Origin of the sequence: Foliimonas ilicis (assembly GCF_039939195.1) — a bacterium.
Lineage (GTDB): Bacteria > Pseudomonadota > Alphaproteobacteria > Rhizobiales > Rhizobiaceae > Foliimonas > Foliimonas ilicis.
The window spans coordinates 113,218-343,903 of sequence record NZ_JBDUUH010000001.1; the positions used below are offsets into that span (position 1 = coordinate 113,218).

Consider the following 230,686-nt stretch of genomic DNA (forward strand, 5'->3'; position numbering starts at 1 on the left):
ATTGGTGCCGCCGATGAAGCGCGCGACGAACTCCGTCTCCGGGCGCGCATAGATGTCTTCCGGCGAACCGGCCTGCTCGATGCGGCCGTCATTCATCACGACGATGATGTCGGCAGTCGTCATTGCCTCGATCTGATCGTGGGTCACGTAAACCGTGGTATAGCGGAATTCGTCGTGAAGCCGCCGTATCTCGAAGCGCATTTCCTCGCGCAGATTGGCGTCGAGGTTGGAGAGCGGTTCATCAAGCAGCAGGATTTCCGGCTTAATAACGAGTGCACGCGCCAGGGAAACGCGCTGTTGCTGGCCGCCCGACAATTCACCGGGATACCGGTCTGCCAGCGGGAGCAATTGTGTTACCGACAGGATCGTACGGACACGTTCCGCGATCTCAGTCTTGGCAAGCTTACGCAGCTTCAATCCGTAAGCAACATTCTGGAAAACCGTCATATGCGGCCAGAGCGCGTAGCTCTGGAAAATCATCGACATGTTGCGGCCTTCTGGCGGAACAGTCGCGGCAGCCGACGAAACCACATGGCCGCCGACCCGGATTTCGCCGCCATTTGCAGGCATGAAGCCCGCGATAAGCCGCAACGTCGTGGTCTTCCCGCAACCGGAGGGGCCAAGAAGACAAACGAGCTTGCCTTGCTCGACAGACAAATTCACGCCTTTAACGACGGTCAGATTGCCGTAGCTTTTTGTCAGGCCAGCTAATTCCAGAAAAGACATTACACCTCCCAAGTGTTCTCAGAGCCGGCATGCGTCTCCTCGATATTTCAAACAGCATCACGGCAGAATTGAAAATTGTCAACAGATTACTATTTTACATTTCTCATGAAACGCAATTTTTCGGCGCGATTCAAAACCGCGCCCGTTTCAGGATCACACCATCAGCGCTCCGCCATTCACATGAATGGTTTGTCCGGTGATGTATCTTGAGTTTGCGCCAACAAGCATAGTCACCGCCGAAGCCACTTCCGCAGGCGTACCATGGCGGCCCAGCGGGTTCGTTCTCTCCGCGTGATGTTTCGGGTCCTGGCCGATGCGTTTGGTTTCAATCAGGCCAGGCGACACGCAATTGACGGTGATCCCATCGGGACCGAGATCATGTGCAAGCGCTTTCGTCAGCCCGACAAGTCCGGCCTTGGCCGTTACGACATGAACGCGGCTTGATGCACCCAAATGCGCGGTTATTCCGCCGATGGTAACGATCGAGGCCAGATCGCTTTGACGCAAAGGTGCAAGTGCGGCCTTGGCCAGGAGAAAGACACTGTCCAAGGCAAGCGCCATTACCTTTCGCCAGTCCTCATAGGTGACATCTTCTAAAATGCCTTCCGGGCGGACCGCCGCGTTGGCGACGAGAATGTCGAGCCTGCCGAATGCGGAAACGCCTTCATCTATTATGCGCTGTGGAATTTTCGGGTCTGACAAATCGCCGAGCACCATAATCGCTTTGCCGCCTGCCGCTTCGACACGCCGCACCGTCTCTTGCGCGCCTTTCGTGTCGCTATGCGTGTGAACGATCACTGACGCCCCATTCGCGCCAAGCGCTTCAGCGATTGCCTGACCTATGTTGCGGGAGGCCCCGGTCACCAGGGCAACACGGCCTCTTAGATCGGATGTGGTCATATTCGATTTTCCTCCCTTGATTGGAACGCGCGCAGAAACAGCGCCCAAATGTTCGGACGCCAAATTATCAACTTATGGTTTTTTGTCTACTGTTGACAATTCATCTGAATGCGATTGCACCTTACTTCGAACTTCAAGCGCATATTTTTTTGCGAAATCCTGTTCCGAAGCCGATGCAAAAGATGCTTTCATGTGCGTCAGGAGGACTACATGAAAGCATCTGCAAAGCCGTTAATCATCAGCGCCCCGGAACCGCGTTCACTGGATCTCATCTTCACACCGGAAGCACACAAAGCACTTCATGAGCGCTACGATGTGCGCGAGACAGATGCTGAAAGCGTTGCAGCGCTTCCCGAAGAAATTCTTGCCTCCGCCCGCTATATTATCGGTCAACCGCCCCTTTCGCCGGATACGCTGGAAGCCATGAAAAGCCTCCGCTGCGTACTCAATGTAGAGAGCAATCTTTTCAACAACATGCCCTATGAGACGCTCTTTGCGCGCGGCATTCATGTCGTAACCACAGGCGCGGTCTTCGCAGAGCCGGTTGCCGAAATCGGGCTCGGCATGGCACTCGATCTTGCCCGCGGGATTACCGATGCGGACATCGCCTTTCGGGAAGGAAGCGAGTTGTGGGGCGGAGACGGCAATGCTAGCGCGCGCCTGATCAGCGGCTCGGAAATCGGGATCATCGGGTTTGGCGATCTGGGCCGTGCGCTCAGCCGGGTTTTGTCGGGGTTTCGAGCAAAGATCCGCGTATTCGATCCATGGCTGCCATCATCCATGCTGAAAGACGCTGGCGTCGAACCGGCCTCCTTAGAGACCGTATTGAGCGAAAGCGACTTCATTCGTCGTCGCCTCGGTAACGACCGAGAATCGTGGTTTTCTCGACGCGCAAAGTTTTGCGAAAATGCGGCAGGGAGCGGCGTTCATCCTGCTCAGTCGTGCGGATGTCGTCAATTTCGAAGCTCTCATGGATGCGGTTCGAAGCGGACATATCGTCGCCGCAAGCGACGTGTTTCCCGAAGAGCCGCTCCGAGCCGACCATCCGGTTCGATCGCTGAAGGGCTTCTTGAGATCGGCACACAGAGCAGGCGCCCTCGACATTGCTTTCAAGCGCATGGGCGACATGGTTTTGGAAGACATGGACCTTATGGACAGAGGCCTGCCACCGATGCGCTGCAAGCGCGCAGAACGCGAAACGGTGGCACGCATGCGCTCCAAACCGGTGACGAAAAACTAGAAATTCGAAAAACGTCCCGCATGGTTAAACCCTGCTGACGCCAAGCGAAAACGGGTGTTCGCCCCATTTGCGGCGCATTCATCTGAGTCGCGATGGGTGGACATCGCGAACCACTGCCCTATATTGAAAGCATCAGATTACTGACGTGACGGAGCAGCTTCTGGCTATTCATCCGGTCGCGTCGTTTGCGTTACACGAGATAATCCAAGGAATATTCCGACACAGGAGATAATTTCCGCCAGCAAGGCGGGATTGAAATTACTTATGAAATCTAATTCATTAAATGAAGATCAAAATGACGTTCGCGAGAACGTCAAAATAAGCTTGCGAAATGTCTATAAAGTCTTCGGGGATCGCCCGGAAATCGCCATGGGAATGGCGCGCGCAGGCAAAGAAAAATCCGAGATCTATTCTAAAACCGGCTGCACGGTCGGCGTCGATGATGCGAGCTTCGACATCATGGATGGCGAGATTTTCGTCATCATGGGTCTGTCGGGTTCAGGCAAATCGACATTGCTCAGATTGCTGAACCGCCTAATCGAACCGACAGGCGGCGCGATCGAAGTCGATGGCAACGACATCACGAAAATGTCGAACCGCGACCTCATTACCTTGCGCCGACGCGACATGAGCATGGTCTTCCAGTCTTTCGCTCTTCTGCCCAACCGAACGGTTCTGAACAACGCCGCGTTCGGTCTCGAAGTGGCAGGCATCAAAGAGAAGGAACGCAACGTTAAGGCGCTTGCAGCCCTGGAGGCCGTGGGTCTCGAGCCTTACGCGCAGAGCAAGCCGGACGAGTTGTCGGGCGGTATGAAGCAGCGCGTCGGCCTTGCCCGCGCACTCGCCAGTGAGCCAACTATTCTGTTGATGGACGAGGCCTTTTCGGCACTCGATCCACTCATCCGCACCGAAATGCAGGACGAGCTTATTCGCCTGCAGGCCGAACGCAGCCGAACCGTCATCTTCGTCAGCCATGATCTCGACGAAGCCATGCGCATCGGTGATCGCATTTGCATCATGCAGCATGGCAAGGTCGTTCAGGTCGGCACGCCCGATGAAATCGTCAGCAATCCGGCCAATGATTACGTCCGCTCGTTCTTCCGCAATGTCGACGTGTCGCAAGTCTTCAAGGCTGGCGACATTGCCCGCAAGACGCAGTTGACCATCATTGACAGGCAGGGCGTTTCTGTTGCGGCGGCACTCGAACAGATGAAGCAATCCGGTCGTGACGTCGCGATCATCATTGGCCGCGACAAGAAATATCACGGCATGGTCAGCCAGGATTCGCTGCTCGAAAAGGTCAAGGCCAAAGACGCCGAGCCTTATCGGAATGCCTTCCTGAGCGACGTTTCGCCGATTCCATCCGGCGAGCCGCTGTCGAATGTTCTCGGTCGCGTTGCCGAAAGCCGCTGGCCGGTTCCCGTCATCGACGAGCAGAGCCGCTATGTCGGCTCGATCAGCAAGTCGGCCCTTCTGGAAACGCTCGACCGCGCAGGTTGAGCCGAACCGAAACGGATAAATCATGGATCTGAATTTCAGTATCGGCAACGGTGCCGACGTCGTCGTCAATTACATATTGGACAATTTCACTCCCGCGCTCGACATGATCGCGGCAACGATCGGTTTTGTAACCGGCAATATTCAGAGCCTGCTGGTTTCGATCCCGCCGCTGGCGGGCATCGCCATTCTGGGCCTGCTTTCGCTGTGGCGCGTTGGCTGGAAGTTCGCGCTGTTTACCGTCGTGTCCGTCTGGCTGATCAGCCATATGGGCCTGTGGGTCGGCACGATGGAGACTTTGTCTCTGGTGCTTGCCGCAACCTTCATCGCGGTTGTCATCGGCATTCCGCTCGGCATCGCCATGGCACGCAATGAGACGGTTGCGTCGATCGTGCGCCCCGTGCTCGATCTTATGCAGACCATGCCTGCCTTCGTCTATCTGATCCCGGCGGCCATGTTCTTCGGGCTTGGCGCCGTTCCCGGCACGATCGCGACGGTTATTTTTGCAATGCCACCGGTCGTTCGCCTGACAAATCTCGGCATCAGACAGGTGCATGCAGAATTCGTCGAAGCGGGCCTCGCCTTTGGCTGCACTTCTTCGCAGCTTCTGTTCAAGGTGCAATTGCCGAATGCGATGCCGTCTATCATGGCCGGTGTCAACCAGACCATCATGCTTTCGCTTTCGATGGTCGTCATCGCTTCGATGATCGGCGCAGGCGGCCTCGGCAACACCGTTTTGACCGGCATTCAGCGGCTCGATGTGGGCACCGGTTTCGAGGGCGGTCTTGCCGTCGTCATTCTGGCTGTCGTGCTCGACCGGCTGACGCAGAGCTTCGGCACGGAGCGGTCGGGTTTCCTGAGTTTCTTCGCTTCGCGAAAGGCGAGCAAGGAAACCGAAACGGAAAATCCGCCCGCCCTTAAAGGCGCCGAAGCCTGAAAATCAAGCGCCCTATTGCGCAAAAAGTTCAATAAAGAAGGAGAAACTATGCTCAGGACACTCACAAAAATCGGTCTTGCCGCCATTCTGGCAAGCAGCGTCGCAACTGCCGCTTTCGCTCAGGACGACGCAAAGACCGTCAAACTCGGCTGGGCCGCATGGTCGGATGCCGAATTCGTAACCAAACTCGCGGCCAAGCTGATCGAAGACAAGCTCGGCGACAAGGTCGAGCTCGTTCAGACCGACGTCGCACCGCTCTATCAGGGCGTCAGCCGCGGCGATATCGACGCGATGATGATGGCCTGGTTGCCCGAAACGCACGCCGATTACTTCAAGCGCGTCGAAGACAAAGTCGATACGCTGGGCACCGTCTATGAAGGCGCAAAGCTCGGCTGGGTCGTTCCGGCCTATATTCCGGAAAGCGAAATCAGCTCGATCGAAGACCTGAAAAAGGACGACGTGAAGAGCAAGTTGAGCGGGACCGTTCAGGGCATCGATCCGGGTGCCGGCCTGACGCGTCTTTCCGAAGAAGCGATCAAGGAATACGAGCTCGACTACAAGCTGCAGATTTCCAGCGAAGCAGGAATGTTGACCACCGTCGACCGCGCGAACCGTTCGGAAGGCTGGTTCGTGGCAACCTCGTGGAGCCCGCACTGGATGTTCGGCAAGTATGAGCTTCGCTACCTCGAAGATCCGAAGGGCGCACTAGGTGCCGCCGAGCATGTCGACATTCTGGCACGCAAGGGCTTCAAGGAAGACAATCCGGAAGCGGCAGCATTCCTGTCGCGCATGAACATTCCGCTTGATGAGCTGGAAGCAGCCATGTTCAACGCACAGGAAACCTCTTACGAGGCAGCCGTCGATAAATATATCGAGGAAAACCCGGATCGCATCAAAAGCTGGGTCGAAGGCTAGAGCCCTTCACTTTTAGATAGAAACGCCGGCAGGACAGAGGGGGGCGCTGTCCCACCAACGCTTTTATTCAATAATGAAATGCTCTGGTTATTTATACGATCTCCGGTCGATGTTATGCCGCTGAAGCTTGTCGTAAAACGTCTTTCGCGGAATGCCGAGCGCTTCGACGGTCGCGCGCACGTCGCCGCCGTGTTTCCCCAACGCTTCCTCTATAAGTTTCGCCTCATGCGCTTCCATCTGCTGCGGCAACGTCTTATCGCCTGAGGCCGATGGCTCTGTTTCCGTGGCAGACTGCGGCTCGATGCCAAGCGCAACGCGCTCGGCATAATGCGACAATTCCCGAACATTTCCCGGCCAGTTGTGCTCAGCCAGATAACGCGCGATTGCGGGCGACATATCCGGTTCATCGCGCTGGAAACGTTTGGCGGCGCGACTAAGGAAGTAAGCAAAAAGCAGCGGAATGTCGGCGCGTCTCTCGCGAAGCGGCGGGATGCGCAGCGTCACCACATTCAGCCGGTAGTACAAATCCTCGCGGAAATCCTTGCGCTCTGCCGGATTGCTCAGATCGATCTTGGCGGCCGCGACCACACGCAAATCCACCGCACGGCTTTCATTCGTGCCTAGCGGATCGATGCTTCGAGTTTCCAGAACACGCAGCAGCTTCACCTGCAAAGCGGCAGGCATGGATTCGATTTCGTCGAGAAAAAGTGTGCCTCCGCTCGAATGCTCGATGCGGCCGACACGTTTCTTTTGCGCCCCAGTGAAGGCACCCGGCTCGTGCCCGAACAACTCGCTTTCGATGACTGCTTCCGGCAATGCGCCGCAGTTCAGCGCAACAAATGGCTTCGCCCGTCGCGGGCTCCAATTGTGCAGAAGGCTGGCGACGACCTCCTTGCCTGAACCGGTTTCGCCTTCGACCAGAACATCGACGTCCGCACCCGCAATCTGACGCAACGTCTGGCGCAGCCGCTGGATCACCGGCGTCTCGCCAAGCAGCGGCATATCCTCGTCAACAGCATCGATTGCCGCTTTCAAGCGACGGTTTTCGAGAACAAGCCGCCGCTTCTCGGTCGCGCGCGACACGCTTTCGATCAGTCGGTCGCCGGGATAGGGCTTGGCGATAAAGTCATAAGCTCCCTCACTGAGCGCCGAAACCGCCATCTCGATATCGCCGTGGCCGGTCACGAGAATGACCGGCAACTCAGGGTCTATGCTTTTGATCTGGCGAAACAGGGCAAGCCCGTCCATGCCCGGCATTCTTATGTCGCTGACCACTATACCCGGAAAATCGGCGTCCAGAACATCGAGGGCTTCCTTCGCCGAAGATACGGGTTTGGGATCGAAACCGCCGAGCATCAGGGTTTGCGTATTGGCCGTGCGCAAAGCCGCTTCATCATCGACGAAAAGGACCGGTGCGGGAGTGTCGCTCATTTTGCCTCTGGAAGATCGATGATGAATTGAGCGCCGCCTTCGGGCACGTTTCTGGCCGACAGATGCCCGCCGAGATCGCTGACAATGTCGCTGGAAATGACAAGCCCAAGGCCAAGGCCTTCCGCCTTCGTTGTCGAAAACGGTGTAAACAGACGCGCCAGAACATCCGGCGGGATGCCATGGCCATTGTCCGTGACACGCACGATAACGTGCTCGCCATCGGCTTTTGTCTCTATGACAAGGCGCGGCGCTTCAGTTCCCGCCAGCGCATCAAAGGCATTGCGGATAAGATTGACCAGAACCTGCTCCAGACGAATCCGGTTTGCGCGGACTTTCAGCGGCACAGGATGCTTTATGCGAACAAGTTCCACCCCCGCCTCTTTCACGCGACTGGCGAGCATCAAGGTTGCGCCGTCTATCGGCTCCTCTATGTCGATCAGAACCGGCGCACCGCTTTGCCGCCTGCTGAACCCGCGCAGCGTTTCGGTGATCGTTCCAATGCGGTCGGTCAAGCCGATAACCGTGTTGAGATTGGCGACGACATTTTCCGTGTCGTTACGCTTCAGGAATTTGCCTGCATTCTCCGTGAAGGTCCGTATCGCCGCGACCGGCTGATTGATTTCATGCGCTACGCCTGCCGTGATCTGACCGAGCGATGCCAGCCGGTTCGCCTGAGCGAGATCGTCACGCAGACGCAGCACGCGGGCTTCCGCGCTTTCACGTTCCGAAATCTCGCCGCGAAGGCGCTCATTCGCGTTGCTGAGCGCGGCTGTGCGTTCGGCCACCCGCGTCTCCAGTTCGGCGGCCGTGCGGGTCAGTTCCTCGCGGCGGCTTTTCTCGCGACGGCGCCGCTGCGCAAGCCATGCTGCGGCGGCAAACGAAAGGCCGAGCGCCAAGGCCGAGACAAGGCGAGCCATAAAGACCGCCGACATGATCGGGCGATCTGCCGCCACGAGAACATGCAGACGCCAGCCGGGCGGACCGCCGGAAACCATATCGGACGACGCCATGAAAAGCCGGTTCGCCGGTCCCGTTACCGCATTGACCAGCCCGTCGACTCCGGCAGGGTTGACCGGCAGCTTTTCCAGCGGGGCGTCACCAAACTGCAGGCTTTCGCGAATGGCTGCTGCCCTTGCCGGTTCGATCTGCGCCAGCGTATGAAACCGCCACTCGGGAATGCTGGTGGCCAGCACGATGCCGCGTTCGTCCGTGACATAGGTGATCCGGCCGGACTGCCGCCAGCCCTCCTCCACCTCGGCCAGTTCCATCTTGACGACGACCACGCCAAGCGGTTCGGCCTGCGTGCCGACGCGCTCGGAAAGGTAAAGCCCCGGGCGACCGCTTACAGTGCCCAGCGCATATTGGTTCGCCTGCCCGTCGCTCATCGCTCCTGTAAAATAATGACGGAAGCGGTAGTCATTGCCGACGAAGCTTTGGTCTTCGAGATAGTTGCTGGCGGCGATCGTCATGCCATTGCTGTCGATGACATAGATCGTGCTGGCATGCGTGCCTTGCTGAAGGGCCAGCAGCTTTTCATTCACCACCGCAATGCCGTCCGGTGCCGGCCTCGTCAATATATCGCGAACGAGCCCGTCTCGCGCCAGAATGAAAGGCACGGTGCGCTGCTTGTCGATCTCGCTGCGCAACGCTCCCATCGCCAGCGGCAGGCTACCTTCAGCCTCGGTTTCAAGATTGGAAATCGCCCTCTCTCGACCGACCGCGCCAGCCACGAACACCACCGCCGCAAACGCAAGAATGCCAAGCGCGACGAACAACCATCGCGGTATGCTTCTTGCGGTGAAAGCCCGCTGTGCTGGATGGGTTGAAATCGTCAAACGGTCGAACCCTTATCTCAATGCCATGTGCGGATTATCGCACAACTTATAAAAATATGTCCGATAAATCGCACTAAATGATCTGTCGTCACGCTTATAAAATCGTCAAGCCACTGAAATTAAAGGCATAATAATTTCGCTCACCAACTGGCATGCACCTTGCTGATTGTTGTCTTGATCGACCGGGAGGGCCGGTCACTATGGGGAGCAGGTCAAAATCCACTCCCTTAACGTCAACACAAGGGAGGATGCCTTGGCCATTCCTTACAGCGCGCCGGCAGCACCGGCAAAGCGCAAACCTTTCTATGCCCAACTCTACGTACAGGTCCTTTTCGCGATCGCGATCGGTATTACGCTCGGGCATTTTTACCCAGAAACCGGCGAAAGCATGAAGCCGCTCGGCGATGCTTTCATCAAACTCGTCAAAATGATCATCGCGCCGGTCATCTTTCTGACTGTCGCGACCGGCATTGCTGGAATGAGCGACCTTCAAAAAGTCGGCCGTGTCGCCGGCAAGGCGATGCTCTACTTCATCACCTTCTCGACGCTCGCACTGATCGTCGGGTTGATCGTCGCCAATGTCATTCAGCCAGGTGCGGGTCTCAACATCGACCCTGCCACACTCGATCCGGCAGCCGTCGCCAACTACACCGAAAAGGCGCATGAGCAGTCGATCACCGGCTTTCTGAGCAACATCATCCCGACGACCATCGTGGGTGCTTTTGCCAGTGGCGACATTTTGCAGGTGCTTTTCTTCTCCGTCCTGTTCGGCCTTTCGCTGGCACTGGTCGGTGAGCGTGGCGCGCCTGTTTTGAACCTTCTGCAGGCCCTGTCTGCCCCGATGTTCAAGCTGGTAGCCATCCTGATGAAGGCAGCTCCCATAGGTGCCTTCGGCGCCATGGCCTTCACCATCGGCCGTTACGGAATTGGCTCCATCGCCAATCTCGCAATGCTGATCGGCACGTTCTATCTGACCTCGTTCCTGTTCGTCATCGTCATCCTTGGTGCCGTCTGCCGCTACAATGGTTTCTCCATTTTCGCGCTGATCCGCTACATCAAGGAAGAGCTTCTGCTGGTGCTCGGTACGTCTTCTTCGGAAGCCGCACTGCCGACACTGATGGAAAAGATGGAACGCGCCGGTGCGAAACGTTCGGTCGTCGGTCTAGTCATTCCGACCGGCTACAGCTTCAATCTGGATGGCACGAACATCTACATGACGATGGCCGCCCTGTTCATCGCGCAGGCGACGAATATCGACCTGTCGATCACCGATCAGGTATTGCTGCTTCTCGTTGCAATGCTTTCATCCAAGGGTGCCGCAGGCATCACCGGTGCTGGCTTCATCACACTTGCAGCGACACTCTCCGTCGTGCCCGCCGTGCCGGTTGCAGGTATGGCGCTTATTCTTGGTATCGACCGCTTCATGTCGGAATGCCGCGCGCTGACCAACCTCGTTGGCAATGCGGTTGCGACGCTGGTCGTTGCACGCTGGGAAGGCGAGCTGGACACCGAGCAGATGCACGCAGCATTTGCCGGCAAGCGTCCCGCAACGCTTGCCGATGCGCCTGAGCCGGCCCTCGTGCCTGCCGAGTAACAAAAACGATCCGGGGCGCAATTTGCGCCCCCGGTTTCTTTGCTTATTAGAGCCGTGCTTTTGCCGGTTCTGCCTTTCCGAATAGACCGAGCGGCTTTATGCGGTGTCCTGCATTGAACAGGAAAAGCAGCAGTTCTGAACGATTGACGATCTGCAAACCGATGACCGCGCATATCACCGCCAGAAACGGCAAGGTGAAGAAGGTGATCGGAAACAGTTCCGATCCGTAATTTCCAAACAGACGCCGGAAGATGATCCCTGCAAAATTGAACAGGATCGCGTGGCTACAGAAAATGAAGAACGCGTAGGGTTCGAGGCTGACGAACAACTTAGAGGCGCGTGACTTTGCTATAAGATCCGTCAGGCACCAGAAACCTGCCGCCATCGTTATCCGCAAGGCCGTGTCGAGCGACAGGCGCAGAGCATTGTCCATGTCGGACAACAGGATGCGCTCGATGCGGATGGTCAGGAAAATACCGACCGTGATCACCAGACCGATCAGCAGAAACCTTGCCGCACGATCCAGCATCGCGCCGTCGATCCGGGCCGTGCGAAGCCACATGCCCAATGCAAAAAACAGCATGAGCTGCGGTCGCTGAAGCAGATAGAGCCCCTCGCCGAAAAGCGTGTAGGCAATGAGAACAGCGAAAAGCACGACCGGAAAGCGCTTCACGCCGACATAGAGCAATGGCGCGAAGACGCAGCAGACGAACAAATCCCGCAGGAACCAGAGCGGCACGACCAGCGGCCATTCCGTGACCGCGAAAAGCGCATTCGCCATGCCCATGAAGTCGAACGCCGGAAGATCCTGAACATTGCCGCTCAGGCCCGCATAGGCCAGCAGCAACACCAGCATCAGCACATTCCATGCGACGAGCGGTACGACGAGCGTCTTCGCCTTTGACGAGATTAGCTGCGAATTGCCGACTTTCAGCAGCGTGGACACAATGAAATAGCCGGAGACGATGCTGAGCAACGAAACCGAACTCAGGCCCATGAGCCGCGTCAGGATAAAATAGACGATGTCGAAGAAACCGGCGTCGCGGTCATAGACGTTTTCGGCAATACCCGGCTGCACATGAACGAAGGTCATGAAGAAGATGCAGAGCGTTCGGGCTATCTTGATCCTCTCCGAGACGCTCTTTTCCACGGGCAGTATGACGCCTGCGGACGAAGACGATGTATGATTTGTAGTATTTTGAGGCACTGTTTCTCCTGAATATCTCTGCTGGCCAGCTACACCGGCGATATTGCGCGCCGGTGCCGAAGAAGACGTTGACCGCGCGGATTATGCGGGTTCACAAATCGTGTCGGGGCTTTATTGAGAGGGAGCGCGTAAATGCGACCATTCTCGAACGAAGGATTTTTATGAAAAACCTGGCCGGCATTCTTGGCCTCAAAACTCAGCGAGCGCAGCGGTCGCGGCTCAAACTCGATCTGCCGGGCCTTGCGATCTACGCAATTGGCGATGTGCATGGATGCATCGACCTGCTTCTGGCGCTCGAAGCGAAGATAGAAGCCGATGCGCAAGCCATTCAGGGCACGAAACTTATCGTCATGCTGGGCGATTATGTCGATCGCGGACCGGCTTCCGCGCAGGTGCTCGACCATCTTCTGGAATCTCCACCGCCCGGCTTCGAGCGCATATGCCTTGCGGGAAACCATGAGATCGCCATGCTCGACTACATCGATGGCCGGATTGGCCTGCCGGACTGGCTGCGCATGGGTGCCGCACCGACGCTCGAATCCTACGGCATAGATGCCGCGCGGCTCGGCGCGATGTACCCGACAGGCGACGGCGCAGATCAGATGATCCGCAAGGCGATACCGGCTGCTCACATTGCCTTTCTTCGTTCGCTTCCGATCATGCTGGAAACGCCGAAGGCGCTCTTCGTTCATGCCGGCATTCGTCCCGGCATTGAACTTGCAAAACAATCCGATGCAGACCTCGTCTATATCCGCTCGGAATTCTTCGACAATGCGCATCTGCTCGACCGTCATGTCATTCACGGTCACACACCAGTTTTGCAGCCGCTGCGCGAAGGCAAGAGGCTGAACATCGACACCGGAGCCTTTTCGACGGGGCGGCTGAGCGCCGTGCGGCTCTGGAACAACAAAGGCCGTTTTCTCAGCACCTGACTGTTGTCCGGCTTGCAACATCAGTTCAGGCCGGATTGATCCGTGTAATAGGATGCATAGCGTTCGATATATTGCTCCGAACCGCCCGGCGCGCTGTAGCTGGCCAGCTTCTTCATATCGGTCTTGTTGAGCATCACACCGAGCGTCTTGGCTTCAATGCCAGGTTCTGATTCCAGCGTGGAGCGTACGAGCGCACGCGGCGTCGAACCCCATTCGGCAACGAGTACAAACCCATCCGCCAGTGGCGCGAAAGCCTTCGCATCCACCACCGGTCCCATAGGCGGCAAATCCACCACGATGTAGTCGAAGGAGTTGCGCGCATCGTCGAGCAATGCCCGCATGCCAGCACCCGAAATCAGTTCTGCGGTATGGGTCAGCCTGCCGCGCGAGAAAGCCGGAATGATAGCCAGCCGCGTGCTGCGGTCTATCTTCAGGACATTGCGCCATGACTGTTCGCCGACAACCGCCTCGACAAGCCCCTGATCGGGTTTCAGGGACAGGCTGCGGCTGAGACCGGGATTGCGCAGATCGCCATCGATCAGCAGCGTGCGTGCGCCATTGGCGGCCAGAAGACTTGCGAAATTCGCGGCGGCCGTGGTCTTGCCCTCATGCGGAAGGACGGACACGAAACCGATGACCTTGCAGGGCTGGCCCTGAAGCACGACGTCGGCAGCGAGCTTTGCGTTGCGCAGCGTCTCGGCGAATGACGACGCCGGCGCGCTGACGGCAATCCGCAATATCCGGGACGTGACCGCTTCGGACGAGTTTTCCGCAACGCCGGTGGCTGGCACCGGGCCGCCGTCGCTGCCGCTCTTGCGTCTCCCGACCAATGGAAGATAGCCGAGGAAATCGAGGTCCAGCGAATTACGGACATCTTCTCCGGTACGAAAGAAGCGTTCCTGAAATTCCTGAAACGCAGCCGCAGCACCGCCGACCATCATGCCGAGCACCAGCGAGAGCGCCAGAATCATCGACTTGCGCGGGCTCGATGCGCCGACGGGATTGGACGCTTCGGAAATCACGCGCGCCTTGGCGATAGGGAATGATTGCTGCTGCGACGCTTCCTCGTATCGAGCGAGGAATGCCTGATAAAGTGTCGCAAGCGCTGCGGATTTCTGTTCGAGCTCGCGCAATTTCACCAGCGCCTGATTGGCATCCGAACTGTCGCCCGTCATTTGACCAAGGCTCGTCCGCAGCGATGTCTCGCGGGATTTCGCGACCTCGTATTCGTTGCGATAGCTTTCCGTCACGCGGCGTAATTCGCCGTATATCTGGCGCGTAAGGTCTTCCTGCTCACGGCGCAGGCTGACCGCTTGCGGGTGCTCCTCGCCAAAACGGCTGGTCACATCCTGCTCACGCTTGGTGACGCTGAGATAACGCGTCTTCAACTCGTTGAGCACGGCGCTGTTTGCCTGATCCGGCGGGATCGTCGCATTCTGCACGGCGTTTTCGGCGCCGCTGTCTATGATCGATTGGTACTGGTTGAAACGTGCAAGGGTGTTGGCCGTTTCGGCCTGCGCGAGGATAAGCTGGCTGTTCAGATCGGAAAGCTGCTGTTCCGACAAGAGTTCACCGCGTGCAGAAGTCAGGCCGTTTTCGGCTTTGAACCGCGCAACATCGGAAGCAGCGGTTTGCGAATTCTGGCGCAATTCGTCCAAGCGTTCCTGAAGCCAGACGGTCGCACGCTGCGTAGCGTCGAAATTGGCGTCGAGCTGGTCGGAGAGATAAGCCTTGGCATAGGCACGCGTTATAGACCCTGCGAGCGCCGGGTCGCTTGCCTGAAGCGAAAGCTCGACCACGAAACTGCGCCCGACACGCTCCGCCGACAAAGACCCCTGCAACATGGCGGCGGCCTTGCCAATCCGCGCCTGCTCGGCCGAACTCTCACTTTGAGGCGGTGAACTGCTGAATATGCTGGTGACTGCCTTTACCTGTCCTTTAAGCCAGGCAACCGGTCCCTGCGGCGGGTTGAGAAACGCCTCATTGTTCTGGAGATTTTCGGCCATCACCACAACGCGGGCGAGCCTGGCCGATTTCATGATCTCCACTTCGCTGAGGATCATGGAATCCGCCTGCGCCCGAACCGGCGTCGCCTCGCGGTCTTCGGCAAAACGCGCCAGATTTTCGTCGAGCAGGACGCGCGTCGACGCGGTGTAAACCGATGGCGTGAACAGAAGATAGACGACACCCAAAGCAAGGCCGACGATCGCGCACAAAATGACCACTCGAATCTGGCGGCGGGCGATGACCATGAGCCGCTCCAGATCGATGAAACGATCTTCGTCTTCAGGGGGCGTCGTCGTGACCCTGCTGTTCAATGGGATGGTTTTCTGATGCATCGGTTTCGCCGGCAAAATGCCGCTTTCAGTTTAAAAGCTTGTGCCGCCTGAACTGTCCGGCAGCCGCGTGATTGCGGCTGCCGGACAATCGGATCAGGCAGCCTTGGTACGCGATTGGCGTGCGGCCAGCATCTCTTCGATGGGGCCTAGAACAAGGTCGCGAATGTCATCGCGCTCGAGGGCGAATGCCACATTGGCCTGAATGAAGCCCTCCTTAGAGCCGCAATCATACATACGGCCTTGGAAAGGTGCTGCATGAAACGCCTGCGATTTGGCAAGCGTCACCATTGCGTCCGTCAACTGGATTTCGTTTCCTGCACCGCGCGGCTGCGTGGCGAGGATGTCGAATATTTCGGGCTGAAGAACGTAGCGGCCATTGATGTAATAGTTGGACGGCGCTTCCGAAGGAGCCGGCTTTTCGACCATTCCGGTGATGGCAAAACCCGAACCGACATCGCTGCCCTTGCCGACGATGCCATATTTGTTCGTCTCAGCCGGATCGCATTGTTCAACGGCGATGATGTTGCCGCCAGCACTTGCATAAAGATCGGTGACAGCAGACAGGCAGCCCTGCGCGCCAAAGGAAACCATGTCAGGCAGCAGCAGCGCGAAAGGCTCATCGCCGATGAGGTCGCGGGCGCACCAGACGGCATGACCGAGGCCAAGCGGCTCCTGCTGACGCGTGAAGCTGACAGCACCCGCCGGGAGCTGCATCTCATTCAGCGTCGCAAGCTGAGCGGTCTTTTTCGACTGTCCAAGTGTCGCCAGAAGTTCAGGCTGAATGTCGAAATGATCTTCGATGACGTGCTTGTTGCGCCCGGTCACGAAAACAATGTGTTCGATGCCAGCCTTCAGCGCCTCATCGACCGCATATTGAACTACCGGACGATCGACGATCGTCAGCATTTCCTTCGGCACAGCCTTTGTCGCAGGCAGGAAACGGGTGCCAAGACCCGCGACCGGTATCACTGCTTTTCTGACTTTCTTCATGAACTTCCTCGTTTTCAAAAAAGGGTGCCCGCCCTGATAGATGAATTGCCTGTTGAAACTATTCCGTCCGGGTCTGCGCGAATGGGAGACCAAGACGCCTGAGCCGCGCGCCAATCGGCATGCCAAGATGACGAAGCGCCACCGGATTGCGGATTGCCGCACCGATCGCCTTCAAAGGCTTGCGGTCCTTCAAATGCTTGACCAGGGCCAGAAAAGACGCCGCCTCGTCGAGGCTCCGCTTCCTTTCGTCGAACGCCTTCCTCGCAGCGTCATCGAGGGGATGCTCACGCTCGAAAGCTTTATCGGCTAAAAGCATGGCTTCGACATGGCGCAATTCCAGCACGCGCGAGATCGAGCCTTCGCGAATGTGATAGGTGTAACCGGGTGCCGGATCGACGACGCAGCACGCACCTTTCGCGAGTGCGGAGGCGAAAAGGATGTAATCTTCACCGATGCGCAGGCTTTCGTCGTAACGCAGCCCGTGCTCTTCAATGAAGGCGCGTTCGAAGACCGGCTTCATGTAGCCGAAATTGAACGTCGATTTGAAAATCACATTCGAGCGGATGAAATCCGCAAGACCGATCGCCGCCTGCTTCTTGAGGAAGCTTTTGGCAAACATGGTCTTGCGCGACCCGGAATTCTCCTGAACCACATCGAGATTATCCACGACGATCTGAGCGCCCTCGCGCTCGGCCCGTGCAATCATCCGCGAGAGGCGTTCCGGCTGCACAGTATCGTCGGAATCCAGCACCGCGATCCAGCGTCCCGTCGCGGCATCGAGCGCTGCGTTGCGCGCGCCGCCCGGCCCGCGATTCTGCGACAGCGCCAGAACCTGAACATCGCGAAACGAACGCGCAATCTCGACGGTGCGGTCGCTGGAACGATCGTCCACGACGATCACTTCAACGGACACGCCCTGCTGATCGAGGGCGCTTCTTATTGCCCGCTCGATCGACGCCTCTGCATTGAACGCAGCTATGATGAAGCTGACGTCAGGCTGCATTCCGGCGTCCTTCTTCACTGCTCAACTGTCCGTAAAGGGCGATTTCTCGCGCGCCCAAAAGCCCGCCGACAACGCCGCAATGCAGAATGCCGCGCAGCGCATAGCGATTGCGCTTTTCGGCAAATAGCACGAAGCCGCCTGCGGCCAGGAAACAGACACCGGCTTTGGCCGATGCCAGCGCGATCTGGACGATCCGGTTGATGCCTGAATGCCGTTCGCTCAACAGACGGCCATGGGTCTGGCCGCTGCGGTAGCGGCGTTTCGCCAACCATGAAAAACTTGAACGCGATGCAGGCACAGGTTCTTCCAGCCAGGCATCGCGTGCGAATTCGATTCTGCCGCCCGCATGATAAAGGCCGGAGAAGAACTCCGTATCCTCACCGCCGGTGCGGCCTAGCGACAGGCTGAAACGTCTGCCCGAGACCGAAGGCGAAGCACTGCGCAGCAGCATATTGCATGTATAGCCCGTACGGATCGTGCCTTTTACCCATACCGGAAATGTCGAATGGAAATCGCCCTTAGCCATCCAGCCGGGGGCATCCTTGCCGTAAATTGCACGCACCGGGCCAAGCACCGCATCCGCTCCGGTTTCGCGGGCAGTCGCCAAAAGATCGGCGATCCATTCCGGTGAGGCCGTTTCGTCATCGTCGATGAAAGCTATGAAATCTGCGTCGGCTGCCTCAAGACAGGCGTTGCGGGCCAGCGAGATGTTTTGTGCAGGCGCATGGACATAAAGGATTTCAAACGGAATTTTCTCGCTAAACGTATCGATTAACTCACGCGCGCTCGGCGTCACGTCATTGTCTGCCACGACGATGCGGACGGCGACATCCAAAGGCACTTTCAACGCGCCGAGCGAACGCATGGTTTCTGCGACCGCCGGGCGGCGAAAGGTGCAAACGCAGATATCGATGCGGGTTTGTTTTGCAGCGTTCATCGCGCCACCTTCCGTTCGGTGAAGGATGTCAGAAGCTGCAGCCAGAAGCCTGCCGACCAGGCGAAATGCATGACCATGGCCGGAATGCCTGCGAGCCACGCATAGGGCTTGCGTTCGCCAATCGCCATGTAGACGCCGTAACCGATGCAAATGCCTGCCCACAACAATGCGGGAACCGCAGCCAGTGAGGATACGAGCCCAAGGGAAGCACCGGCCACCATCGGCACGACCAACAGCGGCAAAGCCTGCCTGAGCTTCGGCCGGGTGCCATGCTTGAGCATGTTCTTCGCACGGCCTCGTCCATATCCGAGATATTGCCGGAACAGCGCAGAAGCGGTCGAGCGAGGATAATAAGTCATGACCGTGCGATCGGTCATCCAGATGCGGTGGCCAGTCTTTCGCAGGCGGTAATCGAGTTCGGCGTCTTCATTATGCGTGAAAGTCTCGTCGTAGCCGCCGACAGCGCGATAGGCGTCGATGCGCATCAGCGCGTGATGGCCGTGATCGGTCCAATGGCCTTCCGCGCCCTCGCGGTGCTTTGCGCCGCCATTGCCAAGCTTGGAGTTCTGCGCGATTGCGGTAGCCTTCTGAAAGGCATCGAAACCCTCTGTCGCCATGCCAACCACAACCGAATCTGCCGCGGTGATTTCCGCTTCCTCGATCAAACGATCGCAGTAATCACTCGGATAGTCGCCATGCGCATCGATGCGGATCAGGAAGTCGAATTCGTCGCCGAATTCGCGCACGGCCAGATTGATCGCAGCACTCTGGATGCGTTGCGGATTGTCGAGAACCACGAGACGCGAATTGCCCTCGGCAAGCTTCGTAAGAATCTCAAGCGTACCGTCCGTACTGCCGCCATCGACGACGACGATCTTCATATCGAAGCGCTCGGCTGAACCGTTCAGCTTCTCCAGAAGCGTCTCGATATGCGCAGCCTCGTTCAGACATGGAATGACGATCATCCCGCGTCTCAGCGGCATGAATTCAACGACAGGTAAATCGCGGCTGCTCATGGCGTCCATATCACGCAGCCTGCAGCATCGGGTTGGATTGAGGTGCCGCAATCAGCGCGCCGAGCCGCTCGACCAGCGCACGGCAGTCGGCACGGTCCGTGATCCAAACCGATTTTTCCTGCGCGGCAACCTTGCGGCGCTCCAGCGCGTAGGTCTCCGCATTGATATGAGCGACCGTGGCCGCGAGAGACGCGCTCGATGCCTCATTCAACAGAAGACCAAGCCTGCGTTCAGCGATGAATCGCCCAGTCTCGGTTCCCTGCATGGCGATGGGAACCACACCATAGCGGCAGCCTTCGTAAAGCCTGTTGGGCAGAAGCCAGCTTGAATTCAGCCCTTCCTCGAAAAAGTCTATCGCCCAGGAAAAATGCACGCCTGCATAAATTTCAGCGAGGTCTTCCGGGTTTTTGTAAGACCCTTCGAACCTCATGAACGGTTCGCCCGCAACGAAGCTATCGAATTCGGGAAATTCGCGGTATGCTGGTCGCCCGCGAAGCACCACTTCGAAACGGCCCTCCATCGAGCGCGTGAATTCAGCCAGAAGCGCCAGCGATTTCCGGCAGCGCAAGGCGCCGAACCAGCCGATTTTCCACGGCTCGCCGGCCGCCGGTTGCTGCAATGGAGCCTGTCGCGATGCGTCGAGCTCAAGAACCTTGTTTTCCACCAGAACGATGGGCGCATCGATCTGCCCATAGCGCTCGAAATATTCGCGAATGAAAGCCGGGGAACTGGTGAGCAGAAGTGAAGCCTTTCGACCAAGCGTGCGCTCGGTGGCGCGCATAGCCTTGCCGATCGGATCGCCACGCAGCATCAATCGATGAATGTCGAGGCATTCGTAGACGATGGGAATATCACCGCCAAAAATTGTTTTCGCGCGGTTTGCCAGCCCCAGCATTTCGAGAGTTCTGCCAATGATGACGTCAGGACGCGGCGCACTAAGCAGCTTGTCACCAAGCAAAAGCGCTGCCTTCGCGACAGCACCCAAGCGTTGCGCAAAACGGCCGTCGCTCGTGACGCCCAGCTCGATTGGCACGACGCCTTCGAAAGCCGCCACAGGCTTGCCGCGCCGGAAGCCGGCCAGCGTCACGCTGGCACCGCCCGCCTGCAATGTGATGACGCGGCGGCGAACCGACGGGTCAGATAAATCGTGCACGAAATAAAGCACGTGCAGCATGGGCAAACCCTCGAGTTTTGCCCCCCAATTCAGGAGGCTAAAGCGACTTGTGCTGCGTTGCAACAATTTATGTTGCAGCGTAGCAATTCCATTCTGGAAAGATCAGTTGAGCTTACAGGCGACAGATTCCTCGAACTGACATTCGTCACCGAGCGCCGTGAAGGAAACGCGCTCAATTTCGGCTGCCACCGGCGCGCCGGGATCGGAAAACGCACCCATCCATTCCTTGAAAACATCGCTGCCCCAAAGGCTCAGATAAATCTTCGAAGAGTGCGACGGCAGCTTTGCCGGATCGTCGGCAGTGTGGACGAGCTCACCGTTCACATACCAGCGAATCCGGTCCTTCTCCCAAACGAAGGCGTAGTCGTTGAAGTCCTTGTCCGCGCCGCCTGCAACCGGAACGAGCTTCTCGTTACCGCCCTTGGCAGCAACATACTGGTTGACCTGAACCTGAGACGGATCCTTGCCGAGCACCTCGAAATCGATCTCATCGTGCGGCTGCTTATGGGTCGGGCCGATATAAGTGAAGAAGCCGGTGTTAAGGCCAGAACCGTTCACAGCTTTCATGCGCACCTCATAGGTGCCGTAACCGAAACGCTTGTGTGTCTGAATTTCGCCGCAGGCAAACTCGCGATCCTTCGTTTTCTGCTTTTCGAAACCGAGGCTGAGTGTGCCATCGTTGACGCTGACCTGACCTTTCGACCAGGTGCAATTCTGATGATCGCCATTCGCCCAGCCATCGGAGATGTACCAGCGCTTGCGATCAAGCTTGTCGAAATTATCGACGAAGGATTCGGCCGATGGCAAATCCTGTGCGGAAGCCGGAGATGAAGAAACGAGGATCGGCAATGTGAGTGCGGCGGAGCCAAAAGCGAGACAAAGAAGCCCCGACAAAACCGGAGCGCTCAGATTAGATTTCACGTTCATTTCCCTCGTTTTTTGGTCGCTCCTCCCTTCGACCGGTTGAACTTCCAATACCCGAGCGACGATACCGAGCGCAGGCGGGGACAATGTGACAGCCCAGCGAATTCGGCTCACGCCACGGTCACTTTTTATGATGCTTGGTTATTCGGACGCGTGCACTGCAGCATGAAGCTCGTTGTTTTCAACGCTGTTCATGCTCGTGAATTCGTTCACGTTTTTGCTCAGGCCGGCTGCAAAGGCGAGTTGCTCGTCCAGCGTGGCGAGACGTGCCGCATAACGTTTCATGGTTTCAGTCATGCCGTCGATGCGCTGCGAGATCGCACTGTCGCCACGCTCATCTTCCAATGCCTGCTGCGAAAAGGCCGCATCGGCCATGATGCGCTCATAGCGGCCTTTGAGCCCGGCTTTTTCCTGTTCAATTTCGCTGCGAAACTCGTTCAGAAGATCGTTAAGACGCTCAAAGCGCGCCTTGTCTGTTTGAAGATCGCGTTCAGGATTTCTGGTTCGAAACCGGAATAAGGCCATGGCCGTGCCTGTCTCCATTGATCGGTCACTATAGGCCGTTCAGGCGCTGGCGGCACCCGCGCGACGCTGGCGAATGAGTTCGACAAGCTTTTTCATCAATGCCCGTTCTGTCAACAACGCAAGAACGCCGTAGATGATCCCGCCGGCAATACCGCCGATAATCACCTGCCAGATCGCGTTCGGCACATCGTCCTTGATGTTGTCGATGAGATAGCGAACAGCGAGAGCCATGATGACCGAAGTTATCATCGGACGGCTGGTGACAAAGAAATTCGAGAAGAATGCCGATTGGTTGGTGCGGAAGACCGCCCATGAGTAACCTATCAGCGTCAAACCATTGACGATGCACAGAGCCACCATAGCGCCGGTCAGCCCGTCCAGAATCGCGCCGTATGATACCGCCGCATAGACCGCGACTGCGCGGATTGCAGCCGACCACCAGAGCACAGTTCCCTCGCCCGCCCCCTTCAGGAACGGAATGAAGGTGCTGCACGGCGTCATGATGCCCTTGGACAGTGCGAGCAGGCCAAGCACCGGCCAGGCATGCGCCCATTGCGAACCGAACAGAACCAGCATCGCCGGTTCGGCAATCGCCCAAAGGCCGAACATCATGGGCGCGAGAATCAGCGTCGATACCTGCGTACTCAGCATCAAAGCCTGCGTGCGGCGTTCGCGGTCGTCCATCATGTGGCTGAAAACCGGAAACAGAACGCCCATCAAGGCCGTCAGAACGACCTGATTGGGAATGCTGGAAAAGCGGTTTGCAGCCGAATACGCACCAGCATCCGCCAGCCCGAGATGGCGCGAGACGATGACCAGCGGTGACTGAAAAGTGACGAAATTCGCGATTTCCGAACCCATTATGCCGAGCGAATATTTCATCAGCCCGCCGATCTTCCTGAACGAAACGACAAAGCGCGGAATGTAACGGGCTGCCCAATAAAGCCCGACCAGACGGACAAGTGCGGCGACGAATTGCTGGACGACGAGCGCCCAGATGCCGAAGCCTATCAGCGCCAGAACGAGTGCAACGATGGCGCCGAGCGATTCGGAAACGACGCTCCACAAAGCGTCCTTGTCGAAGGACATGCGTCGCGCCAAAAGTGCGTAGGCGATATCACCGGAAAGCTGGAGTGGAATGAGCAGGCTCATGATCTCGAGCAGATAGGCGGCATCGGGTGCGCCGAGCAGCGAGGCGAACATATCGGCACCCGCGTAAAGCCCCGCAGCCATCAGCAGCGCGAGAATCATGTTCACCCAGAAAACCGAGTGGACCGTTTCCGAATCCTCGTCCGTTTGGAGCACCAGCGAAGCGGCCAGACCCGCACTGCCGATCATCGCCAGAAACTGCACGACGGTCATGGCAACGGCCACCGCGCCGAACTCTTCGGGCGACAGGATTCGGGCCAGGATCGGCACGGTCACAAATTTTAACCCGAATGTTGCAGTGCGGGATAAAACGCTCCATCCGACGTTTTTCGTGACCGATTTTATGGTAATGCGCGGCGGCATTCAGCGGCACCCGTTGTGTTTCAGAACCGGTTCTTGTTATCATTTGTACGGGGTTGAGGGCTACCGTGCCTGTTCACGATTAATTTCGTACGGGCTTATATTGCACTGCCGAAGGTATCCGTATGACGAGCTGTTTTGTTGTCATTCCCTACTATCAAAAACAGTCGGGAATTCTCGTTCGGGCGCTGAAATCCGTTTTCGCGCAAACGTTTCGCGATTTCGAGATCATCATCGTCGACGACGCTTCGCCGCTGCCGATCGAGGGCGAACTGGCCGCACTTTCCGATAACGAAAGAGCGCTTATTCATGTCGTCAAACAGGAGAATCAGGGGCCGGGCGGCGCGCGCAACACGGGCCTGAATGCAGTGCCGGAAGGTGCGGAATTCGTCGCATTTCTCGATTCCGACGACGACTGGACGCCCGATCATCTGGCAAATGCAGTCACCGGCATGAGGCGTTTCGACGCGGACTGCTACTGGGCTTCGATAAAGGGCGGCGACGAGTTCTATTACCATTTCGGCGTCTCGACCGTCGAAGAACGCGCAGCAAGCACGCGGCTTCAGGAAGACCCGCTCATCATCGAAGTCGACGATCTCGCAGGTGTGATGCTGGAGAATTGGAGCTTCATGCACATGTCCGCGATGGTCATCGGCGAGGCTCTGTTCCGCAAGGTGCGTTTCGAGGCGTCGCTGCGCCTTGCCGCGGAAGACGTGCTGTTCTTCTACGATTGCGTGAAGGGCGCGAAACGCACGCTGCTTTGCGATGCTGCTGGTGCCGTTCGCGGCGAAGGCGTCAACATCTTCCACAGCATCGACAATGAATCGCCGCTGTTCCTGCAACAGCAATTCAACACATGGGTCGCGCTCGACAATCTCGAGGGACGTGGCCAGCATCGGCCTGAGCACATGGCCTCGATCCACGGTTACAAGCAGACGGCCCGCCGTCAGGCGCTGTGGAGCCAGGTAGGCCTGCTGCGCAAAAGCAAGGTCCCGCAATTCGGCCTGCTCGCGCAATGGGCATGGCGCGATCCGCGCCTGATCCGCAGTGCGATGGAACTCGCCATCGGCAAATTCTCGAAACAGGCCTGATTTCGATCGGTTCTGACTTCTTCATCTTATTTCGCGAGGCGCAATGAAGCCGTTCTATTGGGAATCCGAACACGGCAATTTCGGAGACGATCTTAATCTGTGGCTATGGGATTTCCTGTTGCCCGGTTTTCGCGAGGTGCACCCGGAATTGCTGCTCGTCGGCGTCGGTACTGTGCTGAACAAGGCGCTGCTGCCGGAAACCGGCAAGAAACTGGTGATTGGCAGCGGCTTCGGTTACGGCAGCCTGCCCGATATGAGCGACCGTAGCGAATGGGACATTCGTTGTGTTCGCGGCCCGCTGACAGCCGAAAAAGTCGGGCTGCCGCAGGAGCTTGGTATCATCGACCCGGCAGTCATGGTGGCCGACATGCCGGAGTTCCAGAACCTGCCGAAACTCCACGATGCGATCTTCATTCCGCATTGGGAATCGACCGTCGGCGGTATCTGGCCGATCGTCTGCAAGGCAGCAGGTCTCACCTATGTCGATCCGTGCGGCGAAGCGAAATCCGTCATCAATGCGATCGCGCAATCGCGTCTGGTCATTGCTGAATCCATGCATGCGGCCATTCTGGCAGATGCTTTCCGCGTGCCGTGGGTCGCCGTCAGCACATCGCGCTCGATCAACAGCTTCAAATGGAGCGATTGGGCGTCGACTGTGCACGTCGCCTACAAACCGCAGCATGTGCCCGTATCGTCCCGTGCAGAAGCGATAACCAAGGGCGCGCGGTTCTGGGGCGTTCAGTTTCAGGGCAAACAGGCTGTGAGCGAAGACCCGAACAAAAGCGGCTTCGACAAAAGCCTGGTCATGACGCAGCAGGATCCACACCAGTCGCCGTTGCGCGTTCTTGCCAAGCAGGTGCTTGCCGCGCCTTCGACGCTCGCGCTGCGCAGTGCCCGAAAATCCAAGCCGCAACTCAGCGCGGATTCGGTTCTGGAAGCTCAAAAGCAGAAATTCAGGGACGTTCTGGCGGAAATCCGCCGGGATTATCTCTAGTTCAAGGGAGTTCCCGGCAGGAGATAGCGTAAAGCGCGCGGTTCGGCTGCTGTATCTGCGGGCTTTCCGCGCTTTCTCCATGCGTCAAACTTATCGGCAAAAATGCCTTTTACGATTGCGGGCAAAGCAGATGCGTTCGCCAGCGCGTATTTCGCGGCAGCGTTTAGCCCCGATTGCGCTTTGACGTCCAGAAACGCACGCAACTCGTAGCGATCCCGAATCGAGCTCTCATGCGCATGGAGAGCGTCGGCCGCGCTGGCAGGGATATTCGGCAATTCGAGAATAGCCCTGTCCGCTTCGTAAAGGCGCTGCAGATCGACAGTGCGGTGACGGCCACTCAAAGAATCGCCGCGCACCACGGCGCCATAGCCGCAGCCATGAACGATTTTGTAGCGGGCGCCCAGTGCCAGCGCGCGCGCATAAAGTTCGTAATCCTCGCCGAGCCGCAGCTCCTCGCGATAGCGCAAACCGTGTTCGTCCAGAAATGCACGGCGCATGACGGGCTTGAGAAAGCCGATTTCGCCACGCTGTTTGCCCCGAATGGAAATATTGCCTTCCACGAACTGCTTTAAATCCAGAAACCGCGGCTCTGGCGCAAATTCGACGATTTTTGGATCGGCTTCGCGAATATCGCGCTCATCGATGAACACGATGTTGTCGGCCACGAAATCCCAATCGTCAGCATCCAAAAGACGCGCGAAGCGGCCGGGAAGCAGAAAATCATCTGCATCCAGGATTGCCAGAAGCGGCGATGTCGATTGCTCGATCGCGTGATTGCGGGCGAAGGACGGCCCCCTGTTTTGCGGCAGCGACAGAACTTTGAGACGACCGGTTCCGTCATCTGCAGCAGAAGCGACGCTGGCCGTATCGTCGCTGGACCCATCGTCCACCACCACAACTTCCCGGACCTCCGCCTCGCGAAGAGCCGAACGGATGGCGCGGGCAATCGTGCCTGAAGCATTCTTGGCGGCGATGATGACGCAAACGCCATTATCGGGGGAAGAGTGTAGTTTCATAAAATGAAAAAATCCGATCGTTCACTGCCCGCCCGACAGGAAGCTGGACGCGATCGGCCTGAAATTCAAGGTCTATTGTTCGCAACTGCGAAGAAACAAGGCAGGTGCTCAGGTATGCCCGGAGCGCGGTATTTTCGGAAGTCTGCCGACATTCGTGGAGGTTTGTGCGCTATCGACGCTGTTTTTGGAGGCTGCGGCGTCTTCAGAACTCGCAGTATCCTTGTGGCCCGAACGCCAGACGAGGAAAAGAACTGCGATGAAATAGCCGACCTGAAGCAACACCGCGCAGATCAAAGTCTGGATGAATGTCGTCCATACCGACTGGGTCACAATGAAGGTGACCAAGGCAAAAGCCAGCAGAACGGCTAAAAAACCGCGCAAAAACAGCAGGAACGGCATTTAGTTCGCTGCCGGAATCGCACGCAACCGGATGTCACGCATCATACCAGAATCCTCCCGCATAAGTACGCAGCCTGGTGTTGACACGAAATTTCCAAACCCAACCCAGTATCTCTGCTCAACAAGCCAAGGGGACCTGCTGAACAGGCGTATTAGTGATTTATATTGGAGCAGCGCAGAGCGCGCAATAGGCACAGGTTAATCCCTTTGAACGCGGTCAAGGCACCCGGCATTTGATGCCTTGCAAATAGTGCAATGCAAAAGCAATTCTTCCGCTCATGGATTCCGCAAGGTAAATTTTCGATAAGCTACAAAAACTTGTTTTATAAACAATCGTTCAAATTATTTGTTTTAAGAAATTTTCTTAGTATATTTTGAGTATGCATCAAAAAAGTGCAATAATTTTCATTACCAGCACAAATGATAGACAAATATTTCTTACATATATTGTGATCGGATATTTCGATCCGGGGTCATATGTATCACTTTGTCACAAAATATGAACCAGTCGGGCGATCCTGCCTGAATTTTATCACGGACATGTCATACTCCCCGTTGTATCAAAACAAATGTTGCAATGCAGCAATCTGGAAACCGTGAACCCCCGATCATGGAACGAGCCAGCATAATGAACATGCAAGTAAGAAGAACCGATCTGACCTCTAATTCTCAAAATACCGCCCATCCCCCACTCGGCGGCTCCTTCAAGCGGATTTTCGACGTTCTGGGCGCGGCCTCCGGCCTCGTTATCCTGAGCCCGCTTTTTATCCTCCTCGCTCTGTTGGTGAAATTTTCCGACAAGGGGCGTGTCTTTTACGGCCATCGACGCATCGGTCGTAATGGCGAAGTATTTGCCTGCCTGAAATTCCGAACCATGGTCGAAAATGGCGACGAGGTGCTGGCAATGTATTTCGCCAAGAACCCATCGGCACGTGAAGAGTGGAATGCGACCCGCAAGCTGCAGGACGATCCGCGCGTAACCCGCGTCGGAGCGGTTCTGCGAAAGCTCAGCCTTGATGAGCTCCCGCAGATATTCAACATTCTGCGCGGAGATATGAGCATCGTCGGACCGCGTCCTGTCGTGAAGGACGAGCTCGACCTCTATGGCAATTCCGCAGGCTTCTACCTGAAATCCCGCCCCGGCCTTACCGGGCTGTGGCAGATCAGCGGTCGCAACGACGTCTCCTATGGAACACGCGTCGCCTTCGATCGCCAATATGTGGAAAACTGGTCGTTCGCCGAAGATCTCAAGATCATCGCAAAGACCGTGCCTGCAGTCCTTTCGTCGCGCGGCAGCTACTGAACCGCGCGACAAACGGGCTCGAAACAGAAATCCGGGGGCGTCCGGAAGGATTGACTTGATAAAATTTCATCCAAAATCGCGCGCCGCGACAAGCGGCGCTTTTTGCAATCGTCTCGTTGCGATGTTTGCTGCATTCACGCTGCTGTCCGTCTCCATGCCCGGCCTTGCCGCCGCCGACGAATATCACCTCGGCACGATGGACAAGCTGCGCATCCGCGTCGTCGAATGGCAGACAGCGGAAGGCTCCGTGCGCGATTGGTCTTCGATCAGCGGCGACTATACGGTCGGTCCGTCTGGCAATATCTCTCTGCCTTTCATCGGTGAACTGGAAGCGACCGGCAAAACGACCGCCGACATCGCATCCGAGATCGGCGAAGGGCTTCAGCAGAAATTCGCCTTGAGCGACAAGCCGGAAGCTTCCGTCGAGCTTGCGGAATTCCGCCCGCTTTTCGTTTCCGGCGATGTCCAGACGCCCGGCAAGTACCCCTATAATCCGGGTCTGACCGTTCTGCAGGCCGTCAGCGTGGCAGGCGGCATACGCCGCGCCTCGGATCTCGGTCAGCGCTTCGAACGCGACTTCATCAATGCGCGCGGCAATTACGACGTACTGGTGAAGCAGCGTGACGGTCTGGTGGCCAAACATGCACGCCTGATGGCCGAAGCAGCCGGCAAAACGGAGATCGGCGAAATCGAGGCCCTGAAAAATAGCCCCGACCGCGATACGCTGATTGCGGATGAGACCTCCTTCATGATTGCGCGCAAGAAGCGCCATGAAGAACAGCTCAAAGCAATCGACGATCTCAAGAACCTGCTTCAGAGCGAGATTTCCTCACTGGAAAAGAAGATCGCGTCTCAGGACCGACAGGCCGAATTGTCCCGCAAGGAGCTTGCAAGCATCGGCAATCTTGCCGATCGCGGTCTGGTTGTGAACCAGCGCGTGCTTTCCATCGAGCGTTCGATTTCGGAACTGGAAGGCAAGGTTCTCGACATGGAAACCGCCTCGCTTCGCGCCAAGCAGGACATCAGCAAGGCGACGCAGGACGCGAGCAATCTGATCAGCGAGCGATCGACCGGCATCGCTCAGGAACGCCAGCAATCGGAAGCCGAAATCGCCCAGCTCAACCTGAAAATCGCCATGTATCGCGACTTGATGGGCGAAGTCGTTGCCAAGGCACCCGAAGCGGCGGCAAACTCCGCCACGTCTCAGCCTAATGTCAGCTATTCGATCGTGCGGACAAAGGATGGCAAGCCGTCCGAAATCCAGGCGGATGAGAATACACCGGTTCTGCCGGGCGATGTCGTGAAGATCGGCATCGTGCCGGTTCCGGTTCAATAGATCGCCGTGCGTCCTATTGAACGCACAAAGGACGATCTAACACTTTGAGTGAGCATCGGAATAATCCAAAAACCGGTAACCACTTTTTGGTCTGATGCTCTAGCCCGATGCAATGCAGCGGCGCACCGCGCCGCTGCGACAGGAATCGCCATGAGAATCGCGAAATCGCGCTTTGTTTCTCCCGACCATAATTTCTGGTTCGGCACATTTGCGGTCGCGATTTCGATGTTCGTCTTCGCCTATTCCGCGCGTTTCGGACAGGTTTCGATCCTTGCCTATTACGGGCTTTGGCTGCCGCTCATCGTCATCGACTATCGGCGCTCGCTCGGCAATTACATGCGGTATTACTGGATTTTGGCATTCGCCATATTCGCCTGCATGTCTGTGTTCTGGTCACAAGCCTTCGGCATAAGTGCCCGCGCCAGCATCCAATATTTCTCCCATGTCGTCTGCGCGCTGATCGCCGCACGCACGATCGACGCCCGCACGCTGACCATCGGCAGCCTGGTCGGCGTCAGTCTCGTGCTCGTCTATTCCTTGCTGTTCGGCGGCTATCACTATGATCCGATCGACGGGGAATACAGTTTCGTCGGCGCATTCGCCTCGAAAAACCAGCTCGGCTTCTATGCATCGCTTGGCATCTATTTCGCCTTCGTCGCCATAATGGCACTGCGCGAGCGCGGCGTATGGCTGATGCTGGCGCTCGCTTCAGGCCTGCTCTCCGCCTATTCGCTTCTCGCCTCGGCATCGGCAACTTCGATCATTGCAACGGGTGCAACCCTTGCAGCCATGATGTGCATCGGCAGCACCCTGTTCCTTCGCCCGCGCACGCGACGGCTTTCGATGATCGTCGGCATATTGCTTGCCATCGCCTTCGTCTTCGTCGCGCTGAATGCTGGCCTGCTCGACGCGCTTCTCGGCCTATTCGGCAAGGACACGACGCTGACCGGCCGCACCTATCTCTGGTCGGAAGGCATGGCGGCAGCCGCGCAAAACCCATATTTCGGCGTCGGTTATCAGGCCTATTGGGTTCAGGGATTTTCGGAAGCCGAACGCCTGTGGGAAGAATTCTACATTGCGACACGCAGCGGCTTTCACTTCCACAACACCTATATCGCCATGTATGTCGAGCTTGGCGCCATCGGCGTCGCGCTGTTCAGCATGGTGCTTCTGACCGTATTGTTCGGTCACCTGAAGCGGCTTCTGACCAGCCGTGCGGACCTCACATCGCTCATCATGTTCGGATTGGCGGTGATGCTGTTGATCCGCTCGTTCTTCGAGCTCGATATGGTCAACCCATATTCGATCGGCTCATTCCTGCTTTACTATGCGGCGGGCCTGCTTGTCGCCGCCCGCACCGCTGACGCGGCGGCGCCCAGGCAGGCAGCACTTTCGCAGGCAGTGCCGCAATGACGAAACTCTACGGCATCCAATATCTGCGCGCGCTTGCTGCGATTGCCGTCGTGATTTTCCACGCGGCTGAGCGCACCGGCGGCCATTTCGCAATAGGTGCTGCGGGCGTCGACATCTTCTTCGTCATCAGCGGTTTCATCATGTGGGTCATCGCGGAAAATCGGCCGATATCTCCCGGCCGCTTCCTGTTGGATCGCCTGAAACGCATCGCGCCGATCTACTGGATCGCGACGCTGGTCATGGTCGGCGGCGCAATGGCCGGTCTGTTTCCCAATCTGAAGCTCACGCTCGGCCATATTTTTGGTTCACTTTTCTTCATCCCGCATCGCTCGCCCAGCAGCGGCGAATTGTGGCCGGTGCTTGTTCAGGGGTGGACGCTGAATTACGAAATGTTCTTCTACGCAGTCTTTGCGGCGGTGCTTTTTCTGCCTTCGAGACTGCGTTTCGGCGCACTCGCGCTCGTATTCATCGGGCTTGTGATATGCGGCGCGATATTCGACCCGGAGCAAAGCGTCCTCGCCGCATTCACGCGCCCGATCATGCTGGAGTTTCTGGCGGGTGCTGCTTTGGGTAAACTCTGGATCGCGGGCATGATGCCTTCCGCCAGAACCGGGCTGCTGCTCGTTGCTGCATCTTTCGCCGGGTTCGCCTTTATCGGGCTCACCTATATGGGCTGGAATCCATATATTTTCTGCCTGTTGGCGACAGCACTGGTTCTTGGTGTATTGGCTCTAGAAAAAGCGGGAGCCGTTCCAAAAGCAGAACCACTCGCCTATCTCGGCGATGCCTCCTACTCCATCTACATCTGGCATACGATGGTAATTTCAGTGGTCGCCAAAATCGGCTCGGCAATTGCCCTGCCCGGCTGGAGCATCATCGTCCTGTCAACCATCGGCGGCACGATTGGCGGGCTTGTTGCCTATGAAATGCTCGAAAAGCCGTTGACCCGCCTGCTCAAGAAAAAGCCTTCGGCACATCGCGAAGGCCTGGTGAAAGCACCGGCCTAAGGCTGCGTCGAACTCGCCGATTCCGCACCCGGCCGCGGCTGAAGCGGAACGCCTTTCAGCCAGAGCAGCAGCGCCTCCCAATGGATCGCCGCGACGACCTTTGCGGTCAACAGCGGGTAGACGACAAGCGCTTTGAGCAAACTCCAGTCGGTCAATGGCGCGCGACGCCCGGTCAGGACGGCATTCAGAACCGGCCCTTCGCGATCGCTTGCGACGATTGCCACCATGACCTCTTCGCCCGGCGGGCGGACATGAAAGCTGTAGCCGAGCTTCTTTTCCATGAAGGGTGAGACGTAGAAATCCTTGTCGCAGGCATGATGGTGGCGCTCCGCCTCACCATCGATCGCGAACATGTAATCGTGCTTCTCGCCGAAGGTATTTCTGACTTCGTAGAGAATCGCGTGAAGTTCTCCGGTTTTCCGGTAGCAGAAATAGACGCTCAGCGGATTGAACACGTAGCCGAACAGGCGCGGCATGGTCAGAAGACGGATCGGCCCGCCATCCGGCTCGATGCCTTCCTGCCGCATCAGTTTTTCGACATGCAAGCGGGCGGGCGCACCGGAACGGTCGCCGTGATCGCGATCAAAGAAGCTGAAAATATTGAACCGGTTGCGCGAAAACAGGCGCAGTTTCGAGCCCAATGCCTCGATCTCATCGAGATCAAGCAAAAGCTGGAACATGCTGTATTTCAGGCGATGCTTTTTCGGCTTCAAGCGCCGATGCATTACCGATTCATTATACAGCGAGGATGCGATCTTGCTCATGCCAACCGCTTTCGAAGTCCGTATTCTGCGCGATCCTTCGCAACGAGATACGACCAGATTCTTCTGCGACATTCCACGGACGCCGGTCGCCGCCGAGTTCCTCGGCGACCGCAAGGCCCGACTGCAAACCGTCTTCATGGAAGCCAGCGCCGAAATAGGAGCCACAGAACCACGTATTGCGGACACCCTGCAATGACCAAAGCTCGTCCTGCGCGGCAATCGCCTTCGCATTGTACATGGGATGGCTGTAGGACTGGCTGTGATGCACCAGTTTCGGGTCGGGCTTGCGGATCGTGTTCAGCGTCATGAACATCGGCTTGTTGTCGGGAATGCCCTGAAGCCTGTTCATCCAGTAGGTCACCGACAGATCCTTGCAGCTCGGACCTTTGCGCCGCGCTGAATAATTCCAGCTCGACCAGACGGATTTGCGCTTCGGCATCACGCTTGGGTCAGAGTGCAGAACGGCTTCGTTCTCGATGTAATGAAACGCGCCCAGCAGGTTCTTTTCTTCGGCCGTTGGCTGATCCAGCATTGCAAGCGCATGATCGGCATGGGTCGCGATAACGACGTGATCGAACTCTTCGAGCCGCCCAGTGCTGTCTTCCACGATGACGTTTCGGCCCGGACGATGGATTGCCTTTACCGCGCGTTTCCTGAAAACATTATCCGTAAACGTCTCGGTCAGGCGCTTTACATATTCGCGGCTGCCGCCATCGACGGTGCGCCATGTCGGCCTGTTGCCGAAGTTCAGCAGCCCATGATTGTCGAAGAAACGAATGAAGGCGCGCGCCGGGAACTGCGAAATATCGTTGGCAGGCGTCGACCAGATGGCGGCGGCCATCGGATAGAGATGATCGCGTCGGAACGAAGCGCCGTAATTCTTGGCATCGAGATATTCTTCAAGCGTCGTCAAGCCCAGTCCCGGCGCATCAAGGGGCGCCGTACGGTAAAAACGCGTGAGGTCGCGCATCATCGACCAATAGCTCGGGCGAACGAGATTACGGCGCTGCGCGACGAGGCCGGAAATCGAGCCGGAATATTCGAATGCGCCATCGTCCAGCGAAACCGCGAACGACATGTCGGAGGGCTTGGTCGGCACGTCGAGATGTTTGAACAGCGCGGTCAGATTGGGATAGGTCAGCTCATTGTAGACGATAAAGCCGGTATCGACCGGCGTGCCATCAACCTCGACGGTGTTGCTGTGACCGCCGATGCGATCGTCGGATTCGAAAACGCTGACCTGATGGGAGCGACTGAGAAGCCATGCAGCCGAAAGCCCCGAAATACCACTGCCGACTACCGCAATTTTCAGACGTGTACGCGGGGGCTTCGCATGAAATGTGATGGTCATAAAATATGATCGCTCCGATAAACTTCCCATTCTACGAGAGCGCATCCGTCACGGATCATACCGGCACGCGGCAAACCGCAACAATGGCGTCTCAGGGTTCAGTTACGTAACCGGAGCGTCGATTGTTTCAGGGGTCAGGAATTTCCCTTCAAGAAAATGAAATTTGGCAGAGGTTTAATGCGAATGCCCAGCGTGGCCATGCTGCCTGGCATTCGCATCCTCCACCTCGACATGAAGATGGATTTCACCAGCATTTTTGAAGACCAGTTCAAGTTCGAATTCGTCGCCTTTTTGGAGGGCCTTGGTCAGCCCTGCGAGTTCTACGGCAAGCCCGGCAGGATCGAGCGTAAATGAGCCCGCCGGAATTTCGATTTCGCCGATTTCCTGAACCGCAGCTTGACCGTCTTTCAACGTCACGCCGACGATGCGCGCCTCACCGGCTGCATCCGTTTTCGCCTCGACCAGAACATCTTGCGCACCGCTATTTTCGATATTCATGAAGACAAGCGTGTTCTTGCCGGATTGCGCAGCACGTGCCCAGGGATGGACGATGCGAATAGAGCCAGCCTCGGTAACATGATGATCATGATCGTCATGGGCAAACACAGCGTCCGGCGAAAACAACATCAACGCCGCAGCAATCAAAAGCTTCGAATTCATAATCGTTTCCTGTCCTGAAAATTCAACGAAGCGCCTCGACCACCGGTTTTCGGTAGGTCAAGGCAGCCGGTACGAGCGCCAGCAGCATGCCGAGCGCCAGCAAAGCGCCGACCAGAGCGAGTTCCGACGATCCGACATGAGCGGCCATCGAAACGCCGGTCTGGCTGGCGATGATTGACGAGATTACGCTTGCCGCGGCCCAGCCCAATGGCAGGCCGATGATCGCCCCGCTTGCGATCAATCCGCCAACATAAAGCCAGACGACTGCGAAGATGAAGCGGGCCGGGGCGCCCAGCGCACGCAGCATTGCGAAACGCTGCCGCTGCAAATCCAGCAGCGCCAGAATGCCCGCAAGTATGGCCGTGACGACCAGAATTTGCGCGGCAAGCGTCAAAGCACCCATGATGCGCGCGACATTGCCCATCACCGAATAGAGTTCGACCAGCACTTCCGCCGGAAAGAAGGCTGTCGATTCAATCGTTCGGTAGCGGTTGCGCAGGCCGTAAGCCGCAGCAACATTCTCCGGTTTCACGACGATTGCCGGAACACCCGGCAGATATTCGGCATCATAGGGCGGGCCGATGCGCTCGTCGCCCGGCGCATGGCCGGTGCCCATGCCATGCGCGAACCAATTATACTCGACCGGAACCACGATTGCGCGATCCCACGGCGTTCCGGTCGGCTTCATGCGACCGACCACCGTAACGTCTATGTGGTTGTGGCCTTCTTCCTCGACTATCGCTTGCCCGCCATTTTCACGCGCATCCATAACATTGTCGGCGTCCTGACCGGCACCGTTGCCATGGCCGTGCCGGATCGCCAGCCGGTCACCGACAGCATTGGGCGACAATGCGCCGACAATTGCCTCGTCGATCCGCGCGAAAAGCCGACCCGATTGAAGGCCCCGGCTCAAATGATCGACAAAAGCTGATGTGGTGCCGACCACCGGGTCGCCATTATAATTGTCGCCAAAGCCGATAGGCGCTGCGAAATCGGCGCGGCCGCCTTGCAGGATGTTTGCGGTCATTTCGGGCGAAAGCAGTTCCACCGCGCGCGAGTCGAGATAAACCACGGAAAACAGCAAATCCGCTTGGCTGCCGGGAGCCGCCACGATCAGGTCGAAACGATCAGCCGCCCGCGCGCTTCCCTGCCGCAAGGCACGCTCCTGCGCGCTGATGGCAATGCCCAGCGCCACGGCCAGTGCAATGACGGAGACGAACAGGATTGAACTGAAGCGGTTGCGCCGCAGCGTCGCAAGAACGAGCGGAAACGGGTTCATGCCGCATCCGCCTGAATTTGGTCAGCGCCTATGATACAGCCCCGGTCGATGCGTATTATTTCATCGGCCATACCGAGCAGGACGGGATCGTGAGAGGCGACGATGATCGTCTTTCCATCGTTGCGCGCAAGGTCTTTCAGAATATCTGCGACCTGTCTGCCGGTGCAGCCATCAAGGCTTGCGGTCGGCTCATCCGCGAACACGACTTTCGGGTCGAACAGAAGCGCCCGCGCAACCGCCACGCGCTGCTGCTCGCCGCGCGAAAGCAGCGACACGGTTTTCCGGTTCAATGGCACGCCTAGCTTTTCGAGCAGGAGTTTTGCTCGATCTCGCCAAGGTTTGGCCGAAACATGGTCGAACCATGCGGGCATAAGCACGTTTTCGACGGGACCGAGTTCATCGACCAATTGGAAATTCTGGAAGATGAACCCTGCGTTCAGCCGCCGCCATTTGTCACGCGCGCTTTCGCTTTCGCCTGCCAGATCCAGACCGTCCCAAACGACAGCACCTGCGCTGGGAACAAGCAGACCTGAAAGCAGATAAAGCAACGTGGATTTTCCCGAACCGGATGGGCCGGAAAGCACAGTCAGCTTACCAGACTGAAGCGCAAGCCGTTCGATCTCGATAATGTTCTGCGTCTCGTTTCGTCCCGCGGAAACGTCCAGACGAAGACCGGTAACCTGCGCGGCGGACACGATCTCAGAGCTTTCGATAGCTTACGTCCATCAGGCGGACGAAGCTGACGAACCCCGTTTCCTCATCGGTTTTGAAGCCGGTTTCAAACGTGCCTGAAACGCGGATCAAATCCGTATAGCGAACGACTTCAACCGGCGCGCTCGCAAAGGAAAGCACGATGTCGTCAGGCCATTGCGCTTCGGTTTCGCAGAATGGGCACACCGACATGGGCAGCCGCGTCAGTACGAAAAAATCGATCTCCGGCTTCAGCGGCGGCGCCATATAGCCGGTCATCTCGATCTTCACGCCTTCAAGCGCCTTCGCGTCGTCGGTCAATTCGCGTCCGCGCGCATAAAGATCGCGGAATTTGAGCGTCGGCTGGCTCGCCAATGCGCGGTTCATGCCGGCGGGAAGCAACAGTCCTGTCGCGGACAAGGCCATCGTCGAAAGAATTTCGCGGCGGTTCATGACAACCTCCAGAATAACAGAGAAAGCCTGGCCGCCGGATGAACCGGCGGCCAAGCGTATTGGAATTTACTTCTTTTCGGCAAGTGCGGCGCGCGTTGCCATGTCCGTCGCATGCGAAATCACATGATAGACGATGTTCTGCTCGACGACGCCGTGGAAGAGGTGCGCCCATGGACCTTGCGCGAAGATCGCAACGTCGTCACCGGCATGGGTTTCGCTTTCGCCAAGCGGGATAAGCGCCTGCTGAAGGAAATCCGGGTCGGTCGTGTCGACATCGGTCAGGTCAGCGCGCGGCTCGTCGAGCTTGGCGCCGGGGCCGTTCTGGTAGCCAAGCGTCGTGTACGGCTTTTTATCGTCCGCGATACCGGCAATGCCGAGGATCGGATTGTTGCGCTCCGGGTAACCGGCGATCGTGAAGACGTGGCTGTGGTCAGCCGTCAATATGATCAGCGTCTCTTCCGGATCGACCATGTCATAGGCAGCCTGAACGGCTTCGGCCACGGCAACCGTATCGGTCAGCGCGCGATAGGCGTTGCCCGCATGATGCGCGTGGTCGACGCGACCGCCTTCGACCTGAAGCAGGAAGCCCGTCTCGTTTTTCGAGAGGATTTCGATTGCCTTCGTGGTCATTTCAGCGATGGACGGCTCGCCCGCAGCATCCTTGGCGCGGTCGGCCTCGTATTTCATGTGGCTTGCTTCGAAAAGACCGAAAACACGCGAGGTCTTGGAGGGATCGATCGCGTCGAACTGCTCCTTGTTCCAGACGTAGGCGCCTTCCTTGTTCTTTTCCTGCCACTCGCCAACCAGATCGCGACCATCGGCGCGCGCGCCCTTCTTGGTCTCGTCTTCAGGATCGGCCTGTTCCGCCGTCATGAAATTGGAACGGCCACCGCCGAACACGACTTCGAAGCCGTCGCCCGCAGGCCAATCGATAAGCTGGGCTGCAATGTCCTTGACGCCAGCTTCCAAAGCGCCCTCAGGCAGCTTGGTGTCGTTTTCCCAATCGCGGCCAGCGACTTTTGCATAAGCGGCGGCAGGCGTCGCATGGGTGATGCGGGCGGTCGAGACGAGGCCGGTCGCAAGGCCTGCAGTTTCGGCCAGTTCGAAGATCGACGTGACTTCATTGCCGGCCTGCGACTTGAAATCGTCCGGCACGACGTTCTGGTTGACGCCGATTGTGCCGTTGCTGGCCTTCACGCCGGAAAGAAGCGCGGTCGCGGTCGGTGCGGAATCGGCAACCTGCGCGTCATGCGTATAGGTCTTGGAAAGCGCCACATAAGGAAGCAGCTTTTCGAAGGACAGCGAATTGGCTTCGCCATTCACGCCGCGCGACTGGCCCTCGAAAATGCGGGCAGCGGTGATCGTCGGGATCGACAGACCATCGACCACGAACATGATCACGTTCTTGGCGCGGCGCACATTCGGCTGGCGCGAAATCTGGGCGGCAAGCTGTTCCTGCGCGGCGACGAAATAGGAATCCTGCGCCTGCTTTACGTTTTCCTGCGCGAAGACCGGCGCGGTCAGCGCCAGAACGGAAATGCCGGTGACAAGCGTCCGAGCGTGCTTCTTCATGGAATGTTGCCTCATAATGGAAGTGTTTCTATCGGTTCTGCAATGACGAACCCGCTCCCCAATAGGGAAGCGATGTAACACTTTTATAACGCGATCGAAGAAGAGGCTCTTCGATAAGCAATAGCACCCAGAGACTGTTTGATAATTCGCCCTGCCGAGTCATATGGCGTGGTTTTCGAGAACTGGAGCGGAGCGTACATTGGTACGTGAGCACCGGAAGCACAGAAAACTGCGTCAGATGGCCGGCAGGGTAGAATTTGCAAATGGTCTCTCAGCGACCGCAGGCGGCCAGTTGCCCCGCATAGGTGCTGGCCATGTTGGCTGCACGGCGGGCGGCGCGCTGGACACCGGCATTGTTGCGCCATGTGCCGCGCGAATAGCCCGCATGTCCCGAGTAATAGGCAAGGTAGAGGTTATAGGCGTCGTTGCGGGCGATGCCGTTCTGGCGATTGCTGACCCCGTGATACCAGCCGATGAAATGTATCGCAGCGCCGAAGTCGGTGCGGCGGGCGCCATATCGTCCGGTCTCACGCTGATAGCGCGACCATGTGCCGTCGAGCGCCTGCGAATATCCGTAAGCCGTCGATTGACGCTTCCACGGAATGAAGCCGAGCAAAGTGGTGCGTGGGGGGCGAGCGCGCGGGCGGAAGCTCGATTCCGTATAAATCGTCGCCATAAGGATCGGCACCGGCACGCCGAATTCGGCCTCCGCGCGCTTCGCATCCTTATACCAATTGTCGAACCAGCCATTGCGCTGGTCGAACACCGCGCATGCATTGCCGATTTGCGACGGGGCTGTGGCGCAACCTCCAAGAATCAGGAGCGCTACGATAAACATGGCGCGCATCTTTGAACCTCGTTTTGCGCCAGTCGTAAATCGCAAACCCTAACAGAATCTTCCACCGTGGCCGGTTTGCGGATTCATTGGCTTCAAATGCGCGTGAGGATGGTTCAGGACGGCAGTCCGTTTGCTGCCCGATTTCAGCGTGTGTGGACGGTATTCCGGAAACTACTGTGTTTCCGTTACCTGCCCGGTGCCGAATGTTTTCTCGATGAGATTTGAATCGTCTCCTTCGGCGGCAGCGGTGACCGGCTCGAGACTGTCTTCCGTCGTCACACGTTCGTAACGCTCATCATCGTTTCGGATACGATATTGCAGGGAATCGCCTTTTGCAGGCAAAGTCCCCGTTATGCGGAAGATCTCTGCGGAATTTGGCCTGGCCCCGAAACCACCCTTCAAACGCACCATGTCGCCCATTGCGAAACGGTGAATGGGTGTGTCGCGTCTTGCCGGACTCGTTTTTTTCATTGGGTCGCCCGGTCATGTTCGAGTGCTGCATCGAGATCCGCCGGCTCGACCGGCACCATCTGCTGCTTGGAAGCCGGCGCGGAAATCGCCGGCAAATGGATGAATGTGGAAACGCGATGCCAAACGAGACGCGAAGCCGCGTCAATCAGCTCTTCGTCACTATCGACGGCGTAGTCGCCTGCAGGCTGGGGCCTATCAAAACCCGGCAACGAAAATGCCGATTTGAACTGAACGACCGTATGCGTTGTGCGATTATTCAAAGCCACGATCCTCCGCAGGACAGCGATAATGCGCTTCCTGCATGTTCCAATTCGAACAGGAATGACCAACCTGCCAGTACATCCGTGGTCAGCGAGGGCCATTCCAATGTTCGAAAAGAACAATATGCCGCGCCGGACTGGCGCTATGCATTTATTTTCGAGAATTCGCTGTGTATGGCGGGTCGAAGGTCTATGACACCGCGAAAGCCAAATGGGCCAAATCTACGAAATTCCACAATAGCTTATTATTGGACAATAATAAAGGCCTCGCGTGAGGCTTCTTTTAAACGGGCGAAATTGCTTTCCTGCCCTTCGCGGTGATCGTAACGGCACAATCTCCAGCAGAATCCGGTTGTGAACGACGAATATATCCATTGCGCTCAAGCTTGGCACTCGGCGCATGATAAACGGGCAAATAATATTGCCGATCACCAAGTCCCGCCAAAAACGCCAATTGTATCTTGTTCAATTTCGGCATGTGCCCCTCAGGCCAAACATGCGCAACACTAAACTGACGTTGCGTAAACCGCATCATTCAGATGGATGATGTCGATATCATGATGGGATGCCGAACTCCACGCGCTTGTGGACAGATATTTTGGGTGCGCGAATCGCTATGGCGACCGCCGAAATGCGCTCGGTGTTTTGGACGGATGGAATCTGGGGGAAGAATGGTGCTGCAAGAGAGGATTGAAATCGACCCCGGCCCAATAAAATCATATACTTATGGGACGTTTTGTAACGGTGTAACGGACTGCCGTTCGGGCGATCTTGCCTGTTAATAAGTGTCACTGGCCACGGAACTTCGATGCGCGGCTTTCTAGTGTCGGCCGAATATCAGTATTTGTTGTGAATTCGAACTCAATCCAAGGCAAGACAGCCAGCACAAACGCCAGAGCATTTGTTAGGGCGATGATTGAGTAATAACAAGCATATCCAAAGCTTAATCCGTGCACCGAAAATGTTATAGATAACGAATATGCGACCAACACAAAGTGCATTAGTGGAAAAAGCAAAAATAGAACTAAGCATAACAACATCGTTACGTTTGATACAATTTTAAAATTACTACCAGATACGAAAAAGTCCGCGCCGGAAATATGAAACTGCTTTCTGAGCATCTTCTCAAAAAAATCGTACTGCGTTGATGACGCAATCAAAAAATCTGGATCAACGAGCGTATCCTTTGCTTTATTTCTCGCAAACCAGCCTACTATCTGGTCATAAATCATATAGTTGTTGAAAGATGATATTGCAAAAAATAAACTTAGAGATGCCAATACTGTAAAAATCTCAACAACAGAAGGAATTTTACTTGTCTCAATATTGAAATACGGGATAACAATGTTGCTGCCGGTGACAACAAATGCCAAGCCGGCCTCCAAAAGAATAAGAGTCCCGAAAACCTTGTCTCGTCGTGCTTCGGCAACGGCGCGTCGCTCAATAAAATTAGCCCGCATATCCTCATCAAACACACGGCCACTATCAACCCGATTTTCTATATCAAGGACCATCGAAAACCGCGTGATGGGCGTTAAACGAATTTTGAATTCCATCGTGCGCCCTCTGCAATACAAAATAAATAGTAGCAAATTATATTGAGTATGGCGCCACTTCTCAGGGTTATCCAATGCTGTTTCAGAACCGCATTTTTTCCTTTGTTTTAATTGGCCTGCTGGCGTTTATCGCAATACGCGTTATGCTTAGTCCGTTCGTTGGTGAGCGAGTCTGCAAAGATGGATGGCGATCTTCTGCTATCGGAATTCAAGGGGCATGCTCAGCGCATGGCGGCATAGGTCGACTTGATCGAGGAAATTGGGTGTTCCCGCTATCTGCTATACTAGCGATAACTTCGGGCTCTTGGGCGGGAACTCGGAGACGATGTGATCGTATCGTGCGGAAAGCGCCGGTAGAGGTTCTACCGTCCGCAACGTCCCCCGAAGTTAATCCAAAGCTTTATAAGTCACGTGATCAAGTCCAGTGTGAACTGGAAGATTTCTTCAAAGATCGAAGGCGCGTCGCTCAGAAGAACGCCAGTGGCGACCACCGGGAATTTTAGAAGGGCACTTTACAATTGATCTTTTAGAACGGCCAAAGCTCGTATGGCCGCTCTTGTTTACACTCCATAATATTCTCCCAATCAACATTTTTGGAGCTGTCTGTTAATATTGGCGGGCATCCTGCAATATAATAATTTTTTCCGTAATTAAAATCTATCTTCAATAACGACTCATCGTGAAACACGCAGTTTGAAAAATCACAATTTCTGAATGCAATTTGTGTTCCTCGTGTTCCGACAGACCCAGTTTATTACTGACCTCAGACACGTTACAAAAATCAAAATTGCACCGGTAGAATCTTAGATCAACGATTACATTCTTCCACCATTGTATGGTGGAGTATCGGAAAGTGACGTTACGAAGATCGGAAAGCTCATAGTTAACATCTCTTGAGAACCGACCGTGAATGTAATGAACTTTCTCAAATCCAGGAATATAATGCCAGTCTGTTTCATATTCGTCGTGATACTGATTTTCATCATTGCCCGCATCAAAATAGATTTCTCTACGGGTATTGATTCCATTATCGACACCGATTTTCATCACGCCCGATAATTCTGACCTATGACGATTCCCGTGATGACGGGACATATGATCCTCTACGAAATCCGCTAAAAGATTCATGGACGGAAATGCAAAGCTTTTGTCGTCACCGGAGACGAGCACACCAAGGCTAGCGATACCAGCAGACACATGCGCGGCTTTATTGGTTTCACCGAGCAGCTTTGCTCCCTCCTGAAGCAGTTTAGCACGCCCCTCACTTTCCGCTTGATTGGCTTGGCGCGTGCTTATAGCTCCTCGCCAGCTTGCGGTGCAGAACGTCACAAGCGCAAAAAGAGCTACACCAAAAGGGGCTAAAGCTTGCGCCTTCTTAAGATCGCGGTCGCCATCAAAGCCATCTAGGAAAATCCAAAAAAAAGCACCAACAATCGCCACTCCGGTAAAGACCGCGCTTACTAGAGCGAATACATACCAATGTCTTTCAGTGATCTGAGGCCAGTCGTTGAAGCTGGTGTTTTTCTTGCTCAACACATCCCCCTTGGCACTACTAATGTCGCACGAACGCTTTCGTTTCAAATTTCAATTAGCTCCTCCCACGAATGCGATCTGCGCAACTCTGTGAGATAGAATCATGAAAGAAATTAAAGTTGCCATAATAAACAACGACCCAAATATCGAAGCGAGAGCGGAAACAAAAAACAATAATCTATTTCTGCCTCTACGAATTGTCATATTAACAAACATATTCAGGAAAATTCTTGAAAAAACTGCGTGGTGATAATCAAATAATTTTGCATATATCCTAATAATGAAAACAAAAGATATAATTACAGGAATAATAAATAGTATTAATAGATAAATATTTCCACTACTCAATATTAATTGAGACGCTCCGGCAATGAACGTATTTAAGAAAAAAGCCTGCGAAAACGCACTTACTACATCTGATAATTTGTTTAATGCGACAAGTGCTTCATTCTCTGATCTTGGGCTTAGTTCAATTACTATCTGATGAGCTAGCTCGAGCTTTTCTTTTTCCTCTGCCTGCACGATACCCTTCCCCCTGTTTAATAAATGGAAATCGAACCCGACTCTACATGCAGGAATAGACAGTCCTCGCTTGAAGCAAAATGTAAATAGCCCGCCGATGTGAGGGCGGGCTAGGCATTTGAAGATAAGCTGGTTTCACTGGACGATTGTGTATCGATCATAGGACAAGAAGCGAGCTCGCGGCAGGACGCCGTCGGCCCGCCCCATGCGCTCAGGAGTCTTATGCGGCACTCGCCAATTCGCGTTCTTCGAGCACACAATCCGGCCAGACATTGCCGAACTCACCAAGCGCGTTGACCACCTGATAGTCTTCGATCTCACCGGAACCGGGACAGGGTTTGTGCGCGATAAGCACGTCGATCAGCGCGGCGTAGCGCGCAGAAGTCAGCACACCATCAATGAAAACAGGATCGTCGGAATCGATGCCAGCAAGCTTGATTTGCGCAAGGACGGCGTTGCGATGATCGCCCTTTCGCTTCTCAGGCTTTCTAAGCGCTTCTGTCAGGCAAGAGACAAGGAAGTGATGGCGGGCATTGTCGAGATAAATTTCAGGTAGCATTTCAGTTTTCGGCCCCAAACCGGAGGTTGATTTACATAACCTTCATGATTCAATTATTAAGCAACGTCCAGTGTAAAATAGAGAATCGATTCCAATAATAAATTCAAATCTCAAATAATAACGAAGTGCTTACTTACTTTTAATTTATCACTGGGGGTTTTGTTTTCATCATATCAATGACTTGCTTTCGCCTATCGCTGTAAATTCGGTCAGCCTGCGAACGCACCGTTTTTGTGGCATAAATCCAATCGCCATTGACCGGGCGTGTAATCATGCCCTTCAGCCGCCCGGTAAGGGGCCGCATGTAGATGGAGTGCTTCGCACAATAGTTCGCCCAAACCACAGTTGGCGCGTGGCGTGTCTTGGCTTGGTGCTGGCGAACCTCCTGCCATTCACCGCCAGCAAGACGACAAGCCTTCCGCGCGGCGTGCTCTTCATCCGGAGCAATCTGAAGCTCGCCATGAATATGAAGGCGACGCTTCTCCGAAAGTTCGAAGACGAACCAAAAATCGACCTTTCGGCCATTGAGATTATTCAGATACCGGGCGATCCTCTTACCAAGCCAATCAGCGGATGAAGGGTGTGCACGAACCTTTGCTTCCGTGGCTTCATCAAGATTCAACGTAAAGGCGTAGAGAGGCCCACTAGAGCGCAACGCGTGGTGAAACCACTCAAGGGCCGCAACGTCGCTTAGATCGCGCCACGATGCCGGTAGACGGTGCGCTGTGAGTCTTGGAAGAGGTTGTTCATAGGAACGCCAGAAACGCGCGTGGGCGATCTCTTCGTTTAGTGTGAGAGTTTCCGTTGGAAGCGTAAGGACGTTAGCTGTTCGCTTGTGGAGAGGTGCGAGGGTGAGGGCTGTGTGTGGGTAGTAGGGGTGGTTGGGAGTAGAGACAGTAACTGAAGTCCCACCGGAATGCTCTAGCTCAAGCAATGCCTCAAAGGCGCGGAAAAGCGGGCGAAACTGCGCATCCCGATAGGCTGATTTAGAGCGCTTTCGATTTACAATTCTGTCAACATTCCCGCGCGGACGGCGGGGACGAATAGGAATAAATTCTGTCGGTTTTTGATGAAACCCGATAGCGGGTTTGCTATACTGTAACATGTAGACTCCATCGGGATCGGTCGTCGTCGGGAAAACTGCGACCGGTCCCATTTTCTTTGAGTTACGATATAGCGCTCCCACAAATGGGTTTGCGTTTTTCAGCTAGCGACTTCGCGAATTAGCGAAATTGCCGGGGCGCGTCTGTTTACGCATCTCATCAGCAACCACGCCGCGCATAGTCGCTTCCATCTGCTTGGCCACCTTCTTTGCGAGGTCTTGGTTCTGGTCAGGCGTGCCAGCCGATCCATTCACGGTGACGGGTGCGTTGATCGTAAAGCTAGGTGCGTTGGAATTGTCATTTGCACCATTCAGCAAACGCGTGACATTCCGGCTTGCATCTTCGCCAACATACCCGCCGTTAGCATAGCCGGGAAGTTGGCCCGAACGGATCGCCTCAAGGTTTGCCACGCCGATGCGGGAAGTTGCGTTTTTGTCAAAGACGTATTCGCCACGGTGCACAATCCCGGCTGGCTGATACTTTCCGCCGTTACCGGTATAGCCGCCTTCCGCAAAGCCGAAGAGCTTGCCAAGCAAGCCGAAAATGCCACCGAAAACCCCCCCACCACTCGTTGCGCCGCCACCGCTAAAGGCGTTCTCAAAAAGCTGATTAATTGCCATATCGATAAGCTTGTCTGCGATCTTGTTCAGGCTATTCAGCATCGCCTCAAGCGGGTCTTTTCCGCTGCGAAGATCGGACACGAAGCCCTTCACCAAATCGACCGACATGGACTTAAATTCATCGGCGCGCTTGGCTGCTTCTTGCTGCGAGGTCGCCAAGGCTTGCGCTTCCAAGGACGCGGCACTGTAGGCGTTCGTCAGCGCGTCGATACGTGCCTCAAGCTGTGGTGTAATCTGAAGGCCAGCATTTTGCGCAGCGGTCAAAAGTTCATGCTTCAGCCTAGCACGTTCAAGGGCAGCTTCCTGTTCCTCAACGGTGCCATTTAGCCCGCGACGTGCTTCTGTTTCCGCTTGCATAGCCGCAATACGCTCATGAATTTGCGCAACTTGGCGGTCAAACTCGTTTCCGCCACCACAACCGCCGCCGCCGCGACCACCACGGCCAGAACCGCTACCCCTACCTGATCCTGACGACGCACGGTTCGGTGAAACCGGTTTATCTTCGCTATCGATTTCAGCGGGTGTATCTGTGTTGGCGATGCGTTCTTGCGCGCGTTTGTTGGCGGCGTCTCGCCATGTCCCAAGCGCATTTCCAACGTGATCTTTAGCAGCATCACGCAAAGCCTGACCGAATGCATCACCGGCAGCCTCGCCAGCGCCCTTATAGCTATTTTCGATCCGTCCGAGCGTCACATTGCCAATCGTGCCAAGCGAAACGCCCACCGCAGCGCCAACACCGTTGATGCTTTCAATGGTGCCGTTCACCGCGTTGATAACGGCGTTCAAACCGTTTTCGACACCGGCAATCAACGCGTTCATCGCATTGAGAACGGCTTCAGCGATGGCCTGCGGAAGCTTGGTGAGAGCAATAACGATAGTGTCATAGACCAGCGAAAGCTCGCCAACGAGTTGATTGACGACAACCTTCACAAAGTCGCCAAGGTCAGCGAACGACACTTCCGCGCCGCTGACTGCTGACGCGATGAAGTTGATTGCGGCAACGAGCGTGTCATTGATTGCCGCGCCAGCCACAAGAGCGCCTTCCTTGATGCCGGTCCATGCCGCACCGGCATAATCATGAAGGTTTGCAAGTTCGCCTTCAACTGGCGTGACTTGGTCGCCAAATGCAGCGAGCGCGAATGTGGCTGCACCGATGGCGGTAACGAGCAACAGAAATGGATTTGTCGCGATCATTGCTACTTGCGCAGCGCTGGCTCGCACAAGGCCGGGAACGTAGCGCCCCATCAGCACAAGGCCAGCCGCTGCGGCAGCGGCTGCAATAGAGCCAACATTATCGGCGGCAAGAATGATCCCGTCGCTGAAGATCGCCGTAATGCCGTTCGCTTCGTTCAACTCGCCGACATATTGAGTCATGCTGTTCGTCAGAAGAACCATGGCGTCGGTGATCGTAGCTGGCATAGATTCGGCTTCTTCGCGTAGCTTTCCAAGCTCACCAGTCAGCGCCTTTACCACCTTCTCGCCGGTCAACTTGCCTTCGGAACCAAGTGCGCGAAGATCGTTCACAGCGACGCCAAGGCCATCGGCCAGCGCTTGGGCGACACGTCCGCCGGTGCTGATAACAGTGTTCAGGTTGTCGCCGCGAAGCTCGCCAAGCGCCATGGCTTTAGAAAGCGCGTTCATGACGCTTTCGGCCTGCTGACCTTTCGCACCGGACACGACGAGTGCATTGTTCAACGCTTCTGTGTAGTCGAGTTGCGTAGCAGTCGAATAACCAAGCTCTTTAAGTGCCTGACTGTTGGCGACATAAGCATTCGTGGTTTGGCCGATATCGGAATAGGTGCGGCGGGCGATTTGCGAAATGCGCTCCATGACCGCCGCGCCTTGTTCCTGCCCGCCAGCCGCGATGTTCACGCGTGAAGTCAGATCGGTCCAAGTTTCGGCAAGGTTGCGAAGCTCATTCAACCCGATGCCAACACCAAGCGAGCCAAGCAGCCGGTTAATATTGGCTGTGCTGGTTCGAAGCGAGCGCTCCATCCGGTCGCTTGCCTGTTTCGCACGCTGCTCAATTGCCGTGAAGCGTGTGCCAGCCGTCTGGCTAGCCTTCAGCATGTTCCGCTCAAAGTCCCGAATACGGGCCTCGATGGCAACTACAAGGGCTTCATTATCTCCGGACATGGGTCTTCCTAAGCATAGAGTTCGTCAAAGTCGTTGTGCTCATAGATCGAGCGGGAATTGTCATTTGCAGCCGCACGGCTAACGGCCATGGCAGCGGCAACAGCGCCGTCGATACGGTCGGTCTTTTTGGCTTTGTGCATACGGACAAGACCGGTATCGTTTCGGCTTGCAACTACGCTGTCGAAGTGATGTCGAAGGACCGGATGGCCATTGTGCCTAAGCTTGCGGCCATTCACGGTGCGCTCTAGATCGCCAATCGCTGGCGCCATCGTAAGCGGACCTTGCCGCATCGCCATTGCTGGCAAGCCGTCATCGTGAAGCCGCTGCATGGTCATTCTGGCTAGGTGCGGATCGAACGCGATCTCACGCACGTCAAAGCGGGCGCATAGCTCGCGAATGTGTTCTTCCACAGATTCCGGTTCGATGATCGGCCCGTCGATAGCGATGACGTGTTTCTTATCTTTCCAGCGAGCGTAAGGAACACCGTCTTTCTTGGAACGCGCCTCAAGGTCATCGCCGGGAAGGAAGAACCACGGCTGAACGGTAATCCGGCCATCGTCATGTCGCCAAGCAGCGACAACCGCCGTCAGGTCGCCGTTGACTGAAAGGTCCACGCCGATAAAGCACGGCAGTTCTTCAAGCTCGGAAAGATCGAAGTCGAAACGGCCCTGATCGTAAATCGACATATCGAAAAGTGGATCGCGAGACGCGGCCTTCCAAATGTTGAGATTGAATTGCTCAAACGCGTGGCGTTCGGCAGGGCGGTGTTCCGCTTCCTTCGCCGCGCTGCGCATCGCATCGAGGTTCGGGAAGCCATGCTTCAGACCGGGATTGACGCGGTGCCAAACCGCTTCATCACGCCAATTGTTGTCATTATCCGCTTCGAAGATGATCGGCAGGAATGCCGGATTATTAATCTCGCCAGTCGCGACACGGCGCGCATATTGGTATTGCTCGAAACCGATGTTCTCATTGCCACGGCCTGCCGTTGTCGCGACAACCATGAGCGTATTGCTGGTCTTCACCAAGCCTGATTTAAGCGCTTCCCAAAGGTCGCGGCCCTTCCAAACGTGAATCTCATCGACAAGCACAAAGGAAGGCGTCTTGCCGTGCTGCGCAGCGCCATCACTGGAAATTGCCTGAAGCTCTACGCCCTTCGCTTTGAAGGTGATCTTCTTGGCGCTGTTGTGCGCGTCATAGATGCGCGTGGCGGCAACAAGCCGCTTGTCCATCCGCACAATGTTCGCGGCTTCCTTGAATCCAAGACCGGCTTGCTCGCGATCCGAAGCGGCAAAGATCACTTGGCCAGCCGGAACGTGTTCAGGGCCGATGGTGTGAAGAAGGGCGAGCGCAGCGGCAAGGCTGGTTTTGCGATTGCCGCGCGGGATCATCCAAAAGACAGTTTCAACGATGCGCCTGCCGTCCGGGTGCCTAGGTCCATAAATCCGGCGCACGATCCGCTCTTGCCAGTCATGAAGCTGGAAAGCGTTCTTCGGCGCGGTGCTGTTCGGGTGCTTCAGTTTGCGCAGAAAATCCACGGCATCTTGACCGTAGCCGAAAGGGTCATCAATCGGACTGCCATCGTAAATCCATTCGGGAAAGGCGCTCGTGCTCATCGGTTGCGGCCAACCGAAAGCGGATTGTCGTCTTCATCCTCGCCACTACCAGCGCCGCTAACGCGTGTCCGCGAAACAGGCGACAAACCATATTCAGCGGCAAGCTGCCTTGCTGTCTGCATTGCGCGGTTCTGGATTCCAAAAAGCGTCTTGTCCAAACCATTGATAGCGAAAAGCCGCTCGACTTCACGGACGCGACCAACGGCAACGCAATAATTCTCGACGCCGGTCAGGTCGGCCTTGGTGATGATACGATCCGCTACCAGACGCGGCATGATGCGCTTCCATTCAGCGCGCGCGTCGTCATTCAGCCATTTCGGAGCTGGCGGTGCTTTCGTGAGCGGTTCGCGATCTGGCGTGAGTGTCGGCTTGACGCCGCGAAGATGGATCATGACGTAGCTACCGCGCGAACCTCAAGTGTCCGCCGTCTTCCGATTTCGACAATCTCTTTAATGTCGTGAGCAATGCCGTCATGGATGATGCGATCGGCTGTGCGGATACCGGGACGCCAGCGAAAGCGGAATGTCACTCTGCCAATTTCGGCTTCGCCAAACCCCACGGTGATTTCGTCGGCTAAACGGCGCAGCACTTCCGCGCGCGTAGTAGCAATTTTAGTCCAGGCGGAAGTGACGCCACCGGTTGCCGAAACGATTTCCGTCTGGCGTTCAATAGCGATGACACGATCAAGCTTACCAGCGCGCATTACACGATCCACCTAACAAGCGCTTCTACCGATAGAATGCCATGTCCAATGGTCGGGTCGGGGTCACGCATAAAAACCGAGCGTGTCACCTTAAAGCTATCGCAATAGCCACCTTCGATTAGAAGGCGCTTGTCGAGTGTGCTTTGAACAATGAACGCGATTTCCTTAGCCGCGTCCTGCCCTTCATCACGCGCCCATATATGAAGGTCTAGATTAACCCATGCCGCGCGTTGCGACGTGTAATCATGGCCGTGAAGCGTGGTGCTGCCATTCGCCATGATGATTGTCGGCATATTGTCCGGTCGCGTGGAACCGGAACGAATGTTGTCAGCTTCGACACGCTCAAGCACAGCGTAGGTGCTAACCAGCTTCGTGCGAATTGCCGTCTGAAGGGCAAGCGTTGGCTCAATCATCACTTATCCCATCCCTCACGCACAGCTTTCGACACGGCGCGTTTCGTTCGATTCTGGAGGCGCTTGCGAAGAAGACGGAATGCAGGCCAGAAAAACGGCTGCGCTTCGTGATGCGCCGTGCCGTATTCCTGAAGATGGGGATAGCGAACGTCTGAGTTACCGGCTGTGACCAGCACTTCCAATTCACCGGCGACACGCGATCCGCCCGGTTGTGAATAAGCGGGTGATGTTTGGCCGGGTGCTGTGACAGCAATCGAATCTTTCAAATCGCCATCCTCTTCGGGTGCAAGGCGGCGCATCATGTCGGCAAGCTCTTCGCCTGATTGCACAAGTGACGGCTCAACAGCTTCACGAACGGATTTCGGAATCGCTTCAAGGCGGCGTTGAAGCCGCGCAACTTGCGGTGAAACGGCCATTTTAGAAGCTCCAAACTCTGTAAGGCCGGATCAAATCGACCACGCCGAAGGGCAGTTCGGATGCGGAAACGCCAACAAGAACGGCTTCACGGTTCTCATAGAAGTGCGCTGCAAGCTGAAGGACTGCTTCACTTATAGCAGCCGGGAATGGATCGAGGTCAGCGAGCGGTTCGCCAACATAAGCTTCGATCCAACCGGAAGCGGCTGCAATCTTGCTCGAAAGAAAGGCGTCGTCTTCCATATCGGCGTCAATGTTTAGTTGCCGACGCAAATCGGCAGCGTTCGGCAAGGTCATTGCGAAGCCTCGTTTTCAGAAAAAGTTATTTCGGCATTCTCTTGCGCGGTGCTCCCCGCGCCGGTCCCCATAGAAGGCGCAAAATTGGAGACCACCCCCCGCCCCCTGTCTTTGGGAGGCATTGCCAGCGCGACCTCCAAAGATCGGCCCTTCCGCATGCGAGCGGCGAGGGTTTTTGGCTCAACACCGATAGAACTCGCCCATTGAGCAATAGTCTTGGTTTCACTGCCGATGGTGTATTTCTTCGCGCGACGTCCAAAAGGATTGCCAGCTATGCGGCGAGGCTTTCGCTTGAAATTAGGAGAAAGCGCTTCCTCAACAGAGTGACCCGATGACAGCCGTGCCAACAGCGAGGAATGACTGATACCAATCACTTTCGCCCACGCCGTAACAGTGCGGCTCTCGCCGCGATAGGTGATAAGCCTAGCCGGTGTTTTTGTGGATGGAGGTGCTTTGTCTTTGATATTGTGAGGCAGTCGATATTCTTCGCCAGCAGCAACGATCTCGTCATATCGCCTGATCGCTGCTTTGGCCTTTTCCAAGGTCGCCTCAGGATCAAGATTCGCGCAATGGCAAACCTCAATGAAGTCAGGATTCTTTAGCGAGAACCAGACGCGCGCGCGGGATCGTTCAAAGTCTGTGTGATCTGTGCCTCTAGCATCCGTTGCATCACGGATAGCCTGAAGCACAACGTTGACCCAAAGAATGCGCTCTTTGTCTTCGCCATAACTGGCGACGTTTTTCGTTTTCATCGACGCCGCTCCAAAGACTGAAGCGGTCCATCATGGCAGGGCTGGCAAACCGGCATCCAATTGGAGCGGTCCCAAAACAGCCGGTCGTTACCTTTATGCGGGATGACGTGGTGCACGATGTTTGCGGGACGGCCGCAACCGTTGTGTCGGCAATATGGATGCTGAAGCAAATACGCTTTGCGCGCCTTCTGCCATTCCGAATTGTAGCCACGTTGACGGGCTGAAGGTCGGCGGCGATCATGGCGAGCCTTACGGGCGCGATCTGCCGTCATCTGACATGCACAGCGGACGCCGTAAGCGACGATCTTTCCGCAACTGCAAAGGCGTGGCGGGCGCAGGCTCATTGCCTACCCCTCGCGGCACTGGCCTTCAATTGAGCGATACCGGCAGAGACTTGGTCTTCGCTGACTTCTTCGCGCGGATCGTATTCAGGCTTGTCTTCGCCGGTGCCGTGAAGAGCCTTACGAAAAGCAATGACGCCACGCTGCGCAGCGATGATCTCGCCGGGTGTTGCCGTCCAAGTCGTCTCGGGCGTCCAGCCAAGCCAGCCAGCGCCGATCTCATATAGGCTTGTGAAATACTCGTCGAAGCTGATCTGTTTCGTGCTTGCAGGCGCGTCGTATCGATCATCGACGCCGATCAGTTCGCCAATAAAGGCAAAGAGTGATGGCTTGAGAATATCGAGCGAAACAATTCCGCGCTTATCGATCTCGCGGAGCAGCGCCGGAAGCGTTGTTGTGTCGTCGGAACCGTATGCGATCAGGTCAGCAACAACGGAAAGATTGCTTTCCGCAATGCCGGTCATCAACGCCGGAAACCCATGCCGACGCTGAAGATGATAAGCGGCTCGCAGCGACGGGCGAAGCGTTGCGCTAACGCCGTCCACTGTGATCGTGATGGGGTCGGATGCGAGCCGCATGATTGTTAAGCCGTCGCCATCTTCAGCTTGCGGAAGGCTTCAGGGCGCACCACGCCAGCGCCAACGCGGCGGCGAGCATGGAAACGAACAAGCCCTTCGGTTGCCAGAAGATATGGGTTGGGCCGCACGGCAAGTTCAATGCGGTCATAGATGCGGAAGCCAGCCTTGAAATCACCGAATGCAATCGGGAAGGCGTTAGCCGCAACGTCAGGCATGTCGATAAGTTCGACCACCGGACGGCCAAGGATCGTTTCTGGCTGCCCTGCCTGATAGGATGGCTGCCACAGATAATTGCCCTGTCCGTCCTTCAGTTTGCGGATGGTTGCGAGCGTGGTGCCGTTCATCGCCCATGTGCCGCGATTGCGATAGACGGCAGGAAGCGCATACATCATCGAGATAAGCGCATCGGCTGACAGGTTGGCGGCCTGGCCGTTGACCGAATTTGCAATGTCGGCATCCTGCATAAAGCCTTTTGGCTCAAGCGCGGCGCTGCCATTTACGAATGCCAAGCCTTCCTTGGCCGCAAAGTCTTCAGCCAGCGCAAGGCGGACTTCCGCTTCCACGTCATGCGTGGCGTCTTCGATCAGCCAATTGCCAATATCGACGTGCGTCGTCATTTCCTTGATGGAAATTTCCAACTGGTCGAAGGTTGGTTCGGATGCTTCCGAAGCGACGGCTTCGCCCTTCCACTTGGCATTGGTGACGCTCAGGCGCTTCGGCAGCATGATCGTGTGCGAGCCTGTCGAACGAACGTCAGCGATAGCGCGGACAGGTGAGAACTCGACCAGATTGCGCAAGAACTCGCTGGAACGTTCTTCAGGTGCCAAAATGTATGAAGGCGCGTCGTTCGCGACGGTCAGTGCCTTGCGATCAAATTCACCACCGCGAAGGAAGTCCGAAAATGCCTTCACTTCAAGGTTGTCGTTGTCGCCAGACGGATGATTGTTGTTTGCTGCAATTGGGCGAGTAGCCTTAGCTTCGATCTTGTCGAGGCGAGCCTTGAGCGCGTCGAAGTCCTTCTTTTCGATAACCGGATCGCTTTTCACTTCCGGCGTTTTCAGTTCTTCTTCCATAGGTGTTCCTTTCAGGGACAGTGCCGGGTCATCCGTCGCGGCTTTAATCGTGGTGATGGTCGCGCCGGGATGACAGGGAACGGCGACGATAGAAATTTCGTGGAGGTCGAGCGCTGCGATGGTGCGGCCACCACCGGCGCGCGCCTTTGCTTTTTTGGTGACAAAGCCAATGGACAGGCCAGTGACGGCCTTTTCGCGGACAAGGGCGCGCACCTCGCGTGCACGCGCCACGTCATCGACCAGAAGTCGGCCTTTGACCTGAAGCCCTTCGGCGGTTTCAGTGATGGAATCCCAAACGCCGATTGTTTGTGCCTGATCGTGCGCCCAAAGCATCGGAAGGCGGGATGTGCTGGAAAACGCGCCCTTCTCGATAAGATCGCCCACGCGGTCAGGGGTGCCGAACGGCCATGCAAGGCCGGTGATCTCGCCAGCGTCATCAACCGAAAACGCGGCTTTGATTTCAAGCTTATCCATGATTGGATTCTTTCATGTCGGCCTGTCGCTGATCGTCCTGGCTGTCGGTCGATACGCCGAACCAAACAGTTTCGAGGATCGCAAAAACGATGGGGATTGAGTCAGCCAGCGGACGCTTGGCGACATAAGCCGCGACCAGTGCGGCGGCTTCTTTCGGGTCAGTTCCGCCGCCGATCAGTGCAAGGCGGATGGTCTCGGAAAGATCGGCAATACCGAATTGCAGAGCGCGGACGCGCTGGAACAATGCGCCAATGCCGACGCCGGTCTTGCGCTGAAGTTCTTCGATAAGCTCAAAAGGCAAGGCGAATGTCTTTTCGCCGTCGCCAAAGAACGCGACATGCTTCATGCTGCTTCCTCGCCGGTTGAACGGTTGTCGTTTTGGCCGGTCGGTTTGCCGGGTGTGATATGCGGATTGTCGAGCTTGTCAGCGCCAGCGATGGCCGGAAGGTTCAAGCCGCTGCGAACCTCATTTGCGGTCAGCGCGCCCATGGCGCGATATTGGCCGTAAGTCGTGGCGCGTGTGGCGGCGTTGGCGCTCAAGAGGTCATCGAGAACGAACTCGATATAGAAGCCGTCTGCGCGTTCTTCAGGCGAAAGCAGGACGCGCGCATAAGCCCATTCCCACGCCTCAAGCCAAGGCCGGAGCGTGAGCGTCAGAAACTGTTGCGCCATTTCCTCGCTGTTTGACCATGTGGCGCGCGTGAGGTCGAAAAGCATTGGTGGCGGGATGCGAAAGAGCCGCGCGATTTCCTCAAGCTGGAAACGGCGGTTCTCAAGAAACTGCGCATCGGTCGAGGTCATCGTGGCCGGATCGTATTTCCAGCCATCATCAAGAATCAGCGGATCATTGTTGCCATTGGACTGCCAGTTTCGCCAAGCCTTCTTGATATTGGCAATGACGGTTGCGCCGTTATCCGCGCCCGCCTTGCCTTCTTTTGAGAGAATTGCGGACGGACGCGCACCGCTTCCAAAAAGCTGCGCAGCGTGGCGTTCAAGGACAGATGAAAGAGCGATAGCTTCGCGACCGGCCTTGATTGGCGATAGGTCGAGCGGCGAAGAAATATGAAGAATGTCGCGGAAGCTGAAAACCTGTTCGCGGTTCTTGGCGTCACGCTGGATATAGGACGGCTCGCCGCTGATCTCGTCAAACCGGATGGTGATCGAACGCGGATCGAGGCGCGTAAACAGAACGGGACGGCCTGCGAAATTCCGGCCTACATGCGCAAAACCATGATCATGCAAAAGAGCGTCGGTTGTGAGGGCGCGCCTAAATTCACCTGCTGAAGTCCATTCGTTGGCTTCGTCATGAATAAGGCGATAGGCCGGATGATCATTGGCGGTCCGCTTCCCGCCTGTTCCACTGCGTTCATCGCTTACATGACGACAGAAGAGTTTGGCGGGAAGCGAACCAATTGCGCCTGATAAAAGCACAATAGCGGAAAACACGGCAGGGACGCGTAGCGCGGTGGTCGCGTTTATAGAAGGGCCAGCAATCGTTGGTGCCGCGCCGAATATTTCGAGTGCGAAAGGATTGGTGAGAGGGACGGACTTCTTTTCCGTATCAATACCAATAGCCGTCTTTACTGACTCAATAATACTCAACTAAACAATTTCCCTAAGATCAACTTAGCAATATTGTCTCACGGGTTGATTCGCGTGTGAATCCTCTTTATTTTCTCGCGATAGGAATAATATCCTTGACTTTTTATTATAAATCGTATCTTGGTAGCTTATTGATAGCCGCCGTTTTGGCTTTGATCGTCACATCGCCGTAGCTATCACCTGCCGTTTTCGAGGCGTGGCCTTGGATGGCGTCTAGGGTCCGATCAGCGATCCCCTCTTCCCGCCCGACCGTCTTAAAGCGATGACGCCAGCCATGGCTTGGGCTTACGCCTTCCGGCACGATTTCCATTTTCTGAAGCCATTCGCTTATCCGCCCTGAAATCGTGCGTGCGGCGCTTGCGGCATTCTTGCCCCGACGGTCTGGATAAAATAGCGGTCCATCCTGTGAAGCGTCCACGAAATCCATAAAGCCCATGTCGAGCAATTGCGAATGCAGTGGCACATCGCGATAGCCGCCAGCTTTGACGGTTCCGGCATCTGGCGTGATCCGCATAATGTGCGTGTCGCCTTCCTTTCGGAAATCTTGCTTTCGTAGTTGCACAATCTCGCCGACGCGCGCGCCGGTGAAAGCACATAGAATAGGCGACCACCGTTTTGCCGCCGTGGTTTGCGGGCGCTCCATCGTGGCTGGATTGTCCGTAACAGCCGCAACGTGGTCGCGGGCAGCGCGAAGGATCACAAGCGCCTCATTATCGGTAAAGCCCTTCTCCCTCGAAAGCTGCTTACGTGGAACCTCTTGGCGAACCTGATCCGCTACGTTGGAATCGAGCTTATCGTTCGCAACCGCCCATTTCAGGACGGTTCGCACGGAAGCGAGATAAACGTCTCCAACGGTTTTTGCAGAAAGTGTCTTTAGGCGCGCATCGCGCCATTCCATGAGATTTTGCTTTGTCAGGCGGCGAGCGTCGTCATGTCGGATAAACTTCACCAAATCCACAAAGACCGGGGTCCAGCGCTTTTCAGCGCCTTTACCTCGCCCGATTGCCTTCCGGCTATGAAGATAGTCGGTCAAAAGTCGCTTAAGCGAAACAGGTGGCTTTTCTTCTGATACCGGTTGTGCGTTGGCGATGATTGGATGCGTCGGCTTGCCTGTCCAGTCGCCTTCATGGCGTTCTGCGGCACGCGAAAGAGCCTCATACTCTGACGCGCATAACGCGCGCGCCACGCTCCGCCATTCGGAAGTGCCACGTTCTACGGTCGTGTTTCCGAGTCGCCGGAAGCGCTCGATCTGGCCGCCAACCAGTTCTTCTAATTCGTCGTCATCTAGCGCGCCTGAAAACCCATCACGAAGCTGTCGGGCTAAAATGTCGTCAATGCCGAGTTGCGCATAGATCGGATAGTGATCTCTGATTTCTTCATCAAAGGCCAAGCGCTCTTGGTAGTTTCGAAGCGCGATCTGGTCAGGGGCCAGCGGGTAGCGACCGGGTGTAACTTGCCGGTTGCCAGCTTCTGCCGCCCGCCGTTCGGCCTTGGCGATGGTGAATTGAAGGTCGGTAACAGCGCTTGGCAACTTTTTCAAAGCGATTCGGTAGTCGGGACCGAGTGCCGTTCGCAGTTCTGATTTGCCGTCAATGAAGGGGCGAAGGTCTGTCGGAACGACTAAGCGCGCGAAATAGCGACCGTCTCGATTAAGAAGATGGCGAATCCTGCCGACCATATGCAATCCATTTGTAACGGTTTTTGTAACGTTAGAATGGACGCAAAGCCTTGCGTGTCAAGAGGTTCAATGATTTCAATGGGATAGAATGGTGCTGCAAGAGAGGATTGAACTCTCGACCTCTCCCTTACCAAGGGAGTGCTCTACCACTGAGCTACTGCAGCATCCGGATGCGGCGGACTTCTGCCACAGGAAAGCTGAGAGCGCAAGTTATGTGTGCATGTTCTTTTCAGGAGTTTTGCAAGACACGGCATTGCCATAATGATAGGCAAGTTGCGATTGACGGGTTCGAGGGCAAAACGGCACGAAAACATGGCTGAAAATGACGAAAAAGCGCGAAAATCCAAACAGAACCCGGATCGCAAGGATCGTCTGGCCGATCAGTTGAGGGCGAATCTCCAAAGACGCAAGGCGCAGATCAGGTCGCGGCGCGTTGGTGACGCCGACCAACGACCCGAAGGACTGAAAGCAGCACGCATTGAAGAGGGTGAGTGATTCACCTCGCTTTTTACCCGGTTCCTTGAACAGCAAGGCACAGTGGGGTAGATGGCGCCCTACCCAAGACAATCAGCAAGCCGGGACCAACCCGGAGAAACGAGTTCCATGGATCGCATCAGGATAGTCGGCGGCAACGAATTGAGTGGCCGCATTCCGATCTCGGGCGCGAAGAACGCCGCGCTGCCGCTGATGATCGCCTCGTTGCTGACGGACGATACGCTGACGCTGGAAAATGTACCGCATCTGGCCGATGTCGAGCAGCTTATTCGTATTCTCGGCAATCACGGCGTGGATTACTCCGTGAACGGTCGCCGCGAGAAGCAGAGCGAAGGCTATTCGCGCACGATCAATTTTTCGGCGCGCAACATCGTCGATACGACTGCGCCTTATGAACTCGTCTCCAAGATGCGCGCGAGCTTCTGGGTGATCGGGCCATTGCTGGCGCGCATGGGCGTTGCCAAGGTTTCGCTGCCGGGCGGTTGCGCCATCGGCACGCGGCCGGTCGATCTTTTCCTCGATGGTCTTCAGGCGCTGGGCGCTGATATCGAGGTTGAAAGCGGCTATGTTATCGCCAAGACCAAGGATCGCCTTGTCGGCAACCGCTATAAATTCCCGAAAGTCTCTGTCGGCGCGACGCATGTGCTGTTGATGTCGGCTTCGCTGGCCAAGGGCGAAACTGTTCTCGAAAACGCTGCCTGCGAGCCAGAAATCGTCAATCTCGCCGAATGCCTCAACGCGATGGGCGCGAAGATTTCCGGTGCAGGCACCCCGACCATCACCATTTCAGGCGTCGATTCGCTTTCCGGCGCGCGCCATCGGGTTATTCCGGACCGTATCGAGACCGGCACCTATGCAATGGCCGTGGCTATGACGGGTGGCGACGTTATTCTTGAAGGTGCGAACCCCGCACAGCTTCAGACCGCACTCGACATCATCGTTCAGGCAGGCGCGGAAATCATTCCGGTCGAAAACGGTATCCGCGTCAAGCGCAATGGCAATGGCATTCGCCCCGTCGATGTCGTGACCGAGCCTTTCCCCGGCTTCCCGACCGACCTTCAGGCGCAGTTCATGGGACTGATGACCATGGCGCAGGGTCAGTCACGGATCACCGAGACAATTTTCGAAAATCGTTTCATGCATGTGCAGGAACTTGCCCGCCTCGGCGCGCATATCACGCTTGCCGGACAGACGGCGATTGTCGAAGGCGTATCCAAGCTGAAAGGCGCGCCCGTAATGGCGACCGATCTGCGCGCCTCCGTATCGCTGGTCATTGCCGGTCTGGCAGCCGAAGGCGAGACCGTCGTCAACCGCGTCTACCATCTGGACCGCGGCTTTGAACGGCTCGAGGAAAAGCTGTCCAATTGCGGAGCTGTCATCGAGCGCATTTCGGGCTGAATTCAGCTCGAACCGGGGCGGTTGCGCATCCAGGCAAGACCGCCTAACACAAAGTCTGGAAACAATTTTCAGGCGCTGCATCTGACATGGACCAGCTAAAACTCATCGCACTCGACGAACAGGATTTGGGCATCGTCTCGGCCCATCTCCAGGATGCCGTTCTCAAGGTGAAGGAATTCAACTTCGCACCGGCGACAAAGCAGTTCAGCCTGACGCTGAACCGCTTCGTCTGGGAAAAGGGCGGGAAATTCCTTCGTCCACATAATGAACGGCGCAAAAGCCTGCTGCATTTCGACCGCGTGCTCGGCGTGCAGCTATCGGGCATCGACCGGTCGAAGCCGGAAGAAGTGCTTTCGCTGATGACAGTGAGTTTTACAGCCGGTGATACACCTGCCGGCACAGTCGAGCTTTTGTTTTCAGGCGGCGGCAAGGTCAGGCTCGATGTCGAATGCATCGAGGCGCGGCTCGCCGATCTCGGCGGCGCATGGGAAGCCTCTTCGCGCCCCGCTCACAAGAACTGAGGAATAAGAATGGCGCGTGTTCTACGCCAATCCAGTGTTGATTTCGAACAGCAATTCGAAGCATTTCTTGGGACCAAGCGCGAAGTCTCGCCGGATGTCGATGCGAGCGTGCGCGACATCATCAAGAATGTGCGTGAGCGCGGTGACGCAGCGCTGATCGACTACACACTGAAATTCGACAAGACCGATCTTGGCGCGCTTGGCATTGCGGTGAGTGCCGAAGAGATCGAGGCCGCCGCGGCGGCATGCGACCCGGAAACCATCGAGGCGCTGAAACTGGCGCGCGACCGCATTCAGTCGCACCATCAACGGCAAATGCCGAAGGATGATCGCTATGTCGATCCGATCGGCGTCGAGCTCGGCTCGCGCTGGACGGCAGTGGAATCGGTCGGCCTTTATGTTCCGGGCGGAACGGCGAGTTATCCAAGCTCGGTGCTGATGAATGCCGTTCCCGCAAAGGTCGCAGGCGTGGAACGCGTCGTCATGGTCGTGCCCTCGCCGGGCGGCGCAATCAATCCGCTGGTGCTGGCGGCTGCGCAGCTTGCAGGCGTGAAGGAAATCTACCGCATCGGCGGCGCACAGGCAGTTGCAGCGCTGGCTTATGGCACGCAGACGATAAAGCCCGTTTCCAAAATCGTTGGGCCGGGCAATGCCTATGTCGCAGCCGCCAAGCGTCAGGTGTTCGGCACTGTCGGCATCGACATGATCGCCGGACCTTCGGAAGTGCTGGTCATCGCCGATGCGGACAATGACCCGGACTGGATAGCCGCCGATCTTCTGGCACAGGCCGAACACGACGCTTCCGCGCAATCGATCCTCATTACCGATGACGAGGCTTTTGCGGTTTCGGTGACGGAAGCCGTCGAGCGGCAATTGAAGAGCCTGCCGCGTGGCGAAACAGCCGCTGCAAGCTGGCGCGATTTCGGCGCGATCATTCTCGTTGATGACATTGGTCACTCGGTTGCGCTCAACAATCGCATCGCACCCGAGCATCTCGAACTCGCCATCGAAGACGCCGAGGAAATGCTGCCTCTCATCCGCAATGCCGGTGCTATTTTCGTCGGAAAACATACACCCGAAGTGATCGGTGACTATGTTGGCGGGTCGAACCATGTGTTGCCGACCGCGCGCTCGGCGCGGTTTTCGTCCGGCCTTTCGGTTCTCGACTTCGTCAAGCGCAGTTCCATCCTGAAACTGGGCGCAGACCAGCTTCGCACCCTTGGGCCAGCGGCAATCGCTCTGGCCAAGGCGGAAGGGCTGGATGCACATGCGCGCTCGGTCTCAGTCCGGCTGAATATGTAGGCGGCGATGGCGGACGGGACAGTCGATACCGCAAGGCTGATCGATGTCGAACTCGACGAATCGATCGGACGGTCGACGCCCGACGTTGAACATGAACGCGCGGTCGCGATCTTCGATCTCATCGAGGAGAACAGTTTCCGTCCTATCGCCGATGAGGCATCCGGCCCCTATCGTTTGAAGCTTTCGCTTGTCGATTCGAAGCTGGTTCTGGCTGTCTTTCGCGAAAACGGCGAGCCTGTCGTCACGCATATTCTTTCTCTGACGCCATTCAGGCGCATCGTGAAAGACTATTTTCTGATTTGCGAAAGCTATTACGACGCCATTCGCAGCTCCACACCAAGTCAGATCGAAGCCGTCGATATGGGACGCCGCGGCCTTCACAATGAGGGATCGCAGACGCTGCTCGACCGGCTGTCGGGCAAGATAGACGTCGATTTCGGCACGGCGCGGCGGCTTTTCACGCTCGTCTGCGTGCTGCACTGGCGAGGTTAGCACCTGTCGGCCGCGCCCCCACGCTCCATCCTGTTCATGTGCGGCATGAACGCGGTTCGCTCGCCAATGGCAGAAGCGCTGGCGCGAGTGGCCTTGCCCGCGACGACCTTCATCGCATCCGCCGGTGTGCGGGCAGGCTCTCGCGACCCGTTCGTCGATGCGGTGCTGGCGGAAGACGGGATCGATCCGCCAGAGCATCGGCCAAAGCTGCTGGAAGATCTCGAAGACAGTTATTTCGACCTGATCATCACCCTGGCACCCGAAGCCCACCACGCCGCGCTCGAACTGACACGCTCCATGGCGGTGGATGTCGAATATTGGCCGACCGCGGACCCGACAACGGTGTCTGGAACGCGCGAACAGATCATGACGGCATACAGGGACGTGCGCGAAAGGCTGAAAGCGCGTATAGAGGCACGATTCGACGCAAAAAGGGCTTCCTGAGCCTTGCGAATAAGCGTGTTCACAAGCGAGCCATAATCATATAGGTTCCGCCAAAATTCCGGCCCGATGCCGGAAATGATCTCAAGACAAAGGTATCGAATGCCGAAGGAAGAAGTCCTCGAGTTCCCGGGTGTCGTTACGGAATTGCTTCCGAACGCCATGTTCCGGGTCAAGCTGGAAAACGAACACGAAATCATCGCCCACACTGCAGGCCGCATGCGCAAGAACCGCATTCGCGTACTCACCGGCGACAAGGTTCTGGTCGAGATGACACCCTACGATCTGTCGAAGGGCCGCATCACCTATCGCTTCAAATAAGCCTCTTCAAAAAGGGCGGCGGAAGGCCGAGTTGCCTGAGCCGACACTAAACCGATGAGCGTCATTCAGAAGCTTGTGCTTGCCTCGGGCTCTCCACGTCGGATCGAGCTGCTCCAGCAGGCAGGCATAGAACCAGCCCGCGTCTATCCAGCCGATGTGGACGAGACACCGCTGCGCGCCGAACATCCGCGTTCTCTCGCCAAACGCCTGTGCAAGGCAAAGGCCGAGAAGGCGTATGATGCGCTGAGCAAGGACGCCGATTTTTCCGGCTCCTATATTCTCGCCGCCGATACGGTCGTGGCCGTCGGACGCCGTATTCTGCCCAAGGCGGAAACGGCTGACGAGGCATCGAACTGTCTCAAGCTTCTGTCGGGACGCGCGCACCGCGTTTATTCCGGCATCTGCCTGATCACGCCTGCCGGGAAAGTGCGCCAGAAGCTGGTCGAAACACGCGTGCGCTTCAAGCGGCTGACGCGCGAAGAACTCGACGCCTATATCGCTTGTGGCGAGTGGCGCGGCAAAGCGGGCGGATACGGAATTCAGGGACTTGCCGGCACATTCGTCGTCAAGCTCGTCGGCTCCTACACGAATGTCGTCGGACTGCCGCTTTATGAAACCGTCAGCCTGCTTTCGGGCGAAGGCTTGAAGGTTCATTCCGGTTGGGCAGCGGGTTCATCGATATGAGCGAAGCACCTCCTGCAAATGTAACGCCGCTGCGTCCCAAACGCCCCTGCCCCGAATGCGGCAAACCTTCGGCCCGCGAAACCTATCCGTTCTGCTCGACGCGCTGCAAGAATGTCGATCTCAACCGCTGGCTTTCGGGCAGCTATGCCATTCCGGCCACGGAAGAAGAAGACAATCTCGACGATGACGGTCCTGCCAACGCGAATTAAACGCGTTTTGCAGCGGATTTATGCAGATGAACCATCATGGAAGCCGCAAATAGCGGGGTCAGAAGGTTCAGGAACGGCACGGCAAGAAACGCCGCGATGACCAGTCCGCCCAGAAATACCTGACCGCCATTCTCGCGTCTCAAAGCCTTCGCATCGTCTTCCGAGCGAAAGCGCATTGCTGCAAATTCGAAATATTCCCGTCCGAGCAGATAGCCGTTGACCATGAAGAAGGCGATGATGTTCACGCCGGGAATAAGCAGAAGCAGCAGCGCCAGAAGATTGCCCAGCACCACGATGCCGAAAAACTTGAGCGACAGGACTGCGCCGCGGATTGTGGGGAGCGGCTGGCCCGCAGGTTCCTGCGGATAGCTTTCCCGCTCGACCGTTTCGGCGATATCGTCCAGAAAAAGACTGGCGATCAAAGCTGTCACCGGCGCAATAAGGAATGCCAGCCCGACCGCGATTCCAAGACCCGCAAGCAACGCCGCAACCAGGCTGAACCATCCGGCCCAGCTCGGCGCATTCGGAAGCAGCGCGTCGATATAGGGAAGTGCGACCCAGTCGAACACTTCCTTCAGGCCGAACCACAGCGCAATCAAAGCAAGAATCGTCAGGCCGAGCGTTTTGAAGAAAACCGAGCGGAATTCCTGTGAAAACAACTGGCGAAGTGCGCTGATTGCAGCGTCGAAAACCATAGGCGCGTCCCCGTGTTATCTGTTTGAAATAGGAGCGCTGTATGAACTAAGCAAGAATGCGTAGCCGGCGGGCTTTGCAAACACGGCGCGAAAGCGCTAGACCCGCCCCGCGCCATGCCGCACATTGGCGGCAATTCATGCGGGGGCCTTATGAGCGATATCGACGTTTTGTGCATCGGCAATGCAATTGTGGACATTATCGCGCAATGCGACGATGCGTTTCTGGTCGAGAACGGCATCATCAAGGGCGCGATGAACCTGATTGATACCGAACGCGCCGAACTGCTTTATTCGCGCATGGGACCGGCGATCGAAGCTTCCGGCGGCAGTGCCGGTAATACGGCGGCAGGCATCGCCAGCCTCGGCGGGCGTTCCGCATTCTTCGGCAAGGTTTCGCAAGATCATCTGGGCGAAATCTACACCCATGACATTCGCGCGCAGGGCGTCGCTTTCGACACGCGACCGTTGACCGGCGAGCCGCCGACCGCGCGTTCCATGATCTTCGTGACGCCGGATGGCGAGCGCTCGATGAACACCTATCTCGGCGCATGTGTTGAGCTTGGACCCGAAGACGTAGAGGAAGAGAAGGCGAAAGCAGCGAAAGTCACCTATTTCGAAGGTTATCTCTGGGATCCGCCGCGCGCCAAGGAAGCAATCCGGCTGACGGCAGAACATGCCCACGCAGCAGGCCGCGAATTCTCGATGACGCTGTCCGATCCATTCTGCGTCGACCGTTATCGCGCGGAGTTCCTCGACCTGATGCGGTCGGGCACAGTCGATATCGTCTTCTCGAACGAAAGCGAAGCAAAGTCGCTCTACCAGACGGAATCCTTCGAAGTCGCGCTCGAAGCGATCCGCAAGGATTGCAAGCTGGCCGCCGTTACCCGCTCTGAAAAAGGCTCGGTCATTGTTCGAGGCGACGAGACTGTTTCAGTTCCGGCCATCGAAATCGAACGTCTGGTCGATACGACCGGTGCAGGCGATCTTTACGCGGCCGGTTTTCTGTTTGGCTACACTTCCGGGCGTTCGCTGAGGGATTGCGGCTTGCTCGGCTCGCTGGCGGCAGGCCTCGTCATCCAGCAGATCGGCCCGCGTCCACGGCAGAGCTTGCGTGAAGCGGCACAGCAGGCTGGACTTCTTTAAGGAGTTAGAACCCCCTCTCCGGTTTGCTTCGCAAACCACCTCTCCCCCGCAAGCGGGGCGAGGAAGGAGCCAAGCATGTAACGTTGTTCTACGACGAAGCAGAAAGCTCCCCCAACACTCGCCACCGCTTTTCCTCACCCCCACGAGTGGGGGACTGTTCACACAGGACTCATAATGTGCTTTCGGTTGAAGAACATATCCAAGGTTATATCGAGCATCTGATAGGTCTTGGAGATGCGTTTAGAACGCCGGTTGAAGCGCGCCAGCATATCTCGGATCGATGAGTTGGATGACTCGATAAGGTGCGTTTGAGCCTTGGTTTGGATATGGGGTTCGGCGACGCCATTACGCTGGAAGGCCAGGGCATAGCAGGAGTTGGCATCGGTGAAGATCGCCCCGATCTGGCCGACGGCCTTCTTGGCCAGACGATAAATGGTGATGGCGCTTGTCACGCCTTTGTCGCCGATATGATAGGCTACGACCCGGCGCTGCCGGCGGCTATAGGCAGTCCAAACGACTGCCCGCTGCGCTTTTTTTGAACGAAGGTATAGATTTCGTCCATCTCGATGATGTCCGGTTCGCCTGCGGCAAGAGGCTCGGCCCGGGCCAGGCGCTGCTGCATCGCGGCATGGTCCTGACGTATCCATTTGAGCACCGCCGCAGGCGAGGCGTTCAGCACCCGGCCGATGGCGCGGATGCCCATGCTATTCAGATACATCTGAACAGCCATCGCCTTGGTCTGTGGACTGAACTTGGGCACCCGGTCGGTGCAATAGCGGCCGCAGTCGCGGCACCTGTAGCGCTGATACCCACTCTTATGGCCACGCTTGATCAGCGCAGCGCTGCTACAGTCAGGACAATGCATCCGCCAACCTTCCAAGCAAATCATTCCAAAGTCAGGCCAGTAGAATCCTCAACGCGCACTTTGTAAACAGTTCCGCTTGCGGGGGAGAGGTGGTTTGCGAAGCAAACCAAAGAGGGGGTCTTCGCTACCCGACCGCTGCTCAAAGCCCCTCATAAATCTCCGCAGCGTTCTCGTATGAATAGCGCAGCGGCACCGAGCCTTCGACCATCCACACATCGACCCTGTCGCCAGCCAGAAGCCGGCAAGCGCCGTCCGTATCGGTCACGGCACCGCCATAGAGACGGTTTGCCAGATTGAGAATCCCGGTTTGGTGCATAGCCTGGCTGCCACTGCCGCAGGCGTCCTTGACCAGCAGCACCCGCAGGCCCCGCGCCACCGCGCCCTTCACGGTGGCCTCGATGCAGGCTTCCGTCCAGACGCCCGAAACCATCACCCATTCGACGCCCTGAAGCTTCTGTTCAAGCTTGCCATCGCCGAAGGCGCTGGCTTCGGTTTTCACAAGCAGTTCTTCACCCGCCGCCGGTTCGGTTTCCGGGCAAAGTGCTGTCAGCGGGTCGCTGGCATCGCTGAAAGCCGACAGGCCGTTTTCCATTACCGGATGGAAATGGCGCAGCCGCAAAGTGCTCATGTCGACAATGTAGGCAAAGTGGAAAAGCGGTATCTTTGCCCCGCGCGCCGCTTTTTGCAGGCGCTGAACATTCGACAGAACCTTGTCGAACCCCTCAACGAGATACCGCGCGTCCTGCCGATGCTCTTCCTGCATATCGACAAAGAGTGCCGCCATGCGGCTTGTATCGACAGACAGCGGGCGCTTCATGAATCGTCTTCCCAAATCAGGTCTTATTCCTGGCTGGAAAGACAACTCAACATGATTTCACCCGCTGTCTGCGGAACGACGATAGATGCCGTTTTTCTTTTCTGCGCAATTCCGGACGAAAAACCGCGGCACACTTTTCCTGGAATTGCTTTAAGCCCCGGCTGTATAGGCAGCGATTGCCGCCATGTTGACGATATCGCTGTCCTTTGCGTTCAGCGGCACGATCTGAACCGGCTTGTTGAGGCCGACCAGAAGCGGGCCGATGACGGTCGAACCGCCGAGTTCCTGCAACATTTTCGTCGAGATCGATGCCGAGTGGAACGCCGGCATGACCAGCACATTCGCCGGACCGGAAAGACGGCAGAACGGATATTGCTGCAAAAGGCGTGGATTGAGCGCGACATCGGCAGCCATTTCGCCATCATATTCGAAATCGACGCGGCGTTTGTCGAGGATCTTCACCGCTTCCTGAACACGCTCGGAACGCTCGCCTGCCGGATGGCCGAAAGTCGAATAGGCGAGCATGGCGACGCGTGGCTCATAGCCCATGCGGCGCGCGAAACCGGCTGCTTCCTCGGCGATGTCCGCGATCTGCTCAGAGTTCGGCATATCGTGCACCGCCGTATCGGCAACGAGCACGGTGCGCCCGCGGCAAAGCGCTATGGAAACGCCGATGACACGGTGTCCGGGCTTCGCATCGATCACGCGGCGCACATCTTCCAGCGCGGTCGAGTAATTGCGCGTGACGCCCGTGACCACGGCATCCGCATCGCCCAGAGCCAGCATGCAAGCGGCGAAATGGTTGCGGTCATTGTTGATCAGGCGCTGGCAATCACGCAGCAAATATCCCTTCCGCTGCATGCGTTCATAGAGATAGTCCGCATAGATCGCATTCTTGCGCGACAGGCGCGCATTGATGATCTCGATGCCCGGCTTGTTCAAATCGACGCCTGCATTGCGGGCGTGTTCCTTGATGACATCATCGCGACCGACCAGAATGGCGGTGCCGAGCTTCTGGTTTGCGTAGGAAACGGCGGCGCGCATGACCTGCTCTTCCTCGCCCTCGGCGAAGACGACGCGCTTGGGCTGGCGGCGAACGCGGTCGTAGATGCGCTGCAAGGTCGAGGCGATTGGATCGCGACGCGCCGAAAGCTCATTGGCGTATTTGGTGAAATCGACAATCGGCTTGCGCGCGACGCCCGAATCCATCGCCGCTTTTGCAACCGCGACCGGAATGGCCGAGATCAGCCGCGGGTCGAAGGGAACCGGGATGATGTAGTTCGGGCCAAACTTTGGACGAATACCCTGATAAGCTGCAGCCACATCGTCCGGCACGTCTTCGCGAGCGAGTTCGGCCAGAGCCTGTGCTGCCGCGATCTTCATATCGTCATTGATCGTGGTCGCCCGCACGTCGAGCGCGCCGCGGAAGATGTATGGGAAGCCAAGCACGTTGTTGACCTGGTTCGGATAGTCCGAGCGCCCGGTCGCCATGATGGCGTCGGTGCGTATTTCGGCCACTTCCTCCGGGATGATTTCCGGATCGGGGTTGGCCATAGCGAAGATGATCGGGTTCTTGGCCATGGATTGCACCATGGCAGGCGTCAGCGCGCCCTTGGCGGAGACGCCATAGAACACGTCGGCACCGTCGAGAGCCTCGGCCAGCGTGCGCTTGTCGGTTTTTATGGCATGCGCCGACTTCCACTGGTTCATGCCTTCGGTGCGGCCCTGATAGACCACGCCTTTCGTGTCGCACAAAATGACGTTTTCGGACGGGAAGCCCATCGACTTGATAAGCTCGATGCAGGCAATGCCCGCCGCGCCCGCGCCATTGCAGACGAGCTTCGTCGTCTTCATGTCGCGACCGGTGATTTCCAGCGCGTTGATGAGGCCCGCAACCGCGATGATCGCCGTTCCATGCTGGTCGTCATGGAAAACCGGGATGTCCATCAGTTCCCGCAGGCGCTGCTCGATGATAAAGCAATCGGGCGCCTTGATGTCTTCGAGGTTGATGCCGCCGAAGGACGGTCCGAGAAAGCGCACGCAATTTACGAATTCGTCCACATCGGACGTATCGACTTCAAGATCGATGGAATCCACATCGGCAAAGCGCTTGAACAGCACGGCCTTGCCTTCCATGACCGGCTTGGAGGCGAGAGCGCCGAGATTACCGAGGCCCAGAATGGCGGTTCCGTTCGAGATCACGGCGACCATGTTGCCGCGTGTCGTGTAATCGAACGCGCGGGAGGGGTCTTCGGCAATCGCCAGAACCGGAGCGGCAACGCCCGGCGAATAGGCGAGCGACAGGTCGCGCTGAGTCGCCATCGGCTTGGTCGGGCTGATTTCCAGCTTTCCGGGTCTGCCCTGCGCGTGAAAATCGAGCGCTTCCTGCGCACTTACCGATGGACCGGCATTATCCTGCTTGTTTTTAGAAGCCATGAACTACGGTATCCTCCCGATGCCACTTCTTTTTGTGGAGCGTTCGGAATTAAGGGTACACATCGCCGCTGTAAACAGCCAAGCATGAAGATAGACCTTTTTCGGAATGACCGTGAAACACGAAACGACAATATCCGCAGACGATTCGGCATCCGCGCCAATGACGCCGATGATGGAGCAGTTCGTCGAAATAAAATCGGCGAATGCGGATTCGCTGCTTTTCTATCGCATGGGCGATTTCTACGAGATGTTCTTCGAGGATGCCGAAATAGCCTCGCGGGCTCTCGGCATTGCGCTGACCAAGCGCGGCAAGCATCAGGGTCAGGATATCCCGATGTGCGGCGTGCCGGTTCACGCCGCCGACGATTATCTGCAAAAGCTGATCGGGCAGGGCTTTCGCGTCGCCGTCTGCGAGCAGATGGAGGACCCAGCCGAGGCGAAGAAGCGCGGCTCGAAATCGGTCGTACGCCGCGACGTGGTGCGTCTCGTCACCCCCGGCACCATCACCGAGGACAAGCTTCTCGCACCTTCGGAATCTAACTTCCTGATGGCGCTTGGCCGCGTGAAAGGCGGTGACAATGGCAGCTTCGCGCTTGCCTGGATCGATATATCGACAGGGCTTTTCCGTGTCACCGAAGCGAGTTTCGACGGGCTGTTGGCCGATATATTGCGGATCGACCCGCGCGAATTGATCGTCGCGGACACCGTATTTCACGATGAAGAACTGCGCCCGGTTTTCGACGTTCTGGGGCGCGTTGCCAGCCCGCAGCCGTCGAGCCTGTTCGATTCGACCGCAGCGCCGGAGCGCATCGCCCGCTTCTTCGAGGTAGCGACGACCGAGAGTTTCGGCACATTCTCCCGCGTCGAGTTGTCGGCGATTTCAGGCATCATCGCCTATGTCGAGAAAACGCAGAAGGCCGAGCGCCCACCACTTTCAAGGCCCGAACGCGAACAGGCAGGCTCGACGCTTTTCATCGACCCGGCAACCCGCGCCAGCCTTGAACTGCTGCGCACGACAAGCGGCAACCGCGACGGCTCGCTTTTCAAGGCGATAGACCGGACAGTGACGGGTGCGGGCGCGCGGCTTCTGGCGGACAGGCTCATGTCGCCACTGACTGCGCCCCAAAAGATCAACGAGCGACTGGATTCGGTCGGCTTCTTCATAGACGACCACCGCCTTTGCGACGCGCTCCGTGCCGTGCTGAAGGGCATTGCGGATATGCCGCGCGCGCTGTCGCGCCTTGCGCTGAACCGTGGCGGCCCGCGTGATCTTGGTGCACTGCGAACAGGCTTTGCGGCGGCGTCCGAAATCGCGGAAACCTTCGACGGCGCAATCCTGCCGCTGGAATTGCAGCAGGCAATCGATGCGCTGAAGGCTCTTCCCGCCGATTTCCGCGATCATCTGACGAGCGCCATTTCGGACGAGTTGCCGCTTCTGAAACGCGACGGCGGTTTCGTGCGATCCGGTTACAATTCCGAACTCGATGAAATGCGCGGTCTGCGTGACGAATCGCGCCGCGTCATCGCCGGGATGGAGCGTGATCTGATTGAGGAGACGGGCATCCGCTCGCTCAAGATCAGGCACAACAATGTGCTCGGCTACTACATCGAAGTCACCGCCAACCATCAATCGATCATGATGGGGACCGACGAGGCGAAAGCGCGCTTCATCCATCGCCAGACCATGGCAAGCGCGATGCGCTTCACCACCACAGAACTTGCCGGGCTTGAAACGAAAATCGCCAATGCGGCTGACCGGGCGCTTTCGATCGAACTCGGCGTGTTCGAAAAACTGCTCGTTGAAGCCGTTTCGCATGCCGATTCCATACGGGCGGGCGCGGATGCCCTAGCGGTTCTCGACCTTTCCGCAGCGCTCGCAATTCTCGCCTCGCGGGAAGGCTGGTGCCGCGCGACCGTCGATGCCAGCCTCGATTTCGAGATTTTGGGCGGGCGGCATCCAGTCGTGGAACAGGCATTGCGTCAGGCCGCGCAAAATCCTTTCGTCGCGAATGATTGCAGCCTTTCGCCCGAAAACGGTGAGAAATTCGGGGCGATCTGGCTGCTTACCGGCCCGAATATGGGCGGTAAATCGACTTTTCTGCGCCAGAATGCGCTGATTGCGATACTCGCGCAGATGGGGTCCTACGTGCCTGCCGCAAGCGCGCGCATCGGCGTCGTCGACCGCCTGTTCAGCCGCGTCGGCGCATCCGACGATCTTGCGCGCGGGCGCTCGACCTTCATGGTCGAGATGGTCGAAACGGCAGCGATCCTCAATCAGGCTGGCGAAAGAGCACTGGTCATTCTCGATGAGATCGGGCGCGGCACCTCGACCTTCGACGGCCTTTCGATTGCCTGGGCGGCGGTCGAATATCTGCACGAAAAGAATTGCTGCCGCGCGATCTTCGCCACCCATTTCCATGAAATGACAGCACTCGCCGGCAAGCTGGTGCGTCTTCACAACGTCACCATGCGCGTCAAGGAATGGGAAGGCGATGTCGTCTTCCTGCATGAAGTCGGCAAGGGTGCAGCAGACCGCTCCTACGGCGTTCAGGTCGCGCGCCTCGCTGGTCTGCCTGAAGCCGTGGTCAGCCGCGCCAAGGATGTTCTGCATCAGCTTGAGGCTGGAGAAACGTCCGGCAAGGCCGATAGGCTGGTCGACGACCTTCCGCTGTTCAGCGCGATCGTGAAAAAGGAAGCTCCGAAGCAGTCCGGACCTGATCCGCTGCAAAAGGCGCTGGCTTCCATCGCGCCGGACGAAATGACGCCGCGCGAAGCGCTGGAGGCGCTTTATACGCTCAAAGGCCTTGCGAAGCAGACACCGTCTGCATGATCGCGCTTGGCGCCTATGCCGGGCTGTTCACATCCGCACTCATTGCCGCCACGCTGCTTCCCATGCAGTCGGAAGCCGTGCTCGTCGGCCTTCTGATTGCGGAATATTCGCCGGCACTTTTGCTGATCGTGGCGACAGCGGGAAATGTTCTGGGTTCGGCAATCAACTGGCTGCTCGGACGCCAGGTCGAGCGCTTCCAGGACCGTAGCTGGTTTCCGGCAAGCCCAGAGCGCCTTGAGCGCGCCTCGAACTGGTATCGAAAATACGGGCGCTGGTCGCTGCTTCTCAGTTGGGCGCCGGTGATCGGCGACCCGCTGACGCTGGTTGCAGGCGTTTTGCGCGAACCGTTCTGGACATTCCTGCTGATCGTCACGATTGCGAAATTCGGCCGCTACGCGGTTCTTACAGCCGTGACGCTCAATCTTATCTAGATCAGCCGAATTTGCGCCGCGCATCCAGCGTCAGGCCAAGGCCGACGCTGCCGAACACATCGCCATTCACCACCGATGCCGATGGGAAAAGATCGCAGATGCTCTGGCGCAGCAGGCCGATTGCGGTGGAGCCGCCGGTGAGGAACAGCGTGGTGATGCGTTCTGCCGGCACCTGCGCATCGTGAAGCGTCTGCCCGACAACATCGACAATGCGACCGACGGCAATGGCAATCGTTTCGTCCAGTTCGGCGCGGCTCACCGGGATGTTCAGCGTCTCGTCGCTCAGGCGCACGTCGATGGTGGAAGAAGCCTGATCGGTCAGGTCGATCTTCGCTTGCTCGACCTTGCCTGCAAGTGCGTGGCCCTGCCGCTGCTGCACCACATCGATCATGCGCTCGACCAGATCGGGCCGTTCCGCCTCATAGCGGATCTGGCGCAGATCGCTCATGGCCTTGGGCGTATAAAGCTGGTGAATGCGCTGCCATGTAGCGAGATTGACGAAGTAAGAGACCGGCAGATTGCGCTTTCCGTCGCGTGTCGGCGTGCCGTAACCCAGTTCCGGCATCAGATGGGCAACCGAAAGCAGGCGATCGAAATCCGTGCCGCCGATGTGAACGCCGCGATTTGCCAGAATATCGTCCTTGCGGTCCACTGCGCGGGCGCGCTCCGGTGAGACGCGAACAATCGAAAAGTCCGACGTGCCGCCGCCAATATCGACGATCAACGCCAGTTCCTCGCGATTGACGCTGCGCTCGTAATCGAGCGCTGCCGCAATCGGTTCGAACTGGAAGGCGATGTCCGTGAAACCCTGCTCGCGCGCCGCCTTTTCAAGCTGGTCCTGCGCATCGCGGTCGGCATCGGCATTTTCATCGACGAAGTGCACCGGACGGCCAAGCACAACGCGCTCCACCGGCTCGCCTACATGGCTGTCGAGTCGCGCCTTCAAGTGCCCAAGAAAACCCGAAATAATCTCCGAAAACGCCATTTGGCGTGTCTTTACGCGGGTTTTTTCATGGATAAGCGACGAACCCAGGACGCTTTTCAGCGCCCGCAGCAGGCGGCCTTCGGCATTTGCGGCATAGTCCGCGATTGCGCGGCGACCGAAATAGGTCTGATCGTCCTCGAAATTGAAGAAGATCGCGCTCGGCATCGTCACATGCTTTTCTTCAAGTGCAACGAGGCGCGGCTCACTGCCTTCCATCACGCCAACGGTGGAATTCGACGTGCCAAAATCTATACCGCCGCTAATCGGTCGCATGAAAATTCTCTAATGTTTGGAAAATGGAAGGGCGGAAAGGCGAGCCGTTTACACAATCGCTTCGGCATTGTCGATGCGCGACGGCAATCTTTGCTCTGCCGGTAATAGCGTTTTTACCGGCCATACCCATTTTAGGAAAAACGCGCTATAGACGCCTCGCTTTCTCAGGACCTTCCGACGTATGGCAAAAATCGCTCTCAATCTCGAAGAGATCATCGACGCGGACGGACTGCGCGGCGATCTGAACGCCTTGGTGAAATCCAATGCGGGCGATGGTTCGAGCGCCGAAACCCGCAAGCTGGTTCTGGCGCGGCTTAAGGACGAATTGTCGAAAGGTCGCGCTGTCGCCGAAAAAATGCTGGCCGAGGATGGCGGCGGAACGGCTTGCGCCTCCCGAATCTCCCATCTGATGGATGAGATCATCGGCGCGCTCTACGATTTTGCGAAAGACCACGTCTATCGCGCGAAAAATCCGTCTTCCGCCGAGCGAATGGCAGTCGTTGCCGTTGGCGGCTATGGGCGCGGCACGTTGGCGCCCGGTTCCGACATCGATCTTCTGTTCGTGCTTCCCTACAAGCAGACGCCGTGGGGCGAGCAAATCGTCGAATACATGCTCTATATGCTCTGGGATATGGGGCTGAAGGTCGGCCACGCCACCCGCAACATCGACGATTGCCTGCGCCTGTCGCTATCCGACATCACGATCCGCACATCCATCCTCGAAGCGCGCTTCCTGTGCGGCGAGGAGAAGCTTTTTGACGAACTGCTGCATCGTTTCGATCAGGAAGTGGTGAAGGCGACCGGGCCCGAATATGTTCAGGCAAAGCTTGCCGAGCGCGATACGCGCCACGCCAAATCCGGTGAAAGCCGCTATCTGGTCGAGCCGAACGTCAAGGACGGCAAAGGTGGTCTGCGCGACCTCCACACGCTGTTCTGGATCGGCAAATATTTCTATCGCGTCCGCACCGGCGAGGAGCTTGTCGAAAAAGGCGTTTTCACGCGCTCCGAATACAACCAGTTTCGCAAGGCGGAGGATTTTCTGTGGGCCGTGCGCTGCCAGATGCATTTCCTGACCGGCAAGGCCGAGGAAAGGCTGCATTTCGACATTCAGCGCGAAATTGCCGACCGGCTGGGCTACACCAGCCATCCAGGCCTTTCCGGGGTCGAGCGCTTCATGAAGCACTACTTCCTCATCGCCAAGACGGTGGGAGATCTGACGCGCATCTTCTGTGCGGCGCTGGAAGAGGAACAGGCAAAGCATGTTCCGGGCTTCAACCGTATTTTCCAGACCTTCTCGCGCCGCAAGCGCAAGCTTGCCGGAACCAGTGACTTCATCGTCGACAACCATCGCATCAACGTTGCGGATGACGAGGTTTTCGTGCGCGATCCGGTCAATCTTCTGCGGCTTTTCTGGTTTGCGGACAGGCACGGCCTGGAATTCCACCCTGACGCGCTGAAGCTTCTGACACGCTCGCTCAAGCTGGTGGACAAGTCGCTGCGCCGCGACAAGGAAGCCAATGCGCTGTTCCTCGACATTTTGACGTCCAGCCGCAATCCGGAACTCAATCTGCGCCGCATGAACGAGGCCGGATTGCTCGGCAAGCTGATCCCGGATTTCGGCAAGATCGTCGCGATGATGCAGTTCAACATGTACCATCACTATACGGTGGACGAGCATCTGCTGCGCTGCATCGGCGTGCTTTCGGAAATCGAGCATGGCGATGGCGAAAAGATACATCCGCTGTCGCACAAGCTGATGCCGGAGCTGAAAACCAAGCGCGAAGTGCTGTTCGTGACCGTTCTGCTGCACGACATCGCCAAGGGACGGCCTGAAGATCACTCCGAGGCGGGCGGGCGAATCGCGCGTCGTATCTGCCCGCATATGGGCCTCTCGCCCTCCGATACCGAGACGGTCGCGTGGCTTATCGAAAACCATCTCGTCATGTCGCTGACCGCGCAGACGCGCGATCTGAACGACCGCAAGACGATCGAGGATTTTGCCGATATCGTGCAATCGGTCGAGCGGCTGAAGCTGCTGCTCATCCTGACCGTTTGCGATACGCGCGGTGTCGGCCCCGGCGTCTGGAACGGCTGGAAAGGCCAGCTCCTGCGTACGCTCTATTATGAAACCGAGCTTCTGTTGACCGGCGGCTTCTCGGACGCTTCGCGCGGCGAGCGTGCAACGCAGGCGCGGCAGAGGCTGAACGCAGCTCTTACGGACTGGTCGGAAAAGGAGCGCGAAAAATACACCGCGCTGCATTACGAGAATTATCTTCTGGCCGTCGATATCGCCGACCAGATCAGGCATACGGAATTCATTCGCGATGCCGACAGGAACGGCAAGAAGCTATCGACCACCGTAAAGCCGCATGAATTCGAGGCCGTCACGGAAATCACCGTGCTGGCGCAGGATCATCCCCGCCTGCTCTCCGTCATTGCAGGTGCGTGTGCTGCTGCAGGCGCAAACATCGTCGACGCGCAAATCTTTACGACATCGGACGGCCGTGCGCTCGACACGATTCTGATCAGCCGTGAATTCGACCGCAACGAGGATGAGCGCCGCCGCGCGGAGCGTGTCGGCAAGCTGATCGAGGATGTGTTGTCCGGCAAAAGCTGGCTGCCGGAAATGATCGAGAAGCGCACCAAGCCGAAGCGCGGCGCAAAAACGTTCCGCATCAAGCCGCGCGTCGAAGTGCGCAACACACTTTCGAACCGGTTCTCGGTGGTCGAAGTCACCGGGCTGGACCGTCCGGGCCTGCTTTCCGAAATTACCGGCACGCTGTCCGACCTATCGCTCGACATCGCATCGGCCTACATCACGACCTTTGGCGAGAAGGTGATCGATACGTTCTATGTGACGGATTTGACCGGCCAGAAGATCGACAACACGACCAGAATCGAAAATATTCGCAAGAAGCTTCTGGCAACCCTCGAAGGGCAGTCGGTCGAGAGGCGTGGCAAGAGCCGCATCGCGGCGGAATAGAGCATATGAGCCTCATCAGGAAGTTCGCAACGGTCGGCTCCGGCACGCTGGCCAGCCGCATTCTCGGCTTCACGCGCGAAATGCTGATGGCCGCAGCGCTCGGCACCGGACCTATCGCCGATGCGTTCAATGCGGCATTCCAGTTTCCAAACACATTCCGCAGGCTCTTTGCGGAAGGCGCCTTCAATGCGGCCTTCGTGCCGCTCTTCGCCAAGGAGATCGAGGCCAACGGAACCGATGGCGCGCGGAAGTTTTCCGAGGAAGTCTTCGGCGTTCTCTTTACGGTTCTGATCGCGCTGACGATCCTCATGGAATTGTCGATGCCGCTTCTGGTGTCGACCATCGTCGCGCCGGGTTTCACGAACGATCCTCAAAAATTCGACCTGACAGTTGCACTTGCAACCATCATGTTTCCCTATCTCATGTGCATGTCGCTGGCGGCCATGATGAGCGGCATGCTGAATTCGCTGCGCCGCTATTTTGCGGCGGCGATCGCGCCGGTCTTCCTCAACATCATCCTGATACTGGTGCTGGGTTATGCCTGGTATGAGGGGCATGACGGCATGCAGGTCGGCTACGCGCTGGCCTGGGGCGTTCTTGTCGCAGGCCTCGTGCAGCTTGCAATCGTCTGGATTGCCGTGCGCCATGCCGGTATTTCGATCGGCTTTCGCAGGCCGCGCATGTCGCCAAACGTCAAACGTCTTCTGTGGCTGGCTTTCCCTGCCGCCGTCACCGGCGGCATCACGCAGATCAACCAGCTTATCGGAACCGCGATCGCTTCGGGCCAGGCAAGTGCCGTGTCATCGCTGGCCTATGCCGACCGCGTCTATCAATTGCCGCTCGGCGTAATCGGCATTGCCGTATCCATCGTGCTCCTGCCGGAACTGGCGCGCGCGCTGAAATCCGGCAATGACAATGAAGCGTCGAACCTTCAGAACCGCTCGGTCGAGTTCACTCTGTTCTTCACGCTGCCTGCGGCGGCGGCCCTGCTTGTCATGTCCGAGCCGATCGTGCGCGTGCTCTATGAGCGCGGCGCGTTCGCTGCCGGAAACAGCACGCCGACCGTCTCGGCGATCCTTGCGATCTTCGGCATTGGCCTACCTGCCTTCGTGCTCATCAAGGCATTCACGCCGGGCTTCTTCGCCCGCGAGGATACACGCACCCCGATGATCTTCGCCGCGATTTCCGTCGCCATAAACGTCTCACTGGCACTCACCCTGTTCCCGGATATGGGTGCGCCGGGCATTGCCGTCGCATCCGCTGCGGCTGGCTGGGTCAACGCAGTCATGCTTTTCGCAACGCTGGTATGGCGCGGTCACTGGGGCAAGGACATCGCGCTTATGACCCGCATTCCGCGCCTCGTTCTGGCAGCAGGCGTCATGGCAGCCGCGCTCTATTTCGCGCTTGGTTACACAGGTGCCTACTTCGCCCCTTCGGCCTCGCTTGCCGTGCAGGCGACCGCGCTTCTGGTTCTCGTTACCGGAGCGGCAACGATCTATTTCATCGTCGCATTTGCAACCGGCGGGGCGGATATCGGGATGATAAGGCGAAGCGTGAAACGCCGTGGCAAGGCAGCTTCCGTGAGTGCAGAAACGCCGGAATAATATGGCGTTTTCTTAATTATCTACCGGTACAAGAACCGTCTGAGCGCAACGCTTTACGGAAATGCGTCATGGCGGAACCGACCGGCAGGCTTCATTATATCGACTGGCTGCGCGTATCCGCCTTCGCGCTGCTGATCCTTTATCATTGCTCCGTCGCCTTCTTTCCCGACCTCGACTGGCTGATGAAGAGCCCGCAAACCAGCAAGCTCCTTTCGGAAATCATGATGTTTCCGCGCGCCTGGCGGCTTGCCCTTTTGTTCTTCATTTCGGGCATGGGAACATGGTTCGCATTCCGCAGGACGACTGCCCCGCTCTTCCTGAAAGAGCGCTTCATCCGTCTGTTCGTGCCGCTGATATTTGCCATGTGCGTCATCATCGTGCCGCAGGTCTGGTACGAGCGCATGGCCCATGATGGGTATCAGGGGTCTCTGTTCACATTCTGGATCACGCGCTACTTCACCGAAGGCGTCTATCCGCGCGGCAATTTCACATGGGCGCATATGTGGTTCGTCGCCTATCTGCTGGTCATGACGATCATCTGCGTTCCGATCTTCCTGTTCCTGCAGAGCGAACGGGGTAAGGGCGTGATGGCATGGTTCGAAAGCACCGCGAAGTCTTTCGCGATTTATGTGTTCTTCGTGCTGCCGCTTGTCCTCAACGTTGCCCTTTCGCCTTTCTTTCCGCACGAAACCAACAAGCTCTATGATGATGGAGCGTGGTTTGCAGTCTGGGCAAGCTGGTTTGGGCTGGGCTTTCTGATTGCCCGTCATCACGCGACTTTGATCGGCACGATCGCCAACCGGCGCTGGGTCAGCTTCGCGCTGATGCTGGTGCTTACTTTCGTCATGTATCGCTATGCGTGGTGGGGTGAGCCGGTCATCGGCTCCTATGAGAACCAGACAATCCTCTACAAAACTCTGCTTTTCGCGCTCGCATGGACCACGATCCTGACGCTGATCGGCTTCGGCGCACTTTACTTGAACCGTCAAAGCCGCGCGCTTAGCTGGCTGAACTCGCGGATATTCCCGCTCTACATCGTGCACCAGACGATCATTCTCGGCGCGCTGTACCATCTGCTGCCCCTGCAGGCGGGCGTCTGGACGACTTATGGGCTCGTCATTCTGTTCACCGCAATCGGGTCATTGCTTTTCGCAGTGCTGGCGGGGCAGTTGCCGGCGCGCGGGCGAATGCTTGTCGGGCTGTTCACACGTCCTGAGCAGAAGGTGCCTTCCGCAACAAGCACCCCTTGATCCTTTTCCCGCGCTCGTCCATAAGCCCAACGCTTTTATCGCCGCTCCAAAAGGGCTCTCCACCAGCCTCGGGAATTTGCCATGACCGCTTTCAAGCCGCTCGTTTTTTCCGGCGTTCAGCCGACCGGAAATCTTCATCTGGGCAATTATCTCGGCGCTATACGCCGCTGGGTAGCACTTCAGGATGCAAATGATTGCATCTATTGCGTGGTCGATCAGCACGCGATCACCATGTGGCAGGAGCCGGCCGATCTCATCAAGGCGACGCGCGAAGTCACCGCAGCGTTTCTGGCCTCGGGCATCGACGCCGAAAAGCACATCGTCTTCAACCAAAGCCGCGTCATGCAGCATGCGGAACTCGCATGGGTGTTCAATTGCGTGGCCCGCATGGGCTGGCTCTCGCGCATGACCCAGTTCAAGGAAAAGGCCGGGAAGGATCGCGAAAACGCATCCGTCGGGCTGTTTGCCTATCCCAACTTGATGGCCGCCGACATTCTGGTCTACCGCGCCACACATGTTCCGGTGGGCGACGACCAGAAGCAGCATCTGGAACTGACGCGCGACATCGCGCAGAAGTTCAACAATGACTATTCCGACCGCATCGCCGAACTTGGCGTAGGCGTCGAAATGCAGATGGGCGAGGAGACCGTCAACGGCTTCTTCCCGCTGACCGAACCGCTGATCGAAGGTCCGGCACCGCGCGTCATGTCGCTTCGCGACGGTCTGAAGAAGATGTCGAAATCGGACGCTTCCGACCTGTCGCGCATCAATCTGACTGACGACGAAGACACGATTTCGAAGAAAATCCGCAAGGCTAAGACCGATCCGGATGGTTTGCCGTCCGAAATCGATGGCCTCAAGGGCCGCCCGGAAGCCGAAAATCTCGTCGTGATCTACGCCGCACTTGCCGACCAGAAAAAGGAGCAGGTGCTTGCCGAATTCGGCGGCCAGCAATTCTCGGCCTTCAAGCCTGCATTGGCCGACCTCGCCGTCAGCAAACTCGCGCCGATTGCCAGCGAAATGCGCCGCATCTCCGCCGATCATAGCTATGTAGACGGCGTGTTGCGCGATGGCGGCGAGCGGGCATCCGCATTGGCCGAGAAGACAATGAAGTCGGTTCGCGATATTGTCGGCTTCATAAACGGCTGATTTTCTGCCGCTTGCCCGGCATCGTCGGCAGTGGCAGATTGCACATCGATATCGCGACAACAGGGTGATGAATGGTTTCAAAACGTCTGAGTCGGGAAGCTGGCCACCGCCGCAAATTTCTGGCGATCATCGACGATACGCCCGAATGCGAACGGGCCGTCGCCTATGCCTCGCGCCGCAGCAAGAACACCGGCGGTGTGCTGGTCCTGCTCTACATTATCGAGCCGAGCGACTTCCAGCATTGGCTGGGCGTCGAAAAGATCATGCGGGAGGAAGCATCTGCCGCCGCCCATACGGCACTCGATACGCAGGCAGCCAAGGTTCGCGAAAGTCTCGGCATCGAACCTGAACTTGTTGTGCGCGAAGGCGTGGCGACCGAAGAAATCCACAAGCTGATCGAGGAAGATCAGGATATCGCCATTCTGGTTCTGGCAGCCGGTCTCGGCAAGGAAGGCCCCGGACCGCTCGTCGCATCGGTTGCAGGGCGCGGCGCGGCATTTCCGATCCCGGTTACGGTCGTGCCACAAAACTTGTCGGACGACGATCTCGACGGTCTGGCCTGATTTGCAACGCAAGCAAGTGCTTGAATGAAACCGCCGGAAGGCTTATTTAGAACTATTCCAATTCCACTGCCGCAAGCAGCAAGGAGCCAGTCATGTTCATCCAGACCGAAGCCACGCCGAACCCGGCGACCCTGAAATTCCTTCCGGGCAAGGAAGTGCTGATCGAAGGCACTGCTGATTTCCGCGATGCGGATACGGCAGGAGACTCCTCTCCGCTGGCTGGCCGCCTGTTCAGCATTCCGGGCGTAACCGGGGTATTCTTCGGCTATGATTTCATCACCGTCACCAAGGACGGCCCGGATTGGCAGCATCTGAAGCCGGCGATTCTCGGCGCGATCATGGAGCATTTCATGTCCGGCCAGCCGGTCATGAGCGCCGGTGAGCAAAAGGCCGGTGACGACCGCGATGCCGGCGAAGAATTCTACGACAAGGCCGACGAGGAAATCGTCGTCACCATCAAGGAATTGCTCGACACGCGCGTACGCCCAGCCGTTGCACAGGATGGCGGCGATATCACTTTCCGCGGCTTCGAAAACGGCACCGTTTTCCTGCACATGAAGGGCGCTTGCGCAGGTTGCCCATCGTCAACCGCGACACTGAAGCACGGCATCCAGAACCTGCTTCGCCATTTCGTGCCGGAAGTGCAGCAGGTCGAACAGATCAGCTAACGATCACTTCAAAGCGGCTACAAACACAAAAAACCGGGCGAGTAGCCCGGTTTTTTGTTGTGGGACACGGTGTTGCCGAGACGGTCCGCACTTATCTAACAATCACCTTCGCCCCATCCTCGACGCGATTGTAAAGATCTATGATGTCCTGATTGATCAGGCGAATGCAGCCGGACGACATGGCCTTGCCGATGGAATTCCATTCCGGCGTGCCATGCAGGCGATAACCGGTATCGCCGCCCTTGTTGAACAGATAAAGCGCGCGTGCACCCAACGGGTTCATGACGCCGGGCGGCTGCCCGCCACGCCATTTCGCCAATTCCGGCTGGCGCTGGATCATTTCGCGGGGCGGCGTCCAGGTCGGCCATTCGCGCTTGAAGGCGACCCGCGCAGTGCCCTTCCACTCGAAGCCTTCACGACCGACGCCGATGCCGTAGCGTACGGCCTTTCCTTCCGGCAGGATGTAATAGAGAAACTTCTCATTCGTATCGACGATGACCGTCCCGGGCGCCTCTTCCGACGCATAACGGACGATCTGGCGGTGATACTTCTTGTCGACCTTGCTGATCGGGATCGTCGGGATCTGGTATCCCGCGTCCGTTCTCATTCCGTAATCGGAAGAAAAGCGCTGCAGCGAACCGTCGCTGGTACAACCTGCGAGAGCAGTGGCAAAGGCCAAGCCAGCAACGATGGATAAGGATTTCAAATTCATCGAAAGTCCGCACAACGCTGAAATAAGGAATACTGGCCCGAATCGAGCCGTATTTTCGCCTTTATTGTTAATTGCGCTTCGCCGCCACGCCAAGCCCTATCGCAATGCTTACGCACCGGAAACGCACGTAAAGCTGGTATTGTTGTATTTGAGCAACGAAGATGGTGGGCAATTGCCTTGATCGCCAAGCACCATGCTATCACTACGGCAAGATCAGCTAAATGACACCAGCATATGCGCGAAGATGGCCTACTGTTTTTGGAAGGCCCTGTTTTTCGAGCGTGTCCAAGTACTCATTTGCATTTTTGGGCGGATTCTTTAGCCGCTCTCTGCATCTTTGAACCGACACCAGCACTGCTGCGTCGTCGATCCCGAATTGATGGAATATAAAATCGTCTGGATGGATGAGTTCCAGTTGGTATCTGTCGAGGACAGGCTTCGGAAAGTCTTTAAGATTGAAGGTTACAATTGCGTCAGAGGCCGAAAGAATGGCCGCAGCCAGAACATGCCGATCATTAGCATCTGGCAGTTCCAAGCTTGGAATAAGCTCCTCATAACCCTCGACGAGACAATCCGGCACTGCCCGGTTCATCAGATCGCGCGTGCGGTGAATGTTTTCAGCATCAAGGTCTGGGCGATCTTTTAGAACATTGCGAATCCATTCTTCGTGGATTTGCTCGGTCCATTTGGCGCGATACAGGCCGACTCCGGCTGCGAGTTCGAGAAGAAAATCCCTCAACGGAGCGGGATAAAGAACGCAAGCGTCGAGAACGGCAGTGTATGGTGATGTCTTAATAGCCCATCCCCAATTCTTGCGCCTGCGCAGCCAACTCCTCCATCACTTTCTTCCGGTCTTCCTCTGTGCTCTTTCGATAAGCTGCCAAGTCGCTGAATTTGACACGGCGATGGGTACCTACCAAGCTGAACGGCAGCTTACCTTCCTCAAGCAAGCGAATAAGGTATGGTCGCGAAACATTGAGATAGTCGGCCGCTTCCTGCGTCGTGAGTTCGGCATGAATCGGGATTATCGTTACGGCATTCCCCTGCGCCATTTCGGTCAGAAGGCGGTAAAGTAAATCACCAACGCTTTTAGGCAGGCGCAAAGTCTCATTGCCAACCTGAACCTTCAATTCAGCGCCTTCGTGTTTTGTACGCGAAAGCTGGCGACTGGCCTGTGCGGCGAGCTCGGCATCATCAGCCGATGGCAGTATTGGTCGATCAAGCAGCTTTGTCATGGTTCATTTCCTTGATTTACGCTGCATATAAGACCCCGAATCACTATCCGCAATATCCGAAATAAACGCAATATATGAATTGATGGTGTCGAAAATCCTTCTCGTGGCAAAACTCTCACATCAAAAACAGGTTCAAAACGAGAACATTTGATGGCATGATGCGTTGATGCCGATCATTTCACCGATTCCCCTGAACCCGTTGGCGGATGGCCGACAGTCCGAGCGTGCCATGATTATAAGGCGCGGGGTGCAGCGGCTGATGATGCAAATGGGGGTTCATGTCCTGCCGGAACTGTCACTGGCAACCGGGCGCAGGGCCGATCTTGTGGCGCTGACGCCGCGTGGCGACATATGGATTATCGAGATCAAATCCTCGATCGAGGATTTTCGGGTCGATCGCAAATGGCCGGAATATCGGCTGCATTCGGACCGCTTCTTCTTCGCGACGCATCCTGACGTGCCGGCCAATATCTTCCCGGAGGAATGCGGCTTCATTCTTTCGGATGGCTATGCGGCGGAGATTATGCGCGAGGCTCCTGAACACCGCCTGCCGCCTGCGACGCGAAAAAGCCTGATGCTGCGGATCGCGCGGGCGGGTGCAGCGCGGTTGCTGGCAGCCGAGCTGGCAGGCGTTTCAGTGCCTGCCCTTGAAGGCGAGAGCGAGTAGAGGCATCAGACCGAAAAGTGGTCCGCGGTTTTCGGACTATTCCGATGCTCATACAAAAAGATCAGCGCGGCGCGCGCTTGGCCAGAATGCGCTGCAGGGTGCGGCGATGCATGTTGAGACGGCGCGCGGTTTCCGAAACATTGCGCTCGCACATTTCATAAACGCGCTGGATATGTTCCCAACGCACACGATCTGCCGACATCGGATTTTCCGGGGGAACGGCACGTTCGCCGGTCGTGCGGGTCAGCGCTGCAAACACATCGTCGGCGTCGGCTGGCTTCGACAGATAATCGATTGCGCCGAGCTTTACCGCCGTGACTGCAGTTGCAATGTTTCCATAGCCGGTCAGGATAATCGTACGTGAATCGTCGCGCTTTTCGCGGATCGCCGCGACGACATCGAGGCCGTTTCCATCGCCCAGCCGCATATCGACAACGGCATAGGCTGGCGGGGTCACTCTTGCCTTGGCGACGGCCTCCGCCACGCTCTCGGCAGTCTCCACCTGAAACCCGCGCGCTTCCATTGCGCGCGCAAGGCGGGTCAGAAATGGCTTGTCGTCATCCACGATCAGAAGGGTGATGTCGTCTCCGGTGATGGTGCCTTCAATCGTGTCTGCGGTCATCATGCATTCGTCCGTCAATTTTTCTTTCACGCTTATATAATGGGCAAAAGGTTATTTTTCCAATTCAGGCGGCGTCAAAGTTGGGAAAAGCTGCAAAACCGGACGTTAAAAACGTCTCCCGCTCCCATTCGATGGTCACTATAGCGCCTTTTCCGCGCTCATTAGCATTCTGCACGGTGAAGGATGCGCCTGATCGTTCGAGCAATGTCTTCGCGATGAAAAGACCCAGACCCAGCCCGCCGCCGGAATCCACGCCCTGTCTTGTAGACATATAGGGTTCACCGATCCGGTCGAGGATTTCCGGCGGAAAGCCGGGTCCGTCATCAACCACCTCAAGAACGATACTCTTCTCGTCCCATTTCCAACGCACCAACACTTCGGCCTGCGCAAAATCGACGGCGTTCTCGACCAGATTTCCCAGACCATAAATGACGCCCGGGTTGCGGCGACCAACTGGCTCGGTGCCGATCAGGGCGCCCGGCTCCAGCTTGATCGTGATGCCAAAATCACGATGCGGAGCGATCACCTCTTCGATCAGCGAGGTGAATGGCAGGCGGGCCAGATGCTCCTCGCTTTCGGAGGACAGGCTGGTCAGCCGCTTCAGGATCTGGCGGCAGCGCTCGCTTTGCGACCGAAGCAGCGTGACATCTTCGTGGTAGCGGGAATCGCTGCCCAGCGCGCGCTCCATCTCTTTCGACACCAGCGCAATCGTTGCCAGCGGGGTCCCGAGTTCGTGCGCGGCGGCGGCGGCCAGCCCGTCGAGCGCGGAGAGATGCTGTTCGCGTTGCAGCACCAGTTCGGTCGCCGCCAGGGCATTGGCCAGAAGCCGCGCCTCCTCGGCAACGCGCCAGGCGTAGAAGGCCGTAAAGGAGATGCTCGACAAAACAGCCATCCACACGCCCGAAACATAGATGAAGGGCATGAGAAGCTGTGTGCCTTCGAACCAGGGCAACTGAAAATGAAAGAACGCCAGCCCGGTGGCAGCCGCCATGACGATCAATGCCAGCGATATCGTCAGCCGAAGCGGCAGCGAGGTTGCCGAGATAACAACGGGCACGGCCATCAAAATGGAAAACGGGTTGGTCAGCCCGCCGGTCATATAGAGCAGCCCGGCAAGCTGCAGAGAATCGAAGGTCAGGATTCCGAACGCCGCCAGCGGGTTGAGACGATGTGCAGCCGGAAACCGGAACGTAAGAAACAGATTGAGCCAGGCCGAACATGCGATAAGCGCGAAGCACAGGCTGACCGGCAGTGGAAATTCAAAACCATAGGCAACGACGATGACCGTGACGCTCTGGCCGACGACCGCCAGCCAGCGAAGCCGTATCAGCGTATTGAGCCGTAGCCTGTGGCTCTGCTGAAGATCGGGCGTTCGCAGCGGTTTTATCATGGTGCTCATACTCCGTGTTGGCGGCGCATATGTCTATCTGGCGCGCGGCTTGGCGCGGTTTGTCGCTTGTGCGGATGCCGGATCTTCCGGCCATTCATGTCGAGGATAGCGCCCGCGCATGTCGGAGCGCACATCGGTCCATGAACCGCGCCAGAAACCTGGCAGATCGCGCGTCGTCTGGATCGGGCGATGCGCAGGCGAAAGAAGTTCTAGCGTCAACGGAACGGTTCCGCCCGCGACGGCCGGATGCTGGCCAAGCCCGAACAGTTCCTGCACGCGGATCGACAACACCGGCCACTCACCATCATAGGAGATCGGAAGCCTGCTGCCGGATGGCGCATCGTAATGCGTCGGGGCAAGGGTTGCGAGCTTTCGCTGAAGATCGTGCGGCACCAGCGACATGAGCGCTGCCTGCAATGCACCGCCTGCCAATTCGCCAAGCGAAGCCTTGCCCGGCATGAAGGGCAAGAGCCAGGCATCGAGCGTTTCCAGCAATGCCTCGTCCGACATTTCCGGCCAGGGCGCACCAAGGCCCCGATGGAGCCAGGACAGACGGTGGCGCAGCGCCTGCGGCTCACCATTCCACGGCAGAATGCCGAGACCATGTTCGCGGATCGCCTCGATCAGCGCATGATCGGCTTCATCGCCTTGCGGCGGCGGCAAAAGCCGCTCGGTCAGCGTGATTGCGCCCAGCCGCAATGTTTCGCGCGCGCGGATCGCCCTGCGGGCGACATCGAAACTCGTTTCCGAACGGCGTTCGATCTTCGCGCCAAGCACGGAGCGTATATCCTCTTCCGAAATCGCAGCCGCAGCAGATATGCGTGCATTCTGCGCCTTGCCCTGAAGATCGGCTACGACCAGAAATCCTTCGCCTGCGAGTGGGTCAGCCACATCGAGCATCGCGCCGCTGCCATTGGCCAGCACGAACCGCCCACGCTCGCCGCGCGCCTTCGCCACGCGGTCCGGCCAGGCGTGAAGCAGCAATCGGCCTGCGGAAGAATCGTCTTCCTTTCTCGATGAAGGCGAAGCTTTCGCCAGCCGCTCAGCCAGTTTCCGGGCAGCAGTAGCGCGGGGCGATCTGTCCGTCCTGAAACGCGAAAGCCTGCGCTCAAGATCGACGCTGTCGCCGCCAAGGCCGCGTTCGGTCAAAAGAACGGCAATTTCGGCAGCCTCCAATGCATGACCATCACCCGCTGCCTCCGCAACCATATGCGCGAGCCGCACGGGCAGTGCCAGACCACGCATCCTTTCACCCGAAGGGGTCAACCGCCCGGCACCATCGATCGCATCCAGCCGCTCCAGAAGCGCGCGCGCTTCGTTCAACGCGGGAACAGGCGGCGGATCGAGAAATGCCAGGCTCGACGGATCGCTGACACCGAAAGCTGCGCAGTCGAGCAACAGACCCGATAAATCCGCTTCGAGGATTTCGGGCGGCGTAAAGGCTGAAAGCGCTGCCGTCTGCTCGGTGCGCCAGAGCCTTATCGCCACACCGGGCCTTGTGCGACCTGCACGGCCCGCCCGCTGTTCGGCAGAGGCTCGCGACACGCGAACCGTCTCAAGCCGCGTCAGGCCGCTGGCAGGCTCGTATTTGGGCAATCTGGACAGGCCGGAGTCGATTACGACACGCACGCCGTCGATCGTGATCGACGTTTCTGCAATCGCGGTTGCCAGCACCACCTTCCGGCGGCCTTCCGGCGGCGGGCGGATTGCAGCGTCCTGCTCCTTGCCATCGAGCATTCCGTAAAGCGGAACCACATCGACATTGTCTGCGACATGCCCGTTCAATCGCTCGGCGGTGCGCTCGATCTCGCGCTGGCCGGGCAGGAAGGCAAGCACGCTGCCTTCCTCCGAATAAAGTGCCTCGCGGATCGTCTTGGCCATCGCATCTTCGACAGGTGTTCCGGCCGGGCGTTCGGAATAACGGATTTCGACGGGGAAGCTGCGTCCTTCGCTCTCGATCACCGGAGCATCTCCAAGCAGCCTTGCAACACGCGCGCCGTCCAGCGTCGCCGACATGACGAGCAGCCGCAGATCGGGACGCAACGCGCCCTGAACGTCGAGCGCAAGCGCCAGTCCGAAATCGCCATCAAGGGACCGCTCATGAAACTCGTCGAAAAGAACAGCACTGACGCCCTTCAATTCCGGGTCGTCCAGAATCATGCGCGACAGCACGCCTTCGGTGACGACCAGAATGCGCGTTTTCGGCCCGACGCGGGATTCCATGCGCATCGTGTAGCCGACAGTTCCGCCGGGCTCTTCGCCAAGCAGGGAGGCCATTCTGCGCGCTGCCGCACGCGCTGCCAGCCGGCGCGGTTCCAGCAACAGGATTTTCCCGTCACCCAGCCAGGGAGCGTCGAGAAGCGCCAAAGGCACAAGCGTCGTCTTGCCCGCACCGGGCGGTGCGACCAGCACGGCACTGCTGCCATCCTCCAGCGCCTGCGCCAAAGGTTTCAGCACCATCGATACGGGAAGCTCCGGCAGAGCGATCATTCGCCCGATCCCATCGGTCTTTGTGAAACTGCTTGTCTCATGGCTGCGCAATACCAGCATGGCCAAGCCGAGCGCAACGCCCCTGCACTTCCGGCTTCGTCAATCCGTCACAGAAATCGCTTATGGCATGATGGATTCGAGTGACGGAATGTTGATTGTACGGCGCCGGGAGCGCAAAATGGAATGATGGTTTCAGCCTTGATCGAACGCGAGATGACACGCAGCCACCTGCCCCTTCGAAACGGCGTGTTCATCGCGGTGACCGGCCCAAGCGGGGCAGGCAAGGACACGCTGATCGCCTATGCGCGCAAGCAACTTTCCGGATTGGAAGATGTCTGCTTCGCCCGCCGTGTCATCACGCGCGAGAGCGACAGCACGGAAGATCACGACACGCTGAGCGATGCCGAATTCCAGAAGGCCGAGGTAGAAGGCGCCTTCGCCATATGCTGGTCGGCGCACGATCTTCGCTACGGCATACCGGCGAGTGCCGATCTCGACATTGAGGACGGCCGCGTGGTGATCGCGAATGTCTCACGCGCAATCATTCCCGCTTTGCTCGATCGCTACGCCAATGTGACGCTGATCGAGGTCACAGCGTCGGAAGACATTCTCGCAGGCAGGCTCGCCGCGCGCGGACGTGAAGGCAGCAACGAGATTTCGGCAAGGCTTGCACGCACCGTTATCGCGCAATCGGACGTTCCCGTAACGCGCATCGACAACAGCGACACACCGGAAATCGGCGGCGAACGTCTGGTTGCTACTATCCGTAAGGCGCTCGCCTTCGCGGATGTGTCCGGGACTGTTTAGAGCACTTATTTTTAAATAGAAACGTAGGCGGGACAGCGCCCCCCTCTGTCCTGCCGGACATCTTCTCCACAGGTGGGGAGATTAGATTTCATCTATGATTTCGCCAATTTTGATTGTTGCAAAACTTGGCGCCTGCAAAAGCGGAAAGCCAATCTCCCCCCTCGTGGGGGAGATGTCCGGCAGGACAGAGCGGGGCGCTGTCCCGCCAGCTTTTCTATCCAAATATGAAGGGCTCTAGGCCTACTTCTTCTTGAAAGCATCAGCCAATGCCGTACCAAACGAGCCTTGTGATTGCTGCGGCTTGGCTTGAGACGGTTGCTGCTTCGGCTGGTGACGCGGCGTTCTGTCCTGCGAGGGCGCAGGACGCCCTGCATCGCCATCATGCTTGCGCATGGTCAGGCCGATGCGCTTGCGCTTGATGTCGACCTCGGTCACGCGCACTTTCACGACATCGCCTGCCTTGACGATTTCATGCGGGTCTTTCACGAAACGGTCGGCCAGTTGCGAGACGTGCACGAGCCCGTCCTGATGCACGCCGATATCGACGAAGGCACCGAAGGCCGCGACATTGGTGACCGTGCCTTCAAGCGTCATGCCGGGCTTCAAATCCTTTATGTCGTCGATGCCGTCGGCAAAAGTTGCGGTCTTGAAACCGGGGCGCGGGTCACGGCCCGGCTTTTCCATTTCAGCGATGATGTCGCGAATGGTCGGCAGGCCGAAACGCTCATCCACGAAGGCGCGCGGATCGACCGCCTTGAGCGCTGCACTGTCTCCCATCAGCGTGCGCAGATCGCGGCCGCAGGCAGCAACAATCTTGCGGGCAACACCATAGGCTTCCGGGTGCACCGCTGAAGCATCCAGCGGCTCCTTGCCATTGGGAATGCGCAGGAAGCCCGCGCATTGCTCGAATGTGCGCTGGCCGAGGCGCGGAACGTCGAGCAGGCCGCGCCGTGTCGAGAAAGGCCCGGTCGCGTCGCGATGCGCAACAATCGCTTCCGCCAGAGATCCGCCGACACCTGAAACGCGGGCCAAAAGCGGCGCTGACGCCGTGTTCAGATCGACACCGACCGCATTCACCGCATCTTCCACGACAGCTTCCAGCGAGCGCCCCAAACGGTATTGATCGACATCGTGTTGGTATTGCCCGACGCCGATCGATTTCGGCTCGATCTTCACCAGTTCGGCAAGCGGGTCCTGAAGCCTGCGCCCGATGGAAACGGCACCGCGCAGCGAAACGTCGAGGCCGGGGAACTCCGTCGCCGCCGTCTGTGAGGCGGAGTAGATGGACGCACCGGCTTCCGAGACGATCACCTTTTGCGGCTTGGGTGCAGGCATATCCGACAGCATGTCGGCGACGAGCTTTTCGGTTTCGCGGCTGCCAGTGCCGTTGCCGATGGCAATCAGTTCGACGCCATGCTTGCCGATAAGCCGCGCAAGCTCGGCCTGCGTGCCGCGCACATCGTTCTTCGGCGGAAACGGATAAACGGTCGTCGTGTCGAGCAACTTGCCGGTGCCGTCCATGATCGCGACTTTGACGCCGGTGCGGATGCCCGGATCGAGACCCATAGTCGAGCGTGAACCGGCAGGTGCGGCCAGAAGCAGATCCTTCAGATTGCGCGCGAAAACCTTGATCGCTTCTTCTTCAGCGCGTTCACGCAATTCGCGCATCAAATCGAGCGAGAGGCTGAGCGAGAGTTTCACGCGCCATGCCCAGCCAATGACCTCCATCAGCCAGACATCGCCGGCTTGCATCGATGCTACGTCATAGGCGCGGGCAATCATCCGCTCGACAGGCTTCACCTTGGCCGTGTCGTCGGCATCGACTTCAATATCGAGCGACAGGAATTCCTCGTTGCGACCGCGCAGCATGGCCAGCGCGCGGTGCCCGGCGACGGTCGCCCAGCGCTCGCGATGGTCGAAGTAATCGGAGAATTTCGCGCCCGCCTCTTCCTTGCCCTCGACGCCCTTCGAGCGAAGAAATGCGTTTTCGCGCATATGCGCACGAAGGCGACCGAGAAGGTCGGCGTTTTCGGAAATGCCTTCGGCGATGATGTCGCGCGCGCCTTCGAGTGCGGCTTTCACGTCGGCAACTTCACCGCCCACATAAGTAGCGGCAAGCTCAGCTGGAACCAGCGCTCGATTGCCCATAATCGCTTCCGCCAGCGGCCCCAGCCCGCGCTCGCGCGCAATCTCGGCGCGCGTGCGGCGCTTCGGCTTGTAGGGTAGATAGATGTCTTCTAGCTCGGCCTTGGTCGTCACGATTGCGATCTTGCCGGCAAGTTCGTCGGTTAGCTTGCCCTGTCCGCGGATCGAATCGAGGATCGCATCGCGGCGCGCATCGAGTTCGCGCAGATATACGAGCCGTTCGGAAAGCGTGCGCAATTGCGTGTCGTCCAGCCCGCCCGTGACCTCCTTGCGATAGCGCGCGACGAACGGCACGGTCGCGCCTTCATCCAGCAGCTTTATCGCAGCGGCGACCTGTTCTGCCTTCGCGTTGATTTCACCGGCGATCAGGCCGGGGATGCGCCTGGCGTTTTCTGACATTGCAATACTCATGATTTTATCAGGCGGCTACGCCTGCCATTTCGGCAAGGATGGCCTGTGCCGCAGCGCGGCGATCCGATGCTGCAACGATCGGCCGTGCAACGACCAGATGGCTGGAACCGTTGCGAAGCGCATCGCTTGGCGTCACCACACGTTTCTGGTCGCCATGATTCGCGCCTGCCGGGCGAATTCCAGGCGTCACGACCGCCAGATCAGGCCCGACGATGCGGCGCACGGCAGACGCCTCGCTTGCCGAGCAGACGATGCCGCCCATTCCGGCAGTCAGCGCCTGTTCGGAGCGGCGCAGGACCAGTGTATGCGGATCGTATTCGTAGCCGACCTCAATCAAATCGCGCTCGTCCATGGATGTCAGGACGGTCACGCCGAGAAGGCAAAGGTTACTACCACGCGCGGCTTCCACGGCAGCCCGCATCGCCTTCGGATAAGCATGCAGCGTCAGCATGGACATGCCCATTTTCACGATGTTCTCGACGCCCTTGGCGACCGTATTGTCGATGTCGAGCAGTTTCAGATCGAGGAAGACTTTCGTGCCGCCGCTCGCCAGTTCGCGCGCGAAATCGAGCCCGCCGGGGGCGTAGGCAAGCTGGTAGCCGATCTTGTAGAAATTCGCGATGCCATCCAGATCGCGCACGACGCTTTCCGCGTCCTTCACGCTCGGCACGTCCAATCCGACAATGAGATGGTCTGCAGGCTTCATGCTTCGCTCCTCGTTGACAACTGGTGCGCGCGATCAATCAGCGTGCGCACGACGTTTTCCATGGCCTTGCGCGTACGTTCTTCATGGAAATCTCCATTCTCGTCGAAGGCTTCATGCGCTCGCGGCACGGAACATTGCGGCGTGATCACTTCGATCTGACAATTCATCAGCACGGAACGCAGATGATAAAGCCCACGTATGCCCGCAAAGTTCCCATCGGATGAGGAACACAGCCCTGCTACCTTGCCACTATACGGCTTGAACGGACGGCCGCCATCCTTGTGAATACGGCTTACCCAGTCGATCGTATTTTTCAGCAGCGGCGGGATCGATGAATTGTATTCGGGGCTGGCGATCAGCAGGCCGTCATGCGCCGCAATGTGCCGCGCCAGTTTCATCGCGTTTTCCGGCACGCCGTGCTCTTTTTCCAGATCCTGGTCCATGATCGGCAAGGGATAGTCGGCCAGTGAAATGCGAGTGACTTCGGCGCCCTGAAGCGCCAGTTCGCGCTGTGCGGCATCTGCCGTGCGGCCGCTGTATGCGCCTGTTCTTATCGAGCCTGCAAAGACGAGAATTTTGGGGTTCATCCAGAAGCGCTCCGAAGTTCGGTGTGTTCGGGATATAGGCCTGCGCGCTCGCTGTCAAAACGAGAGCGAGTGCATGGCCGAGATTCCACAGGCGGAAAAGTCAGTTGCGCTTGGCGCGCCGGTAAATCCACAAATGCGCGGGCGGAATATTGCGGATGACGAAGTCGAACCGCTCGACCGTATAATCGCCAAGGCCCGGCGGGATCGGTGATTTGGGTCCGTAGGTGATCTGCATGACCGGGCGACCGTGCGGAATACGGTCCAGCGCGGCGTTCAGATAGGAAATGCGCTTCGCTACCGGAAAGCTCAGCATCGGCACACCGGAAATCACCGCATCGAAGGTTTTCGGCTCGACATGCGCAAGTGTACGATCAAGATCGAAAGCATCGCCCTCGATCACGTTCACCTTCGGATACAGGCGATGGAGATGGTTCACGAATTCCGGCGAATACTCCACGGCGTAGAGATTTTCCGGCTTCACGCCATGTTCGAGAATGGCCTTGGTGATAACGCCGGTACCCGGTCCAAGCTCAAGGACAGGCAGGCCGGAATGGATGTCGATGACGGAAGCCATACGCCGCGAGGTGATCGCGCTGGTCGGCAATATCGCGCCGACAGCCTTTGGCTTGTCCATCCACCCTTTGAAGAATCGCACCTCATCGTCGAACTTTTCAGCGATTGCCTTGCGCAATCCGGGTCCTCGACTCATTGAGGTCTTCTCCTCGAAAACAGCAGTGTTGCGATACTTATTCGCCCGTTGACGCTAAGGCAAGCTGGCGGCGCAAAAAAGCAGCAAAACGTCGCCTTTGAAATATTAAAGCAATTCGCCGCCAAGTGAACCCACTCGGCGGCGATTAAATCCTTTAAAGGTGCGACGAACCAGCGCCGTTCAGCGCTCGCTAAAGGATTCCAGGAAATCCTTCATGCGGGAAAAGAAACCGCTCGATTGCGGCGAGTTTTCCTTGGACGATAATTCCTCGAATTCCTGCAGCAATTCGCGCTGGCGCTTCGACAGGTTTTGCGGCGTTTCGACCGCGACCTGAATATAGAGGTCGCCTATATTGGGCTGACGCAGGATCGGCATGCCCTTGCCCTTCAGGCGGAACTGCCGCCCGTTTTGCGTGCCTTCGGTGACCTTTACGCGCGTCTGCGTACCGTCGAGCGTCGTCACCTCGAACTGACCGCCAAGGGCAGCAGTCGTCATCGAGATCGGCACCTTGCAATAAAGGTCCGCCCCGTCGCGCTGGAAGAACTCGTGCGGCTTCACCGACAGGAAAATATAAAGGTCGCCAGAAGGCCCGCCTCGCATTCCCGCTTCGCCTTCATTGGCGAGCCGGATGCGGGTGCCATCTTCAATGCCTGCCGGAATGTTGACGGAGAGCGAACGTTCCTCTGTCACGCGGCCCTGGCCCGCGCATTTCGGGCAAGGATCCTTGATCGTCTGGCCGCGGCCGTGGCATTGCGGGCAGGTGCGCTCGACTGAGAAGAAACCTTGTGCGGCGCGGACACGACCGGCGCCCGCACACATCGAACATGTTGCGGGCTGCGTGCCGGGCTTCGCGCCGGAGCCTGAGCATTCGTCGCAGGCGATCGAGGCCGGAACCCTGATCTGCGCCGTCTTGCCATTAAATGCTTCTTCCAGCGAGATTTCCATATTGTAGCGCAGATCGGCACCGCGCTCGCGACCGCCGGAAGAGCGGCGCTGGCGTCCGCCCATCATGTCGCCAAAAATGTCTTCGAAAATATCCGCGAAACCGCCGCCGCCGAAGCCATTCTGCTGGAAGCCCGCGCCGCCGCCATTTTCAAAGGCCGCATGGCCGAAACGGTCATAGGCAGCGCGCTTCTGCGGGTCCTTCAGACACTCATAAGCTTCGTTGATTTCCTTGAACTTGTGGTCGCACGCATTGTCGCCCGGATTGCGATCCGGGTGGAATTGCATCGCAAGCTTGCGGAACGCGCTTTTGAGTTCCTTTTCGTCGGCCCCTTTTTGAACGCCAAGGGTTTCGTAGAAATCAGCTTTCATCTTGTCCTGTGAACCGCGTGGTCAGTTTTTCGAGCGAGATGCATTGTTGTATGCCTATTTTTCGCCGCGACTGGCACTCGATTTAGTAAACCGCGAGCCCGTATGCCATAGGGCGCGGCAATCAAACGCGCAATTTTCGCCAGAAAATCTCGACTCAAGGCAAGTAAAATGGGTTTGTGGCCCTTAGGCAGCACTTCTTTCGCCGGCTGGCCTCGCAACGCCGCCGAAGCGGGCGTTGAGATATTTGCTTACCGGACCTTCGAAATAACGATCCGAAAGCATTGCCACCACCAGAACCGTGATCGCCGGAAGATACCAATAGGTATAAAAGCTCATCACATTCATAGGCTCGACGATCTTGCGCCACACCACCGCGAGAAGAATGCTCTCGATGACCGGATGGATCATGTAGATACCGAAGGAAACACGGCCAATAGGGTGAAGCGGTTTCAGATAATGCGCGGCTTCCGGCTCATTGCGCTCTGCAAGTCCGGCCAGAAACGTCGCTCCAGCCAGCAGCAGTACGATCACATAAGCATTCTGCAGGGTTGCCATGGCCGTGAGCGCGGCGACGAAACACAGCCAACCCGGTATCAGGCTGGAAAGCTTCCACTTGCTGTCGCGCACCGCAATGGCAACCAGCGCGCCGAGCGCAAAATCGGCGAAGGCACGGTATGCGCCCCATGTATTGGCCTGTAGCCAGCTCGGAAACGGGATCCAGCCGAAAGCCACCGCAATCTCCAGCGCCACGATCGAGGCCGCCGCGACAGTCGCCAGTCCCCACATTCCATACCAGCGATAGGCGAGCACGATGACGGGTAAGGTCAAATAGCAGAACCACTCCGCCGAAAGCGTCCAGCCGACATAGTTGAAGGTCAGTACGTCAGTCACGCCCCATGCCTGGATCAGCACGATATTGGCGGGTAGCGCCGACCACGCGTAGCGCTCCGGTTGATCCGACTGGACATAGCCCAGATGCAAGGCGAGGCCGACGATGCAGAAGAATATCAATGTCACGAGATAGAGCGGATAGAGCCGCGCCAGGCGGCGCACGATGAAGCGCCTGAACGAACCCGGCTCGGTCATCAGCGTATCGGCATAGCGCAGCATGATCAGAAAGCCGGAGATCATGAAAAACATTTCCATGAGCGGCAGCAGACGAAACAGAGCCGCGCTGGCAGCCTCATGTCCCGGCGGGGCATAGCGCAGGAAATGCCACATCATCACCGCAAGTGCAGCGGACAGCCGCCAAATCTCTAGCGTCCTGAAATGCAAATGCCCGACCTCAGCCCATTGCCCGCGGCAGATACCGCACGGCCCCTGATGATATTTCTACCACCTTGAGGCAAGCATCGCCGGACTTCCTTTAGACAAGCTTAATGCACGCTGAAGTTGCGACAGAGGGCCGATACAAAAAAGCCCGGCGCGATGGCCGGGCTTTCATGTCTATCTGCGTATTGGATCAGGCAGACTTTTTCTTGTCGTCGTCGTCGTTGATTTCCTCGAAATCAGCATCGACCACGTCGGAGTCCTTGGCTGCATCGGCCTTGGCGTCGGCTTCGGCAGCTTCCGCCTGGCTCGATTCGTACATTGCCTGACCGAGCTTCATCGAAGCTTCTGCAAGGCTCTGCGTCTTGGCGTTGATGTCTTCGAGGTCATCGCCTTCGGCAGCCGTCTTCAACGCAGCGATCGCATCGGAGATTGCCGTGCGGTCGGCTTCCGAAACCTTATCGCCATACTCCTTCAGAGACTTCTCCGAGGAATGGCCCAGCGCTTCTGCCTGATTGCGGGCTTCGACGAGGCCACGACGCTTCTTGTCGGCTTCGGCGTTCGATTCCGCATCCTTGACCATCTTTTCGATGTCGGCGTCCGAAAGACCACCCGATGCCTGAATGCGGATCTGGTGTTCCTTGCCGGTGCCCTTGTCTTTCGCGGACACGTTGACGATGCCGTTCGCGTCGATGTCGAAGGTCACTTCAATCTGCGGCACGCCCCGCGGTGCGGGCGGAATACCGACGAGGTCGAACTGGCCGAGCGCCTTGTTGTCCTGCGCCATTTCGCGCTCACCCTGGAAGACCCTGATGGTCACGGCGGACTGGCTGTCCTCGGCGGTCGAGAACACCTGGCTCTTCTTGGTCGGGATCGTCGTGTTGCGCTCGATGAGACGCGTGAACACGCCGCCCAGCGTTTCGATGCCCAGCGAAAGCGGGGTCACGTCGAGCAGCAGAACGTCCTTGACGTCGCCCTGCAGAACGCCTGCCTGAATGGCCGCGCCCATCGCAACGACTTCATCCGGGTTGACGCCCTTGTGAGGCTCCTTGCCGAAGAACTGCTTCACGATTTCCTGGATCTTGGGCATGCGGGTCATGCCGCCGACCAGAACCACTTCGTCGATTTCGCCAGCCTTGAGGCCCGCATCCTTGAGCGCTGCCTTGCAGGGCGCGACGGTGCGCTGCACCAGATCGTCGACCAGCTGCTCGAACTTCGAGCGGGTGAGCTTCAGCGTCAGGTGCTTCGGGCCAGTAGCATCGGCGGTGATGAAGGGCAGATTGATCTCGGTCTGCGTGGTGGACGACAACTCGATCTTGGCCTTTTCCGCAGCTTCCTTGAGGCGCTGCAGAGCGAGCTTGTCGTTCTTCAGGTCGATGCCCTGTTCCTTCTTGAACTCGGCTGCCAGATATTCGACGAGACGCATGTCGAAATCTTCACCGCCGAGGAAGGTGTCGCCATTGGTCGACTTCACTTCGAACACGCCGTCGCCGATTTCCAGCACGGAAATATCGAAGGTGCCGCCGCCAAGGTCATAGACAGCGATCGTCTTGCCTTCGCGCTTGTCCAGGCCATAGGCAAGGGCAGCAGCGGTCGGCTCGTTGATGATGCGCAGAACTTCAAGGCCGGCAATCTTGCCTGCATCCTTGGTGGCCTGACGCTGAGCGTCGTTGAAATAGGCAGGAACGGTGATGACGGCCTTTTCGACCTTCTCGCCGAGATAAGCTTCCGCCGTTTCCTTCATCTTCTGAAGGATCATCGCCGAAATCTGGCTTGGCGACTGCTTCTTGCCAGCAGCTTCTACCCATGCGTCGCCATTGTCGCCCTTGACGATGTGATACGGGACAAGCTTCTTGTCCTTCTCCGTCACCGGGTCGTCATAACGGCGGCCGATAAGGCGCTTCACCGCAAAAATCGTGTTTTCAGGATTCGTTACCGCCTGACGCTTGGCCGGCTGGCCAACGAGGCGCTCGTCGCTATCCGTAAAAGCGACGATGGAAGGCGTGGTGCGTGCGCCTTCAGCATTTTCGATGACCTTCGCGTCCTTGCCGTCCATGACGGAAACGCAGGAATTGGTCGTACCCAGATCTATACCGATTACTTTAGCCATATCTTTTCTCTCCACTAAGCAGGCTGCCAGGACCCATCAAGGCGTTCCGGCGGCAGCCCCTGTCTCAGAAATTACGCAAGGGGCACGATTGCACGCGCAGCCCTTACGGCATTGCGGCGTATATAAGAAGAGGCATTGCGACACGCAAGCGCTTCAAAGCATGTCCAACAAAGGAAAAACCCGTTCCTGAAAACTAGACGGCTTCCCAACCATCCTTATCGCCAGCGCGGAATATCGCGTCGATCAACCTCTGGTTCAAGACTGACTCCTCAAGACTGAAAACACGCTGGTTTTCGCCGGACGCCGCGCGCGCGAAAGCCTCGACTTCAAGTCTATATTGGTTTGTCGCCGGAAAGCGGAAAATCTGCGCTTCGGAATGATTCTGATTGTGCAGTTCGACGCGGTGATGATCGTAAAGACCGGCATTGAACGGCGAGGCCACCTCGATAAAACCCTTGTCGCCATGAAACGCCATTGTCTGGCGCGCAGCCAATTGCGTCGACAGGTAAAAGGACAGCTCGAAATCGCCGAAATCGGCACGGATCGAGGAATAGATGTCGGTGCCGAATTTCGCGTCGCGCTCGACGGTCGCCTGAACGCGCTGCGGCTCTTTGCCCGTGGAAAAGCGCGTGACGACCGTCGGATAAACACCAATATCGGGCAGCGCGCCGCCGCCGAGCGAGACCTGATTGCGCATATTGCCGGGATCGACATTGTAATAGGAAAATGCGCCCTGCACGTGCCGCAACCGCCCAATGGCGCCCTGAGAAATCAGGTCGCGCACCTTTATCCATTGCGGGTGATAGGTGACCATGAAGGCTTCAGAAATCACGACCTTCTTGCGGTCGCGAATTTCGATCAGCGGTTCGATTTCCGAGGCATTGAGCGCCAGTGGCTTTTCGACCAGCACATGCTTTCCGGCTTCGGCGGCCTTGGCAGCCCATTCGACATGCTGCGATGTCGGCAGCGGGATATAGACGCCATCGACCGTGTCCGACGCCAGCAATTCCTCATAAGAACCAAAGGCATACGGAATACCGAAACGGCTGGCGAGATCCTGCGCGCGCGAAAGGTCGCGGCTGGCAATCGCTGTCGCAACGCCGTTTTCGGCGTCCTGTATGGCAGGTAGAAGATGCTCCCGCGCAATCTTGGCGGTCGATAGAATTCCCCAACGAAACACGAATTCCGCCTCCCTTTTCACAAAAACTCACAGGGGTTTTGCCCGAAAAAGAGATGAAGGGCCAGAGATTACGTGATTTTCCAGAGCAGCCGCGGGCGACTTTGGCAATCGCCCGCGAATATTACTATCCGCGCAGTGCGCCGCCGGTCTGTTTCTTGACGTTTTCGATGATTTTCGTGGCCAGAGCCTCGAAATCCTCGTCGGTCAGCGTTTTCTCGACAGGCTGGATCGACACTTCGATCGCCACAGACTTCTTGCCTTCGCCAAGCGATGCGCCTTCGAAAATATCGAAGACATTGACGCCGGAAATCAGCTTTTTGTCGGCGGATGCGGCGGCTTTCGTTAGCGTTCCGGCCTCGACCTGCTTGTCCACGACGAAGGCGAAGTCGCGTTTTACCGCCTGGAAGGCTGAGAGCTCGAGTTTCGGCTTGGTGCGCGTCGGCTTCTGCTTTGGCTCTGGAATCGCATCAAGAAAGACTTCGAAACCGGCAAGCGGGCCGGACACATCCAGCACTTCCAGCGTCTTCGGGTGGAATTCGCCGAAGGTGCCAAGAACGGTCTTCGGTCCGAGCTTGATCGTGCCGGAACGGCCCGGATGATACCATTCCGGTCCGCCTGCCTCGATCTGCAACTTATCGACCGGCGCGCCTGCGGCTTCGAGGGCTGCCAGCGCATCGGCCTTGGCGTCGAACACGCCGACGCTCGCTGAATTGCCGCTCCACTGACGGCCCGGTCCTTCGAGTTTTGCAGTGCCACGGCGAATACCCGCCGCGACGCGGCGCTGCCCTTCCGGCGTCTCGCCTTCATATGTGCCAGACACTTCGAACAAAGCGACATCACCAAAGCCGCGCGCGGCATTGCGCTGTGCTGCCGAAATAAGTCCCGGCAGAAGCGACGGGCGCATATCCGACATATCGGCTGCGATCGGATTTGCCAGCTTGAGCGACGGCTTGCCACCGCCGAACAACTCAGCGTGTTTGGCAGGAATGAACGACCATGTGACGGCCTCCATCATGCCGCGAACGGCAAGTCCACGACGCGCAGAACGGGTGCGGATCTGCAACGTCGTCAGGATGCGGGCGTTGACGGCATCATGGCTCGTCAGCGGCTGCGGCACGATCATATCAACGCCATGCATGCGCATGATTTCTTCGACCAGATCGGCCTTGCCATCGACATCGGGACGCCATGACGGCACCGCGACTTCGACGGTATCGCCACTGCCTTTCGGCTCGAAACCAAGGCGCGAAAGAATGTCGAGGCTTTCGGCTTTCGGCACTTCAATGCCCGTCAGGCGCTTTACTTCGGCAAGCGGGAAGGAGACGATCTTCGGCTGGTAAGGCTTGTAGCCAATGATCTCCGTTTGCGCCGGTTCGCCGCCGCAAAGCTCGACCACCATTTTCGTCGCAAGTTCGATGCCCGGCACCATGAATTCGGGATCGACGCCGCGCTCGAAGCGGTAGCGCGCATCGGTGATGATGCCGAGGCCGCGACCGGTGCGCGCGACATTCAGCGGCTCCCAGAGTGCGGATTCGATCAACACATCGGTCGTGTTTTCGTCGCAACCCGAATGCTCGCCGCCCATCACGCCTGCGATGGATTCGATGCCTGCCTCATCGGCAATAACGCAGATTTCCGGGTTGAGCTTGTATTCGCGGCCATCCAGCGCCAGCACCGTCTCATCCTGCGTGGCGCGGCGAACGGTGAGGTTGCCCTTCACCTTGGCAGCATCGAAGACGTGCAGCGGGCGGCCACGGTCGAAGGTGATGTAGTTGGTGATATCGACAAGCGCATTGATGGGGCGCAGGCCAATGGCAATCAGCCGCTGCTGAAGCCATTTCGGCGATGCGCCATTCTTGACTCCGCGCACCAGCCGCAAGGCGAAGCCGGGGCAGAGTTCGGTCGCTTCGATGTTGACCTTGACCGGCGTTTCGCCCTTGCCCGCAACAGGCTCGACCGGCGCGGTCTTCAACGTGCCGAGGCCGCTTGCCGCCAGATCGCGCGCGATGCCGTAGACGCTGGTGGCGTCCGGGCGGTTCGGCGTCAGATTGATCTCGATCAGCGGATCGTCAAGCTTCGCATAGGTCGCGAACGACATGCCGACAGGCGCATCTTCCGGCAGGTCGATGATGCCATTGTGCTCGTCCGACAGTTCCAGCTCGCGCTCGGAACACATCATGCCGTGGCTTTCGACACCGCGAATCTTGCCGACCGACAGGGTGACATCGATGCCCGGAACATAGGCGCCTGGGGCAGCGAGAACGCCGAGCAGCCCGGCCCGCGCATTTGGCGCGCCGCAGACGACCTGCACCGGCTTGCCGTCGCCCGTGTCGACCGTCAGCACCTGAAGCTTGTCGGCGTCCGGGTGGCGCGATGCCGTCAACACCTTCGCGATGACGAAAGGCTTTAGCGCGGCCTTGTCGTCCACGGATTCGACTTCGAGCCCGATGGAGGTCAGGCGCTCGACGATTTCATCGAGCGATGCCTCTGTTTCGAGATGATCCTTGAGCCAGGAGAGGGTGAATTTCATGTAGCTGCTCCTAAAATCAAGCTGATCAACGCTTGAAACACAAATGCAATGCCAAGAATTATAAGTATCATCACGATATAGTTGAACGTCCAACCGAAATTCCGGTTTGTCCAGAATGCCGCTTGCTTTCCAAGGGCTTCAGAACATTTAACTGACGCGATAAAGGCGCCTCTTTTATTCAAATAAACGCTGTCGATGATAACCAACTCACCGGGCGCGATGTAGGGGATTTGGACTGAATACTCGCCGCTAGCCAAGCTTAACTGCTTGTGATCCCTCGGCTGCCAAACTGTCACGTTGTCTGGTTTCCACGAAAAAACAAATTCAACGTTTGATGCCGGCTTTCGCCCGGTATTCTGCAAAAAGTGCTTTTCACAGAAAATCTCAACGTTTCCATCGTTGACCGACAGCATGTGTAAATTGTTGTTCGTCCGCCCCCAAATCAATTTGACCTTTGCTCTAGCGATCCAAAAAATGATGGCGGCAACGAAGGTGAAAATGAGGGATAAAATTTGCCCATGCATGGGAGCCATGAATGCCCACAGCTTTTGTATGATTTCGATCACCGCGCACCCCTAGCTCAGTTGCTTAATCCACCGAACAAAGTCGGCATGTCGAGCGGGCGGAAGCCGTAATGCTGGAGCCAGCGAACATCGGCGTCGAAGAAGGCGCGCAGGTCCGGCATACCGTATTTCAGCATGGCGATGCGGTCGATGCCCATGCCCCATGCGAAGCCCTGATATTCGTCGGGATCAAGGCCGCCATGGCGCAGCACGTTCGGGTGGACCATGCCGCAGCCGAGGATTTCCATCCAGTCATTGCCTTCACCGAAGCGCACTTCGCCCGGCCGCGAGCGGTCGCATTGAATATCGACTTCAAGGCTAGGCTCGGTGAAGGGGAAGAAGGACGGACGGAAGCGCATCTTGACGCTCGGCACCTCGAAGAACGCCTTGCAGAACTCTTCCAGCACCCATTTCATATTGGCGACATTGGCCGTCTTGTCGATGACAAGCCCCTCGACCTGATGGAACATCGGCGAGTGCGTGGCATCGGAATCCTGCCGGTAGGTCTTGCCCGGAATGACGATGCGGATCGGCGGTTTCTGCGTTTCCATGGTGCGGATCTGCACCGGCGAGGTGTGCGTGCGCAAAAGCTTGCGCTCGTTCGTTTCGCCCGGCTGGAAGAAGAACGTGTCGTGCATTTCGCGCGCCGGGTGGCCTTCGGGGAAGTTCAGCGCCGTGAAATTATAATGGTCCGTCTCGATATCCGGGCCTTCGGCGATGGCAAAGCCGAGATCGCCGAAGATCGCCGCGATTTCATCGATCACCTGGCTGATCGGATGGATGCGGCCGCGCTCTGCGGGCGACTGGCGAACGGGCAGCGTGACATCCAGCTTTTCGGCGGAAAGGCGAACGGAAATTGCCGCATCCTTCAGCTCGGATTTGCGGGCTGCCAAAGCCTCGGTAACGCGGTTCTTCAAGCCATTGATGACCGGCCCCTGAACCTGCCGTTCCTCCGGCGTCATGGAACCCAGAAGCTTGAGCTTTTCGGAGATCGAGCCCTTTTTGCCCAGCACCGAAACGCGGACCGCCTCGATTGCCTGCTCGTCTGATGCCGAACCTATCTCGGCAAGGATCGTCTGTTCGAGACCGTCCATATCGTTACTGCTCATATCATCACTCACGAATTTGCTGGCTTTCGTGCGGCAAAGGGAGCCCGCACAATGTTCAAAAGGAAGCTCGTGCCCACGATAAATCGACGAAGGTCGGAGCCGAGTTTGATGCGGCCTGCCGCGGACGCCAATGTCACCAAAGGCGACATGGACGAAACCGTGGAGGCCAATTGTTTTTTCGCAGCTTCGGGCGCGGACGCCGCCCAAGCATCGTAGGCGATACGCGGCGTATCCGGCTTTATCGCCAGATCGCAGATATAGCCGAACAGGCAGAGAAGATCGCGAACCTGCGCGCGTTCCAATGACATCGCGCCCAGCGGGTTCTGCTCGAAATCCATGTAACCGACGATCTCGCCGCGCAAAAACATGTCGCGCGGATGCGGTCGGCCATGAACCAGTCCCGCCTGATGAACCAGCCCCATGCTTGTCGCCATGCGCACGAGCAATTCCTCATGCGCTTCGACTTCGCCGACTTTTTGCAAAGTTTTCAGGCGCTTTTCCAGCGTCTCGCCGCAATCTTCAAGGACCAACACGCCCTTGCCCTGAAACAGGACCGCCGGGACCGGAATGCCTTTTTCGGCGAAAGCCTTCATGCGCGCAGCTTCGTTGCGGCTGGCATCATCGCCGCGCTCGGGCGGCGAAGGGCGAAATACGCTGCCGGGAAATGCGACGGACGCAATCGACTGCAAATAGTGGCTGATCGGAAGCGCCTTGGCCGATGCACGCTTGACCCAGACCGTGCGGCTTCCCAGCTCGACACGGGCGATACGCTCCGAAGCGTGCGCGGCAAGTGCCGCCAGCTCGATTGCGTTCACCGGATCATGGGTGCTTTCGACCATTGTCTCCACTCAAACGAAAAGCCCGCGCCGGAAGGTTCCGACGCGGGCCCGATCTTTATAAGCCGTTGGGGCTTGCCGGGTGGCGCCGTTAGCGTACGGCGGCCTCAAAAGCGCCTTCGGTGGTGCCCTTCAGATATTCCAGCGCAACCTTCGACTTTTCGACGAGCGCGGCAAATGCCTGCGGCTCGTGGATCGCGAGGTCGGAAAGGACCTTGCGGTCGATCTCGATGCCGGACTTGTTCAGACCGTCGATGAAACGGCCATAGGTCAGGCCATGTTCGCGAACGGCGGCGTTGATGCGCTGTACCCAGAGGGCACGGAAATTACGCTTGCGATTCTTGCGATCGCGATAAGCATATTGCAGCGACTTTTCGACTGCCTGCTTTGCGATGCGGATGGTGTTCTTGCGACGGCCGTAAAAACCTTTAGCGGCTTTCAGAACCTTCTTGTGCTTGGCGTGCGAGGTAACGCCTCTCTTTACACGTGCCATGTCATGATCTCCTTAAAACGTTGTCCAGTCCGAACTTGGCTCAGAGGCCGTTCGGAAGAAAATTCTTGATGACCTTCTTGCCGTCCGGTTCTGCAAGAACCATCGTGCCGCGGGCATCGCGAATGAACTTGTTGGAACGCTTGATCATGCCGTGGCGCTTGCCAGCAGCAGCAGCCATAACCTTGCCGGTTGCGGTGATCTTGAACCGCTTTTTAGCGGCCGATTTGGTCTTCATCTTGGGCATTTTGCTACTCCGTTCTTTTTGAGAGAAACTCGCCGGATTGTGGCTGTTTCTTCTTCGTTGTTGTTTTTCAGGCTGACCAAAGCCCGAAAAAGCAATAGAAACCGCCACGGCATGCCCTGCCGGACGGTTCTGGACGCGGCTATATAGCTGCAAGTGCCTTCATGCGCAACACCCCGTCAGACCGATATTACGGCATCCGGAAAAGCACGGGTAAGGTGCCGGACATCTGCGCGGCGTCGATCAGCTCGAAGAACGGCATGGCGACCAGAAACACCAGGCCGTCGAGCAAGGTGGTCAGCAGGCGCTTTGGCTGAAACCCCTGCGGGTTGCCTTCGCGGTAGAGCGAGAGCCTGGGAAAGAAGCGCGGCACGCGCTCAAGATATGCCTGATAATCCGCACCGAGATTTGCAGAAAGGTATCGCTCTTCGCGCAAAATAACGATGTGGAACGCAATTGCGCATAAAACGGCAAAGCCAAGCGCCACGGTTATGCTGCCCATCTGCGCGCCGACACCGGCTGCCGCCAGACTTGAAAAGAGATAGAGCGGGTTGCGGGTGATCGAATAAGGCCCGTCGGAAACGACTTCCGCCGATTTGCGGCCGCCAATATAGAGCGTCGACCACAGGCGCCCGGCAATGCCAAGGATGATGAGCACGATGCCCGCCATCTCGATGCCTTCATGGAGGGCCGTTTCCGGCGGAGCCATGGACTGGCCAAAAAGCAGCGCACCCAAGAGGACGAGAATCAACAACGCAAGCACATAGCGCCGCGCTTTTTGATAGATGGCGAGAGCCTCGCCAGAATTGTTTGCCATGGGACGCGCCGTTTTACGGAGTAAAATGCACTAGAGCGCGTTTCGAAATCGAAACACGCTCCAACACATCAAACGTCATTTAGGCCGAACAATGGCAATGCCAGATGGGTCCGCATCAACGCGGTGCGAGCACCATCATCATCTGGCGGCCTTCAAGCTTCGGCTCCGCTTCCACCTTGGCGATGGTGGAAACCTCTTCACGCACCTTGTTCAGAAGCTGCATGCCGAGTTCCATATGCGCCATTTCACGTCCGCGGAAACGCAGGGTGAGCTTGACCTTGTCGCCTTCTTCGAAAAAGCGCTTAACAGCCCGCATCTTCACCTCATAGTCGTGGGTGTCGATATTCGGGCGCATCTTGATCTCTTTGATCTCGATGACCTTCTGGTGCTTGCGCGCCTCGGCTGCCTTTTTCTGGTTTGCGTATTTCAGCTTGCCCAGATCGAGAATCTTGGTGACGGGCGGCTGCGCATTGGGGGAAATTTCAACGAGATCAAGGCCTGCCTCTTCGGCTAGCAACAGGGCATCGTTGATAGAAACCTCGCCGCGGTTCTGTCCGTCGGCATCGATAAGCTGGACCCGGGGAACCCGGATGTCGCGATTGGAGCGCGGCCCGTCTTTTGTGGGCGCTGCCGCTTTGAATGGTCTGCGAATGGTCGTTGTCTCCTCAAGACGTTGATGTTTTGCCTCGCTAGCGCCTATTTTGACACTGCGCGGCGCAAGTCAATAGCACAGCATGACTGAGAAATCACCTCCAGCCTTGGCGTGTCGAAATTGCAACGCCCACAGACCTTTGGTCCAGCGGGCCAAATGACTTTCAGACCGAATGTAGCTATGTCAGGAAGCATTTCAAACTGCAGGGACTGAATTAAGTGACGGATAAGCCTGAGTTCATCGAAGCCGGCGGCGCACGCATCGCCTTGCGTCATCAGGCAGGCAAAGAGCCTGGCGTCGTCTGGCTCGGCGGCTATCGCTCGGACATGCTGGGCACCAAAGCGGAAATGCTTGCGCAATGGGCCGCTTCCGAAAACCGCGCCTGCCTGCGTCACGATTATTCCGGCCATGGCGAGTCCGGCGGTGTTTTCGCCGAAGGCACGATTTCGAAATGGCTCGATGAAAGCCTTGCGGTATTCCGGCACTTCACAAAAGGCAGACAAATTCTGGTCGGCTCATCCATGGGCGCGTGGATCGCGTTGCGGATGGTCGAGGAGTTACACAAAGCAGGCGAAGGCAAGCGTGTCGCCGGTCTCGTGCTCATCGCGCCAGCACCCGATTTCACGGTCGAGCTGATCGAACCGGAACTGACACCGGCGCAGAAAGAAGCGCTCGAAACCAAAGGCTATTTCGAGGAAATTTCGGAATATTCGCCGGAACCGAACATTTACACCCGCGCATTGATCGAGGACGGGCGCAACAATCGCGTCATGACAGGGCCTATCGATACGCATTGCCCTGTGCATATTCTTCAAGGTCTGGCCGACCCGGACGTGCCGCATAAGCATGCGCTGAAGCTCGCAAGCTGCCTGCCCGCGGACGATGTCACCGTTTCCCTTATCCCCGAAGGCGACCACCGCCTGTCGCGGCCGCAGGACATTGCACTGCTGTTGCGCGCGGTCGAAGCAATCATCGAGCAGGCAGGCTGAACCTTCATGCGCCTTTCCATTCCCGTCTCGGCCTTTGTCGCTGCAATCGTCGGTTTCGGCGGCACGCTGGCGCTCATCATCGCTGCGGCGGACGCGATGGACGCGACGCGGGAACAGACGGCGAGCTGGGTCACGGCGATCTGCATCGCCATGGCGCTGGAAACGGCATGGCTGAGCTGGCGCACGAAAATGCCGATCGTCACCGCGTGGTCGACGCCCGGTGCCGCGCTGGTGGCCGCCAGTTCGGGCTTCACCATGAACGATGCCGTCGGCGCATTCATCGTGACCGCGATCCTGCTGATCGTCACCGGTATGTTCAAGCCGTTAACGCGGCTGATCTCGCGCATACCGGCCTCGATTGCGTCTGGAATGCTGGCGGGCATCGTCGTGAGTTTCGCGATCAATGCGGTGAAGACAGTACCGCTGGATCCGTGGCTGATCCTGCCGCTGATTGCAGCGTTCTTCGTGATCCGCCTGTTCAATCCAGCACTTTCGGTTCTGGTCGTGCTGATCGGCGGCGGCGCATTTGCGTTCGCCACCGGCCGCGTCGGCGGATTGCCGACGCCTGAAATCTCGACGCTGACGCTCATCGCACCAAGCTTTTCGCTGACGACAATCATCGGCCTCGCTCTGCCGCTTTATCTCGTCACCATGGCCTCGCAAAACCTTTCCGGCCTCGCCGTATTGCGGGCTGCCGGTTATGAGCCAGCACCCGGTCCGCTTATCAGCGTGACGGGCCTGTTTTCGCTGCTTTCTGCGCCATTCGGGGCGCTGACCACGAATCTGGCCGCGATTTCCGCCGCGATCTGCACCGGCCCGGATGTGCATCCCGATCCCGCGGAACGCTGGAAGACCGGCCCGTTTTACGCGCTGGCCTATCTGGTTTTCGCGCTTTTCGGCGCATCGCTCGTCGCAATATTCGCCGTGCTGCCGCAGAGCCTGATCGTTCTCGTTGCGGGGCTGGCGCTTCTGGCGGCACTGGCCAATGCGCTGGCAATCGCAATGAAGGACGACAAGGAACGCATCGCCGCGACAGTCACCTTTGCCGTCACCGCATCCGGCCTCACCTTGTTCGGTGTCGGTGCAGCCTTTTGGGGCCTCGTCGCAGGGCTGATCGTGCTGACGCTTGATCGCTTCAAAAAAACATAGATTTTTCAACTAATTATCTGATTTTAGGCTGAGTTGTCTTGAATCGCCGCTTTTGTTTTCCCACTTCGAAATCAAGCAGTCATTTCGGCTGCCCTCAACCGAAGGAACGGGAGAATATGAACACGACTGCACTGATCCGCCCGGCCTGGACGCCGGCAACCATCGCATTGATGGTGATCGGCTTCATGGTGTTCTGGCCTCTAGGCCTCGCCATGCTTGCCTACATCATCTGGGGCGACCGGCTTGACGGCTTCAAGCGCGACGTGAACCGGGCAACAGACGGCGTCTTTTCAAGCTGCCGCATGGGCGGCTGGAAGAACAAGCGTCGCCCGGTAACCGGCAATGTCGCTTTCGACGACTGGCGTACGAATGAACTCGAGCGTCTTGCCGAAGAGCGCCGTAAGCTGGACGAGACGCTGGCCGAATTCGACGACTATGCTCGCGAATTGCGCCGCGCCAAGGACCAGGAAGAGTTCGACCGCTTCATGTCGAACCGCAACCGGGTCACGCCCACCAAAGAAACGCCGGCACCGACGAAACGCGGAAAGCCCGGCCTGCTCGACGATTAAGTTTGACGAGCACCGACATTGTAAGAACGGCGTCGCTGAGCGGCGCCGTTTTCTTTTGTAATCACGATCTTCACCGAATCATCTAATCTGATGCTTTCCAACCCGGTTTCGCCATGCCGTTCGGCTTCCTGAAAAAACGCCCTGTAGTGCGCGCAGCACCCGAAGAACGCGATCATTTCGTGGCCGGGCGCACCTTGCCGCTGCGCATCGTCGAGAATGAGCGCGCGCGACGTCTGACGCTGCGCATCGAAACCGGCGGGCGCGGGTTGCGGATCACCATCCCGCCGGGTCTTGCACGCGGCGAGGTCGAGCGCTTTCTGGACAAGCATCAGGGCTGGCTCGAACAGAAGCTGGCGAAGGTGCCTGATCGGCCGCAAGTGCGCCCCGGCGTCAAGATACCGCTGCGCGGCACGCCGCATATCATTCTTCATGAACCGGGCGCGCGCGGCACTGCCGAGCTTGGAACGACGGAGGACGGCTTGCCGGCACTTCTGGTGCGCGGCGACAGACGGCATCTGCCGCGCCGCGTGGCCGACTATCTCAAGCGCGAGGCAAAGCGCGAGATAGAACCGCTGGTCGAGAAGCACACGGCAAAAGTCGGACGCCGCGCCAAGGCTATCCGTTTTCGCGATACGTCGAGCCGCTGGGGCTCCTGCACATCCGACGGCACGCTGTCCTTCTCATGGCGCATCATGATGGCCCCGCGACCTGTCATCGACTATCTCGTCGCGCATGAAGTCGCCCATCTGCGCGAAATGAACCACGGCCCGAAATTCTGGAAGCTATGCAACGAGCTTTGCCCGGAGACGGAGCGTTGCAAGGCATGGCTCAAGCGAAACGGCAATGCGCTGCAGGCGATTGGGTTTGAGTGAATGGTGAAAAGGGTTTGATTGCGTGTTCGATGGGTCAATCTCTTAGGCACCTAAACCATTCACTATTGACCATTCACCATTCACTCTCCTCGACTTCGCCGTCATTTCATGCGAATTCCCGCTTATGATGCTCGATGTAAAGATATGCGGCCTGAAAACGCCCGACGCGGTTGATGCTGCGCTGAAAGGCGGGGCGAGCCATATCGGGTTTATTTTCTTTCCGAAAAGCCCGCGCAACGTCGCGCCCGAAGATGCGGCGGAGCTGCGTAAACGGGCTTCCGGCAGGGCCAAAAGCGTTGCCGTGGTGGTCGATGCAGACGACGATACGCTGGATCACATCGTCAGAACTGTTTCGCCGGACATTCTTCAGCTTCATGGCCATGAGAGCCCGCAGCGTTCTGCTGAGATCAAGTCGCGCTACGGACTGCCGATCATGAAGGCTTTCGCCATACGCGAAGCCTCAGATTTGGAGGCCATCGCCCCCTATCGCGGCATTGCCGAGCGCTTCCTGTTCGATGCGAAACCGCCGAAAGGTTCTGAACTTCCGGGCGGAAATGGCGTTTCATTCGATTGGCGGCTGCTTGCGGGCCTTGACGCCAAAGTCGATTACATGCTTTCGGGAGGCCTCAACGCCGCCAACATCAACGAGGCGCTGGCGCTTTCCAATCCCGCGGGCATCGACATCTCGTCCGGGGTGGAGCGCGCGCCGGGAGTGAAGGACGTGGCGCTGATCGAAAATTTCTTCCGGGCCGTGAGGACCGCGCGCGAAAACCGCGCCGCCTGACACCGGGGCCAGCGCGAACCAGGATGTTGTGATGAACAAGCCGGCAGAACCGAATTCCTTCCGCACCGGACCCGACGAGCAGGGCATGTTCGGCATTTTCGGCGGCCGCTTCGTTGCCGAAACGCTGATGCCGCTCATCCTCGAGCTTCAACGCCACTGGGACGAAGCCAAGAACGACCCGGAATTCCGTGCCGAATTGCAGGCGCTCTCCACCTATTATGCGGGCCGTCCCTCAAAACTCTATTTCGCGGAAGGCCTGACGAACCATCTCGGCGGCGCAAAGATTTATTTCAAGCGCGAAGATCTGAACCATACGGGCAGCCACAAGATCAACAATTGCCTCGGACAGATCCTGCTGGCCAAGCGTATGGGAAAGAAGCGGATCATCGCCGAAACAGGCGCCGGTCAGCATGGCGTTGCATCGGCCACCGTCTCGGCGCGCTTCGGCCTGCCCTGCGTCGTCTATATGGGCGCGACCGATGTCGAGCGGCAGAAGCCGAACGTCTTCCGCATGAAGCTTCTGGGTGCCGAGGTGAATGCCGTCTCTGCCGGTCACGGCACGTTGAAGGACGCGATGAACGAGGCGCTCCGCGACTGGGTCACCAATGTCGAGGATACCTATTATCTGATCGGCACGGCGGCGGGTCCGCATCCCTACCCGGAACTCGTTCGTGAATTCCAGTCGGTCATCGGCAAGGAAGCGCGTGAGCAAATTCTAGAACAGGAAGGCCGTTTGCCCGATCTGATCGTCGCGGCAGTCGGCGGCGGGTCGAACGCGATCGGCATCTTCCATCCGTTCCTCGATGATCGCAGCGTGAAGATCGTCGGCATCGAAGCGGGCGGGCGCGGTCTAGACGGGAACGAGCATTGCGCTTCGATGAGCGCGGGAAAGCCCGGCGTGCTTCACGGCAACCGCACCTATCTGCTGCAGAACGATGATGGCCAAATCCTCGATGGCCATTCGATTTCGGCCGGTCTGGATTATCCCGGCGTCGGGCCTGAACATTCCTGGCTGCGCGACAGCGGCCGCGTCGAATATGTGCCGGTTCTCGACAATGAGGCGCTGGAGGCTTTCCAGCTCACCACACGCGTCGAAGGCATCATCCCGGCGCTGGAATCCGCACACGCAATCGCCCATGTGGTGAAGATCGCGCCGAAGATGGACAAGGACCAGATCATCATCGTCAATCTTTCGGGACGTGGTGACAAGGACGTGCACACCGTGGCGCAGATGCTGGGCATGGAGATCTGATTATGACGACCCGCATCGACCACCGCATGGCAAAGCTGAAAACCGAGGGTCGTCCAGCACTCGTCACCTATTTCATGGGCGGCGACCCGGACTATGAGACGTCGCTTTCGATCATGAAGGCTCTGCCCAAAGCAGGCAGCGACATCATCGAGCTTGGCATGCCGTTTTCCGACCCGATGGCAGACGGCCCGGCCATTCAGGCGGCGGGCCTGCGTGCATTGAAAGCCGGTCAGACGCTTGCAAAGACCTTGCAGATGGCGCGCGATTTCCGCGAAAGCGACAATGAAACGCCGATCGTGATGATGGGCTATTACAATCCGATCTATATTTACGGTGTCGAGCGCTTTCTGGCCGATGCGGTCGATTGCGGCATCGATGGGCTGATCGTCGTCGATCTGCCGCCGGAAATGGACGAGGAACTCTGCATTCCCGCACTGAAAGCCGGCATCAATTTCATCCGTCTTGCAACACCGACCACCGACGACAAACGTCTGCCGAAGGTTTTGCAGAACACATCCGGCTTCGTCTATTACGTTTCGATGACCGGCATTACCGGGTCCGCACTCGCCAATACCGGCAAGGTTGCGGAGGCGGTAAAGCGCATTAAAGGCCATACGGATTTGCCGGTTTGCGTCGGCTTCGGCGTCAAGACCGCCGAGCAGGCACGAACCATCGGAGCCTCGGCTGACGGCGTCGTCGTCGGCACGGCTATCGTCAATGCGGTGGCAAATGTCATCGGCCCGAATGGCGAAAAGACCGCCGATCCTGCCGAAGCCGTTGCCACACTCGTCAGCGGGCTTGCGCAGGGTGTGCGCTCTGCCCGCCTTGCTCCTGCCCAATAAATCCCCGATCTATTCCTGAAGAAAAGGGAAAGACCTTATGAACTGGATCACGAACTACGTTCGCCCCAAGATCAACTCCATGCTCGGCCGGCGCGACATGCCGGAAAATCTCTGGATCAAAGATCCCGAGACCGGCGAGATGGTGTTCCACAAGGATTTGGAAGAGAACCAATACGTCATTCCATCGTCCGGCTATCACATGAAGATTTCAGCCAAGGAACGGCTGAAATATTTCTTCGACAATGGCCGCTACGACCCCATCGAGAATCCGAAGGTCGTTATCGATCCGCTGAAATTCCGCGACGAGAAACGCTATATCGACCGCCTGAAAGACGCGCGCTCCAAAACCTCGATGGAAGACGCCGTATTGAGCGGTGTCGGTGAGATCGAAGGCCTGCCGATCGTTGCGACGGTTCAGGATTTCGCCTTCATGGGCGGCTCGCTCGGCATGGCGGCAGGCGAAGCGCTGATCCGCGCTTTCGAGACGGCCATCGAAAAGAAGCGCCCGCTTATTCTATTCGCAGCCTCTGGCGGCGCACGCATGCAGGAAGGCATTCTCTCGCTGATGCAGCTTCCGCGCACGACCGTCGCGGTGGACCGTCTGAAGGAAGCGGGCCTTCCCTATATCGTGGTGCTGACCAATCCGACGACCGGCGGCGTGACCGCTTCCTATGCGATGCTGGGCGATGTCCATATCGCAGAGCCGGGCGCTCTGATCGGCTTTGCTGGACCGCGCGTCATCGAGCAGACGATCCGCGAAAAGCTCCCCGAGGGTTTCCAGCGCGCCGAATACCTCATGGATCACGGCATGGTCGATATGGTCGTGTCGCGCCTCGAACTGCGCTCGACCATCGCGCGGCTGGTCAAAATCCTGATGAAGGTGCCGGTAGAAGCAGAAGTCGCAGAGGTGGAAATCGTGCCGCCGCCTGCTGCTGCTGTTGAAGCCCATCCCTGATCCTTTCGATGCGCGGCAGGCCGGTTCCGGGCCGCAGGAAATTCGTGCAATGACGACAAGTCTGGCCGACCGCGAAATCGAGCGTTTGATGACGCTGCATCCGAAGGGTTTCGACCTTTCGCTGACGCGCATTTCGCGGCTTCTGGAACGGCTTGGCAACCCGCAGGACCGGTTGCCACCGGTGATCCATATTGCCGGCACGAACGGCAAGGGATCGACTGCGGCCTTCGCACGCGCGCTGCTGGAGGCCGAAGGCCACCGGGTTCACGTGCACACCTCGCCGCATCTCGTTAGCTGGCACGAGCGCTACCGTATCGGCGCCAAGGGCGGCGGAAAATTCGTTTCCGACGAAGTGTTCGCCGATGCAATCGGCCGCGTTGCCGATGCCAATCAAGGTGAGACGATCACCGTCTTCGAAATACTGACCGCAGTCGCCTTCGTGCTGTTTTCCGAACATCCCGCCGATGCAGTCATCCTCGAAGTGGGCCTCGGCGGAAGGTTCGACGCAACCAATGTGATCCAGGAACCTGCTGTCTCCGTCATCATGCCGGTGTCGCTGGACCACGAAGCCTATCTCGGCGACCGCGTCGAGCTTATCGCCGCAGAAAAAGCTGGCATCATCAAGCGCGGCTGCCCGGTCATCATCGGCGCGCAGGAAAGTGAAACGGCGCAGGACGTGTTGATAGAAACGGCAGACCGTCTAAACGCGCCGGTTCTGGTCTATGGTCAGGATTTCCTCGCCTATGAGGAAAATGGCCGCCTGATCTATCAGGATGATGAGGGCCTTCTGGATTTGAGCCTGCCGCGACTTTCGGGCCGCCACCAATATGCCAATGCGGCGGCTGCAATCGCTGCCGTTCGCACCGCGGGTTTCGAACTCGGCTATCGCGCTGTCGACAAGGCGATGAGCACCGTCGACTGGCCTGGCCGCATGCAGAAGCTGCCCAAGGGAGCGCTCACCGATCTTGCGCCCGTCGGTGCCGATATCTGGATCGATGGCGGACATAATCCGGGTGCCGGAATTGTCATTGCCGAAGCCCTTGTCGAGCAGGAAGAGAAGTTGCCAAGGCCGCTTTTCATGATAAGCGGCATGATCAACACCAAGGACCAGACCGGTTATTTCACGCCGTTCCACGGCATGGTTCGGCATGTCTACACGGTCCCGGTTAGCGCCAGCGATGCGGGCGTTCCGACCGAGGAACTGGCCATCCGCGCCAATGAGGCCGGACTTTCGGCGGAGCCGGTCGCTTCCGTCGCCAACGCGCTCATGCTGCTGCGCGACACATGGGACCCGACCGAACCGCCGCCACGCATTCTGATCGGCGGATCGCTCTATCTGGTAGGTTCGGTTTTGGCCGAAAATGGAACGCCCCCGGTTTAGAAAAACTCGAAATTTGTCGCGTTTTATTCACCTCCTATGACGCAGCCCTAGACTTGCCCGATCTTCATTCGGACAGGGCTCGTCATGGAAAATACCGCCAATCTTTCTCTCCCCTACATCATGCCTTCGCAGGCGCAGAAGCATGTCACGCACAATGAGGCGCTACAGCTTCTCGATGCACTGGTTCATCTCTCGGTCGTCAGTAAGGACTTCACTTCCCCACCGCTCGAAGCGAGCGAGGGCAGCCGCTACATTCCGGCAGAGGGCGCGTCCGGCGCTTGGAGCGGCTGGCATGGTGCGATTGCCTACTATGCCGATGGCGGCTGGATGAGGCTTGCGCCCGTCAAAGGCTGGCAATGCTGGGTGGAAGACAAGACGCAACTGATCGTTTGGGACGGCACTGCCTGGCAAACTGCCAGCGGCGGCGATCAGGTCGAGTTCGGAATGCTCGGTGTTCAAACTTCTGCCGATCCGGTCAACCGCTTTGCGGTAAAGTCACAGTCGGCGCTGTTCAGCCACGACGAGACGGCCAATGGCAATGTGCATGTGAAGCTCAACAAGGCCAGTACGAGCAGCGAAAGCGCCGTATTGTTCCAGAACGACTGGTCGGCACGTGCCGCTGTCGGCTGTTTTCCAGACGATCACTTTCAGATCAAGGTTTCACCAGACGGAGCGAACTGGAAGAGCGCACTCGACATACAACCTTCCAGCGCCGATATCGGCATCGGAACCGACACACCGCAAGGTAGGGTGCATGTAACGAGCGACAGCTACTGTTCCATAGTCGTATCAAATGGCAATGCGGATAATGTTGCGAAGGGCGGCATGGTGTGCGGCGCGCGCTACAAGCTCACGAACAACCCCTTCGTGTGTTTCGGTTCCTGGGATGTCGGGCCATCCGGGCAACGCGATGTCTTTTTCGGTGGCGGCGGATGGGATTTGCCTGACGCGACCCGTCTGCAATTCTTCACGGCTCCGACCAATGTCGAGCAGAATAACACAGGTCTGCTGCGCATGGTTGTCACGGCGGCGGGCAATGTCGGCATCGGCACGGCAGCACCTACCGCGCGCCTGCAAGTGGCTGGAAGCCTTTCTAAAACCTCCGGATCATTCGACATCCCGCATCCAGATCCGGAACTCAACGCCACGCACCGGCTGCGGCACTGCTTTGTCGAAGCGCCTACACGCGGCGAGAATATCTACCGATTTACCGTGAACGCCGATGGGGCCGGAACCGTGAGGCTTCCGCTGCCGGATTATTGGAGGCATCTCAATGAGAACCCGCAAATATGGGTTTGCGCGGACGGGCATTTCGGTCGCGCTTATGGCGTGGTGAACGATGATGAAAGCGGCCTCGTCATCACCTGCGAAACCACCGGATCATACAATGTACTTTTGATCGGCACCCGAAAAGATGAACTCGCGCGTGACTATTTCGATCCGCTTGGCGTCGAATACGAAACGGCTCAGGCGGAAGAGCCCTCGTAGCGCTATTCGCCAGCGACTTCCGAGGGAGCCTTCGGGGCGGGTTTTCCGCTCGCCTCGCGCTTGTATTCGGGGACGATGTGCGAGAGCAACTCGACCGCGCGCGTGGCATCCTCGCGGTCGGCAGCCGCGCGCAGGCCTTCGAGTGTGCGGACCAGAAGCGCATTGTCGATGACGCGCGGAGACGCAATCACATAACCCTCATCCGTCTTTCCACCCTGTACTTCGGATGGATCGAAAAGCTCCTCGTAAAGCTTTTCACCTGGCCTAAGACCGGTAAAGGCAATGTCAATGTCGATATGAGGCTTGAGGCCTGCGAGCAGGATCATCCGCTCGGCCAGATCGACGATGCGGACCGGATCGCCCATATCCAGCACCATGATACGCCCGCGCTCGGTGTGACGCGCCAGTGCGCGCGCCGATGCGTGAAGCACAAGGCGTACAGCTTCGGGAATCGTCATGAAATAACGCACAATATGCGGATGCGTGACCGTGACCGGACCGCCTGCTGCGATCTGTTCCTGAAAGCGCGGCACGACCGAACCATTGGAGCCCAAAACATTGCCGAAACGCACGGTCTTGAAGCGTGTAACGGCGGAGGTCATATCCAGAGACTGGCAGTAGGCTTCCGCAGCGCGCTTCGTCGCGCCCATCACATTGGTCGGATTGACCGCCTTGTCGGTGGAGATCATCACGAAGGTCGAAGTCTTGTTGGCTAGCGCCGCATCGGCGACATTCTTCGTGCCGAGAATATTGGTCTTGATACCCTCGACGGGGTTTTCCTCGACTAGCGGCACGTGTTTCAGCGCGGCGGCGTGGAAAACCACCTGGGGTTTGAATTCCTCGAACAGATGCCCGATGCGAACCGTATCGCGCACATTCACAATGCGCGTGACGATCTGCAATTGCGGATGGTTCTCGCGCAGTTCCTTGTCCAGCATATAGATGTGAAACTCGGAACTGTCGGTAATGATGAGTTGCTTCGGGTTGAAGGCTGCAACCTGCCGGCACAACTCCGAACCGATGGAGCCGCCTGCACCCGTCGCCAGAACCACTTTCCCGTGAACCAGACGCGCGACACCTTCGATATCGGCATGGACTTCCGGCCGTCCGAGAAGATCGCCGATCTCGATCGGCTTGGGTTCGAACAGCGAATTGCTGGTGATCGAGGTCGTCTCGGTGATGTCCGGCAGACGCGTGACCTTGAGGCCGACCGAGTTCGCGCGCTCGACGATCTCGCTGAGCTTCTGACGATCGGGGCTGCTGATCGCAACGACGAGTTCCGTGACTTTGATGCGACGTGACGTAAATCGCTTCACCAGCGCGCCGAGCTTCGAAAGATCCCCCAGAACCGGAACACCCTGCAACGAGCGGGTCATGCTTTTTCTGTCATCGACGATGCCGACAACGACGATTTCGCCGCGAGATCGCTGTGTCGTTCTCAGGAAGCCTTCTGCTTCGTTGGTAACGCCATAGACGAGTACATAGCGTCCGGCACCGGGCCGCACCTTGCGCAAGCCAAGCACCGAGAATCCGATACCATCCATGAACAGGCGGTAGATCAGGCGTGAGCCTGCGAGACCTGTGATCATGAAAATCGTGGTTAGGACAGGAACGCTTCGCGGAATATTCTGACCGCGTGAAACAAGGAAAGCGGCAACAGTGTAGATGACAACAGCGACGATCGATGCCTTTATCAGGTCGATCAGTTCGGGGATCGAGACAAACCGCCAAGACCCGCGCATGACGGAAAACCAATAGAAGCAAACCAGCGCGATAACGGAGAATGCAGCGGCTTTTTCTTCAAGGCCCGGCACATAATATGCTCTCGGCACCCCGTAGATCGTCACATAAGCGAGATAGAAAGATAGGGTAGCGACCGCCACGTCGTAACAGACCGACATAAAGCGCAAAATGTACGATCGTCCCCCGTCTATAGCACGCCGCATATGCAAAAATCCCAATTCTGGCGCCTAAAATGAAGGGAGGCCACATAGTTGGCCATGGCCGAATTGTCTCCCTTTTCGGTGAATAAGGCGTGAACCGGTCTAAATCAAGGCTTGGAGCGAAATGGGGTGGGCGATGTCTATGGCGAAGGCCCTGCAATAGCAGAAGGCGTTATTGCGCGCATTCAGTGCGATATAGCTGTTAAAACGGCTCATTTCTTTGCAAACGAGCAAGCCTATATCGACCGGGGCAATTACTGACTAGTCGCAGACCACGCGAATGCGGCCGGTCGATGAGACTTCGTTGTGGCAGGCAAGTTTGCGTGCCTCTTCATCATTATCATTGCGGAAGGGCGCGCTGACTGCAGGCCGCATCACTCTAACCGCCGGTACGGTCCTTGGCTGACGCCTTGGCGCCGCGACAGTCGGGCTTGGCGGCGTGGTGGGGAAAGTCGCCTGGGCTGCGTTATAGGCCGGACCGCTCGCCTCGCGGCGCTTCATCAGCGATGGCAATTGCGGTTGCTGCATGACGATTGAGCCGTCAGACGTCTTCGTGCACCCGCTGACCGTGATGCAGGAAAAAAGCGCAGCAATCGAAAGCGGCAAAAGTTTCATCATATTCAATTTATAGGGCCTGCCGGGTCAGCCGGAAAGTGGCCTGCGGGCCACACCCAGGGATCATTTTCAATTTCGGATCGGAATAGCTAGACGGCTGGTTTCGCCTGCCATTCGGCCAGGGCCTGCTTCAACCCGTCACTGCCTGCCGCGACAAGGTCCCGCGATGGCAAAAAGCCCACCTGCATCATCTTGCGCCCAAGCATGTGATCGGTCGGCCGGTTGACGGATTCGATCGCGATCAGACGGTCGCCCGCATAGTGAAACACGGAGAATTTGTTGTCCACCGCATCGCCGGTAACGACATGACTGTCGCCGCCGGAAGCCAGCCCGACCATTTGCAATTTCATATCGCCAATATCGGACCAGAACCACGGCACGCTGTCATAAGAAGCTGCGTGACCGACGATGGTGCGCGCCGCAAGCCGGGCCTGATCGGTGGCATTCTGTACCGACTCCAGGCGCACATCCTGACCGGTGAACCAATGCCGGTAATTTGCAACATCGCCGATCGACAGGATGCCCGCCTGCGACGTACGCATCTGCCCATCCACCTTGATGCCGTTACCGGTATTCAGACCTGCCTGTTCGGCCAGTTCGACATTGGGAACGACGCCGATGCCGACCACCACCATGCCCGCCGGCAATTTTTCGCCCGTAGAAAGCAGGACGCCGGAAACGTGAATGCCGTTGCCTTCCAGAAAATCGACCGTCGTGTCGAGCAGAATGCGGACGCCCAATCCCTCGAGACGCTGATGGACATGGCTCGAAATGACCGGTGCCACCGCGCGTCCTAGCAACCGGTTCTGGGCTTCTACGACCGTTACACGTCGCCCGGCAATGCGCAGCGTGGCCGCGATTTCCAGACCTATGAAGCCGCCGCCCAGAATGACGACATCTTCGGTCTTCCCGCTCAATTCGCGAATTGTACGCGCGTCGGAAAGCGAGCGCAGAGATACCACGCCATCCAGTTTCGCGCCTTCCACTGGCAGGATTCGCGGGCGCGAGCCGGTTGCCAGTACCAGATGGTCGAAGGGAATTGTGCTGCCGCCTGCAAGCTCGAGACGCTTGGCCTGCGTATCGATCCGTTCGACGCGCTCGCCGAGCCGCAGGTCGATTGCATTGCCGGTGTAAAATACATCGCCGCGCAGCAATTGCGGCTTGGCTTCTACATCCTTGATGAAGGCTTTGGAAAGCGGCGGCTTGTGATAGGGCGCATCCGCCTCGTCGCCGACGAGAATGACGGGACCTTCATAACCCTCTTCGCGCAGGCTGGCCGCGACCTGCACACCGGCATGACCGCTTCCGACAATTACAACACCATTTTCATTCATATCGACGACCCGGAAGGCGCGGCGCGATAGGCCGCCAAAATCAGCGTCACGGCGTCGCACCCCAAACCACACCTTGTCAAGCGCGTCACGGCGCTCGCGCAAAAAAGGCAATATTCTGTGGCACTTAAAGTTGATAGCGGTAGTTTAGAATAGTTCTAAGCTATTGATTTTAAGTCGGTTTCCAAGCCTCACCATTGACTTATTCATGATCTCTGGCTTTATGAGGCCGTGCTCATGAAGCACGTGCCTTTGATGTCTGGGCCTTGAACCCTTTCGATTGGAGGATGGTGGTGTCCTTTTGTGCTTCGCCGCGCAGTTGCGCGCGTTTCCTTGCGGTCGACAAGCGACCTTTCCGATCAGGTGCCTTGGCGCGCCTGTTCGCATCCCATTTCCTTCACACGCCGTTCATTCCCAGGACTTCTTCAAGGCCGGACGAATCCCCGTTTTCCGTCGCGCCGGAAGCGGTCGATGGCAGTTCCAATCGCGCGGCCAGAACGGCCTGTTAGGAGACATTCATGAAGTCGATGGTTCTGACACCTTATGCGAGAAGCAGACTGGCAGCAGTTGCGGCAACCGTCGTGTTGACTGCGGCGGTCTTCGTGCTTCCTGCAAAAGCGGAAACCGACACCAAGGCCGTCATCAAGAATTACGCCGACATCGCATTGGCGAAATACGAGGATTCGCTCACCACCGCGAAAGCGCTGGATGAGGCCGTGCATGCGCTGATCGACAAGCCTTCGGAAGAGGCGCTTACCAAGGCACGCGATGCCTGGAAGGCAGCGCGCATCCCCTATCAGCAGACGGAAGTCTACCGTTTCGGCAATTCGATCGTCGACGATTGGGAAGGCCGCGTGAATGCATGGCCGCTCGACGAAGGCCTGATCGACTATGTCGACAAGGGCTACGGCACCGAATCCGACGAAAACACGCTCTACACGGCCAATGTGATTGCCAACAAATCCATCGAGATTAATGGCGAGACGGTCGATGCTACCAACATCACGCCTGAGTTCCTGTCCGGCACGCTGCAGGAAGCAGGCGACATCGAAGCCAATGTCGCCACCGGCTATCACGCAATCGAGTTTCTGCTCTGGGGTCAGGATCTGAACGGCACCGGGCCGGGTGCCGGCAACCGTCCTTACACCGACTACGACACAGCAAACTGCACCGGCGGCAATTGCGACCGCCGCGGCCAGTATCTTGCTGCTGCCGCCGACCTTCTCGTGGCCGATCTGGAAGAAATGGTCGGCAATTGGAAAGAGGATGGCGAAGCGCGCAAGGCACTGTTCGAACAAGACGGCAATGCAGCGATCTCGACCATCCTGACCGGCATGGGCTCGCTTTCCTATGGCGAACTTGCCGGCGAGCGTATGAAGCTCGGCCTTCTGCTTCACGATCCGGAAGAAGAGCATGACTGCTTTTCCGACAATACCCATATCTCGCATCTCTACGACGCGATCGGCATCCGCAATGCCTACAAAGGCAGCTACAAGCGGGTAGACGGATCGGTTGTCGAAGGTGCTTCCGTTGCCGATCTGGTGAAGGCGGCAGCGCCCGATCTGGACAAGGAACTGTCGGCCAAGCTCGATGTGACCGTCGAGAAAATGGAAGCCATCGCCAAGCGTGCGGAAGGCGGCGAGGCCTACGACCAGCAGATCGGCGAAGGCAATACCGATGGCAATGCAGCCGTGCAGGCGGCAATCGATGCGCTTGTCGACCAGACCAAGTCGATCGAACGCGTGGTCGACGTGCTGAAGCTCGACGCAATCGCCTTTGAAGGGTCGGACAGTCTCGATTCACCGGACAAGGTGTTCCAGTGAGCCGTGCCGGCCAAACTATCGCGTTTTCACGCATGATCCGTTGCGAAATCTTTCGGGATCATGCCCCAGCCAAGCGGCGCATAGAGTTCGCGTCGCCAGCCAAAAACAGAGTCTTTCATGCTGGTATGTCACTGTAACCTGATTACCGAAAGGGAGATCGAGGACACGATTATCGGGCTGCTGGAGCAGGACCCGTGGCAGCTTATCGTGCCCGCGAAGATTTATCACACGATGCAAAAGCGCGGTCGCTGTTGCGGCTGCTTCCCAAATGTGGTGGAAACGATCATTCGGGTAACCGAAAACTACCATCTCCGCTCGGAGGCGAGCGGGATGGATATCGTTTCACACCTGGACCGCGTCAGAGGATTGCGGGACCAATTTGGGAGCAGAAGCCATGAAAGGCGAACCACGGGTCATCGAGCGGCTTAACGAAGCTCTTTTTCTGGAGCTTGGAGCCGTCAACCAATACTGGCTGCATTACCGTCTGCTCGACGACTGGGGCTACACAAAACTCGCCAAGAAAGAGCGCGCGGAATCGATCGAGGAAATGCAGCACGCAGATCGCATCATCGAACGCATCATCTTTCTTGAAGGTCACCCGAACCTTCAGTCGGTCGCACCCCTGCGCATCGGCCAGAACGTCAAGGAAGTCCTCGAGTCCGATCTCGCGGGCGAATATGACGCGCGCACTTCCTACAAGAAATCACGCGAAATCTGCCAGGAACTGGGCGATTACGTCACGATGAAAGTGTTCGAAGAACTTCTGCACGACGAAGAAGGCCATATCGACTTCCTCGAAACCCAGCTCGAATTGCTGGGCGCGATCGGTGAAGAAAAATACGGCCAGCTCAACGCCGCCTCCGCAAGCGAGGCCGAGTAGGACCAATGAAATGCGGCGCGCCTTTCATCTGACGCGCCGCGCGCTGCACGGCTTCATCTCGCACATAAATCCGAGGCGTTCCCCGGAGAAGTTTGGTGATTTGCATGCATCCGCAAGTCCCCCCTCTCCGGTTTGCTGCGCAAACCACCTCTCCCCCACTTCGTGGGGGCGAGGAACGGCAGCTTCAGCGATTGGCGATTCCTCACCCCCGCCTGCGGGGGAGAGGTGGTTTGCGCAGCAAACCGGAGAGGGGGGCTTGCGGCGCTTCTCCAGCGTTCTGCTTACAACACTCTTCAGCATCGTCCTTCTCTCTCCTGCCTTTGCAGAAGAGTCCGCCTTCCCCGCAATTCGCGACGATCTCACCGTCAAGGACCGCGCTCGCGTCGAAGCGATAACAAAGCCTGCGACCGACTTTTCCAAACCAGAGCAATTCGAACTCATGCAGGGCGGTGCCGGAACGTCGCGCAAGCGCGTCAACCAGGATGCCTTCTCGCAATCTTCCGCCAACATCACCTTCGAGGAAGAAGGCGAATTCAAGCTCGGCAACGGTCTGTTTCGCAAACTATGGGTGTCGTCGCCCTCTTCCACACAGGCATCGGACGGCCTTGGTCCACTCTTCAATGCGCGCGCCTGCCAGAGCTGTCATCTGAAGGACGGGCGGGGGCATCCGCCGGAAGGCAGCGCGGACGCGACCTCGATGTTCCTGCGGCTTGCGCGGCAGGCCGAAAATGCCGAGGAACAGGCTGCACTAGACGCGCGCAAGCTGCTCAACTTTCCAGACCCGGTCTATGGCAAGCAATTGCAGGATCTGGCTGTGCCTGGCATGCCTGCCGAAGGCAAAATGGCGATTTCCTATGAGGAAATTCCCGTAACCTTGGCAGACGGCACGAAGGTTTCGCTTCGCAAACCAACCTATTCCATCGAAAATCTTTCTGACGGCCCGCTGCATGCGACAACGACGCTTTCGCCGCGCGTAACGCCTCAGATGATCGGGCTTGGTCTGATCGAGCAAATCCATCCGGCCGACATTCTCGCCAATGCTGACCCGGACGACCGCAACGAAGACGGCATTTCCGGCAAGGCCTCCATCGTGCGCGATCCGGTCAGCGGAGAGCAGGTTATCGGGCGCTTCGGCTGGAAAGCCTCGGTCGCTTCGATCCGCCAGCAGACGGCGGAAGCGTTTGCCGGTGACATCGGCATTTCAACGCCGGAGGTTCCCCATCATTGGGGCGATTGCACCAAGGCGCAGACGCGCTGCCTGTCCATGCCGAACGGCGTGCAGGAGAGGCTCGGCGATACGGAAGCGCCCGACCCGATCCTTAATCTCGTCACCTTCTATTCGCAGCATCTGGCCGTTCCCGCGCGCCGGGACATCGAAAACCGGGATATTCTGGATGGAAAGCGCGTGTTTTACCAAAGCGGCTGCGCGTCCTGCCACACACCGAAATTCGTCACCCGCCGCGACACACCCAACAAGGCCCATTCATTTCAGCTCATCTGGCCGTATTCGGACTTTCTGCTGCACGATATGGGTGAAGGGCTGGCAGATGGCCAGCAGGTGGGCGATGCCAGCGGAAGCGAGTGGCGCACGCCGCCATTGTGGGGTATCGGTCTGACTGAACGCGTGAACGGCCATACGTTCTTTCTGCATGATGGCCGGGCGCGCAATCTGGTCGAAGCCATTTTGTGGCATGGCGGCGAAGCCCAGGCAGCGCGAGATAAATTTGCGGGCCTCGACAGCCAAGACCGCAAGACGTTGGTCAAATTTCTGGAGTCGCTGTGACGATCCGAAAAATCCTTTTATCGCTGGCAGTATCAGCACTTCTTGCGAATACGGCAGTCGCCGATGAACAGCCGGCCAAGGTCATCGAACAGGCCATCAACAGCTTCATCCGCCCTTCCTATGCCGAGCTTCACGACAAGGCGAGCGGGCTGACTGGCCGGATGAACGAGCTTTGCGCGGCCCCTTCCTCCGAGCGGCTGGACGCGGCGCGTCAGGGTTTTGCGGAAGCCGCTGGCGCCTTTTCGCGTGTGGAAATCATTCGTTTCGGACCGATCACCGAAAACAACCGTATGGAACGACTGCTGTTCTGGCCGGATCGAAAGGGAACAGGCCTCAAGCAGGTGCAGAAGATTCTTTCCGAACAGGATGAAACGGCCGCCAATGTCGACGATCTTTTCAACAAGAGCGTCGCGTCTCAGGGCTTCGGGGCGCTGGAATACGTTCTTTTCGGCACGGATTCCGATGGTCTTTCCAACAAGGACGATGCATTTCGCTGCACTTATGGCGCAGCAATCGCCGGAAATATCGAGCGCATAAGCGGTGATGTGAGTGCTGGATGGAACCGCAGGGATGGTTTCGCAACGCAGTGGTCCAAGCCCGGCCCCGACAATGCAATCTACCGCGACGACCGCGAAGCGATCACCGAGTTGCTCGAAGTGTTCGTCAACGGGCTTGAACTGGTGCGCGACGTTCGCGTCGGCGGGTTTCTGGGCAGCGAGGCTGCCGCAGACAAGCCGAAGCAGGCGCTCTATTGGCGCTCCCGTCAGACGACCGCTTCATTCGCGAACAACATCACCGGCATGAAAGCGCTGTTCGACCGATCCGGCTTCGGCAGCCTTGTGAGCCCGGATTCGCAATGGCTCGTGCAGTCGATCCGCTTCGAATTCAACAATGCGATCCAGACCGCGCGTAGCGTAACCGGCCCGATCGAGGACATATTGAAAGACGAGCAGACACGTTCGAAGCTCGCCTATTTCCAGATCGTCACATCCAGTCTTTCGGAATTGTTCGGAACGCGCATTGCCGGTGAACTCGGCCTGACGGCTGGCTTTTCCTCGCTCGACGGCGATTGACATGAAAACGCCCCTGCTCGATCGCCGCGATTTCCTGAAGGCTGCGGGGGCGAGCTTTATTCTGGGGCTTTCGCCTGCCGCGCGCGCCGCGACCTTGAAGGCCGATGCAGTGTTCGCGACCGCTTTCCAGAAGCGCGACGGCAGTTACGGTGCTGGAATTCTCAGCGAAGAAGGCAGGCTTCTGCACCATGTAGCCCTGCCGGATCGCGGCCACGACATTACTTTCGATCCAATTTCGCGCAAATCGGTGATTTTTGCCCGCCAGCCGGGCACATTCGCAATCGTGTTCGATCACAACGGCACCAGCGAGCCGATTACCATCGCCAGCATTCCCGGCCGCCATTTCTTCGGACATGGCGTTTTTTCGCCGGACGGCGCGCTTCTTTATGCGACCGAGAACGATTTCGACAATGCGGCGGGCATGGTTGGCATCTACGACGCCCGCAACAATTTCGTGCGGCTCGGCGAGTTTCCAACGCATGGCGTAGGGCCGCATGAATTGCTGCTTTTGCCGGATGGCAAGACGCTGGTGATCGCCAATGGCGGCATTGAAACGCATCCCGATTTCGGCCGCGCCAAGCTCAATCTGCCGACGATGAAACCGTCGCTGGTGTTCGTGGATCGCGTATCGGGCGATCTACTTGAAAAGCATGAATTGCCTGCCAAACTGCATCAGCTTTCCATCCGGCATATGGCAATCGACGACAGAAATACGGTCTGGTTCGGGTGCCAGCATGAAGGCCCTATGACGGAAACCCCGTCGCTTGTCGGGCGCGCATCGCGTGGCAAGGAACTTTCGCTTCTCGATATGCCGGAAAAAGTGCTGACCGGCTTTCGCAATTATATCGGCTCGGTCGCATCCAATACGGAAGCGGGTACGGTCGCCGTCTCGTCGCCTCAGGGCAATTGCTTTGCGGTGATCGACGCTGCCAGCGGACGCATTGTTTCCGATGCCTCACTGGTCGAAGTGTGCGGGCTGGCGCCCGACCAATCCGGGTTCCTCGCAACGACAGGTGCGGGTGAAATCATTGCGCCGGAACGCGCTTCCGTAAAAGCGCCCGACTATGTCTGGGACAATCATCTCTTGAGGATTGATGCTTAGTCATAACGGCAGTGCAAATATTCGCATTGCCGCGGACAAAAAATCCCGCTATCTGCGCGTCATGGTCGATCTGCCGCAAAGTCTCCTGACTGGTTATCGCAATTTCATGAGCGGTCGTTTTTCCGCCGAAACCAGCCGGTATAAAAATCTCGCCGAAAAAGGGCAAACGCCCGAAACGATGGTGATCGCCTGTTGCGATTCGCGATCGGCACCCGAAACGATCTTCGATTCCGGGCCGGGTGAGCTTTTCGTTGTGCGAAATGTCGCCAATCTCGTTCCGCCCTATGCGCCTGACGATCAGTATCACTCGACATCGGCAGCGCTTGAATTTGCAGTGCAGACGCTGAAGGTGAAGAACATCGTCGTGATGGGTCACGGTCGTTGCGGCGGCATACGCGCAGCGCTTGATCCTAATTCAGAGCCGCTTTCGCCGGGCGATTTCATCGGTAAATGGATGAGCCTTGTCGCGCCGGTCGCAAAAAGCGTGTCCGAAAATACCCTTATGACCGCATCCGAGCGCCAGACTGCGCTCGAGCGGATTTCGATACGTTATTCGCTCAGCAATCTGCGCACTTTTCCTTGCGTGAAGATACTCGAACAGAAGGGCCGTCTGTCGCTGCATGGATGCTGGTTCGATATTTCGACCGGCGAATTATGGGTGATGAATTCGCAGACAGGCGACTTCGTGCGCCCGTCTCCCGAACATGACGAGCCAGCCTCAGATAACGGCTGATACGCGCTTCAAAATATCGATATAGCCTTCCGCCTGCCAGGCGGAACGCCCGATGAAAAGCCCGTCTATATGCGGCTGCGCGATCAGTTCCGCAGCATTGCCCGGATTGACGCTGCCGCCATAAAGCACGGGCGGCGCGGCATGCAGGATTTCGTCAGCAACCTCCTTGATGAGCGCCTGCTGACGGTCGGCATAATCGGCGCTTGCCGGAATGCCGTTTTCGCCGATTGCCCAGACCGGCTCGTAGGCGAACAGTATCGGCGCTGCCAGCATGTCGTCGCCGAGGAATTTCAGCGCGCCCTTTACCTGCTCGCTCAATATCTGGACTGCATGCCCACCCTCGCGCTCGGCAAGCGTTTCGCCGACGCAGATCAGCGGCACGAAACCGTGTTTTACCGCTGCGGCCGTCTTGAGGCCGACCGTGTTGTTCGTTTCCCCGAAATGTTCGCGTCTTTCGCTGTGGCCAAGCTCGATCAGATCGAGGCCGCAATCTCTGAGCATCAAGGGCGAGATTTCGCCCGTCCACGCACCCTCATCGGCCCAATGCATGTTCTGCGCACCGACCTTTGCGCGCGTTCCGCCGAGTGCCGCCTTCACCTGGCGCGCGGACGTAAATGAGGGAATGACGAAAGGCTGAATGCGCTCGTCCAGCGAGGGCAGGAAACTTTTCAACGCATCGGCAAAGGCGAGGCCCTCGCCCAGCGTCTTGTTCATCTTCCAGCTCGTTCCGACCCATACCGAAGCCATGGCATTCCTCCTCGATTTTCTGCACGGCATTCGAAAGGATGCCACCTGGCCAAAGGCCTGTTTTGCCGACATATTTCAACATAATTTTTGTATGGTTTTGAGGCTAAAATCGCCCAAAGCGACCAAAACCCACATGGAAAAGTCATCTTGCCGTCGATAGAGGACGCTATCGCATATTGCAGGCCCGCCCTATCTTCCTTTAGGTGAGGGTCGAAAATCTGGATTGAACGGAAGGAATTTAATATGGCGCGTATCACCCTGAGGCAGTTGCTCGATCATGCCGCCGAGCATGGTTACGGCGTTCCGGCGTTCAACATCAACAATATGGAACAGGGTCTGGCGATCATGGTCGCCGCCGAAGCAACGCGTTCTCCGGTGATCCTTCAGGCAAGCCGCGGCGCGCGCGCCTATGCAAATGATGTCGTTCTGGCCAAGCTGATCGACGCGCTGGTCGAAATTCATCCAGACATTCCAGTCTGCATGCATCTCGACCACGGCAACAATGAAGCCACCTGCATGACCGCCATCCAGAACGGGTTCACCTCCGTCATGATGGACGGCTCGCTGATGGAAGACGGCAAGTCGCCTGCCGATTACGCATACAATGCAGGCATCACGCGCCGCGTGGTCGACATGGCCCATTGGGGCGGCGTCTCGGTCGAAGGCGAAATCGGCGTTCTGGGTTCGCTGGAAACCGGCGGCGGCGAGCAGGAAGACGGGCACGGCCTCGAAGGCGAAGTCAGCCACGACCAGCTTCTAACCGACCCTGAGCAGGCGGCACAGTTCGTGCGCGACACCAAGGTCGATGCGCTGGCAGTTGCAATGGGCACCAGCCACGGCGCTTACAAATTCAGCCGCAAGCCGGATGGCGACGTGCTTGCCATGAACGTCATCGAGGAAATCCACCGCCGCCTGCCGGATACGCATCTGGTGATGCACGGTTCGTCTTCCGTGCCGGAAGATTTGCAGGAGATCATCAACAAATATGGCGGCCAGATGAAGCCGACCTGGGGCGTTCCGGTCGAGGAAATCCAGCGCGGCATCAAGCATGGCGTTCGCAAAATCAACATCGACACCGACAACCGCATGGCGCTGACCGGCGCTATTCGCAAAGTGTTTGCGGAAAACCCATCCGAGTTCGATCCGCGCAAATATCTGAAGCCTGCGATGGAAGCGATGACCAAGCTCTGCAAGGACCGCTTCGAGCAGTTCGGCACGGCTGGCCATGCCGACAAGATTAAGCCGATTGCCGTTTCGGACATGGCAAAGCGCTACCGCGATGGCAGCCTCGATCCCAAGGTAAGCTGATCGCTATTTAAACGAAGAAAGATGCGCCCTGCCTGTCTCGAGGTGGGGCACCCAATAATCCACCGATTCACGGATCATCTCGACCACCAGATGATCCGTCGGTTCGCGCTCCCGGAACGACAATTCGAGACATATCTCATTGTCGGTTCCGCCACCGCGTTTCACAGCATCCAGAAGCTTTTCCGGCGTGATGCGACCGTCCTTGTTGTAGGCGGCAGTGAATGGCCAGTGCCCGCCCTTGTTCATCGACGATTGCTTGATGTGGATGATCGGCGACTGTTTGGGAAATGCCGCCGCCCACGCATAAGGATCAATGTCGGCGGGATCCGGCGATGTGACGTCTCCATGATCGATATCGACCATCATCTTCAATGGGATATCGAGCGGTGCCCTGTCGATGCGCGCCTGAAGAACGCGGCATGCTTCAATCGTGTGGCCGAATTCGCGACCGACCGACATTGGCTCCCAGAACAGGTAGGAAAGCCCCGCCGCCTTGCCATGCTCGGCAACTTCAGCCCAGCAATCCAGCGCAACATCCAGAAGCGCTTCGCGGCGCACTGGGTCGTCGTAATCGCGCTGCGTGAAAATCGCGAATTGCGTGCCCATTCCGGGCGCGCCGAGTTCGGCTGAAATGTCGGCAAAGGTTTTAAACCAATCGACATAATATCGGCGTACATCGCGGTCGGGATGGCCGAAATGATTGAGCCTTCCATAAGGCCCGGTCATGCCGGATGTGACGCGGACGCCGGTGCGGGCGAGCGCCTTATCGAACTGACGTATGAATTTCGTAATCGTCGCTGCCGGCCAGCCCGGATTGATGAATTCATGCGTGAGCTGGATATCGCGAATGCCGATGCGGCCGGCTATCGTGTCGATCAGATCGTCTGGGTCAGCGAAGCGATTGACCAGCGGATTGGTGTTCAGGGAAAGCGTGAAGCCCATCTTACAGCCCGACCGCCGCATGGCCGGTTTCGAACCACGCCTCGAAAGCTGCCCGTTCAGATTGCGTCAGATGCAGACCATGCTTGGTGCGCCGGTCGAGAATATCTTCGGCGGTTACGGCCCATTCCTCCTCGGCCAAAAACTCGGCCTCCTTCTGGTAGAAATCACCGCCGAAATGCATGCCGAGATCGGACAGGGAATTCGCCTTGTGAAGCAGTCCATGCGCACGCGTTCCGTAAAGACGCGCATAGTGAAGCGCCAGACTGTGCGGCAACCAGCCATAGGATTTCTTCAGCGAGGCGAGAAAAGCGTCAAAATCCGCGTTCTGAATATCGCCGCCGGGAAGATACGATTTCGCAGTCCATGCGCCTTTCATATGCGGGAAGAACCGGCTGACCTTTTCCAGCGCATGTTCGGAAAGCTTGCGGAATGTCGTGATCTTGCCGCCGAATACGGAAAGCAGCGGGGCCTGCCCCTCGTCATTGTCCAGCTCGAAAATATAGTCGCGGGTGACCGCGCTCGGATTGTCGGCATTGTCGTCATAGAGCGGACGAACGCCAGAAAAACTATGGATGACGTCCGCGCGTGTCAGGCCGTTTTTGAAATAGCGGTTCACGACGCGCAGCAGATAATCGATCTCGTTTTCGTCGGCGCGTACGTCTTCCGGCCTGCCCTCATAGGGAATGTCAGTCGTGCCGATAAGCGCCAGATCGCCCTCATAGGGATTGATGAAAATGACGCGCTTGTCGTCGTTCTGGACAAGATAGGCCTGCTTTCCTTCCCAGAATTTGCGCACGACGATATGGCTGCCCTTGACCAGCCGGACATTGCGGCGTGAGTTCTGCCCGGCAACGCGGCCGATGACATCGTTCACCCAAGGCCCCGCCGCATTGACCAGCAGGCGCGCGCGGGTCGTCTTTGTAAGACCGGTCAGCGTGTTGCGGATTTCGATCGACCAGAGGCCGTTTTCCCGTCTTGCGGAAACGCATTGCGTGCGGGTCAGAATGCGCGCGCCACGCTCTTGCGCGTCGAGCGCATTCAAAACGACGAGCCGCGCATCATCGACCCAGCAGTCGGAATATTCGAAACCCTTTTTGAACTCATCCTTGATCGGCGCACCTTCCGGCGCGCTGCGCAGATCAAGCGTGCGCGTGCCGGGCAGGCGTTTCCTGCCGCCCAGATTGTCGTAGAGAAACAGGCCTAGGCGGACCAGCCACGCCGGGCGATCATTCGGGCTGTGCGGCAGCACGAAGCGCATGGGCCAGATGATGTGAGGTGCTGCCTCCAGCAGGACTTCGCGCTCGATCAGCGCCTCGCGCACCAGCCGGAATTCGTAATATTCAAGATAGCGAAGACCGCCATGGACAAGCTTGCCGGAGCGCGAACTGGTGCCCTGCGCGAGATCGTCTTTCTCGCAGAGCATAACCGAAAGACCGCGGCCCGCAGCATCGCGCGCAATGCCTGCGCCATTCACACCGCCACCAATGATGAAGAGGTCGACTGTGTCGCTCTGGTCGATCATTTCGATACTCCGTGCGAGCGCTCAGCCCGCCTTCAGCTTGCGCGGCTGCTGGCCGTAGCTTGCGAAATCGCGCCGGACTTCGGCTATTTCCTCGTCGGACAGGATCACCGGCCCGCCGATCAGCAGCGCGTGATAATATTGTTTGGCGATCATTTCCAGCTCGACCGCAAGCCACATTGCGCGTTCGAGATTTGCACCGACCGTAATCATTCCGTGATTGGCAAGAAGGCAACCCTGCCTACCCTCAAGTGCTGCAATCGCTTCGTCCGACAGTTCCTTCGTGCCGTAACGCGCATATCCGGAGCAACGGATGTTGCTGCCACCGAACGCCGCGATCATATAGTGGCAGGCGGGAATGTCCTTGCGGGCAATCGCCAGGATCGTCGCGAAGGGCGAATGCGTGTGGACGACCGCGCCCGCATCTGGCCGCGCCTTCAAGATGTCGAGGTGGAAGCGCCATTCGACCGATGGTTTCAGCGGCCCTTCCCAAGAACCGTAGTCGCCTTCAAGCGGCATTGATGCAATGTCTTCCGGCTTCATCTGGCCATAGGGCGTGGAGCTCGGTGTGATCAGCATGTTGGACCCAGAACGCAGGCTGATATTGCCGGACGTGCCGTGGTTGAGACCGGATGTGTTCATCTGGATGCAATTGTCGATGATCGATTGCCGAAGCGCGATGTCTGTCATTTTCAGTCTCAGCAGGGATTGAGCGGCGGCTGACCGGCGATGAAGCGCCGGACTTCTTCCGCAGCCTGTTCGGCGGCAAAGGTGACGGTGCGGACGGAAGCACCAGCAATATGCGGCGTCAGTGTGACATTGGGCAATTGAAGCAGCGGCCAATCCACAGGCACCGGCTCGACCGCAAAAGTTTCAAGCATCGCGCCGCCGAGCTTCCCATCGACCAAAGCTTCGTAAAGCGCATCGTAATCGACCAGCGGGCCGCGCGCCGTGTTCACGAAAAGCGCGTCCGGCTTCATCATGGCAAGCGTCTCGCGGTTGATGATGTGGCGCGTTTCCTCGGTCACGCGCGAATGCAGCGTCACCACATCGGCGCGTTTCAGGAGATCGTCGAGCGCGACCAGCTCGACGCCGGAATTGCGGTCTTCGGCGCTGAGCTGGACATAGGGATCGGAGACGAGAATCTTGCAGCCGAAAGCCTTCAACAGCTTGACGACCTTCGTGCCGATATTGCCATAGCCGACAATGCCGACCGTCATCTCATTAAGCTCGCGACCTGTCCGGTCCGCGCGGTAGAGATCGCCGCGCCATTCGCCCGCACGCAGGGCTTCATGCCCGACACGGATGAGCCGTGTCTCAGCAAGGATCGCGCCGATGGTGAATTCTGCAACAGCGCTCGCGTTGCGGCCCGGCGTATTGACCACGGTGATGCCATTGCGCCTTGCAGCCGCCATGTCGATATTGACCGGACCGCCGCGCGACACCGCCACCAGCTTGAGGTTGGGCAGGCGCTTCATCATGCCTTCCGAAAGCGGGGAAAGCTGCGTGACGAAAATCTCGGAATCGCCGATGAAATCGACGACTTCATCCGGCTTGCCGAAATATTCCTTGAGCCCGTCCATGCCATCCACGGCGTAGCCATGTTCCATCGGCTCGTCGGGCCACGCCGTCTGCTGCGTTCGTATGTCCAGACCGTCGCCGCAGGCCTTTTCGATCTCCGCCTTGAAGACTTCCGGCAACATGAAACGGTCGCCTATGATGGTAATTTTCCTGCTCATCGTCCCGTTCTCATATCCGGCTCATATGTTCCTCGACGCTGCCATCGACCGCCAGACGGGTCGCAAAGCGGCGTTGGCCTGGGTGTATGCCGAGAAGTTGCGCGCATAGGTTTCGCCAAGCTCCGCATCTGGCTCCTCCGCTTCATCGAGCAGCGGCAAAACCCATTCGGCAACGCAATCATCCATCGACGAATATTGGCCGATGGAGATCGCGGCAATCATCGCTGCACCCGCAGCACCTGCTTCCTCGCGGCGATTGGTGCGAATTCTCGTCCCGATTGCCGCGGCCAGTATCTTGCGCAGTGCTGAACTGCGCGCGGCACCGCCGGTCAGGCGCACTTCATGCGGCACCGGACCCATTGCGGAGTAGCAATCGCGCGCTGCGAAAGCGAGGCCCTCGAAGACGGAGCGAACGAGATCGGCATAGCCATGGCGGCTCGATATGCCGATAAAGCCGGCGCGGGCATTCGCGTCAACGAATGGCCCGCGCTCGCCCGCCTCGGACACGAAGGGCTGATAGATCAATGAGGCGGGCTGGGAGGATGCGACCCACTCATTGACCATCGCGATCATGTCCACGGAGTTGCGGGCAATTCCCTGCGAAGCAAGGATGCCCGAGGCGAGACCGAGAACCCAGTCTATATTCAGCGTTGCAGCCATGTTCGACTGCATCTGCGCGACGACGCCGGGGATGGGCATCGTCATCGTATAGCCGGTCGACTCCGGGTTGAGGCGAACATCGTCAGGCGTGAATGCAAGGCGCATATGCATTCCCGTCGAACCGATGATCGAGCAGCCGGGCCGTTTTGTGCGGTCATAGAGACCGGCACCGAGCGACGTGCAGACCACATCGACATAGGCGAGAACAAGGGGCGTGCCTGCAAGCAAACCTGTGAGCGCTGCAGCTTCATCGGACAGCGCATCATGATGCGTCGTACCATCGACGACGGGCGGCAGAATGTGGCGGAGATCGCGAAGGTCCAGAATATCCACGACCTCCTCGGAGTATTCGCGCTTTCGGAAATCTCCGAAGCTGAACATGCCTTCGGACGGATCGGTGACGCGCTTGCCGGTCAATTTGAAATAAAGCCAATCCTTGCAGTGAAAGGCGGTAGCGGCGCGCGATGTCATTTCCGGGAAATGCCGCTTCATCCAGCCAAGTTGCGGGCCTTGCTGGCAGGCGGCAAGGCCGCTGCCGGTCTTCTCGAAACGGATGCGATCTTCCGGGCGGGCGCGATATTCCTCGACGAGCGGCGCAGCGCGCGCATCGAGCCAGAGCCAGCCCTTGCCGATCGATTTACCTTCGCTGTCGATCAGGAACGTGCCGTCGCCTTGGCCCGTCACCGAAATCGCGACGGTGCGTGCGGCGAGATCAGGCACCGCATCGGCAAGCTTGCGCAGCGTTTCGGCGGTATCGGCCCATGTGCGGTCCGGGTCCTGCTCGGCACCGCCACCGGCAATCGTGTCATATCTGTTCGGCAGTGCTGCCGATGCGATCTGTTTGCCAGAAAGATCGAAGGCGACCGACTTGATGACGGAGGTTCCCGCATCGATGCCGATAAGCACGTCACGCATCAGGCAAGCTCCGCGCCATGCGACAGCGCCTCGCCGCTCGCGCGGTCGAAGACGTGCAGGTTCTGCGGGTCGATGCCGATGCTGATCGGCTGCCCGAATTCCAGCCGCGTCCTGTCATGCTCGACCAGCACGATGGAGCCGCCTGCAAAATCGGCCGCGATATGCGTCTGGTCGCCCAGCCATTGATTGGCCGATACGGTGGCAGGCGCACCCGCCTTCACGCGATGAACCGCATAAGGCCGGATGCCGATGACGACGTTGCGCTGTTTCAGTAGCCGTTCGCGCACTTGCGTATCGAAGGCGCTTTCGTCGTAGGACAGCGAGACGTTTTCGGGCAGTCTCAAATTGAGCTTGCCGCCTTCCGCCTCGACAGAGGCATCGAAAACATTCATCGGCGGTTCGCCTACAAATGTGCCGGTAAAAAGATTCGCCGGCTTTTCCTTGATCATTTCGGGCGTATCGAATTGCTGGAGCACGCCGCCTTCCATCACCGCGATACGGTCTGCCAGCGCGTTCGCCTCCGTCTGATCGTGCGTGACCAGAATGGCGGTCAGTCCGCGTTCCTTGATGTAATGCTTGATGCGGCCGCGCAGCACCGCGCGAAGCTGCGGCTCAAGCTGCCCCATCGGCTCGTCCAGCAGATGCAGATCGGCACTGCGGATCAGCGCGCGGCCAAGGCTTGCCCGCTGCTGCTGGCCACCCGAAATCGAACTCGGATAACGCTCCAGAATATCCTCGATTTCCAGCAGCTTGGCGATTTCCGCGAGTTTTCGCTCGACCTCGCTTTTGGAAAGCTTCGCGGCTTTCAGCGCAAACGCCATGTTCTCGCGTACCGTTAGTGGCGGGTAGAGCGAATAGCCTTCGAAGGCCATGGCGACGTTGCGGCGGACGGGCGGAAGCTTCTGCACCTCGCGCCCGCGAAGCGAGATCGTGCCGCGTGACACCTCCTCGAAACCGGCGATCATCCGCAGGGTCGATGTCTTGCCACAACCGGACGAGCCAAGAAGCGCGATGATCTCACCCTTCTCGATTTCCATCGAAAGGTTTTGAACGGCGTGAACGCCCTTGTCGATCGGGCCGTAAAATTTATCGACTGCGGAAATGGTCAGCGCTTTGTTGCTCATGCCGCTTCTCCGCTGCGCAGGGGGATGGTGTTGCCAGCACCGATGCGTGCGCCGCTCGCCTTGTCGAACAAAAGCGCACTTTTGGCATCGACCGAGATATACGCCTTGCCCTCGGTCGGGCCGGGCGTACCTGCAGGCCGCGAGACCAGAATTTCGCGGTTTCTCAGAGTGCGAACGAGTGTCACCGTCTTTTCGTTGAGCGGCGTTTCCGCCTCGACCTCGACGGGAATTGCGCCCGGCTGCTTGGCATCGACGAAAGAGATGGCTTCTGGCCGCAGCCCAATCACGCATTCGCGCCCGACAACATCGGCCGCAGTCGCGGGCAGATAAATGCTGACATCAGATAGCGAGACATGGATGCCGCGCTCGTCCTTGAACGGTTTGACATCGAGCAGGTTGATCGTCGGATCGCCGAACAGCCGCGCGATTTCCATATCCGCCGGTTCGAGATAAATCTGCTCCGGCGTACCCATCTGGCGGATCGTGCCTTTCGACATGACCGCGATGCGATCTCCCAGCGCCATTGCTTCCTTGTAATCCTGCGTGACGTAAACCACGGTCGCACCTTGGTCAGCCAGAAGGCGCGGTAATTCCAGACGCATCTCGAAGCGCAGCTTCGCATCGACATTGCGCAACGGATCGTCGAGCAGGAGAAGCGGCGGCGAACCTGCCAGCGCGCGGGCCAGTGCGGTGCGCTGCTTCTGCCCGTTGGAAAGTGCGCGCGGCTTGTGGCTCAGAACATGGTCAATCTTCAAAAGCCGGGCGACGCTTTCGACGCCCGCCTTGACCGCGCTTTTTTCGGCTCTGCCTGCCACCAGCGCCGTCGCGATGTTGTCGTAAGCATTCATGTGCGGGAACAGCGCGAAGTTCTGGAACGCCATGCCGATGCCGCGATGCTCGGCCTCGACATCAGCCATGTCCTCACCGTCGATCAGTATTTGCCCCTGATCCGGATCGATAACGCCCGCCACCAAACGAAGCAGCACCGTCTTGCCTGCACCCGATGGCCCGAACAGGACAAGCGTTTCGCCATCGGCCACGCTCAGGGACAGATCGTCGAGCACCGTGTTGGTCTTGTAGCGTTTGACGATGTTGCGAAGTTCAAGGCTGGCCATGGATTATCCTTTCACCGCGCCGAGCGACAGACCTTCGACGAGGTAGCGTTGCGCATAAAGCGCGAGCGCCAGCGTCGGTGCTATCGAAAGCACGATGGCCGCCGAGATTTGCCCGTACTGGATGCCGGAGGATGTGATGAAGGCAAGCGCGCCGACCGTCACCGGCTGCTTGTCGGCGGAGGCCAGCACGAGCGCGAAGATGAAGTTGTTCCAGGCGAAGATGAAGGCGAGCAGGCCCGCCGCTGCAATGCCCGGACCGGCAAGCGGCAGGGCGATCTTGCGGAATGTCGCGAACCAGGAATGCCCGCCGATGCGATAGGCATATTCGATGTCGGCCGGAATATCCTCGAAATAGCCGCGCACGATCCAAAGGATCAACGGCAGGCAGATGAGCTGGTAGACCCAGATCAGGCCGAAATAAGTGTTCGAAAGGCCGATCTGCTGGAAGTAGAGCGTCAGCGGCAGAAGTACCAGAAGCGGCGGCGCGAAGCGGAAAGACAGAAGCGTGAAAGCGATGTCTTCCGAGCCTTTGAACTTATGCCGCGCGAATGCGTAAGCCGCCGGGACGCCGAGCAGAAGGGCGACCGCAACGGACGAGACCGACAAGAACACCGAGTTGCCTAGATTGCGCATAAAGGCGATGTCGAGTGTGCCTGCTGCGGTCGTCAGCTTGCCCGTTATCAGCGCCTGATAATTCTGCAGGGTCGGCTCGAAAATGATGGTCGGCGGAATGCGCAGGATCGTTTCGTTGGTCTGAAACGACATCATCAGGATCCAGAAAATCGGGAACATGAAGAAGATGACGACCAACGTGAGCGCGATGGCGCGGAGGATGCGTTCCAGTGGAGATGTATGTTCCATGTCTTGGCCCTCCTTACGCTTCGCCACGGGCGCGTTCGCGCAGCCGCAACCAGTTCTTGATGAAAATGTTGGAGAGAAAATAGGTGATCGCCCACAGAATGATCATCAAAGCCGCCGAGCGCCCGACATTGGTCGATTGGAAGAAGTTCAGATAGGCCTCGACCTGAAAGACAGTCAGCGTGTCGCCCGGCCCGCCCTGCGTCATCGCGTAGATGATGTCGAATTGCTGGATCGAATCGAGCAGGCGGAAAAGGGTCGCGGTCAGAATGTAGGGCGTCAGCATCGGCAATGTGATGCGGAAGAACACGAAGGTTCTCGGCACGCCGTCGAGTGCCGCCGCCTCGAATGGCTGCGTCGGCAGGCTTCGAAGCCCGGCCAGAAGCAGGATCATGATGAAGGGCGTGTAGACCCAGACATCGACCAGAACGACGGTGAAAAGAGCGGTGCTTGGCGAAGACGCCCAGCGGAAATCCTGCAGGCCGACAAGCGTCGCGAAATAGCTCAAAATGCCGAAGCCGGGATTGGTCATCAGCTTCCACATCAGCGCGGCAAGTGCCGGCGCCGTCATCAGCGGCATCAGAAGCATGATCGAGATGAAATTGTTGACCGTCGAGCGCTTCTGAAGAAGCAGCGCAATGGCAAGGCCGAGCAGAAGTTCGACGACGACCGTTATGCCTGCATAGAGAAGCGAGACTTTCAGCGTGTTCCAGAAACTCGGGTCGCTGAAGAAGTTCAGGTAGTTTTCACCCCAATTGAACTGGCGCGCCCAAGGCTGGCTCAAGCGATAACGCTGGAACGAGTAAACAACCGCCGTGAAGAACGGTATCAGAATGGCAATGCAGACCAGCAAAGCCGGAAGGCTCAGCACATAGGGCAGCATCCGCTTGCTTATCCTGAAGCGGGAAGCGTTCTGTCGTCTTGCGATCGTGGCGGTCATCGCCTGCTCCAATGGGCTTCGCCCGCAGACCTCGCGCAGGGCGCAATGTCTTCAAAGGCGTGTCGCCATCCGTACGGACGGCCAAGTTGACTGCGAGTGCGGAAATCCGCCGCAAAAGCGCGGCGGATTTCCTGCGCGCTGTTTAGCCGAGACCGGCTTCCTTGAGCTGCCGGTTGATGCTTTCGGCAAGCTTGTCGAGGCCCTCGTCCACCGGCACTTCCTTGGCAACCATTTTCTGCAAGGTCGCGGCCCACTCGGTCGTGACGTCGAAGAAAAGCGGTTGCGGCGTGAACTTGATGCTGGCGCCCGCGGCCGACGCATCGAACATCTCGACATAGCCGGGATATTTCGTGTTCAGCTTTTCGCGGAAGCTCTCGTCCTTCCAGATCGTCTGGCGAACCGGATCGACGAAGTCCATCTTGGTTGCGCCGAACAATGCATGCTCGGGGCCGGATGCCCATTGCAGGAAGTACCAGGTCGCGTCCCGGTCCTTCGTGAAGTTGGACATGGCAAGCGACCAGATCCAGATATTCGGCGTGGATTCCGTCGCTTCGGGGTTGGCGGCGAAGGCGGCATAGGCAAGCTGGCCCGCCATCTTGTTGTCGCCACCATTCATGAAGTAGCCGAGGCAATCGGCGTCGTAGATCATCGCCGAAGCGCCTGCACCCAGATCCGCGCCGACCTGATACCAGGTGTAGGTCGACCAGTCGCGCGGGCCGCTTTCCTGAATCATCTGCACGAACTTTGCGTGATATGCCTTGGAACCCGCCGTGTTCATCGCAGCGGCAAGCTTGCCATCTTCGGTGACGGTCAGATCCTTTTCATTGAAGTTCGCATAGCCGGACAGGAAGCCCGGATGGATCGTCGCCCAGGAACGCGATCCGCGAACGCCGATGCCGTAAATGCCTCCGACATCTTTCTGGAGTTTCGCCGACACGTCGATCATGTCGTCGAGGTTCTTCGGCGTTTCGACGCCTGCCTTTTCGAACATCGCCTTGTTGTAGGTGATGTTGTTCTGCTCGAACGCCCACGGAATGCACCATTGCTTGGCGTCTTCCGAACCCAGCGCGCCGCCGGGCTGGCCGTTCCATGCGCAGGAATTTTTCACGCCCGGCAGGAAGTCGTCCCATGCATAATTGGGATTGGTCTTGGCGGGGTCGTTGATGAATTCGTTGAGATCGACGATCCAGCCTGCGGGGCCATAAGTCCATGTCATATATGCGCCGGTCATGAAGGCATCATATTCGGACGAGCCGGACGAAAGTGCAGCCGTCACCTTGTCGAAATAGACGTCTTCCGGGAAGACGTCATAGACGACGTTCATGCCGGTCAGTTCCTTGAAGGCGTCGAGATTGGCGATCATGGCGTCGGCATAAGGATGCTTGTTCAAAAGCAGCTTCAGCGTTTTGCCTTCATGCGCCTTCCAGTCGAAATCGGCGGCGAGCGCGCGCGTCGCGCCGAGGTTCAGAAGCGTGCCTGCCGTGCCAGCGGCCAGACCCATTGCGCCGAGACCTTTAATGAGGCCGCGACGGTCCACCTGCCCGCGCAAGAATGCGCCAATCAGGTCGTTTTCTTTGTCATACATTGCGTTCTCCTCCACAGTGTAGTCGTTGACGTGAAGCCGGCTATCCTCCCGGCGAAGTCTCCACGAGCGCCCGTGCCGTTCGCTCGTCGGTAATCAGGCCGCTCAGATAGCGGCTCGCAAGCACTGACTTGATGGCACGAATCTTCACCTTGCCGCCTGCGACGGCAACAATCCTCCTGCTCTCGAGCTCCTCCCTTCCCATGGCAAGCGTGCGATCGGCGAGCGCGGTTTCGACCGGGTCGCCCTTGTCGTCGAAGAAGTGACCGAGCAATTCCCCGGCACCTCCATCCGCCTTGATCTCGGCGATTTCCGACTTCTCGATCATGCCGGTGGCAACCAGCGAGGCCTCGACCTCGGCCGTTCCGATGCCTGCCAGCAGAAGCGTTGCGGATTTCACGAGATCGAACACTTCGCCAATGCCCTTCTGTCCAAGCAGAACGGCGCGGTCCTCGGCATTGTTGGCGATGAACGGGACCGGCATGACATAGGCTTCCGCGCCGGTGCGTTCGGCAAGGCGGTGGATCACATCATGCGGGCTGGCAGAAAATTTGCGGGTCAGGCCGCCGAGAAGCGAAACGAAACGCGTCTTGCCTGCCGACATGCGCGGCAGATATTCGACGGACGCCGCAAGCGTGCGGCCATGGCCGACACCGATCAACGCTTCTTCGCCGCGCTCTATTTCTCGCTTCAGAAATTGCGCGCCCGCCATGCCGAGCGCCTTGAGAGGCAAATTATCCAGATCGAAATCGGGAACGACTTCGCAATAATCGAGGCCATGGCGCGCTGAAAGTTCGTTTTCGAGAGCCACGCATTCGGCGACATCGCCATCGATGAAGACTTTGACGAGGCCTTCCTGATTGGCCTTGGTGATGAGCCTGTGCGCCTTGAGACTGGTTAAGCCGAGCCTCTTGGCGACTTCCGACTGCGTCATGCCACCGGCATAATGCAGCCACGCAGCACGGGTCGCCATGCTGGCGTCGTCATCCCTCAAAAGACCGTTTCTCGTCCCGTTCATTTATCAACCTGATATTTTTATCAGTTGCTGCAAAATTTTTCACGGCAGACAAAAATTGTCAAGCACGTGACTGCGTGAATCGTTCGCGCGGGATTTAAGTCAGGAAATTTCGGAACCATTCCGGCGGGGCACCGTTGGCAATCCATAGAAACCACGAGTTGCGGTCGTCCGCCTGAAACAAACACGCTTCAGGCAGCGGCCGTTTGATCTGTTACGACAATGGAGGTGCGCCCGCTCACATGTGCGGTATTTGCGGTGAAATAAATTTCGACGGTTCGGCACCCATGGTGTCTGCCATTTCAGCAATGACGAACGCGCTGGCACCGCGTGGACCGGATTCATCCGGGATGATCGTCCACGGTAATGTCGGGCTGGGGCATAGACGCCTCAAGATCATCGACCTTACCGAAAAGGCGCAGCAGCCTATGGTCGATCCCGTTCTGGGACTGACCATCGCCTTTAATGGTTGCATTTACAACTATCCCGAATTGCGCGAGGAACTTGAGGCCAAGGGCTATGTCTTTTTCTCGGAAGGCGACACCGAGGTCATCATAAAAGCCTGGCATGCGTGGGGACATGAGTGCGTGAAGCGCTTTCATGGCATGTTCGCATTCGCGATCCATGAGCGCGAGACAGGACGCGTCGCCTTTGCGCGCGACCGTTTCGGCATCAAGCCTTTCTATTATTCTACGAGCGGCAAACGCCTGCGTTTCGCGTCCAGCCTACCGGCAATTCTCGCGGCTGGCGATGTCGATACGTCGATCGACAAGGCCGCCCTGCACAATTACATGAGCCTACACGCTGTCGTGCCGCCGCCGCGTACCATCCTGAACGGCGTGCGCAAGCTGCCGCCAGCGACCGTTCGCGTGTTTGAGCGCAACGGCAAATTCGTCGATCATCTGTTCTGGAATCCGCCTTTCGCACGCGACAAGACGGACCGTACGATGTCGCGCGAGGAGTGGCAGGAAAGCCTGCTCGATGCTTTGCGCCTTGCCGTGAAGCGGCGCATGGTATCCGACGTTCCGGTTGGCGTTCTGCTTTCAGGCGGTGTCGATTCCAGCCTGATCGTCGGTCTGCTCGCTGAGGCCGGCCAGACCGGATTGATGAGTTTTTCGGTCGGTTTCGAGGAAGCAAATGGCGAAAAGGGCGATGAATTCGTCTATTCCGACCTGATCGCCAAGAAATTCGGCACGGATCATCACAAGATTTTCGTGCCTTCCGACGATTTGATGGAAGCCCTTCCCGGCACGTTCGCGGCCATGTCGGAGCCGATGGTCTCCTACGACAATGTCGGCTTCTATCTGCTCTCGAAAGAAGTATCGAAGCATATCAAGGTCGTTCAGTCCGGTCAGGGTGCCGACGAAGTGTTCGGCGGCTATCACTGGTATCCGCCGCTGATGGATTCCAACGATGTCGTGACTGATTATTCGAAAGGCTTCCGCGACCGCGACCATGCGACGTTGAAAGGCCAGCTCGGCAAGGATTGGCAGCCCGACCGCGATTACACGCATGACCTTATTGAGCGTGAGTTGATGCGCGACGGTGCCGATACGCCGGTCGATCGTGCGCTTCGCATGGATTCGACCGTCATGCTGGTCGACGATCCGGTCAAGCGCGTCGATAACATGACCATGGCGTGGGGGCTCGAGGCGCGCGTGCCGTTCCTCGACCACGAGCTGGTCGAGCTTGCAGCGCGCATTCCGCCGGAAGAAAAGCTGCGCGATGGCGGCAAGGGCATTCTGAAAGATGTCGCCCGCAGAATCATTCCGAGCGAGGTCATCGACCGCAAGAAAGGCTATTTCCCGGTTCCGCAGCTCAAATATGTCGATGGCATCTATCTCGACATGGTTCGTGACAGCCTGACCAGCCAGTCGGCACGCGAACGCGGCCTGTTCGACAAAGCCTATCTCGACAAACTGTTTGCATCGCCTGCCGATCACATCACGCCTCTGCAGGGCTCCGAGCTTTGGCAGGCGGGGCTTCTCGAAATGTGGCTTCAGACCCATGGAGTCTAAGCTCGTGAGCAAGGACACAGACAGCGGCGCAACCACCGGAACGGTGCGACGCGACAAGGCGCTCAGTCACCGGCTGAAGCGTCTGCGCCAGCAATCAATGCAGCCGCCGATCAACGAAAACGGCACGGACGGCAATGCGGTGCGCAGCGACGTTACACTCGATTGCGGCTGGGGCCGGCTCGTCTTTTCGCAGACCTTTGCCGACAGCCGCAGCATCATGGATGCGCTGGAGGATGAAGGTCCGCATCGGCGCAACATCGCCTTCTATGTACGTGACCCGCATGTGCTTTTGTCGACCGCCCCGCAGGAAGCGTTTCTCGATCCGTCGCACACTTACAGGCTCGACCTTTCGACCTACCGCGCGGGCCGCAGGCAACCAAAAGGCTATTTCGTCAGGCGCCTCTCATCCGAAGCGGACGCGAAAGCAGTCAATGCGATCTATGCATCGCGCAGCATGGTCACGGTCGAGCCGGATTTCTTCTGGGCGAACCGCGACAGCCGGTCAATCACCTATTTCGTCGCCGAAGAGGAAACGACGGGCGAAATCCTCGGCACGGTGACGGGTGTCGATCACGGCCGTCTGTTCAGCGATCCCGAACGCGGCTCCTCGCTCTGGTGCCTTGCCGTCGATCCGCAGGCGCGCCATCCCGGTATCGGTGAAATGCTGGTGCGCCGGCTGGCCGAGCATTTTCAGGCGCGCGGCGCTTCCTATGTCGATCTGTCCGTGATGCACGACAACAAGCTGGCGATAAAGCTCTACGAAAAGCTCGGCTTCAAACGCGTTCCGGTCTTCACGGTCAAACGCAAAAACTCGATCAACGAGCAGCTTTTTGCGGCCCCGCTTGCCAGCTATGACGCGCTTAACCCCTATGCACGCCTCATCGTGGACGAGGCCCGCCGCCGCGGCGTGATGGTCGAGATAACCGATGCGGAAGGCGGCTTTTTCCGCCTCTCCTATGGCGGACGTTCCGTGCATTGCCGCGAGAGCCTGTCCGAAATGACATCGGGCGTTGCCATGTCGATCTGCGACGACAAGGCAGTCACGCGCCGTGTAGTCGCGAGTGCAGGATTGAACGTACCGGAAGGTCTCGCTTTCGACGGCGATATGGATGCCGTTTCCGGCTTTCTGGAACGCCACGGCAGCGTGGTCGTAAAACCGGTACGCGGCGAACAGGGCCGTGGCGTTGCCGTCGGTCTGACCACCGTCAAGGACATCGAAGCCGCAATCGAGACTGCCAGCCGCAACTGCGATCAGGTGCTGATCGAATCGTGCTTTGAGGGCGAGGATTTGCGCCTCGTCGTCATCGATCACAAGCTCGTTGCCGCCGCCGTGCGCCGTCCGCCACGGGTTTATGGTGACGGCGAAAGCACGCTCAAAACATTGATCGAGCGCTATTCGAAACAGCGCAAGAGAGCGACTGGCGGCGAGAGTTCCGTACCCATCGACGACGAAACGCGACGCACGCTTGCCGAGCAGGGATATGATCTCGATACGGTGCTCAAGAACGGCGAGGAAATCGTCGTCCGCAAGGCCGCCAATCTCCACACGGGCGGCTCCATCCATGACGTGACGGGCATCGTGCATCCGCGCCTCGTCGAGGCCGCTTGCAAGGCCTCGCGCGCTATCCGTATACCTGTCGTCGGCATCGATTTGATGGTCAAATCGCCGACCGAGCCGGATTACGTGTTCATTGAGGCCAATGAGCGGCCGGGCCTTGCCAACCACGAACCGCAGCCAACTGCGGAACGGTTCGTCGATCTACTTTTCCCGCAATCGCGGCCAAGACAGGAACAAACGACATCTCTACCAAGAAACAACCGCTGAAACTGCCGGACATCGACGCGGAATACCTCGCGGCGCAATTGCGCGCCCTGTTCACCATCGACAGCCCGGCAGGCTATACGGATACGATCGTTCGCTATTGCGCACGCGAACTAAAGGCGCTTGGGCTGTCACCGCAATTGACGCGGCGCGGCGCGATCCGTGCTGTGCAGAAGGGCGAGCGGACTGGTGCCGCCCGCGCGATCATCGCGCATCTCGATACGCTTGGCGCGCAGGTAAAACTCGTCAAACCATCCGGACGGCTGGAACTGGTTCCAATCGGAAACTGGTCGTCGCGCTTCGCGGAAGGCGCGCGTGCCAATATCTACAGCGAAAACACGGTGCATCGCGGTACGATCCTGCCGCTCAAGGCTTCCGGTCACACCTATAATCTCGAGGTCGATACGCAGCCGGTCGGCTGGGACCATGTCGAACTCAGGATTGATGCGCTGACATCGAGCAAGGATGAGACGATGGCGCTCGGCATCGATGTCGGCGACATCGTTGCAATCGACCCGCAGCCTGAATTTCTCGACAATGGTTTCATCGTTTCGCGCCATCTCGACGACAAGGCAGGCGTGGCCATCATGCTCGCCTCCATCGAGGCGCTTATGCGCGCCAATGTTTCGACACCGGTCGATATTCATTGGCTTTTCACAATCGGCGAAGAAGTCGGCCTTGGCGCTTCCTCTGTGGTTACGCCGGAAATCGCCTCCATGGTCACGATCGACAATGGCACGACCGCTCCTGGACAGAACTCCTCCGAATTCGGCGTGACCGTCGCCATGGCGGACCAGACCGGGCCTTTCGATTACCATCTGACGAAAAAGCTCGTTTCCCTCTGCCGCGAGAACGACATTCCGTTCCAGAAGGACATTTTCCGCTACTACCGCTCGGATTCCGCCTCGGCACTGGAGGCCGGTCACGATGTACGCACCGCGCTCGTGACATTCGGCGTCGATGCATCGCATGGCTATGAACGCATCCATATGGACGCGCTTCTCTCGCTGTCGCGCCTGATTTCGATCTATGCCCAAAGCCCGATCGACATCAACCGCGACGAGCACGAGATTTCGGGCGTGAAAGGTTTTACCCGCCAACCCATCCTGCTGCACAGGAATGACACCGAGGAAGCAGACCAGATTCCTTCGGCGGACAAAACCACTCTCTGAGCCAAAGTAGCGCGCGTAACCTCACTCGAAATCGCTTGGGTGAGACATTATGTTGCAATGCACAAAATGCATTGCTGCTATGCACGATTAGCGTTTCACAAAATCGAACGGAGCGCTTACATATTGATTATCGAATTTCGTCGGAGCCTACCTCCTCCCAGGCAAAGACGAATACAGTCAGCTTTCACCTCCTCCCGATTGCTGGCTGGATTGATAAAGCCCGCCGCACCTCCTCCCGCGGCGGGCTTTTTTCGTTAGATCGCTGTGCGTCCTATTGGACACACAAAGGACGATCTAACACTTTGAGTGGGCATCGGAATAATCCGAGAACCGGTAACCACTTTTCGGTCCGATGCTCTAAGGACTTGTTTCAGCAGTTAAGCTGCAAGCACCACCGCGCCCCAGACAGCAAAGATCGACGCGGAAAGAACAGTCAGCGCAATCGTTACGGTCGTTGCGCCGAGCCTCCAGCAGGCAATGAGGTTAGCCACAAGCGCGACCGCCGCTGCCGGACCGACCACGATCACCGTAATGACAGTGTTGGCAATCGAAGGTTCTGGAGAAGGCCGGAGATAAAGGATTGCCGGAACGATCAGGCAAAGAGCGTTCCATACGAGTAGCGGCGCATATTTCATCAATGCGAGGCTAAGGAGAAACGACACAGGCCGCAAGGCGATGCAAGATCAACAGTGCGAGAGCCGACATTGGCAAACCGGGCAGTTTTCGCCTATATAGGTTTCATGGCTCTGACAGCGTATCAATCGTAACCCGCATGAGCCCAGTTTCAGAAACCTGGCGTTCGGGCCGGAAGTTTTCCGCACCGGGCATGTATTTGAAAACAAGCCATCCGCTTTAAAATTTAAGTTAGAAAGGACTACCATGAACATTGGTTTTGTTCTGCCGGAATCCGTTTCGGTAGCAGTGGACAATGGAATGAATGTCGTACGCGCCGTGCGTGAGGCATTCGGGTATTCCGTGGAAGATCTCGCCGTGACATGCGGCCTTACCCCGGAAGAGATCGGCACGATGGAAGAAGACGCTTCCCCTGACATGTCGCAGCTTACCCGCGTCGCGCACGCTCTGGGCCTCAAGCCCGTTCAACCGATCAGCCAATAAAAAAGCCGGACCTCGAGAGGCCCGGCGAAGTATGAAGGTTTAAAACCTCCAGAGGGGAACATCGCCGGCGCCAATGGGAGGAGAAACGCCAGCGATAGTTGTAATATGGGGCGTCGCCCCTTCAATTTCTACGCGAAAATAATCTAATTTTTTGTGTTTTCGGATATTTTTTTCCAAATATTTTCTAAAATTGGAAAATTTCTGCATAAATGCAGGTCTTACCCTATCCGAAAGGCTTAGCCGGCAGCGAAAATCGCCTGCGCCGCGCAGCACATTCCAAAAAAGAAAAAGCACATGAACAGGCCGTAGCCGATTCTGCGCTCACCGCTCGAGCCTTTCGACAGGCCGTTCATATCGCAACTCCAGATCGCGGATCACATGAGCTCAGGCTCACCCGATCTATGCAGCGATTATGGTTAAGAGCGAGTTATCGCGATTCGGTCACTTATTGGGAAACATCATTCGCTCTGACACGAACACCGCACCGGGCGTGGTCAAATGACCATAATCCCATGTCGTCAACTGTCGTTTGTCGTTTGGAACGTAGGTCAAACACCCTTTATCGTCACAGAGAATATCAATCAGAGATATGTAGCTGACACGTGTGATCCATGCGTGCTTTTTGAATTCCTGATCCATTTCGAAAGCACTGTCAGTGAGTCCTGATTTCAGGCGAGGGAGGACATGCTCATTCTCCCTGTATTTTAACATAACTTTCGGCAGGGGGTCTTCCCAGTAAGGAGCCGGGCCGACAAGAACAATATGTTCGATACCAGCGTCCGCCAGCTTCGCTATCGTTGCATCCATTGCTGGAATTAACATGCCTTTTGCCTTCGCGGCATGTGTTGGCCACACTCCGAAAAGCATCACTATTTCGGGCTTTTCAGCAGCGATTCTTGCGAGAATGTGCTCGTTGCTCTTCTGGCAGATTTCGTAGCCGACAGACACGACCGGCGGGCACCCATCACGTGCTGCGATGCCAATGGCATAATGTTTCGCATAAACTTCGGCGAAGCCTGGATATAATCGCGCGGCATGTGAATCTCCCCAAAGAAGAATTTTCGGCTTCGAAGATGATGTCGGGAAGCAGGTTTCCTTGAAAGCATCAGGCGCGACTTTGTCATCCAGCCAGCACTCATCGACACGTGCATCGGTAAGAAAATCATAATCATAGGTAAGCAGCGCGCGTACGTCTTCAGGGTAGCGAGTTGCGAAGCCTCCGTTAGCCCATGTAAAACCACCAATGACGGCCAAACCTGTCAGCGAACTCGACAGGGTTATGACAAGTGCGCGCCGGCTGAGAGCGGCGATGTAAACGCCCCGCCGTATTGGCCTTTCGATCAGGGCGTATGTCAGTATCGCCAGAACAAGACTTACACCTACAACCGTCAGCATTTCAAAAATTAAGGGCGGCCGATCCAGAACGATCCAGGCGAAAGAAATCAGCATCCAATGCCAGAGGTAAAGCGGATAGCTGATCAACCCGAGGGCGCACGGAATCCGTCTTGCCAAAAGGACATGATTTGGAACAGCGTGCATCCCTGCGACAATGACAAGGCAGGTGCCCAAGACAGGCAAAGCAGCTAGCCAGCCCGGAAAATTGCTCGCGCTATCGATTGCGAAAAAGGTCACGACAATCATCGACAATCCCAGGATCGATAACGCCGTCGCCTTGCGTTTTTCGATTTGCAACCCTTGAGCAGCCACACATGCCACCAACCCGCCCATTCCTAGCTCCCATGCGCGCGACAATGGCGAGTAAAATGCAGAAACAGGCGCGGAACTCGTAAGCACGAGATTGAACAGAAAGGAGCAGGACGAAAGGCCAATAATGGTCCAGAAAACGGAAAGACGCTTACGGTTTACGAACCAGATGATAAGTGGCCAGACAATGTAGAACTGCTCTTCAATGCCGAGCGACCAAAGGTGCAGCAATGGCTTTTCGATTGCGTCGGTATCGAAATACCCAGCCTCGCTCCAGAAAACCAGGTTCGAGACGAAACCGGCTCCGGCCAAAATATGTTTGCCAAGCTGCATGAATTCTCTGGGCGGGAGGACGAACCATCCGATGAGAAAGCCGGTCGCCAAAACCAGCACCAAGGCCGGAAATATCCGCCTGATACGGCGCGCATAAAAATCGGAAATGCTGAACGTATCCGATGCTATCGAGCGCAGCAAAATCCCGGTGATTAGATAGCCCGAGATAACGAAAAATACATCCACGCCTGCAAAACCGCCCGGCATTGCAGACGGAAATGCATGATAAATAACGACTGAAACGACTGCGACAGCACGCAAACCGTCAATATCTGGGCGGTACTGCATCATGTATTAAAGTTTCGGAAGAGCCTGCACACACAGTGTTATGCCTATCATACGGCCAAATCGACCGCATCATCTCTACAAATCTTTTATTTTGAAAAAATGGTGCCTAGACGCGGATTCTGGGCCACGGGCACGCGGATTTTCAATTGGGGAAATTTTCAGTAAGCCGCTGTTTAAAAACATACAAAAATTTAATGCACTAGAACTGCGCTAGCCGAGGCTGCTTGTTCCTTCTCGATGCTCGGATCTTTCTCCTTTGACAGCGGGATTGGGAGACTAAGCTATTGATTCGTATAATCAATATTTCGAATTGCGCTCGCTCCGCGCTAAACACCCGTGCTCCATGCACTTCTGGCAAGTGGGTTTAAACCGCCGCTCCTCTTTTTCTTTCCAATCTTCAACTTTCGCGATAGCTCAGAACTCTAAGTTTCAAGATCGATTCTATTGGGCAAGTTGCTCATCACAGCCTGAGATTTGCGCGAGAGTACAATGAGCGATTTGGACTACCTGCACATTTTGACCCGTCGATATAGTGTTTCCCCGGAGGCATTGTCGGCCGTTCTTTGCCCAATACTGATTCCTATAAAGTCGATCGATAAGAGGATTTTCAAATCCCCTGGCGAAGGGCATTGGCGAGCAATGTTCACTGCTGAAATTACCGACCAGAATAGAGGTGTAATTACCAGAGGTCGCACTGGAAAGTTCGTGCCCGCATTATACGGCACGGGACAGCCTGGCTGGCGAGAAATTGCGAAAGGACGAATTACAGAAGTTATTTCCCAAGAGAATCTTATGGTTGGGGAGGTGTATGTTGGATCAAAGCTTCCAGAGCTTGAAAAGGCAGTGGCGCAGCTAACCGTCGATGATTACCTCGAAATAGATCAGTATGGCGCTGCGGCGAAGGTACTGAGCGGCTTGGCGGAATATCATCTTGTTCGTAATCTAGAGGCCGCAGGATTTACCGTTACTCGAATGCCTGAGGACATGGCTAGGCATCTTGGTCATTATGCAAACTTCGATTTTCTGGTCGAAAAGGGCGGCGTAAAAAAGAAAATCGAGGCCAAGTCACTTTGGGGAACAGACACTCGGTTTGCTCGACTTATTCACAGCACCACGACAAGACCCAAAGGCAATCAGGTCGATTGGACACCAGAGCAACGAGCTAACTACTATCCGACCAGTATCTGCAAGTTTAACACCCAAGACTTCTTTGCTGTGAGCCTGTTTCTGCGAACTGGCAACATTAACGACTATGCCTTCGTTCGCTCTGTGCCATCGGACGTACAGGCATATGGCCTACCGCGAGTTCGGGCATATCCAGAGCACGTCAACCAAAACCCTATCTGCGAGATTGGTAACGGCATTTGGTTTTCGAGCTTGGACGAAATATGGGGCTTGGACTAAAGGGCTGCATATTTGAGCAAATCAAGGTATTTTGACGTAAAGGCTGTTGCCAATTCGCTATAATCGCGGGCTGCGTTCTGCAGCTCTGCCCTGCGAAGTAGCTCGTTCGGAACAATGAGGTTGGGGATAAGCGTTTCGTTAATAGATGGGTAGGCGACGCCACTCATGATCCGATTGATCTGCCCAATTACGCTTTCGCTTTTAAGGAGGAAGACGAGAAAGTATGGATCAATATTGTGTGGGCGAAGGACCGCAAACCCTGTCGAGCAAATAGCACCGTCCAGATGCGGAGGGACAACGCCGACACATCCGCGTTCTGGTCGCACAGTCGACATCAAAACGTCACCGCTGCGAACTCTCTTGCGCGCCCGGGTCGGCGCATCGTTGCAACTGAGGCTCTTACTCCAAACGGTGCCAAAACGGTCATCGACATTCGCAATTTCGATATAGTCGAACCGGCCCCCATTGACGCGTCGGGGATCGACCTTCTCATTGACCAGCGAGGCGAGCGATGAGACGGTGACGCCGTCTAACTTCTCATCATTACCGATATTGAATTTTGCGTCCCAGCGGTCTTCAGTCGGGTCGAACATGATGGTACGTCCGAACTTATGCTCCCGTGAATCAGCAACTATATCTGATAGAACACGTTGGAGGTCGTTTTCACCCCCAAAGACTTTGCGCCTCTGCGCGCCGCGCGTAATGACCTCATAACCAATTTTTTCGCAAACGGCAAAGTAAGTGTCTGTCTTTTGATTGCCCTTTTCTTCTTTCTTTTTGATATGAAGGATCGACGTCTTGGTCGTGGTGCCCGCAGCGGCGAATGTTACTGGCGGCAATGATATCACAGACAAAATTTCACAGGTCCTGCCAATGTGCTCTCGAATCTGCTGGTGCACATTTCTGTTGGTAAGGACGCTGTCGGGTACAATGGTAACAAGTATGCCTCCCGGGCATAGCCAGTCGATGTACCGCTCAATGAACAAAATTTCGGAATCGATGCGGCTTACAGACTTGTCGCCTTTGAAAATATCATAGTTTCCTAAATCTCCATTCGAGAACGACGCTCCGAATGGTGGATTAGTTAAGATAAGCGAGACGCGAGAGTCCATCGTGTTCAACAGCTCTTCGCCCCGCCTATCAAGTGCATTGGTCAAAAGCACATTTGCTTTTTTACTACCCAGCAAAGCGAGATTAGTTATGGCGAGTTGGACCATTCGCTCACTTTTATCGACGCCGACGACACGGCTTTGCAATTGGCCGCTATCACCACCTTTTTCGCAAAGCGCATGAACTGCTTCGACAAGGAAGGAGCCAACGCCGCAGGAAGGGTCCAAAATCAACATCTCGCCTTGATCGCTTAGTAGGTCGCGCCGAAGATGTGCCGGTAGTGACGCTACACCGATTGCAGACATAACCTTAACGACGTCTGGCGGTGTCAGATATTGCCCCATTTCCTTTTCTTCAACAAAGGCGTCCGTTACAAATCGACCAAATATGTCATTCAGAATGTCGAATTTTTGCTGGCGGATTATGGATGTAAGTACTTCGTCGAGCTGCTTTTCGCAAAACAGTTCGATCACCTGGGCCGCAAAGTCATTATCTTTTTCTGTGATCTTTAGCGCGTTCGAAAGCTCGTGAATTTCATAGCTGCTAACGTTTGGCAGAAAATCACTGAGGGATTTTTCAACTATGCTTTTCAGAGCTATCGCTGCTCCTTGGGAATCCGTAATGACATCTCTTGTGATACCGTGCTGGCCAGAAGACTTTCCTGCAACATGGGCAAACACAACCTTTGCTAGAAAATCGAGGCTATCATTCCGATGTGAAAAACGGGCATGTCGATGAATTATCTCGCGAAACTCGTTGAGGAATGATTGTATCGCATTCTCAATTTTTCGTTCATTCAGCATGCGCGTTCTACCTCGGCTTCCAAGCGGCGATTGCGAGAACTACGGTCTCGAATCGACAGTCGCCGCTCCATCTAAAACCTGATGGCGCGTTTGTCAGTAATTTTCACAGCTGTGTAAAATCTCGTTGAGAGTTGTTTGACCGTATGCTGCCTTGCCAGTAAAGCTGACTTCATAAAATGCATTTTCTTAGGTTAGGCCGGATCACTTGGCAGAGATCGCGATGTGCCAGAGCGCGGTCATCGTGTGGAAACCGAGCGTGAGCTCTCAGCCGCACGGCCATTCAGTGCGGCAATTTTGGCGCGGCAGGCCTCCAGTTCGGTATGAGCTTTAAGCTCTTGAAACACCGCCGCCGCGTCCTCGAGGCTCTCGAGGGCTTTGGCGATATCATCCTGGGGCGATACCGCGTTAGGGAGGTCAGCGTGATGCGCGAAAATAGACCCAATCCGCTCACGAGCGTACGCCCATCTCATAGGGTGGGTTTGCCGCCTGAAAACCACCCCAACGGATTCATAGAACTGGATAGCGCGAAACAAGTATATCTCGGCCAGAGGCTCCCCCTGCGCCAGGGCATGTTCGACAAGAACCTGGCCAAGGGCCTCGTGAATGTCGGCTGCCCGGAAAGGATATGCAACGATCGGAAATGTTTCGACAGCGGCCTGAAGTTCCGAGATCGCTCTAATTCGGAAGAAATTCGCTTGGTACTCTTCAAGCTCAGCGTTAGTCGCCATTTCGGCTAGGACGTTGCCTATATTAGCTTTGCTGGCGCCCCAGTTCTCGGCGTCAGAATGTTCTTCGCTGGCCTTGACGGACTCATAGAAGGCTTCTAGCGCCTTTTTTGTCACCACGGCGGGATCCACGCTGGGATCGAGTCGTCGTGACGAAAGAAGTGCCGCACCCAAACTGTTGCAAGCATGAGCGCGCAACTCTTGTGCATCAGCATCTCCCCGCAAGTTCGTACGAGTTGTCTCCAACAGAGAAATGACCTCGGTAATATCGCTGACTTCTGAACCTAAGACGAGCTTGGCGCGATCCATGAGACAGTTGGCGAGGTTAATTGACATTGAGGCCACCTGGAAAGACTCGCCATCCTTGCCGGGGTATGAGGCCGCGTGGCGCGCATGAGCTATCGCTCGATCCAAAGCTTGACGCGCTTTTTGCGGCTTCTGAGTCAAGTAGTCGTTTCGGAGGACCAAGCTCAGACGGTAGCTAGTCTCTGCGAACGATCTGGGATTGGCCTTGATGAGATCAAGTTCGATCAGAATCTCGAGGAGCGCTGCAGGGATGAAAAAAGTAGGCTGCAAGGATCGCTTGGCGTTCTCGTAGATTCTATAAGCCATCTCATCAAGGTTTTGAGCCATCTCTTTTTCATCGAACGGCCTGAAGAACTCAGCCGCAGCTTTGTAGTGAAGCAAGGCGGCACTCGTATCTCCGCCAAGTAGACTATTATCGCCACGGGCTATGCGGATTGCCGCATGCTTTCTTATTTCACCTAGCGTACGCTCATATTGATAACGCTCTTCAGCTTGGGCTAATAGCGCGTCAACCTCGCTAAATCGCCCTTCCGCAAGGGCTGCGGCTGCATCTTCTCTGATTGTCGACAATGCCGTTTCAGATGCGTCGATACTGGCTATACGACTGCGTAGCGCGGCCCATTCCACCGCTTTGGCTCGAAGGAAATCGTCTAGCTCAGCGAGGCCCGCATTTGGCTGGCTATGCTCAAACTGCCGGGCAATTGCGTCGATTAGATTACGCGCTTCGCGGTAAGCTCGGTCTAACTCCTTGTCTGGCCGCTCCGCGGCTCGCTTGGCGCAGTCCTCGATCTCTGCCTCCGTAATCTTCAAAGCCACGATGATGGGATCAATAGTTTTAGGATGTGGATTTGCAACTAACCCACTCTCAAGTTCGCTGATGCGACGGGTCTTGGCGCTTGTGTTGTACGCATCTTCCGAGAGCTGTACTTGGGTGAGGCCAAGTGCCCGACGCTTTTGAAGGATCATTTCGCCTAGGGCTTGTCCAAAGGTCTGATCGGCCATTTCCGCATTTACTCCGCATATCTCGCGCAAGTGCTCCGCAAATCGTCGGCGCTGCGTCGAGTAGGTTTGACAGGCGCAAATGCGTCGTCCGGACGACAATCCTCTGAACCATGGAAGATTGCTACAATGAAGACCACCCAGTGCCTAGCCATTCTCTCGGCTGCCCTTCATCTCGCTGCGGAGTTGGGGCTACCGACCAAACTAGCGGCCTCCATCCTGGCCTTGATCGCGGTGCTGACAGACGTTGACAGGTAAGAAGAAGCGGTTTTTGCGCGGTTCATCACGCACAAACCTCACGCATTTCAACGTGTTGAGCCGCGCTATTCTTTGTCCCGTTCCACTGAAACAGGGTGAAGGGTAGCTTCGAATGCTGCAACCTGGCGTCTCCAATGGCGTTACGTTGCTAGCCAGAGTGCGCTAAAACTGTGCTAACGCTGGGAGCGTTTGGCACGGGCTGCATTGAAGGAAAAGAGCAATTTCAGGCGCTGCGCTAGCACTGTGCTAGCATGTTTCCAGCACATGCAGGGCTCAAAGATCTTTATTATATCAATGAAATCAGCAAATTAATGGTGCCCAGACGCGGATTCGAACCACGGACACGCGGATTTTCAATCCGCTGCTCTACCAACTGAGCTATCTGGGCATCTTCGTCTGCCGGGAAGGCCCGACAGCCGGAATTCGCGAGGCGTCAAACCCTGCGAAAGCGCGTGGGTTATAGCACGTGATTTCCGGCTGTCCAGCGTCTGAAATGCGATTCCTTGGAAGAAACCGTCGTCCGGTTTGTCGCAGTGCGCGAGATGGCAGTTTTCTGCGCCGTCAAATCAATCGAACGGCTGCCAGGACCGCCTCTATGCCGCAGACTTGTGCTGGCTCTCGCCTTCCACGGCCTCGACGATCGTCTTGACGAATTCCTGAAGATCGTCCGGCTTGCGCGCGGTGATGAGGTTTCCGTCGCGAACGCTCATCGAATCTTCCCATTTTGCGCCGGCATTTTCCATGTCTGTGCGGATGGAATGGTATGAGGTCGCGCGTTTACCCTTCACCAGATCGGCCTCGATCAGCAGCCATGGCGCGTGACAGATCGCGGCAAGGGGCTTTCCCGTCTTCGCGAAGTCTCTAATGAAATCGACGGCGTCCTTTTCCACGCGCAGCAGATCGGGATTGATCTGGCCGCCTGGCAGGACGAGTGCGTCATAGTCGGACGGTTTTGCGTCCGCCAGAACCTTGTCGACCTTCACCGCAGCGCCCCAGTCCTTCTTGTCCCAACCCTTTATCTCTCCGCTCTTCAGCGAGACGACGTGTACAGTCGCGCCCTTGTCACGCAGGGATTTCAGGGGGACTTCGAGTTCCGACTGTTCGAAACCATTGGTGGCGAGAATCATGATTTTCGCCTTGGAAATGGCAGGCATGAGAAATCTCCTTCGGATTGTGATGAACCCGAAGAACGCCCCGCCCCAAGTTTCGTTCAGATTTTTCCGTCTAAAGCAGTCTGGATCTCAAAACCGGTTCCCGCTTTGGGGAGACATGCTCTTTAAGAAAAAAGCTTCTGAAGCTTGCCAAAAGGCAGGCACTGATCGGTGAAGGAGAAAGTCCCTTCCTGCAGGATTTCGCCTGCTGCCTTCTCAAGCATGCCATAGGCATAGGTTGCGAGGCGTGGGCCGAGCGAAATTCGGCTGACACCAGCTTCAGCAAGCGCCTGCACGGTGAACCCGCTCTGGATCATAACGTTTACCGGCTTGGTGACAGCGGAGCAGATGGTGCGGATCGTCTCGATATCGCTCAGGCCCGGCGCAAAGAGCACATCGGCACCGGCATTCTCAAAGGCCTGCAAACGGCGGATCGTGTCGTCGATGTCCGGCTTGCCCCAGAGGAAATTTTCGGCACGCGCTGTGAAGACGAAATCATGCTTGAATGCGCGCGCGGCCTCGCCTGCTGCCGCGACGCGTTCGACGGCCAGCGAGAAATCGTAGATCGGTTTTGCCGGGTCGCCGGTATGATCTTCGATCGAGCAGCCCGCCAGGCCCGCCGCCTCGGCGGCAAAGATGGTTTCACCGGCACTTTCGGCACTGTCGCCCTTGCCCTTTTCGAGATCGGCAGACATGGGCAGATCGGTGGCTGCAACCATATCCTTGCAGTGCGCAATCATCATTTCGAAGCCGACATCGCCATCGGCGAGGCCGCGCGAAAATGCGAAGCCTGCGCTCGTCGTTGCCAGTGCCTTGAAACCGAAGGATTGAAACAGCTTTGCCGTGCCGGGATCCCAGGGATTGGGCATAACGAAAGCGCCGGCCGCATCGTGAAGCGCCCGAAAAATCTGGCCTTTGTCCTGCATGGTAAGACACTCCGGCATAGGTTCGAGCGACATATTACTGCCGCCCGATGCCACCGGTAAAGCCCGTCTAACGATCGAGCGGGATCAAATCTGCAAGCTTGCGCATATCGTCGAAAAGAATACCGCCCGCCTGTTCTAGCCCTTCGCGGTCGGAATGCGGATCGCCATGATAGGCGAAGACGCGCATGCCCGCTGCAACGCCCGCCTTTACGCCCGGAACAGCATCTTCGATGACGATGCATTCTTCCGGCGAAAAGCCCATGGATTTGGCCGCATGGAGGAAAAGGTCAGGAAACGGCTTGCCATTGGCGACCATGGTCGCACTGAACAGTACATCCTCGACATAAGGCAGCAAGCCTGTGGAGCCGAGTGTCATATGCATCTTTTCAACGCGCGCGGACGAGGCGACGCAGTAAGCGATATTGTCGGTGCGGAGGCGTTCGATGAAATCGCGTACGTAAGGAATTTCCTCGACGCCTTCTGCGAAAAGCGTCGGCAGTTCCGCGTACCAACGGTCGACAAAATCGAAACCGAGGCTGACGCCGGTTGCCTCGATCTCCTTCTGGAGCGAAGCGAGGCTGCGTCCGCTGTAATTCTTGCGGCATTCCTCGTAGGTCACCGGATAACCGGCCTCGGTCAGCAATTGAGAAATCCGCCGGTTTGCCAGACCTTCCGTATCGACCAGAATGCCGTCGCAATCAAAGATGACCAGATTCGGGCGCATCACGCGCTGCCCGTCGATCCGAAACCGCCAGCGCCACGGGTCGTCTCACCGGCAAGATTGCGCTCATCGAGCGTTACCCGCGTGACCGGTGCGAAGACGATCTGTGCAATGCGCATGCTGCGCGTGACTGAAAAATCTTCATCGCCGAGATTGACCAGCAAGACCTTCACTTCGCCGCGATAATCGCTGTCGATCGTGCCCGGCGTGTTGAGGCAGGTGATGCCATTCTTGAAGGCAAGGCCCGAACGCGGGCGAATCTGCCCCTCGAACCCTTCCGGGATTTCGAGCACAAGACCTGTCGGCACCAGTGCGCGCCTGCCGGGCAGGATCAGCAATGGCCGATCTTCCGGCACTGCGGCGCGCAGGTCCAAACCTGCCGCGCCTGCGGTCTCATAGGCTGGAAGATCGAGTCCTTCGCTGTGCGACAGACGAACCACCCCAACAACGGGGCCGAATGAGGAATTGTTTGCTGTGTTCATGACTGCGTTCTATCGGATTTCATAGCCCCGCCGTCAATTGTCGGTGCAGTGGATTTCCACCAGAACGACAACACGACTTTGAATTTTTCCACTCTGGCCCAACCTTGAAACGGCGGGTAGATGAAACCTTCCTGACAGCAACTGGCAGGAAGCTGGTGTAGTTTCGCGCCCGTATCGATTCGCAGAGAGCAGATTCGGATGGCGGACATTTCGACGGAAAAATCACCGGCGCTGAAGGAAATATTCGACCGCGCCCGGCTTCGCCACATAGCCACGGAAACCGCCAATATCTGCCCGGCATTCGATGCCGGGCGCTTCATGACGCTGGCAACCGAAAATCTCGACGATCTGGGCATCATGCAACGAATGCGGCAGACGGCGGTGAGCCTTCACGATGCTCTCGATCTCGATTTTCCGAAGGCCATCGAAGTTTTGAACGGGCTGGCGCCGCGCATCAAGCACGGTTTCGCGTCAATCACCCTGCCGGAATATGTCGCGCTTTACGGTCAGAAGCATTTCGACATTTCGATGAAAGCGCTTGAATATTACACGCCATTCGGGTCGGCCGAATTCGCGATCCGGCATTTTCTGGCAAGCGACTTCGACCGCACGCTGGCTGTGGTGCGCGGCTGGGCCGAAAGCGACAACGAGCATGTCAGGCGGCTGGCAAGCGAAGGCTCACGGCCGCGCCTGCCTTGGTCGTTTCAACTCAAGAATTTGGTTGCCGATCCATCGCCAACCGCGCCCATCCTTGACGCGCTGAAGAACGATCCGAGCCCTTATGTCCGCAAATCGGTCGCGAACCATCTGAACGACATTACGAAGGACCATCCGCAATTTGTGATCGACCGCGTCTCGAAATGGCCGATGGATGACAAGTATACTGCCTGGATCGTCCGGCACGCTTTGCGGACGCTGATCAAGAAAGGCGACCCGCATGCGCTTGGTCTGATCGGGACGACCGGAAAGGCGATGGTTCGGATCGAGGGTTTCTCGGTTAGTCCGGCCAGTATTTCGCTCGGCGCGCGCATCAAGCTTGAGGCCAGGATCGTTTCGACATCCGAAATCGCTCAGCAATTGGTGGTCGATTACGCGGTTCGCTATGTCAAGAAAAGCGGTGCCGCCTCACGCAAGGTCTTCAAACTGAAGGAAATCGTGCTGCCGCCTTCGGCATCTCAAAACCTGTCGATCAACCAGACGATCCGCGATTTCACCACACGCACCCACAATGCCGGACATCACAAGGTCGAGTTGATCGTCAACGGCGAAACGCTCGGCGAGAGCGGTTTCGACCTGACCTTATGAGTTGACCGGAGAGCCTTCCGCGCTACTTGCCTGCTTCAATCGCGGAGAGTTCATGACCAATCTGAAAAATGGCAAAAGCCAAAAAAATGCGGACGTTACGCTTCTTAAGCAGGTCGTTGCCGATCTGGTCGGTGAAATGGGTGTAATCGAGCAATTCGGCAAGGCAGTGGACAGCCTGCCCGGCATGGACAAGATCGAAACTGACCGCTTCGGCATCGCCGTCGTCACCGCCGATGGAGAGACGGTGACGGGCGGCATGGCGGAAGAGCCTTTCCCGATACAGAGCATCTCCAAGGTGTTCGCGCTGACGCTGGCGCTTCGCGCATTCGGCGACGATGTCTGGAAGCGGGTCGGGCGCGAACCTTCGGGCGATCCGTTCAACTCGATCGTCGATCTGGAGCGCCACAAGGGCATTCCACGCAATCCCTTCATCAATGCCGGTGCGATCGTCACGGTGGATATGCTGCTTGGCCGCGAGGGGCGCGAAAAGGATAAATCCGTTGAGGATTTTCTGAAAAAGGAAATCGGCAGCAGCGATTTCGGCGTCGACAAGGCCGTGTTCGACAAGGAAGCCTCAGCCGGTTTCGGCAACCGTGCGCAGGCCAATCTGGCGAAATCATTCGACAATCTCCACCACGATGTTGAGAAGGTCATGGCGGCCTATGTGCGCCAATGCGCCGTGGCGCTGACCTGCCCGCAACTGGCGAAGGCGGGACGTTATCTGATGCTAGACAAGGCGAAAGCCAAGACGGACATTCAGGAGGCGCGCCGCATTCGCCGCATCAACTCGCTGATGCTGACATGCGGACAATATGACGGTTCCGGTGATTTCGCTTTCCGCGTCGGCCTGCCTGCCAAGAGCGGTGTCGGCGGCGGCATCCTTGCTATCGTTCCCAATGTCGCTTCCATCGCCGTCTGGTCCCCCGGCCTCGACGACAATGGCAATTCGCTGCTTGGCACGATGGCGCTGGAGCGCCTTTCGGAACGCATGGATTGGTCGGTCTTCGGTTCGACCAACCAGTCCGGCTGAAAACCTTAGCCAAATCCGTTCGACACTGCGCCATAGCGCTGCTAAAAGCCGACGCTATTCCCAAACGGAAATCCTGACGCATGGCCGAAACGATAAAAGAAGCGGTTTCCCGCCGCCGTACCTTCGCGATTATCGCACACCCGGATGCGGGCAAGACGACGCTGACCGAAAAGCTGCTGCTGTTCGGTGGTGCGATTCAGCTTGCCGGTGAGGTTAAAGCCAAGAAGGACAAGATCCAGACGCGTTCCGACTGGATGAAGATCGAGCGCGAGCGCGGCATTTCCGTCGTCACCTCGGTGATGACCTTCGAATATGGCGACAACGTCTTCAACTTGCTCGACACGCCAGGCCACGAAGACTTTGCCGACGACACCTATCGCACGCTTTCGGCAGTCGACAGCGCGGTCATGGTGATCGACGCCGCGAAGGGCATCGAGCCGCGCACGCTGAAGCTGTTCGAAGTCTGCCGCATGCGCGACATTCCCATCGTCACCTTCGTCAACAAGATGGACCGCGACGCGCGCAACACTTTTGAGATTCTCGACGAGATCGAGCAGAAACTTGCTCTCGACACCGCGCCGATCACATGGCCGATCGGGCAGGGAAAGACCTTTTCGGGAACGTATCACCTCGCCGAGAACGCCGTTCGTCGCGGCGACGACGAGAAGGAACGCACGCCGGTAAACGGCCCCGATTCCAACCGTGTCGCCGGTCTGCTGCCCGACAATGAACGCGAAGCCTTCATCGAAGAACTGGAGCTCGCCCGCGAAGCCTGCCGCCCGTTCGATCTGGAAGCCTTTCGCGAAGGCCACCTCACACCCGTCTATTTCGGTTCGGCGTTGCGCAATTTCGGCGTGCGCGACCTGATCGAGGCGCTTGGCGCTTTCGGCCCCGCACCGCGCGCGCAGGAAGCCGATACGCGAAAGGTCGAGGCGACCGAGGAAAAAATGACCTCCTTCGTCTTCAAGATTCAGGCGAATATGGACCCGAACCATCGCGACCGCATCGCATTCGTGCGCGTCTGCTCCGGCAAGCTGGAACGCGGCATGAAGGCGAAGCTGGTTCGCACAGGCAAGCCGATGAGCCTTTCTGCGCCGCAATTCTTCTTTGCGCGTTCGCGCATTACGGCAGACGAAGCCTTTGCAGGCGATGTCGTCGGCATTCCCAACCACGGAACACTGCGCATCGGCGACACGCTGACCGAGGGCGAGGAAATCCTGTTCCGTGGCGTTCCGAATTTCGCGCCGGAAATTCTGCGCCGCGTGCGCCTCGGCGACGCGATGAAAGCCAAGAAGCTGAAGGAAGCGCTTCAGCAGATGGCCGAGGAAGGCGTGGTTCAGCTTTTCCAGCCGGAAGACGGCTCGCCCGCAATCGTCGGTGTGGTCGGTGCGCTGCAGATCGACGTTCTGAAGGAACGCCTGTCGGTCGAATATACGCTGCCGGTCGATTTCGAAATGGCGCGCTTTTCCATCTGCCGCTGGATCGATGCGGATGACCCCGCCGATCTGCATCGCTTCATCGAGGCGCATCGCGGCGACATCGCTCGCGATCTCGACAGTGACCCGGTGTTCCTCGCGCAGCACGAGTTTTCTCTGAACTACGAAGCAGAGCGCTGGAAGGCGATCCGCTTCGCTGCAATCAAGGACTATCAGGTGCGCGAAAAGGCGGCATGAGACCGCACAGGCGCCGGGGGCTTCCCTGGCGCCTAGCCGGTTTCGAAAATTATGAGTCGATTGGGGTTTTCCCGTACCAGCGTCAAAGCTTTATTGACGATGCCGGATTGTGGCGATAACACGGCATTTCCGTGACAGACCTTGTCCCGGAATCATAAGCCAGCAATTAGTTCGCATGGTTTTGCCATGGCGACCGTAGCCAGCCTTTTTTGGAACAGGTATTGGATACGGGGCATATTTTTCATGGAACAGGCAGGATTTTTTGCGCGGCGGCGATTGCTGCTGCTGGGGACGGCTTTTTACTTCGCGCTTCCGCAATGGCAGGCGCTGGCTCAGCAGGCCGCGGTCGAAACGGTCATAAACCAGCAGGAAGAAACCACTTCTGACGCCGATGAAACTTCAGACGGGATTCGGCTGAAAACAGTCGAGGTCAAAGCCCCGAATAAGAAGGACAGGGCTTACAAGACACCGGCTGCGGTAACGTCCATCGATGAAGTGGACATAGAGCGCTTCGGGCAGAAGAATGTCGGCGATCTGTTGCGCACTGTGCCGGGCGTTTTCACCGAGGCAAGCGCCCGCTCGCCTGCGCTGGCAGTCAACATTCGCGGTATGCAGGATTTCGGCCGCAACGCGATCACCATCGATGGCGCACGCCAGAACCTTCAGGTCAGCGGCCATGGCTCGAATGGCTGGGTCTTCGTCGATCCCAATCTGCTCGCTGGCGTGGATGTTCAACGCGGCATCGTCTCGACCGCGCAGGGGTCTGGTGTCATCGGCGGCGCGGTCGACTTCCGCACCATCGGACTGGATGATGTCGTGGCGCCGGATCGCCAGTGGGGCATCCTGACCAGAACGTCCTTCGGAGATAATGGCTACGGCCAATCCGGCATGATTGCCGGGGGTTATCGGTTCGGTGAGAACGGCGTCATTGGTGCTATCAGCGGGCGCAATGCGTCTGACTACACGGACGGCTATGGCCAGACTGCCCAATGGACAGGGCAGAAGCCGAGATCCGGCCTCTTCAAGATCAATCTTGCTCCCGGCGAGGACCAGAAGCTCGATTTCGGTGCCGTGATCTATGGCAATGATTGGGAGGTCGGCAATACCCCGACACAGGCCGGAACCCAGATGGAGACGAACGTCAATACATTCACGACGGCCTACTCCTACTCGCCCTCGGACAATGATCTCATCGACCTGCGCATCAACGCCTATTTCAACGATGCCCGGTTCGAGCAGTTGTTCCCGCCGTCGCACATTTCGAGGTACACGCGCGTCAACTACAACGACAAGGGAACCGGCGGGAGCATCGCCAATACGTCGAAATTCGATCTCGGCGCGGCTTCTCTGGCTGTCGAATATGGCGGCGAATACTACTTCGACAAGGTGACGACCGAAGTAAGCGGGACAGAGCCGGGGAAGGTGCCGGACGCGACCTATTCCGGCCTTACGCCCCTGGGTAAACGCGGCGTCGGAGGTGTCTTCTCGAAAAGCACGCTGAGCTTGGGCATGGTGGATCTGATCGGCGCCATTCGCTACGACGAATACAGACTGACCGGTTCCGGCAACAATGAATATGAAGGCGGTTTGATTCCGGTCGGCCCTTTTACGGTCGACAAATCGCAGGGCAAACTTACCGGCAAGGGCACGCTTGCGGTGACGCCGGTCGATGGGCTGCAGGTCTACGCCTCTTACGGAACCGGCTACCGTCCGCCGGCGCTCACCGAAACGCTCATGGCAGGTATCCATCCGGGTAATATGCGGTTCCTGAAGTTCAGGCCAAATCCGTTCCTCGAGCCGGAGGAATCGGAGGGCTGGGAGGTTGGTGCCAATCTAAGTTTCGACAGTCTTCTGGCAGCCGGCGACAAACTAAGGGTGAAGGGCAGCTACTACGACAACGAGGTCGAGAACTACATCACCAGCACATATGCCATAAATAGCACCGGCCTCAATTACACCTATGTAAACATGCCGACACCAAGCCGGATCAAGGGCTTCGAGCTGGAGGCCAATTACGATCTCGGTTTCGTCTTCGCCAGCCTCGCCTATCAGAACACCGATATCAAGCTAACGTCACCGGCTCCGGCCTTCGGCATCACGCTGACGCCGCCGGAAAAGGTCTGGACGGCAAGCGGCGGCGTTCGGCTTTTCGAGGAGAAGGTAACGCTGGGCGGCCGCGTGCGGTTTGTTTCCGAAGCTGAGGTGTACGATGTTCCGGCAACGGGAGCCTATGACACAGTTCCCGAATACAAGCTCTATGATCTCTTCGCGAGCTATCAGGCCACAGAAAATTTCAGCGCCCATCTCACGATCGAGAACCTCACCAATGAGGGCTACATAATCGCCAAAGAAAACGAGAAGAGGGAAGGCCCCGGCCGGACCATAATAGGCGGCATGACCGTCAAGTTCTAATCGCCATCGTGGTGATCTTCTGAAACTCGGCAAATTCGGGCGACCATCCAAAAGGCATGGTCGCCTGAACCTGAAAATCCGGATTTTCATTCCTTTCAGAAGCTCGTCTCAGGCATTTTCCTCTCTGGCCTAATTGCCGCCGCAGCGCATAATCGCGATAGTCGTTCAGCGGCGAGACGCGCAGGATGCGCCACCGTTCGAACGCTTGATTTACGGAGTGTCGGCATGTCGATTTTCACGCTTTCCCGCCGCCGGTTTCTTGCCGGTTCATCCCTGCTGCTGGCATCGACCGCCATGCCGAATTTTGCCTTTGCGCAAACGCCGGTGAAAGGCGGCAGGCTGGTAGTGGCGGCCGATTCCGAACCGCGCAATCTCAACCCGGCAATCGTCGCCTCGAACGGCGTGTTCTTCGTCGCCAGCAAGGTGATCGAGCCGCTAGCGGAAGCATCCTTCGAAAGCGCTGACGGTCTGTCGCCGCGCCTTGCGATCGCTTGGGTAGGCTCCGAAGACGGCAAGACCGTCACCTTCAAGCTGCGCGAAGGCGTGACATGGCATGATGGCAAGCCGTTCAGCTCGGCAGATGTCGCGTTTTCCGCGCTCGAAGTCTGGAAAAAGCTGCAAAACCTTGGCCGCACGATCTTCAAGGATCTCGAAGCGGTCGATACGCCGGACGAGCACACCGCGATTTTCCGCTTTGCGACGCCGACGCCGTTCCAGCTTATCCGCAACGCCCTGCCCGCCGTCACCAGCGTTCTGCCGAAGCATCTTTATGAAGGCACCGACATTGCCGAAAACCCTGCCAACAATAATCTCGTCGGCACCGGGCCTTTCAAATTCGCCGAGCATAAGGCCGGTGAATATTACCGGCTGACGCGCAATGAAGCCTATTGGGAAAAGGACCAGCCTGCGCTCGACGAGATCATCTACAGGGTTCTGCCAGACCGTGCGGCAGCCGCAGGCGCGCTCGAGGCCGAAGAAATCCAGCTTGCCGCCTTCTCTGCCGTGCCGCTGGCCGATCTGGAGCGCATCTCGAAGGTCGAGGGCATTGAGGTCATTTCCAAGGGCTATGAAGCGCTGACCTATCAGATCGTGGTCGAAATCAACCATCGCCGCAAGGAACTCGCCGACCTCAAAGTGCGGCAGGCGATTGCCCACGCGATCGACAAGGATTTCGTCGTGAAGACGATCTTCCTCGGTTACGCAACAGCCGCGACGGGGCCGGTGCCGCTCAATGACAAGCAGTTCTACACCTCCGAAGTGCCGACCTACGCTTTCGACACGGCCCGCGCCAATGCCTTACTGGACGAGGCAGGCTACCAGCGCGGCGCGGATGGCAAGCGCTTCGCGCTGAAGCTTCTGCCAGCACCTTATTTCAACGAGACGCGCCAGTTCGGCGATTATCTGCGCCAAGCGCTTGCGGAAATCGGCATCGATGCGCAGCTCGTCAACAATGATGCTGCCGCCCATCAGAAGGCCGTCTACACCGACCATGATTTCGATCTGGCAGTCGCCCCGCCAGTCTTCCGCGGCGACCCGGCGATTTCCACCACGATCCTCGTCCAAAGCGGTATTCCCGATGGTGTGCCGTTTTCCAATCAGGGCGGCTACAAAAATGCCGAGCTCGACGCGCTGATCCAGAAGGCATCGGAAACGATCGACGCTGATGCGCGCACCGCGCTTTACCGTGACTTTCAGAAGCTGGTCGTCGAGGATCTGCCGCTCATCAATGTCGCCGAATGGGGCTTCATCACCGTCGCGCGAACATCGGTAAAGAACGTTTCCAACAATCCGCGCTGGGCCGTCTCGAACTGGGCGGACACCTGGTTGGAAACATGACATGATCGGGCCAATTGCATCGATAATTGGTCTGCTCGCGTGTTTTTTGAAAGCCTAGTTCTTACTGTCGGCGTTAGCACGGTTAGAGCCGGATGAAGCGCGCGCTCCGCCTTGTCCGTCGTCGTCTTCTATCCAGCATTCCGGTGCTGCTGATCGTCGTAATCGGCACGTTCTTCCTGCTCGAAGCAGCGCCCGGCGACGCGGTGGATGCCTATTCGGCGTCGCTTGGCGGCGATTCTGCGCTTATCGAAGGGCTACGTCAAAGCTGGGGGCTCGATCGGTCTGCCGGGACACGACTGGCGACCTATCTATGGGCGCTACTGCATCTCGATCTCGGCCATTCCGTCACCTTCTCACGACCCATTCTGGACGTAATCCTCGAGCGGCTTCCCAACACGCTGCTTCTGATGGGCAGCGCCACGGCGCTTTCATTCTTCCTCGGCTCGGCGCTTGGCATCGTGGCGGGCGCGCGACCGGGAAGCTTCCGCGACCGCTTCCTATCGATCGGCTCGCTGGCGCTTTATGCTGTTCCGGGTTTCTGGCTGGGCCTCGTGCTGACTGTGCTTTTTTCCGTACAGCTACGCTGGTTTCCGATTTCAGGCATCGAAACCATCGCATCCGGCAAAACCGGCTTTGCGCGTGCCGCCGACATTGCGTGGCATCTGGCGCTGCCCGTGTCGGCGCTCGGCCTCATCTATCTGGCGCTTTATCTGCGCATGATGCGCGCAGGCATGGCGGAAGTCTGGCGCATGGATTTCATTCTGGCCGCCCGCGCCAAAGGCCTTAGCCGGACGCGCATCGTCCTGCGTCATGTGGCACGCAACGCGCTTCTGCCGCTCGTTACCATGCTCGGCGTTCAATCCGCCGCGATGCTCGGCGGCAGCGTCGTCATCGAAAGCGTATTTTCCGTTCCGGGCCTCGGACGGCTCGCGCAAGAGGCCGTCGCATCGCGCGACACGCCGCTTTTGCTCGGCATCATTCTGGTAAGCGCCGTCGTCGTTATACTGGTCAATCTGGCGGTCGATTGCGTTTACGCGCTGCTCGACCCACGTGTCGGCGCAAGCGAGGGCACAGCATGAGTTTTCGCGGTCGTTTCTTGCGCTCGCCAGAAGCCATTGCCGGAACGCTCATTCTGGCAATCCTCATCGCGATGGCTCTTTCCGCGCCCTTTCTTTTTCCCCGCGATCCTTTGTCGATAGCAGGGCCTGCCTTGCTGCGACCGTTTCAGGACTGGTCGCTGCCGCTCGGCACGGATCGTCTGGGGCGCGATGTGTTTGCGGGCTTGTTCCACGGCGCGCGCACGTCGCTGGCCGTCGGTCTCGCTGCCGCCGCCGCCTCCATCATCGTCGGCGCAGTCGTCGGAACACTCTCCGGCTTTGCGGGCGGGTTGATCGACGAGACGCTGATGCGCATCACCGATGCGTTCCAGACCGTTCCCGGCTTTCTCCTTGCGCTCGCCTTCGTCAGCGTCGTCGGCCCTTCCCTGGGCGTCGTCATCGCAGCAATCGCGCTTAGCGCATGGACCGGACCGGCTCGGATCGCACGTGCCGAAGTGCTGACGATCCGTGAACGCGATTACGTCGCCAACGCGCGCATCGTTGGCATGCATCCGCTGGAAATCGCCTTTCGCGAAATCCTGCCCAATGCATTGCCGCCAGTGCTCGCTCTGTCTTCGGTGATCGTCGCAAGCGCGATCCTTATCGAAGCCGCGCTCTCCTTTCTGGGCCTTGGCGACCCGAACCGTGTGACATGGGGCGGCATGATCGCCGAGGGCCGAACCGTGCTGCGCTCAGCGCCCTACCTCTCGATCATCCCCGGCATCGCGCTCGTCTTCACCGTTCTCGGTGTCTATTTCGTTGGTGAAGGTGCTGTCGAATCTTCCGCCACACGGCGCAGCCTTTCATGAGCGCACTGCTTTCCATCCGCGCATTGTCGGTCGCTTATCGCCAGAATGAGCACACTGTAGCTGCGCTCAAGCCGATCGATCTCGACATCCAAACTGGCGAAAAGCTCGCGATCATTGGCGAGAGCGGGTCGGGCAAAAGCACACTGGCGCTGTCCATCGCCGGGCTGCTTCCGCGCGCTGCGATGCGCTCCGGCACTATCGAATGGCCCGCGCTCGGCCATGCGCCAATCAATGGGCGCGACATCGGTTATGTTTTTCAGGACCCATCATCGAGCCTCGATCCAGTCATTACGATCGGCGAGCAGATTGCCGAGGTACAGCGCGCGCATATGGGTGTGAGTTGGCGGCAGGCTTACAAGGCAGCGGAAGATTTGCTCGGGCGCGTTCGCCTGCCCGATCCGGCAAGTCTCATAAAAGCGTACCCGCATCAGCTTTCCGGCGGGCAGCGTCAGCGCGTGGCAATTGCCGCCGCAATTGCTGCAAGTCCGAAGCTTCTGATTGCGGATGAGGCGACAAGTGCGCTCGACACAATCGTTCAGGCCGAGATCGTCGCGTTGATCCGCAGACTGGTCGAAGAAGACGGCATGACGCTGATTTTCATCAGTCACGATATTGCGCTCGCCTCCCAGCTTGCCGACCGCATTGCCGTATTTCGAAACGGTGAACTGGTCGAGATCGGTCAAACCGAACAGATCGTAAATGCACCTTCTCACGCCTACACGCGTGCGCTGATCGACGCGCATATCGGGCTCGATGCATGAGCGAGGCGGTTCTTTCCGTATCTGGACTGTCGAAGCGCTTTTCGCGCAATGGCAAGACATTTGCCGCGCTCGAAGATGTCAGTTTCGACATTGCGCGGGGCGAAACGCTGGCGCTTGTCGGTCCATCCGGCAGTGGAAAATCGACTGTCGCACGGCTCGTTTTGCGACTGATCGAACCCGATTCCGGCGAAATTTATTTCAAGAATGAGAATTTTCTGGCGCTCCAAGGAGAGAAATTGCGGAAAATCCGGTCTGAAATTCAGATGGTTTTTCAGGATCCGCTCGACGCCTTCAATCCCCGCGCGACCGTCGCACGGGTACTGGACGATCCGCTTCGCATTCATAAAATCGCGGAGAGATCGGCCCGACCGCGCATGATCGGCGAATTGCTCGAACGCGTTGGCCTCGCGCCGGAGCTTGCAAGCCGCGCGATCCACGAGATTTCCGGCGGCCAGCGCCAGCGCGTCGCCATTGCCCGCGCCATCGCCACGAAACCCGCCTTGATCGTGCTGGACGAAGCCGTTTCAGCGCTCGACGTTTCGGTGCGGGCGCAGATCATCGATTTGCTTGTCGCCCTGCAAAAAAGCGACAACATTGCCTATCTCTTCATTTCGCACGATCTGGGATTGGTGCGGGCGATAGCGAACCGAGTGGCGATCATGGAGCAGGGGCGAATTGTCGAAACCGGCGATGCGCGAACCGTGATCTCGAATCCGCAATCAGCCATCGGCAAGGCCTTGGTTGCAGCAGCGCCAAGGATCAGGAGAAATGCAGAATGACGGATGATTCCGAGAGAGCAGAAAAACTCAGCCGCGAACTGGATTCCGCATTCAAGAACCGCGCCGATCTCTATCGGCTTTTCTACGAAGAACTCGTCACCCAATTCGGGGAGATACAGGCCGAGGCGATCATGGTCAGCGCTGTCGAGAAGCGCGGGCAGGAAGTCGCGCAGCTTGCCTTTTCCAATTTCGGCCCGAATGAAGCGCGCAAGATCGGTGAGGCATTTCTGGCCGTCAGCCCTGATGGCGGGCGCATGTATCCGACCGATGTCGAGCGCAGCGATACGGCGATCACCTTCAAGGTGCGCCGCTGCCCGCTGAAGGATGCATGGGTCGAGGCCGGTGTCAGCGAAGACAGGCTGACCACGCTCTGCCGCATCGCAGGCGCTTTCGACCGCGGCCTGTTTGAGGCGACCGGGGTGCATTTTGACAATGTCACATGGACGCCCGGCCATGGCTCCGGCTGCTGCCACATTTCACTGACAAACCGCGACGCGGCATAAGGAGCATTCATGCAGCTTGTTTTCGACGGCCATAACGACGTTCTTTTGCGCCTTTGGCTCCATCAGCAGGCGGGCGGCGATCCGGTCGAGCGGTTTCTCGAAGGTTCGCGCGATGGCCATATCGACGCCGGACGCGCACGCGCCGGAGGGCTGGCAGGCGGGCTTTGCGCGATCTACGTTCCCTCGCCTTTCCCGAAATCCCGCGCACCGCGCAGCAAGGAGGGGCATTATGACGCCCCGCTTGCCGAACCTCTGGATCGCGGCCCTTCGCTCGACATTTCGATTGGCATGGCATCGATCGCTCAAAAGCTCGACCGCGCCGGAGCGTGGACGCTTTGCCGCTCGGTCGCCGATATCGAAAACGCCATCGACAATGACAGTTTTGCCGCCGTGCTCCATCTGGAAGGCTGCGAGGCGATCGGTGCCGATCTTTCTGCGCTCGACGTGTTCTACGCTGCAGGCCTGCGGTCGCTCGGTCCGGTCTGGAGCCGCAACAATATCTTCGCGCATGGCGTGCCGTTTTCATATCCGAAAAGCCCCGATACCGGCCCCGGCCTGACAGATGCCGGACGCGACCTCGTCAAGGCATGCAATGAGCTCGGCATATTGATCGACCTCGCCCACATTACCGAGAAAGGGTTCTGGGACGTGGCGGAAATCACCGACCAGCCGCTGGTCGCCAGCCATTCAAACGCGCATGCGCTGACGCCGGTTGCCCGCAACCTCACCGACAAGCAGCTCGACGCGATACGCGAGAGCAAGGGCATTGTCGGCCTCAACTTCGCAGTCACCATGCTGCGAGCGGATGGGCAGGAAGTTGCCGACACGTCGCTTTCCGACTTGGTGCGCCATATCGATCATCTTGTGGAGCGTATGGGCATCGACTGCGTGGCGCTAGGGTCGGATTTTGATGGTGCACTGATCCCAAAGGAAATCGGCGATGCGGCGGGGCTGCAATCGCTGATCCGTGCCTTGCAGGGCGCTGGATATAGCGCGACTGAACTGGAAAAAATCAGCCAGGGCAATTGGCTGCGGATTTTACGCTCGGCATGGAAGGAACACTGATTTTCAGGGCGGGTTGCGTTTTAGCACCAACCTCCCCAATTCTGAGCCTTGAAGCACCCACAAAAAATCCTCTTGCAAAGAGAATGATTATTCTCTTATAGATTTCGCATTGTCGAACTCGTTTTTTGCGTAATCGCCATGCCAAGGATTTCTCAAGCTCGTCGCGAGGCACGTCGCACCCAGATTCTGGATGCGACGCGATGCTGCATTCAGGCAAAGAGTTTGCAGGCCTTGACGATGGAAGACGTCATCCGCGAATCCGGACTCTCTGCCGGTGCGGTCTACACCTACTTCAAAAGCAAGGAAGAGCTGCTCGAATCGGCGGTTACCGAGTCGCTTGGCGAAATTCGCCAGCTTTTCGATCTGTTTCTGGAGCCTGAACCCGTATCGCCCTCGGCTTTCGTCAGAGAAGGTCTAACGACGATCGTGAAATATTCCGAGCACCGGCAATACGATCTCGCAAAAATTTGCATGGCGTGCTGGAACGAAGCGCAGAGCAACCCCGATCTGCATAAAACGCTGTCCAGGATTTACAGCGGCCTTCGTGAAGAACTCGTACCGGTGGTCGAACATTGGCGCGCAAGCGGGGTCGTCGCGAAGAACACCGAGCCACGCGATCTCGCGCAGTTGATGCTGTCTGTGTTGTTCGGCTTTATCGTCCAATCGGCTATAGTTGGCGGTATCGACCCTGAATCCCATGCGCGCGCCATTCTGGCGCTTTCCGAACCGGAGTCAAAAGCATGAAACGAGGGATAGTTCACGCTGCATCCGTCCTTTTCGCGGCCGTGGTTCTCGGTTCCGGTGCCTACGCCGCAGAAAAGCAGCTCGTTCTGGTCAAGACGCAAGAGGTGAAGGTTTCGCCCTATACGCCCAGCCTTTCGCTGACCGGCGTTATCGCGGCCCGCAATTCCAACAATATGTCCTTCCGGGTTGGCGGACGGGTGGCCGAACGCAAGGTCGAGATCGGCCAGCATGTGACGCCCGATACGGTGCTGGCGCGCATCGATCCGCAGGAGCAGGAATCCGATCTGCGCTCGGCCGAGGCCAATCTTTACGCCGCACAAGCGCAGCTTCGGCAGGCGCAGGCTACCTTCGATCGACAGAAGACATTGCTTTTGCGCGGCTACACCACGCGCCGCGACTATGACGACGCCGAACAGGCATTGCGCGTTTCGCAAAGCAGCGTCGAATCTGCGCAAAGCCAGCAGGCCGACGCCAAGGACAAGCTTTCCTACACCGAATTGCGCGCTGGCGTGTCCGGCATCATCACAGCCCGAAGCGTCGAGGCAGGCCAGGTCGTGCAGGCCGCGCAAACCGTCTTCACCATTGCCGAGGATGGCGACCGCGACGCCGTCTTCAATGTCGATGAAACGCTGGTGGCGGGCAACAAGGCTGCGCCGAAAGTGACGATCTCGCTGCTCGCGAACCCGGATGTCACGGCGCAAGGGTCCGTGCGCGAAGTCTCGCCGGTGGTCGATCCGGCGTCCGGCTCCGTACGCGTCAAAATCGGCATACCCGACACGCCGCCCCAAATGCCTCTGGGCGCTGCCATTACCGGCACGATCTCGATCGACCGGGGCGAAGCGGTCGTTCTTCCGTGGCAGGCGCTTTCTTCCACCGGCGGCAAACCGGCCGTCTGGACGGTCGATCCCAAGACAGGCATCGTCGCGGTGCAGCCGGTCGATATACTTTCCTACGATTCCGGTGTCGTCATCGTCGATGGCGGCTTGAGCGCGGGCGTGCATGTCGTGACCGCGGGAACGCAACTTCTGCGCCCCGGCCAGACCGTCCAGATTGCATCAGAAACACCAGCGGAGAATGCGCAATGAAGCGCCTTCTGATCCCGATCATAATGGCCTCGGCGCTTTCGGCCTGTTCAGACAGCGCGCCAGAGGCTGAAATCATCCGGCCCGTCCTGTCGGTGGTCGTTCAGCCAAAAACCATGCAGACGCAGGGTTTTGCAGGCACGATCGAGCCGGAATACAGCGCCGGCCTCGCCTTCCGTATTCTCGGCCGCATCGTGGCGCGCGACGTCGAAGTGGGTGATCTCGTCACCAAGGGCACGACGATTGCCTCGCTCGATCCCTCAACGCTGGAACTTGGTCTGCAAGCCGCGCGCGCCGAACTTTCGAGCGCCGAGGCGCAGCTTGCGAATGCCTCGGCCAGCGAGGAGCGGCAGGGGGCATTGCTTGCACAGTCGAATACGTCTCAAGCGGTTTACGACACGGCGCGCCAGGCCAAGGATGCGGCGCAGGCCAATCTCGACCGGGCCAAGGCAGCGCTCGCAAAATCGGAAGAACAGCTCGGCTACGCACAGCTATTTTCGGATTTCGACGGCGTCGTCACGGCCATCGGCGCGGAAGTCGGCGACGTCGTTTCACCGGGCCAGATGGTCGTCACTGTCGCACGCTCCGACATACGCGAGGCGGTGGTCGACATTCCCGACCAGATGATCGGCGACATTGCGGTCGGCACGGAATTCGATGTGATCCTGCAATCCTCTCCCGCGATCAAGGCACGCGGACGGGTGCGCGAGATCGCGCCGCAGGCAGACGGCTCGACGCGCACGCGGCGCGTTCGGCTCAGCCTCATCGAGCCTCAAACCGCTTTCCGCCTCGGCTCAACGGTAACGGCCATGCGCAGCATGAATGTCGAACCTGTCATCGAACTGCCGATCTCGGCGCTGCGCACCGAAGGTGAGAACAATTCCGTCTGGGTCTTCGATCCCGGCAACACCACCGTCAATCTGAAGTCCGTCGAACTCGCTGCGAAGAACCGCTACGGCTTCACCGTCGCCAGCGGCATCAAGGCTGGCGCGCGCGTCGTCACGGCAGGCGTCAACAGCCTCGAACCCGGCCAGAAAGTCCGCATCATGGAAGGTGCCGCGCAATGAAGACGGGCTTCAATCTTTCCGACTGGGCAATCGGCCACAAATCGCTGGTCTGGTACTTCATGCTCATCTTCGTCGTGGCGGGCACTTTTTCCTACCTCAATCTGGGACGCGAGGAAGACCCTGCCTTCACCATCAAGACGATGCTCGTGCAAGCCAACTGGCCGGGCGCATCGGTCGAGGAAACGCTGAGCCAGGTCACCGACCGCATCGAGAAAAAGCTCGAGGAACTGGACAATCTCGACTACACGCGCAGCGTGACGACGGCGGGGCAGACGATCATTTTCGTCAATCTCCAATCAACGACACGTGCACGGCAGGTCAACGAAACCTGGCTCGATGTGCGCAACATGTTGAACGACATCCGCCAGAATTTTCCCGAAGGCGTTCAAGGCCCGTTCTTTAACGACCGGTTCGGCGATGTGTTCGGCAATGTCTACGCCTTCACAGCCGATGGGCTGACGCTGCGCCAATTGCGCGATTACGTCGAAGATGCGCGCACCAAGATTCTCACCGTGCCCAATGCGGGCAAGGTTGAGCTGATCGGCGCGCAGGACGAGGCGATCTATCTCGAATTCTCGACACGCCAGATAGCCGCACTCGGCCTCGATCAGCAGGCTGTCATCCAGAGCCTTCAGGCGCAGAACGCGATTACGCCGTCCGGTGTCATACAGTCTGGCGCCGAGCGCATCGCGGTTCGGGTTAGTGGTCAATTCACCTCGGAAGAAGATCTCCGGCAGGTCAATCTGCGCGTCAACAACCGCTTCTTTCGCCTGAGCGACGTGGCGACCATCACGCGTGGTTATGCCGACCCGCCGACCTCGCTGTTCCGCTACAATGGACAGGACGCGATCGGGCTTGCCATCGGCATGAAGCCAAGCGCCAATCTGCTCGAATTCGGCGAAGCTCTGCGCGCGGAAATGAACCGCGTCGTTGCCGAATTGCCGGTCGGCGTCGGCATCCATCAGGTAGCAGACCAGCCCGTCGTGGTGCAAAAGGCGATTTCGGAATTCACCCGCGCCCTGTTTGAGGCCGTCGCCATCGTTCTGGCCGTCAGCTTCATAAGTCTCGGATTTCGGGCAGGCATGGTGGTCGCACTGTCGATACCGTTGGTGCTGGCCATCACCTTCCTGATCATGGAAATCATGGGCATATCGCTGCAGCGCATTTCGCTGGGCGCCCTCATCATTTCGTTGGGGCTTCTGGTCGACGACGCGATGATCGCCGTGGAGATGATGGTCGCGCGGCTAGAGGTCGGCGATTCTCTGCGCAAGGCGGCGACTTACGTCTACACATCCACAGCGTTCCCCATGCTGACCGGCACGCTGGTCACTGTAGCTGGCTTCATCCCGATCGGGCTGAACAGCAGCCAGGCAGGCGAATATACCTATACGCTGTTCGTGGTTCTGGCGATCTCGCTGCTGCTGTCGTGGATCGTAGCCGTATTGTTCACGCCGCTCATCGGCATCACCATTCTGCCGACAAAGATGAAGCAGCATCACGAGCGCAAACCGAGCCGCCTGTTCGCGGGGTTCTCATGGCTGCTGCGCTTTTCCGTACGGCATCATTGGCTGACGATCATCGCCACGGTGCTGTTGTTCGCCGTCTCCGTATTCGGCATGGGTTTCATCCAGCAGCAGTTCTTTCCGTCATCCGATAGGCCGGAACTCGTCATCGAATGGAATTTGCCGCAAAACAGTTCGGTCGCCGAAACGAAGGCCGAGCTCGAGCGATTTGAGAAAATCGCGCTCGCTGGAAATGACGACATAGATCATTGGAGCACCTATATCGGTCAGGGTGCTGTGCGCTTCGTGCTGACCTTCGACGTGCTTCCAGCCAACCCATATTTCGGTCAGATGGTCATCGTCGCCAAGGACGTAGAAGCGCGCGACCGTCTGAAAATCTCGCTCGAAAAAACTCTGCGCGAGAAATTCGTCGGCACCGATACCTATCTCAAATTCCTTGAACTCGGACCGCCGGTCGGTCGTCCGGTCCAGTACCGCCTGAGCGGGCCAGACATCCAGAAACTGCGCAGTCTGGCGCTGGAACTCGGCGGCGCGATCGAGGACAATCCGAACCTTCAACCCGTCACATATGATTGGAACGAACCGGCGCGTGTGTTGAAAGTGGACGTTCTGCAGGACAAGGCGCGCCAGCTCGGCGTGACTTCGCAGGACATCGCGTCGTCGCTGAACAGCATTGTCGGCGGCGCAACGATAACGCAGGTGCGGGACGCGACCTATCTGGTCAACGTCGTCGTTCGCTCACGCGAGAACGAACGCGGCTCCATCGCCACGCTGCAGAATTTGCAAATCCCGACAGGTTCAGGCGAATCCATTCCGCTCGCTGCCGTCGCCAACATCCGCTACGAGCAGGAGCAGCCGACGATCTGGCGGCGCGGGCGCATTCCAACGATTACCGTCAAGGCAGGTCTCGCAAACGATGCGTTGCCGGATACCGTGGTTGGCCAATTGGCTCCGATCATCAAGGAGTTCTCCGATAAGCTGCCAGCGGGCTATTCGATCAAGACCGGCGGCTCGGTCGAGGAAAGCGCAAACAGCCAAGGCCCGATCGCCGCAGTCGTGCCGCTGATGCTGTTCGTCATGGCGACGATCCTGATGATTCAGCTCCAGAGCTTCCAGCGTCTGTTTCTGGTGGTGGCAGTCGCGCCGCTCGGCCTCATCGGTGTGGTTGCCGCATTGCTGCCAAGCGGCGCGCCTTTGGGCTTCGTGGCGCTGCTGGGTGTTTTGGCGCTGGCAGGCATTCTGATCCGTAATTCGGTGATCCTGATCGTGCAGATCGAGGATCTTATCCGGGAAGGAACGGATCGCTGGCACGCCGTCATCGAAGCCACCGAACACCGGATGCGGCCAATCGCTCTGACTGCCGCGGCAGCCAGCCTCGCGCTTATACCAATCGCGCGCGAAGTGTTCTGGGCGCCGATGGCGTTTGCCATGATGGGCGGCATCATTGCGGGTACGGCGATCACGCTTCTGTTCCTGCCTGCGCTTTACGTGGCGTGGTTCCGCATCAAGGAACCGGAACAGGCGAAAGAGCAGCCAACCGAAGGCAGTGAACAACCGGCATGAGCGCGGGATGTGTAAAGCGCATTCATGCGGTATAGTGCCTGAAAACCGTACCGGAAGATCATGCCTTCGCTCAGCCTGCGCATAAAACTGGACCCCGACGGACGCATCGGCCGGGGCAAGATCGAGCTTCTCGAAAATATAGCCGCGCTCGGCTCTATTTCGGCGGCGGCACGCGCAATGGACATGTCCTACAAGCGCGCCTGGGATCTGGTCGAGGAAATGAAGACGCTTTTCGGCAAGCCGGTCGTCGATGCCAAGACCGGCGGTCGCAAGGGCGGCGGCGCTGAACTGACCCCGCTTGGCCTCGCACTCATTGCGCGCTACCGGGCGATAGAACGTGCGGTTTCCGAAGTCGCAAAGTCACATATGGACGCTTTGCAGGCCGAAATCGACGCTCCCTGAGCAACACGGGAACCGCCTTGGCATTCAAGGCGTTTGGAATCTTTGGTCCGCACAATGCGCGGACAGGGAGATTGCCATGGCTCCGCGTCCCGCCTGGAAAGGCTATCTAAAACTTTCGCTCGTAACCTGTGCCGTGGAGCTTTCAAATGCCACCACGCATAGCGAAAAAGTATCGTTTCGTGTGCTGAATCGGGCAACCGGAAACACGGTGAAACGGCAATATATCGATTCCGTTACCGGCAAGCCGATCGACGACAAGAACGAGGTCAAAGGCTACGAGATCAGCGACGAAGAATTCCTTCTTGTCGAGGAAGACGAGATCGAAGCCGTCCAGATCGAATCCTCGCATACGATGAGCCTCGACGGCTTTATCAGTAAGTCGGAGATCGAGCAGGTCTATCTCGACACGCCCTATTATCTCGCACCCGCTGACAAAGTTTCGGAGGAAGCCTTCGCCGTCATCCGCGACGCACTTCAGCAAAAGAAAATGGCCGGTCTTGCCCGTATCGTGCTTTACCGCCGCGAACGGCCCGTGGTCATCGAGCCGCTTGGCAAAGGCATGCTTCTGACGACACTTCGCTACGACAACACCGTGCGCAAGCCCGACACCGTGTTCGGCGAAATCAAGGATGTGAAGATCGATGAGGAGATGATCGACCTCGCGACCCACATCATCGACAAGAAGAAATCGAAATTCGATCCATCCCTGTTCGAAGACCGCTACGAGAACGCTTTGCTCGACCTGATCAAGGCGAAGAAGGCGGGGCGCAAGGCACCTGTCATCAAGGCAGCGCCGAAACAATCCAATGTGGTTAATCTCTTCGATGCGCTCAAGAAAAGCCTCGCTTCCGAGGGCGGTTCGGACGAGAAGCCAGCGGCAAAATCAAAAGCAAAGACAAAATCCTCTGCCACGAAACGCAAATCGGCATGATCGATGGACAGCCTCGAAACATACCGCAAAAAGCGCGACTTTCGTAAAACCAGCGAACCGAGCGGGTCTTCCGAGCGGAGAAAAAAGGCCGCTGCCGGTGGCGTTTTCGTCATTCACAAACATGACGCGACGCGGCTTCATTACGATCTGCGGCTAGAGCACAATGGCGTCTTATGGAGCTGGGCGGTAACGCGCGGCCCGAGCCTCGACCCCTCCGAAAAACGCCTCGCCGTTCACGTCGAAGACCATCCGCTAGATTACGGCTCCTTCGAAGGCACGATCCCAAAGGGCGAATACGGCGCGGGCTCCGTCATCGTCTGGGATGAAGGCACATGGCTACCGGAAATGGACCCGGATGCCGCGATGAAGAAGGGCCATATCGGCTTCGAGCTGAAAGGCCAGAAGCTGAACGGTCTCTGGCATCTCGTGCGGCTGAAGCCTCGCCCCAAGGAAAAACGCGACAATTGGCTGCTCATCAAATCGGACGATGCATCCGCAAAACCCGGCGAAGACATTCTCGAAGACGCGCCGCAATCGGTGAAATCCGGGCTGACGATCGAGGAAATTGGTGCCGGGAAAACAGTAAAACCGATCAAAACGCCGCGCAAGACAGCGAAAAAATCCGCAAAAGCAAAGACTGCTCTTCCAGGTTTCATTCCGCCTTGCCTCGCCACTCTGTCTGCCAATCCGCCCTCCGGCGACGAATGGCTGCATGAGGTGAAATTCGACGGCTACCGCATTCAGGCGCATGTGAATGACGGCAAGGTGAAGCTATACACCAGAAACGGTCTCGATTGGACCGCCCGTTTCGGCAAGCCGATTACGGAGGCGTTGGCCAAACTCGATTGCGACAATGCGGTGCTGGATGGCGAGATCGTTGTGCTTGCCGATAAGGGCGTCGCGTCCTTCTCGGCCCTTCAACTCGCTCTTTCCGAAGACCGCACGGAAGGCATGCTTTTCTACCTTTTCGACCTTCTCCATATCGACGGCGAAGATTTGCGCGAAGACGCGTTGATCGAGCGTAAGGAACGGCTGAAAGCCTTGCTTGGTGAAGACGAGGCAGACCCGCTACGGTACAGCGAGCATTTCATCGAACCCGGCAAGACGATGCTGAAACATGCCTGCCGGATGGGTCTTGAAGGCGTTATTTCCAAACGCGCCGGTGCGCCCTATCACAGCGGGCGCGGCCATGACTGGATCAAATCCAAATGCACGCAGCGTCAGGAACTGGTCATCGCAGGATACCTGCCTTCGCAGAAAACCGGCCGTGGATTGCGCTCTCTGGTCATGGGCTATTACGAGAAAGGCACGTTGAAGCCAGCAGGGCGTGTCGGAACGGGCTTTTCGTCCAAAGTCGCTGACGATCTCAAGAAGAAGCTCGATGCGGTGAAGGCCGGTGCGTCCGCCTTCACTGGTGCTCCCGCCAAGGAAAAAGGCGTTGTCTGGGTAAAGCCTGAACTGGTCGCCGAAATCGAATTCGGCTCCTGGACGGATCAGGGCATATTGCGGCATGCTTCGTTTCAGGGTCTGCGCGAGGACAAGCCTGCCAAAGAAGTGGTCGCCGAGAAAGCGGACCAGAAACCGCAAAAAGCTGCAGCCAAACGCGCAGTTTCGAGTTCAAAACCCACGAAAACCATCAAGCAAGGGACGGGTTCGGTGACACTCAGCAGGCCCGAAAAACTCCTCTGGCCGGATGCCGGGGTAACGAAAAAAGACCTTCTCGACCATTACGAAAAGGTTTGGCCGCGCATGGAGCCATTCGTCGTCAATCGTCCGCTCAGCCTGCTTCGCGCGCCGGACGGCGTAGGCGGACAACGGTTTTTCCAGAAACATGCGTCACCGGGAATGCACGATGCGATCTCGAAAATGAGCGATCCGCATGATGGCGAGGAGCTTCTCTACATTACCGATTTCGACGGGCTGGCTGCGCTCGTTCAATTGGGCGTGGTCGAAATCCACATATGGGGCGTGACCATCGACCAGCTCGAAAAGCCCGACCAGATCGTCTTCGACCTCGACCCTGACGAGGGCGTCTCGATGGATGCGGTGCGCGATGCAGCGCTCGACATCAGGTCTCGGCTCGATGAGTTGAAACTGCCATCCGTCGTGAAGACGTCGGGAGGAAAGGGATTCCACGTCATCGTTCCGCTGAAGCCGAAAGCGGACTGGCAAACGGTGAAGACATTCGCGCATGATTTTGCGCTTGCCATGCAGCAGGCGGAACCTGATCGCTACACGGCCACTCTTTCGAAAAAAGCGCGAACGGGGCGGATATTCCTCGACTATCTGCGCAATGGGCGCGGCTCGACCACCGTCGCGCCATGGTCATCGCGCGCCAAGCCGGAGGCTACGGTTTCCGTCCCGATTACATGGAAGCAGTTGGAAGGCGGTATGGAACCGGCGGCGTTCAAGCTCGGCTCGAAAGATATAGACAGCGCCCTTCGCGCTGCCGATCCATGGGCGGATTTCGACAATATCCGTAAAGCTCTGAGCCTCTAATTACGAAAGCGTCCGCTTTACCGCGTCGCGCCAGCCCTTGAGCTTTGTCTGACGCTGGGCCTTGTCCATGTCCGGCTTGAAGCGGCGGTCGAGCGCCCAGGATTTGGCGAATTTCTTCGCATCCGGCCAGACACCGGCGCGCGAACCGGCAAGCCATGCGGCACCAAGCGCCGTCGTCTCAAGGATAGTCGGCCGATCCACCGGCGCATCGAGAATGTCGGCCAGTCTTTGCATCGTCCAGTCGGAAGCGACCATTCCGCCATCAACTCGAAGCACGGTCGAGCGAGCGGTTGTCTTCCAGTCTTTCTGCATGGCTTCGAGTAAGTCGCGCGTCTGGAAAACGACGGATTCAAGTGCGGCGCGTGCGAATTCGGCAGGGCCGGAACCGCGTGTCAGACCGAACATCGCGCCCCGCGCATCCGCATCCCAATGCGGCGCGCCAAGACCGACGAACGCTGGCACAAGGTAGACATTCTGGCTTTCATCGGCCTTTGCAGCGAGTGTGCCGCTTTGCTCGGCCTTGCCGATGACACCCAGCCCGTCGCGTAGCCATTGCACGGCAGCGCCCGCCACGAAAATCGAGCCTTCAAGCGCATAAGTCGTCTTGCCGTTCAGTCGATAGGCGATCGTCGTCAGAAGCCGGTTCTTGGAACGAACCATGTCGCTGCCGGTGTTCAGAAGCGCGAAACAGCCCGTGCCATAGGTCGACTTCATCATTCCGGGTTCGAAACAGGCTTGCCCGATGGTCGCCGCCTGCTGATCGCCCGCGACGCCGAGAATCGGAATTTCCGCCCCGAACAGACTCTTTTCGGTAATGCCGAAATCGGCGGCGCAATCCTTCACTTCTGCCAGAAGCGAAGCGGGCACGCGCAGCAAATCCAGAAGCTCTTCGTCCCAGCGATTTTCAGCAATGTTGTAAAGCAGTGTGCGCGAGGCATTCGTCGCATCGGTGGCGTGGACCTTGCCGCCGGTCAGGCGCCAGATGAGAAATGTGTCGATCGTACCGGCAAGCAGCTCACCTTTTTCCGCCCGCTTGCGCGCGCCTTTCACCTTGTCGAGAATCCATCCGATCTTTGTGCCCGAAAAATACGGGTCGAGCAGAAGTCCGGTTTTTTTCGTGAATTTCGGCTCGAGGCCCTGCTTGCGCAGCTTCGCGCAGATGGGTGCTGTTCGCCTGTCCTGCCAGACGATTGCATTGTGGATCGGCGCACCCGTCGCCTTGTCCCATACGACGACCGTCTCGCGCTGGTTGGTGATACCTATGGCAGAAATTTCGGCCGCTTTCAGCCTGGCCTTCTTGAGCGCGGATTTGATGGTTGCCTTGGTCGTATCCCAGATTTCTTCCGGGTCATGCTCGACCCAGCCGGATGCCGGGTAATGCTGCGCAAACTCCTGCTGACCGGTGGCGACGATCTTCATATTCGCATCGAAGATGATGGCGCGGCTCGACGTCGTGCCCTGATCGATCGCTAGTATGTGACCCGTCATGCAATCCCCCCGATCTAAAGTGCTTTCTGCTTTGTGGTGCTCAGGCTCCTCACAAAATCATCCAGCACGGCAAGCTGCTGCTTGTCGAGATGCAGGCCGCGCTTCGTCCTGCGCCAGGCTATGTCTTCGGCAGTGACCGCCCACTCATTGTCGACAAGATAGCGGATTTCCGCCTCATAAAGATCGGAGCCGAAATTGCGGCCAAGATCGGCTGCCGAGGTGGCTTCGCCTAGCATCCGATAAACGCGTGTGCCGTAAAGCCGGAGCAAGCGTTTCGCGTGACGGGCTTCAAGAAACGGGAACGCAAGTTTCAGCTTTTCAAGCTCGGCCTCGAAAGTCGTGACCGGGAAATCACCGCCCGGAAGCGGTGCATTCGCGGTCCATTTTGCGCCCTTCTTGCCAAGAAAATCCTCGATTTTCTCAAGAACATGCTCGGAAAGACGCCGGTATGTGGTGATTTTTCCGCCGAAAACATTGACTAATGGCGCCTGCCCATTACCGCCATCGGTTTTCAGCACATAGTCGCGCGTCGCTTCCTGCGCTTTCGAAGCGCCGTCATCATACAGCGGGCGAACACCCGAATAGGTCCAGACGATGTCGTCGCGCGTGACGGGATCGGCAAAATATTCGCTGGCAGCAGCACACAGATAATCTGTCTCCGCATCGCTGATCGTCACATTGTGGGGGTCGCCTTCATAGTCGCGATCGGTCGTGCCGATCAGCGTGAAATCTTCCTCATAGGGGATAGCGAAAATAATGCGCCCGTCCGTATTCTGGAAGAAATAGGCGCGCGGATCATCGAATTTCTTCTTGATGACGATGTGGCTGCCCTGAACGAGACGGACATTGTGAACCTCGTTGCGGCTGGCAACGGAAGACAGAACATTGTCGACCCAGGGTCCAGCAGCATTGACGACCAGCCTTGCCGTAACATTCTCGACCGCGCCCGTGGCAACGTCCTGAACCGAAACTTCCCAATTCGCGCCCTGTCTGCGAACTTCCGTGACTTTCGCCCGCGTGCGGATGGTCGCGCCGCGATCGGCGGCATCTCGCGCATTGAGAACGACAAAGCGCGCGTCATTGACCCAGCAATCGGAATATTCGAACGCCTTGCTGAACAGCTTTTTCAGCGGCATTGCCGCCGGATCGCTGTTCATATCGAGTGTTTTCGTGCCGGGCAGAAGCTTGCGGCCGCCAAGATGGTCATACATGAAAAGGCCGAGCCGCAGCAGCCAGGCCGGGCGCAGGCCCTTGTGATGCGGCAGCACGAAGCGCATCGGCCAGACGATGTGCGGCGCATTGCGCCAGATCACTTCGCGCTCCATCAGCGATTCACGCACCAGTCGAAACTCGTAATGCTCGAGATAGCGCAGGCCGCCATGAATGAGTTTGGTGGACGCCGAAGAGGTGCCGCTGGCGAGATCATTCATCTCGGCCAGATAGACGGAATAGCCGCGCCCGACCGCATCGCGCGCAATGCCGCATCCGTTAATACCGCCGCCAATAATAAAGATGTCTACGACGCCGTCCACGTCAGTCTCCAGCAGTCCGCAACCTAATCGAAAATGAAATTTATCATTTCGAATTAAAATCGAATGTCAAACGAAATCACGGATTGAATGCTGAAGTGGCACGGTGCATTGCCGGATTTCACCCAAAATGGCCAATTCGTCTTCATTTTCGTGATTTTTTTACCGACCGGAAACCAAACGCGCAGGCCAACAGCCGTCAAACGGGCTGTGCGGACGTAATTAACGTCTTCTCAATCGGCGAACGGGCATTAGTTTCGCATCTTGTTTTGGCGGGGGTGTCAAAACTTGGCAGACGTTCTTCCGCACCTGCAATTTTTGCCGGCCGGAATGTGCGCTCCAATTTTCCAACCCTTGCTTCCGACAGGTGCGCCCGACCAGCGCTGGTTTCATTTCATCGGAAGTTGGACAATGCGCGTCATTACCTGCATCGCTACATTGCATAATCTCTGGCTGGTGGGCCTTGCAGCACTCGTCTGCATCGGCGGCGGATGGGTCGGGCTCGGACTGTATCAAAGAGCGCGCATGCGCCGCGGAACGCAGAAAAGCGGATGGATTTTTCTTGCGGCCGTAGCCACCGGTTCATCGGTCTGGTGCACGCATTTCATTGCGATGCTCGCCTATGATGCCGACATTCCGGTCACGTTCGAGCCCATTCTCACGATGGTTTCGCTGCTGATCGTGATCGTTGGATCGGCAGTGGCTTTCGAACTGGCGAGTTATTCGAAGAAATTCCTGACCCTGATCGGCGGCATCATTCTGGGCGTCGCAATTTCCGCAATGCATTACATCGGCATGGCCGCCTATCATGTCGATGGCATCGTCGAATGGAACACGACTTATATCGCCGCTTCCGTAATTATTGCCCTGACCTTCGGCGCAATATGCCTGACACTTGCGAACGAGAATGCCGTTTGGCCTTCGCTTGTGATGTTCGTTTTCGCGGTCGTCGGCCTGCACTTTACCGGAATGACCGCTGTTACGGTCACGCCGCTGACCACCGGCGCACCGATTGCCGATTTCGGCGTGATTGTCGCAATGGCGGTGGCCGTAGCATGTGTGACCCTCGTCATCATCGGAACCGGGTTTGCCAGCTATCTGATCGATACCGATGTAACGGAAAAGAATCTGGATGCTCTTCGCCAGATGGCGATGAACGATGCGCTGACAGGCCTGCCGAACAGAACAAATTTCGGAAATTATCTGGCGCAGGAAATCGAGCGGGCAAAGAAGCATTCGCGCAATATCGCCGTGGTCGGGATCGATCTCGATCGCTTCAAGGAAATCAATGACATCCGCGGTCACGAAGCCGGCGACAGCGCCTTGAAAATCATAGCGGCCCGGCTGACGGACATGCTGCATGACGGCGAGTTCGTCGCACGCATAGGCGGCGACGAATTTGCGGCGGTCAAGCGCTTCACCGACCAGCGCGAGCTTATGGATTTCCTGCAGCGCCTGGAAACGCTGATGTTCGAGAAAATCTGCCTCGACGATTATGAGGTCGTGACGGGTGCCAGCATTGGCGTCTCGATCTACCCGCAGGATGGCGACAATTCGACAAAACTGGTCGGCAATGCCGATCTGGCGATGTATCGCGCCAAGGCGGATGTTACGGGGTCCGTCTGCTTCTACAAGGCAGAAATGGACGAACTTGCCCGCGCACGACGCGACCTCTCGCATGATTTGCGCAACGCGATCGAACTGGACCAGCTCCAGCTTTACTATCAGGTGCAGACGAACGTCACCGACGGTGCGATCATGGGCTATGAAGTGCTGTTGCGCTGGAAGCACCCGGAGCACGGCTTCGTGCCGCCTTCAGAATTCATTCCACTGGCCGAGGAAACCGGCACCATCCTTTCGATCGGCGAGTGGGTCTTGCGGGAAGCATGCCGGGCGGCAGCAGCCTGGGAAATGCCATACAAGATTGCCGTCAATCTCTCAGCCGTCCAGCTAACCCATGGCGACCTGCCGCAGCTCGTTCACCAGATCCTGCTCGACAACAAGCTTTCACCATCGCGTCTGGAACTGGAAATAACCGAAACCTCGATCATCCAGGACAAGGTCCGCTCGCTTCACACGCTGCGCCAGATCAGGGCGCTGGGCGTGACGATTGCCATCGATGATTTCGGAACCGGCTATTCCTCCCTGGAAACGCTGCGATCTTTCCCATTTGACCGTATCAAGCTCGACCGCTCGTTCATGACGGAGGTGGAACACAGCATGCAGGCACGGGCGATCATCCGCGCCGTTCTGGCATTGGGCAAAAGCCTCGATATCAGCGTTCTGGCCGAAGGCGTGGAAACCGAGGCGCAGTTACAATTGCTGAAAGTCGAAGGCTGCAACGAAGCACAAGGCTTTCACCTTGGGCGGCCGCATCCGCATGCGGTTACGATGAAAAGAAAAACCGTCATGGCCGCGAACTCCGATCAGCCTGGCACTGTTGTCCTGCCTCCCGACCAGATTGCAGCCGCCGCGATATAGAATTTTTCAGCGGCAGGCTTTATCTAAAACGCTCAACAAAGCGGAGAACACAATGACAAAAGCTTACTGGATTGCACGCGTGGATGTCCGCGACCCTGAAGGTTACAAGGACTATGTCTCGACCGCGAAGCCCGCTTTCGAGCGTTATGGCGCGAAATTCATCGTGCGCGGCGGCCCCAGCGAAGCAGTCGAAGGACCGGGGCGTGCGCGCAATGTCGTGATCGAATTCGCTTCCATGGACGATGCACGCAACTGCTTCAACTCTCCCGAATATCAGGCCGCGCAGGCGATCCGTCAGAAATATGCTGATGGCGAAATCGTTCTGGTTGAGGGCCTCTGAACGCGATTTTCATCTCCTCAATAGGCTGGTTCATACACAATATTGGCGCTACATATTGCAACGCAGCAAATCATCGCTAGGTTTGACTGTAAGTTAACCGGGTCCGCCGTTTCATGGTTTTGGACCCAAGGAGCTTTTGAGCCCGAATGTATTACCAGCTTTATGAGATGAACCACGCGGCGCTTCAGCCGGCGCGGGCCTATGCCGACGCGGTGCGGCTGTTTTACTCCAATCCGCTCAACCCGTTCGCACACACTCCGTTCAGCCGCTCGATTGCGGCTGCGGCAGAGCTTTTCGAGCGTACGACGCGGCGCTACGGCAAGCCAAGTTTCGGCCTCGACAGCGTGAGCATCGATGGCAAGGACGTCGATGTCACCGAAAAGATCGTCTGGAAGCGGCCCTTCTGCAATCTCATCCATTTCCATCGCAGCCTGCGCGGATCGCACAAGGCGGACCCCAAACTGCTTATCGTCGCGCCAATGTCCGGCCATTACGCCACGCTGCTGCGCGGTACTGTGGAAGCCATGCTGCCGCATGCGGAAGTCTACATCACAGACTGGACAGATGCCCGCATGGTGCCAGTCACCGAAGGCAAGTTCGATCTCGACGATTACATCGACTATGTGATCGACATGCTCCATGCGCTCGGACCCGATACGCATGTGATGGGTGTTTGCCAGCCTTCCGTACCGGTGCTTGCCGCAGCCGCAATCATGGAGGCGCGGGGCGACCATTTCGCACCCGCTTCCATGACGCTGATGGGCGGACCGATCGACACGCGCTGCAACCCGACCGCCGTGAATCTTCTCGCAAAAGAGAAGGGCATCGACTGGTTTCGCGAAAATGTGATCATGCCAGTGCCATGGCCCGCACCCGGTTTCATGCGCAATGTCTATCCCGGCTTCCTGCAGCTTTCGGGCTTCATGAGCATGAATCTCGACCGCCACATTACAGCGCATCGTGATTTTTTCACCCATCTGGTGAAGGAAGATGGCGACAGCGCCGAAAAACATCGCGATTTCTACGACGAATATCTCGCAGTCATGGACATGACGGCAGAGTTCTATCTGCAAACGGTCGAAACCGTCTTCATTCGTCACGATTTGCCGAAAGGCGAGATGACGCATCGCGGCACACCGGTCGATCCGAGTGCGATAAGAAACGTTGCTCTGCTGACCATCGAAGGCGAGAATGACGATATTTCCGGCCTCGGGCAGACCAAGGCGGCGCATGATCTTTGCAGCAACGTTCCTGCCGAAATGAGATCGCATTACATGCAGCCGAAGGTCGGCCATTACGGCGTCTTCAACGGCTCGCGCTTCCGAGCAGAGATCGTGCCGCGCATTGTCGATTTCATGCTGGCCAATGGCGCTGAAGCACGGCGTTCCAAACCGCGCCTCGTGAAGACCGGCAAAGCCTGATCTAACTCAATAGGTGCATCGACAGGCAAAACGGTGCCGGTGCACCTCCACCATCGACGCAAGCTGTAAGCCAAAAGGCCTGTTGCAGAATCGCCGCGGTGTCTCTGCCAAGTTAACCCTACCGCCCATAGCTGCCCTCCGGCTGATTGACATCCGCCATAGTTCGACCTTAACGTTTCATTAAGAAATAAAGTGTGAACAAATGGGCGGCGGCAATGTTCTCATTGAAAATCCAGCCTGCATTGCGGGCAGTGCTTCTTGCGGGGCTGGTTTCCGGTAGCGCATTCGCATCGGCTCAGGCTTCCAACATGGAAACCGGCGGTCTCACATCGCAGCCGATCGGCCATTATGATTTCTGCAAAGTAAATCCTTCCGAATGCATGATCCGCAGCCGTGATCGCGGCCCGGAGCGCATGACGGACGCGCTCTGGCAGAAGGTGACGGGCGTGAATGTGGCTGTGAACGCTGCCGTGAAGCCAATGAGCGACATGGACATCTACGGCAAGCCGGAAGTCTGGGCCTACCCGGACGCCGGCGTCGGCGATTGCGAAGACTATGCACTCGAAAAGCGCCGCACGCTGATGCGTCAGGGCGTTTCTGTGTCCAATTTGCTGATTACCGTCGTGCGCAAGCCCGATGGTGAAGGCCATGCAGTGCTGACGCTTCGCACGGATCATGGCGACCTGATCCTCGATAACCTCACCGACAAGGTGCAGGTATGGGACCAGACCGGCTATCACTTCCTGAAAAGGCAATCGAGCACGCATACGGGACGCTGGGTCACGATCCGCGAAGGTCAGACGCCGCTGGTTGCCGCGGTCAAGTAAAGCCAGTTACTGCAGCACAGACCCGGAAATCGTGCCTGATTTTCGGTAAGCGCGACGCGCATTTTCAATAATTCAGAGTGCCAGCGCCGCCCGCATACACGTGTACGGCGTAGACTGCGAATCTCATTTCATGAGTGCGTTTAAGCTGCCTGAGGCATCTTTTCCGCGCTCATTCGGTAGGAAATCGCTTCAGCCAGATGTATGCGCCCGACCGTCTCCTTATCGTCCAGATCGGCAAGCGTGCGCGCGACCTTCAATACACGGTGATAGGCACGGGCTGAAAACCCGAATTTCTCGCTCGCATCACGCAAAAGTGCTGTGCCGCCAGCATCCGGTGCCGCAATCTCCTCTACGAGAGATGTCGCGCATTGCGCGTTGGTCATCGTGCCTGAGAACCCCATTGATTCAAACCGGTTGCGCTGCAGCGCCCTCGCGCGCAGAACACGCGCCGCAACGGCAGCGCTTGGTTCTGACTTTCCCGGCCGTACGAGATCTGCAGCGGATACGGCAGGTACTTCGATGCGAAGATCGATGCGGTCGATGAACGGGCCGGAGACGCGCGCCTGATAATCCGCCTGACAGCGCGGACCGCGTGCGCAGCGATAGCCGGGTTCACCGGCCATACCGCATCGGCACGGGTTCATCGCAGCAACGAGCTGAATGCGGGCCGGATAGGTGACGCGATGATTGGCGCGCGCGATCATGCAATCGCCGGTCTCCAATGGTTGACGCAGGGAATCCAGCACCTGCGGCGAAAACTCGGGCAACTCGTCCAGAAACAGCACGCCATTATGCGCCAGCGAAATCTCGCCCGGACGCACCCGCAAACCACCACCAACCATCGCCGCCATGGACGCAGAATGATGCGGCGAGCGGAATGGGCGTCGATCCGTCAGCTTGCCGCCTGCAAGTTCACCGGCAATGGAGGCGACCATCGAGACTTCCAGAAGCTCTTTCGGCGACAAAGGCGGCAGGATCGAAGGAAGCCTCTGGGCAAGCATGGATTTTCCCGAACCCGGCGGTCCGATCATAAGCAGATTATGCCCACCGGCGGCGGCTATCTCCAATGCGCGCCGCGCCGTTTCCTGCCCCTTGATATCCGCGAGATCGGGAAGGTTTCGTGCCGGTTCATGAATGCTCGGCTCCGGGCGCGAAAGAACCTGTGTGCCGCGAAAATGATTGGCAATCGCAATCAGGCTGCGCGGTGCGAGAATGTCCGTATCGGCACCCGCCCATGCAGCCTCCGAACCGCAAGACGCCGGACAGATGAGGCCCTTGCCCAATCCATTGGCGGCGATTGCTGCCGGAAGGACGCCTGCAACGGCATTGATCGTGCCATCGAGCGACAACTCACCAAGCACGACATAAGCCGAAAGCGCATCCGCCGGGATCGCGCCGAGGGCTGCCATGAGGCCAAGCGCAATCGGCAAATCATAGTGGCTGCCTTCTTTCGGCAGGTCGGCTGGCGCCAGATTGACGGTGACTTTCTTGGCGGGCATCGAAAGACCGGAAGCATGCAATGCAGCCTGCACGCGCTCACGGCTTTCGGCAACCGCCTTGTCCGCAAGGCCGACGATCTGCATTCCAGCCTTGCCGGGCGCGATCATGACCTGAACATCCACGGATACAGCGTCGATGCCTTGAAACGCGACCGTGCCAACACGCGAAACCATGCTGCCCCCTGATCCGGTCGCCGTCCCTTGCAACCGCGATTGCCCCTATCGGTTGCAGGAAATCACAGTTTTAGGCTTCGATCAAGAACAATACAGGAACATTTACGCGTGAAAGATGCAAACCGGTTGTATGGCGTTGCATCAGCAGAACAAAAGGCGGTCAAACGGCTCAGCGCTTGGCTTCGACTGCATCCCAGAAAAGAGCCGCGATGTCGGCTCCGCCGAACTTCTTCACTTCACGAACGCCTGTCGGCGACGTGACGTTGATCTCCGTCATGTAATCGCCGATGACATCGATGCCGACGAGAATGAAACCGCGCTCCTTGAGCGATGGACCGATGCGCGCGCAAATCTCACGCTCGCGCTCCGTCAGTTCTGTTTTTTCCGCGCGGCCTCCGACATGCATGTTCGAGCGCGAATCGTGTTCGGCAGGGACGCGGTTTATCGCGCCGACCGGTTCGCCATCGATCAGGATGATGCGCTTGTCGCCCTTGCGCACATCTTTCAGGTAGCGCTGCACGATGTAAGGTTCGCGGAACATCTGGCCGAACATTTCGAGCAATGATGCGAGGTTGCGGTCAGCTTCCAGCAGATGGAAAATGCCAGCACCACCATTGCCGTAGAGCGGCTTGACGATGATGTCGCCGAACTCCTTGCGGAAGGCTGCGACTTCGGCCGGATCCTTGGTGATCAGGGTCTCCGGCATCAGATCCGGGAATTCGGTAACGAATATCTTTTCAGGGCTGTTACGTACCCAGGCAGGGTCGTTGACGACGAGCGTCTTGGGGTGAATGCGTTCAAGCAGATGGGTCGTGGTGATGTAGTTCATGTCGAAAGGCGGGTCCTGCCGCAAAAGAACGACATCCATTTCGGAAAGATCCGTGCGCACCGGCTCGCCAAGCGTGAAATGATTGCCCTGCTCATCACGAACTTCGAGCGTTTCGAGACGCGCATACACCTTGCCGCCAACCATCGAGAGGCGATCGGGCGTGTAGTGGAAAAGCTGGTGACCGCGCCGCTGCGCTTCGAGCGACAGGGCAAAACTGGTGTCGCCGGCGATCGACACGGTCGAGATATGGTCCATCTGGATCGCGATTTTGAGCGGCATGGACAGTCTCCAAAGCTTGATGAATGGCGAATAGGCAGAGCTATGTATCGGATCGTCTCCAGCCTGCCAATGTGGCGCCGCGCACGCTTCCGTTAGGTCACTCAAAAAATCGTATTTTTTCGAGCAATTTCCGCTCGATAATACTTTTCCTAAACGGTTTCCATGCAAGCCTTCCCCGAAATCCGAAAAGGGTGCAGGGGAAATAAATGGTACCGTCGTTCGGAAGCAGCCATATCAGGCGGGACGAAGACGAACTCGCGTTCACAGACCGGCTCACCGGTCTGGGCAATCATCGTCGCTTCTTCGACAAGGTGGACCGGCTGATAAGCGAACGGTCCGATGATCCGGCGCCGTTTGCCGTAGGTATCGTCGATCTCGATGGATTCAAGCCAATCAACGATCTGTTCGGTTTTCGCGCGGGCGACGAAATCCTGATGCAGGTCGCGATGCGCCTGAAGGGCGCGATGGATGGACATTCGACCGTAACGCGCATCGGCGCCGACGAATTCGCGTTCCTCTGGCCGATGATTTTCAGCGAAGAAGCTGCTGCCGAAAAAGCGCAGATGCTGATCGAAATTTTGTCAGCACCCTACGATGTGGGCGAACGAACCGCGCGCCTTTCGGCTTCAGCAGGGTTTTCGCTGTTCAGCTCCGGCGACGACACAACGGAAGTGCTGGTCAGCAAAGCGGAAACTGCGCTTTACCATGCCAAACGCTCCGGCCGCGGCAAGGTCGTGGTCTATACGCAAGAGATGGAAGAGGCCGTCAAGCGCGTAACCCATATTGAACAGGCCTTGCGACGTGCGGTTTCGGCAGGCGAGGTCGAGCCACATTTTCAACCCATCGTCGATTTGAAGACGAGAAGCATAGTCGGTTTCGAAACATTGGCGCGTTGGACCGACAAGGATCTGGGGTCTGTTTCGCCGGTGACTTTCATACCGATCGCCGAGGAGCGCGGCATTATCGGTCCGCTCTCGCAACTGGTTCTGCGCAAGGCGACCGAGGCGGCGCGCAACTGGCCGTCGCACCTCTTCCTTTCGTTCAATCTTTCGCCGTCGCAACTGGTGGATCAGAACACCGGACTGCATATTCTCTCGATCCTCGATAAAAGCGGCTTCGATCCGCGCCGGCTCGAAATCGAAATCACCGAGACGGGCCTGATGACCGATCCGGCATCGGCAGAGAAAATCATCGAGGATTTGCGGCGCTGCGGGATACGTGTGTCGCTGGACGATTTCGGCACCGGGCAATCCTCACTGGGTCGCTTGCGCGCCTTCCAGTTCGACAAGCTCAAGATCGACCGTGCCTTCGTTTCCGCCATATTGGAGGATCGGCCAGCCGAACATATCGTGCGGGCAATTCTTGCCATGTGCGAGGGGCTCGGCATGGATGTTGTGGCCGAAGGCATCGAATATGAGGCGCAGGCCGAAAAGCTCATTGAATTCGGATGCGCGGGCGGCCAGGGCTATCTGTTCGGCAAGCCTGCGGATGCAGACACGACGTTGAGCCAATTGCGGGATTCGCTGGTGGTACGCTCGGCCTAGATATTTATTCTGCGCAATTCCGGACGGAAAACCGCTCACACTTTTCCTGGAATTGCTTAGGCAGGCCCGCCTGCCCGGATCATCGAGAAGTAATCGTCACCGCCTACCTGTCCGCCCTTCAGCGCGACCAACATGCCGTCTATGCGCGGATCGGTGCTGTAGGCCGTGCAAAGCGGCGAGCCCGGTGTCTGCGGCAAGGGCAGGCGTAACGTCAGCGCTTCGACGCCGAGTTTTGCCAGCGCATGGCTCGACGTATCGCCGCCTGCGATGACCGCCCTTTTCAAACCAGCACCAACCACGATTTCACGCAATATGTTGCCGAGATTCTCGCCCAGCCTGTGCCGCGAATTGTCGGAAAAAGAAATTGCGTCGCCTCGGTTCGTCGATGGTCCGAGCGCGGTGTAAAGAATGACACTTTCACCCGAACCGACGATTTTCAGCCCTTGTTCGACCGCTATTGCGATCGCCGCATCGGCATTTTCGGCTGAAATCTCCAGCGGATCGAGCGCTATACCGCGAAAGCCATTGTCCAATGCATGGCGTATCTGGCGTTCCGTCGTCGGCGAAACGCTGCCCGAGACTATGGCCAGCCGATCGACCGGACCAGGCGACGAAAAGTCTTGCGGGGTTCCAGCGATTCCCAACCGCGTCCACTCGCGCATAAGGGCATATTCGATACCGGAGGAACCGCACGTGAACTGCCCCGCCGGATCGCGTTTGCGCCACATCTGAGCGCCTGCAAGCTGCTGTGTCTCATCGCCATCGACGTCGAGAAGGACGATTTCCTCATCTCCTGCGAAAGCTGCATCGACCAGCGAATCTGCCTGCGGCGAACGCAGTTGTACGAGGTTCACAAGCCCCGTTCGCAGCGATGTCTGGTTAGCAAGATGAAGCCGCAAATCGGCCTCGTCCATCGGCGTAACAGGATGGCGGCTCATGACCGGATGACGGTCGATGCGGAAGATTTCCGCGCCATAGGCTGCAAAGAGATTTCCGAACGCCGTGTAGCGGCGGATCTGCGGTGCGCCGACGACAAGCGGCACTTTCTGCGCGCCGAACATGTCTCTGCCGATCTCGATGGCCTTGCCGATATTACCGATCTTCGGACTGGAATCGAATGTCGAGCAGACCTTGTAGTGGACAAAAGCGGCATCCAGCGATTTCAGCCAGGAAAATGCCGGAACAAGGTGCTTTTCCATCCATTCCGGCGTTTCACTGCGGCTGGTTCCGGCAAGGCCGAATGCGCGCCGGTCGCGAAAGCGTGAAAACAGTTCCGCATCCGGGATTTTCAAGAACAGCACCGTATCGACGCCTTGCGAGGCAAGCGCCTCCATGACATCGGTCGAGCCGGTCAGATCGTCGCCATAATAGGCGAGCAGCGTTGAATTTGCCTCCATCCCGATCAGGCTCCCTTGCCGTCGGCGAATTTTTCGAGCGACTGAGCGAGTTCGGGATGGTCTTTCGCGTAGTCCTCAAGCGGGACGCCTGCGACCGTCGCCTCCCAAGCTTGCTTGACGGCACGCACGCCGGCACCCGCACCGCCCGGATGGCTGACGATGCCGCCGCCGCAGAGATAAAGCAGGTCGGTCGATTGCCCGGTCCGCGCATAGGTTTCGGGAGCCTGCCCGCCCCATTGGCCGGAACCGACGACAGGCAGCGGGCAATCGTCCTTGGAGAAAAGCGGCGTGCTGACCGCTTCGAAGGATTTGACGAAGCTGTCATCCGGCTCCCAATATTTCACGCGGATGCCGTTGATCTGAAACTGATCGATGCCGAGCAGGCGCCAGAATTGCTGCCAGACCGAAAACTCCATGCCAAGCCCGGAGTGACGGGTCAGAATATCCCAGCCATTGCGATGCCCGTGCAGAACGAGGCCGGAGCGCTTGCGCAGGAACGACAGGCCACCCATGCCGATCGAATTGATGTTGATGACTGCCGCGTTACCGCCCGCCTCCAAAACCAGATCGTGATTGCGCATCATCTCGTCGGGATCGACATTCGAGATGCCAAACGCATACATGACCTTCTTGCCGGTCTTCTGCTCGTGATCCAGAATTCGCGGCATGATGGCGGCAACGCGATCCTTCAGAGGCGAGTAGGCCGGGCTCATCAGCTTCTCGTCGTCCTTGATGAAATCGACGCCGGAAGACAGAAGGTCGCCGACGAGTTCGGCCGTCTCGTTTGGCCGCAGACCGAGTGCCGGTTTGACGATGGTGCCTATGATCGGACGGTCCTGCACGCCGGTCAGGCGACGGCTTCCCGGTATGCCGAATTGCGGGCCGGGATAGGCGGACGCGAATTCCTTCGGCAGCTTCAAATCGACGACGCGGATACCAGTCATGCCCTTGATGGAATAGGCCCCGCCAATCGCAATCGTCATGAGCGCCGATAGATCGGTGCCGACCGCATCGAGCGGAAATTCTATGTCGGCATCCGCACGGTTGAACGATTTTGCGCCCGCGCCTTCATCCGGGAAGGATGGGCGGTCCAGAGGTGGAAGCGGACGCACCGCGACCACCCTTGCCGCAACACGCGCCTTCAATTCCTCCGTCTCGCCCGGCACGGCAACGAAGGTGCCGGTCGATTGGTCACTGGCGATTTTGGCGGCCAGCGCCTCGACATTGCCGGGGGTTTCGATGCGGTAGGTAACGCGTATCACTCGACAAGTCTCCGCTTGGAAAACACTGCTGTTCTGGTAAACTGGTATAATGAGTATCACAGCTATGCAAGGGATTGCGACGATCTTTCCAGGAGCGCCATTTCCGGCAATTCACTTGCGGCGCGGTTATGCGTATATGATCCTTCACCACCATCGGACGGGAATTTAATGGTATTGCAATCCGAACCGATCATCAGACGCAAATTGTCGGATGAAGTTTTTGTGCGGCTGAAGGCGCTTATCGAGAATGGCGACCTGCAGCCGGGCGATGAAATGCCGTCCGAACGCGCTTTGATGGAGCGTTTTCAGGTGGGGCGGCCTGCAATTCGCGAAGCGATGCAGGCGCTGGCCAATATGGGTCTTGTGGAAATCTCGCATGGCGAGCGCGCCAAGGTTCTGAAACTCACCGCGCAATCGCTATTCCGCCAGATGGACGTCGCAGCGAAAATCATGCTGTCGGCCTCATCGGATTCGCTGGAGCATCTCAAAAACGCACGCATCTTTTTCGAGCGAGGAATGGTGCGCGAGGCGGCCGCGAAGGCAAAGCCGGACGATGTGAAAGCTCTTGAGCAAACATTGGAGCGCCAGCGATCGCTGCTCGGAGATTCCGAGCAATTCATCGGTGCGGATATGGATTTTCACATCACGATCGCGAAAATCTCTCGCAATCCGATCTATTCGGCCGTCAGCGAGGCGATGCTCGGCTGGCTCAAGGAATATCACACGGAAATGCTAATCTGGACCGGAAGCGAGGATGTCACGCTTTCCGAGCATGAAGAGATCATCGAATGCGTTCGCCGCAATGATCCGGAAGCTGCCGAACAGGCGATGATAAAGCATCTGGAGCGTTCGCGCGCGCTCTACACGCTTCGCAACAAGGCGGACGACTAAAGCTCCAGCCGCGCGACAGCGTAGGGCGGAAGCTCCAGCTCATCGGCCCGAAGCGTTGATAGCACGGGTTCCCCGCCGCCTTCCTGAAGCCAGACTTCATCCAGCAAAGAAAGTAGTCCGCCGCGAACGCCTGATATTTCGATGTTTTGCAAATGCGGGGTCAGATTGGCGACTAGCAGAACCGTCTTTCCATCGCGGCGCGCACCGAGCGCCAGAATTTTTTCGGGCTCCGGTGAGTTTACGGCCAAGTAATCAGCGCCAGACAGATGGCCGAGCCATTTGAGCACATGGAAAAGCGGACGCGGCTTCCCCTCAGCAACCGGTTCATTCTTTCCGGCAACAAGCCCGAACGGCCCGGCAAGCGTCGAAAGCGTCACCACATCCAGTCCTGCTTCTGCGACAGTCGCAGCATAAGCCAGCGTCCACGCGGCACCGAAAAGGCCATTGTGGCGTGGATCGACGTTGGCCATGGCGATGCGTTTGCGTGAAGGGTTTTCCTTCGTCGCACTGCCATAGGGATTCTGGCGCATGGCGATGGTCGATGGCCCGATCCGATAAGGCTTTTCGCCATAGATCGCGCGCACGGAACGCGTGACGAAACGCAGAGCCTCAAAAGTCTGCATGACGCTCAAATCGTCTGCCGCATGCACGATGGGACAAGTGGCGTGGGTAATGTAAGCGAGCTGCTCCGACGGAACGCGCTTGCGGTTCAATTCGGTAAAATAGCTGAACATGCCGCCGCCAAGCGGAATGCCGGGGAACGCTCTTTTCGCCGCAGTGTAAACATTTTCAAGCGGCGGGCATTCCGGCCATTTGCTGCCCGGCGGAGTCGATTGACGATCCATCGATGGCGATACGGCAATCGATGAAAGCGACAATCCGGCCCCCTTCACCTGCGATGCGATGGCGGACAATTCTTCGTCCAGCGGGGCCTCCTGGCAAGGCACAAAACATTCCAGCGTCACGGCCAGTTCCGAGGCCTCGGCTATGTCTCGAAATCCTGCAAGCGTATCCACACCATGATGTGCGGTCGGATCGAAATGGCAGATCAGATGCCGTGCGCCTATTTCCTTCAGCAGATTTGCGTGTTCGCGTTCCCCTACCAATTCTTCCGGTCGCAAACCGATGCTGATTTCCGGCAGGACCACATCGGAGTCCAACAGCGTCAGCGAGATTTTCCCGTCGTCTTTAGCTGACGTAGTCGACGCGTCGTTCGCAACAGTCAGCGTAATCGACTGCCGGATGGTCTCGCCGGATTTGAGCAGATACGGCCAAGGCAGTGCCAGCGGGCGCACATAGGTCTTGTAGGAACCATCCGTCCAGTTGCGCTGGTCTTCCATTTCGAAGACGTCGCCATCCATGCGGCATTCGACGCGCAGGCCGGGCAACGGCTCATGCTCAATCGCGCTGATATCCTTGAAGGGCTGCCAGGGCTCGATCAAATCCGGGAAAGTCGTATGCTCGATCGAACCATCGCTATGCGTAACCCTGACAGGTTTTCCGGCAACGCCGACCACCGGATGCAGGACGGCGAAACCAGCGCGCGCCGTCTCGAAATCGCCCTGCGGCGTGAACGATGCATCGAACAGAACGGATGCGGGTTTCCCCTCGATCTTGGCTTCGCAGTTCAGCAATGCGCCTGACGGCGCTTCGAAACTTGCCTTGTAACTGACCGAAAACCCGTCTTTTGTTTCAGCAATATCAAGATCGGAAATCACCGGGTCGCATGTGCCCCAGTCGCGGTCGCGCACCAGAAACGCAATCGAGCGCAGGATTTCCACATCGGCAAAACGGATCGAGCGGACATTTCCGCCGATAAGCTCGACCGAAAGATCGCCAGCCTGCAAGCGCTTTGCCTCCGGCTTCTTTTCTTCCGTGCCGAAGAGCAGGAAATCGGACGAATGCGTCATGAAAAGAATTCCGAGAGCGGTACGGTGCGCTTTTCCTCTGCGCTTCGATACGATGCCTCGACCAGTGCGAAAGTTTTGAGATTATCCGCGCCGGAGGTCGCCGGCTCGCTTTTGCTTGCAAGGCTATCTACCCAATGCTGCTGGATGAGCGCGACACTTTCCTGAATATTGTGCCACGGCCTGCTCGCCCATGGCAGGAGGCGCGGCTGCACGTCGCTGATTTCCGTGCCTTTCGAGGAATGCACGGTGAGGCGATAATCCTGCGACAGACGCAGCGTGCCGAAGGTGCCGTCGACTTCCAGCAATGTTTCGGGAAAGGCTTCGATGGGCAATTGCGTCGCGTAGCTGCAATCGACGACCGACGTTATGTCATTCTGATGATCGAGCAGCATGGTCGCGACGTCTTCGCCTGCAATGTCGGGATTTACGCGGCGGATGCGCGCCGTGACCGCGGTCGCATCGCCAAACAGGAAGCGTGCAATGTCGAGTGCGTGGATGCCGAGATCTTCGACTATGAAACGTTTGCCAGTCGCCAGATATGGCTGGCCGGAAAAGACATCATAGGCGGAACGGAAACTGACGCGACCCCAGAAAACCTCACCGATGACACCGCTGTCGATCACCGCTTTCGCCGCCTGAATAGGCGATTGCCAGCGGAAGTTTTCGTGGATCATCAGGGAGACGCCCGCATCGTCGCAGGCTGAAACCATAGCCTTGGCGTCGTCCATCGAAGGCGCGAACGGCTTCTGGCAGATCATCGGAAGTCTATGCTTCGCGACCAGTTCGACCAGCGGGCGGTGGCTCAAAACAGTGGTGGCGATGTCAACGAAATCAAAGCCGCCATCGGCCAGCAGTTCTGCCGCATCGCTATAGCGGCGCTCTATGCCGAACTGGTCGCCAACGATCTTGAGGCGCTCCGGATCATGGTCGCAAATGGCGACGATGGATGCGCCTTTCGCATCGACCCAGCCATGCATCTGGTTGACCGCGAAGAAACCGCAGCCGATCAGCGCGCCTCTCAATTCGCTCATAGCTTTCAGTCCTTATTGGCAAGCTGCATCAGGGTGACGCGCTGCTGCAAACGCCGCTGCGCCTGATCGATGACCACCGCAACGACGATCACGATACCCTTGATGACCATTTGCCAAAAGGAAGAAACGCCCATCATCACCAGACCGTCCGACAGGATACCGATAACAAAAGCACCGATGATCGTGCCGCCTATGGTTCCGCGCCCGCCGGACATCGAGGTTCCGCCAAGCACTGCCGCCGCAATGGCGTTGAGTTCGAAGGAATTGCCGGTTGCCGGATGGGACGCCATGAGCTCCGACGAGATGACCAGCCCGACGATTGCCGCACAGAAGCCGGAGAACATGTAGACGAACATCTTGACCCGATCGACCCGGATGCCCGACATACGCGCTGCGCGCTCATTGCCGCCGACCGCGAAGATATGGCGTCCGATCGGCGTGTATTTCGCGACATAGGCAGCGGCCAGCGCCACCACAATCAGTATCCAGACCGAGGTCGGCAGGCCGAAGATACGCCCTGCTCCAAGGAAGGCAAAACCCGTCGTTCCATATTCGGGATTGCCCTGAAGGTTCGGGAACGTCTGGCCATCGGACGACAGCAGCGCGAAACCGCGCGCGACGTAAAGCATGCCGAGTGTAGCTATGAAGGGCGCGACGTTCAGTTTGGTAATCAGCAGCCCGTTGATAGCGCCGATCACGATGCCGACCAGCAGCGTCAGCAACGCCACCTCATAGATGTTGAAGTAGATCGTGTAGCCGATCTGAAGATCGATGCCGTGCAGGATCAGGCCGCCCGCCACCATGCCGCAAAGGCCGACGATCGAGCCCACGGAAAGATCGATGCCGCCGGTGATGATGACGAAAGTCATGCCCATCGCCAGAAAAGCGTTCAGCGCGACGTGCTTCGACATCAGAATGAGATTTGCGGTCGAAAGGAAATTCGGTGCGAAAATCGAAAAGAAGATGATGACTGCAAAGAGCGCGATGAACGTGCGCGCCTTCATCAAGGTCAGGAGCAGCGAGCCGCTTGGGGCCGCGCTTTTGACCGCTGTTGTCGTGCTCATCAGGCATGCTCCCTAGTTTTATGACCTTCGGCCGAAGCCTTGACGATCATGTCTTCCGTGGCATCCTTCCGGTCGATCACGGTGACGAGCTTTCCATTGCTCATCACGGCGATGCGGTCCGAAAGGGCCATGACTTCTTCAAGGTCGGATGTTGAGAAAAGAATGGCCAAACCATCCGCCGCCAGCCTGCGCATGGTGCGGAAAACATCGGCCTTCGCACCGACATCGATGCCGCGGCTCGGCTCGTCCATCAAAAGAACTTTCGGGTTGGTCATAAGCGCTTTGCCGATGACCACCTTCTGCTGATTACCGCCGGACATCGACGTGACCTCGAAACTCGGATCTTTCGCCTTGATCGACAGGTCACGGATCGCTTCGTCGATTGCCGACTTTTCCTTGTCGCCGACAATGTGAAAGCCGAACCTTGTGAAGCGATTGAGGCTGGCCAGCGTCAGATTACTGGCGATGGACAAAACCGAAACCAGCCCTTCGCGCTGGCGATCTTCGGGGATCAATGCAAGACCGCGCTGGATGCGGCGCGTCGTGTCACCGGCGGTGACGTCCTGCCCGTCGATATAGACATGGCCGGACGACATAGGGTGACGACCCATCACGCATTCGAAAAACTCGCTGCGCCCGGCGCCCATCAGGCCGTAAATGCCCAAAACCTCGCCGGATTTTACCGAAATCGACACGTCATCGACGGAAAAACCGCCGGTCTTGCGCGGCAAGGTGATGTTTTCCGCGCGGAATGCCTCGCCACCGACCGTGTGTTCGACCGATTTTGCGAAATCCTTGGCGTCCGAACCGATCATCGACCGGACGATCCATTTCGTGTCGATTTCGCTGACCTTGGCCTGCCCGGTTATCTGCCCGTCGCGCAGCACGGTGATATAATCGCCGATGCGCATCAGCTCTTCCAGCCGGTGCGAAATGTAGACGATGGAAACGCCCTGCGCTTTCAACTCGCCGATGACTTTGAACAGGATATCGACTTCAGCGGCACTCAGCGCGGAGGTTGGCTCGTCCATTATGAGAATGCGCGCATCGAGCGAAATCGCCTTGGCGATCTCGACGAGCTGCTGTTGGCCGATCGGCAAATCCTCGACCATGGTTTCGGCGTTGATGCCTGCATCCAGCTTGTCGAGGAAAAGGTTTGCCTTCTCGAACTGCGCCCTGTGGTCGATGCCTCGAAGACCGCGCGTCAACTCGCGGGTCGCGAAAATATTCTCGGCGACCGACAGATTTCCGAATAGGTTCAGTTCCTGAAAGATCATCGCGATGCCGTTCGCCTGCGCATCGGCTGGCGAATTGAACGTCACTTCCTTTCCATCGAGAAGCATGCGGCCAAGTGTCGGCTTTTCGACCCCGGCGATGATGCGCATCAGCGTCGATTTTCCGGCACCGTTTTCGCCGACAAGCACATTGACCGCGCCGCGTCGCAGCGAGAAATCGGCCTTCTTTACCGCGACGATGCCCGAATAGACTTTGGTGACATCTTCGAGGCGCAGAACGTAATCGTCGGCTTCGAGCGGTTCCATGTCAGCCACCGATTGTGATCGTGGCGGGAACGAGAAGCGGCAATTGCCCGCTGGAAGGCAGCGGATAGGCGCCGACCGCCTGCACGCTTTTGCCGACGAGATTTTCGCGCGGAAGCTTTTCGAGAAGCAGCGTGTTGACGTGGGTGTTGAACGACTTTCCGTATTGCGCCCATTCGATCTGGTTCTTGAACTCGTTGAAGTTGACGAAATCCAGACTGTCGCGCAGTGCCGTGCCACGAACTGCCGGGCCAATCTGGATGCGCACATCTGCCTTGCCGTCCGCGTCGATATCGACATCGACATAGGCCGCGCGGGATTTGAGTTCTTCGGCGACGATGGTGCCTTCGAGCCTTGCTGCGAAGGTCCATGGCGCGCTGCCCTGTTTTTCCTTGTGGCCGAATTTTGCGCCTGCGGCTTCCAGATCGGAGGATGCGAGGCTTGCGACTTCCTTGAAGTCCCCGGCCTTCTGATCGAGGTAGGGAACGACCTTCGAATCCCATATCTCCGCGACCATACGGTCGGGATTGAATCCGCCAGCAGCAGCACTCGCGGCCTCTTCGGCTGTTGGCGTCTTGATGATCGTGAAGCCGGAAAGCGTCACCACGCAAACAAGCGCGACGGCTGCGACAGCCCTGATATTCGGCATGGGAAACACACTCCGTCACAATGGAATTATGCGCGCAACGCGGCTTGCCCACGCTGCGCGCATATTTCGGAAGGACTTAGTCCTTGAGCGCGAAAGTCTCGAGCTCCTCGGCATTGTCGGCATTGATCAGCACGCAATCCATGAGCTGCTTTTCTTCAGCCGGTGCCTTGCCGGTCTTGATGTACTCGTCCGCCTGCATGACGGCCATCTGCGCCTGCGCGTAAGCCGGCTGAAGGACGGTCGCCTTGATGCCGCCTGCCTTGATGGAGTCGCGAACGTCGTTCGAGCCATCGAAGCCAACCACGATCACGTCTTTGCGACCGGCTGCCTGGAGAGCGGCGATCGCACCCATGGCCATCGTATCGTTGCCGGAGATGACGCCCTGAATGTCAGGATTTGCCTGAAGGATGGTTTCCATCTTGGAATAGCCTTCGGTCTGGCTCCAGTTCGCCGACTGCTGCGCGACCATCTTCATGTCTGGATAGTCGTCGATGACGTCGTGGTAGCCTTTCGAACGGATACCGGCATTCAGATCGGCTTCGCGGCCGAGAAGCTCGACGTAATTGCCCTTTTCGCCCATCAGCTTGACGAACTCTTCGGCACCGAGCTGCGCGCCCTGATAATTGTTCGAGACGATCTGCGAAACTGCAACGCCGGTTGCATTGATTTCACGATCGATCAGGAAGGACGGAACGCCTGCATCCTTGGCCTTCTGGACGGCCGCGATGGATGCTTCCGAACCTGCATTGTCAAGGATGATCGCCTTTGCGCCACGGCCGATTGCCGTGTCGATGAGCTGTGACTGCTTGCTGGCATCGTCGTCATGCACGAGCACGAGCGTATCATAGCCAAGCTCTTTCGCCTTGGCTTCCGCACCGACAGCTTCCGCCTTGAAGAACGGATTGTCGTGGGATGGCGTGATGATTGCGATAAGGTCGGCAGCGTAAGCGGGCATTGCCGCTCCCGCCGAAAGAAAGGCTGCAAAAGCAGCGATGGTAAGTCTGCGCGTAAGTTTCATTCCAAGTCCTCCCAAGGTTAAGAAATGAGGGCGAGACGCCCAATGCGTCAGGTGATGCGCCGGATGCTGTCGGCAATCTCCTGTGGTTCGAAAACACGCTTCCAGTCGTCGCGCATAAGCGCTGGCTTGCCGAACTCGATCGCCTTGTTGCAGGCATCGGAAAACACGCCCTCGACTTCTTCAAAGATGACCGCGCCCAGCACATTCATGTGGCCGAGCAGGAAATCGCGCGCGGCTTCCTTCGGCACGCCACGCGCCACGCACTCATCCATAGCTTCGCGCATGACAACGAGCAGCGAGGCGCATACGGTTTCGGACAGGCCCGGCTCCAGCAAAGCCATCTGCTCGACCGTCACGCGATGCGAACGCATGACAGGCGCCCAGATCACCTTCGCGATTTCTTCGCCCAGCGCATAGGCTTCTTCCGGCCCTTGCATCAGCGCCGACACGATATGCTGCTTGGCAGCAACGCCGCCGAAATGGTCCTTGCGAGCCGCGAGTTCGGTTTCGTCGTTGAAGATCGGCGGATGGCAGGGATGCGTGACGAAATAGGTCAGATCCGCACGCTCTGGCAGATGCCCGGCAAAAGGTGCGGCGGCATCGAGGATAACGACCATCGTGCCGGCTTTCAGCTTGCCTACGATGCCGGACGCCACCTTGCCGATGACCGTATCCGGTACGGCCAGAATGACGACATCGGCGCCATCGAGGGCTGCATCGGCATCTATCGTCTTGACGTCGAGTTCTTTCGCGAGGCGCGCCTTGCCGGCTTCGCTGACTTCGACATGTCGAACGTCGAAGCGCGACCCTTTGAGGTTTTTTGCCAGGCGGCAACCCATTTTTCCGCCGGCGCCGAACAAGGCAATGGACGTCATACGATATCTCCTCGGATCACTTTACGACGAGTATTATCTTCAACTGGTATGATGAGTCAATGAGTGCATCACATTACCAATGTCTTTGAAAGAAATTTGCCGCAGACACCTGTCGAAACCGCTGCCGCCGCATATGCTACTTTGTGGCGTGTACCGCCCCCGCCGGTTACGTCTAATTGTGAGTTGAATATTCGCGTTCTTTGCGGTCATCTGCCATGACTTCCAAGTCAACAGGTTTGGAGCGTGCCATGTCCATCTACATGCTGGCCTTGCTTATCGGTGTAATTGCGGGACTTCGTGCAATGACGGCCCCTGCCGCGGTGAGTTGGGCGGCACATCTCGGCTGGTTTCCGGTCGAAGGGACGTGGGCAGCCTTTATGGGCTATCGCTTCACACCCTATATTTTCAGCGTACTGGCCATAATCGAGCTGATCACCGATCAGCTTCCCTCGACACCGAGCCGCAAGGTTCCGCAACAGTTCGGTGCGCGTATCGTCAGCGGTGCGTTTTGCGGCGCGGTTCTGGGCGCGGGTTTCGGAGCCACGATCGGCGGTGCGATTGCAGGCGCGATCGGTGCGGTCATTGGCACGCTGGGCGGGGCCGAGTTCCGCAGCCGTCTGGTTCAGGCGACAGGAGGCAAGGATTTGCCGATCGCCCTTCTGGAAGACGTGATTGCCATCGGCGGGGCAATATTGATCGTTTCCGCCGTGTCATGACCCGGCATTTCGACGCCATAATCATCGGCACCGGACAGGCAGGACCACCTCTCGCCGGGCGTCTGACGGCATCGGGAATGCGCGTTGCGATCATCGAGCGGAAACTGTTCGGCGGAACATGCGTCAATACCGGCTGCAAACCGACCAAGACACTGGTTGCAAGCGCATATGCCGCCTATATGACCCGTCGCGCTGCAGATTTCGGTGTCTTACTATCGGGCGAAGTCGGCATAAATTTCGCCGCGGTCATGGCGCGAAAGGACAAGGTTTCCGACGATTCCCGCGAGGGCGTCGAAAGCTGGCTGCGCGCGATGGATGGATGCACGGTCTTCGACGGCCACGCGCAGTTCGAGTCCGAAAAAACGATACGGATCGGCGACGAGGTTCTGAGCGCGGATAGGATTTTTCTGAATGTCGGCGGGCGCGCGGCCATTCCAGATTTCCCCGGCATAGACGAAGTCGATTATTTGACGAACACTTCCATCCTCCAGCTCACAGAATTGCCGAAGCATCTCGTTATCGTCGGCGGCAGCTATATAGGACTGGAATTTGCGCAAATCTTTCGTCGTTTCGGTAGTGACGTCACGATTGTCGAGAAAGGCGCGCGGCTCATCCATCGCGAGGACGAAGATGTGTCTGCCGCGATAAAGGATATTTTCGAAAAAGAAGGCATTCATATCCGCCTGAATGCCGAATGCATCAGCTTTCGACCCGCCGATGGCGCGATAGGCGTTGGTGTCGATTGCACCGAGGGAAGTCCCGAAGTGCTTGGCTCCCATGTGCTTCTGGCAGTCGGCAGGAAGCCGAATACGGATGATCTCGCGCTCGACAAAGCCGGTGTGGAAACCGACAGTCGCGGTTATATCGTCGTCGATGATCAGTTGCGCAGCAACGTCGATGGCATATGGGCGCTGGGCGATTGCAATGGCAAAGGCGCCTTCACCCACACCGCCTATAATGATTTCGAGATCGTGGCGGACAATCTTCTCGACAACGACAAGCGCCGTGTGACCGACAGAATTTCAACCTATGCTCTGTTCATCGATCCGCCGCTCGGCCGGGTTGGCATGACCGAAGCGGAAGCTAAAAAATCGGGAAAGAAGCTGCTGATTTCCACCCGCCCGATGAGCCAGGTCGGCCGCGCGGTGGAAAAATCGGAAACGCTGGGCTTCATGAAGATCGTGGTCGATGCAGACAGCCAAGCCATATTGGGGGCTGCGATTCTCGGCACCGGCGGCGATGAAGTCGTCCACGGCATATTGGACACGATGTATGCGAAAGCGCCGTACAAAACTTTGCAACGCGCCATGCATATCCACCCAACGGTGTCGGAACTCATCCCCACTTTGGTCGCAGATTTGAAACCGCTTAAATAAGCGCATCTGCAACCAGATACTACCTAGACTTTACGTAAGGGCAGGTATTACACTTTGGTAGCGAGGGCGCTGCTATATGATCCGTGCATCCATTTCTTCGGTATCGCATTTGATCGACGACCTTTATCAGGCCGCCTATGAACCAGACCATTGGACGATCGCACTGGAAAGTCTGCGCGTTCTGTTCGATGGATCCAGAAGCTGCATTCGCTACGATCATGGGATGAAGCCCGGCACCCATGTCGCAAATTACGACGATCCCAACCTGGTGCTCGATTTTTTCCGGGGCGGCTATCCCATGGATACCGTTACGTCGATCATTTCGGCTTTTCAGGTTGGTGTTCCAAAAACCGATTCCGGCCTTGTCGCCAAGGAACTGCTCCACAAAACGCAGATGTGGAACGACCTGATGAAACCGCGCGACATGTATGGCGGGATGGCGACAAAAATTCTGGTGTCCGGAGAGCTGAATGTCTTTGTCGATATTCAACGCGGATTGAAGCAGCCGGAATTCTCGACGGAAGATCTTGAGTTGAAGCGCGCGCTGGTGCCGACGCTGATACGCGTCGCCCAGATTTCGGAGAGGCTTGGTCATCGCAATTTAAGCAGCCGCTCCGCCCATATGGCCCTCGACGCGCTCTCCATCGGTTTCGTTACCGTGACGCCGTCAATGCGAGTGATAGAATTCAACGGTGCTGCAGAAAAGATTTTCGAGCGCGGTAATCTTTCGTGTCAGCACGGGCATCTGTTCACCGGTAACCTGGCGCTGACACGCCGCCTGAACAAGCTTGTCGCGGAGGCCTGCTACGACGATGATGGCCTGCCCGGACATGGCGGGGAGCTGGTGATCAATTCGGTGATGACGGACACGCCAGCGGTCGCCCTTTCCGTGGCGCCGGTCCAGAAACGACACGCATTGTCCGAAGGCATTCCGGGACCGGCCGCCGTCATTTATATCCGCGAGATCGGCAATGGCTTTGCCGCAGATATGCAAACACGTCTGCGCGAATTGTTCGGTCTGAGTGCCAGGGAATCCGAAATAGCCAAAGGGCTGGTAACAGGAAGCTCGCTTCAGGAAATCGCCAACGCCAGCGAGATCAGTATCGCGACGGCGCGGACCCAGCTCGCAAGCATTTTCCGAAAGACCGATACGAACCGGCAAAGCCAGCTCGTCATGCTGCTTATGCAGGTTTTGCAGCTTCCTCGCCCATAAGCTTAGCCTTTTACAAAGATGCCCGCCGTTTTGGTGGATGGTATCGGCGTTTCGGTCGTGCGATTTGAAGGGCTGAGTTTTCTGACCGGGCGGATCGAATGGAGCGGATCGATTGTGTCATTGCGGGTGCGGGCGTCATCGGCCTTGCGATAGCCCGCGCCCTTGCCCTGGCCGGCCGGGAGGTCATCGTTCTCGAAGCTACCGACATGATCGGCACCGGCACGAGCTCACGCAATTCGGAAGTGATCCACGCCGGTATCTACTATCCGAAAGACAGCCTGAAAGCGAAGTTCTGCGTTTCCGGAAAAGAGATGCTTTATCGCTTCGTCGAAGAGCACGGCGTCGCGTATCGGCGTTGCGGCAAGCTGATCGTCGCCACCAATGCCGAGCAGGACGCGAAGCTGATCGGCATTCGCGAGAAAGCGTCGTCATGCGGCGTTTCCGATCTGTTGCCGCTGACGCGCAAAGACGTTTTGGCCCTCGAACCGGAGCTCGACTGCAGCGCCGCACTGCTTTCGCCTTCGACCGGCATTATCGACAGCCATGGTTTCATGCTCGCCCTGCAGGGAGAAGCTGAAGCAAGAGGCGCTTCGATCGCCTTCATGACGAAAGTGCTTTCGGGGCGCGTCACGCAGCGCGGAATTGAATTGACCACGCTTGATACCACAACCGGCAATACGCTCGATCTCGAGGCCAAATGCTTTGTCAATGCAGCGGGATTGGAGGCCAACGCACTCGCTTGCCGGGTCGAAGGACTGGACGCCAGCTTCGTGCCCAAGCTGACGCTTGCCAAGGGAAACTATTTTTCCGCGACCGGACGCACGCCGTTTTCGCATCTCATCTATCCGGTGCCGGAAGATGGCGGGCTTGGCGTTCACCTGACGCTCGATCTCAATGGACGGATGCGCTTTGGGCCGGATGTCGAATGGATCGACACGATAGATTATAGGGTAAATCCGGCGCGCGCAGACATCTTCTACGACAGGATACGCAGCTACTGGCCGGGGTTGGCCGACGGAAGCCTCGTGCCTGCCTATAGCGGCATTCGGCCGAAGCTCTCAGGCCCCGGCGAAAATCAGGCGGATTTTCTCATTCAGGGGCCGGAAACCCATGGCGTTCCCGGCCTCTTCAATCTGTTCGGGATAGAAAGTCCGGGTCTTACGTCAAGCTTGGCGATTGCCGAGCACGTTGCGACCCGGATTTGAGCTTTTACAGGTCGAACGATACGCCCTGCGCAAGCGGCAACGCCTTCGAGTAGTTCACCGTGTTGGTGGCGCGACGCATATAGGCTTTCCACGCATCCGACCCCGATTCGCGACCGCCGCCGGTTTCCTTTTCACCACCGAACGCCCCGCCGATTTCGGCACCCGATGTGCCGATATTGACGTTGGCGATGCCGCAATCGGAACCATCAGCGGAAAGAAAGCGCTCTGCTTCCTGCAAATCCAGCGTGAAGATCGACGAAGAAAGACCCGCACCGACTGCATTGTGCAGCCGAAGCGCCTCATCGAAATCGCTGTATTTCATGACGTAAAGGATCGGAGCGAAGGTTTCTTCGGTGACCGGCGAAACCTGCTTCGGCATTTCGACCAATGCAGGCTTGGCGTAAAACGCCTCGGCATTTACGGTTTCGACACGCTCGCCGCCAGTCACCTTGCCGCCTGCCGCGGTGGCCTCTTTCAAGGCCTTCTGCATGTTCTCGAAAGCAGGCTTGTCGATCAGCGGGCCGACCAGAGATTTGGTTTCCAGCGGATTGCCGACAGACACGCTCTGATAGGCCTTTCTCAGACGCGCAACGAGATCGTCATAAAGGCTTTCATGCACGAACAGCCTGCGAAGCGTGGTGCAGCGCTGGCCGGCAGTGCCCATCGCACCAAATGCGATGGCACGGACTGCCATGTCGATATCGGCAGACGGGCAAACGATGCCGGCATTGTTGCCGCCGAGCTCCAGAATTGCGCGCGCAAAGCGCTTGGCAAGGCGCGGTCCCACGTCGCGGCCCATGCGCGTCGATCCCGTGGCGGACACCAGCGGAACCTTCGGATGATCGACAAGCGCCTCGCCAACGATACGGTCGCCTATCAGCACCTGCGACAGGTTTTCCGGTGCATCGCCGAACCGTTTCAAAGCGCGCTCGAAAATCGCCTGAGAGGCAAGTGCCGTGAGCGGCGTCTTTTCCGATGGCTTCCAGACAACGGCATTGCCGCAGACGATCGCCAAGGCGGTGTTCCAGGACCAGACGGCGACCGGAAAGTTGAATGCCGAGATAACGCCAACGACGCCCAGCGGATGCCACGTCTCCATCATGCGATGGCCCGGACGCTCCGTTGCAATGGTCAGACCGTAAAGCTGGCGCGAGAGGCCGACTGCAAAATCGCAGATATCGATCATCTCCTGGACTTCGCCAAGTCCTTCAGACGGGATCTTGCCCGCTTCAATCGAAACCAGACGGCCGAGATCTTCCTTGCTGGCGCGAAGCTCTTCACCCAGAAGCCTGATCAATTCGCCGCGGCGCGGGGCCGGAATCAGCCGCCATTCGCGAAACGCCTTATCCGCGCGCTCGACTGCCTCACCGACATCCTTTTCGCCGATGGCATGAAGATCGGCAATCTTTTCACCCGTCACCGGGCTGTAGGAAGGCATCGCTCCGCCGGTGAAAGCTTTATCCGGCACGCCGAGCTTTTTCAGAAGCGTTGCCGTTTCGCTGATCATGGTCATTCTGGTTCCCTTATGCTTTGTCGCTGCCGTGCGCCTATCATGTCCGCCACAGATAATGCCAGCAAGTGCAGCGAGAAAGGTTTATGCCAAACCGATCCAGCCCGCAGCAATGTTACTGCCATATTCGAACGATAGAAGGCCAATGGGCGGCTCATTCCTGAAGCGAATGAAGCGCTTGCCGGTTCGTTAAAAGTTTTCCCGCACTATTCGCAGGTAAACGAGTTTCGAAAACCTATGGCGCACCGGCGCCAACAGGCTGTACAACAGAGCATGGAAATATCCCGGCGCAAGGCTGATCGGGGGAAGGAGGCATCTTGAGCAAGCCGGAAGCGTCTAAGCCAGCGCGCGAAACACGTTTGCTAGGTTTTGCGGCGCCATCCCGCGCTGCATTGATTGCCCCGATCTCGGCCGCCCGTTGGCTGCTGCTGCTCATAGCCGCAGCCGGAATCTATTTCTTTCACGGCTTTCTCGTCCCTGTTCTCGCCGCCCTTGTCATCGGCTTTGCAAGCTGGCCGCTTTACAAGCGCCTGCTTTCATTTGTCGGTGGAAACAGAACCATTGCCGCAACGATCGCGCTGATCCTGCTCATCGGCGTCTTCATCGTACCGATTTCATTTGCCGCAACCTACGCGACCGAAGAAATCCGCGAATGGTTCGGCTGGGCCGTCGAGACCAACCGGCACGGTGCCGCAGCGCCCCTCTGGCTCATTTCCGTTCCCGGCGTCGGTGAATGGCTCGTTGCGCAGTGGGACCAGTATATCGGGCATCCCGGGGCAATAGGCGAAGTGATACAGCTCGTCAGCGGCGGCAATATCGGCAACATCTACAGGGCCATTCTGGCTGCAGGCGGCGGCGTCTTCGGCCTTCTGCTGGGTCTCCTGTTCATGCTGATCACGCTGTTTTTCGTCTATCACGATGGCGAGCGCTTTTCGGTGCAGATCGACCGGCTGGGCGAACGCATCCTGCCAATGCGCTGGGAGCGTATTTCACGCGTCGTGCCTGCAACTATCAGCTCGACCGTCACCGGAATGACGCTCATCGCCATCGGCGAAGGCGTCGTTCTCGGCCTTGCCTACTGGGTCGCAGGCGTTCCTTCGCCCGTCACGCTGGGCGTGCTTACCGGCATCATGGCGCTTATTCCGGGCGGTGCACCGCTGTCCTTCACTCTCGTCTCGCTCTATCTCGTTGCCAGCGGTTCGCCTTTTGCCGGTGTAGCCCTGTTCATCTGGGGCTCTGTCGAATTGTTCATCGTCGATAAGACGCTGCGTCCGAAGCTCGTCGGCGGGCCAATCAAACTGCCTTTTCTCCCGACGTTTTTCGGGCTTGTCGGCGGCGTCAAGACGATGGGCTTCCTGGGTTTGTTCATCGGCCCCGTCCTTATGGCGCTGCTCGTCGCGATCTGGCGCGAATGGCTTCGCGAGGTGGAAATTTCCGATGAAACGGAAGTGGAAATCGATGCAAAGACCGTCGCCTTGGAACCGATCGAGCCTGTGACAGTTTCGATAAAGCCGATACCGCACAAAGCTGCTTCGGGATGATTCCAGACCCCATCACGGGCGTCCCTTTATAAATCGGTGTCGCAACTTGTGATGGGAGCGTTACAACAAAACGACGTAATACGCGCGTTGTTGGGACGTATTGGTGAAACTGGAGGTCTAAATTTCATGAAGAAAGCTATTTTGGCGCTTGCGCTTATGGTTCCAATCGCAGCTTGCTCGCAAACCGAACAGGGTGCCGTCGTCGGCGGTGCCGGTGGTGCGGCTATCGGTGCCGCGGTCGCAGGCAGCGGCAACAGAGCTGGTGGCGCGCTCATCGGCGGCGCAGTAGGTGCTGCAACCGGCGCCCTCATCGGCCGCTCGCAGGACAACCGCAACCAGTGTCAGTACCGCGATGACTATGGTCGCGTTTACACAGATCGTTGTCCGCAGGGTTACTGATCTTAACGGTTTGACTACCAAACCCCTCGCTCTTTCGGGCGGGGGGTTTTTCTTTGCAAATAATGCAAGATTTGCATAATTCCGTGATGTTAAATCACAGCGTGATCGTGAGTTCAGAGCAAGCAAATCCGGTTATTTTAAACGTACAAATCCAAGCATCTCGCTCAAGCCACGTTTCAAGTTGATTCAGAACGTGTTCGCTTGTCATGGAACCGGCACCGCGAGAACACATTTGCTGCCACATTTCCCCACTACGGGCTCCATTACTTTCAATGGAGCTTATATACAGGATGACGATACGCAAAGCGGCAGTCGCCGCCGCAGTCATTACCACCGGCATCATGATGGCCGCTTCCACAGTTACTGCCTCAGCCCAATGCGGCCGCGCTTCCTGGTATGCGCTGCATTCGAAGACGGCTTCCGGCGAGCGCATGAACCCCTCCGCAATGACCGCTGCCCACCGCACCTTGCCATTCGGCACGAAGGTCAAGGTGACCAACAAGCGCAACGGAAAAACAGTCGTCGTGCGCATCAATGACCGCGGACCGTTCATCAAGGGTCGCGTTCTCGATGTATCGAAAGCGGCTGCCCGCAGACTCGGCTTTGTCAGTTCCGGCCACACGCCGGTTTGCATGGATATGAGCTGAACATCGGACGATGTTTTAGATCGTCATTTGTACGTCCAATGGGACGCACGGCGATCTAATTTCAGCCAATCAGAATGCGCGGGCCCAGCCTGCCTTTGACCGGCAAATCAAGTATCAGCGTTTTGCCAGCCAAAGGGTCTGCTGCCCGCGCATCTTCGTCCATCCCGGACCATGCGCTCGTAACCGCCATGCGCGAAGCGTCACGCCCGATGAACGCCGGGCATGAAGGCTGAAGGGTTGGCACCGCGACGGAGCGGATGCGCTTTCCGTCAGGTGAATAGGCATCGATCGACGCGCCTCCCCAGCGTGCGTTCCACAGCACGCCGTCTGTATCCATAACAGAGCCGTCCAATCCGCCCTCGCCGCCGCTCTGGTCGAAAAACACCGCCGGATCTCCCGTGGGCAGCCCGGTTTCGGGATCACAATTCACGCGAAACAACAGATTCTCACGCGTGTCGGCATAATAGGCTGTGGCACCATCCGGCGAAAAGCAGATCGAATTCGGAATGGTGATGCCCGGGTAAAGCAGCCGCGTCTCGCCTTTGAAATACCAGTAGATCGAACCCGCCGCTTTTTCCGCCTTCTTGCCCATCGTGCCGAACCAGAACGCGCCGCATGGATGAACGCGCGCATCGTTCGAGCGGGTGACCGGATTTTCGGCCTCTACCGCAACATGCAGCGAGAGCTTTCCGGTTTCGGCATCGCGGATATGGAGACCGGTTTCGGTCAAAACGAGCTGTCGCTGATCGTCGATAAAGGCGACCGCGCTCGCCATCTGGCCGAGATCGTGAGTAGTCGTTGCGTTTCGTTCGAAGGAATGCGCGAGGAGTTTTTTGCCGACGATGTCGAACCAGAAAAGCGTGTCGCTGATCGGATCGTAGTTTGGTCCTTCACCCAGTTCGCAGACCACATCCGAAAGTGCCGAAGCGTCTTTTTCTGTCGTCACGCCATGTCCCCCACGATTTGGTTTCAGTCCTGACGGTTACAGATACCCGCCATCGACGATCAGCGTCTGCGCCGTCAGCATGCGAGATGCTTCCGACGCTAAAAACAGGCATGGACCGACGAGATCATCCGCCTTCATGACTTCTTTAAGCGCCTGCTTGGCGACGTGTGCTTTAAGCGAATCATCCGTGACCCAAAGCTTTTGCTGGCGCTCGGTAATCACCCAGCCCGGCGCAATGGCGTTGACTCTTATGCCATCGACGCCAAGCTCACCGGCAAGCCCTTTGGTCAGTCCGATGATGCCGGCCTTAGCCGTCGTATAGGACGGCATGTTCGGATGATTGATGAGGAACGAAGTGGATGTGAAGTTGATGATCGAACCACGCCCGGCCTTCTTCATACCCGGAGCTACCGCCTGCGCGGTGAAGAAATGCGGACGCAGATTGATCGACTGGTTGTTGTCCCAGAATTCAGGCGTCACATCGCCAACCGCGTGACGGTCGTCACGGGCGGCATTGTTGATGAGAACCGTGACCGGCCCATGTGCTGCTTCAGCTTTCGCAACAGAAGCGCGCAAGGCTTCGATGTCGCGTAGATCGGTCTTCAAAAACAATGGTCGGACGCCGCATTCGCGCTCCAGCCGTTCGCACAGTTCTTCGCTGGACTCCTCAGCGATGTCGATGAACGCAACGCGTGCGCCCTGGCGGATGAAACCTTCCGTCAATGCAGCGCCGATGCCGGAACCGCCGCCGGTTATCAGCACCGACGCATTTTCGAGGTCGGGAAATAGTGCCGACGGCATCATGTCTTGTCTCCTCCGCAGCGCCGAAATCCAAGCGCGGCAATTTCAATATCGTCTCACGAAGAAGCAGACAAGGCTCTCAACCGGTCAGCGTGTTTTCCCGCCTGCTGCCATGTCGTGCAACGGGTCGGGCTGCGGCTGATGGCGCGCCTTGTCGTCCATCAGCTCGTACCACATGGCGTTGAGAACCGCGAAGACGACCGCGAGAGGGAGGCCGAGAAGCCAGGCGAAATACCACATAATAATTCTCCTTCTTTCCGCTCAGTAAGCGTGACCGCTTCCTTCGCGAATTTCCTTCTCGTCCACCTTGCCCCACAGCACCTTGTAGACCCAGCTCGTGTAGAGCACGATGAGCGGCAGGAAGATCGCGGTCGAAACCAGCATGATGAACAGCGTCAGATGGCTGGAAGACGCATCCCACACAGTCAGGCTCGATCGCGCATCTACCGAAGACGGCAAGATGAACGGGAACATCGAGACGCCCACTGAAGAGATGATCCCGAAAATCGACAGCTTGCTGGACAGAAGCGGCAAAACCTCGCCGCGACCGCGCAGGCCGAGTATCGCGCCAGCCGCACCCAATATGCCAAGCGCTGGTATCGCCAGCAGCCATGGACGCGTTGCATAGTTCGCGAACCATGCGCCATTTTCCACGACGACCGTTTTCAGGAGTGGATTGGACGGACCTGCCGGGTTGATCTCGCTGGTGATCGCGAAACCCGGCACAGCCAGCCAGAGCACGACACCGCCCAATGCGAACAGCGCGATGGTGAGCAGGCCGCCGATCGTGCCGAAACGCCTTGCGCGCTGCGCCACGACGCCTTCGGTCTTGACCGTCAGCCAGCAGCTACCATGCATGATGAACATCGACACAGCCAGCAGGCCGCACAGCAAGGCGAATGGATTGAGCAGGCCGAAGAACGTGCCATCGTAGAAGATGCGCAGATCATTGTTCAAATGAAACGGTATGCCCTGCAGCACATTGCCGACCGCGACGCCGAAGATCAGCGACGGCACGAAACCGCCAACGAACAGCGCCCAGTCCCACGTCGCCCGCCAGCGCGGGCTTTCACGCTTGCTGCGGTATTTGAAGCCGACCGGGCGAAGGATGAGGGCCACGACCACAGCGAACATTGCCAGATAGAAGCTGGAGAAAGACACCGCGTAGAGCGGCGGCCAGGCAGCGAAGATCGCACCGCCGCCGAGGATCAGCCAGACCTGATTGCCCTCCCATACCGGTCCGATCGTGTTGATGACAACGCGCCGCTCTATGTCGGTGCGACCGGCGAACGGCAAAAGCATGCCGACGCCGAGATCGAAACCGTCCGTTACCGCAAAGCCGATAAGCAGGACGCCGAGCAATACCCACCAGATGAGACGAAGTGTTTCGTAGTCGATGAATTCGCTAAGTATCATGTGTCTTACTCCGCTGGAGCTACGGCGTGAGGGGCGAGAACCGCTTCCGGTTCATCGTCCGGCTCGGGGCCTTCTTTGATCGCCTTGATCATCAGGCTCATCTCGATGATGAAAAGCACGGTGTAGATCGTCACGAAGCCGGCAATGGTGAACAGTACTGTTCCCACGCCAAGATCGGAGACGGCGGCAGCGGTCGGCAGCACGCCCTCGATGATCCAGGGTTGACGGCCGAACTCGGCAACGATCCAGCCCATTTCGGCCGCGACCCATGGCAGCGGTATCGAAAATACCGCCACGCGCAGAAGCCAGGGGTACCGGTCGAGCGAACGGCGCGCGGACAGCACGAAGAATGTGCCGGTCAGCACGATGAAGAACATGCCGAGGCCAACCATGATGCGGAAGGCCCAGAACAGCGGCAGCACGCCGGGTACTGTATCCCATGCCGCATCCTTGATCTGCTGCTCGCTTGCCGTTCTCGGATCATCGACATAACGCTTCAGGAGAAGCGCGTAGCCGAGCTGCTGGCCGTGATCCTCGAAGGCCTTGCGTGCATCTTCAGGGATTGCCGCGTCGCTGCCAGCCGAACGGATTTTCTGCAACGCATCGTAGGCAATGATGCCGTTGCGAATTCGCTCATCTGCGTGCTCGACCAGCTCCTCGATGCCAAGAATTTCGGTGGTCAGCGAGCGCGTTCCGATAAGGCCCATGACCCACGGGATATGAATTGCATAATGCGTCTCGCGTGCTTCCTGATCGGGAATACCGAACAGGGTGAAGGCAGCCGGTGCCGGTTCCGTCTTCCACATGCCTTCGATTGCGGCCAGCTTCATCTTCTGGTTTTCAGATGTCACGTAGCCGCTCTCATCGCCAAGCACGACCACCGACAGCGAGGCAGCGAGGCCGAAAGAGGCCGCGACCGTCATCGAACGCTTGGCGAGCTCCAAATGCCGCCCTTTGAGCACGTACCAGGCCGACACGCCAAGAACGAAGATCGCAGCGACCACATAGGCTGCCGAAACTGTATGGACGAATTTCGCCTGCGCGACGGGGTTGAATATCACCTCGTAGAAATCGGTGATTTCCATACGCATCGTCTGCGGATTGAACTCAGAACCGACAGGATTCTGCATCCAGCCATTGGCAATCAGGATCCACAGCGCGGAAAAGTTCGAGCCGATGGCGACCGCGTAAGTCGCCATAAGGTGGCCGAGCTTCGAAAGCTTGTCCCAGCCGAAGAAGAACAGCCCGACGAATGTCGCCTCCAGAAAGAAGGCCATCAACCCTTCTATCGCCAGCGGTGCCCCGAAAATATCCCCGACATAGTGGCTGTAATAGCTCCAATTCATCCCGAACTGGAATTCCATGACGATGCCGGTGGCCACGCCGAGAACGAAATTGATGCCGAACAGCGTGCCCCAGAACTTCGTCATCTGACGCCAGATCAGACGGCCGGTCATGACATAGACCGTTTCCATGATTGCCAGAAGCACCGCTAGTCCGAGCGTGAGCGGCACGAACAGGAAGTGGTAAAGCGCTGTTATCGCGAATTGCAGCCGCGATAGAGAGACAATATCGAGTTCCATTCCATCTTCACCGGACTTGCCAGTGCCCCTTTTTTGACCGGCCAACCGGCCGGTCTGCACGCGTCTGCTATCTCTGCCGCAGCCGCGCCAAAATCTTCCCGAACTCCGCGCTTCCCTTGATTGCGGTTTCGACGATCCGTCCGCGATCGAGAACCACGACGCGGTCGCAAATCGCTGCTTCGCGTTCGACATGGGTTGCGATGATGATGGTGCGGCCCGCAGCATTGCGCGACAGGCGGGCAAGCACGTCATTTGCCGTGCCGCCGTCCACACCTTCGGTCGGCTCATCCAGCAGCCAGACCGGACTGTTTTTCAAAAGGAGACGCGCAAGCGCCAGACGCCGCGCCTGCCCGCCAGACAGGCCGGTTCCGCCTTCGCCCAAAAGCGTGTCGAGGCCCTTCGGCATATTGCGCACATCATTTGCCAGACCCGCATCGGCCAGAGCCGACGAAAGCGCGTCGTCCGAGGCGGATGCGTCTGCGAGACGCAGATTTTCACGCAGGCTATCCCGGAAAAGCTCCGTGCGTTGCGTGAGAAGCGTGGCGTCCAGCGCCCGCAGACTTCCGTTTTCCGCAGTGAGTTCGCCTGAGATCAAGCCGAGCAGCGTCGACTTTCCTGACCCGCTCGAACCGACCAGTGCGACATGCTCGCCCTTGGCGATAGAGAGCGTCACGGCACGGAGTGCGGTGTGGGCGTGATCCGTGTAGCGCATATCGACGGCGTTCAGTTCGACCGCGTCATTGACAGGCATGGAGCGCGCCGGCTTTTCACCAGTCGAAGCGAGGCGCGGCGATAGACGGTTTGCGGCAAGCACGGTGCGGCCAAGCTCGACCGCTCCACGGCGCAGTGCCGCGAAAGGTTCAAGCGCCGTCAGGGCAACAAGCAGACCCAGCGCTGCAACAGGCGCGCCAATAGTCCCGGCTTCGGCAAGCATTGCGACGCCAATCAGCGTACCGGAAAGCACGATTGCGCTTGCGACACCAAAGCCAAAGGTCACGCGCGCCTCGATCCTGTTCAAGGCATCATCGGCTTGAGCCAGGCGCATATCAGCAAACGCGAGCTTTTCAATTTGCGCATCCAGCCGACCGACCATCAGCAAATCTGTTTGACCGGCAGCCAGATCGATCGTGCGCGACCGCAAGGCTTCAAGCGCCGCCGCACGGCGGCGTGCCGGTTTGCGCGCGGCATTTGCCGCGACTACCGGAATTCCAAGCCCCGCGAGGATCACAAGCAATCCAATCGACAGGCCAAAAAGCGGGTTCATCAGCCCAAGAACCACGCCCGACACAAGCGCCGCGCACAAAGCAGCAGCAAGCGGAACGAGAATGCGCAGATAAAGCGAATCCAGCGCATCAATGTCGCCGGTCAGCCGAAACAGAAGTTTTGAGGGGCGCTTTGAAAGCTGCTTCGCCGCATCGGGCTCGGCCCATCCGAGAAACAGCTTTTGCCGCATTGCAGCCAGTACGCGCAACGTCGCCTCATGCGTGACCAGACGTTCGCCGTAGCGCGCAGCCGTGCGTGATAGGGCGAGAAGCCGTATGCCAGCGGCCGGCATAAAAACATCAAATGCCAAAGCGGCCACGATAGACAGGCCAGCAATTGCGGTAGCGGTGATGAACCAGCCGGACAGGCCAAGCAACGCCAGTCCAGCGAGAACCGTCGCTGCCGCACAGGCAGCACCGGCAAGCAAAACATTGCGCTGCTCAGCGAGGAAAAAAAGGAATATCGGCTTCAGGCTTGCCCAGATTTTCATGCAGGCACCATGCTTTGCGCCTGCATTTTTGAAATTGTCGCATCGCCGATCCGCACGATGCGGTCCATGCGTGCGGCAAACGCTTCGTCATGGGTGGCGACGATCAGCGTCTTACCCTCGGAATTCCTGATGAGCCTTTCTGCGATCTCCGCAGCGGTGGTTGCATCGAGATGCGCGGTCGGTTCATCGGCAAGAATTATGTCTCTTCCCGGGTCGGCAAACGCCCTCGCCAAAGACAGACGCAACGCCTCACCGCCGGAAATGCCGACACCGCCTTCGCCCAGTTCGAAGGCTTGCGTTGCGACGCTCAGATCATCGAGACGCGCGGTTTCGAGGGCTTGCGAAAGACGCTCGCTATCGACGGACAATCTTCCAACCGTGATGTTTGCACGCACGGAGCCTGCGAAAATATGCGGCTTCTGGCCGACCCATGCGATGCGGTTGCGCAGAGCCTGCACATTACGATCGTCAAGCGGAACACCGCCGATCCTGATCCGACCCGAATCGATTGGCGCAAGGCCCGCGATCAGCGAGAGAAGCGTGGATTTGCCTGCCCCGCTCGGCCCCATCAGCGCGATGTGCTCGCCCGGCTTTGCTTGAAAGTCGAAATCTTGGAAAACTCTAGCCGTTTCACCCGCATAGGAAAAGTCGATCTGTTCGACCGCAATAGACGCTGGCCCGCGGGCCGTTTTCGTCTCACCAGCATTTGCGCCCGGCAAAAGCGTACCGTCCTCATCGAGCGCGATCCGCTTGATGGAAGCCAGTGCCGCCTCACCGGAAGCACGATCATGCCAGACACCGGAAAGATCACGCAGCGGCTCGAAGAATGCGGGCGCAAGCAGCAGGATGAACAGGCCTTCGGACAAGGAGAGCCTGGCTCCCCAGGCGCCGAATGGCAATTGTCCGAGCAAATGAAAGCCGACATAGACAGCCACCATCGCGACGCCCAAAGCTGCGAAAAGTTCGAGCACGGCAGACGACATAAAGGCGATGCGAAGCACAGCCATGGTCCGCCGCCGCAGATCGTCGGCCCGCGCGCGCAGATCGTTGGCCGTCGCATCGACCGCCTTGAATGCCCGAATGGTCGAAAGCCCGCGAAGACGGTCGAGCAGAAACCCGTTCATGCCGCCCATTTCGACAAGCTGTTCTTCGCTTGCGGCCTTGGCGCGCCAGCCGATCAGCGCCATGAAAATCGGGATCAGCGGGGCAGCGAGCAGCAAGACGAGTGCTGCTGTCCATGAAAACCACAGGACAGCGCAAAGTATCGCTATCGGAACCGCCATGACGCGGAAGCGCACCGGTTTGAACCGCGACAGATAGGGCAAGATGGCTTCGGCCTGCTCGGCAATGATGCTTGCGGCTTCGCCGGAGGAGATGCGCCTGCTGTCCATCGGGGAACGGGATGCGAGGACGCGGACCGCCTCTGTTCGCAGAGAAGTCAGCGATGCACGCGCGCTGGCAAATGCAAACCGTATGCCTGCTGCGTCAAGCATAGCCCGCGCAATACCAATGAGCAGAACGGCAATTGCAGGAACAATCGCTTCCCGCGCTGGCGCGCCCTGCGCGATACGGCCAACGGCATAGGCAAGAAAGCCCGCCTGCGGCAGCCAGAGAAGCGATGCCAGCGCCTGAACCGCAGCACCTGCGCGCGATCGTTTAGTGTCGGTCAGTTCGATATGCGAAGTCGTCTTGTCGGCAACCGGCTTTTCGCGCCGCAGAATCTGTTCCTCGGAAGCCTCTGCTTCCGGAGCGTCTGCAAAGCGATCCGCCGCGATGCTCAATCCGAAGACTCCTTTTTGCTTCGGCGACCTGAACGGCCAAGTGATACAATCTTGTCCGTCGTTTCCAAAATCCGTGTGACGCGTGCGCCAAGTGCGAGAAGCGTGGCGAGACGATCCGTCTCGAGTTGTTTGACGTCATCGTACCAATTGGTAACGCGCTCGATAAGCCCGTACATTTCATTCATTCGCGCCTGAGCGTGGCGTTCGGCATCGCTGGCGGGACGCTGCATGAGGATTTCACGAAGCACCGACAGGGTCGGATCGACTTCGCGCTTCTTTCGCTCTTCCGCCAGCGTGCGCAATATCTGCCAGACATCGTCGGGCGTCGTGAAAAAATCGCGGCGGTCGGACGGGATGTGCTTCAGCAGAACGAGGTTCCAGGCCTGCAATTCGCGCAAGCCCATCGAGACGTTGGAGCGCGAAATGCCGAGCGCATCGACAATCTGGTCGGCGCATAAGGGCTCCGGCGAGAGATAGAGCAGCGCATACATCTGCCCCACTGTCCGGTTGATTCCCCAGCGGCTTCCCATCTCGCCGAAATGGAGCACGAAGGACTGAACGATAGGAGGCAGATCCATGATCTTTATCTTGTGTTCTGTAATTTCAGTAATTTCTGAAAACTCAGTAACACTACAAATCACAACCCGCAACAGAGCGTGACGACCCATTTCGTCGCAGTAGACTTGCGATCTCCCCAACAAAAAGCCCGGCATGTAGCCGGGCTTTTTCGTAAACTCTGAAGCGTTAAGATCAGGCGACGTTGCCGCTGATCCAATGCGAGAGCGCGGTCTTTGGAAGCGCACCGACCTTCATGTCGGCAACTTCGCCGTCCTTGAAGATAAGCAGCGTCGGGATCGAGCGCACGCCGAACTGCGCGGCCAGCTCAGGATTCTCATCGATGTTCAGCTTGGTGATCTTCACCTTGCCTGCCAGTTCGTTCGAAATCTCTTCAAGTGCCGGTGCAATCATCTTGCACGGACCGCACCATTCCGCCCAGAAATCCACCACAACAGGCTCTTTTGCCTGAAGCACATCAGACTCAAAATTGTTCTTGTCGATCTTGACCGTGGCCATGAGAAATCCTTTCGGGTTTGGTCCGGCACCATATGTGGTGGTTATGAATGAATGGTTCAAGCACTGCTTGTGTCACGCCTGCGTGAGTCGAGCAAGCGCGTCATCAAGCAAGTTACCGGGCAATGCCAGCAGTTGCGGCGTCTCCGTGAAGAGCAGCGCTGCCGAAACCGTGCGGCCCTCATACAGCGGCTGCAGAAGTGCGCGGTAAAGCGCAAGCTGCATGATGTAGGCTTCCGGCACTTCATTCAGCGTTCGGGCTGGTGGGCGGTTCGTCTTGTAATCGACGATCAGAACTTCATCCGGCGTAACAGCCAGCCGGTCGATCTTACCGGAAACCGCGCGCTGTTTTCCGCGCACCAAGAGACGCCCCATGATTGGCACTTCGGCGCGCGAATTTTCAGAAAACAGCGGCGCAAAATGCGGTTCTTCCAGAACAGCCAGCACCTGGCTGACACAGTTTTCACGCTCCTGCTCGCTCCACCCGGGCCCAATGCGGGCGAGATAGCGAAGCGAGGCCCCGCGGCGTTCATCTGCCGGAACAGTCGGCAACATCTGGAAGAGCTTGTGGAATGCCAAACCGCGCGCGACGGCGAAACCGGGTTCGCGCTCTGCATCCAGAACAGGGGAACGTGTCGAAGGCACAGGCACCGCATCGTCTTCGATGATTGCCGAAGCACCCGATGGCGACAAAGGCCTCGGCAATTCCTCACCGATGGGAATTTCATCGAACAGACCGGCTGGCAAAAACGCCGGTTTCAGCGAAGCGGTTTTCTCGCGCTCGCTTGTGGCCAGCGGCACGTCGAGCAGAGGGCTTACCCGGAAACGCGCAATCGTGTCTTCCGGCTTTCCAACCGGATGCGAAAGCTCCTCGCTATCCGCGCCGCCCGCAAGCGCGAGATTGACCAGCGCGTGCCAAGTCGCGTCGTTTTGCGCCCGTTTTCCGTGATAGCCGCAGACGATCAGCCGATCTTCTGCGCGGGTCATTCCGACATAGAGCAGGCGACGATACTCATCATCTGCAAGCTCGCGCGCCTTCTGAGCCAAATTCTTGGAAAAGGCGTTTCCGGTTTCCTTGGCCGAGCGCCAGAGATAGCCTTTGCCGCGCCAATCCATGATCTGCGGCTCAAAGGGCATGAGGCGCGGCAGATGCTGGTCGCTGAAGGGTGCAGCACCGCCGTCGACCAGAAACACCACCGGCGCTTCAAGACCCTTGGCCGCATGAACGGTCATGATGCGCACTTCATTGCGCGTCTGGTCCATCTCGCGCTTGATTTCGGGGCCGACGCTTTCCAGTGTCGCAAGAAACGCTTCGAGCCCCGGCAGGCCCGTCCGTTCTTCTGCAAGGCAGAAGTTCAGGAACTCATCCAGAATATCGCCGGCCTCATGACCCAAACGCGCGATCATTTTGGCGCGAATGCCATCGCGGCTGAGCACGGACCCGTAAAATTCGAAAACCGGCCTGAACGCCGCTTCCGTCGACCATTCTGCGATTTTGTCGGCGACTATTTTCAGATCTTCGTCGGCCTTCGCCTTGTCTCGAAGCGATGAAAGCAAGGATGTCCGCCCGCGACCGGCTGCAAGTTCAAACAGCGTCTGTTCGCTGACATTGAATATCGGGCTGCGCAGGACAGCCGCAAACGACAGATCGTCTTCGGGCTGGATCAGCACGCGGCCAAGCGCAATCAGATCCTTGATCGCAATGTGGCCGGGAAGGCTGAGCCTGTCGGCACCTGCCACCGGCACATGCTTTTCCTTCAATGCCCGCGATAGCGCATGGACGAAACGGTCGCGCTTTCGCACCAGAACCATGACATCACCGGCAGAGAGTTTTCGCCCCGTGCCTTCGATCACTTCACCGTTTTCAATCCAGACCGCAATTGTCGACGCGACCTGCTCGGCAAGCATCACCGCAGGTGCGCGCGCGTGATCGATCGCCTGCGTCCAGTCGTCAGGCTCCTCGACTGAATCGGCACTGATCGACGGCCAGACTTCGACGTAGCCCGGCGCGTTGTCGCGGATCGCCTTGTGGTCGAGCGCATCCGTATCGTGAGTCAGGCCACGACGCGCATTCTCATTGGCGAACACGCGGTCCACCGCCTTCAACACATCGTTCGTCGAGCGGAACGACCAGGTGAGCCTGACATCTTCGAACGACTTGCCTGAACTACGAACGCGGCTCGAAAATTCATGCTTTGTCCGGTCGAAGGATTCAGGAGCCGCGCCCTGAAAGGAATAGATCGACTGTTTTTCGTCGCCCACAGCAAAGATCGTGCGGTGAACGTTGTCGCGCGCGCCCTGACCAGAAAAGAACTCTTCGGCAAGGCGTTTGACCACTTCCCACTGGTCGGGGCTGGTATCCTGCGCTTCATCGAGCAGAATGTGGTCGATGCCCTTGTCCAGCTTGTACTGAACCCACGGCCCGGCATCCTGCCGCGCCAGCAGGCGCACCGTGCGGGTAATCAGATCGTTGAAATCAAGAAATCCGCGCCCGGTTTTCAGCCGCTCGTATCGGGCGATCAACCAGTCCGCGATGGTGAGAGCCGCCTGCGTCTCCTCGACCATGCGGAAAAGCGCCAGCCTATCAGACGCTTCGATGATTGCCGCTGCCGCTTGCGAATAGCGCTCCGAAACATCCGGAATGCGGTCATGCAGCGCCTTCTTGAAGGTCTTTACCGGATCGTACGGATCGCCATCCGCTTTCAGGAAACCTTTTGCCAGCAGTCTCAGCCGTCGAACCGGGTCTTTCTCCTCAAAGGCAAGCGTCGCGTATGGAAGTATATCCTTCAACACGCGACCGGCATCGACGGCCTGCGCTTCCAACGCGAATTGCGTGAACCTGTCAGGCGGAAAACCCGGCAGCGGCCAGATCGAAGCGGCTATCCCTTCCGCAGTATCATCTTCGCGGAATCCGAATTCCTCGAAAAGCATCCGATAATCGGCAACGCCGCTTCTGACACCGTCGATGAAGGCGCGAAGACCGTCACGTTTTCGGACAATCTCGCCCAGCAGCGCATCGAGCCCGGCCTCGCCGCCGCGCTCCAGAACGACGGCAAAGGCATCGCCTAGTTCAGGCGCATTGTCACCAGCGCCGGTGAGCATTTCGCGCCGCGCTGTGCCGAAAAGCTGCTCTTCCATGCGCGGATCGAGCATTTCGAAATGCGCCGCGATGTTTGCTTCCAGCGGGAACTGATGCAGCACGGATTCGCAAAATGCGTGGATCGTCTGGATTTTCAGGCCGCCCGGCGTTTCAAGCGCGCGTGCGAAAAGCCTGCGTGCACTTTGCAGTTTTTCCCGGTCTGGCTGCCGCCCTTCGATCAGCGCGATCTTTTGGGCAAGCCCCGCATCGTCCATCATCGTCCATTCGGACAGGTTGGAAAAAATCCGGTTCGACATGTTCGCCGCCGCTGCCCGCGTATAGGTCAGGCACAGGACTTTCGACGGGTCGATGCCTTCGAGCAGCAGCCGGATGACGCGCTGCGAAAGCACATGCGTCTTGCCGGATCCCGCATTTGCCGACACCCAGACAGAATTGCGCGGATCGGATGCGCGCGCCTGCCGATCGATGGTTTCCTGCGGAACGATGA

Annotated in this window: 207 protein-coding genes, 2 tRNA genes and 2 pseudogenes (2 of these 211 running past the window's edge); 88 read left to right on the top strand and 123 right to left on the bottom strand. The window is 57.7% G+C overall.

Features of this window, described 5'->3' with window-relative positions:
- Together ABFT80_RS00560 and ABFT80_RS00565 are read right to left on the bottom strand one after the other, a co-directional pair.
- Positions 1-726, bottom strand: the 5' portion of a protein-coding gene (locus ABFT80_RS00560; protein WP_347969914.1) for an ABC transporter ATP-binding protein. Its footprint begins 342 nt before the window's first position; the window shows 726 of its 1,068 coding nt (coding positions 1-726); the start codon lies at positions 724-726; its stop codon lies beyond the left edge, outside the window.
- A gap of 153 nt (positions 727-879) precedes the next feature.
- Positions 880-1,626 carry an SDR family NAD(P)-dependent oxidoreductase gene (locus tag ABFT80_RS00565; protein ID WP_347969915.1) on the bottom strand — a complete coding sequence of 249 codons (747 nt, stop codon included), beginning with the start codon at positions 1,624-1,626 and terminating at the stop codon, positions 880-882.
- A 210-nt stretch (positions 1,627-1,836) separates the two neighbouring features.
- Between ABFT80_RS00565 and ABFT80_RS00570 the strand changes: the two are divergent.
- The 4 genes and pseudogenes from ABFT80_RS00570 to ABFT80_RS00585 all read left to right on the top strand — a co-directional run bounded on the left by ABFT80_RS00570 (position 1,837) and on the right by ABFT80_RS00585 (position 6,215).
- Positions 1,837-2,866: pseudogene (locus tag ABFT80_RS00570) on the top strand (hydroxyacid dehydrogenase).
- Between the two features lie 264 nt (positions 2,867-3,130).
- On the top strand, positions 3,131-4,366 hold the full coding sequence (proV, locus tag ABFT80_RS00575; RefSeq protein WP_347969916.1) for a glycine betaine/L-proline ABC transporter ATP-binding protein ProV: 1,236 nt from the start codon (positions 3,131-3,133) through the stop codon (positions 4,364-4,366).
- A 22-nt stretch (positions 4,367-4,388) separates the two neighbouring features.
- Positions 4,389-5,300 carry an ABC transporter permease gene (locus ABFT80_RS00580; protein ID WP_347969917.1) on the top strand — a complete coding sequence of 304 codons (912 nt, stop codon included), beginning with the start codon at positions 4,389-4,391 and terminating at the stop codon, positions 5,298-5,300.
- Between the two features lie 48 nt (positions 5,301-5,348).
- Positions 5,349-6,215 (top strand): glycine betaine ABC transporter substrate-binding protein, encoded by an 867-nt coding sequence (locus ABFT80_RS00585; protein ID WP_347969918.1) that lies wholly within the window; start codon positions 5,349-5,351, stop codon positions 6,213-6,215.
- Positions 6,216-6,302: 87 nt separating this feature from the next.
- On the opposite strand, the gene ABFT80_RS00590 is transcribed toward ABFT80_RS00585, so the two are convergent.
- Positions 6,303-7,646, bottom strand: a complete 1,344-nt coding sequence (locus ABFT80_RS00590) for a sigma-54-dependent transcriptional regulator (RefSeq protein WP_347969919.1) — start codon at positions 7,644-7,646, stop codon at positions 6,303-6,305.
- Complete coding sequence (locus ABFT80_RS00595) at positions 7,643-9,481, bottom strand: sensor histidine kinase (RefSeq protein ID WP_347969920.1); 1,839 nt, start codon at positions 9,479-9,481, stop codon at positions 7,643-7,645. The genes ABFT80_RS00590 and ABFT80_RS00595 overlap by 4 nt, the downstream gene beginning before the upstream one ends.
- A gap of 253 nt (positions 9,482-9,734) precedes the next feature.
- Between ABFT80_RS00595 and ABFT80_RS00600 the strand changes: the two genes are divergently transcribed.
- Positions 9,735-11,075, top strand: a complete 1,341-nt coding sequence (locus tag ABFT80_RS00600) for a dicarboxylate/amino acid:cation symporter (RefSeq protein ID WP_347969921.1) — start codon at positions 9,735-9,737, stop codon at positions 11,073-11,075.
- Between the two features lie 46 nt (positions 11,076-11,121).
- Here ABFT80_RS00600 and ABFT80_RS00605 read toward each other — a convergent pair whose 3' ends face one another.
- Positions 11,122-12,225 carry an acyltransferase family protein gene (locus ABFT80_RS00605; protein ID WP_347969922.1) on the bottom strand — a complete coding sequence of 368 codons (1,104 nt, stop codon included), beginning with the start codon at positions 12,223-12,225 and terminating at the stop codon, positions 11,122-11,124.
- Positions 12,226-12,443: 218 nt separating this feature from the next.
- Here ABFT80_RS00605 and ABFT80_RS00610 point away from each other — a divergent pair, with 218 nt between their 5' ends.
- On the top strand, positions 12,444-13,214 hold the full coding sequence (locus tag ABFT80_RS00610; protein ID WP_347969923.1) for a metallophosphoesterase family protein: 771 nt from the start codon (positions 12,444-12,446) through the stop codon (positions 13,212-13,214).
- A gap of 20 nt (positions 13,215-13,234) precedes the next feature.
- Here the strand turns inward: ABFT80_RS00610 and ABFT80_RS00615 are convergent, their stop codons facing one another.
- From ABFT80_RS00615 to ABFT80_RS00655, 9 genes are all read right to left on the bottom strand, one after another.
- Complete coding sequence (locus ABFT80_RS00615) at positions 13,235-15,553, bottom strand: polysaccharide biosynthesis tyrosine autokinase (RefSeq protein ID WP_347969924.1); 2,319 nt, start codon at positions 15,551-15,553, stop codon at positions 13,235-13,237.
- A gap of 93 nt (positions 15,554-15,646) precedes the next feature.
- The gene (locus ABFT80_RS00620; protein WP_347969925.1) at positions 15,647-16,543 is read right to left on the bottom strand and encodes a UTP--glucose-1-phosphate uridylyltransferase; all 897 of its coding nucleotides are present in this window, start codon (positions 16,541-16,543) and stop codon (positions 15,647-15,649) included.
- A gap of 58 nt (positions 16,544-16,601) precedes the next feature.
- On the bottom strand, positions 16,602-17,546 hold the full coding sequence (locus ABFT80_RS00625; protein WP_347969926.1) for a glycosyltransferase family 2 protein: 945 nt from the start codon (positions 17,544-17,546) through the stop codon (positions 16,602-16,604).
- Complete coding sequence (locus ABFT80_RS00630) at positions 17,536-18,483, bottom strand: glycosyltransferase (RefSeq protein ID WP_347969927.1); 948 nt, start codon at positions 18,481-18,483, stop codon at positions 17,536-17,538. The genes ABFT80_RS00625 and ABFT80_RS00630 overlap by 11 nt, the downstream gene beginning before the upstream one ends.
- Positions 18,480-19,499, bottom strand: coding sequence for a glycosyltransferase family 2 protein (locus tag ABFT80_RS00635; RefSeq protein ID WP_347969928.1), 1,020 nt, complete (start codon positions 19,497-19,499; stop codon positions 18,480-18,482). The genes ABFT80_RS00630 and ABFT80_RS00635 overlap by 4 nt, the downstream gene beginning before the upstream one ends.
- Positions 19,500-19,509: 10 nt before the next feature.
- On the bottom strand, positions 19,510-20,673 hold the full coding sequence (locus tag ABFT80_RS00640; RefSeq protein WP_347969929.1) for a glycosyltransferase: 1,164 nt from the start codon (positions 20,671-20,673) through the stop codon (positions 19,510-19,512).
- A gap of 102 nt (positions 20,674-20,775) precedes the next feature.
- Positions 20,776-21,594 carry an endo-1,3-1,4-beta-glycanase ExoK gene (exoK, locus tag ABFT80_RS00645; RefSeq protein ID WP_347969930.1) on the bottom strand — a complete coding sequence of 273 codons (819 nt, stop codon included), beginning with the start codon at positions 21,592-21,594 and terminating at the stop codon, positions 20,776-20,778.
- Between the two features lie 144 nt (positions 21,595-21,738).
- Positions 21,739-22,122, bottom strand: coding sequence for a hypothetical protein (locus ABFT80_RS00650; protein ID WP_347969931.1), 384 nt, complete (start codon positions 22,120-22,122; stop codon positions 21,739-21,741).
- Between the two features lie 39 nt (positions 22,123-22,161).
- Positions 22,162-23,634 carry a lipopolysaccharide biosynthesis protein gene (locus ABFT80_RS00655; protein WP_347969932.1) on the bottom strand — a complete coding sequence of 491 codons (1,473 nt, stop codon included), beginning with the start codon at positions 23,632-23,634 and terminating at the stop codon, positions 22,162-22,164.
- Positions 23,635-23,756: 122 nt separating this feature from the next.
- Between ABFT80_RS00655 and ABFT80_RS00660 the strand changes: the two genes are divergently transcribed.
- Positions 23,757-24,722, top strand: coding sequence for a glycosyltransferase family 2 protein (locus ABFT80_RS00660; RefSeq protein ID WP_347969933.1), 966 nt, complete (start codon positions 23,757-23,759; stop codon positions 24,720-24,722).
- A gap of 43 nt (positions 24,723-24,765) precedes the next feature.
- Positions 24,766-25,716 carry a polysaccharide pyruvyl transferase family protein gene (locus tag ABFT80_RS00665; protein ID WP_347969934.1) on the top strand — a complete coding sequence of 317 codons (951 nt, stop codon included), beginning with the start codon at positions 24,766-24,768 and terminating at the stop codon, positions 25,714-25,716.
- On the opposite strand, the gene ABFT80_RS00670 is transcribed toward ABFT80_RS00665, so the two are convergent.
- On the bottom strand, positions 25,713-26,732 hold the full coding sequence (locus ABFT80_RS00670; protein WP_347969935.1) for a glycosyltransferase family 2 protein: 1,020 nt from the start codon (positions 26,730-26,732) through the stop codon (positions 25,713-25,715). The genes ABFT80_RS00665 and ABFT80_RS00670 overlap by 4 nt on opposite strands.
- A gap of 108 nt (positions 26,733-26,840) precedes the next feature.
- Positions 26,841-27,131: an exopolysaccharide production repressor protein gene (locus ABFT80_RS00675; protein ID WP_455189851.1), complete on the bottom strand. Its 291-nt coding sequence runs from the start codon at positions 27,129-27,131 to the stop codon at positions 26,841-26,843.
- Positions 27,132-27,759: 628 nt separating this feature from the next.
- Between ABFT80_RS00675 and ABFT80_RS00680 the strand changes: the two genes are divergently transcribed.
- The 4 genes from ABFT80_RS00680 to ABFT80_RS00695 all read left to right on the top strand — a co-directional run bounded on the left by ABFT80_RS00680 (position 27,760) and on the right by ABFT80_RS00695 (position 32,190).
- Positions 27,760-28,434: a sugar transferase gene (locus ABFT80_RS00680; RefSeq protein ID WP_347969936.1), complete on the top strand. Its 675-nt coding sequence runs from the start codon at positions 27,760-27,762 to the stop codon at positions 28,432-28,434.
- A 121-nt stretch (positions 28,435-28,555) separates the two neighbouring features.
- Entirely contained in the window at positions 28,556-29,770 is a 1,215-nt protein-coding gene (locus ABFT80_RS00685; RefSeq protein WP_455189870.1) for a polysaccharide biosynthesis/export family protein, read from the top strand.
- A gap of 150 nt (positions 29,771-29,920) precedes the next feature.
- Positions 29,921-31,183 (top strand): O-antigen ligase family protein, encoded by a 1,263-nt coding sequence (locus ABFT80_RS00690; RefSeq protein WP_347969937.1) that lies wholly within the window; start codon positions 29,921-29,923, stop codon positions 31,181-31,183.
- Positions 31,180-32,190: an acyltransferase family protein gene (locus ABFT80_RS00695; protein ID WP_347969938.1), complete on the top strand. Its 1,011-nt coding sequence runs from the start codon at positions 31,180-31,182 to the stop codon at positions 32,188-32,190. Before ABFT80_RS00690 ends, ABFT80_RS00695 begins: the two co-directional genes overlap by 4 nt.
- On the opposite strand, the gene ABFT80_RS00700 is transcribed toward ABFT80_RS00695, so the two are convergent.
- From ABFT80_RS00700 to ABFT80_RS00850, 31 genes are all read right to left on the bottom strand, one after another.
- Positions 32,187-32,954 carry a DUF1365 domain-containing protein gene (locus ABFT80_RS00700; RefSeq protein WP_347969939.1) on the bottom strand — a complete coding sequence of 256 codons (768 nt, stop codon included), beginning with the start codon at positions 32,952-32,954 and terminating at the stop codon, positions 32,187-32,189. The genes ABFT80_RS00695 and ABFT80_RS00700 overlap by 4 nt on opposite strands.
- Positions 32,926-34,305, bottom strand: coding sequence for an NAD(P)/FAD-dependent oxidoreductase (locus ABFT80_RS00705; RefSeq protein ID WP_347969940.1), 1,380 nt, complete (start codon positions 34,303-34,305; stop codon positions 32,926-32,928). The genes ABFT80_RS00700 and ABFT80_RS00705 overlap by 29 nt, the downstream gene beginning before the upstream one ends.
- Before the next feature lie 174 nt (positions 34,306-34,479).
- Entirely contained in the window at positions 34,480-34,965 is a 486-nt protein-coding gene (locus ABFT80_RS00710; RefSeq protein ID WP_347969941.1) for a copper chaperone PCu(A)C, read from the bottom strand.
- Positions 34,966-34,987: 22 nt separating this feature from the next.
- Positions 34,988-36,244 (bottom strand): ABC transporter permease, encoded by a 1,257-nt coding sequence (locus ABFT80_RS00715; RefSeq protein WP_347969942.1) that lies wholly within the window; start codon positions 36,242-36,244, stop codon positions 34,988-34,990.
- The gene (locus tag ABFT80_RS00720; RefSeq protein ID WP_347969943.1) at positions 36,241-36,939 is read right to left on the bottom strand and encodes an ABC transporter ATP-binding protein; all 699 of its coding nucleotides are present in this window, start codon (positions 36,937-36,939) and stop codon (positions 36,241-36,243) included. The genes ABFT80_RS00715 and ABFT80_RS00720 overlap by 4 nt, the downstream gene beginning before the upstream one ends.
- A gap of 4 nt (positions 36,940-36,943) precedes the next feature.
- A complete protein-coding gene (locus ABFT80_RS00725; protein WP_347969944.1) occupies positions 36,944-37,387 on the bottom strand; it encodes a hypothetical protein in 444 nt (147 codons plus the stop codon).
- Between the two features lie 66 nt (positions 37,388-37,453).
- Complete coding sequence (locus ABFT80_RS00730; RefSeq protein ID WP_347969945.1) at positions 37,454-38,959, bottom strand: alkaline phosphatase; 1,506 nt, start codon at positions 38,957-38,959, stop codon at positions 37,454-37,456.
- A gap of 271 nt (positions 38,960-39,230) precedes the next feature.
- On the bottom strand, positions 39,231-39,806 hold the full coding sequence (locus ABFT80_RS00735) for a transglycosylase SLT domain-containing protein (protein ID WP_347969946.1): 576 nt from the start codon (positions 39,804-39,806) through the stop codon (positions 39,231-39,233).
- A gap of 162 nt (positions 39,807-39,968) precedes the next feature.
- Complete coding sequence (locus ABFT80_RS00740) at positions 39,969-40,268, bottom strand: hypothetical protein (RefSeq protein WP_347969947.1); 300 nt, start codon at positions 40,266-40,268, stop codon at positions 39,969-39,971.
- On the bottom strand, positions 40,265-40,534 hold the full coding sequence (locus tag ABFT80_RS00745) for a hypothetical protein (RefSeq protein WP_455189852.1): 270 nt from the start codon (positions 40,532-40,534) through the stop codon (positions 40,265-40,267). The genes ABFT80_RS00740 and ABFT80_RS00745 overlap by 4 nt, the downstream gene beginning before the upstream one ends.
- Before the next feature lie 277 nt (positions 40,535-40,811).
- Positions 40,812-41,006, bottom strand: coding sequence for a hypothetical protein (locus ABFT80_RS00750; protein ID WP_347969949.1), 195 nt, complete (start codon positions 41,004-41,006; stop codon positions 40,812-40,814).
- A gap of 310 nt (positions 41,007-41,316) precedes the next feature.
- Positions 41,317-42,084 (bottom strand): hypothetical protein, encoded by a 768-nt coding sequence (locus tag ABFT80_RS00755; protein ID WP_347969950.1) that lies wholly within the window; start codon positions 42,082-42,084, stop codon positions 41,317-41,319.
- Between the two features lie 663 nt (positions 42,085-42,747).
- A complete protein-coding gene (locus ABFT80_RS00760) occupies positions 42,748-43,617 on the bottom strand; it encodes a hypothetical protein (protein ID WP_347969951.1) in 870 nt (289 codons plus the stop codon).
- A gap of 51 nt (positions 43,618-43,668) precedes the next feature.
- Positions 43,669-44,139, bottom strand: coding sequence for a hypothetical protein (locus ABFT80_RS00765; RefSeq protein WP_347969952.1), 471 nt, complete (start codon positions 44,137-44,139; stop codon positions 43,669-43,671).
- 220 nt (positions 44,140-44,359) lie between these two features.
- Positions 44,360-44,698, bottom strand: a complete 339-nt coding sequence (locus ABFT80_RS00770) for a hypothetical protein (RefSeq protein ID WP_347969953.1) — start codon at positions 44,696-44,698, stop codon at positions 44,360-44,362.
- 139 nt (positions 44,699-44,837) lie between these two features.
- Complete coding sequence (locus tag ABFT80_RS00775) at positions 44,838-45,803, bottom strand: hypothetical protein (protein WP_347969954.1); 966 nt, start codon at positions 45,801-45,803, stop codon at positions 44,838-44,840.
- A gap of 102 nt (positions 45,804-45,905) precedes the next feature.
- A complete protein-coding gene (locus tag ABFT80_RS00780) occupies positions 45,906-48,557 on the bottom strand; it encodes a tape measure protein (protein ID WP_347969955.1) in 2,652 nt (883 codons plus the stop codon).
- A gap of 8 nt (positions 48,558-48,565) precedes the next feature.
- Complete coding sequence (locus ABFT80_RS00785; protein WP_347969956.1) at positions 48,566-50,173, bottom strand: terminase large subunit; 1,608 nt, start codon at positions 50,171-50,173, stop codon at positions 48,566-48,568.
- Entirely contained in the window at positions 50,170-50,565 is a 396-nt protein-coding gene (locus tag ABFT80_RS00790; RefSeq protein ID WP_347969957.1) for a phage terminase small subunit P27 family, read from the bottom strand. The genes ABFT80_RS00785 and ABFT80_RS00790 overlap by 4 nt, the downstream gene beginning before the upstream one ends.
- Positions 50,562-50,876, bottom strand: coding sequence for a head-tail adaptor protein (locus tag ABFT80_RS00795; protein ID WP_347969958.1), 315 nt, complete (start codon positions 50,874-50,876; stop codon positions 50,562-50,564). Before ABFT80_RS00795 ends, ABFT80_RS00790 begins: the two co-directional genes overlap by 4 nt.
- A complete protein-coding gene (gp17, locus tag ABFT80_RS00800) occupies positions 50,876-51,289 on the bottom strand; it encodes a tail completion protein gp17 (RefSeq protein ID WP_347970800.1) in 414 nt (137 codons plus the stop codon). Before gp17 ends, ABFT80_RS00795 begins: the two co-directional genes overlap by 1 nt.
- Positions 51,289-51,705, bottom strand: a complete 417-nt coding sequence (locus ABFT80_RS00805; RefSeq protein ID WP_347969959.1) for an HK97-gp10 family putative phage morphogenesis protein — start codon at positions 51,703-51,705, stop codon at positions 51,289-51,291. Before ABFT80_RS00805 ends, gp17 begins: the two co-directional genes overlap by 1 nt.
- 1 nt (position 51,706) lies before the next feature.
- Entirely contained in the window at positions 51,707-52,000 is a 294-nt protein-coding gene (locus ABFT80_RS00810) for a head-tail connector protein (protein ID WP_347969960.1), read from the bottom strand.
- Positions 51,997-52,752, bottom strand: a complete 756-nt coding sequence (locus tag ABFT80_RS00815; protein ID WP_347969961.1) for a hypothetical protein — start codon at positions 52,750-52,752, stop codon at positions 51,997-51,999. The genes ABFT80_RS00810 and ABFT80_RS00815 overlap by 4 nt, the downstream gene beginning before the upstream one ends.
- Positions 52,749-53,096: an HNH endonuclease signature motif containing protein gene (locus tag ABFT80_RS00820; RefSeq protein ID WP_347969962.1), complete on the bottom strand. Its 348-nt coding sequence runs from the start codon at positions 53,094-53,096 to the stop codon at positions 52,749-52,751. Before ABFT80_RS00820 ends, ABFT80_RS00815 begins: the two co-directional genes overlap by 4 nt.
- Positions 53,093-53,671 (bottom strand): hypothetical protein, encoded by a 579-nt coding sequence (locus tag ABFT80_RS00825; RefSeq protein ID WP_347969963.1) that lies wholly within the window; start codon positions 53,669-53,671, stop codon positions 53,093-53,095. The genes ABFT80_RS00820 and ABFT80_RS00825 overlap by 4 nt, the downstream gene beginning before the upstream one ends.
- A gap of 5 nt (positions 53,672-53,676) precedes the next feature.
- Positions 53,677-55,218, bottom strand: coding sequence for a phage major capsid protein (locus tag ABFT80_RS00830; RefSeq protein ID WP_347969964.1), 1,542 nt, complete (start codon positions 55,216-55,218; stop codon positions 53,677-53,679).
- Positions 55,211-55,564 carry a gene transfer agent family protein gene (locus tag ABFT80_RS00835; RefSeq protein ID WP_347969965.1) on the bottom strand — a complete coding sequence of 118 codons (354 nt, stop codon included), beginning with the start codon at positions 55,562-55,564 and terminating at the stop codon, positions 55,211-55,213. The genes ABFT80_RS00830 and ABFT80_RS00835 overlap by 8 nt, the downstream gene beginning before the upstream one ends.
- Positions 55,561-56,820: a phage portal protein gene (locus tag ABFT80_RS00840; RefSeq protein WP_347969966.1), complete on the bottom strand. Its 1,260-nt coding sequence runs from the start codon at positions 56,818-56,820 to the stop codon at positions 55,561-55,563. The genes ABFT80_RS00835 and ABFT80_RS00840 overlap by 4 nt, the downstream gene beginning before the upstream one ends.
- A gap of 106 nt (positions 56,821-56,926) precedes the next feature.
- A complete protein-coding gene (locus ABFT80_RS00845; RefSeq protein ID WP_347969967.1) occupies positions 56,927-58,498 on the bottom strand; it encodes a tyrosine-type recombinase/integrase in 1,572 nt (523 codons plus the stop codon).
- Positions 58,499-58,587: 89 nt separating this feature from the next.
- Positions 58,588-58,662, bottom strand: a tRNA-Thr gene (locus ABFT80_RS00850).
- Between the two features lie 148 nt (positions 58,663-58,810).
- On the opposite strand from ABFT80_RS00850, the gene ABFT80_RS00855 reads away from it, so the two are divergent.
- The 9 genes from ABFT80_RS00855 (at position 58,811) to yacG (ending at position 64,361) form a co-directional block, all read left to right on the top strand.
- Complete coding sequence (locus tag ABFT80_RS00855; protein ID WP_347969968.1) at positions 58,811-58,993, top strand: hypothetical protein; 183 nt, start codon at positions 58,811-58,813, stop codon at positions 58,991-58,993.
- Positions 58,994-59,101: 108 nt separating this feature from the next.
- Positions 59,102-60,391, top strand: coding sequence for a UDP-N-acetylglucosamine 1-carboxyvinyltransferase (murA, locus tag ABFT80_RS00860; RefSeq protein WP_347969969.1), 1,290 nt, complete (start codon positions 59,102-59,104; stop codon positions 60,389-60,391).
- A gap of 86 nt (positions 60,392-60,477) precedes the next feature.
- On the top strand, positions 60,478-60,912 hold the full coding sequence (locus tag ABFT80_RS00865; RefSeq protein ID WP_347969970.1) for a DUF2948 family protein: 435 nt from the start codon (positions 60,478-60,480) through the stop codon (positions 60,910-60,912).
- Positions 60,913-60,921: 9 nt separating this feature from the next.
- Positions 60,922-62,214 (top strand): histidinol dehydrogenase, encoded by a 1,293-nt coding sequence (gene hisD, locus ABFT80_RS00870; RefSeq protein WP_347969971.1) that lies wholly within the window; start codon positions 60,922-60,924, stop codon positions 62,212-62,214.
- 6 nt (positions 62,215-62,220) lie between these two features.
- Positions 62,221-62,706 carry a UPF0262 family protein gene (locus tag ABFT80_RS00875; protein WP_347969972.1) on the top strand — a complete coding sequence of 162 codons (486 nt, stop codon included), beginning with the start codon at positions 62,221-62,223 and terminating at the stop codon, positions 62,704-62,706.
- A gap of 45 nt (positions 62,707-62,751) precedes the next feature.
- Entirely contained in the window at positions 62,752-63,150 is a 399-nt protein-coding gene (locus ABFT80_RS00880) for an arsenate-mycothiol transferase ArsC (protein ID WP_347969973.1), read from the top strand.
- 99 nt (positions 63,151-63,249) lie between these two features.
- Positions 63,250-63,468: a translation initiation factor IF-1 gene (infA, locus tag ABFT80_RS00885; RefSeq protein ID WP_347969974.1), complete on the top strand. Its 219-nt coding sequence runs from the start codon at positions 63,250-63,252 to the stop codon at positions 63,466-63,468.
- Positions 63,469-63,522: 54 nt separating this feature from the next.
- A complete protein-coding gene (locus ABFT80_RS00890; RefSeq protein ID WP_347969975.1) occupies positions 63,523-64,152 on the top strand; it encodes a Maf-like protein in 630 nt (209 codons plus the stop codon).
- Positions 64,149-64,361, top strand: coding sequence for a DNA gyrase inhibitor YacG (yacG, locus tag ABFT80_RS00895; protein ID WP_347969976.1), 213 nt, complete (start codon positions 64,149-64,151; stop codon positions 64,359-64,361). The genes ABFT80_RS00890 and yacG overlap by 4 nt, the downstream gene beginning before the upstream one ends.
- On the opposite strand, the gene ABFT80_RS00900 is transcribed toward yacG, so the two are convergent.
- On the bottom strand, positions 64,358-65,056 hold the full coding sequence (locus tag ABFT80_RS00900) for a sulfate transporter family protein (RefSeq protein ID WP_347969977.1): 699 nt from the start codon (positions 65,054-65,056) through the stop codon (positions 64,358-64,360). The genes yacG and ABFT80_RS00900 overlap by 4 nt on opposite strands.
- 150 nt (positions 65,057-65,206) lie before the next feature.
- Between ABFT80_RS00900 and ABFT80_RS00905 the strand changes: the two genes are divergently transcribed.
- Positions 65,207-66,199: an adenosine kinase gene (locus ABFT80_RS00905; protein WP_347969978.1), complete on the top strand. Its 993-nt coding sequence runs from the start codon at positions 65,207-65,209 to the stop codon at positions 66,197-66,199.
- Positions 66,200-66,357: 158 nt separating this feature from the next.
- Here the strand turns inward: ABFT80_RS00905 and ABFT80_RS00910 are convergent, their stop codons facing one another.
- From ABFT80_RS00910 to ABFT80_RS00920, 4 genes and pseudogenes are all read right to left on the bottom strand, one after another.
- Positions 66,358-66,846, bottom strand: a complete 489-nt coding sequence (locus ABFT80_RS00910; RefSeq protein ID WP_347969979.1) for an IS1 family transposase — start codon at positions 66,844-66,846, stop codon at positions 66,358-66,360.
- 128 nt (positions 66,847-66,974) lie between these two features.
- Positions 66,975-67,088, bottom strand: a pseudogene (locus ABFT80_RS28035) (IS1/IS1595 family N-terminal zinc-binding domain-containing protein); the annotation flags it as partial.
- A 115-nt stretch (positions 67,089-67,203) separates the two neighbouring features.
- On the bottom strand, positions 67,204-67,881 hold the full coding sequence (locus tag ABFT80_RS00915; RefSeq protein WP_347969980.1) for an isochorismatase family protein: 678 nt from the start codon (positions 67,879-67,881) through the stop codon (positions 67,204-67,206).
- A 150-nt stretch (positions 67,882-68,031) separates the two neighbouring features.
- Entirely contained in the window at positions 68,032-70,317 is a 2,286-nt protein-coding gene (locus ABFT80_RS00920) for an NADP-dependent malic enzyme (protein WP_347969981.1), read from the bottom strand.
- A 106-nt stretch (positions 70,318-70,423) separates the two neighbouring features.
- Between ABFT80_RS00920 and mutS the strand changes: the two genes are divergently transcribed.
- Together mutS and ABFT80_RS00930 are read left to right on the top strand one after the other, a co-directional pair.
- On the top strand, positions 70,424-73,147 hold the full coding sequence (gene mutS / locus ABFT80_RS00925; protein ID WP_455189853.1) for a DNA mismatch repair protein MutS: 2,724 nt from the start codon (positions 70,424-70,426) through the stop codon (positions 73,145-73,147).
- Entirely contained in the window at positions 73,144-73,578 is a 435-nt protein-coding gene (locus ABFT80_RS00930) for a YqaA family protein (protein ID WP_347969982.1), read from the top strand. Before mutS ends, ABFT80_RS00930 begins: the two co-directional genes overlap by 4 nt.
- A gap of 1 nt (position 73,579) precedes the next feature.
- On the opposite strand, the gene ABFT80_RS00935 is transcribed toward ABFT80_RS00930, so the two are convergent.
- Entirely contained in the window at positions 73,580-74,836 is a 1,257-nt protein-coding gene (locus tag ABFT80_RS00935; RefSeq protein WP_347969983.1) for an Hsp70 family protein, read from the bottom strand.
- Between the two features lie 181 nt (positions 74,837-75,017).
- On the opposite strand from ABFT80_RS00935, the gene ABFT80_RS00940 reads away from it, so the two are divergent.
- The 6 genes from ABFT80_RS00940 (at position 75,018) to ABFT80_RS00965 (ending at position 83,053) form a co-directional block, all read left to right on the top strand.
- The gene (locus ABFT80_RS00940) at positions 75,018-77,819 is read left to right on the top strand and encodes a [protein-PII] uridylyltransferase (RefSeq protein WP_347969984.1); all 2,802 of its coding nucleotides are present in this window, start codon (positions 75,018-75,020) and stop codon (positions 77,817-77,819) included.
- A gap of 5 nt (positions 77,820-77,824) precedes the next feature.
- Positions 77,825-79,423: a murein biosynthesis integral membrane protein MurJ gene (murJ, locus tag ABFT80_RS00945; RefSeq protein ID WP_347969985.1), complete on the top strand. Its 1,599-nt coding sequence runs from the start codon at positions 77,825-77,827 to the stop codon at positions 79,421-79,423.
- A gap of 68 nt (positions 79,424-79,491) precedes the next feature.
- Complete coding sequence (locus ABFT80_RS00950) at positions 79,492-80,673, top strand: acyltransferase (protein ID WP_347969986.1); 1,182 nt, start codon at positions 79,492-79,494, stop codon at positions 80,671-80,673.
- 81 nt (positions 80,674-80,754) lie between these two features.
- Positions 80,755-81,822 (top strand): tryptophan--tRNA ligase, encoded by a 1,068-nt coding sequence (gene trpS, locus ABFT80_RS00955; protein ID WP_347969987.1) that lies wholly within the window; start codon positions 80,755-80,757, stop codon positions 81,820-81,822.
- Between the two features lie 71 nt (positions 81,823-81,893).
- A complete protein-coding gene (locus tag ABFT80_RS00960) occupies positions 81,894-82,385 on the top strand; it encodes a universal stress protein (protein ID WP_347969988.1) in 492 nt (163 codons plus the stop codon).
- 92 nt (positions 82,386-82,477) lie between these two features.
- Positions 82,478-83,053: a NifU family protein gene (locus tag ABFT80_RS00965; RefSeq protein WP_347969989.1), complete on the top strand. Its 576-nt coding sequence runs from the start codon at positions 82,478-82,480 to the stop codon at positions 83,051-83,053.
- A 91-nt stretch (positions 83,054-83,144) separates the two neighbouring features.
- Here ABFT80_RS00965 and ABFT80_RS00970 read toward each other — a convergent pair whose 3' ends face one another.
- Positions 83,145-83,765, bottom strand: coding sequence for a L,D-transpeptidase (locus ABFT80_RS00970; protein WP_347969990.1), 621 nt, complete (start codon positions 83,763-83,765; stop codon positions 83,145-83,147).
- Here ABFT80_RS00970 and ABFT80_RS00975 point away from each other — a divergent pair.
- Positions 83,719-83,946 carry a hypothetical protein gene (locus ABFT80_RS00975; protein ID WP_347970854.1) on the top strand — a complete coding sequence of 76 codons (228 nt, stop codon included), beginning with the start codon at positions 83,719-83,721 and terminating at the stop codon, positions 83,944-83,946. The genes ABFT80_RS00970 and ABFT80_RS00975 overlap by 47 nt on opposite strands.
- A gap of 36 nt (positions 83,947-83,982) precedes the next feature.
- Here the strand turns inward: ABFT80_RS00975 and ABFT80_RS00980 are convergent, their stop codons facing one another.
- Together ABFT80_RS00980 and ABFT80_RS00985 are read right to left on the bottom strand one after the other, a co-directional pair.
- Positions 83,983-84,504: a PIN domain-containing protein gene (locus tag ABFT80_RS00980; protein WP_455189854.1), complete on the bottom strand. Its 522-nt coding sequence runs from the start codon at positions 84,502-84,504 to the stop codon at positions 83,983-83,985.
- A 52-nt stretch (positions 84,505-84,556) separates the two neighbouring features.
- Complete coding sequence (locus ABFT80_RS00985; protein WP_347969991.1) at positions 84,557-85,000, bottom strand: helix-turn-helix domain-containing protein; 444 nt, start codon at positions 84,998-85,000, stop codon at positions 84,557-84,559.
- Between the two features lie 166 nt (positions 85,001-85,166).
- Between ABFT80_RS00985 and ABFT80_RS00990 the strand changes: the two genes are divergently transcribed.
- Positions 85,167-85,667, top strand: a complete 501-nt coding sequence (locus ABFT80_RS00990) for an MmcB family DNA repair protein (protein ID WP_347969992.1) — start codon at positions 85,167-85,169, stop codon at positions 85,665-85,667.
- 61 nt (positions 85,668-85,728) lie between these two features.
- Here the strand turns inward: ABFT80_RS00990 and ABFT80_RS00995 are convergent, their stop codons facing one another.
- From ABFT80_RS00995 to hrpB, 3 genes are all read right to left on the bottom strand, one after another.
- Complete coding sequence (locus ABFT80_RS00995) at positions 85,729-86,289, bottom strand: ActR/PrrA/RegA family redox response regulator transcription factor (protein WP_455189871.1); 561 nt, start codon at positions 86,287-86,289, stop codon at positions 85,729-85,731.
- A 64-nt stretch (positions 86,290-86,353) separates the two neighbouring features.
- Positions 86,354-87,679: an ActS/PrrB/RegB family redox-sensitive histidine kinase gene (locus tag ABFT80_RS01000; protein WP_347969994.1), complete on the bottom strand. Its 1,326-nt coding sequence runs from the start codon at positions 87,677-87,679 to the stop codon at positions 86,354-86,356.
- A 33-nt stretch (positions 87,680-87,712) separates the two neighbouring features.
- On the bottom strand, positions 87,713-90,169 hold the full coding sequence (hrpB, locus tag ABFT80_RS01005) for an ATP-dependent helicase HrpB (RefSeq protein ID WP_347969995.1): 2,457 nt from the start codon (positions 90,167-90,169) through the stop codon (positions 87,713-87,715).
- 183 nt (positions 90,170-90,352) lie between these two features.
- On the opposite strand from hrpB, the gene phnN reads away from it, so the two are divergent.
- Positions 90,353-90,976 (top strand): phosphonate metabolism protein/1,5-bisphosphokinase (PRPP-forming) PhnN, encoded by a 624-nt coding sequence (phnN, locus tag ABFT80_RS01010; RefSeq protein WP_347969996.1) that lies wholly within the window; start codon positions 90,353-90,355, stop codon positions 90,974-90,976.
- A 240-nt stretch (positions 90,977-91,216) separates the two neighbouring features.
- Here the strand turns inward: phnN and ABFT80_RS01015 are convergent, their stop codons facing one another.
- From ABFT80_RS01015 to infC, 16 genes are all read right to left on the bottom strand, one after another.
- On the bottom strand, positions 91,217-93,520 hold the full coding sequence (locus ABFT80_RS01015; protein ID WP_347970803.1) for a Tex family protein: 2,304 nt from the start codon (positions 93,518-93,520) through the stop codon (positions 91,217-91,219).
- Positions 93,521-93,539: 19 nt separating this feature from the next.
- Positions 93,540-94,238 carry an orotidine-5'-phosphate decarboxylase gene (gene pyrF, locus ABFT80_RS01020; RefSeq protein WP_347969997.1) on the bottom strand — a complete coding sequence of 233 codons (699 nt, stop codon included), beginning with the start codon at positions 94,236-94,238 and terminating at the stop codon, positions 93,540-93,542.
- Entirely contained in the window at positions 94,235-94,825 is a 591-nt protein-coding gene (locus ABFT80_RS01025; protein WP_347969998.1) for an NADPH-dependent FMN reductase, read from the bottom strand. The genes pyrF and ABFT80_RS01025 overlap by 4 nt, the downstream gene beginning before the upstream one ends.
- Before the next feature lie 100 nt (positions 94,826-94,925).
- Positions 94,926-95,534, bottom strand: a complete 609-nt coding sequence (pmtA, locus tag ABFT80_RS01030; protein WP_347969999.1) for a phospholipid N-methyltransferase PmtA — start codon at positions 95,532-95,534, stop codon at positions 94,926-94,928.
- 180 nt (positions 95,535-95,714) lie between these two features.
- A complete protein-coding gene (gene dnaJ / locus ABFT80_RS01035; RefSeq protein ID WP_347970000.1) occupies positions 95,715-96,848 on the bottom strand; it encodes a molecular chaperone DnaJ in 1,134 nt (377 codons plus the stop codon).
- Positions 96,849-97,031: 183 nt separating this feature from the next.
- Positions 97,032-98,123: an acyltransferase family protein gene (locus ABFT80_RS01040; RefSeq protein WP_347970001.1), complete on the bottom strand. Its 1,092-nt coding sequence runs from the start codon at positions 98,121-98,123 to the stop codon at positions 97,032-97,034.
- A gap of 187 nt (positions 98,124-98,310) precedes the next feature.
- Positions 98,311-100,227, bottom strand: coding sequence for a molecular chaperone DnaK (gene dnaK / locus ABFT80_RS01045; protein WP_347970002.1), 1,917 nt, complete (start codon positions 100,225-100,227; stop codon positions 98,311-98,313).
- 193 nt (positions 100,228-100,420) lie between these two features.
- Positions 100,421-101,407 (bottom strand): Gfo/Idh/MocA family protein, encoded by a 987-nt coding sequence (locus ABFT80_RS01050; RefSeq protein ID WP_347970003.1) that lies wholly within the window; start codon positions 101,405-101,407, stop codon positions 100,421-100,423.
- Positions 101,408-101,531: 124 nt separating this feature from the next.
- Positions 101,532-103,937, bottom strand: coding sequence for a phenylalanine--tRNA ligase subunit beta (gene pheT, locus ABFT80_RS01055; RefSeq protein ID WP_347970004.1), 2,406 nt, complete (start codon positions 103,935-103,937; stop codon positions 101,532-101,534).
- The gene (locus ABFT80_RS01060) at positions 103,934-104,503 is read right to left on the bottom strand and encodes a hypothetical protein (RefSeq protein WP_347970005.1); all 570 of its coding nucleotides are present in this window, start codon (positions 104,501-104,503) and stop codon (positions 103,934-103,936) included. The genes pheT and ABFT80_RS01060 overlap by 4 nt, the downstream gene beginning before the upstream one ends.
- A 14-nt stretch (positions 104,504-104,517) precedes the next feature.
- Positions 104,518-105,609, bottom strand: coding sequence for a phenylalanine--tRNA ligase subunit alpha (gene pheS / locus ABFT80_RS01065; RefSeq protein ID WP_347970006.1), 1,092 nt, complete (start codon positions 105,607-105,609; stop codon positions 104,518-104,520).
- An 8-nt stretch (positions 105,610-105,617) separates the two neighbouring features.
- Complete coding sequence (locus tag ABFT80_RS01070) at positions 105,618-106,448, bottom strand: RIO1 family regulatory kinase/ATPase domain-containing protein (protein ID WP_347970007.1); 831 nt, start codon at positions 106,446-106,448, stop codon at positions 105,618-105,620.
- A gap of 88 nt (positions 106,449-106,536) precedes the next feature.
- On the bottom strand, positions 106,537-106,938 hold the full coding sequence (rplT, locus tag ABFT80_RS01075; protein WP_347970008.1) for a 50S ribosomal protein L20: 402 nt from the start codon (positions 106,936-106,938) through the stop codon (positions 106,537-106,539).
- A 40-nt stretch (positions 106,939-106,978) separates the two neighbouring features.
- Positions 106,979-107,182, bottom strand: a complete 204-nt coding sequence (rpmI, locus tag ABFT80_RS01080; RefSeq protein ID WP_347970804.1) for a 50S ribosomal protein L35 — start codon at positions 107,180-107,182, stop codon at positions 106,979-106,981.
- A 187-nt stretch (positions 107,183-107,369) separates the two neighbouring features.
- The gene (locus tag ABFT80_RS01085) at positions 107,370-107,996 is read right to left on the bottom strand and encodes a methyltransferase family protein (protein ID WP_347970009.1); all 627 of its coding nucleotides are present in this window, start codon (positions 107,994-107,996) and stop codon (positions 107,370-107,372) included.
- Positions 107,997-108,111: 115 nt separating this feature from the next.
- Positions 108,112-108,648, bottom strand: a complete 537-nt coding sequence (gene infC, locus ABFT80_RS01090; RefSeq protein ID WP_347970805.1) for a translation initiation factor IF-3 — start codon at positions 108,646-108,648, stop codon at positions 108,112-108,114.
- A 218-nt stretch (positions 108,649-108,866) separates the two neighbouring features.
- On the opposite strand from infC, the gene ABFT80_RS01095 reads away from it, so the two are divergent.
- The 10 genes from ABFT80_RS01095 (at position 108,867) to ABFT80_RS01140 (ending at position 118,929) form a co-directional block, all read left to right on the top strand.
- Positions 108,867-109,637, top strand: a complete 771-nt coding sequence (locus ABFT80_RS01095; RefSeq protein WP_347970010.1) for an alpha/beta hydrolase — start codon at positions 108,867-108,869, stop codon at positions 109,635-109,637.
- Positions 109,638-109,643: 6 nt separating this feature from the next.
- Positions 109,644-110,786, top strand: a complete 1,143-nt coding sequence (locus tag ABFT80_RS01100; RefSeq protein WP_347970011.1) for a benzoate/H(+) symporter BenE family transporter — start codon at positions 109,644-109,646, stop codon at positions 110,784-110,786.
- A 116-nt stretch (positions 110,787-110,902) separates the two neighbouring features.
- Positions 110,903-111,355 carry a DUF2852 domain-containing protein gene (locus ABFT80_RS01105; protein ID WP_347970012.1) on the top strand — a complete coding sequence of 151 codons (453 nt, stop codon included), beginning with the start codon at positions 110,903-110,905 and terminating at the stop codon, positions 111,353-111,355.
- Positions 111,356-111,468: 113 nt separating this feature from the next.
- On the top strand, positions 111,469-112,227 hold the full coding sequence (locus ABFT80_RS01110; protein WP_347970013.1) for a M48 family metallopeptidase: 759 nt from the start codon (positions 111,469-111,471) through the stop codon (positions 112,225-112,227).
- 124 nt (positions 112,228-112,351) lie between these two features.
- Positions 112,352-113,011, top strand: coding sequence for a phosphoribosylanthranilate isomerase (locus ABFT80_RS01115; RefSeq protein WP_347970014.1), 660 nt, complete (start codon positions 112,352-112,354; stop codon positions 113,009-113,011).
- A gap of 31 nt (positions 113,012-113,042) precedes the next feature.
- Entirely contained in the window at positions 113,043-114,263 is a 1,221-nt protein-coding gene (gene trpB, locus ABFT80_RS01120) for a tryptophan synthase subunit beta (protein WP_347970015.1), read from the top strand.
- 2 nt (positions 114,264-114,265) lie between these two features.
- Positions 114,266-115,105: a tryptophan synthase subunit alpha gene (trpA, locus tag ABFT80_RS01125; RefSeq protein WP_347970016.1), complete on the top strand. Its 840-nt coding sequence runs from the start codon at positions 114,266-114,268 to the stop codon at positions 115,103-115,105.
- Positions 115,106-115,142: 37 nt separating this feature from the next.
- Complete coding sequence (accD, locus tag ABFT80_RS01130; protein ID WP_347970017.1) at positions 115,143-116,060, top strand: acetyl-CoA carboxylase, carboxyltransferase subunit beta; 918 nt, start codon at positions 115,143-115,145, stop codon at positions 116,058-116,060.
- Positions 116,061-116,109: 49 nt separating this feature from the next.
- Positions 116,110-117,441, top strand: a complete 1,332-nt coding sequence (locus tag ABFT80_RS01135; RefSeq protein ID WP_347970018.1) for a bifunctional folylpolyglutamate synthase/dihydrofolate synthase — start codon at positions 116,110-116,112, stop codon at positions 117,439-117,441.
- 84 nt (positions 117,442-117,525) lie between these two features.
- Positions 117,526-118,929 (top strand): DUF2793 domain-containing protein, encoded by a 1,404-nt coding sequence (locus tag ABFT80_RS01140; protein ID WP_347970019.1) that lies wholly within the window; start codon positions 117,526-117,528, stop codon positions 118,927-118,929.
- A 2-nt stretch (positions 118,930-118,931) separates the two neighbouring features.
- Here ABFT80_RS01140 and ABFT80_RS01145 read toward each other — a convergent pair whose 3' ends face one another.
- A complete protein-coding gene (locus tag ABFT80_RS01145) occupies positions 118,932-120,875 on the bottom strand; it encodes a polysaccharide biosynthesis protein (RefSeq protein WP_347970020.1) in 1,944 nt (647 codons plus the stop codon).
- A gap of 126 nt (positions 120,876-121,001) precedes the next feature.
- On the opposite strand from ABFT80_RS01145, the gene ABFT80_RS01150 reads away from it, so the two are divergent.
- Entirely contained in the window at positions 121,002-121,133 is a 132-nt protein-coding gene (locus tag ABFT80_RS01150) for a hypothetical protein (protein ID WP_347970021.1), read from the top strand.
- Here ABFT80_RS01150 and ABFT80_RS01155 read toward each other — a convergent pair whose 3' ends face one another.
- Both ABFT80_RS01155 and ABFT80_RS01160 read right to left on the bottom strand, forming a co-directional pair.
- Entirely contained in the window at positions 121,134-121,490 is a 357-nt protein-coding gene (locus ABFT80_RS01155) for a hypothetical protein (protein ID WP_347970022.1), read from the bottom strand.
- Positions 121,491-121,576: 86 nt separating this feature from the next.
- Complete coding sequence (locus tag ABFT80_RS01160) at positions 121,577-122,821, bottom strand: NAD(P)/FAD-dependent oxidoreductase (protein WP_347970806.1); 1,245 nt, start codon at positions 122,819-122,821, stop codon at positions 121,577-121,579.
- 515 nt (positions 122,822-123,336) lie between these two features.
- On the opposite strand from ABFT80_RS01160, the gene ABFT80_RS01165 reads away from it, so the two are divergent.
- From ABFT80_RS01165 to ABFT80_RS01195, 7 genes are all read left to right on the top strand, one after another.
- Positions 123,337-124,641, top strand: coding sequence for an imelysin family protein (locus ABFT80_RS01165; protein ID WP_347970023.1), 1,305 nt, complete (start codon positions 123,337-123,339; stop codon positions 124,639-124,641).
- A 117-nt stretch (positions 124,642-124,758) separates the two neighbouring features.
- Positions 124,759-125,070, top strand: a complete 312-nt coding sequence (locus ABFT80_RS01170; RefSeq protein ID WP_347970024.1) for a (2Fe-2S)-binding protein — start codon at positions 124,759-124,761, stop codon at positions 125,068-125,070.
- Positions 125,036-125,521 (top strand): bacterioferritin, encoded by a 486-nt coding sequence (gene bfr, locus ABFT80_RS01175; RefSeq protein ID WP_347970025.1) that lies wholly within the window; start codon positions 125,036-125,038, stop codon positions 125,519-125,521. Before ABFT80_RS01170 ends, bfr begins: the two co-directional genes overlap by 35 nt.
- A 298-nt stretch (positions 125,522-125,819) precedes the next feature.
- Entirely contained in the window at positions 125,820-127,304 is a 1,485-nt protein-coding gene (locus tag ABFT80_RS01180) for a di-heme oxidoreductase family protein (protein ID WP_455189872.1), read from the top strand.
- Positions 127,301-128,377, top strand: coding sequence for an imelysin family protein (locus ABFT80_RS01185; RefSeq protein WP_347970026.1), 1,077 nt, complete (start codon positions 127,301-127,303; stop codon positions 128,375-128,377). The genes ABFT80_RS01180 and ABFT80_RS01185 overlap by 4 nt, the downstream gene beginning before the upstream one ends.
- 1 nt (position 128,378) lies before the next feature.
- The gene (locus ABFT80_RS01190; RefSeq protein WP_347970027.1) at positions 128,379-129,479 is read left to right on the top strand and encodes a DUF1513 domain-containing protein; all 1,101 of its coding nucleotides are present in this window, start codon (positions 128,379-128,381) and stop codon (positions 129,477-129,479) included.
- Positions 129,480-129,540: 61 nt separating this feature from the next.
- The gene (locus tag ABFT80_RS01195) at positions 129,541-130,212 is read left to right on the top strand and encodes a carbonic anhydrase (RefSeq protein ID WP_347970808.1); all 672 of its coding nucleotides are present in this window, start codon (positions 129,541-129,543) and stop codon (positions 130,210-130,212) included.
- Here the strand turns inward: ABFT80_RS01195 and ABFT80_RS01200 are convergent.
- Entirely contained in the window at positions 130,198-130,959 is a 762-nt protein-coding gene (locus tag ABFT80_RS01200; RefSeq protein WP_347970028.1) for a triose-phosphate isomerase, read from the bottom strand. The two genes, ABFT80_RS01195 and ABFT80_RS01200, sit on opposite strands and share 15 nt — an antisense overlap.
- Positions 130,960-131,202: 243 nt before the next feature.
- Here ABFT80_RS01200 and fba point away from each other — a divergent pair, with 243 nt between their 5' ends.
- Entirely contained in the window at positions 131,203-132,267 is a 1,065-nt protein-coding gene (gene fba, locus ABFT80_RS01205) for a class II fructose-bisphosphate aldolase (RefSeq protein WP_347970029.1), read from the top strand.
- 3 nt (positions 132,268-132,270) lie between these two features.
- On the opposite strand, the gene ABFT80_RS01210 is transcribed toward fba, so the two are convergent.
- From ABFT80_RS01210 to ABFT80_RS01260, 11 genes are all read right to left on the bottom strand, one after another.
- Positions 132,271-133,209: a sugar phosphate isomerase/epimerase family protein gene (locus ABFT80_RS01210; protein ID WP_347970809.1), complete on the bottom strand. Its 939-nt coding sequence runs from the start codon at positions 133,207-133,209 to the stop codon at positions 132,271-132,273.
- A gap of 1 nt (position 133,210) precedes the next feature.
- Complete coding sequence (locus ABFT80_RS01215; RefSeq protein ID WP_347970030.1) at positions 133,211-134,731, bottom strand: glycerol-3-phosphate dehydrogenase; 1,521 nt, start codon at positions 134,729-134,731, stop codon at positions 133,211-133,213.
- Between the two features lie 21 nt (positions 134,732-134,752).
- Positions 134,753-135,418 (bottom strand): class II aldolase/adducin family protein, encoded by a 666-nt coding sequence (locus tag ABFT80_RS01220; protein WP_347970031.1) that lies wholly within the window; start codon positions 135,416-135,418, stop codon positions 134,753-134,755.
- A gap of 8 nt (positions 135,419-135,426) precedes the next feature.
- A complete protein-coding gene (locus tag ABFT80_RS01225) occupies positions 135,427-136,467 on the bottom strand; it encodes a 2-hydroxyacid dehydrogenase (RefSeq protein WP_347970032.1) in 1,041 nt (346 codons plus the stop codon).
- Between the two features lie 21 nt (positions 136,468-136,488).
- Complete coding sequence (locus tag ABFT80_RS01230; protein WP_347970033.1) at positions 136,489-138,042, bottom strand: FGGY-family carbohydrate kinase; 1,554 nt, start codon at positions 138,040-138,042, stop codon at positions 136,489-136,491.
- A complete protein-coding gene (locus ABFT80_RS01235; RefSeq protein ID WP_347970034.1) occupies positions 138,042-139,166 on the bottom strand; it encodes an ABC transporter ATP-binding protein in 1,125 nt (374 codons plus the stop codon). The genes ABFT80_RS01230 and ABFT80_RS01235 overlap by 1 nt, the downstream gene beginning before the upstream one ends.
- Positions 139,163-140,281 carry an ABC transporter ATP-binding protein gene (locus ABFT80_RS01240; RefSeq protein ID WP_347970035.1) on the bottom strand — a complete coding sequence of 373 codons (1,119 nt, stop codon included), beginning with the start codon at positions 140,279-140,281 and terminating at the stop codon, positions 139,163-139,165. Before ABFT80_RS01240 ends, ABFT80_RS01235 begins: the two co-directional genes overlap by 4 nt.
- A gap of 3 nt (positions 140,282-140,284) precedes the next feature.
- Complete coding sequence (locus ABFT80_RS01245) at positions 140,285-141,142, bottom strand: carbohydrate ABC transporter permease (protein ID WP_347970036.1); 858 nt, start codon at positions 141,140-141,142, stop codon at positions 140,285-140,287.
- A 13-nt stretch (positions 141,143-141,155) separates the two neighbouring features.
- On the bottom strand, positions 141,156-142,079 hold the full coding sequence (locus ABFT80_RS01250) for a carbohydrate ABC transporter permease (RefSeq protein ID WP_347970037.1): 924 nt from the start codon (positions 142,077-142,079) through the stop codon (positions 141,156-141,158).
- Between the two features lie 142 nt (positions 142,080-142,221).
- Positions 142,222-143,664: an ABC transporter substrate-binding protein gene (locus ABFT80_RS01255; protein ID WP_347970038.1), complete on the bottom strand. Its 1,443-nt coding sequence runs from the start codon at positions 143,662-143,664 to the stop codon at positions 142,222-142,224.
- A gap of 40 nt (positions 143,665-143,704) precedes the next feature.
- A complete protein-coding gene (locus ABFT80_RS01260) occupies positions 143,705-144,679 on the bottom strand; it encodes a sugar-binding transcriptional regulator (protein WP_347970039.1) in 975 nt (324 codons plus the stop codon).
- Between the two features lie 239 nt (positions 144,680-144,918).
- On the opposite strand from ABFT80_RS01260, the gene ABFT80_RS01265 reads away from it, so the two are divergent.
- From ABFT80_RS01265 to ABFT80_RS01275, 3 genes are read left to right on the top strand one after another with little or no spacing between them, the layout of a single operon-like run.
- Positions 144,919-146,694: an N-acetylglutaminylglutamine amidotransferase gene (locus ABFT80_RS01265; RefSeq protein ID WP_347970040.1), complete on the top strand. Its 1,776-nt coding sequence runs from the start codon at positions 144,919-144,921 to the stop codon at positions 146,692-146,694.
- Positions 146,695-146,698: 4 nt separating this feature from the next.
- The gene (gene ngg, locus ABFT80_RS01270) at positions 146,699-148,519 is read left to right on the top strand and encodes an N-acetylglutaminylglutamine synthetase (protein WP_455189855.1); all 1,821 of its coding nucleotides are present in this window, start codon (positions 146,699-146,701) and stop codon (positions 148,517-148,519) included.
- Positions 148,516-149,688: an osmoprotectant NAGGN system M42 family peptidase gene (locus ABFT80_RS01275; protein ID WP_347970811.1), complete on the top strand. Its 1,173-nt coding sequence runs from the start codon at positions 148,516-148,518 to the stop codon at positions 149,686-149,688. The genes ngg and ABFT80_RS01275 overlap by 4 nt, the downstream gene beginning before the upstream one ends.
- 377 nt (positions 149,689-150,065) lie before the next feature.
- Here ABFT80_RS01275 and ABFT80_RS01280 read toward each other — a convergent pair whose 3' ends face one another.
- Positions 150,066-150,350, bottom strand: coding sequence for a hypothetical protein (locus tag ABFT80_RS01280; RefSeq protein ID WP_347970041.1), 285 nt, complete (start codon positions 150,348-150,350; stop codon positions 150,066-150,068).
- Positions 150,351-150,567: 217 nt separating this feature from the next.
- Between ABFT80_RS01280 and ABFT80_RS01285 the strand changes: the two genes are divergently transcribed.
- Complete coding sequence (locus tag ABFT80_RS01285; protein ID WP_347970042.1) at positions 150,568-150,804, top strand: helix-turn-helix domain-containing protein; 237 nt, start codon at positions 150,568-150,570, stop codon at positions 150,802-150,804.
- A gap of 441 nt (positions 150,805-151,245) precedes the next feature.
- Here ABFT80_RS01285 and ABFT80_RS01290 read toward each other — a convergent pair whose 3' ends face one another.
- Positions 151,246-153,132 (bottom strand): acyltransferase family protein, encoded by a 1,887-nt coding sequence (locus tag ABFT80_RS01290; protein ID WP_347970043.1) that lies wholly within the window; start codon positions 153,130-153,132, stop codon positions 151,246-151,248.
- Between the two features lie 486 nt (positions 153,133-153,618).
- On the opposite strand from ABFT80_RS01290, the gene ABFT80_RS01295 reads away from it, so the two are divergent.
- Positions 153,619-154,533: a hypothetical protein gene (locus ABFT80_RS01295; protein WP_347970044.1), complete on the top strand. Its 915-nt coding sequence runs from the start codon at positions 153,619-153,621 to the stop codon at positions 154,531-154,533.
- Here the strand turns inward: ABFT80_RS01295 and ABFT80_RS01300 are convergent.
- From ABFT80_RS01300 to dut, 7 genes are all read right to left on the bottom strand, one after another.
- Positions 154,530-156,446 carry an N-6 DNA methylase gene (locus ABFT80_RS01300; protein ID WP_347970045.1) on the bottom strand — a complete coding sequence of 639 codons (1,917 nt, stop codon included), beginning with the start codon at positions 156,444-156,446 and terminating at the stop codon, positions 154,530-154,532. The two genes, ABFT80_RS01295 and ABFT80_RS01300, sit on opposite strands and share 4 nt — an antisense overlap.
- A gap of 236 nt (positions 156,447-156,682) precedes the next feature.
- Positions 156,683-158,479, bottom strand: a complete 1,797-nt coding sequence (locus tag ABFT80_RS01305) for a hypothetical protein (RefSeq protein WP_347970046.1) — start codon at positions 158,477-158,479, stop codon at positions 156,683-156,685.
- Positions 158,480-159,046: 567 nt separating this feature from the next.
- Positions 159,047-159,122: transfer RNA gene (locus ABFT80_RS01310), tRNA-Phe, on the bottom strand.
- Positions 159,123-159,327: 205 nt separating this feature from the next.
- On the bottom strand, positions 159,328-159,888 hold the full coding sequence (locus ABFT80_RS01315; RefSeq protein ID WP_347970047.1) for a type 1 glutamine amidotransferase domain-containing protein: 561 nt from the start codon (positions 159,886-159,888) through the stop codon (positions 159,328-159,330).
- Between the two features lie 122 nt (positions 159,889-160,010).
- Positions 160,011-160,811: an isocitrate lyase/PEP mutase family protein gene (locus ABFT80_RS01320; RefSeq protein ID WP_347970048.1), complete on the bottom strand. Its 801-nt coding sequence runs from the start codon at positions 160,809-160,811 to the stop codon at positions 160,011-160,013.
- A gap of 67 nt (positions 160,812-160,878) precedes the next feature.
- Positions 160,879-161,538, bottom strand: a complete 660-nt coding sequence (locus ABFT80_RS01325) for an HAD family hydrolase (protein WP_347970049.1) — start codon at positions 161,536-161,538, stop codon at positions 160,879-160,881.
- Positions 161,535-162,014, bottom strand: a complete 480-nt coding sequence (dut, locus tag ABFT80_RS01330) for a dUTP diphosphatase (RefSeq protein WP_347970050.1) — start codon at positions 162,012-162,014, stop codon at positions 161,535-161,537. Before dut ends, ABFT80_RS01325 begins: the two co-directional genes overlap by 4 nt.
- A gap of 207 nt (positions 162,015-162,221) precedes the next feature.
- On the opposite strand from dut, the gene ABFT80_RS01335 reads away from it, so the two are divergent.
- The 18 genes from ABFT80_RS01335 to ligD all read left to right on the top strand — a co-directional run bounded on the left by ABFT80_RS01335 (position 162,222) and on the right by ligD (position 185,095).
- Entirely contained in the window at positions 162,222-163,319 is a 1,098-nt protein-coding gene (locus ABFT80_RS01335; RefSeq protein WP_347970812.1) for a DNA alkylation repair protein, read from the top strand.
- Between the two features lie 52 nt (positions 163,320-163,371).
- The gene (locus ABFT80_RS01340; protein ID WP_347970051.1) at positions 163,372-164,349 is read left to right on the top strand and encodes a glutaminase; all 978 of its coding nucleotides are present in this window, start codon (positions 163,372-163,374) and stop codon (positions 164,347-164,349) included.
- Positions 164,350-164,429: 80 nt separating this feature from the next.
- Entirely contained in the window at positions 164,430-166,022 is a 1,593-nt protein-coding gene (locus ABFT80_RS01345) for a peptide chain release factor 3 (RefSeq protein ID WP_347970052.1), read from the top strand.
- Between the two features lie 243 nt (positions 166,023-166,265).
- The gene (locus tag ABFT80_RS01350; protein WP_347970053.1) at positions 166,266-168,434 is read left to right on the top strand and encodes a TonB-dependent receptor domain-containing protein; all 2,169 of its coding nucleotides are present in this window, start codon (positions 166,266-166,268) and stop codon (positions 168,432-168,434) included.
- 225 nt (positions 168,435-168,659) lie between these two features.
- On the top strand, positions 168,660-170,270 hold the full coding sequence (locus ABFT80_RS01355; RefSeq protein ID WP_347970054.1) for an ABC transporter substrate-binding protein: 1,611 nt from the start codon (positions 168,660-168,662) through the stop codon (positions 170,268-170,270).
- Between the two features lie 92 nt (positions 170,271-170,362).
- The gene (locus tag ABFT80_RS01360; protein WP_347970055.1) at positions 170,363-171,349 is read left to right on the top strand and encodes an ABC transporter permease; all 987 of its coding nucleotides are present in this window, start codon (positions 170,363-170,365) and stop codon (positions 171,347-171,349) included.
- A complete protein-coding gene (locus ABFT80_RS01365; protein ID WP_347970056.1) occupies positions 171,346-172,176 on the top strand; it encodes an ABC transporter permease in 831 nt (276 codons plus the stop codon). The genes ABFT80_RS01360 and ABFT80_RS01365 overlap by 4 nt, the downstream gene beginning before the upstream one ends.
- Positions 172,173-172,937 (top strand): ABC transporter ATP-binding protein, encoded by a 765-nt coding sequence (locus ABFT80_RS01370; RefSeq protein WP_347970057.1) that lies wholly within the window; start codon positions 172,173-172,175, stop codon positions 172,935-172,937. Before ABFT80_RS01365 ends, ABFT80_RS01370 begins: the two co-directional genes overlap by 4 nt.
- A complete protein-coding gene (locus tag ABFT80_RS01375) occupies positions 172,934-173,716 on the top strand; it encodes an ATP-binding cassette domain-containing protein (protein WP_347970058.1) in 783 nt (260 codons plus the stop codon). Before ABFT80_RS01370 ends, ABFT80_RS01375 begins: the two co-directional genes overlap by 4 nt.
- Positions 173,713-174,219 carry an L-2-amino-thiazoline-4-carboxylic acid hydrolase gene (locus ABFT80_RS01380; protein WP_347970059.1) on the top strand — a complete coding sequence of 169 codons (507 nt, stop codon included), beginning with the start codon at positions 173,713-173,715 and terminating at the stop codon, positions 174,217-174,219. The genes ABFT80_RS01375 and ABFT80_RS01380 overlap by 4 nt, the downstream gene beginning before the upstream one ends.
- A 9-nt stretch (positions 174,220-174,228) precedes the next feature.
- Complete coding sequence (locus tag ABFT80_RS01385; RefSeq protein ID WP_347970060.1) at positions 174,229-175,284, top strand: dipeptidase; 1,056 nt, start codon at positions 174,229-174,231, stop codon at positions 175,282-175,284.
- 138 nt (positions 175,285-175,422) lie between these two features.
- A complete protein-coding gene (locus tag ABFT80_RS01390; RefSeq protein WP_347970061.1) occupies positions 175,423-176,028 on the top strand; it encodes a TetR/AcrR family transcriptional regulator in 606 nt (201 codons plus the stop codon).
- Positions 176,025-177,113 carry an efflux RND transporter periplasmic adaptor subunit gene (locus ABFT80_RS01395; RefSeq protein WP_347970062.1) on the top strand — a complete coding sequence of 363 codons (1,089 nt, stop codon included), beginning with the start codon at positions 176,025-176,027 and terminating at the stop codon, positions 177,111-177,113. The genes ABFT80_RS01390 and ABFT80_RS01395 overlap by 4 nt, the downstream gene beginning before the upstream one ends.
- Positions 177,110-178,177, top strand: a complete 1,068-nt coding sequence (locus tag ABFT80_RS01400; RefSeq protein ID WP_347970063.1) for an efflux RND transporter periplasmic adaptor subunit — start codon at positions 177,110-177,112, stop codon at positions 178,175-178,177. Before ABFT80_RS01395 ends, ABFT80_RS01400 begins: the two co-directional genes overlap by 4 nt.
- Positions 178,174-181,263, top strand: a complete 3,090-nt coding sequence (locus tag ABFT80_RS01405) for an efflux RND transporter permease subunit (RefSeq protein ID WP_347970064.1) — start codon at positions 178,174-178,176, stop codon at positions 181,261-181,263. The genes ABFT80_RS01400 and ABFT80_RS01405 overlap by 4 nt, the downstream gene beginning before the upstream one ends.
- A 60-nt stretch (positions 181,264-181,323) precedes the next feature.
- On the top strand, positions 181,324-181,665 hold the full coding sequence (locus ABFT80_RS01410) for a winged helix-turn-helix domain-containing protein (protein WP_347970065.1): 342 nt from the start codon (positions 181,324-181,326) through the stop codon (positions 181,663-181,665).
- Positions 181,666-181,741: 76 nt separating this feature from the next.
- Positions 181,742-182,596 (top strand): non-homologous end joining protein Ku, encoded by an 855-nt coding sequence (gene ku / locus ABFT80_RS01415; RefSeq protein WP_347970066.1) that lies wholly within the window; start codon positions 181,742-181,744, stop codon positions 182,594-182,596.
- Between the two features lie 3 nt (positions 182,597-182,599).
- The gene (gene ligD / locus ABFT80_RS01420; RefSeq protein WP_347970067.1) at positions 182,600-185,095 is read left to right on the top strand and encodes a DNA ligase D; all 2,496 of its coding nucleotides are present in this window, start codon (positions 182,600-182,602) and stop codon (positions 185,093-185,095) included.
- Here ligD and glpK read toward each other — a convergent pair whose 3' ends face one another.
- Together glpK and glpD are read right to left on the bottom strand one after the other, a co-directional pair.
- Entirely contained in the window at positions 185,096-186,583 is a 1,488-nt protein-coding gene (glpK, locus tag ABFT80_RS01425; RefSeq protein ID WP_347970068.1) for a glycerol kinase GlpK, read from the bottom strand.
- 14 nt (positions 186,584-186,597) lie between these two features.
- The gene (glpD, locus tag ABFT80_RS01430) at positions 186,598-188,115 is read right to left on the bottom strand and encodes a glycerol-3-phosphate dehydrogenase (protein ID WP_347970069.1); all 1,518 of its coding nucleotides are present in this window, start codon (positions 188,113-188,115) and stop codon (positions 186,598-186,600) included.
- A 408-nt stretch (positions 188,116-188,523) separates the two neighbouring features.
- Between glpD and ABFT80_RS01435 the strand changes: the two genes are divergently transcribed.
- The 4 genes from ABFT80_RS01435 (at position 188,524) to ABFT80_RS01450 (ending at position 193,181) form a co-directional block, all read left to right on the top strand.
- Complete coding sequence (locus tag ABFT80_RS01435) at positions 188,524-190,593, top strand: putative bifunctional diguanylate cyclase/phosphodiesterase (protein WP_347970070.1); 2,070 nt, start codon at positions 188,524-188,526, stop codon at positions 190,591-190,593.
- 52 nt (positions 190,594-190,645) lie between these two features.
- Positions 190,646-190,933 carry a DUF1330 domain-containing protein gene (locus ABFT80_RS01440; RefSeq protein WP_347970071.1) on the top strand — a complete coding sequence of 96 codons (288 nt, stop codon included), beginning with the start codon at positions 190,646-190,648 and terminating at the stop codon, positions 190,931-190,933.
- Between the two features lie 146 nt (positions 190,934-191,079).
- Positions 191,080-192,354, top strand: a complete 1,275-nt coding sequence (locus ABFT80_RS01445; RefSeq protein ID WP_347970072.1) for a polyhydroxyalkanoate depolymerase — start codon at positions 191,080-191,082, stop codon at positions 192,352-192,354.
- A gap of 215 nt (positions 192,355-192,569) precedes the next feature.
- A complete protein-coding gene (locus ABFT80_RS01450; RefSeq protein ID WP_347970073.1) occupies positions 192,570-193,181 on the top strand; it encodes a transglutaminase-like cysteine peptidase in 612 nt (203 codons plus the stop codon).
- A 140-nt stretch (positions 193,182-193,321) separates the two neighbouring features.
- Here ABFT80_RS01450 and ABFT80_RS01455 read toward each other — a convergent pair whose 3' ends face one another.
- A complete protein-coding gene (locus ABFT80_RS01455; protein WP_347970074.1) occupies positions 193,322-194,854 on the bottom strand; it encodes a YifB family Mg chelatase-like AAA ATPase in 1,533 nt (510 codons plus the stop codon).
- A gap of 169 nt (positions 194,855-195,023) precedes the next feature.
- Positions 195,024-195,962 (bottom strand): glutathione synthase, encoded by a 939-nt coding sequence (gshB, locus tag ABFT80_RS01460; RefSeq protein ID WP_347970075.1) that lies wholly within the window; start codon positions 195,960-195,962, stop codon positions 195,024-195,026.
- 206 nt (positions 195,963-196,168) lie between these two features.
- Here gshB and ABFT80_RS01465 point away from each other — a divergent pair, with 206 nt between their 5' ends.
- On the top strand, positions 196,169-197,506 hold the full coding sequence (locus tag ABFT80_RS01465; protein ID WP_347970076.1) for a putative bifunctional diguanylate cyclase/phosphodiesterase: 1,338 nt from the start codon (positions 196,169-196,171) through the stop codon (positions 197,504-197,506).
- 56 nt (positions 197,507-197,562) lie between these two features.
- On the opposite strand, the gene ABFT80_RS01470 is transcribed toward ABFT80_RS01465, so the two are convergent.
- Together ABFT80_RS01470 and oiaX are read right to left on the bottom strand one after the other, a co-directional pair.
- On the bottom strand, positions 197,563-198,903 hold the full coding sequence (locus ABFT80_RS01470) for a four-carbon acid sugar kinase family protein (protein ID WP_347970077.1): 1,341 nt from the start codon (positions 198,901-198,903) through the stop codon (positions 197,563-197,565).
- Between the two features lie 5 nt (positions 198,904-198,908).
- Positions 198,909-200,165, bottom strand: coding sequence for a 3-oxo-isoapionate-4-phosphate decarboxylase OiaX (oiaX, locus tag ABFT80_RS01475; protein ID WP_347970078.1), 1,257 nt, complete (start codon positions 200,163-200,165; stop codon positions 198,909-198,911).
- A gap of 168 nt (positions 200,166-200,333) precedes the next feature.
- Between oiaX and ABFT80_RS01480 the strand changes: the two genes are divergently transcribed.
- Entirely contained in the window at positions 200,334-201,056 is a 723-nt protein-coding gene (locus tag ABFT80_RS01480) for a transcriptional regulator NanR (protein WP_347970079.1), read from the top strand.
- Here the strand turns inward: ABFT80_RS01480 and apnL are convergent.
- The 7 genes from apnL to ABFT80_RS01515 all read right to left on the bottom strand — a co-directional run bounded on the left by apnL (position 201,053) and on the right by ABFT80_RS01515 (position 209,141).
- Complete coding sequence (gene apnL / locus ABFT80_RS01485; RefSeq protein WP_347970080.1) at positions 201,053-202,966, bottom strand: D-apionate lactonase; 1,914 nt, start codon at positions 202,964-202,966, stop codon at positions 201,053-201,055. The two genes, ABFT80_RS01480 and apnL, sit on opposite strands and share 4 nt — an antisense overlap.
- Positions 202,963-203,997 carry a Gfo/Idh/MocA family protein gene (locus ABFT80_RS01490; protein WP_347970081.1) on the bottom strand — a complete coding sequence of 345 codons (1,035 nt, stop codon included), beginning with the start codon at positions 203,995-203,997 and terminating at the stop codon, positions 202,963-202,965. Before ABFT80_RS01490 ends, apnL begins: the two co-directional genes overlap by 4 nt.
- Before the next feature lie 5 nt (positions 203,998-204,002).
- A complete protein-coding gene (locus ABFT80_RS01495; RefSeq protein WP_347970082.1) occupies positions 204,003-205,061 on the bottom strand; it encodes an ABC transporter permease in 1,059 nt (352 codons plus the stop codon).
- Positions 205,061-206,602: a sugar ABC transporter ATP-binding protein gene (locus ABFT80_RS01500; protein ID WP_347970083.1), complete on the bottom strand. Its 1,542-nt coding sequence runs from the start codon at positions 206,600-206,602 to the stop codon at positions 205,061-205,063. Before ABFT80_RS01500 ends, ABFT80_RS01495 begins: the two co-directional genes overlap by 1 nt.
- 1 nt (position 206,603) lies before the next feature.
- A complete protein-coding gene (locus ABFT80_RS01505; RefSeq protein ID WP_347970084.1) occupies positions 206,604-207,248 on the bottom strand; it encodes a DUF2291 family protein in 645 nt (214 codons plus the stop codon).
- Between the two features lie 76 nt (positions 207,249-207,324).
- Positions 207,325-208,266: a D-ribose ABC transporter substrate-binding protein gene (locus tag ABFT80_RS01510; RefSeq protein WP_347970085.1), complete on the bottom strand. Its 942-nt coding sequence runs from the start codon at positions 208,264-208,266 to the stop codon at positions 207,325-207,327.
- Between the two features lie 47 nt (positions 208,267-208,313).
- Positions 208,314-209,141 carry a phosphogluconate dehydrogenase C-terminal domain-containing protein gene (locus ABFT80_RS01515; protein WP_347970086.1) on the bottom strand — a complete coding sequence of 276 codons (828 nt, stop codon included), beginning with the start codon at positions 209,139-209,141 and terminating at the stop codon, positions 208,314-208,316.
- A 248-nt stretch (positions 209,142-209,389) separates the two neighbouring features.
- Here ABFT80_RS01515 and ABFT80_RS01520 point away from each other — a divergent pair, with 248 nt between their 5' ends.
- The 4 genes from ABFT80_RS01520 to ABFT80_RS01535 all read left to right on the top strand — a co-directional run bounded on the left by ABFT80_RS01520 (position 209,390) and on the right by ABFT80_RS01535 (position 213,651).
- Positions 209,390-209,857, top strand: a complete 468-nt coding sequence (locus ABFT80_RS01520; protein WP_347970087.1) for a DUF4126 domain-containing protein — start codon at positions 209,390-209,392, stop codon at positions 209,855-209,857.
- Entirely contained in the window at positions 209,854-211,233 is a 1,380-nt protein-coding gene (locus ABFT80_RS01525; RefSeq protein WP_347970088.1) for an FAD-containing oxidoreductase, read from the top strand. Before ABFT80_RS01520 ends, ABFT80_RS01525 begins: the two co-directional genes overlap by 4 nt.
- A 76-nt stretch (positions 211,234-211,309) precedes the next feature.
- A complete protein-coding gene (locus ABFT80_RS01530; protein WP_347970089.1) occupies positions 211,310-212,446 on the top strand; it encodes a helix-turn-helix transcriptional regulator in 1,137 nt (378 codons plus the stop codon).
- Between the two features lie 98 nt (positions 212,447-212,544).
- Positions 212,545-213,651, top strand: a complete 1,107-nt coding sequence (locus tag ABFT80_RS01535; RefSeq protein ID WP_347970090.1) for an NAD(P)/FAD-dependent oxidoreductase — start codon at positions 212,545-212,547, stop codon at positions 213,649-213,651.
- Between the two features lie 4 nt (positions 213,652-213,655).
- Here ABFT80_RS01535 and amaB read toward each other — a convergent pair whose 3' ends face one another.
- Positions 213,656-215,164 carry an L-piperidine-6-carboxylate dehydrogenase gene (gene amaB / locus ABFT80_RS01540; protein WP_347970091.1) on the bottom strand — a complete coding sequence of 503 codons (1,509 nt, stop codon included), beginning with the start codon at positions 215,162-215,164 and terminating at the stop codon, positions 213,656-213,658.
- Positions 215,165-215,478: 314 nt separating this feature from the next.
- Between amaB and ABFT80_RS01545 the strand changes: the two genes are divergently transcribed.
- The 3 genes from ABFT80_RS01545 to ABFT80_RS01555 all read left to right on the top strand — a co-directional run bounded on the left by ABFT80_RS01545 (position 215,479) and on the right by ABFT80_RS01555 (position 217,748).
- Positions 215,479-216,702 (top strand): AI-2E family transporter, encoded by a 1,224-nt coding sequence (locus ABFT80_RS01545; protein WP_455189856.1) that lies wholly within the window; start codon positions 215,479-215,481, stop codon positions 216,700-216,702.
- Between the two features lie 126 nt (positions 216,703-216,828).
- Entirely contained in the window at positions 216,829-217,101 is a 273-nt protein-coding gene (locus ABFT80_RS01550; protein ID WP_347970092.1) for a glycine zipper domain-containing protein, read from the top strand.
- 290 nt (positions 217,102-217,391) lie between these two features.
- Positions 217,392-217,748: a septal ring lytic transglycosylase RlpA family protein gene (locus ABFT80_RS01555; protein ID WP_347970093.1), complete on the top strand. Its 357-nt coding sequence runs from the start codon at positions 217,392-217,394 to the stop codon at positions 217,746-217,748.
- Between the two features lie 61 nt (positions 217,749-217,809).
- Here ABFT80_RS01555 and ABFT80_RS01560 read toward each other — a convergent pair whose 3' ends face one another.
- The 10 genes from ABFT80_RS01560 to addA all read right to left on the bottom strand — a co-directional run.
- Entirely contained in the window at positions 217,810-218,694 is an 885-nt protein-coding gene (locus ABFT80_RS01560) for an SMP-30/gluconolactonase/LRE family protein (RefSeq protein WP_347970094.1), read from the bottom strand.
- Positions 218,695-218,730: 36 nt separating this feature from the next.
- On the bottom strand, positions 218,731-219,498 hold the full coding sequence (locus ABFT80_RS01565) for an SDR family NAD(P)-dependent oxidoreductase (RefSeq protein WP_347970095.1): 768 nt from the start codon (positions 219,496-219,498) through the stop codon (positions 218,731-218,733).
- 84 nt (positions 219,499-219,582) lie between these two features.
- A complete protein-coding gene (cydX, locus tag ABFT80_RS01570; RefSeq protein WP_347970096.1) occupies positions 219,583-219,735 on the bottom strand; it encodes a cytochrome bd-I oxidase subunit CydX in 153 nt (50 codons plus the stop codon).
- A gap of 21 nt (positions 219,736-219,756) precedes the next feature.
- Positions 219,757-220,911 carry a cytochrome d ubiquinol oxidase subunit II gene (gene cydB / locus ABFT80_RS01575; protein ID WP_347970097.1) on the bottom strand — a complete coding sequence of 385 codons (1,155 nt, stop codon included), beginning with the start codon at positions 220,909-220,911 and terminating at the stop codon, positions 219,757-219,759.
- 5 nt (positions 220,912-220,916) lie between these two features.
- Positions 220,917-222,494: a cytochrome ubiquinol oxidase subunit I gene (locus ABFT80_RS01580; RefSeq protein WP_347970098.1), complete on the bottom strand. Its 1,578-nt coding sequence runs from the start codon at positions 222,492-222,494 to the stop codon at positions 220,917-220,919.
- A gap of 67 nt (positions 222,495-222,561) precedes the next feature.
- The gene (locus tag ABFT80_RS01585) at positions 222,562-224,247 is read right to left on the bottom strand and encodes an amino acid ABC transporter ATP-binding/permease protein (RefSeq protein WP_347970099.1); all 1,686 of its coding nucleotides are present in this window, start codon (positions 224,245-224,247) and stop codon (positions 222,562-222,564) included.
- On the bottom strand, positions 224,244-225,923 hold the full coding sequence (gene cydD, locus ABFT80_RS01590) for a thiol reductant ABC exporter subunit CydD (protein ID WP_347970814.1): 1,680 nt from the start codon (positions 225,921-225,923) through the stop codon (positions 224,244-224,246). Before cydD ends, ABFT80_RS01585 begins: the two co-directional genes overlap by 4 nt.
- Before the next feature lie 101 nt (positions 225,924-226,024).
- Entirely contained in the window at positions 226,025-226,606 is a 582-nt protein-coding gene (locus tag ABFT80_RS01595; protein ID WP_347970100.1) for a GbsR/MarR family transcriptional regulator, read from the bottom strand.
- Positions 226,607-226,778: 172 nt separating this feature from the next.
- The gene (trxA, locus tag ABFT80_RS01600; RefSeq protein ID WP_347970101.1) at positions 226,779-227,102 is read right to left on the bottom strand and encodes a thioredoxin; all 324 of its coding nucleotides are present in this window, start codon (positions 227,100-227,102) and stop codon (positions 226,779-226,781) included.
- A 72-nt stretch (positions 227,103-227,174) separates the two neighbouring features.
- A protein-coding gene (addA, locus tag ABFT80_RS01605; protein ID WP_347970102.1) for a double-strand break repair helicase AddA crosses the window boundary here: on the bottom strand, positions 227,175-230,686 show its 3' portion. Its footprint extends 13 nt past the window's final position; only the last 3,512 of its 3,525 coding nucleotides appear in the window; the start codon falls outside the window, past its right edge; the stop codon is at positions 227,175-227,177.

What these genes read in the sequence shown, in the direction of transcription:
- ABFT80_RS00565 (WP_347969915.1), bottom strand. Translation starts at nt 1,626, where the DNA reads ATGACCACATCCGATCTAAGAGGCCGTGTTGCCCTGGTGACCGGGGCC.
- proV (WP_347969916.1), top strand. Translation starts at nt 3,131, where the DNA reads ATGAAATCTAATTCATTAAATGAAGATCAAAATGACGTTCGCGAGAAC.
- ABFT80_RS00580 (WP_347969917.1), top strand. Translation starts at nt 4,389, where the DNA reads ATGGATCTGAATTTCAGTATCGGCAACGGTGCCGACGTCGTCGTCAAT.
- ABFT80_RS00585 (WP_347969918.1), top strand. Translation starts at nt 5,349, where the DNA reads ATGCTCAGGACACTCACAAAAATCGGTCTTGCCGCCATTCTGGCAAGC.
- ABFT80_RS00590 (WP_347969919.1), bottom strand. Translation starts at nt 7,646, where the DNA reads ATGAGCGACACTCCCGCACCGGTCCTTTTCGTCGATGATGAAGCGGCT.
- ABFT80_RS00610 (WP_347969923.1), top strand. Translation starts at nt 12,444, where the DNA reads ATGAAAAACCTGGCCGGCATTCTTGGCCTCAAAACTCAGCGAGCGCAG.
- ABFT80_RS00615 (WP_347969924.1), bottom strand. Translation starts at nt 15,553, where the DNA reads ATGCATCAGAAAACCATCCCATTGAACAGCAGGGTCACGACGACGCCC.
- ABFT80_RS00620 (WP_347969925.1), bottom strand. Translation starts at nt 16,543, where the DNA reads ATGAAGAAAGTCAGAAAAGCAGTGATACCGGTCGCGGGTCTTGGCACC.
- ABFT80_RS00625 (WP_347969926.1), bottom strand. Translation starts at nt 17,546, where the DNA reads ATGCAGCCTGACGTCAGCTTCATCATAGCTGCGTTCAATGCAGAGGCG.
- ABFT80_RS00630 (WP_347969927.1), bottom strand. Translation starts at nt 18,483, where the DNA reads ATGAACGCTGCAAAACAAACCCGCATCGATATCTGCGTTTGCACCTTT.
- ABFT80_RS00635 (WP_347969928.1), bottom strand. Translation starts at nt 19,499, where the DNA reads ATGAGCAGCCGCGATTTACCTGTCGTTGAATTCATGCCGCTGAGACGC.
- ABFT80_RS00640 (WP_347969929.1), bottom strand. Translation starts at nt 20,673, where the DNA reads ATGCTGCACGTGCTTTATTTCGTGCACGATTTATCTGACCCGTCGGTT.
- ABFT80_RS00650 (WP_347969931.1), bottom strand. Translation starts at nt 22,122, where the DNA reads ATGGCCTTATTCCGGTTTCGAACCAGAAATCCTGAACGCGATCTTCAA.
- ABFT80_RS00655 (WP_347969932.1), bottom strand. Translation starts at nt 23,634, where the DNA reads ATGCCGCCGCGCATTACCATAAAATCGGTCACGAAAAACGTCGGATGG.
- ABFT80_RS00660 (WP_347969933.1), top strand. Translation starts at nt 23,757, where the DNA reads ATGACGAGCTGTTTTGTTGTCATTCCCTACTATCAAAAACAGTCGGGA.
- ABFT80_RS00665 (WP_347969934.1), top strand. Translation starts at nt 24,766, where the DNA reads ATGAAGCCGTTCTATTGGGAATCCGAACACGGCAATTTCGGAGACGAT.
- ABFT80_RS00670 (WP_347969935.1), bottom strand. Translation starts at nt 26,732, where the DNA reads ATGAAACTACACTCTTCCCCCGATAATGGCGTTTGCGTCATCATCGCC.
- ABFT80_RS00675 (WP_455189851.1), bottom strand. Translation starts at nt 27,131, where the DNA reads ATGCCGTTCCTGCTGTTTTTGCGCGGTTTTTTAGCCGTTCTGCTGGCT.
- ABFT80_RS00680 (WP_347969936.1), top strand. Translation starts at nt 27,760, where the DNA reads ATGAACATGCAAGTAAGAAGAACCGATCTGACCTCTAATTCTCAAAAT.
- ABFT80_RS00685 (WP_455189870.1), top strand. Translation starts at nt 28,556, where the DNA reads ATGTTTGCTGCATTCACGCTGCTGTCCGTCTCCATGCCCGGCCTTGCC.
- ABFT80_RS00690 (WP_347969937.1), top strand. Translation starts at nt 29,921, where the DNA reads ATGAGAATCGCGAAATCGCGCTTTGTTTCTCCCGACCATAATTTCTGG.
- ABFT80_RS00695 (WP_347969938.1), top strand. Translation starts at nt 31,180, where the DNA reads ATGACGAAACTCTACGGCATCCAATATCTGCGCGCGCTTGCTGCGATT.
- ABFT80_RS00700 (WP_347969939.1), bottom strand. Translation starts at nt 32,954, where the DNA reads ATGAGCAAGATCGCATCCTCGCTGTATAATGAATCGGTAATGCATCGG.
- ABFT80_RS00705 (WP_347969940.1), bottom strand. Translation starts at nt 34,305, where the DNA reads ATGACCATCACATTTCATGCGAAGCCCCCGCGTACACGTCTGAAAATT.
- ABFT80_RS00710 (WP_347969941.1), bottom strand. Translation starts at nt 34,965, where the DNA reads ATGAATTCGAAGCTTTTGATTGCTGCGGCGTTGATGTTGTTTTCGCCG.
- ABFT80_RS00715 (WP_347969942.1), bottom strand. Translation starts at nt 36,244, where the DNA reads ATGAACCCGTTTCCGCTCGTTCTTGCGACGCTGCGGCGCAACCGCTTC.
- ABFT80_RS00725 (WP_347969944.1), bottom strand. Translation starts at nt 37,387, where the DNA reads ATGAACCGCCGCGAAATTCTTTCGACGATGGCCTTGTCCGCGACAGGA.
- ABFT80_RS00730 (WP_347969945.1), bottom strand. Translation starts at nt 38,959, where the DNA reads ATGAAGAAGCACGCTCGGACGCTTGTCACCGGCATTTCCGTTCTGGCG.
- ABFT80_RS00735 (WP_347969946.1), bottom strand. Translation starts at nt 39,806, where the DNA reads ATGCGCGCCATGTTTATCGTAGCGCTCCTGATTCTTGGAGGTTGCGCC.
- ABFT80_RS00740 (WP_347969947.1), bottom strand. Translation starts at nt 40,268, where the DNA reads ATGAAAAAAACGAGTCCGGCAAGACGCGACACACCCATTCACCGTTTC.
- ABFT80_RS00750 (WP_347969949.1), bottom strand. Translation starts at nt 41,006, where the DNA reads ATGCCGAAATTGAACAAGATACAATTGGCGTTTTTGGCGGGACTTGGT.
- ABFT80_RS00755 (WP_347969950.1), bottom strand. Translation starts at nt 42,084, where the DNA reads ATGGAATTCAAAATTCGTTTAACGCCCATCACGCGGTTTTCGATGGTC.
- ABFT80_RS00770 (WP_347969953.1), bottom strand. Translation starts at nt 44,698, where the DNA reads ATGCTACCTGAAATTTATCTCGACAATGCCCGCCATCACTTCCTTGTC.
- ABFT80_RS00775 (WP_347969954.1), bottom strand. Translation starts at nt 45,803, where the DNA reads ATGTTACAGTATAGCAAACCCGCTATCGGGTTTCATCAAAAACCGACA.
- ABFT80_RS00780 (WP_347969955.1), bottom strand. Translation starts at nt 48,557, where the DNA reads ATGTCCGGAGATAATGAAGCCCTTGTAGTTGCCATCGAGGCCCGTATT.
- ABFT80_RS00785 (WP_347969956.1), bottom strand. Translation starts at nt 50,173, where the DNA reads ATGAGCACGAGCGCCTTTCCCGAATGGATTTACGATGGCAGTCCGATT.
- ABFT80_RS00790 (WP_347969957.1), bottom strand. Translation starts at nt 50,565, where the DNA reads ATGATCCATCTTCGCGGCGTCAAGCCGACACTCACGCCAGATCGCGAA.
- ABFT80_RS00795 (WP_347969958.1), bottom strand. Translation starts at nt 50,876, where the DNA reads ATGCGCGCTGGTAAGCTTGATCGTGTCATCGCTATTGAACGCCAGACG.
- gp17 (WP_347970800.1), bottom strand. Translation starts at nt 51,289, where the DNA reads ATGATTGAGCCAACGCTTGCCCTTCAGACGGCAATTCGCACGAAGCTG.
- ABFT80_RS00805 (WP_347969959.1), bottom strand. Translation starts at nt 51,705, where the DNA reads ATGGCCGTTTCACCGCAAGTTGCGCGGCTTCAACGCCGCCTTGAAGCG.
- ABFT80_RS00810 (WP_347969960.1), bottom strand. Translation starts at nt 52,000, where the DNA reads ATGACCTTGCCGAACGCTGCCGATTTGCGTCGGCAACTAAACATTGAC.
- ABFT80_RS00815 (WP_347969961.1), bottom strand. Translation starts at nt 52,752, where the DNA reads ATGAAAACGAAAAACGTCGCCAGTTATGGCGAAGACAAAGAGCGCATT.
- ABFT80_RS00820 (WP_347969962.1), bottom strand. Translation starts at nt 53,096, where the DNA reads ATGAGCCTGCGCCCGCCACGCCTTTGCAGTTGCGGAAAGATCGTCGCT.
- ABFT80_RS00825 (WP_347969963.1), bottom strand. Translation starts at nt 53,671, where the DNA reads ATGCGGCTCGCATCCGACCCCATCACGATCACAGTGGACGGCGTTAGC.
- ABFT80_RS00830 (WP_347969964.1), bottom strand. Translation starts at nt 55,218, where the DNA reads ATGGATAAGCTTGAAATCAAAGCCGCGTTTTCGGTTGATGACGCTGGC.
- ABFT80_RS00835 (WP_347969965.1), bottom strand. Translation starts at nt 55,564, where the DNA reads ATGAAGCATGTCGCGTTCTTTGGCGACGGCGAAAAGACATTCGCCTTG.
- ABFT80_RS00845 (WP_347969967.1), bottom strand. Translation starts at nt 58,498, where the DNA reads ATGGTCGGCAGGATTCGCCATCTTCTTAATCGAGACGGTCGCTATTTC.
- ABFT80_RS00855 (WP_347969968.1), top strand. Translation starts at nt 58,811, where the DNA reads ATGGCTGAAAATGACGAAAAAGCGCGAAAATCCAAACAGAACCCGGAT.
- murA (WP_347969969.1), top strand. Translation starts at nt 59,102, where the DNA reads ATGGATCGCATCAGGATAGTCGGCGGCAACGAATTGAGTGGCCGCATT.
- ABFT80_RS00865 (WP_347969970.1), top strand. Translation starts at nt 60,478, where the DNA reads ATGGACCAGCTAAAACTCATCGCACTCGACGAACAGGATTTGGGCATC.
- hisD (WP_347969971.1), top strand. Translation starts at nt 60,922, where the DNA reads ATGGCGCGTGTTCTACGCCAATCCAGTGTTGATTTCGAACAGCAATTC.
- ABFT80_RS00875 (WP_347969972.1), top strand. Translation starts at nt 62,221, where the DNA reads ATGGCGGACGGGACAGTCGATACCGCAAGGCTGATCGATGTCGAACTC.
- ABFT80_RS00880 (WP_347969973.1), top strand. Translation starts at nt 62,752, where the DNA reads ATGAACGCGGTTCGCTCGCCAATGGCAGAAGCGCTGGCGCGAGTGGCC.
- infA (WP_347969974.1), top strand. Translation starts at nt 63,250, where the DNA reads ATGCCGAAGGAAGAAGTCCTCGAGTTCCCGGGTGTCGTTACGGAATTG.
- ABFT80_RS00890 (WP_347969975.1), top strand. Translation starts at nt 63,523, where the DNA reads ATGAGCGTCATTCAGAAGCTTGTGCTTGCCTCGGGCTCTCCACGTCGG.
- yacG (WP_347969976.1), top strand. Translation starts at nt 64,149, where the DNA reads ATGAGCGAAGCACCTCCTGCAAATGTAACGCCGCTGCGTCCCAAACGC.
- ABFT80_RS00900 (WP_347969977.1), bottom strand. Translation starts at nt 65,056, where the DNA reads ATGGTTTTCGACGCTGCAATCAGCGCACTTCGCCAGTTGTTTTCACAG.
- ABFT80_RS00905 (WP_347969978.1), top strand. Translation starts at nt 65,207, where the DNA reads ATGAGCGATATCGACGTTTTGTGCATCGGCAATGCAATTGTGGACATT.
- ABFT80_RS00910 (WP_347969979.1), bottom strand. Translation starts at nt 66,846, where the DNA reads ATGGATACGTCAGGACCATGCCGCGATGCAGCAGCGCCTGGCCCGGGC.
- ABFT80_RS00915 (WP_347969980.1), bottom strand. Translation starts at nt 67,881, where the DNA reads ATGAAGCGCCCGCTGTCTGTCGATACAAGCCGCATGGCGGCACTCTTT.
- ABFT80_RS00920 (WP_347969981.1), bottom strand. Translation starts at nt 70,317, where the DNA reads ATGGCTTCTAAAAACAAGCAGGATAATGCCGGTCCATCGGTAAGTGCG.
- mutS (WP_455189853.1), top strand. Translation starts at nt 70,424, where the DNA reads ATGACCGTGAAACACGAAACGACAATATCCGCAGACGATTCGGCATCC.
- ABFT80_RS00930 (WP_347969982.1), top strand. Translation starts at nt 73,144, where the DNA reads ATGATCGCGCTTGGCGCCTATGCCGGGCTGTTCACATCCGCACTCATT.
- ABFT80_RS00935 (WP_347969983.1), bottom strand. Translation starts at nt 74,836, where the DNA reads ATGCGACCGATTAGCGGCGGTATAGATTTTGGCACGTCGAATTCCACC.
- ABFT80_RS00940 (WP_347969984.1), top strand. Translation starts at nt 75,018, where the DNA reads ATGGCAAAAATCGCTCTCAATCTCGAAGAGATCATCGACGCGGACGGA.
- murJ (WP_347969985.1), top strand. Translation starts at nt 77,825, where the DNA reads ATGAGCCTCATCAGGAAGTTCGCAACGGTCGGCTCCGGCACGCTGGCC.
- ABFT80_RS00950 (WP_347969986.1), top strand. Translation starts at nt 79,492, where the DNA reads ATGGCGGAACCGACCGGCAGGCTTCATTATATCGACTGGCTGCGCGTA.
- trpS (WP_347969987.1), top strand. Translation starts at nt 80,755, where the DNA reads ATGACCGCTTTCAAGCCGCTCGTTTTTTCCGGCGTTCAGCCGACCGGA.
- ABFT80_RS00960 (WP_347969988.1), top strand. Translation starts at nt 81,894, where the DNA reads ATGGTTTCAAAACGTCTGAGTCGGGAAGCTGGCCACCGCCGCAAATTT.
- ABFT80_RS00965 (WP_347969989.1), top strand. Translation starts at nt 82,478, where the DNA reads ATGTTCATCCAGACCGAAGCCACGCCGAACCCGGCGACCCTGAAATTC.
- ABFT80_RS00970 (WP_347969990.1), bottom strand. Translation starts at nt 83,765, where the DNA reads ATGAATTTGAAATCCTTATCCATCGTTGCTGGCTTGGCCTTTGCCACT.
- ABFT80_RS00985 (WP_347969991.1), bottom strand. Translation starts at nt 85,000, where the DNA reads ATGACAAAGCTGCTTGATCGACCAATACTGCCATCGGCTGATGATGCC.
- ABFT80_RS00990 (WP_347969992.1), top strand. Translation starts at nt 85,167, where the DNA reads ATGCCGATCATTTCACCGATTCCCCTGAACCCGTTGGCGGATGGCCGA.
- ABFT80_RS00995 (WP_455189871.1), bottom strand. Translation starts at nt 86,289, where the DNA reads ATGACCGCAGACACGATTGAAGGCACCATCACCGGAGACGACATCACC.
- ABFT80_RS01000 (WP_347969994.1), bottom strand. Translation starts at nt 87,679, where the DNA reads ATGATAAAACCGCTGCGAACGCCCGATCTTCAGCAGAGCCACAGGCTA.
- hrpB (WP_347969995.1), bottom strand. Translation starts at nt 90,169, where the DNA reads ATGATCGCTCTGCCGGAGCTTCCCGTATCGATGGTGCTGAAACCTTTG.
- phnN (WP_347969996.1), top strand. Translation starts at nt 90,353, where the DNA reads ATGATGGTTTCAGCCTTGATCGAACGCGAGATGACACGCAGCCACCTG.
- ABFT80_RS01015 (WP_347970803.1), bottom strand. Translation starts at nt 93,520, where the DNA reads ATGTCAGAAAACGCCAGGCGCATCCCCGGCCTGATCGCCGGTGAAATC.
- pyrF (WP_347969997.1), bottom strand. Translation starts at nt 94,238, where the DNA reads ATGAAGCCTGCAGACCATCTCATTGTCGGATTGGACGTGCCGAGCGTG.
- ABFT80_RS01025 (WP_347969998.1), bottom strand. Translation starts at nt 94,825, where the DNA reads ATGAACCCCAAAATTCTCGTCTTTGCAGGCTCGATAAGAACAGGCGCA.
- pmtA (WP_347969999.1), bottom strand. Translation starts at nt 95,534, where the DNA reads ATGAGTCGAGGACCCGGATTGCGCAAGGCAATCGCTGAAAAGTTCGAC.
- dnaJ (WP_347970000.1), bottom strand. Translation starts at nt 96,848, where the DNA reads ATGAAAGCTGATTTCTACGAAACCCTTGGCGTTCAAAAAGGGGCCGAC.
- dnaK (WP_347970002.1), bottom strand. Translation starts at nt 100,227, where the DNA reads ATGGCTAAAGTAATCGGTATAGATCTGGGTACGACCAATTCCTGCGTT.
- pheT (WP_347970004.1), bottom strand. Translation starts at nt 103,937, where the DNA reads ATGAAATTCACCCTCTCCTGGCTCAAGGATCATCTCGAAACAGAGGCA.
- pheS (WP_347970006.1), bottom strand. Translation starts at nt 105,609, where the DNA reads ATGAGCAGTAACGATATGGACGGTCTCGAACAGACGATCCTTGCCGAG.
- ABFT80_RS01070 (WP_347970007.1), bottom strand. Translation starts at nt 106,448, where the DNA reads ATGGTCGAAAGCACCCATGATCCGGTGAACGCAATCGAGCTGGCGGCA.
- rplT (WP_347970008.1), bottom strand. Translation starts at nt 106,938, where the DNA reads ATGGCACGTGTAAAGAGAGGCGTTACCTCGCACGCCAAGCACAAGAAG.
- rpmI (WP_347970804.1), bottom strand. Translation starts at nt 107,182, where the DNA reads ATGCCCAAGATGAAGACCAAATCGGCCGCTAAAAAGCGGTTCAAGATC.
- ABFT80_RS01085 (WP_347970009.1), bottom strand. Translation starts at nt 107,996, where the DNA reads ATGGCAAACAATTCTGGCGAGGCTCTCGCCATCTATCAAAAAGCGCGG.
- ABFT80_RS01100 (WP_347970011.1), top strand. Translation starts at nt 109,644, where the DNA reads ATGCGCCTTTCCATTCCCGTCTCGGCCTTTGTCGCTGCAATCGTCGGT.
- ABFT80_RS01105 (WP_347970012.1), top strand. Translation starts at nt 110,903, where the DNA reads ATGAACACGACTGCACTGATCCGCCCGGCCTGGACGCCGGCAACCATC.
- ABFT80_RS01110 (WP_347970013.1), top strand. Translation starts at nt 111,469, where the DNA reads ATGCCGTTCGGCTTCCTGAAAAAACGCCCTGTAGTGCGCGCAGCACCC.
- ABFT80_RS01115 (WP_347970014.1), top strand. Translation starts at nt 112,352, where the DNA reads ATGATGCTCGATGTAAAGATATGCGGCCTGAAAACGCCCGACGCGGTT.
- trpB (WP_347970015.1), top strand. Translation starts at nt 113,043, where the DNA reads ATGAACAAGCCGGCAGAACCGAATTCCTTCCGCACCGGACCCGACGAG.
- trpA (WP_347970016.1), top strand. Translation starts at nt 114,266, where the DNA reads ATGACGACCCGCATCGACCACCGCATGGCAAAGCTGAAAACCGAGGGT.
- accD (WP_347970017.1), top strand. Translation starts at nt 115,143, where the DNA reads ATGAACTGGATCACGAACTACGTTCGCCCCAAGATCAACTCCATGCTC.
- ABFT80_RS01135 (WP_347970018.1), top strand. Translation starts at nt 116,110, where the DNA reads ATGACGACAAGTCTGGCCGACCGCGAAATCGAGCGTTTGATGACGCTG.
- ABFT80_RS01140 (WP_347970019.1), top strand. Translation starts at nt 117,526, where the DNA reads ATGGAAAATACCGCCAATCTTTCTCTCCCCTACATCATGCCTTCGCAG.
- ABFT80_RS01145 (WP_347970020.1), bottom strand. Translation starts at nt 120,875, where the DNA reads ATGCGGCGTGCTATAGACGGGGGACGATCGTACATTTTGCGCTTTATG.
- ABFT80_RS01155 (WP_347970022.1), bottom strand. Translation starts at nt 121,490, where the DNA reads ATGATGAAACTTTTGCCGCTTTCGATTGCTGCGCTTTTTTCCTGCATC.
- ABFT80_RS01160 (WP_347970806.1), bottom strand. Translation starts at nt 122,821, where the DNA reads ATGAATGAAAATGGTGTTGTAATTGTCGGAAGCGGTCATGCCGGTGTG.
- ABFT80_RS01165 (WP_347970023.1), top strand. Translation starts at nt 123,337, where the DNA reads ATGAAGTCGATGGTTCTGACACCTTATGCGAGAAGCAGACTGGCAGCA.
- ABFT80_RS01170 (WP_347970024.1), top strand. Translation starts at nt 124,759, where the DNA reads ATGCTGGTATGTCACTGTAACCTGATTACCGAAAGGGAGATCGAGGAC.
- bfr (WP_347970025.1), top strand. Translation starts at nt 125,036, where the DNA reads ATGAAAGGCGAACCACGGGTCATCGAGCGGCTTAACGAAGCTCTTTTT.
- ABFT80_RS01190 (WP_347970027.1), top strand. Translation starts at nt 128,379, where the DNA reads ATGAAAACGCCCCTGCTCGATCGCCGCGATTTCCTGAAGGCTGCGGGG.
- ABFT80_RS01195 (WP_347970808.1), top strand. Translation starts at nt 129,541, where the DNA reads ATGGTCGATCTGCCGCAAAGTCTCCTGACTGGTTATCGCAATTTCATG.
- ABFT80_RS01200 (WP_347970028.1), bottom strand. Translation starts at nt 130,959, where the DNA reads ATGGCTTCGGTATGGGTCGGAACGAGCTGGAAGATGAACAAGACGCTG.
- fba (WP_347970029.1), top strand. Translation starts at nt 131,203, where the DNA reads ATGGCGCGTATCACCCTGAGGCAGTTGCTCGATCATGCCGCCGAGCAT.
- ABFT80_RS01210 (WP_347970809.1), bottom strand. Translation starts at nt 133,209, where the DNA reads ATGGGCTTCACGCTTTCCCTGAACACCAATCCGCTGGTCAATCGCTTC.
- ABFT80_RS01215 (WP_347970030.1), bottom strand. Translation starts at nt 134,731, where the DNA reads ATGATCGACCAGAGCGACACAGTCGACCTCTTCATCATTGGTGGCGGT.
- ABFT80_RS01220 (WP_347970031.1), bottom strand. Translation starts at nt 135,418, where the DNA reads ATGACAGACATCGCGCTTCGGCAATCGATCATCGACAATTGCATCCAG.
- ABFT80_RS01225 (WP_347970032.1), bottom strand. Translation starts at nt 136,467, where the DNA reads ATGAGCAGGAAAATTACCATCATAGGCGACCGTTTCATGTTGCCGGAA.
- ABFT80_RS01230 (WP_347970033.1), bottom strand. Translation starts at nt 138,042, where the DNA reads ATGCGTGACGTGCTTATCGGCATCGATGCGGGAACCTCCGTCATCAAG.
- ABFT80_RS01235 (WP_347970034.1), bottom strand. Translation starts at nt 139,166, where the DNA reads ATGAGCAACAAAGCGCTGACCATTTCCGCAGTCGATAAATTTTACGGC.
- ABFT80_RS01240 (WP_347970035.1), bottom strand. Translation starts at nt 140,281, where the DNA reads ATGGCCAGCCTTGAACTTCGCAACATCGTCAAACGCTACAAGACCAAC.
- ABFT80_RS01245 (WP_347970036.1), bottom strand. Translation starts at nt 141,142, where the DNA reads ATGGAACATACATCTCCACTGGAACGCATCCTCCGCGCCATCGCGCTC.
- ABFT80_RS01250 (WP_347970037.1), bottom strand. Translation starts at nt 142,079, where the DNA reads ATGACCGCCACGATCGCAAGACGACAGAACGCTTCCCGCTTCAGGATA.
- ABFT80_RS01255 (WP_347970038.1), bottom strand. Translation starts at nt 143,664, where the DNA reads ATGTATGACAAAGAAAACGACCTGATTGGCGCATTCTTGCGCGGGCAG.
- ABFT80_RS01260 (WP_347970039.1), bottom strand. Translation starts at nt 144,679, where the DNA reads ATGAACGGGACGAGAAACGGTCTTTTGAGGGATGACGACGCCAGCATG.
- ABFT80_RS01265 (WP_347970040.1), top strand. Translation starts at nt 144,919, where the DNA reads ATGTGCGGTATTTGCGGTGAAATAAATTTCGACGGTTCGGCACCCATG.
- ABFT80_RS01285 (WP_347970042.1), top strand. Translation starts at nt 150,568, where the DNA reads ATGAACATTGGTTTTGTTCTGCCGGAATCCGTTTCGGTAGCAGTGGAC.
- ABFT80_RS01290 (WP_347970043.1), bottom strand. Translation starts at nt 153,132, where the DNA reads ATGATGCAGTACCGCCCAGATATTGACGGTTTGCGTGCTGTCGCAGTC.
- ABFT80_RS01295 (WP_347970044.1), top strand. Translation starts at nt 153,619, where the DNA reads ATGAGCGATTTGGACTACCTGCACATTTTGACCCGTCGATATAGTGTT.
- ABFT80_RS01300 (WP_347970045.1), bottom strand. Translation starts at nt 156,446, where the DNA reads ATGCTGAATGAACGAAAAATTGAGAATGCGATACAATCATTCCTCAAC.
- ABFT80_RS01305 (WP_347970046.1), bottom strand. Translation starts at nt 158,479, where the DNA reads ATGGCCGATCAGACCTTTGGACAAGCCCTAGGCGAAATGATCCTTCAA.
- ABFT80_RS01315 (WP_347970047.1), bottom strand. Translation starts at nt 159,888, where the DNA reads ATGCCTGCCATTTCCAAGGCGAAAATCATGATTCTCGCCACCAATGGT.
- ABFT80_RS01320 (WP_347970048.1), bottom strand. Translation starts at nt 160,811, where the DNA reads ATGCAGGACAAAGGCCAGATTTTTCGGGCGCTTCACGATGCGGCCGGC.
- dut (WP_347970050.1), bottom strand. Translation starts at nt 162,014, where the DNA reads ATGAACACAGCAAACAATTCCTCATTCGGCCCCGTTGTTGGGGTGGTT.
- ABFT80_RS01340 (WP_347970051.1), top strand. Translation starts at nt 163,372, where the DNA reads ATGACCAATCTGAAAAATGGCAAAAGCCAAAAAAATGCGGACGTTACG.
- ABFT80_RS01345 (WP_347970052.1), top strand. Translation starts at nt 164,430, where the DNA reads ATGGCCGAAACGATAAAAGAAGCGGTTTCCCGCCGCCGTACCTTCGCG.
- ABFT80_RS01350 (WP_347970053.1), top strand. Translation starts at nt 166,266, where the DNA reads ATGGAACAGGCAGGATTTTTTGCGCGGCGGCGATTGCTGCTGCTGGGG.
- ABFT80_RS01355 (WP_347970054.1), top strand. Translation starts at nt 168,660, where the DNA reads ATGTCGATTTTCACGCTTTCCCGCCGCCGGTTTCTTGCCGGTTCATCC.
- ABFT80_RS01360 (WP_347970055.1), top strand. Translation starts at nt 170,363, where the DNA reads ATGAAGCGCGCGCTCCGCCTTGTCCGTCGTCGTCTTCTATCCAGCATT.
- ABFT80_RS01365 (WP_347970056.1), top strand. Translation starts at nt 171,346, where the DNA reads ATGAGTTTTCGCGGTCGTTTCTTGCGCTCGCCAGAAGCCATTGCCGGA.
- ABFT80_RS01370 (WP_347970057.1), top strand. Translation starts at nt 172,173, where the DNA reads ATGAGCGCACTGCTTTCCATCCGCGCATTGTCGGTCGCTTATCGCCAG.
- ABFT80_RS01375 (WP_347970058.1), top strand. Translation starts at nt 172,934, where the DNA reads ATGAGCGAGGCGGTTCTTTCCGTATCTGGACTGTCGAAGCGCTTTTCG.
- ABFT80_RS01380 (WP_347970059.1), top strand. Translation starts at nt 173,713, where the DNA reads ATGACGGATGATTCCGAGAGAGCAGAAAAACTCAGCCGCGAACTGGAT.
- ABFT80_RS01385 (WP_347970060.1), top strand. Translation starts at nt 174,229, where the DNA reads ATGCAGCTTGTTTTCGACGGCCATAACGACGTTCTTTTGCGCCTTTGG.
- ABFT80_RS01390 (WP_347970061.1), top strand. Translation starts at nt 175,423, where the DNA reads ATGCCAAGGATTTCTCAAGCTCGTCGCGAGGCACGTCGCACCCAGATT.
- ABFT80_RS01395 (WP_347970062.1), top strand. Translation starts at nt 176,025, where the DNA reads ATGAAACGAGGGATAGTTCACGCTGCATCCGTCCTTTTCGCGGCCGTG.
- ABFT80_RS01400 (WP_347970063.1), top strand. Translation starts at nt 177,110, where the DNA reads ATGAAGCGCCTTCTGATCCCGATCATAATGGCCTCGGCGCTTTCGGCC.
- ABFT80_RS01405 (WP_347970064.1), top strand. Translation starts at nt 178,174, where the DNA reads ATGAAGACGGGCTTCAATCTTTCCGACTGGGCAATCGGCCACAAATCG.
- ABFT80_RS01410 (WP_347970065.1), top strand. Translation starts at nt 181,324, where the DNA reads ATGCCTTCGCTCAGCCTGCGCATAAAACTGGACCCCGACGGACGCATC.
- ku (WP_347970066.1), top strand. Translation starts at nt 181,742, where the DNA reads ATGGCTCCGCGTCCCGCCTGGAAAGGCTATCTAAAACTTTCGCTCGTA.
- ligD (WP_347970067.1), top strand. Translation starts at nt 182,600, where the DNA reads ATGGACAGCCTCGAAACATACCGCAAAAAGCGCGACTTTCGTAAAACC.
- glpK (WP_347970068.1), bottom strand. Translation starts at nt 186,583, where the DNA reads ATGACGGGTCACATACTAGCGATCGATCAGGGCACGACGTCGAGCCGC.
- ABFT80_RS01435 (WP_347970070.1), top strand. Translation starts at nt 188,524, where the DNA reads ATGCGCGTCATTACCTGCATCGCTACATTGCATAATCTCTGGCTGGTG.
- ABFT80_RS01440 (WP_347970071.1), top strand. Translation starts at nt 190,646, where the DNA reads ATGACAAAAGCTTACTGGATTGCACGCGTGGATGTCCGCGACCCTGAA.
- ABFT80_RS01445 (WP_347970072.1), top strand. Translation starts at nt 191,080, where the DNA reads ATGTATTACCAGCTTTATGAGATGAACCACGCGGCGCTTCAGCCGGCG.
- ABFT80_RS01450 (WP_347970073.1), top strand. Translation starts at nt 192,570, where the DNA reads ATGTTCTCATTGAAAATCCAGCCTGCATTGCGGGCAGTGCTTCTTGCG.
- ABFT80_RS01455 (WP_347970074.1), bottom strand. Translation starts at nt 194,854, where the DNA reads ATGGTTTCGCGTGTTGGCACGGTCGCGTTTCAAGGCATCGACGCTGTA.
- gshB (WP_347970075.1), bottom strand. Translation starts at nt 195,962, where the DNA reads ATGCCGCTCAAAATCGCGATCCAGATGGACCATATCTCGACCGTGTCG.
- ABFT80_RS01465 (WP_347970076.1), top strand. Translation starts at nt 196,169, where the DNA reads ATGGTACCGTCGTTCGGAAGCAGCCATATCAGGCGGGACGAAGACGAA.
- ABFT80_RS01470 (WP_347970077.1), bottom strand. Translation starts at nt 198,903, where the DNA reads ATGGAGGCAAATTCAACGCTGCTCGCCTATTATGGCGACGATCTGACC.
- ABFT80_RS01480 (WP_347970079.1), top strand. Translation starts at nt 200,334, where the DNA reads ATGGTATTGCAATCCGAACCGATCATCAGACGCAAATTGTCGGATGAA.
- apnL (WP_347970080.1), bottom strand. Translation starts at nt 202,966, where the DNA reads ATGACGCATTCGTCCGATTTCCTGCTCTTCGGCACGGAAGAAAAGAAG.
- ABFT80_RS01490 (WP_347970081.1), bottom strand. Translation starts at nt 203,997, where the DNA reads ATGAGCGAATTGAGAGGCGCGCTGATCGGCTGCGGTTTCTTCGCGGTC.
- ABFT80_RS01495 (WP_347970082.1), bottom strand. Translation starts at nt 205,061, where the DNA reads ATGAGCACGACAACAGCGGTCAAAAGCGCGGCCCCAAGCGGCTCGCTG.
- ABFT80_RS01500 (WP_347970083.1), bottom strand. Translation starts at nt 206,602, where the DNA reads ATGGAACCGCTCGAAGCCGACGATTACGTTCTGCGCCTCGAAGATGTC.
- ABFT80_RS01505 (WP_347970084.1), bottom strand. Translation starts at nt 207,248, where the DNA reads ATGCCGAATATCAGGGCTGTCGCAGCCGTCGCGCTTGTTTGCGTGGTG.
- ABFT80_RS01510 (WP_347970085.1), bottom strand. Translation starts at nt 208,266, where the DNA reads ATGAAACTTACGCGCAGACTTACCATCGCTGCTTTTGCAGCCTTTCTT.
- ABFT80_RS01515 (WP_347970086.1), bottom strand. Translation starts at nt 209,141, where the DNA reads ATGACGTCCATTGCCTTGTTCGGCGCCGGCGGAAAAATGGGTTGCCGC.
- ABFT80_RS01520 (WP_347970087.1), top strand. Translation starts at nt 209,390, where the DNA reads ATGTCCATCTACATGCTGGCCTTGCTTATCGGTGTAATTGCGGGACTT.
- ABFT80_RS01525 (WP_347970088.1), top strand. Translation starts at nt 209,854, where the DNA reads ATGACCCGGCATTTCGACGCCATAATCATCGGCACCGGACAGGCAGGA.
- ABFT80_RS01530 (WP_347970089.1), top strand. Translation starts at nt 211,310, where the DNA reads ATGATCCGTGCATCCATTTCTTCGGTATCGCATTTGATCGACGACCTT.
- ABFT80_RS01535 (WP_347970090.1), top strand. Translation starts at nt 212,545, where the DNA reads ATGGAGCGGATCGATTGTGTCATTGCGGGTGCGGGCGTCATCGGCCTT.
- amaB (WP_347970091.1), bottom strand. Translation starts at nt 215,164, where the DNA reads ATGACCATGATCAGCGAAACGGCAACGCTTCTGAAAAAGCTCGGCGTG.
- ABFT80_RS01550 (WP_347970092.1), top strand. Translation starts at nt 216,829, where the DNA reads ATGAAGAAAGCTATTTTGGCGCTTGCGCTTATGGTTCCAATCGCAGCT.
- ABFT80_RS01555 (WP_347970093.1), top strand. Translation starts at nt 217,392, where the DNA reads ATGACGATACGCAAAGCGGCAGTCGCCGCCGCAGTCATTACCACCGGC.
- ABFT80_RS01565 (WP_347970095.1), bottom strand. Translation starts at nt 219,498, where the DNA reads ATGATGCCGTCGGCACTATTTCCCGACCTCGAAAATGCGTCGGTGCTG.
- cydX (WP_347970096.1), bottom strand. Translation starts at nt 219,735, where the DNA reads ATGTGGTATTTCGCCTGGCTTCTCGGCCTCCCTCTCGCGGTCGTCTTC.
- cydB (WP_347970097.1), bottom strand. Translation starts at nt 220,911, where the DNA reads ATGATACTTAGCGAATTCATCGACTACGAAACACTTCGTCTCATCTGG.
- ABFT80_RS01580 (WP_347970098.1), bottom strand. Translation starts at nt 222,494, where the DNA reads ATGGAACTCGATATTGTCTCTCTATCGCGGCTGCAATTCGCGATAACA.
- ABFT80_RS01585 (WP_347970099.1), bottom strand. Translation starts at nt 224,247, where the DNA reads ATGAAAATCTGGGCAAGCCTGAAGCCGATATTCCTTTTTTTCCTCGCT.
- ABFT80_RS01595 (WP_347970100.1), bottom strand. Translation starts at nt 226,606, where the DNA reads ATGGATCTGCCTCCTATCGTTCAGTCCTTCGTGCTCCATTTCGGCGAG.
- trxA (WP_347970101.1), bottom strand. Translation starts at nt 227,102, where the DNA reads ATGGCCACGGTCAAGATCGACAAGAACAATTTTGAGTCTGATGTGCTT.